We start from the raw sequence: 230,686 nt of genomic DNA on the forward strand, positions 1-230,686 counted from the left end.
TTCATCAGATCAAAACTGACCAGATCACCGTTAACCTCAGTGACGGTCAGGCAGCAACCATTGTGTGCCACCGATGCGCCAAGCTGCAGGTTATCCAGCATATTTTCAGGTAAACGAACCACATGGGTACGGAAGTTAGGTTTCTCGTCGATCGATACGACCGTGCCGGTTCCCTGTACAATTCCGGTAAACATAGCCTTTTCCTCAATGTTTAAAACTGCTGTATTAAAACGTCACTCCGGTCAGTTTGCCGCAGAATTAATTGAAAGCCAATTCTCTGCGATAAGAAATAGCACCGTCTGCTTCAATTTCATTATTTAACTGACCATTAACAGCTTTGTTTGCTTAAAAATACCGACAATGTACAATCTTCGGACTATTTCCCTCTGTTCCATGCCATCTGTCATGGCATTTTTTATTCAATATAATCAAATAAAAAGGTGTATCTGTGCAGAAGTACCTTGCAGAAGCGCGGGTTCTGTTAGCGCTTGCCATCCCGGTCATCCTTGCGCAAATTGCGCAGACATCCATGGGCGTAGTGGACACAATAATGGCGGGTTCGGTCAGTGCCACGGACATGGCTGCCGTGGCTGTCGGCACCTCAATCTGGTTGCCGGCGATTTTATTCGGACACGGTTTACTGTTGTCACTGACCCCCACTGTCGCGCATTTAAATGGTGCCGGGCGTCGCGATAAAATTGGTCATCAGGTTCAGCAAGGGTTCTGGCTGGCTTCGGGTGTTTCGGTGCTGATCATCGCGGTGCTGTATCAGTGCGACCATATTCTTAGCCTGATGCATAACATTGATCCTGAGCTGAAAGCAAAAGCCGTCGGCTACCTGCATGCCATTATGTGGGGCGCGCCGGGCTATTTATTTTTCCAGGTGCTGCGTGACCAGTGTGAAGGTTTGTCAAAAACCAAACCAGGCATGGTATTCGGCTTTATCGGCCTGCTGGTCAATATTCCCGTTAATTACATTTTTATATACGGGAAGTTCGGCGCCCCCGCACTCGGGGGTGTCGGTTGTGGTGTCGCGACGGGCACAGTGTATTGGGTCATGTTCTTCATGATGCGGATTTATGTCCGCCGCAATCGTGCACTGCGTGACACTCAGCCACATTCACGGTTTGCGAAACCCGACTGGCCGACACTACGTCGCCTTATCCAGCTGGGTATGCCTATCGCACTGGCATTATTTTTCGAAGTGACACTGTTTGCGATCGTTGCCCTGCTGGTCTCCCCGTTGGGGATTGTTGCCGTGGCCAGTCACCAGATTGCGCTGAACGTCGGTTCGCTTATGTTCGTTATACCGCTGTCTTTAGGTGTTGCAGCCACTATTCGCGTAGGGTCCCGTTTAGGTGAATCTTCGGTTGAAGGCGCAAAGGTTGCAGCCTATACCAGTATCGGAACGGGGATAATGATGGCCTGCTGCACAAGCGTGACGGCCATCATTTTTCGCGAGCATATCGCCTCACTTTATAATGACAGCCCGGAAGTCGTCACGCTGGCTTCCCATCTGCTGATCTTTGCTGCGTTGTTTCAGATTTCAGATGCGATTCAGGTTATCGGCAGTGGCATTTTGCGGGGCTATAAAGATACACGTTCGATCTTCTACATTACGTTCGTCGCTTACTGGGTGCTGGGTCTGCCGGTAGGGTACACTCTCGGACTGACGGATATTCTGGTTCCACGAATGGGGCCAAGCGGTTTCTGGTGCGGGTTTATTTTGGGGCTGACTTTTGCCGCGCTGATGATGACATTGCGGATGCGCTGGTTACAAAAACAACCCTCTTATACTATTTTGCAAAAAGCGGGCCGTTAATCCCGCGGCTTTTCCGTGCGCTGTGCATAGGTGTACCGGCGTACGGATTTTTCAGCCTTTGTGCAGGCTGTTATGTCTAAAAAAACAACGCAATGCACATAAGGTCGGCAGTCACACACATTATGACAGGAAAATGTCTTTTTTCCCTTGCCAGTACTCAGAGAGGTCGTTAATATTCGTCCCCGTCGCCAACACTGGCTGACGAAAAAGAAAAACGATGCGTCCGTAGCTCAGTTGGTTAGAGCACCACCTTGACATGGTGGGGGTCGGTGGTTCGAGTCCACTCGGACGCACCATCTTTCTTAGCAAGACCATTGCATATTGTGCGTCCGTAGCTCAGTTGGTTAGAGCACCACCTTGACATGGTGGGGGTCGGTGGTTCGAGTCCACTCGGACGCACCAAAGCAATCTTCTGAACCTTCCCTTCTGCCGTAAACTCCCTGAACAATCTGAAATCACTTCTGACGACACTTTAGATTCGTGCGTGAATTTATGTTAAGTCATCCGTTTGTATTATTTAAGATTATTTCCTGCCTGTTCCTTTTTTTGCAATAGCGTGAACAAACCGTTATCTCTTCCGCTTTCCACCCTGCCCGCATTGGATAATTTCAAAACAACGTTCCGAAATCTGCCCTAAGCTTGCGCCGCATCACGTTTTTTATTTGGTTTCCCACCCGGTTCCCCTCTATAATACGCATCGTCTCTTCGATTGAATGGTTTCAGCCCCTTGATCTGTCGATATCGCAATTACAAAAGCGTGATCACTCCAGTAGCGATGATAAATCGCACAAATCGCTATGCTTTGGCTGAACTTACTACACCATTCCTTTCACAGTCTTCTACGCTTAGTAATGATTTGATTCAACCAGGCAAGACCTCAATTCCGCGCGGGCAGCACCGCTGTCAGGCAAACGCTTTTCCAATCCATCACAACTTGTAGATAAAATCGTCATGAAAAAGACCAAAATTGTTTGTACCATCGGTCCGAAAACCGAATCCGAAGAAATGCTGACCAAACTGCTTGATGCAGGCATGAACGTAATGCGTCTGAACTTCTCTCACGGTGATTATGAAGAGCACGGCCAGCGCATTCAAAATATCCGCAACGTGATGGTGAAGACCGGTCACAAAGCGGCCATTTTGCTGGACACTAAAGGTCCGGAAATCCGCACCATGAAACTGGAAGGCGGCAAAGATGCTTCTCTGGTTGCGGGTCAGACTTATACTTTCACCACCGATCAAAGCGTTATCGGTAACACCGAACGCGTAGCGGTTACTTATCAGGGCTTTGCTGCTGACCTGAAAATTGGTAACACCATTCTGGTCGATGACGGCCTGATTGGTATGGAAGTGACAAATGTCACCGAAACCGAAGTGACCTGTAAGGTACTGAACAACGGCGATCTGGGTGAGAACAAAGGTGTCAACCTGCCAGGTGTTTCTATCGCACTGCCAGCGCTGGCTGAAAAAGATAAACGTGATCTGATCTTCGGCTGTGAGCAAGGCGTTGACTTTGTCGCGGCTTCTTTCATCCGTAAACGTTCTGACGTTCTGGAGATTCGTGAGCACCTGAAAGCACACGGTGGCGAACACATCCAGATCATCTCCAAAATCGAAAACCAGGAAGGTCTGAACAACTTCGACGAAATTCTCGAAGCCTCAGACGGCATCATGGTTGCACGTGGTGACCTGGGCGTTGAAATCCCGGTTGAAGAAGTGATCTTCGCGCAGAAGATGATGATTGAGAAATGTAACCGTGCACGCAAAGTGGTTATCACCGCAACGCAAATGCTCGATTCCATGATCAAAAACCCACGCCCTACCCGTGCAGAAGCTGGCGACGTAGCGAACGCCATCATTGACGGCACCGATGCAGTGATGCTGTCTGGCGAAAGTGCGAAAGGTAAATACCCGCTGGAAGCTGTCACTATCATGGCAACCATCTGTGACCGTACTGACCGCGTGATGCAGAGTCGCATTGATGGCCAGAATGACAACCGTAAGCTGCGTATCACAGAAGCTGTATGCCGTGGTGCTGTTGAAACTGCTGAGAAACTGGACGCGCCATTGATCGTCGTTGCCACCAGCGGCGGTAAATCAGCAAAAGCCGTGCGTAAATACTTCCCGCATGCGACTATCCTTGCCCTGACCACTAACGAAATCACTGCACGTCAGCTTATCCTGACCAAAGGCGTTGTGACTCAGCTGGTCAAAGAGATTGCTTCCACTGACGACTTCTACCGTATCGGTAAAGAAGCGGCTATCGAAAGCGGTCTGGCACAGAAAGGTGATATCGTAGTGATGGTTTCTGGCGCCCTGGTTCAGAGCGGCACAACCAATACTTCATCGGTGCATGTTGTTTAATTAAAAACGTGACCACGAGCATTAATAAACGCCACGAAATGTGGCGTTTATTTATTCAAAAAGTATCTTCTTTCATAAAAAGTGCTAAATGCAGTAGCAGCAAAATTGGGATAAGTCCCATGGAATACGGCTGTTTTCGCTGCAATTTTTAACTTTTTCGTAAAAAAAGATGTTTCTTTGAGCGAACGATCAAAATATAGCGTTAACCGGCAAAAAATTATTCTCATTAGAAAATAGTTTGTGTAATACTTGTAACGCTACATGGAGATTAACTTAATCTAGAGGGTTTTATAATGAATCGCACTAAACTGGTACTGGGCGCTGTAATCCTGGCTTCAACTATGCTGGCTGGTTGTTCAAGCAATGCTAAAATCGACCAACTGTCTTCAGACGTTTCTACTCTGAACTCTAAAGTTGACCAACTGAGCAACGACGTGAACGCAATCCGTTCTGACGTTCAAGCAGCTAAAGACGATGCAGCTCGCGCTAACCAACGTCTGGACAACCAAGCTCACGCTTACAAGAAGTAATATTTACTTCTCTAGTTCAATGGCGCACTCAGTGCGCCATTTTTTTTATCTGCTATTTGTGCTTTTCTCCTCCCCTGACGACTTTAAATCATCATCAAACCTCCCCTTTAAAACGCGCTCTATCGCTCAGGTGAATGTCAGACACAAAAAAGGGACCCTACAGGCCCCTGGAGTTTAAATCGTTTCTGCTGTGGTTCTGCGAACGTTTACTGGGTGCTGGCTGTATTAACCGCCGGTTCGCCCGAATTCGCCATTTGTGGCGGGTTGACAGCAGGTGGTGTGTTTCCTGCTTTAGCGCCGACACTGACCACAACCGGCATACCAGAACGCCGTGTAATCGCTTCTTTTACCATCGCGGCGTTGGTGTCATCGTGTTTAATGAATTTCTTCATTGCAGCGGTCAGTGGGATCGGTTTGGTTTGCGGATCATCTTTCTCTGTGTGAGACAACGGCTGATGTACCTCGATATAACGTTTACCATCCGGTTCGACATCAAACTTGATAGGCTGATTCACAATTTGTACACGCGTCCCTTTTGGCACCGAGTTAAACAGCGCTTCGATATCGTCTGGACGCAGACGGATACAACCGGAACTCACACGCATACCAATGCCGAAATTCGCATTGGTCCCGTGGATCAGATACTGTCCTGAGCCTGCCGACAGACGCATTGCAAACAAGCCCATCGGATTATCCGGCCCGGCCGGCACCATCCCCGGTAATGTAATCCCCTCTTTCAGATAGGCTTTACGAATATTGGCGGTGGGCGTCCAGGTAGGATTCGGGATCTTCTGGCTGACAGAGGTCACCATCTCCGGTGTGTTACGCCCTAACTGGCCGATACCGATCGGATAAACAATGACTTTATTCTCGCCCTTCGGATAGTAGTAAAGGCGCAGCTCCGCCAGGTTGACGACAATCCCTTCACGTTTGGTATCCGGTAACAGCATTTGCGATGGGATAGTCAGCACGGTGCCCGCTTTGGGCAAATAAGGGTCTGTTCCCGGATTCGCTTCCAGCATCGCGATCAGCCCAATTTGGTATTTGGCCGCCACATCTTCCAGCGGTTTACCGTCGTTGGGCACCACATATGTCGTATTTTCACCAATCAGGCGGCTATTATCCGGCGGCAGTGGATATTCTGCCGCACTTGCGGTCATGGAATGCGTTGCTACCAGTGTGCCAACTAACATTGCCAGAAGGGGTAATGCGCGTCTCATACTCAGTCCTTTTTCGGCCTGCACTCAGCGAATCTGAGGCAAGGCAATGATCTTGTCAGGTAATAGTAGCAGCGCAGAATTTCATGGCAATCAAACCACTGTAAATCAGAAAGTTACCTTACAGAAGTCAGGATAAAACCCAGAAGGATAGTGAATTGAAAAATCAGGAGTAAAAGGAAATAAACGGGGGGAAATAAGCGTTCTGCCTTGCTCATTAGCAGACAATTCCTAATGAGCAAGACAATGCAGCAGCACCAGTATTAAGAGAGCTCTGCTGCTTTAGCGCGGATAGAGCGAATCATCGCTTCCAGCCCTTGTGAGCGTGAAGGCGTCAGATGCTGACTCAGTTCAAGCTCAGTGAAAAAAGGACGTACATCCAGTTCCACCACATCGCGAGGCGTCAGGCCCTGATACAGGCTAAAGACAATCGCGACCAGGCCTTTAACAATGGCTGCATCACTGTCACCTTCGAAAGTCAGTGCCCCCTTCTCATCGGTACGCATGACAATCCATACCTGGCTCTGACAACCGGAAATCAGGTTTTGGTCCTGACGGTGCTCTTCCGCTAAGGCGGGTAACTGGCCACCCAGCTCAATCACGTACAGATATTTTTCTTCCCAATTCGGGCATCGGGAAAAATTTCTGACTAACTTGTTTTTATCTGGCAAAGCCATAAAGACATCCTGATCTGGGCTGTCAGGATTAACCCAACAACCGGTGAATACGTTGCAGCCCCGCGACCAAACGGTCGACTTCTTCACGGGTATTGTACATCGCGAGTGACGCACGGCACATAGCCGGAACACCGTAGAAGGACATTAATGGCATCGCACAATGGTGACCGGTGCGGATGGCAATACCGTATTGATCAAGGAAGCTGCCGACGTCGTACGCATGGTGTTTACCCAGATTAAACGCGATAACGCCTGCACGGGTAGCCGGGCCGTAAATCTGAATATCTGGCACCTGTGCCATCGCATTGAGCGCATAACTCATCAGGTCCTGTTCATAAGCATGGATATTTTCCAGCCCCAGAGCAGTGACATATTCCATTGCCGCACCCAATCCCATAATACCGCCGGTATTGGGTGTGCCAGCTTCAAAGCGCCATGGAGCTGCCGTGAATGTGGTGCCTTCTGTCAGGCTGACATGCTTGATCATCGAGCCACCACCTTCCCACGGCGGCATCTGATCCAGCAGGGCTTTGCGCCCGTACAGGATACCAATACCGGTCGGGCCGTAGAGTTTATGTCCTGACCAGACATAGAAATCACAGCCCAGCGCCTGCACATCAACCGCCTGATGCATGACCGCCTGCGCACCATCGACCAGAACGGTCAGGCCGGCAGCTTTAGCCTGCGGAATGATTTTTTCGATCGGGTTAACCGTGCCTAATACATTGGAAACATGCGCTAACGTCAGCAGTTTTGTGCGTGGCGTGATCAGTGATTCAAGCTGTGATAAATCCAGCTCACCTTCCGGTGTCAGGTGCCAGACATCAATATGAAGCTCACGTTCTTTCGCCAGCATCTGCCATGGCACGATGTTCGCGTGGTGTTCCATTTCAGTCAGAATGATGTGGTCGCCGGCGTGTAAAAACTCACGCCCCCAGGTATTGGCGACCAGGTTAATGGCTTCCGTGGAACCTTTGACGAAGACAATTTCTTCCGCCGATGCGGCATTCATGAAACGGGCGGCCTGAGTGCGGACGTTTTCCATCTGCTCCGTCGCTTCCGCGCTCATGGTATGAATGCCACGGTGAACCGCAGCATAACCTTGCTCGAAGAAAGCCATTTCACGTTGAATGACCTGATGCGGTTTCTGTGCGCTGGCCGCGCTGTCAAGGTAGGCCAGCGGCTGGCCGTTAACTTCACGGCTCAGCACAGGGAAATCGCTACGTACTTTTTCCAGTGGAAAACTCATTACTTACCTCGATTTAGTCTGCCTGCAATACGGGCAATGACGACTTCACGCAGGGTTTCATTCTCAATGGCTTCCGTCAGTTCAGCGGCAAAAGCAAAGATGATCATTTGCTGAGCATCCTGCCCGCTAATCCCACGGGTACGCAGATAGAAAAGCTGTTCGTCATCAATACGACCCACTGTCGCACCGTGGCTGCACTTCACGTCATCGGCATAAATTTCCAACTGAGGTTTGGTATCAACTTCAGTGTGTTTGCCCAGCAACAAGTTGTTGTTGGTCATTTTGCCGTCCGTTTTCAGTGCGTGCTGAGCCACTTTGATCATGCCGTTAAAAATCGCTTTAGCACGATCGTTGACGATCACTTTATGCAACTGGTTGCTGTTGCAATAACCTTTGTTGTGTTCGAGATATGTGCGTGTATCGGCAATTTCAGAATCAACCGGCAGAACCAGACTGTTGATATCCAGATTGCTGTTTTCGCCGTTCAGCTGCACACTGGTATTATTACGGGTCAGACCCGCGCCCAGCAGGAAGCTGTGGCTGGAAACACGGGCATCGCGCCCGATGACCAGATCATTATGCGAAAAGTGGAAACTGGCCTGGCTTTCAAATGCCAGTTTGTAATGCGTGAAATCTGCATTATCGCCCACATTTACCGTCATACGTGCACCGGTGAAATGTCCCTGCTCATTCAGACTCAGGTAATGTTCAATCACTTCAGCATTCGCGCCATTTTCAATCGCCAGATGATAACGATGATGAACGGTATTCATTTCGCGTGACTGCTCACGACCACTGCTCAGATGCAGCAGATACAACGGCTTATCAGCCTGCTTGCCCACAGGCAAACGCACGGAGAAAGAATCCTGCGCCAGGCTTTCTGTCAGATGTAAAAACACCTCTGACTGAATCGGATCCGGTAATGTTTGTTGCCCGGACGCGTTCAGTTTTTCGATTTCAAACGCACCGGTATCACTGTCGCTGAGGCTCGCATCGAAACGACCATCCACGAAAACCAGGCGGTAACAATCCAGCGGCAACGCCAGAGATTTGATTTTCTCAACCGTCAGCGCCTGCTGCTGAGGAGCGAAGAATTGATTACCCAGCAGTGAGGAAACCGGCGTGTATTTCCAGTCTTCCAGTTTTGCGTGCGGAAAACCAAGGCGCAACACCTGTTGCCAATGGGCATGCGCGTGGGGCGACTGCTCCCCCCCGCGGCTTTCAAAAAGGCGGTAAAGTTGCTGCATGGCGTGCGAACTGCCCGCCGCAGGGACATTACTCTTCGTCGGTAAGCCAGCCATAACCTTGCTCCTCTAACTGTTTAACCAAGGTGAAATCGCCGGATTTAACAATGCGGCCCTGATACAAAACGTGCACGTAGTCAGGCTTGATGTAGTCGAGGATACGCTGGTAGTGGGTGACAATAACGAATGAACGCTTGCCGTCACGCAGTGTGTTAACACCATCAGAAACAATCTTCAGCGCATCAATGTCCAGACCGGAGTCAGTTTCATCAAGGATGCACAGGTTTGGCTCAAGCGCCGCCATTTGCAGAATATCGTTACGCTTTTTCTCACCACCGGAGAAACCTACATTCACTGAACGGGTCAGCAAATCGGCAGGCATCTTCAGCATCGCAATTTTTTCTTCGATGAAATCTGCAAAGTCAAAGCGATCCATCGGCTCCTGCCCGCGGTATTTACGTACCGCGTTTACCGCCGTTTGCAGGAAGAAATGGTTGGTCACGCCCGGGATTTCTACCGGATACTGGAAAGCCATAAACACACCTTCACCCGCGCGGTCTTCCGGGGCGAGTTCCAGCAAATCTTTACCGTTGAAGATCACGGAACCGTCAGTCACTTCGTAATCTTCACGGCCAGCCAGTGTCGCGGAGAGCGTACTTTTGCCTGAGCCGTTCGGCCCCATAATGGCGTGTACTTCACCCGGTTTAATCTCCAGATCAAGTCCTTTCAGAATTTCCTTTTCTTCGACACGGACCTTCAAATTCTTAATGCTTAACATACGTATCCTTGAGTTTGCGCCTGCGCGCCTTAATTCTGTTTATGCTGTGACTTTAATGAACTCAAACCTGTGCGTCGTGCACCTCACCACCCTGCTGCGACGTCAGGAGAGCGTACGGCGAATTAACCGACGCTGTGTTCAAGGCTGATCGCCAGCAGTTTCTGTGCTTCGACAGCAAACTCCAGCGGCAGCTCAGAAAAGACATCTTTACAGAAACCATTTACAATCATGGAAATAGCATCATCTTCGCTGATACCACGTTGCAGACAGTAGAACAGTTGGTCATCGCCGATTTTTGACGTCGTGGCTTCATGTTCCAGCTGAGCCGTATTATTGCGCACTTCAACATACGGGAACGTATGCGCGGCACTGTCGGCACCAATCAGCATGGAATCGCACTGCGTAAAGTTGCGGGCGTTTTCTGCACTTGGCAGGATCTTCACCAGACCGCGGTAGCTGTTCTGGCTGTGACCGGCGGAAATACCTTTGGAGATAATGGTCGACTTGGTATTTTTACCAATGTGGATCATTTTGGTACCGGTATCCGCCTGCTGTTTACCGCTGGTCAGCGCAACCGAGAAGAATTCACCAATTGAGTTATCCCCTTTGAGAATAACGCTCGGGTATTTCCAGGTGATGGCTGAGCCGGTTTCAGACTGGGTCCAGGACATCTTCGAGCCTGCGCCTTCGCACAATGCACGTTTAGTCACGAAGTTTAAAATACCGCCGCTGCTGTCTTTGCTACCGGAGAACCAGTTCTGCACTGTGGAATATTTCACTTCAGCGTCTTTGTGCAGGATCACTTCAACCACCGCAGCATGGAGCTGATAGGTGTCACGCACCGGTGCGGAACAGCCTTCGATGTAACTGACATAACTGCCTTCATCAGCAATCAGGATCGTACGTTCAAACTGACCGGTTTTCGCAGCATTTATGCGGAAGTAGGTCGACAACTCCATTGGGCAGCGCACACCTTTTGGCACATAAACAAACGTACCATCAGAAGCTACAGCCGCATTCAGTGCCGCAAAGAAGTTATCCTGAGCGGGAACAACGGTACCGAGGTATTTACGCACCAGATCAGGATATTCATGAATAGCTTCACCGAATGAGCAGAAAATGACGCCCGATTCAGCCAGCTTTTCGCGATACGTTGTGGAGACAGAAACGGAGTCAAAAATCGCATCGACAGCGACTTCTTTACCTTCACGAACCGGAACGCCCAGCTGTTCGAAAGCCTTTTCAACTTCGCTGGTCAGATAATTGTTTGCTTCGCCCGCAGGAACCCCCAGGGATTCGCCGCCAGATTGCTGCGTCGCCCCCGGTTGTGAGCCACAGCTATCATCGCAGCTGCCACAGGATGGCGCGGAATAGTAGCTGTAATCCTGGTAATCCAGAGGCGTATAGTACGCCTTCAGCCAGTGTGGCTCTTCCATTTTCAACCAGGCATGATAAGCCTGCAGACGGAACTCCAGCATCCACTCAGGCTCGTTGCGCTTTGCGGAAATCGCACGCACTACATCTTCGTTGATGCCTGATGCTAATTCATCGGTTGCCAGCTGGGTAAAGAACCCTTCCTTGTAATTCGTCCCCTCGCCGACCCAAGACTGCACATCATCTGGAATTTCTACGTTGCTTCGTGACATGTTGGTTACATCGCTTTGTTTACAATAATCTTAGAAACTGAAAGTTTTAAACGCCGAAACTTTCACCACACCCGCAGGCATGCTGAGCTTTAGGATTATTGAATTTAAATATCTGATTGAGTCCTTCGCGGACAAAATCCACCTCGGTTCCGTCGATGAAAGGCATGGCCTTCAGCGGAACAAACAGCAAAGCGCCGTCATGTTCAAACACCAGGTCATCGCTGGCCGGTTGTTTGGTTAAATCCAGAACGTAGCCAAAGCCGGCACACCCCGACTGTTTCACGGAGAGCTGAAGACCTTTAACTTCGGGATCCTGTGCCACCAGAGTATTAATCTGTTTCGCTGCAGAATCAGTCAGGCTAACACCTTGCCATACGTTGTCGTCTAAAGAGAAAGAGCCGACAGTTTCAGTTTGCATCTGTCTTACCTCATAATTTTACGGTCATAGACAAGACCTATTGTCTCTATTCTAGTGATAACGTTAATCACTTCAACCTCTTGTTTTAAGAGGGTATAGCGATGACACACGAGGAAAGACACTCAATGTGCGTCGTCTTTACATCCGGCCGCTGGCGGGTCTTGAACACCGCAACCATCAACTGATTGAATAAGTTGTCAATTTTTTGTTAAAAATTAAAATAAACCTTATAAAAGGTAAGGTTTAATAGCTTTCAATGTATCTATTATAAAACATTCATCGGAAATGCCTATTTATGAATTAGCCATATCCGAAGAATTAAAGCTCTTTTTGCTTACTGCCTTAAGCCCCACAAAAATAAAAAAAGCGCATGAAAACGTTGATCCGGCGATTTTTTGCCAATATGATGTTTATTATTTGATAATGATTATCATTCAGATAACCCGGAATATTGAGAATGACTCAATCGGTAAATGCGTGGTTGCAAGGCAAGATCGACGAATATAAATCAAGTGTCCGCGATGCCACCGTGGATTTTTATATGGCAGATGCTGCCTTACGACGCCCGGATGCGCATCTTTGTCAGCTCAAACGCTTCAACAGCCTTTGCCTCGATATGGCCAATCTGTGCCTGCAGAACGGAGATGATCACAGTTATCTTCATGCTTTATGCAAATTGCATAACCGCCTGATCCTGGAAATCAACAGCGTGGTACGTTGTGAACTCTTCCGTGTTCAGAGTTACCATTTTGCGCGGCACACGTTAAAACTCATTTGTCAGTATTATGCCATGATGGGCATCTGGGAAAAAGCAACGGCATTTCAAACTGACTTCGCCAAACGTGTTCCTTTTCAGCTTTAATTTATTTTCAATAGGTTAGCCAGTTTTGTTCAGCCCAATAAAAAAGCGGATACATTCATCATGCATCCGCTTGTTACGTGTCTGACTCCGTGATCAGGATTGATTAATAACGCGTATCAATGATCGATCACCATGGTCGTCAGCCGCGATACACAGCACAGATTCCCTTTCTGATCAAAAATCTCAATCTGCCAGACCTGGCTGCGGCGACCGGTGCGCAATGCGCGGCAGACACCGCGCACATGTCCTTCCCTTGCAGACTGCATATGGCTGGCATTAATTTCCACTCCCACCACGGTTTGATTCCCTTCACAGCATAAATAACCTGCCATCGACCCCATGGTTTCCGCCAGAACAACGGATGCGCCGCCGTGCAGCAAGCCAAATGGCTGGGTAGTGCGTGCATCTACCGGCATGGTTGCTTCAAGGAAATCCTCACCCAGTTGCGTGAACTCAATCCCCACATGCCCCACCATACATCCCTGACTGCGCTGATTCAGGGTTTCCAGCGTGGTACTCCGTTTCCAGAATGACATAATGCTTCCTTATGGTTAGGGAATGATTTCCAGCAAGGCCTGTAACGGATGGCGAACGCCGTTGCCTTCGATGCGTTTTACCTGGCTGCGACAGGAATAGCCGGTTGCCAGACAGCGCTGGCGCGGTAACCGTTGCAAAGCGGTGTGCCAGGAAAGCTCATAAATCCCCAGAGAGTTTTCAAGATTTTTAGTTTCATGGCCATACGTCCCTGCCATTCCACAGCACCCGACACTGACGTTTTCCAGCTTCGCACCGTAGCGGGCAAAGATATCGCCCCACTGTTTGCTACTGTTTGGCAGGGCAGTGCTTTCCGTACAATGTCCGAACAGATACCAGGCCTCGCCACTTTGCTGTTGCGCCGGACGCTCCGCCAGCCAGGTATCCAGCCATTCATGCACGAGTTGCACCTGGAAGGATCCGCGCGTATCCCCGAGAATTTCTTTATATTCATCGCGATAACACAGTACCAGCGCAGGATCAACACCCACCATCGGCATTCCCAACTGTGATACACGGTTAAGGAACAGGGACGTTTTCTTCGCTGTTTTGGCAAAACGGGTCAGGAAACCTTTTATATGCTGCGCTTTGCCGTTAGGTGAAAAAGGCAGCAGAACGGGTTTAAGGCCCAGTTTTTCAATCAGACGGATAAAATCAGCAACGACCTGTGCGTCGTAAAAACTGGTAAAGGGATCCTGGACTACCAGCACGTATTCACCCCGTTGTGCCGGAGGAATGGCCTCCAGTTGTTCAAGTGTCATCTTACTGGCACGATGCCCTGATAACTGCTCACGAAGGGTCGGAGAAGACAGTAAAGGCAAATCCACCATGCCGATGCTTTTCCGGCTCATCTCCCGTAACCAGGGCTGCCTGAGGAAAAAATTGAACACCTTAGGGGCTTTGGCCATCAGAGGAGCGTAGCTTTCAACGCCTGCGACAAAATGATCGCGGGCCGGGCGCAGGTAGCGGGTGTGGTAAAGCTGCAGGAAACGCGAGCGGAAGCCCGGCACATCAATTTTTATCGGGCACTGTGTCGAGCAGGCTTTACAGGCCAGGCAACCGGACATCGCCTCTTTCACTTCATGGGAGAAATCATATTCCCCTTTATTGGCATGCCAGGTATTACGTGTACGGTCAATCAGGCTGCGCAAGCTCATGCCTTTTTCCGGCAACGCATTCTCAAGCGCCAGCGGATCTACACCTTGTTCTGACAATAAACGCAACCATTCACGTACCAGACCCGCGCGACCTTTTGGAGAGTGGATACGGCTGCCCGTGATTTTCATTGACGGGCACATCGGACTTTTCACATCAAAGTTAAAGCACAGGCCGTTACCATTACATTCCATCGCGCCGCGGAATGACTGACGGACTTCCAGCGGAATACGGCGATCGAGGGTTCCGCGTTTTGGCGCATCAACTTTCATCATCGGCTCGTCACACTCAAGCGGTGCACAGATTTTGCCGGGATTGAGGCGGTTATCCGGATCGAATACGGTTTTGATCCGACGCAGTTCATGGAACAGCGCTTCACCAAAGAACGCCGGACTGTATTCCGCACGGAACCCTTTTCCGTGCTCTCCCCAGAGTAACCCCCCGTATTTCGCGGTCAGCGCGACAACTTCATCAGAGATTTGCCTGAGCAATATCTCCTGTTGCGGGTCGCACATGTCCAGCGCCGGACGCACGTGCAATACGCCCGCATCCACGTGCCCGAACATGCCATAACTGAGATGATGACTGTCGAGTAACGCCCGAAATTCAACAATGTAATCCGCCAGATGCTGAGGGGGCACGCAGGTGTCTTCTGCAAACGGCAGGGGTTTAGCCTGCCCTTTTGCATTGCCCAACAGACCGACGGCTTTCTTACGCATATTATAAATACGCTCGATACCGGCCAGATCGGCGCAAATCTGATAACCGATAACACCGCCTTCTTTATCACTTATCAGGCTATCCAGACGTTCGCACAGCGCACTGACCTGGGTTTCAATCAGGTCGGCATCATCTCCGGCAAATTCAACAATATTCAGCCCCTGCATGTCGAAGCCTTCAACGTCCTTGATATAATCACGAACGCTGTGCCAGACAATATCTTCACGTGCCAGATTCAGCACTTTGGAGTCCACAGTTTCAACCGAGAGCGCCTTAGCCTCCACCATAAAAGGAGCATTACGTAGCGCTGAATTAAAGGAGTCGTATTTGATATTGACCAGGCGACGCACTTTGGGGATTGGCGTGATATTCAGGCGTGCTTCGGTGATAAAGGCCAGCGAGCCTTCTGAACCGGTCAGAATGCGTGTCAGGTTGAAGGTCTGCAGATCGTCACTCAGTACATGGCGCAGATCGTAGCCTGTGAGGAAGCGGTTAAGTTTCGGGAATTTTTCGATCACCAGCGCACGGTTATCGCGACAACTGTCCAGCACAGTGCGGTAAATCCGCCCGATGACTGAATCCTCTTCGCCCAGCTTATCAGCCAGCGCCGTCGGAATAGCGGTGGTATCCAGCATCTCACCACCGAGCACAATCGCACGAACACCAAGAACGTGATCAGACGTTTTACCGTAAACCAGCGACCCCTGACCGGACGCATCCGTGTTAATCATACCCCCCAGCGTCGCACGGTTACTGGTTGATAACTCGGGTGAAAAGAAAAAGCCGAACGGTCGCAGATAATCATTAAGCTGATCTTTAATTACACCGGCTTCAACCTTGACCCAGCCCTGTTCCAGGTTGATATCAAGGATGCGGTTCATATGACGGGACATATCAACCACAATGCCGCGGTTCAATGACTGCCCGTTGGTACCGGTACCGCCTCCGCGTGGAGTGAAAACGAGCGTTTTAAAACGTTCCTGCCCGGCAAGACGGGCAATCAATGCCACATCTGACGTTGCAATCGGGAATAAGACCGCATCCGGCAGCAACTGATAGACGCTGTTGTCCGTCGCCATCGTCAGTCTGTCGGCATAAGTTGTTGTAACATCACCCGTAAAACCATTGCTTTTTAACGCTTCCAAAAAATCGAGCACCAGCTGGATGACACCCGGTGCCTGAGAAATCTGTGGGATCATTGAATTATGACTCTGTCTTTGTTGTATGCCTGGCGGGCCCGAGGCGTTCTACCGGATCTGCCCGGCAGATCCACCCTATTCTTTACCCGGAATAAAAACTAACATACTTCGTTTTTAAGCGCTCCGTCTGGTTCATCTTTGTTGCAGATGTTTCATGACGCGCCACAAAAAACACTTACAGCAATAACGTCTTGCAACTTATTGTGTGGAGGGCTATCCAAAAGCAGCCGTATGTTCCATGCTTATTTTTAGCATCCTGTTTATGAATAAAGTGTTTGGAGGCACAGGGTTCGTGCCTGACTTCGTTTATCACATTGAGAAACATGAATGAATCTCCCAATTAAACGTTATGACTTACCCCAGATCATGTTCGGGGTGCTGTTTATTGCCCTGATGACAATTGCCAGCATCTGGGTGGTTCAGCCTTTCATTTTGGGCTTCGCCTGGGCTGGTATGGTGGTTATCGCCACCTGGCCGCTGATGATCAAACTACAAAAGGTTCTGTGGGGACGCCGTTTTCTGGCTGTCATCATCATGACACTGCTGTTGATCCTTTTATTCGTTTTGCCTATTGCTTTACTGGTCAGCAGCGCCATTGAAAATGGCGCACCTTTGGTCGCCGTTGCGAGTAATCCTTCCATATTGCACATGCCCGATTTCCACTGGCTGAACTCCATTCCTCTGGTCGGTCATAAACTTTACATCGGCTGGCATGCGCTGATTAATGGTGGCGGGAATGCGCTGATGAGCAAAATGCAGCCTTATGTGGGGCAGACAGCGTCGTGGTTCGTCGTCCAGGCCGGACATCTTGGACGCTTTATCGTGCACTGTTCGCTGATGCTGTTATTCAGCGCCCTTCTTTATAGCCGTGGTGAACAAGTTGCGATGGGGATCCGCCATTTCGCAGTTCGTCTTGCTGCCGAACGCGGTGATGCCGCGGTTATTTTAGCCGGACAAGCCATCCGCGCCGTAGCGCTCGGTGTGGTTGTCACTGCAATTGTACAGTCTGTTCTTGGCGGCATCGGGCTGGCCATCGCGGGTATTCCTTACGCTACCGTGCTGACTGTCGTGATGTTCGTATGTTGTGTCGCACAAATAGGGCCACTGCTGGTATTGATTCCGGCCATCATCTGGCTGTATTGGTCCGGCGATAATACCTGGGGCACCGTCTTGCTGGTATGGAGTTGCGTGGTCGGATCCCTGGATAACGTACTGCGCCCGGTTCTGATCCGCATGGGTGCGGATTTACCCATGCTGCTTATCTTGTCCGGTGTTATTGGTGGCTTATTTGCTTTCGGTATGATTGGCCTGTTTATCGGACCGGTTGTACTGGCCGTCTCCTATCGGTTGATTTCACTTTGGGTCAATGAGGCCCCGGAACCTGACATGGCACCTGAAGAAGCACTGAAAGCACTGGATGAATAATTTCATTTCACTTTAACGTGCCACAGGCGTTGTCCCCTGTTAATTCAAGCGGGCAGCGCCTTTTCTTTATTTGTGCTTCTTTCCTGAAATGACGCCTACTAAAAACTCCCTTCACATCAATTAGCATGAGAATAATACCTATTAGGAGAATTCTTACAGACTAAATACCTTGGGAAACTTAGTATTATTAACAGTTCGGATTTCAACCCACTGATTTATATACAAGCTTTCCCCTGAGCTGGTATATCCCAAATTGCTGTGTGTAGTCTTTGCCTGTCTGATATGACGGGCTTTTTTTTTTACTTTTTTGCCTTACAGTTCTATTTCCCCCCATAGTCCTGCAACATATATTTTTATTCCCGTCATTTACGCTACCCGTAAAAAAAGGCTGCCACCTGTAAGTGACAGCCCTAAATGTCAGGCATTAGGAATTTATTTACTTTCGGCTAACGCCAGCCAGGTTTGTACTACGGTATCCGGATTCAGTGATAAACTGTCGATCCCCTCTTCCATCAGCCACTGTGCGAAATCCTGATGATCTGAAGGCCCCTGTCCACAAATACCGACATATTTCCCCTGCTTCTTAGCGGCTTTGATTGCCATCGACAAAAGGGCTTTAACAGCCTCGTTTCGTTCATCAAAGAGTTCAGAGACAACGCCTGAATCACGATCCAGCCCAAGTGCAAGCTGAGTCATGTCGTTGGAGCCGATAGAGAAACCGTCGAAATGTTCAAGGAACTGATCCGCCAGTAAGGCATTGGATGGAATTTCACACATCATAATCACTTTCAGGCCATTTTCGCCCCGTTTCAGCCCCTGACTGGCCAGCTCTTTGACGACAGCTTCAGCCTGCGCCACAGTACGAACAAACGGAATCATCACTTCAACATTCGTCAGCCCCATATCATTACGGACACGCTTCATTGCCTCACATTCCAGTGCGAAACACTCGCGGAAGCTGTCAGAGACATAACGGCCTGCACCACGGAAACCCAGCATCGGATTTTCTTCATGAGGTTCGTATTTTTCGCCGCCCACCAGATTGGCATATTCATTTGATTTAAAATCTGACAAACGCACAATCACCCGTTTCGGCCAGAATGCTGCGCCGAGTGTTGCGATCCCCTCAGTCAGACGTGCCACATAATATTCACGCGGGCTGTCATAGCCCTGAATCATTTTATTGATGGTTTCCTGCAATTGGGCAGGTTGCTGATCAAACTCCAGCAATGCTTTCGGATGCACACCAATCATGCGGTTAATGATAAATTCTAAACGCGCCAGCCCGACACCTTCATTCGGCAGACAGGCAAAGTCGAAGGCGCGATCGGGATTGCCGATATTCATCATGATTTTCAGCGGTAAAGTTGGCAGTTCATCAATAGCAGAACTCTGGACGCTAAAGTCCAGCTCATCCTGATAGACATAACCGGTATCGCCTTCAGAACAGGAAACGGTCACTTTCTGATTTTCTGTCAATTTTTCAGTGGCATCACCACAACCGACTACCGCAGGAATACCCAGTTCACGCGCAATGATAGCGGCGTGACAGGTACGTCCGCCACGGTTGGTGACAATGGCTGACGCCTTTTTCATGATGGGCTCCCAGTCAGGATCCGTCATGTCAGTCACCAGAATATCGCCTGCCTTAACGTGATGCATTTCGCTGATATTATGAATGATTTTTACCGGCCCGGCACCAATGCGATGGCCTATAGCGCGGCCTTCTACCAATACTTTGCTGTTACCATTCAACTGATAGCGTTCCATCACCTGACCGTTGGAACGAACAGTCTCCGGACGCGCCTGCACGATATAAAGATTGCCGTTATGACCGTCTTTCGCCCATTCGATATCCATCGGACGGCCATAGTGTTTTTCAATCAATAATGCCTGGCGTGCCAGCGCCTGCACCTCGTCATCCGTCAGGGAGAAACGGGTGCTCTGTTCAGCCGGCACATCTTCAATCTGTACCTGTTTGCCGTGTTCCTGGCTTGGCGCATATATCATGCGAATTTTCTTCGAGCCCATCGTGCGGCGGACAATAGAGGGCTTATTTTTTTCCAGCGTAGGCTTATGTACGTAAAACTCATCAGGGTTAACCGCGCCCTGAACAACCATTTCACCCAGACCATAAGCCGAGGTAATAAAGACGACTTGATCAAAACCAGATTCGGTATCCAGAGTGAACATCACCCCCGCAGAAGCAAGATCAGAACGCACCATACGCTGTACACCGGCAGAAAGCGCCACACCGCGATGATCGTAACCCTGATGCACACGATAAGAAATGGCACGGTCATTAAATAAGGAAGCATAAACATGCTTCACTGCGGTCAGTACGGCATCGAATCCCTGAACATTAAGGAAGGTTTCCTGTTGCCCGGCAAATGACGCATCAGGCATATCTTCGGCTGTTGCGGAAGAACGAACCGCGAATGACGCATCAGGCTCACCTTCGCATAATTGCTGATAGGCCTCACGGATCGATTTCTCAAGTTCAGGCTGGAACGGTGTCTCAATGATCCACTGGCGGATTTGCGTACCCGCCTGGGTTAATTGCCCGATATCGTCAACATCTGTTTTATCCAGTAATTCATGGATTCGGTGGTTTACACCGCTCTGATCGAGAAAATCATTAAATGCCTGCGACGTCGTTGCAAAGCCATTGGGAACTGAAACACCCAGATCAGACAAGTTGGTGATCATTTCCCCGAGGGATGCGTTCTTGCCCCCGACTTTATCAACGTCCTTCATACCCAGTTGGTTGTACCAGATAACATTGCGTAAATCGGGATCGAGATGAGCCATGAAACAATCCTTTATTATTTATTTACAGTAAAAGTCAGTAGGCGTGCAACACCGGTTGTCCAGCCATTGTCGGCGACGCTTTTTCTGTCATTTAACAACGCTGTCATTTTGAGACTAGCATAATGCTCCATAAGACATGGACAGGTGAATCGATCCAGCAAAACAAACTATTTTTGTTTAGGAAAATTCCAGCGCAGCAAAATGACGCTTATGTGTGGAAACATCATTAACCCTTATGAATCAGCAGGAAGTCTCCATAAGTCCGTCGCTAAATCAATGCTAACAGAGCAGCTGAAGTTCTGCTGAAGCAAATCAAAAAGCTGCGATAAGTCGCGGAAAATTTAAAATGCCATTTCATTTATTACAGTCATTTTGCGCACTGTCTCGCAGCAATTAACAGAACATCGACACGCAGATGAAATAGGCTTTTTATTTCATGCAATTCTGGTTATTACTAAATAAGGGATAATTTGAATATAAATGAAGTGCGATAAATCAGGAGTCGTTTGTGGACAGATGCGTGTTTTACATTTCTGACGGTACTGCCATTACAGCAGAGGTTTTAGGCCACGCTGTACTTTCACAATTTCCGGTCAACGCCACCACCTACTCTCTTCCCTTTGTTGAAAGTGAAGAGCGTGCCAAAGCAGTCTGCCGGCAAATCAATGACATTTTTGAAAAAACCGGCGCCCGTCCGCTGGTATTTTATTCTATTATTTCACCTCTCATCCGCGACATTATTCAAGGTAGTGAAGGTTTCTGTCAGGACATTGTCCAGTCGCTGGTCGCCCCTTTACAGAATGAGCTGGGCGTCGATCCTACCCCCATCGCCAACCGGACGCATGGTCTGACGGCCAGCAACATCACTAAATACGATGCGCGCATTGCCGCGATTGATTACACCCTGGCTCATGATGATGGCATTTCGCTGCGCAATCTCGATCAGGCCCAGGTGATTTTACTGGGCGTCTCGCGCTGCGGTAAAACGCCGACCAGCCTTTATCTGGCATTGCAGTTTGGTATCCGCGCAGCTAATTATCCGTTTACCGCCGACGACATGGACAATATTCAGTTACCTGCCGCGTTAAAACCGCATATGCATAAGCTGTTTGGCCTGACGATTGACCCTGAACGCCTGACGGCAATTCGCCAGGAACGCGTTGAAAACAGCCGCTATGCTTCCTTGCGCCAATGCCGTATGGAAGTCTCTGAAGTGGAAGCATTATTTAGAAAAAATCAGATCCGCTACCTCAACAGTACAAACTATTCTGTTGAGGAGATATCAGCGAAGATCATGGACAGCTTCGGCATGAGCCGCCGTATGTTCTGAATACTTTTACTGATGTGGATGGCATATCCTGCTGACAGTGGTTGAATTCATCGGTTTTTGGGTTATTGTGATCGGCATCACTTCCCGGTATCCCTGCCGCAGAGAAGAAACACATTTTTCGAGAATACGATGTCACAAACAGATGAACTGCGTACGACGCGCATCGACAGCCTGATTACGCCTCAGGCACTGGCAGAAAAATTGCCAATTTCCCCGTCGGTCGCACAACACGTGATGGAATCACGTAAACGAATTGAAAAGATTATCAGTGGGGAAGATCAACGGTTACTGGTTGTTATCGGTCCCTGCTCAATCCACGATATTGAAGCGGCTATTGATTACGCGGGCAAGCTTAGTGTATTGCGTGCAAAATATCAGGATCGCCTGGAAATCGTCATGCGTACGTACTTTGAAAAGCCACGTACCGTTGTCGGCTGGAAAGGGCTGATTTCAGATCCTGAGTTGAACGGTTCCTGCCGGGTTAATGACGGTATTGAGCTGGCGCGGAAGGTATTACTGACTGTCAACCAACTGGGCATCCCGACCGCGACTGAATTCCTTGATATGGTGATTGGACAATATATTGCCGACCTGATCAGCTGGGGAGCCATCGGCGCACGGACCACCGAAAGTCAGATCCACCGCGAAATGGCTTCGGCGCTTTCCTGTCCTGTCGGTTTTAAAAATGGCACTGACGGGAATACCCGCATCGCCATCGACGCTATCCGTTCGTCACGCACCAGCCATATGTTCCTGTCGCCGGATAAAAATGGTCAGATGACCATTTACCGTACCGCTGGCAACCCTTACGGACATGTGATTATGCGTGGCGGTAAAAAGCCCAATTACCATGCCGCTGACCTCGAACAAGCCTGCCTGAATCTGGCTGAATTCGATTTAACGCAACGTCTGGTGGTCGATTTCAGTCATGGCAACTGCCAGAAACAGCACCGCCGTCAGCTCGAGGTAGCCGAAGATGTTTGTCAGCAAATCATACGCGGTTCAACCACCATTGCGGGCATCATGGCGGAAAGTTTTCTGGTTGAAGGTACACAGCCTATCGTTCCTGGCAAACCCTTGGTTTACGGTCAGTCGATTACCGACCCTTGCCTGAGTTGGGCAGACACGGAGACATTACTGTCAATGCTCGCGCAAGCGACAAATAGCAGGTTCTGATCACTTTACTGTAACCTTTCTAAGGGCAGCGCAGGCTGCCCTTTTTTGTTTTCCTGGCATGTCCGGGTACGCGTAATAACCTGTCCGTTCTGATACTTTCCTCGCTTACCTCCCCTGTTCCCCTCTTAAATGAATGGGTTAACACCGCCGAATTCCCTGCTGAAGAGAAAAATTTTCTTGATGTGTCCACACAATGATTTGATAATGATTATCAAAATGATATTAATTACCATTAGCAACAAAATCCAAAACAAGGTTTTCTGCTAAATATTTTTACAAATCATTCACATAACAGCGTAGGTTTTTACCCGCTATGTAACGGGTAACTTTGACAACGAGGAAACAGCAATGCATTCAGTTCACTATGAGGATTATTTACAAGCCAAAGAAGCTAATCCGGGTAAATATGCCCGCGATTTGGCGGAAATATTGGGGATCAGCGAAGCGGAACTGACAGCTTTGCGTGTTTCACATGATGCCGCACGTCTGGATGTTGATGCACGGACCTTACTGGCCGCTCTGGAAAATGTCGGCAGCACTAAATCGATTACCCGCAACGACTTTGCCGTACATGAGCAGGAAGGTCGCTATGAAAATCAACATCTGAGTGGTCACGCCGGTCTGATCCTTAATCCCCGCGCGCTGGACCTGCGTCTGTTTCTGCAACACTGGTTGTATATTTTCAGCCTGTCAGAAAACACGGCCCGTGGTGTTCGCCACAGTATTCAGTTCTTCGATGCGCACGGCGATGCCGTTCATAAGGTGTATAACACCGATGAAACTGACATGGCGGCATGGAATGCGCTGATTGCGCAGTACAAAAGTGACGTCAATCCGCCGTTGCAGATAGAGGCAGTTCCTGAAACGCCGGCCCTGATGGCCGCAGATACCCGCACTCTCGATGCTGAATGGCGCGCAATGACCGACGTTCATCAGTTCTTCCAGTTGCTGAAACGCCACGACGTCACCCGCCAGCAAGCATTCCAAGCCGTCGGGGACGATCTGGCATGGCGTGTGGATAACGGCTCACTGACGCGTTTACTGAATATCGCCAAAGATGACCAAAACGAAATCATGATTTTTGTGGGCAACCGTGGCTGCGTGCAGATTTTCACCGGTCAGATCGAAAAGGTCATGCCACACGGAGAATGGATCAATGTCTTCAACAAACAGTTCACCCTGCATCTGGTGGAAAGTGCCATCGCGGAAAGCTGGATCACCCGTAAACCCACCAAAGATGGTTTTGTAACCAGCCTGGAATTGTTTGCCGCTGACGGTACGCAGATCGCACAACTGTATGGTCAGCGTAGCGAAGGCACGCCTGAACAAACTCAGTGGCGGGAACAGCTGGCGCAACTGTCCCAGCAAGGTGTGGCTGCATGAAAACAATGTTGAAAAGGCTGGCCGCTGTTACAGCGTTGCTGGTGACGCCGGTGCTGCATGCTACTGAAAAACTGGTCAGTATTGGCGGTGACGTGACCGAAATTATCTACGCACTCGGTGCCGGCGACGAAGTGGTCGCCCGCGACAGTACCAGCTTGCGTCCGCAGGCGGTACGTAGCCTGCCGGACGTCGGTTATATGCGCCAGCTCAGCGCTGAGGGAATTTTGTCTATGCATCCTTCGCTGGTGCTGAGCAGCGAACTGGCAGAGCCGTCACTGGTGTTGCGGCAGCTTGAGCAGAACGGTGTAAGAGTGGTTCGTGTGCCGGGTACACCTTCTGCGGATACCGTCCCGCGTAAAATCGTCGTAATTGCGGCGGCACTGAACCGGCAGTCAGAAGGTGAAAAACTCATCGCGACCTATCGTTCGCAGATTTCAGCGATTCGCCACGATGCCCTGCCGGTAAAAATGCTGTTTGTGATGAGCCATGGCGGCATGTCATCGATGGCAGCCGGTCAGGATACCGCGGCAGATGCGATGATTACCTCTGTCGGGGCGAAAAACGCTATGCAAGGTTTCAGCCGCTACCGTCCGCTGTCCCAGGAGGGCGTGATTGCCAGTGCGCCGGATATCCTTTTACTGACCGCTGACGGTGTTAAGACACTTGGCGGGATGGAACAGGTGTGGAAATTGCCTGGCGTTGCTATGACACCGGCCGGTAAGAATCAGCGCGTACTGGTCATTGATGATATGTCACTGCTGGGCTTTGGTTTGCAAACGCCAGAGGTGATGGCTCAGCTACGCCATGCTGCGGAACAGGTAAAATGAGCAGCATGAGCCCTCCGGTGTTATCGCGTCGCCGCGCGCCAGTCTGGGCGCTGACTGGCATCGGCTGCGCTCTGCTGGTGTTAGCCGTGATGGCGGTGAATACTGGTGCGATGTCACTGTCGCTAAGAACGCTTCTCGGGCGTCCTTTTGACGATAGCTTATGGCAGATCTGGCTGACCATTCGCCTTCCCCGCGTGCTGCTGGCTATGGTAGTCGGTTGTGCGCTGGCAAGTTCCGGTGCGGTTATGCAGGGATTGTTCCGCAACCCGCTGGCAGATCCCGGCCTGCTTGGGATCAGCAGCGGCGCAGCGCTGGCGGTTGCGCTAACCATAGTAATGCCGCTGGCTTTACCGCCATTACTGGCACTTTACAGTCACATGATCAGCGCATTCGCTGGCAGCCTGGCGATTTCTGTCATCGTCTTTACGCTGAGTCGTTTTGGTCATGGCGGATTGTCGCGCTTGCTGCTCGCCGGTATTGCCATTAATGCCTTATGCGGCGCGGCGGTCGGTGTACTGACCTATGTCAGTGACGATCAGCAATTACGCCAATTTTCATTGTGGAGCATGGGCAGTCTCGGGCAGGCGCAATGGCCGACGCTGGCCGTGGCGTCTTCGCTGATCCTGCCAGCCTGCATTGCGTCGTTTTTCATGGCACGACGCCTGAACATTCTGCAGTTAGGGGAAGAAGATGCACATTACCTCGGTGTGAATGTCCGCCGTACGCAATTGCAACTTTTGCTGCTTAGCGCTCTGCTGGCCGGGGCTGCCGTCGCAGTTTCTGGTGTGATTGGTTTTATCGGTTTAGTGATCCCGCATCTGTTGCGGATGCGTATTGGTGCTGACCACCGCTGGCTTCTACCGGGTTCGGCCCTGGCGGGCGCCTGCCTGCTTTTGCTCGCTGACACGCTGGCCCGCACGCTGGTCGCTCCGGCAGAAATGCCGGTAGGATTGCTGACCAGCCTGATTGGTGCGCCTTATTTTTTATGGTTGATCCTGCGCCCCGGAGTACCGCGTAATGCCTGATTTCACTTCATCAATGGTGGCAGAAAACCTGACCTATTGCGTTAATGACCGCCGGTTAATTGACGATGTTTCACTGAGCTTGCAAAGCGGCGAGATGGTCGCGCTGATTGGGCCAAACGGTGCAGGAAAATCAACGCTGATGCGTATGCTGACCGGCTACCTGTTGCCACAAACGGGAAAGATTTCGCTTCAGGGAAGACCTCTCAATGACTGGCCGGCACAGGAACTGGCGCGTACGCGGGCAGTTATGCGCCAGAACAGTACACTAGCGTTTGGCTTTAGCGTGCGCGAAGTCCTGACACTCGGGCGTTCGCCGCACGGCCAGCACAATATGCAACGGGCACTTACTGAGGTCATGACACAAACCGGTTGTCTGGATCTGGCAGAAAGGGATTACCGCCATTTATCGGGCGGCGAACAACAGCGGGTTCAGCTGGCGCGGGTGCTTATCCAGCTCTGGCAACCCGAACCTTTCCCACACTGGTTATTTCTGGATGAACCTACGTCGGCACTGGATTTATATCATCAGCAACACGCGTTGCGTTTGCTGCGACAGTTAACCCGGCAAACACCGCTGGCGGTGTGTTGCGTATTGCATGATCTCAATCTCGCGGCGTTGTATGCCGACCGGATTATTTTATTGCACAGCGGTAAATTGGTCGCCAGCGGGACGCCCGCTGAGGTACTGAGCGAAGCCACCCTGAGCCGCTGGTATCAGGCAGATTTGAATGTCTGCCTGCATCCGGAAACCGAATTGCCACAGATTTTCTTACGCCAGTAAAGACGACTCAATAAAAATGCCACACTGGAATGTGGCATTTTTTATGTCAGCTTGAACAGGAAATTTCGAGATGTTTCCCCCAGTCGGGCGGCAGTTTCGCCATCTCGTCATACTGAGGAGCATCACTGTAAGGGTCACGCAATGCCTGATGAAGTTGCTCCAGCGCACTGATATCATCCACTTCAGCCCTTTCGATGGCTTTCTGTGCCAGATAATTTCTCAATATAATACGCGGATTGCTTTGTTTCATGGCGTCCTGTCGCGTTGCATCATCAACATCTTCCGTTTGTAAGCGCTGGCGGTAGGCCTGGTACCAGCTGTCGAAAGCGTCACGGTCAATGAATTCATCCCGCAACGGCGATGTGGCTTGCCTTTGTTCTGTCTGGCTGAGCAACCTGAAGGTCTGGGTGAAATCCCTGCCCTCTTTTGCCATCAGGCTCAACAAACCGGTGAGCAGATCGTTATCCTGTTTATTCTCCGTAAAGAAGCCCAGTTTACCGCGCATCAGCGTGCCATAGGCTCTCATAAGCGCGGGTTCATATTCACCAAGCGCAGTTTGTAGCTGTTCTGCAGACATCAGACCGGATAATGTTTGTGCCAGACGATGCAGATTCCAGAATGCCACCGCAGGCTGATTATCGTAGCTGTAGCGTCCCTGATGATCGGAGTGATTACAGATATAACCTGGCTGATAATCGTCGAGGAAGCCATAAGGACCGTAATCGATGGTCAGCCCGAGAATCGACATATTGTCGGTATTCATCACACCGTGGGCGAAACCAATACTTTGCCATTGCGCTATCAGCCGGGCAGTACGCTCCACCACCTCGGTAAACCATTGCTGATAACGTAACGCATCAGCCTGGTGATTTTCCAGCAACTGAGGCCAGTGATGTGCGATGACGTAATCTGCCAGCTGCTTCACCTGCTCAGGCTGTTTACGGTAATAGAAATGCTCGAAATGACCGAAACGGATATGACTTTCTGCCACACGAATCAACATCGCACCGCGCTCAGGCTGTTCGCGGAAAACCGGCTCATCACTGGTGGCAATCGTCAGCGCGCGCGTTGTCGGTACCGATAAATGATGCAGCGCTTCAGAGGCCAGAAACTCACGCACCACAGAACGTAAAACCGCACGGCCATCGCCCATCCGTGAATAAGGTGTCAACCCTGCCCCTTTCAGGTGCCAGTCGAAGCGTTTTCCTGAAGGTAAAACCTGTTCGCCCAGTAAAATACCGCGTCCGTCGCCCAGTTGCCCGGCCCACTGGCCAAACTGATGCCCGCTGTAAACCTGAGCCAGAGGTTCCATGCCCGGGAAAATTTTTTCACCGCACCAGTATTGGCGATGTTCAGCATCAAAAAGTGATTCATCCAGTCCCAGTTCACGCGCCAGCGGTTCGCTGTGATAAAGAAGTCGTGCGCCTTTTAGCGGCGTCGGTTGCAACTGTGTGTAAAAGCCAGGTAACTGCTCAGCATAATGATGTTCAAATCGCGGCATAAATCCCCCTTTTTGATAGTGTAGGACTGCAGGGCATTAATTAACACGGAGGAAATGCAGGGAGATTATTATCCGCAGATATCAAAAATCCCGGAACAGCAGGTGCTGGCCGGGATCCTGAGCGTAAAACTGCGTGTCATGACTAATGAAACTGAGCAGGCCGGATGAGCAGGCTGTCCAGTTCGGCGGGCTCAACACCAGGCCATAGCAATCCCTTCATTCCCTGTATGTCCGCTTTACGTAACGCGTCGAAATAGTCCTGCGAGTCTAGCCCGTCGACCACAATATTACGGCAAAATCGACTAACATTTCTTACCAGCGAGGGCATTACAATGGTGAAATTTTCACCCTCATATAACTGCCAGAAAAGATTTTTGTCGAGCTTCACCCACTGAAAAAGATGGTCAAAAATGGGTGCCATGGTGATGCTGCCTGAGCCGAAGTTTTCCAGCCACAGTGGAAAATATTTGTTTAATGCCACCACTTGTTCATTATTCCTGCCTTCGGAAAGTCGTGGAAACGACTCACTTAAATTCAGATGAATGAAAGTATATGTGCTGAAAGCATTGCGAAGATTTTCATCTTCCAGCAATAAGGCCACCTGTTTTTCCTCAACACTGATATTCAAAATAACCTGATTATCGGTAAACCATTGGGCATGCTCACACGCCCATATCTGTTGCTCAGTGAGAAATCGTAATAACTGCTGCGGTGTTAACAGGTTCAGAACCAGTTCTGTAGGCATCACTAACTTACTGTCAGCACTGGAAAAACGGCAAATTAATTCTACAGCCAGTAATTTCCCTTCAATGGTGTAAACCGGCTGGCACAGATAGCTGCTGTTAAAGGCCGTATCGAATTGTATTTTCATTTTTGTCCAAAACATCAACGGCACGGCTAATTGATTAATAACTTTTTTGACTATCAATCAGATCATAAAGATACCGGAGCCCCGGGGTATGACCAAAACATTAAAGAAATTGATATCAAGAAAGAGCCTCTCCGATTGTAAGGGTGCTGCGACGATCACGCGAACGGCTGCGAAATCAAAGTTTTTTAAAATGCCCTGCGCCTTGCGGCCTTCTTTTTGAGCTTTATATCATTCAATGCAGACATTTCAGACTAATCTTATCGCCAGACATAAGAACGTGCAACTTGCCTCGTGAGCGCTACCCGTCATTTTTAATCAAGAATTTCTGTGGTGTTTTGTGCCGATGCACAATAATGGATGTTACTAAATATTTTAGCTAATGGTTATAGTGTCTTATGAAATATTGCGCAAGTAGCAGCATTCACCACCGGGCTTTTTAAGTGGGATCAGTGAGTTTTTATAACGTTTTAATAAACCGGCACTATCCGCCATCAGGCCGGTAACCATTGCGGAGAAAAAGTACAGGCGCAGTGCAATCTAGCAGCATCCGGAAGCCATCCTTTCAACGGCCTCCGGAATCCCCGCCGTTATCTGATACAGCGCACCAGCCAGTTTTGCAGTTCAGTCAGTTCAGCCTGCATCGCGGGATAGAGGGCCATGATATGCTGGCAGGTTTGCCTGACCTCCTGCGCATGATAGCGCGTTCCTGCCAGTTTTTCGGCTAGCGCCAGCAACGGTGCAGGGTTAAGGCTGTCGGTGAAAATTTGCGCCCGACTGATATTGCCCTTCTCTACATCAAAGTGGATATCCACACCTCCCCAGACAAACCGTTCGTTCAGCAAGTGGCTGAATGCCGGTGCTTTACCAAAATTCCATTCCCAACTGCTTTGTTTGGCAAATCTTTCCGCAAATCCCGGAATGTCCGGAAACACATCCGGAGAGATGATTTCAGGCTCTGTACTCGCACCATACCAGTCAAAAAAAGCCCCGGTCACGGCCTTACAAATTTGCTCATGATTGATACCCGGCACGAACTCATTGAGATTCGCAACCCTCGAGCGTACCGAGGTGATCCCTTTTGCCTGTAACTTTTTGACATCCGGATTGAGATAGTTAGCGAGGCGGCTGAGATCGGCATTAAGCAGTAATGTGCCATGATGGAAGCCACGGTCGGCAGTTTCACGATAGGCGGAACCGGAAATTTTCCGCTCGCCTTCCGGTGTCTGAACCACCAGATCATTACGGCCCGAGGCGCTGGCATTGATATTCAGTGTTTTTAGTGCGTTGAGAATAATACCGGTCGACACGCTTTTATCGTATTCCGGTTTACCTGCCATGAACGTGAAACAGGTATTTCCCAGATCGTGAAAAACCGCCCCGCCACCACTGCTGCGCCGTGCCAGCCGGATACCGTCCTCTTCCATTTTGCGCGTATTGCATTCTTTCCACGGATTCTGTGCCTGTCCGATCACCACGGTTTCGGCATTTCTCCAGAGGAATAACACACGTTGTGTGGTCATCTCACGGAAAATACAGTCTTCTACCGCCAGATTGAACCAGGGATCATAAGAATCGGAAAGTAATAGTCTGAGAGGTTTCATTGCATATTCATCCTGAAGGGTCTGCCCGGATAATAGCAGCAAAAAACAGGATGAAATACGCAGTGAAATCAGGGGAAATACGATTTGGTGCCGCGTCAGATGCGGCGCGCCTGCCAGTAGACTTTACGCCAGTAAACATTATCAAGCGAAGAACGGGTTACGCCCTGACTGGTCGAGGCATGGATAAACTGATCGGCCGTGTCATAGATACCGACGTGAAGACCATTTTCACCGCTGCCGGTTTTGAAGAAAACCAGGTCACCGGGTAATAATTCATCACGTGGTACTTTGGTGCCAATTTTGGTCTGGTCGGCAGTCGTTCTCGGCAGCACGACGCCAAATCGGTCACGGTAAGTGCGGAAGACAAAACCAGAACAGTCGACGCCGCTCGGTTGTAATCCGCCGTAACGATACGGGGCACCATGCCACTGGCTGAGCTGGTCGTTAAGCTCGGCCACGACAGTAATAGAATCGGCAAACCTGCCGCTTGGCGGCGGAGCGTGGCTGCTGCAACCGTTAAGAATTAATGCGGCAACAGCCAGCAGGGAATACATGGATACGGATGACCAGCGCATAGTGCATTCCTTCTCGAATAGCGTCACGGCATGACCAGACGCGAAGTTTTACGCGCACCGGATAAGTCGCCGTTATCTAAGAACTAATAGAATTTAGCGCTATTTTATCCGTCATCCAATGTTTAATGCTGTTTTTTATCGTCAGAAAATACATTTAATGAGATTTTTTTACGGGTTTACTGTGAATCAGCCAGACACCTGACAGGATAAGCAACCCGCCAAGGGTTTTACTTAAGCTGATGCTTTCATTGAACCAGGGCAGAGTGACTGCGGCCACATACACCAACACATAACTGAGACTCAGTAAAGTATACGCCCGGTTGAGCGGCAGATAATGCAACGCAAAAAACCAGCATCCCATCGATAAGACATAGCCACACAGCCCCGCAAAAACAGCAACCAATGCACTTAAATGACTCAGAATAAAGGGAGCGTCTATCGCTGCCAGTGAAAACAACGGGATCTGCACCATGCCCCATTTCATCAGCAATTGTGCCGCAGTGACCAGCAACACGCTTCCCGTGCCCCAGAGATATCCTTTCATAAGCTGAAACTCATTACGGCTATACCACACATGATCAGCCCAACGCCGCACCAGTGACGCGCATCGACAACTTCACCGAAGCACCCGCGGGCACAGAGCGTGATGAAAACGAAATTCAGACTGAGCATGGGATAAGCCAGGCTCAGCGGCAGGAGTTGTAATACCCGCAACCATAACAGCATGGCGATACCGAGCAACAATATCGCCAATCCGAGCCAGCGTAAAACCTTCGCCATGCCCTGCCCGGCGACCTGTGCGGCCTGCTTCTGACAAAGCTGACCGGCACAGGTGATAACGCTGACGGCAAGAACCAGAAAGAAACCGGTCATGGCAGTTTTTTGTAGAACAGCAGCGCCTGACGATCAACTTGTACCTTTTGATCCGCAGGAGGCAGAGAGGATTTTACGGCAGCATTACGGTCAAGCCTGAGGACCAGAGAGACGTTTCCTTCCTGGCGTGCTTGTTGCAGCCATTGTGAAAAATGCGCCGCATCGACAAAATTGTTCCTGGCATCCGGATAACTCAGACCGTATTGCAACTCACCCTTTTCATCAAACATCAGAATGTCACTGCGTTTGAGCGTCCACGCGATTGCGGTCGCCACGCCCACGTTGTCTGTCAGTACATAACGACTGTCTTTTAACAACGCCATATTTTGTGTCAAAAAGGGCTGTGGCTGTTTGGAATCCATCACTTTCTTTGGAACAGCCTGTCCGACCAGCAACGCCAGCACCAGCGGGCAAAGAGCAGCCCAATACCAGCGCTTTGTCAAATCCGTCAGCGATATGGCTCCCGCCAGCGCCCATACCGCAAAGCACAGAATACCAATCAGCGCATGGGGTAACTCCGAACGGCTGAACACAGCTTTAATGTGGAACGGCAAAATTCCGGATATCACCAGTACAGCGGCCGCCATCAGAAGACCAAAAGTGATGTTGATCACACCATTAGCTTTCAGTGTACGCAATTTCCCTGACTGACAGATTTGATTGAGATGATCGGCCATCAGCAAGGCAACCGGCGCAAAGCACGGCAAAATATAGGTCGGCAGTTTACCTTTGGCGATGCTGAAGAAAATCAGCGGCATGATTGCCCAGCTCAACAGGAAAAATAATTCCGGTCGTACGACCCGTTTAGTCCAGCCCGCCCGCAATGCGCCAGGTAACAGTCCGAGCCACGGCAGCGCGCCCAGAAAGAGTACCGGCAGGTAATACCAGAAAGGTGCCTTATGCTGAGCATCAGCCTCAGCAAAACGCTGAATATGTTCAACCCAGAAAAAGTAATTCCAGAAGTCAGGCTCACGGTGTGCTATCGCCAGCACCCACGGCAGGCTCAGTGCCGCCGCGCTCACAATCGCCAGCGGGCCCCAACCAAGCAGGGTTTTAAAACGCTTCTCGCGCCAGATAATCGGCAGTACGGCAATAACCGGTAACGCCAGCGCCAGAAATCCCTTCGTCATGAAGCCCATACCGCAGGCCAATCCCAGCGCTATCCAGCTCATGGCTTTTTGCGGTGTAGGCGAAACCCGCAGGCAGAACCAGGTTGCCACCATGGCAGTGGTCATCCACAAGGTGATCATAGGATCCAGAACACTGTAAGTGCCGATACTGAACACCAGTGTCATGGAAAGATAGATCAGCGCCGCTGTGTAAGCCGTCTGGCGGTTACGCCACATAAGATGTGCCAGCCAGAACACCAGAATGGCACTCAGCAGGGTGCTGAATACCGAACCAAAACGCACAGCAAAATTACTGTCACCAAAAATCATCTGGCTGATGTTGTTAAACCAATAGCCTGCCACCGGTTTTTCAAAGTATCGCAACCCGAGAAGATGAGGCACAACCCAGTCGCCGCGCTGGAGCATTTCGCGGCTGATTTCAGCATAACGGGTTTCATCAGGTTGCCATAACAGGCGGCTATTAAGAGGAACAAGATATACCAGCGCGAAAAACACCAGGATCAGAGTGCTCCATACGCCTTTAATTGTTTTCGACATCAGGAAAAACCTTCTTGCTGACAACCTAACCAGCCTTCCCTTCCCGGGAAACTGGCGCGAACCACTTTGCCTCTTGGCAATGAACTCAGATCTTGCGGCAGCAACTCACCCAGCGCGCAAAACTGTATCCCCTGTGCAGACGCACGGGTCAGTAATTCATCGAACTTTTGAGCCAGTGACATGCCTTCTACTTCCGCATGAATGGTATAAACCGGTACACCGCTATCTTTCGCAATAGCATCAAGAATAAAGTCGTTGAAGTTATCGGCGTTAATCTCACCGCCAGCCACTTCGTCATACGTCGGTAACGTCACAGGAATCTGTACGGTACCCAATGTTCCATTTTTCAGTACCGGCAGGAAAGGTCGCGTTCCGCGGCAATCACTGTTGTAGTAAAAATGGAAACGTTCTTTGACTTCAATGACCCGCTCATCGGCACGCCAGCCCGCCACCGCCGAGCATTCAACATCGTGACCCAGACTTTTTTCCAATGCATCCAGCCCCAGCCGGATTTGCTCTTCCAGCTGTTTCTCGGACCATTTCCCCACTTTTGCCTGCCAGCCCTGATGATCCCAGGCGTGCAGCCCCACTTCATGACCCCGTTTGGCGGTTTCTTTCATCAGATAACCGAGATCACGTGCGATAGGTTTACCCGGCCACGCAGTGCCTGCCAGTAAAATATCCCAGCCGTAAAGGGACGCCGCATTAGAACGCAGCATTTTCCACAGGAAGCGCGGTTTAAGCAGGCGCCATAAATGACGCCCCATATTATCCGGGCCAACGCTGAAGAAGAAACTGGCGGTAATTTTATGATTGGCAAGCGTTTGCAGAAGCTGAGGGACACCCTCGCGGGTGCCACTCCAGGTATCCACATCAATGCGCAGACCCACTTTCTTCATGACGGGCACCCTGTCAGGCTTTGTCAGCGTCAGGATTTACTGAGCGCAGGAAGAAATCCAGGGTTTCAGCAACGGTTTTATCCATACCAATTTCCGGTTTCCAGTTCAGCAGACGACGGGCATTTTTGATGCTCGGCGTACGATGCTCAACATCCTGATAACCCTTACCGTAGTAAGTGCTGCTTTCCACCAGATTGAAACCGGCAAACGGCGGGAACTGCGCGCGCAGCGGATGCGATTCAAAGCTACTCAGCAGCATCTCTGCCAGTTCACGAATACTTGCTTCGTTGGTCGGGTTACCGATGTTGATGATCTGACCATCACACAGATTGTCACGGTTTTCGATAATGCGGAACAATGCTTCGATACCGTCGTTAATATCAGTGAAGCAACGCTTCTGCTCACCGCCATCCACCAGTTTGATAGGCGAGCCTTCAACCAGATTCAGGATCAGCTGAGTAATGGCGCGGGAGCTGCCGATACGCGCGGCATCCAGATTGTCCAGTCGTGGACCCATCCAGTTGAACGGGCGGAACAGGGTGAATTTCAAACCTTCTTTCGCACCATAAGCCCAAATCACGCGGTCCAGCAACTGCTTAGAAACAGAATAAATCCAGCGTTGTTTGTTGATCGGACCGACAATCAGGCGGGAATGATCTTCATCGAATTCTTTGTCATCACACATACCGTAAACTTCAGATGTTGACGGGAAGATGATGCGCTTTTTGTATTTCACACAATCGCGGACGATTTTCAGGTTTTCTTCGAAATCCAGTTCGAATACACGCAGCGGATTACGGGTGTATTCGATTGGCGTTGCGATAGCCACCAGTGGCAGAACAACGTCGCATTTTTTGATGTGATATTCGATCCACTCTGAATGGATGCTGATATCACCTTCCACGAAGTGGAAATGCGGATTGCTCATGAAGCGGCTGACCGCATCGGAGCTGATATCCAGACCATAAATTTCATAGCGGTCTTCGCGCAGCAGACGCTCACTCAGGTGGTTACCGATGAAACCATTTACGCCGAGGATTAACACGCGGGTACGACGTTTCATCACCGCCGTTGGCAATGTCGCGACACGCATATCCGGCATGATGCCCAGTTCAAGCGCCAGTCGGGAGCCCTGAACATACAGACCGTTTTCGCTCTGGCCGGCCAGAATTTCCAGCGCACCTTCGCCACAGGCGATGATCAGCGGATCAGAAGAAAGCACGGTACCCGGTTGTTTGTCGTGCTGAGTAGTCAGCGGACGTGCACGCCATACAGTCAGTTTACGCTGTCCCAGATAAGAGAACGCACCCGGGTAGGGTTCAGTCACCGCACGGATCAGGTTATTGATTTCTGTGGCAGATTTGTGCCAGTGAATTTCACCGTCTGCTGCAGTACGGCGGCCAAAGTAGCTGGCCTGCGTTTCATCTTGCGGGGTCAGGGTGAGGTTGCCCGCCTTCATTTCAGGCAGCACATCCGTCAGTAAGGCTTTAGCCGCTTCACGCACTTTGGCATGAAGTTTCAGCGCAGTATCATCGGCAGTAATAGTCACTTTACGCTGACCAACGATGTCGCCTGCGTCAGGACGTTTGACCATTTTATGCAAGGTCACGCCCGTTTCAGTTTCGCCATTCAGAAGCGCCCAGTTAACCGGTGCACGACCGCGATAACGCGGCAACAATGAACCATGCAGATTGAAGCCACCCTGCGGTGCCAGAGATAAAATCTCTTCGCTCAACATATTGCGGTAGTAGAAGGAGAAAATAATATCGGGCTGTAAAGCACGGATGCGGTCGACCCACAACGGATGGTTAACATCTTCAGGCGCATAAACCGGCAAATCCAATTCAGCACCCTGACGCGCAACGGAAGAAAAGAATTGGTTCTCATTCGGGGAATCAGTGTGGGTGAAAACCGCCTGAACATCGTAACCCGCATCAACCAGAGCCTGTAAACCAACACAACCAATATCATGATAGGCAAATACAATCGCTTTCATCACTCTTCTTCCTGACTGTTGTCTTCGGTACGAACGCCGACGACTTTTTGAACAAAATAACGGGGACGTGCACGAACATCGTTATAGATCCGCCCGATGTATTCACCGAGTAACCCCATACCGACAAACTGCGCACCTATAAACATGAATAACAATGCAAATAGCGTGAACACGCCTTCCGCGGCCCATTCCGGGCCGTTAATAAGGCGCATTAAAATAAGGAAGACCGCAAGAACGAAACCGAAGATGGCGATCGCACTGCCGACAACACTGAGCATTCTCAGCGGTGTTGTAGTCAGACAGGTGATCAGGTCATACATCAGATTGATCAGTTTCATCAGACTGTATTTGGAATCACCAAATTCACGTTCGGAATGCTGAACCGGAATCTCCACGGTTTTGCGCGCGAATGTGTTAGCCAGGATAGGAATAAACGTACTGCGCTCATGGCAGTGCAGCATGGCTTCGATGATGTGACGGCGATAAGCCCTTAACATGCACCCGTAGTCACCCATCGATTTACCGGTAGCGCGCTGGATCATCATGTTGATCATTCTGGACGCGGTTTTACGGAACCACGAATCACGACGGTTAGCACGTACAGTGCCGACAACGTCATAACCTTCATCCGCAGTGGCGACCAGACGTGGAATTTCTTCCGGCGGGTTTTGCAGATCGGCATCTAAGGTAATAACCAGATCACCCGTAACATGGCTGAAACCGGCCATTATTGCGGAGTGCTGACCATAGTTACGATTGAGTAAAACAGCAATGATATGACTGTCAGGTTGTTCGGCAGCAGCAGAAAGCATATCGCCGGAGCTGTCGGAGCTGCCGTCATCGACCAGAATAATTTCATATTGCTGGGTTAATTGTTGGCAAGCGGCCTGCGTGCGCGAAAGCAACGCAGGCAGGCTTTCTTCTTCGTTATAGACCGGAATAACTACCGAGACTTTACGGATAGGTTCGTAATGCGCCACTACTGCGCCTCCAGAAGAGAAAAAAGAGCTGCGACAACGCGATCCACATCGCTGTCCTGCATATCAGGGAACAACGGCAGACTGCACAGACGTGCGGAATTCCATTCGCTGTTTGGCAGATTCAGGTGCGGATAACGTTCGCGGTAATATTTTTGGGTGTGAGCGGCTCGGAAATGTAAACCGGTTCCGATGCCCTGCTCTTTCAGGCGTTCCATCAGTGCGTCACGACTGATACCACAACGCGCTTCGTCCACACGTATCATGAATAAATGCCACGTATGCAGATGCGGATAAGCCGGCACATTCATGGGCAGATACGGTGAGCCCTGTAATTTATCCAGATAACGCTGGGCCAGCTCCGCACGGCGGGCATTCATTTGTGCCAGACGCTTAAGCTGCACGACAGCGACAGAGGCATGAATGTCGGAGAGATTATATTTAAAGCCTGGCTCGACCACTTCAGCCTGCGGTTTCCGCCCCAAAACCTGACGATCAAATGCATCAACAGCCAGACCGTGGAATTTCAATGCACGCACTTTATCAGCCAGAGCATCATCATCCGTGGCAATCAGGCCGCCTTCGGCGCAGGTCATATTTTTGATTGCGTGGAACGAGAAGATTGCGGTGCCCCGGGCTCCAATCCAGCGGTCACGATATTTGGTGCCTGCAGCGTGCGCGGCATCTTCTATCACCGCAATATTGTGCTGATTTGCCACGGCATAAATAGGGTCAAGATCTAAAGGCGCGCCCGCGTAATGAACGGGAATAATTGCTTTGGTTTTTGGCGTTATGGCTGCGGCAACCGCTTCGGCACTGACCATTAACGTGTCAGGATCAACATCAATCATGACCGGTTCTGCGCCGAGCAAAACAATCATGTTGAGGGTGGAAACCCAAGTCTGAGAAGGGGTAATCACTTCATCGCCGGGACCGATGCCGAGCGCCATCAGGGTGACGTGCATGCCGCCGGTGGCGGAACTCACCGCAATAGCATGTTTACAGCCGAAAGCGGCAGAAAAATCCTGTTCAAGCTGATGTGTCTGCGGCCCGGTGGTGATCCAGCCAGAGCGTAATACCTGCCCCACAGCCGCTATTTCTTCTTCGCCCATAGACGGACGGGAAAAAGGCAAAAAGTTTTCCATTACGCTATCCCAAAAAGGTAATTAACCGGTAATGACTGTAGACCGCATTTATTTAACAGTAAGTAAACGCCGCCATGAAATTATGGATCTTATGATGTCGGTTTAATCTTAATTTAACCTTAAGGTTTTGCCAGTTTTGCGAAGTTAAACAGAAAGTAAATAAACGAAAATAAAATAGCGAAAACCGAATAAAACCCATCAATAACAACTGATTAACTTGTTTATGATTTTTATAAAAAAAATGAACTTTATTAAAAAAATGCATTCTTTGCGCTTTTTATGAGCAAATAAGAATTGGGGCAAAGGGTAAACCCCGATAATAATATAATTAAACCGCTATGCATTAAGCTCAGGTAAATCTCAGGTCGCCATTATCCATTGTCTGCCGGCCAGTTCGTGTATCTCAAATGCCACTTTGTATACGTCTGATAATTTTTCAGACTGCATGACATCAGCACATTTTCCCGCCACCATTACCTGACCTTGAAACATGAGCCAGACCTGATGTGCGTAATGCAGTGTGTGGTTTAAATCATGATCGCTTAACACCACAGAACGACCTGCTGCACAAAACTCCGAAAGCAGTTGGTCGAGCGCCTTCTGCTGGGCAACATCCAGGCTGTTCATCGGCTCATCAAGGAATAAAAGCTGACTATCCGGATTCACCGTCGGCCATACCTGCAGGAGAGCAGCCGCCAGTCTTACCCGCTGCCATTCTCCACCGGATAAATGCGTGACCGGGCGGCCAAGCTTATCGCTAAGATGCAGAGCCTCACACAAACATGAAACCGTGCGCTCAAGAGCACCGGGATCAATTTTTTGCGGCTGATGTAGGGATAAATATTGAAATACCGGCATCAGGGATGCCGGCGTCAGTTGCTGACATAACCAGGCACGAAGACGTGCCAGCCTGGGGCCGGGGATATCGGACAGCCGTTGTCCGTCGAGAGTCACCTCCCCTCCCCCTTCTGACATCCCTGCCAGACGGGCCAGTAACGTACTTTTCCCGGCACCATTTGGGCCGATGATATGGATCCGGCTGCCCGGCTCAATCTGCGTGCTAAAGGCACGAAGCCGCCCGGACACGGTTATCTGGCGACATTCCAGCATCGGTGTGTTCACACGCACATTATTTCGCCAGCGCGACTTTGATGGTTTCCATCAGGATTGGATCTTCCGGTGCCATATCCGGTGCGAAACGCTGGACAACGGTACCGTCCCGGCCGATCAGGAATTTTTCAAAGTTCCACAAGATGTCATCGGGCTTCAGGGGCTGGCGACCTTTGCTGGCCAGGCGTTCATAGAATGCACTGTCCTGCGGTTTTACTGCTGTCGGACACGCCGCAATCAGCGCGGAATACAGCGGATGACGGTGATCTCCGTTGACATTAATTTTACTGAACATCGGGAATTTCACCCCATATTGGGTCGTGCAGAAGGTTTTGATCTCATCTTCAGTACCGGGTTCCTGCGCACCGAATTCATTGCACGGGAAGCCCAGCACTTCAAAACCACGGTCATGCCATGCCTGATAGATATTTTCCAGACCTTCATATTGTTTGGTCAGGCCACATTGTGAGGCCACATTCACGACCAGTAATACAGAACCTTTGTACGCGCCGAGCGTCGTGTCTTCGCCATCGATAGTTTTCAGAGAAATATCAAAAATTTCATTACTCATATTTTTGTCCTGCCAGGAGTAGGTGAGGAAAAGGGGTGTCAGGAAACAGCATAGCTGACACACCAAAAAGGATCAGCGGATTTGTCCGGTTCTGATCAGCAACCAGATAAATACCGGTGCCCCCAGGGTGGCGGTGACTACACCGACCGGTAATTCTGCCGCAGATAGACCAATCCGGGCCAGCACGTCCGCTAACAGCAAAACTGAAGCGCCGCAAAGCGCACAGGCAGGCAACAAACGACGCTGATCCGTGATTCCGCAAAGCCTGAGAATATGCGGGATAATCAGCCCGATGAAACCAATCACGCCCGATAAGGCGACACTCAAGCCGACCATCCAGCCGACGGCAAGCACCAGAATATAGCGCCAGATATTCAGCGATATGCCGAGTTGCCTCGCCTGCTGTGTTCCAAGCGACAGCAGGTTAAGCGTATTACCTTGCATGACCAGCCACAATAAAACGGGCAGTAACATCAACCCAAGCCAGATCTGACTCCAGTCAACGCCGCCAAATCCGCCCATCATCCAGTACATCAGTTGCCGTAAATCGAGATTATTGCTGAAATAAATGGCCCAGGTCATTAAGGCACTGCAGGCAATCCCAATCGCAATCCCGACAAGCAGCATACGGGCATTTGTCAGAAGACGTTTACGGGCGATATACAGCAAAAAGAAAGTGACTATAAGCGCCCCGGCAATGGCCGCCAGGCTCATAACCCAAACAGGCAACAGACCGTGGCTTAACATCACACATAAGACCAGCGCAACGCAGGCACCATTGGCCACACCGAGTAAACCTGGCTCAGCAAGAGGGTTTTCAAACAAGGACTGCATTACTGCGCCAGACGTCGCGAGACTTGCCCCCACCATTATGACAGCGACAGTGCGCGGAAACCGTAATTGCCATACGAAGAGACGTGCCTCAGTACCCAGCCATTGGTCCGGCCACAGCCAGCTTTCGCCCGCACTCAGGCTTAACGCCCCTGTCACTAATAACAGCATGCTCAGCCCGTATAACCAGCGGCGGTCACGATTTCTCTGTTGCTGTTCAAAAACTGAAAAGGTCTGCGGGATAGACATGCAAGGCAGATTCCTGAGTCTGACGGTGAGTGACTATCCTACCGATATTAGGCAGTTAGCTCTAGCGAAGAACAGGCGAATGCGATAAATAGGAAATAAAAAAGCCGGTGGCTAAGCACCGGCTTCAAACACGTTGGGGATCACCGCAAGAATTAATGTCCCTGATAACCGTTTGGCGGGATCGGCTGCCCGTTCCCGTGATGATCATTATTATCACGGCGTTCATCATTACCATGATGAGCCTTGTTATCATGATGCTCATCATGGGGACCATTACCGTTTGGATGACCCTGATTATGTCCCGGGGTGTCGTGGTCGCGCTGAGGGGGTTTAGCGTCCCAGCGATTGCCATGCCAGTACATACCATGTTCATTACGTTCACCGTAATGATGCCCCTGGTGATCGTGCCACCACTGCGGTGGACGCCAGTCATAACCATCCCAATAGTAACCGCGCTGGTCCTGATCCCCGAGATGAAGTGATACGCCAGGTACGTTGAGGTCAATAGAAACATTTGCCTGTGCGATCACAGGCAAAGCCAGTGCACAACAAAGCAATAAGAGAGATTTTTTCACGTTAGTCACGCCTTCTTTATTTTTTATGACGTGTTTTTTATATCAGCCAGCCAGGGAAGTGAATATAAGAAATAAACGTTTTTTCGGATAACTTGCTCTGAGCTTACAATAAAAATACAAATATTTCCTGATTGAAATAATTCAATCCGACGGTGTTTATTAACTATTCAATTCTTATGGAGACGCTAACAAATCTTAACGCAAGGCTGACAACAACCCGCCTGCATTCTATTTATACTCGCCCTGTTTATTCAAACAAAGGATGTATTTTATGCGTCGTGTTTTAGCTCTATTGAGCATTGCTCTGGTTGTCGTCAGCCTCAGCGGCTGTTTATTCCCACCATTCTGGGGCCCAGGTGGTGGAGGTCACGGCGGCGGTGGCCATGGTGGCGGTGGTCCGCGTATGTTCTATAACCAATAATTACATGTTATATTTTTACGCTTAAGCTGCCGGTTAATTTTTCGGTAACTTGGTTCAGTTAATGATGTACGCGCATTATTTACTGAATGTAATGAGTTATTTATCTTCGGGGCTTTGGCCCCTTTTTATTTTAATGGCTTCGTAAAAATCAGCTCGGGAAATAATGAAGTTCGCTGACTTTGTCGCCCTGAAATTTAATCTATCAGACTAATCCTGAACAGCCTACCCTTTTAACACTATCTTTTCACTTTCCGTGCTTATTACTGATAAGCGTGAAAACTTATTGCGTGTTGTGTATTGATGAACATAAAACGCAGGCAAAAAAAAGGCCGCTTTCGCGGCCTTTTGATGTTTTCACTTATTCTTTCGGAGTAGCATTCTCTACACGACTTTTCAATTTCTGTCCCGGACGGAAAGTCACCACACGACGCGCCGTGATCGGAATATCTTCGCCGGTTTTCGGGTTACGTCCCGGACGTTGGTTTTTGTCACGCAGATCAAAGTTGCCAAAGCCAGACAGTTTTACTTGTTCGCCATTTTCCAAAGCACGACGTACTTCTTCGAAAAATATTTCAACAAGGTCTTTGGCATCCCGTTTGCTCAGCCCCAGCTTTTCAAACAGGTGTTCTGACATTTCAGCTTTAGTAAGCGCCATAGGTTCAATCCCTCAAGGATGCTTGGAATCGCTGTTTTAGAGCCTCTACGCATTTTGCAACGGTAGCGGCGATCTCCTCTTCTTCCAGTGTACGGCCGGTATCCTGCAACACCAGACTAATAGCCAGGCTCTTATAACCCTCAGCTACGCCCTTGCCACGGTACACATCAAACAAGTTTACGCCAACTACCTGATTTGCGCCAACTTTCTTGCACTCTGCCAAAATATCGTCTGCGGGCACGTTTTCGGCCACTACAACAGCAATGTCACGACGGTTCGCCGGGAAGCGAGAAATCTCTTTCGCATCAGGCAGTACGCGGTCTGCGACCTTGTTCCACAACAGTTCGAAGACGACGGTACGACCATTAAGATCGAGTTTACGTTCCAGCTCAGGGTGTACTACACCAATGAAACCAATACGTTCGCCGTGTAAATAAATCGCAGCGCTTTGCCCGGGATGCAACGCAGGATTCGCTTCCACCTTGAACTGTACATTGTTCATTTTGCCGGTAAGCTCAAGAATAGCCTCAAGATCACCTTTCAAATCGTAGTAGTCAACTGCCTGACGCGCCAGATCCCAATGCTCTTCATTTTTGGTGCCGGAGATCACCCCAGACAGCATGACGTCCTGACGGATACCTAAATCGGCTTGCGTATCAGGGACAAAGCGCAGGCCACTTTCAAATAAACGTACGCGACTTTGCTGACGATTCTGGTTATTTACCACTGAAGTCAGCAAACCTGACCACAGGGAAAGACGCATAGCGGACATTTCCACCGAAATCGGGCTAGGCAAAATCAGCGCGTCCTCGCCCGGATGCAGCAGAGCCTGCACTTTTGGATCGACAAAACTGTAAGTGATCGCTTCCTGGAAACCGCGGTCAACCAGCAGATTTTTCACACGTTTCAGCGAAAGGTTCGCTTCACGGTGTTTGGTCATCACCAGGCTGGCTTTAACCGGGACATCAGGAATATTGTTGTAGCCGTAAACACGCGCAACTTCTTCCACCAGGTCTTCTTCGATTTGCATATCGAAACGCCAGCTTGGTGCGACAGCTACCCAGTGGTCGGCGTGATGCTGAACCTGGCACCCAAGGCGGGTCAGAATGTCAGTCACCTGTGCATCTTCAACGTGATGCCCGATCAGGCGATCCAGTTTTTCACGACGCAGAATGATGGTTGCCGCTTTCGGCAAATCCGCTTCGGAAGTGGCGTCGATAACCGGCCCCGCTTCCCCGCCGCAGATGCTCAGCAACAACGCAGTGGCGCGTTCGATGGCTTTGAATTGCAACTTCGGATCAACACCACGTTCATAGCGATGTGATGCGTCTGTGTGCAAACCCTGGCGACGTGCACGGCCTGTGATCGACAGTGGCGCGAAGAAAGCAGATTCCAGCAGGACATCCTGCGTTTCATCGTTCACACCGGAATGCTCGCCACCAAAAATACCGGCCATGGCGAGCGCTTTCTCGTGATCCGCGATGACCAGCGTATCTTCTGCCAGTTTCGCCTGTGTACCGTCGAGCAGGGTCAGCGGTTCACCTGGCCGGGCCATACGTACTACAATGCCGCCGCTGATGCGGTTCAGATCAAACGCATGCATTGGCTGACCGAGTTCGAGTAACACGTAGTTAGTGATATCCACCACGGCATCAATAGAACGCGTACCACAACGACGCAGTTTTTCACGCATCCACAGTGGCGTTGGCGCTTTAACGTTAATGCCTTTCACTACGCGACCCAAATAGCGCGGACACGCTTGCGGGGCCTGCACATCAATGGAAATAGTGGCATCAATCGTTGCCTTGACCGGGTTCATTTCCGGCTCAACCAGTGGCAACTGGTTAATCACCGCAACATCACGCGCCACGCCGAGGATACCCAGGCAATCGGCACGGTTTGGCGTTACGCTGATTTCAATTGTGGTGTCATCAAGTTTCAGGAATTCGCGGATATCAGTACCGACTGGCGCATCCATTGGCAGTTCAATGATACCGTCGTGATCTTCTGAAATACCTAATTCGGAGAATGAGCACAGCATACCTTCTGAAGGTTCACCACGCAGTTTTGCGGCCTTAATTTTAAAATCACCCGGCAATACAGCGCCGACTGTTGCTACTGCAACTTTAAGGCCCTGACGGCAGTTTGGCGCACCACAAACAATGTCCAGCAGACGATCGCCGCCCACATTGACTTTCGTAACACGCAGTTTATCGGCATTAGGATGCTGACCGCATTCGATAACTTCACCGACAACCACGCCATTAAATGCGCCTGCCACTGGCTCAACGCCATCAACTTCCAGGCCGGCCATGGTAATTTGGTCTGATAACGCTTCGCTGCTGATGGCTGGATTTACCCACTCACGCAACCAGAGTTCACTGAATTTCATGTGATATTCCCGCCTTACTTAAACTGTTTGAGGAAACGCAGATCGTTTTCGAAGAATGCACGCAGGTCAGTCACGCCATAGCGCAACATTGTCAGACGTTCCATCCCCATCCCGAAGGCAAAACCGGAATACACTTCAGGGTCAATGCCCACGTTGCGCAGTACATTCGGATGCACCATGCCGCAACCCAGCACTTCCAGCCATTTACCATTCTTGCCCATCACATCCACTTCTGCGGAAGGCTCAGTGAACGGGAAATAGGAAGGACGGAAACGGATCTGCAAATCAGCTTCAAAGAAGTTATTCAGGAAATCGTGCAATGTGCCTTTCAGGTTGGAAAAACTGATGCCTTTATCGACAATCAGACCTTCCATCTGATGGAACATCGGCGTGTGCGTCTGATCGTAATCGTTACGATAAACGCGGCCCGGCGCGATAATACGAATCGGCGGCTGCTGGTCTTTCATTGTACGGATCTGAACACCAGAAGTTTGTGTACGCAGCAGGCGCTTGGCATCAAACCAAAAAGTATCGTGATCGGCACGCGCCGGATGATGACCTGGAATGTTCAGGGCATCAAAGTTGTGATAGTCATCTTCGATTTCCGGGCCGGTTTCCACGGTAAAACCTAACTCACCAAAAAAAGTTTCAATGCGGTCGATAGTACGGGTCACCGGGTGCAGCCCACCGTTTTCGATACGACGACCAGGCAGGGAAACATCAATCGTTTCTTCAGCCAGACGGGCATTGAGTTCGGCGGACTCCAGCGTATTTTTACGCGCGTTCAGGGCTTCCTGAACCTGCGCTTTCGCTTCGTTGATGACTGCACCCGCAGCCGGGCGTTCTTCCGCTGGTAATTCACGGAGGGTTGTCATCTGGAGTGTCAGGTGGCCTTTCTTACCCAGATATTCGACACGCACATTATCCAGTGCGGCGATATCCTGAGCACTCTCTACGGCTGCCTTGGCATTGGCAACCAGTTCTGCGAGATGTGGCATTGCTTTCCTCTTCTTCTGGCCAATATGGCCCGATGTAAAATAACCGTGATTAATCAGGGGCGCGATTTTGACCCTGAACCTTAGTTGTATAAAGCACAGATACAAAAAAGCCTCCACGAGGGAGGCTTAGGCGCTACTTTTCGTTTCTTCTCTTACGCGCGAAAGCCTTCCTGAGTCAGGCGCTAAAGTAAAAAAAGAAACGGAAAATAGCAGTGTTCATGCTTGCGTTACCTTATCGGTTGTAAATCTTGTGCCGGAATTCAAACGAAACGGTGGTTATTAAACAACGAAACAGAATGTTTTTAAACACAAAATATAAAAGAGGGAGCAAGCTCCCTCTTTTACCTGACTTACGCCAGAGCTGCTTTCGCTTTTTCGACCAGTGCAGAGAATGCCACTTTGTCGAATACCGCGATGTCAGCCAAGATCTTACGGTCAATTTCAATAGAAGCTTTTTTCAAGCCGTTAATGAATTTGCTGTAAGACATGTCGTTCTGACGAGCTGCTGCGTTGATACGCGCGATCCACAGCTGACGGAACTGACGTTTCTTTTGACGACGGTCACGGTAGGCGTATTGACCAGCTTTGATAACAGCCTGGAATGCAACACGATATACGCGAGAACGGGCACCGTAGTAGCCTTTCGCCTGTTTTAAGATTTTCTTGTGACGTGCACGTGCAATCACACCACGTTTTACGCGAGCCATATGCTCTCCTGAGTTTTATATTCTAGATGAAAAAAAGTGTATTTATGCGTACGGCAGACATGCAGAGACCAGACCCAAATCGTTCTTGGATACCAGGCCTTTTGGACGCAAGTGACGTTTACGCTTAGTAGCTTTTTTGGTCAGAATATGACGCAGGTTTGCGTGCTTACGCTTAAAACCACCGTTGGCGGTTTTTTTGAAGCGTTTAGCGGCGCCGCGTACTGTTTTGATCTTTGGCATTTTAAATTCCACTTCGCATTGTTATTAACATGAATCAGAAAGGCGAATCCAGCATACGCGGTGCGGGCACCGCGCAGCAGGATTACTTGGAAGCCTTACTGTTTCTTCTTAGGTGCGAGCACCATGATCATCTGACGACCTTCGATCTTCGTAGGGAAGGATTCGACAACGGCCAGTTCAGAATCTTCACACAGGTCTTTACGGACGCGGTTAAGCACTTCCATACCGATCTGTTGGTGCGCCATTTCACGCCCACGGAAACGCAGGGTGATTTTAGCTTTATCGCCATCTTCCAGAAAGCGAATCAGGTTGCGTAGTTTGACCTGATAGTCGCCATCATCGGTACCAGGTCGGAATTTGATTTCCTTAACCTGAATAACTTTTTGTTTCTTCTTCTGCTCTTTGGTCGACTTGCTCTTCTCGTAGAGGAATTTGCCGTAATCCATGATTCGACAAACTGGCGGCTCGGCATTCGGACTGATTTCTACTAAATCGACGCCCGCTTCCTCAGCTTTTTCAAGAGCTTCATTCAGACTGACAATACCAATCTGCTCGCCATCGACGCCTGTGAGGCGAACTTCTTGCGCGCGAATCTCTTTGTTAATGCGATTAGGACGCGCCGGTTGAACTCGTTTTCCGCCTTTAATACTTTATTCCTCCAGTTGATGAAGACTTCTGCTGCGGATTTCCGCCAGCAGTTTGTCAACGACTTCGCTAACATCCATGCTTCCTAAGTCTTTGCCGCGGCGGGTACGAACAGCAACTTTGCCTGCTTCGACCTCTTTATCGCCACAAACTAACATATAAGGAACACGGCGTAGCGTGTGTTCGCGAATTTTAAAGCCAATCTTCTCATTTCTCAAGTCGGCTTTAACGCGAATGCCTGCATCTTGCAGTTTTTTAGTTAATTCTTCGACATAGGTAGCTTGTGCATCAGTGATGTTCATGATCACTACCTGAACCGGAGCCATCCAGGTCGGGAAGAAGCCAGCGTATTCTTCAGTCAGAATACCGATGAAGCGCTCCATCGAACCCAGGATAGCACGGTGAATCATTACCGGAACCTGACGGTCGTTACTTTCGCCAATATAAGAGGCGTTCAAACGACCAGGTAATGAAAAGTCGAGCTGCACGGTACCACACTGCCACGCACGATCCAAACAATCATGCAAGGTAAATTCAATTTTCGGACCGTAGAACGCCCCTTCACCTGGCTGATATTCGAACGGAATATCGTTTTCAGTCAGCGCAGCCGCGAGATCATCCTCAGCACGTGTCCACATTTCATCAGTACCAATGCGCTTCTCAGGACGGGTGGATAATTTCACCACGATCTTTTCGAAACCAAAAGTGCTGTACATGTCATACACCATACGGATACAGCTGTTTACTTCGTCACGTACCTGCTCTTCAGTACAGAAGATATGAGCATCATCCTGAGTGAAGCCACGAACTCGCATCAGGCCATGCAATGCGCCGGAGGGCTCATTACGGTGGCAACTGCCGAACTCAGCCATACGCAATGGCAGGTCGCGGTAGGATTTCAGTCCCTGATTGAAGATCTGAACGTGTCCCGGACAGTTCATTGGTTTGATGCAATATTCCCGGTTTTCAGAAGAAGTGGTGAACATCGCTTCTTTGTAGTTTTCCCAGTGACCGGTTTTTTCCCACAGCACGCGATCCATCATGAACGGACCTTTTACTTCCTGATAGTCATAAGACTTCAGTTTCATGCGTACAAAGGCTTCCAGCTCGCGGAAAATAGTCCAGCCGTCGTTGTGCCAGAACACCATGCCCGGAGCTTCTTCCTGCATGTGGTAGAGATCAAGCTGCTTACCAATTTTACGGTGGTCACGTTTACCGGCTTCTTCCAGACGCTGAATGTATGCATTCAGTTGCTTTTTATCTGCCCATGCGGTGCCGTAAATACGTTGCAGCATTTTGTTATCGCTGTTGCCACGCCAGTATGCACCGGAGGTTTTCTGCAGTTTGAAATGATGGCAGAAACGCATGTTCGGTACATGTGGGCCACGACACATATCCACATATTCTTCATGGTGATACAAGCCCGGACGATCATCATGACTGATGTTTTCATCCAGGATCGCCACTTTGTATTCTTCGCCACGGCTTGCAAAGGTGTCACGCGCTTCCTGCCAGCTGACTTTCTTTTTAATAACGTCGTAATTCTTTTCAGCCAGTTCGTGCATGCGCTTTTCAAGCAGTTCGATATCTTCCTGAGTCAGCGTGCGATCTAAATCGACGTCGTAGTAGAAGCCATTATCGATAACCGGGCCGATTGCCATTTTGGTGTCTGGCCAGAGTTGTTTAATGGCATGACCCAAAAGGTGCGCACAGGAGTGGCGCAAAATTTCAAGACCGGCTTCGTCTTTAGCAGTAATGATCGCCAGTTGCGCATCAACCTCAATCAGATCGGTGGCATCAACCAGTTCGCCGTTAACACGACCCGCGATACAGGCTTTCGCCAGACCAGGACCGATATCAAGGGCAACATCCAGAGGAGAAACGGGGCGATCAAAAACGCGCTGGCTTCCATCAGGAAGAGTAATGACAGGCATGCTAATTCCTTAATCTACAGTGGTGCCCCACACGACAGAGCACATCTAGAAAAATATTTGAGTTTAAATTCACGTAGTTATTCACGCTATTTAGCTTTACCTTGCCAAATATAGGCACCCTGAATACTGCACGGTCTTGTACCGGGATGCGACGCGAAAACAGCCGACAAGTTTACCACCCGTAAAGTGCGAATTTCCAGCAACCTGTGTTGCTAATCGCGGATATTTTTCGTGTAATCTTCTCTGAGACGCTAAGGTAACCAGAGATGCATTTGAAAAAGAGAAGAAGATGACAGAAATCAGGCAATTATTTGAGGTACTTGGACTGGGTCTGGTGGTGCTGCTTCCGCTGGCAAATCCGCTGACAACCGTTGCCCTGATGCTCGGCCTTTCAGGGAATATGACCACTCAGGAAAGGAACCAGCAGTCGCTGATGGCCTCAGTGTATGTCTTTATCATCATGATGGTGGCGTATTACGCAGGACAAGTGGTGATGAATACCTTCGGGATTTCCATTCCCGGTCTGCGTATTGCGGGGGGACTCATCGTCACCTTTATCGGTTTCAGGATGCTTTTCCCTCAGCCGCACGTAGAAGAAAGAATCCTTATCGAAAACAAAACGGCTGAAATGAAGAAGCAGGATTCGCCAAATATCGCTTTTGTTCCTCTTGCGATGCCAAGTACCGCCGGACCAGGCACTATCGCCATGATTATCAGCAGTGCTGCGACGGTCAAGTCATCTGACTATCCGCACTGGATCATTATCGTTGCGCCGGTGATGATTTTCTTTTTAGTGGGTTTGATTTTGTGGATATCCCTGCGCAGTTCCGGGGCGATTATGCGTCTGGTCGGGAAAAGCGGAATTGAGGCGATTTCACGTCTGATGGGATTTTTGCTGGTGTGTATGGGCGTTCAGTTCGTTATCAACGGCATTATCGAGATTATTAAAACCTTCCCGCCAGCAGCCTGAGCCGCTGGCGGGAAAAACCATGCTTATCGCATAGCCAGATAGGCATTGTTCACTTTCCACAGATAGCGTGGGGCTTGTGGTGCCGGATGTTTTTTCTGCACATGGGCAGAAAACTCTGCGGGCGTCATCAGATTGATTTTCGCAATCGCATACGTTTTATCTTTGTCGAACGTTCTCAGCAATGCCCCTGCTCCGTTCACATAGGCCAGCGTAGTGGCGTAACGGCGGGTTTCAGGGTTATTAATGCCGGCAAGCTGCTGTTGTAAAATGCTTAAATAAGCCGTTCCAAGGTCAATGTTAACCGCCGGATCTTTTAAATCACGCGGCGTGGGCTGACCGTAACGTCCTTTCATCCGGTAGGCATCGCGTCCTGCCGTTGAGGCCTTTAGCTGCATTAACCCAATCGCATTCGATTTGCTGACAACGGTTGGGTTATATCCAGATTCGACCTGAATGATCGCTTTAACGAGTGTTTCGTCGACGCCGTAAGTATTTGCCGCCTGGTGAATAACATCACCATAAGGCCCCGGATGCATTAATGAAGTATCGCGCTGAGGTGGCGGCGATGGATTCAAAAAACGCGTGGTCTGAACCGGTGTTTCTTTAGCGCAACCCGCCAGCAATAGCGCGGCCATCAAATAAAGAATGTTTGGTTTCACGTTATCTCTCTCGCGACTGGGACGAGATGTAGCATATACATCTTCTTCCCACACCTGAATATATTTTTCGTCTATTATTATTATTGCTTTGTTAAACAAGGGGGTTGAGATGATGTCGATAAGACAATTCCGCTTATAAAACCTGTTTCAGGTTACTTATTCCTAAATTAATCGGTTCGCTGATGGCATTTCCTATTTAGCCATCTCAGAAATGACATAAATTGACATCATCATCTGATTCAGCCGTGCGCCGGATCGGGTTTTCGAAGCGAGAAAAACGCTAACTTAATGAATTATCGGGCCAGTCAGAAGGGGTAATACCATGTGGCAAGCCATCAATCGTTTGTTGAGTGAACACTTAGGTAATGCTGAAATCCGCGAACGTGTTGAGCTCCCGGGGGGCGAAATCCACCCTACCTGGCGGCTGAGTTATGGTGACAGGGATGTGTTCGTAAAATGTAATACACGCGAAATGTTGCCTATCTTTGCCGCTGAAGCCGATCAGCTTGCCCTGCTTGCGCGCAGCCAGACCGTCCGGGTACCGGAAGTTTATGGCGTAGGCAGTGATCGTGATTACAGTTTCCTCTTACTCGAATATATCCCGCAAAAACCGCTGGATGCACATAATGCCTATGTTTTAGGTCAGCAACTTGCCACATTGCACCAGTGGAGTGAGCAACTGCAATTCGGTCTGGATTTCGATAATGAACTGGCGACGCTTCCGCAGCCCAACAGCTGGCAACGACGCTGGGCCACCTTCTTTGCTGAACAGCGTATTGGCTGGCAGCTACAACTGGCTGCAGAAAAAGGGATGATGTTTGGCAATATCGAAGATATCACGGCCATGGTTTATGCACGCTTGCAGAATCATCAGCCGCAACCTTCACTTTTACACGGCGATTTATGGCCGCATAACTGTGGTTTATCGGATGATGGTCCGGTGATTTTTGACCCTGCCTGCTACTGGGGAGACCGGGAATGCGATCTGGCTATGCTGCCGTTGTATCCTAATATCCCGCCGCAATTATATGACGGTTATCAAAGTGAAACTCCGCTCCCTGATGACTTCATTTCCAGGCAACCCGTCTACCAGTTATATTACCTGCTTAACCGCAGCAATTTATTCGGTGGTCAGCATCTTGTGGTTGCACAACGCGCCATAGAAAGACTGCTACATGAAGATATCAGTTAGCAAAATTAATCTTTTAGCCCTGAGAAAATAAGGCCTGAACACGTCAGTATTCAGGCCTTATTTATCATGCTTACCGAAAAGCGTTATAAATATGTCGTCAGTATGTCAGGCAATTAATCCTAATAATTTCAAAATGAAATAGCCGATGACAGCGATGATAATTGGCAAAATATACAATGGGAAATACTGCACCAAAATAGTGTGTCGCGGTATCACGATACGCTCTTCGATTTGCGGACGCGTACGTCCTTCAACCCCTTTCGCCTGTTCCAGAATAAGCTGATCCTGAATCCCTTCGCGAATGTGTTTCACCTGACGGGACATTCTCGCGCCGGAAGCCTGAAGTGCCAGACCCACAAAAATCAGCCAGTAGATGACAAAGAACATGACGTTCGCGCTGGTAACACCCTGTCCTAAAGCAGGCACCGGTGAGTTGTACCAAAAGACATTGAGAAACGCCGTATTGAACTTCACCATATCCACCATCACATGGACGAAATCCAGCATGACCGCGTTGATGCCCTGCTCCGTTTTAGTGTGCTCATTGATAAAAGTCAGCAAAGAAATCAGCGTTGAAAGCAGAGCAGGAATAAAGATGATCCATCCCGCTATTCGTTTAATGACTGCCACACGTCCGGCTTGTTGGTACGTCATGAATTCCCCTTGTTAGGATACCTAAAGCAACGGCTAAGTTTACCCATAGAAAGGCTGCTCCGCCCAATGTTTTAATCAGTTAGCATGGCAGTGCCGGAACAACAGCCCTCCGTCTCTGATTTCACCTACATTCCCGCCAATGTTAGAGTGGGTTTCTATTTATTGTAAGGGAGTCCGCTTTCATGGCTTATATCCGCCCTGTTAATGCAGCAATTTTCGATATGGATGGTCTGTTAATTGATTCTGAACGTTTATGGACTCAGGCTGAGCTGGACGTTTTCAGTCGCCTGGGTGTTGATATTTCCCAGCGCCATTTATTGCCGGATACGCTAGGTTTGCGTATCGATCAGGTGGTCAGAATGTGGTATCAGGCGCTTCCATGGCGGGGTCCGGATCAGGAAGAAGTGTGCTCGATGATCATCGCCCGCACGATTGAACTGGTGGAGCAAACCCGGCCGCTGCTGCCTGGCGTAAATCATGCCCTTGAACTTTGCCGTGATCAGGGGCTTAAAATTGGTCTTGCCTCTGCATCACCGCTGTTTATGCTCGATACCGTGCTGGAAATGTTTAATTTACAATCTTTCTTTGAGGTTCGTGTTTCTGCGGAAAAGCTGCCTTACAGCAAACCCCATCCTGAGGTCTATCTGCTGGCTGCGGGAGAATTACAGGTTGATCCCCTGCACTGTGTGACGCTCGAAGACTCTTTTAATGGCATGATCGCCACCAAAGCCGCGCGTATGCGCTCGGTGGTAGTGCCGGACCAGGAATACAGTATGGATCCGCGCTGGGCGCTCGCCGATGTCAAACTTTCTTCCCTCGAACAACTGCATGTGGTGCATATCAGTTAACTTTATACGCAGCCGCACATGCGGCTGCGTAATTTCAGGACTTCCCTCCTGCCTGAATGTCCTCATCCCACATTTCCACTGCGAAATTTTTTAAGCTTCGTTTAATTTCGTAAATCTTGAACTGACTCATAAAATAAATAAAACATCATTTCATTTTTATTGAATTAACATGTCAATCAACCTATGATTTCTGCAACAAGGACGAGCCGGGAGCTCTCCTGCTTCTGTACCCTGTCACTGCCACGCAACGGTCAGACTCGCCCGGTAAGTCCTCCTTAATCTCGTCATCTATGAGAGGCACCCACATGCAAGTTCGTCAAAGTATCCACAGCGACCACGCTAAAACACTTGATACCGCTGAATTACGCCGTGAATTTCTCATTGAGAAAATTTTCGAGAAAAATGCCTACACCATGACCTACAGCCATATTGACCGCATCATTGTCGGGGGCGTCATGCCCGCTGAAAAAACGGTATCCGTGGGTGATGAAGTTGGTAAACAGCTTGGCGTAAGCTATTTTCTTGAGCGTCGCGAACTCGGCGTGATCAATATTGGTGGTCCGGGCCTGATCGTGGTTGATGGCACGACGTATGAAATCGGTCATGAAGAAGCGTTGTATGTCGGCAAAGGGGCACAACGGGTTGAGTTCAGCAGTGTTGATCCGTTAAAACCGGCTAAGTTTTACTACAACAGCGCACCGGCTCATACCACTTTCCCGAACAAAAAAATCACGCTGGCGGAAGCCTCTCCGCAGACCATCGGTGATGCAGCCACCAGTAACCGCCGCACCATCAATAAATTCATCGTGCCTGACGTTCTGGAAACCTGCCAGCTGACCATGGGGCTGACCAAACTGGAAGAAGGCAGCCTGTGGAATACCATGCCTTGCCATACCCATGAACGCCGTATGGAAGTGTATTTCTACTTCAATATGGAAGAAGAGACGGCCGTGTTCCATATGATGGGGCAACCACAGGAAACCCGTCATTTATTAGTGCACAATGAACAGGCCGTTATCTCTCCAAGCTGGTCAATCCACGCCGGTGTGGGCACCAAAAACTATACCTTTATCTGGGGCATGGTCGGTGAAAACCAGGTATTCGACGACATGGATCACGTCAAAGTCAGCGAACTGCGTTAACTCCTCCCCGCTCTGCTTTAACCGGCAGAGCGACTCATCTTTTATGGCGAACGCGCCGTGGCAAAAGAGACTCTGAATATGATCCTCAGTTCATTTGAATTAAGCGGCAAAGTCGCCATCGTCACCGGTTGCAATACCGGGCTGGGCCAGGGCATGGCGCTAGGCCTTGCGCAGGCGGGATGCGATATCGTGGGTATTAACCTGTCAGCACCTGCAGAAACAGAAAAAAAGGTCACCGCGGCAGGTCGCCGATTTCTCGATCTGAGAGCAGACCTGAGCAGCATTCAGGGTATTCCGGAGCTGATTGAGAAGGCTGTCGGAGAATTTGGTCATATCGATATTCTGATCAATAACGCCGGGATTATCCGTCGCGAAGATGCCATCGAATTCAGCGAGAAAAACTGGGATGATGTGATGAATGTGAACAGTAAAACGCTGTTCTTTATGTCTCAGGCAGCCGCGAAACAGTTCATCAAGCAAGGCAACGGCGGCAAGATTATAAATATTGCCTCTATGCTCTCCTATCAGGGTGGAATAAGGGTGCCTTCCTATACGGCGTCAAAAAGCGCCGTAATGGGTCTGACCCGACTGATGGCCAATGAATGGGCGAAGCACAACGTCAATGTGAATGCGATCGCCCCAGGATATATGGCGACCAACAACACGGAACAGTTGCGTGCAGATGAAGAACGCAGCAAAGAAATCCTCGACAGGATCCCCGCCGGACGCTGGGGTCTGCCAGAAGATGTGATGGGGCCGGTCGTCTTTCTGGCGTCAAAAGCATCTGATTACGTTAATGGCTACACGATTGCCGTCGATGGCGGTTGGCTTGCGCGTTAATGGCACCATAAGTGACACCGAAAGGCGTCTGTTTATACGCCTTTCTTGTTTTTTATCAGCTCGTTGACAATTAGTTACAGGGCATCTCTTCCAAGATTGTGACAGTTTCACTTATACTGGATAAAATAACAGTTATCCAGTTCGGACGCGTCATGACGGCGGAAGGCCATCTCATTTTCTCAATAGCCTGTGCAGTATTTGCCAAGAAGGCACAGCTTTCTCCCGAGCTGGCGCATGGTGACTGGTGGCATATCATTCCCGGCTCTTTGCTTACTTGTCTGCTGCCTGATATTGATCACCCCAAATCGGTGCTGGGACAGCGTCTCAAATGGCTGTCAGCCCCCATCGCGCGGGCTTTCGGTCACCGCGGGTTCACTCACAGTTTGCTGGCTGTGGCCGGTGGGATTTTTCTTTTACGTACTCATTTCCCTCACGACTGGGTGATCCCAGCTGACGCTTTCCACGCCATGATTATTGGTTATCTGAGCCATATTCTGGCTGATATGCTGACACCCGCAGGTGTGCCACTGCTCTGGCCTTGTCGGTGGCGTTTCCGGTTACCTTTAATTAACAGTCAGCAAGGGAATCAGCTCGAACGGACACTCTGCCTTATTCTGGTCGGTCTGACCCTTTTCTGGCCAGACTGGACGCCCATCATTGGTGCAATAAATCCGGATTTTTTTAATCACCTGCTGAAATTATTCATCTGAACAGAATGAAACACTGCCAGATTGGCTAAAATCAATACAAATATAACCAAAAAGTTATAACGAATTACTTTTGGATATAAATAGTCAGGCCATCAAACTGTTATTCTGCACCCCAATGCTTTGGGATGGTGCAGTCCTTTCCGGAAACACCCGTTTCATTTATCAAAATTATAAGTTTGGAGTCTGGTATGAATCTTCCGCTCGTTCTTAACGTAGTGGTTTTCGTTGCCCTGCTTTTGCTGCTGGCGCAAACCCGCGACAAGCAATGGAGTCTGGCAAAAAAAGTTTTGCTGGGTCTGGCTATGGGTGTGGTATTTGGCCTGGCTTTACAGCTGATCTACGGTTCCGATGATCCGGTACTGAAAACCTCAATTACCTGGTTCAATGTTGTCGGTAACGGCTACGTCCAGTTGCTGCAAATGATCGTCATGCCGCTGGTGTTTGTCTCTATTCTGAGCGCAGTGGCGAAACTGCATAACGCGTCATCGTTGGGTAAAATCAGTTTACTGACCATCGGCACCCTGCTGTTCACCACGCTTATCGCTTCTCTGGTGGGTATCTTCGTGACCGGCCTGTTCGGTCTCACCGCTGACGGCCTGGTACAGGGCACGCAGGAAACGGCGCGGCTGACGGCAATTCAGACTAATTATGTCGGCAAAGTGGCTGACCTGAGCGTGCCTCAGCTGATTCTTTCCTTTATACCGAAGAACCCGTTTGCTGACCTGACAGGCGCTAGCCCGACATCCATTATCAGCGTCGTGATCTTCGCTGCCTTCGTGGGCGTCGCGGCCCTGCAACTGGTGAAAGATGATGCAGAAAAAGGCCCGCGTGTTCTGGCCTTCATCGATACCCTGCAGGCATGGGTGATGAAGCTGGTGCGTCTGGTTATGAAACTGACCCCGTATGGCGTACTGGCTCTGATGACAAAAGTCGTCGCAGGTTCGAATGTTCAGGATATCATTAAGCTGGGCAGCTTCGTTGTGGCGTCTTATCTGGGGCTGGGCATCATGTTTGTTATTCACGCGGTGCTGCTGTCATTCACCGGTGTTAATCCGGCGAAATTCTTCCGTAAAGTCTGGCCGGTGCTGACTTTTGCTTTCACCAGTCGTTCAAGTGCGGCGACCATCCCGCTGAGCGTTGAAGCGCAGACACGCCGTCTGGGTATCCCTGAATCTATCGCCAGCTTTGCGGCATCTTTCGGGGCAACGATTGGTCAGAACGGTTGTGCTGGTCTGTATCCGACCATGCTGGCTGTGATGGTTGCCCCCACGGTTGGCATCAACCCGTTTGATCCCGTATGGATTGCAACCTTAGTGGGTATCGTTACCCTGAGCTCGGCCGGTGTTGCCGGTGTGGGTGGCGGTGCAACGTTTGCCGCCCTGATCGTATTGCCGGCCATGGGGCTGCCGGTTACACTGGTTGCCCTGTTGATTTCTGTCGAACCCCTGATTGATATGGGGCGTACCGCGCTGAATGTCAGCGGTTCAATGACTGCCGGTACCATCACCAGCCAGTTGCTGAAACAGACAGATAAATCGGTAATGGACTCTGAAGAAACAGCGGAGCTGGCACACCGTTAATTTCAGATTGCTACCAACAAAAAACCGAAGCCAGTGGCTTCGGTTTTTTTATGCCTGAAATAACGCAGTAACTGAGAACACGGTAATTCAGAACGGATAATCGTGAAAACCGATTTGCTCTGAAATATTACGCGCGGCAGTATGCAACATTTCCACATAATGACTTTTGCTTTCTTCTGAGAACCGTATCGTCGGGAAAGAAATACTCAGACCCGCAATGACCACACCAAAGCGATCGAATACAGGCACTGCAATACAACGAAGCCCTTGTTCCTGTTCTTCATTATCTTCACCGAACCCCTGCGCGCGAACCTGATCCAACGCAGTCTGCAAATCGGCAGCATTCATGATGGTATTTTCAGTGCTGCGGGTAAATTCAATCACCTGCAACAGCGCATTAACTTCGGTTTTATCGCCCCACGCCAGCAGCACCTTACCGATTGCCGTGGTGTGCAGCGGATTGCGCCGACCAATGCGTGAATGCATACGCAGGTTGTACATTGAGTCAATTTTATGGATGTAGACAATCCCGTCTTCATCCAGTGCGCCCAGGTGGATGGTTTCGCGGGTCAGACGGGATAATTCGCGCATCTGAATATCAGCGCTGCGGATCAGATCGACGTTTTGCAACGCCCTGGCACCCAGTTCAAATAACTTGAGCGTGAGGGAGTATTTCTCGGACTCCCCCTCCTGTGCAACATACCCCAGAGATTTCATCGTCTGAAGAAAACGGTAAACGGTGCTTTTGGACATCATCACACGCTGAGAAAGTTCAGTGATACCGATCTCACGCTCTTCCCCGAGCGCTTGTAAAATGCCAAAAACTTTCAGGACTGAGGAGACGGAATCGGGTTGCTTATCAAGATCTGCGATAGCCATAGGATATATTACCTGCTCGCGTTGAGATTGTTTCAAAAAAAATAGAACGTGGTTTTTATTATAATGGCAAGCCTCGCTGAGAAGCAATCAACCCATTGATCAAGAATGTAAGAACTGTTAAGCCAGTTTCATTCCCGACAGACAGATAAAAAATTCATTACCTCATGTGACAATTGTCACTTTACGTTAATTAGCGTAGTAATATTCCCCTCTATGATGACTACGCACTGACAGGCCTCATGACTCCTTCACCTGCTGACGGATTACCCGTCCCACAACGATATGGTGCTATTCTGACCATTGCGCTCGGTATTACCGTTTCTGTACTCGATGGTGCTATCGCTAACGTTGCGCTGCCCACTATCGCTAATGATTTCCATGCCAGCCCGGCAACCTCTATCTGGGTGGTTAACGCCTATCAGCTGGCGATCACGATTTCCCTGCTTTCGCTGGCTTCGCTCGGTGATATCTTCGGCTACCGCCGTATCTACCAGACGGGATTGCTGGTATTTAGCATCACCTCGCTCTTTTGCGCCTTATCGGATTCATTGATGACACTGACTGTCGCCCGCGTGTTACAAGGTTTCGGGGCGGCAGCAATCATGAGTGTGAATACCGCGCTGATACGAATTATTTATCCGCAGCGCTTCTTAGGGCGTGGCGTCGGGATTAATGCGCTTATCGTCGCCGTCTCAGCGGCGGCGGGGCCAACGATTGCCGCCGGTATTCTGTCGGTGGCCTCCTGGCAATGGCTGTTCGCTATCAACGTTCCGATTGGTATCGTTGCGCTGCTCCTCGGGTTGAAGTTTTTACCGGCCAATGCGACACGAAGTCAGGGGCAGCGTTTTGATATCATCAGCAGCGTGATGAATGCCCTGACCTTCGGGCTGCTCATCAGTGCCATCAGTGGTTTTGCACAAGGCCAGAACCACACGCTGATCCTGGGGGAAGTCATGGCCCTCCTGATCATCGGCTGGTTCTTTGTACGCAGACAGCTTTCGCAGCCGTTCCCGCTGTTGCCGATCGATTTATTGCGTATTCCTATTTTCAGCATGTCACTGGGTACTTCGCTGTGTTCTTTCAGTGCCCAGATGCTGGCTTTCGTTTCTTTGCCCTTCTTCCTGCAAAATACACTCGGCTTGAATTCCGTAGAAACGGGTCTTCTGCTCACCCCTTGGCCGCTGGCGACGATGGTGATGGCACCGATTGCCGGGCGTCTGGTTGAACGTTTTCATCCGGGAATGCTGGGGGGAATCGGGTTGGTCGTGTTCTCATTCGGGCTCTTTTCGCTGTCATTGCTGCCACCAGAGCCTTCTCATCTGAACATCATCTGGCGCATGTTGCTCTGTGGGGCCGGTTTTGGTTTATTCCAGTCCCCCAACAACCATACGATCATCACGGCTGCACCGCGAAATCGCAGTGGCGGAGCAAGCGGACTGTTGGGAACCGCGCGTCTTTTGGGTCAGACAACTGGCGCGGCGATGGTTGCCCTCATGTTTAACCTGTTCCCGCAACATGGCACCCACGCATCGCTGATACTTGCGGGGACGCTGGCCGGAACCGGCGCGCTGGTCAGCTTGCTAAGGATGACGCAGAAAACCAGCAGCCAGAAAGAGGCGGATAACCTGAAATCCTGACATAAAAAAACCCGGCAACTTGCCGGGTTTTTTATCAGTAATGACCAAAGGCTGGTTACTTGATATATGCACCGCTGCGCAGCGCTTCGATACGTTTATCCAGCGGCGGGTGAGACATAAACAGCTCACTGAATGATTTGGATTTACCGTTGATACAAAATGCCATCATGCTGCCCGCTTCCTGTGGTTCGTGACTGGTTTTCAGGCGCTGCAACGCAGCAATCATTTTCTCACGGCCTACCAGTTTTGCAGAACCCGCATCCGCATGGAATTCACGGTGACGCGAGAACCACATCGTAATCATGCTGGCCAAAATACCAAAGACCAGCTCCAGCACGGTCGCCACGGCAAAATAAATTAACGGGTTGCCGTTGCTGCTCTCTTCGCCATCCCGGTTGCCGGAAAGGAATCCGGAAGCCACCTGTGCGATAATACGTGAAATAAAGATCACAAAGGTATTCACGATCCCCTGAATCAAGGTCATGGTCACCATGTCGCCGTTAGCAATGTGGCTGATTTCATGGGCAATAACCGCCTCGGCTTCGTCCTGACTCATGCTTTGCAGCAGTCCGGTACTCACGGCCACCAGAGAGGCATCACGGCGCGCCCCAGTTGCGAACGCATTAATATCGGGCGCGTGATAAATCGCCACCTGTGGCATCGCAATGCCCGCCTGATGAGACTGACGGCGTACTGTTTCCATCAGCCAGCGCTCAGTTTCATTACGAGGCTGTTCAATAACTTCCCCGCCCACAGAGCGTAACGCCATCCATTTCGACATCAGCAATGAGACAATTGCACCCCCGAAGCCAAACAGCCCGGCCATGATCATCAACCCCGGCACGCTGCTGTGCTGAATGCCAGTCAGGCTGAGCACCAGCCCGAATACCAGCATAACGGCCAGGTTAGTCAGCAGGAACAACGCTATACGCATCATAAAATTTCACTTCCTCATTGTTACTTCATTGTTATTAGCGAGTCATACCGCCGGCACATAGCACCCGGCTGTACTGATCCTATGGGCTTCTTATCAGGATTCAAGAGCCCGCGCGTTCTGAAGACCTGAATTCACAATACTTTACATTTTGAAGCGTTTTATTCACAGAGTGACCTGAAATATCAACATTTTTCCGTATCACTCTGCGGGATACTTTCGAAGCTTCATACAAAACACACGCATAAAAAAAGCGCACCGGAGTGCGCTTTCAGTATGGCTTTCACAACCGTTATTTCGCCGGTGCCTGATCAGCCTGAGACTTTTCCAGATTACCGAGATCAACAGCAATATGGTCAGCTTCATCGAGGTAAGGATCCGGAGCAACATAATCTTTCGGCAAATCGTCGAGAGATTTCAGCGGCTTCTTCCCTTCACGCTTGAAGCGTTCATTCAGACGACTCAGACGCAGTGCATCATCCTCTTTATCTTCTTTATCACGCTGTGCGTAATTCAGAGAGGCAATGTTACGTTTGTCTTTCAGCGCCTTGTAATGGGCAATGTCTTGCTGGATGTACTGGAACTCAGGATTTTGCGCAATACGGGCTTCATGATCTTTCAACAATTCAGGCAGGAACGGCTTCATGTCGCCTAATTTGGTGTAAGTCGCCGCATTAATGCTATCCCACGGAAGTGCGTTATCTTCGAACTTCTCGCCGGTTTCAATCGATTCAATACCGGTTGGCATCAGGATATCCGGGGTAACCCCTTTACGCTGAGTACTGCCGCCATTGATGCGATAGAACTTCTGGATAGTATATTGCACAGAACCGAGCGCAGGCCATTCAGGTCGCAGCATCTGATCGTAAATACGGTTCAGCGAACGGTACTGCTGAACCGTACCTTTACCAAAGGTCGGTTCACCGACAATCAGCGCACGGCCATAATCCTGCATAGCGGCCGCGAAGATCTCTGATGCCGAAGCACTGAAGCGATCAACCAGAACCACCAGCGGACCTTTGTAGTAAACGACGCCATCGGTATCGCTGTCCTGCCGGATGCGGCCATTATTGTCACGCACCTGAACGACCGGCCCACTTGGAATAAACAGACCCGACAGCGAAACTGCTTCCGTCAGGGCGCCACCACCGTTGGTACGCAGATCGATAACTAAGCTGTTAACGTTCTGCTTAGCCATTTTTTGCAACTGAACTTTGACATCATCCGTCAGGCCCACATAGAAGCCAGGAATGTCCATCACAGCGACTTTTTGGGCGCCAACATTCTTGATGGTCATTTTGACGGCGCGATCTTCGAGACGAATTTTCTCGCGGGTCAGCGTAATCACATGGTTCTTGGCATTTTTACCCGCAGGCAAGATTTGCAGACGGACTTTGCTGCCTTTGGGGCCTTTGATCAACGCGACCACATCATCAAGACGCCATCCGATGACATCCACGATTGGAGTCTGTTTGCCTGCCTGAACCTGCCCGACACCCACGATACGATCACCAACCGCAATGGCTTTACTTTTGGCCGCCGGGCCACCAGCAACCATAGAATTGATGACGGTATAATCGTCGTCACCTTGCAAGACGGCACCAATACCTTCCAGAGACAAACTCATTTCGGTATTAAACTGCTCGGTGCTGCGCGGAGACAGATAGTTAGTGTGCGGGTCAATTTCATGCGCAAAGGCATTCATAATCAACTGGAAAACATCTTCGCTGTTACTTTGCGTCAGGCGTTTCATCGCAAAATGATAACGCTTGGACAACACATCACGAATTTCCTGATCGTTCTTGCCGGTCAGTTTGAGGTTCAGCTCGTCATATTTGACTTTTGCATCCCACAATTTGTCCAGCTCAGCACGATCTTTCGGCCACGGTGATTTACTGCGATCAAGTTCAATCGTGTCATTGCCGGTGAAATCCATCGGACGCTCAAGCACTTTTAATGCGTAGTCATAGCGTTCGAAGCGGCGTTTTTGAGCCAGATTGAATAAAGCATATGGCGTGGTTAACTGACCGGATTTCAGTTCCTCACCCAAGGTGGCACGTTTATCAGTAAATTGTGCGACATCGGAAGCCATTAATACGTTATGGCCATAATCGAGCATGTTGAGGTAGCGGTCGAAGATTTTCGCTGAGAAATCTGCATTAAGGTCGAACTGACGATAATGTGAACGGGTAAAACGAGCAGTAACACGCTCGCTCACCGTTGCATCCTGCGGATCCTGCGTTAAATTAGGAAGTTGAGCGAGAGTTACCGGTGTACTCTCGTTCGCTGCAAAGCTGGTATTCACCAGCCCTGCACTTGCCATTAACAGACCCGCGATAACGCTTAATCTGACAAATTTGTTCATGCCTGAGTTGGCCTCCGTATCAGAACTGCAAATGTTCTGCGCGTACAATCATCGCCAGACCCGAAGAGAGTTGAACGCGGACACCGTCTTTGGCAATTTCCAATACGGTGGCATCCATAGCACTCTTACCTGCTCTGACTTTGATTTCCTGGCCAATTTGCAGTTTTGAAATGTCTGTTACTGGCACCTGACGCGGTTCACGTTTTTCCTCACGCGGTGGGCGAGGTGTACGTGGTTTGCGATTTTCCTGACCAGCCACAGCTGCGGGCGCATTTTCACGACGCGGCGCAGGTTTTTTAGCGGCCGGACGTGGACGACGTGGCTCAGTGGTTTCACCGGCTTCACGACGTTTAGCCTGTTGTTCTGCACGTTGTGCCTGAACACGGGCTTTCGCTTCTTCCAACTGTTTACGGGCATGTTCTACGTGCTGCTCTTCAAGAACGCCACATGAGTTACCATCAAGGTCAACACGTTCCGCACCAACTTTAACGCCGTACAGATAACGCCAACTTGAGGTATACAGACGCAGAGCAGAGCGCAACTGAGTTTTGCTCAGATTCTCTTCACCTTGCACGCGTTCGACCAAATCCGCAAAAATACCAATCTTTAACGGGCGTGCTTCGCCTTCGGCGGTAAAACAAAGCGGGAACCGCTCAGCCAAAAAGGCGATGACTTCTTTACTACTGTTCAACTTAGGTTGATTTTCCATGAAATTTCCTGATTACAACGGGTTTGCCAACCGGCGCAGGCATGAACAGGCGACATTATAATGACGCCATTATTAAATGCCACGTTATCCGACGATCAACTTACAATCAGATTGACATATTTTTCAGCATCGCAGTTTTCGAGATGCTGGCAAAGCCCGCTGACTAACTCTGTCAGCCCCTGTTCATCCGCTTCATCGAAGCGCTGATAAACGGTGCTATCAATGTCTAATACGCCGATCACTGTGCCATTAACGGTCACTGGCAGAACAATTTCGGCATTACTTGCTGCGTCACAGGCGATATGGCCGGGGAAGGCATGAACATCCCCCACACGCTGTACGGCATTTTCCGCGACTGCGGTACCGCAGACACCTTTTCCTACCGGAATACGCACACAGGCAATTTTACCCTGGAATGGCCCGAGCACCAGTGTTGTACCGTCCAGCAGATAAAAACCTACCCAGTTGACGCCATCAAGACGCTCAAAAAGTAAGGCGCTTGCGTTCGACAGAGTCGCAATAAAATTGTTTTCTCCGGCGATCAAGGCGTTCAAATCACGTTTTAATTCCGTGTAGAATGCTTCTTTATTCATGTAGTAACCAATAATAACCTAAGGGCACTGAGCCGTTCTGTTGTGCTTAACCTCTATAAAATAAGCATTAAATGCCCATATGAACAAGGTTAATCCTGTGTGACATCAAAAAGACTCACCTACAATAACTGTTTGCCGACCGCATAATACGTTATTTTGTCAAAAAAACCTGGCTGATCTTGGCGTGATGGCCTCGCCTGCCCCCCTTTGGGGATGCGTAATTGTAACAACAGGTATTCTTTACTATTCCAGGTACTATGAAAATACACACAATATCAGCCCAGTTACCGCATGTTCGCTACCAGCGTTGCCATGAATGTGATTACCTTTTCTCGCTCCCGGCGTTGAAGCGGACGCAAACGGCACATTGTCCGCGTTGTAATGCCAAGGTAGAGAAAGGCAAAGTCTGTTCCCTCCCCAGGCTGATCACTATGGCCATCAGCATTTTGTTGCTGATGCCTTTCGCCTACACCGAACCGCTGATCAGCATTCGCCTGCTCGGCACGCGCATTGATGCCAGCCTGCTCGAAGGCATCTGGCAAATGTCGCGCCAGGGCGATCCGGTTACGGCAAGCATGGTGGCGTTTTGCACCATCGGAGCGCCGCTTACCCTGGCGATTTCTATACTTTATCTGCATTTTGGCCGTAAGCTGGGAATGAATCTCAAGCCCGTATTGCTGATGCTGGATCGCCTGAAAGACTGGGTCATGCTCGATATTTATCTGATTGGGATGGCCGTCGCCAGTATCAAGGTCAAGGAATATGCGGATATCAACGCCGGCATTGCGCTTACTGCGTACCTGATGATGACCGTGATGGTCACGCTGACAATGATTAATCTGAATATTGAGCAGTTGTGGGAGGAGTTTTATCCGCAGCGCAGGCCGAAAGGCGTGCCGTCTTCACTGCGCTTGTGCCTTGCCTGCAAATTCACGGGATTACCGGACGAACGCGGGCGCTGTCCTCGCTGTCACGTGCCCATGCGTCTACGCTACAAACACAGTTTGCAAAAAACCTGGGCGGCGCTGATGGCGGCAATGATATTTTTAATCCCGGCCAATTTGTTACCCATCTCCATCATTTATGCCAACGGGCAGCAACTGAAAGACACTATTTTCTCTGGCGTCGTTTCGCTGGCCACCTCAGGGAACATACCGATTGCCGCGATTGTGTTTATCGCCAGCGTACTGGTGCCTTTTACCAAAGTGATTGTGATGCTGACGCTGTTACTCAGTATCCATTTTAAAGCGATTCAGGGATTGAAAACGCGTATCCGCTTACTGCGACTGGTCACCTGGATAGGACGCTGGTCGATGCTGGATTTGTTTGTTATTGCCTTAATGATGTCGCTGGTAAACCGTGACCAGCTTTTGTCTTTTACAATGGGACCGGCTGCCTTCTACTTTGGCTCTGCCGTAATACTGACCATTCTTGCCGTTGAATGGCTTGATAGCCGCTTGATTTGGGATGCACATGCAACAGGAAACGCCGAATACTCCGACTGAAGCACGGATAAAACACAGGCGCCGGATTTCGCCTTTCTGGCTTCTGCCGTTTATTGCTTTACTGATCGCCGGATGGCTGATTTACAGCAACTATCAGGAGAGTGGGAATACTGTTACGATCGATTTCCAGTCGGCAGCGGGTATCGTTGCGGGCCGTACTCCTGTGCGTTATCAGGGGGTTGAGGTTGGGACAGTAGAATCCATCAGCCTGACTAAAGATCTGCGTACCATTCAGGTAAAAGTCAGTATCAAAAGCGATTTATCTGACGCCCTGCGTGAAGGCACACAGTTCTGGCTGGTTACTCCGAAAGCATCACTGGCCGGGGTTTCCGGGCTTGATGCGCTGGTGGGCGGTAATTATATCGGCATGATGCCGGGACCAGGTAAAGAAAAAGATCATTTCGTTGCCCTCGATACTCAGCCTAAATTCCGCCTGAATACCGGTGAACTGATGATTCATTTGCATTCGAAAGATCTGGGCTCACTCAGCACCGGTTCGCTGGTGTATTACCGCAAAATTCCTATCGGGAAAGTTTACGATTACGACATTGAAAGTGGTAATGACGGCGTCACCATTGATTTGCTGATCGACAAGCGTTTTGCCGGTCTGGTGAAAGACAACACGCGCTTTTGGAACGTATCCGGCTTTAAAGGCGACTTCAGCCTGAGCGGCGCGAAAGTGCAAATGGAAAGCCTGGCCGCACTGGTTAACGGTGCCATTGCAATGGATTCGCCAAATGAAGGTAATCCGGCCAAAGCAGATCAGTCTTACGTGTTATATCCGGATCTGGCGCAGAGCCAGCGCGGGGTTGAGATTAATCTCGATTTACCAAACGGTAACGGCTTGTCAGAAGGACAGACACCGCTGATGTATCAGGGGTTGCAGGTCGGTACGCTGACCAATGTGACGTTGCAGCCAGACAATAAGGTTGTCGGTAAACTGACTGTCGACCCTTCGGTAGTCGATCTGATGCGCACGGGTACACGTATCGAAATGAACAGCCCGAAAATTAGTTTGAACAACGCTAATCTCAGCCAGCTGCTGACGGGGAATACCCTGGAATTGATCCCAGGCGATGGCGAACCGCAAAAGCATTTCGTGGTGCTTGACAGTAACCAGCGTCTGCTCCAGAACCCCGGCACTGTCAAGATTCAGCTGATTGCGCCGCAAAGCTATGGGATTGATGCGGGGCAGCCGATCAAACTTTATGGTATCAACGTCGGTTCCGTCATCGACCGCACGCTGACTGACGAAGGTATTCTGTTCAATGCCGCGATCAAGCCGGAATATAAAAACCTCCTGCATAAAGACAGCAAATTTGTGGTCAACAGCCGCCTGGATGTGAAGCTGGGTATTGATGGCATGGAAGTGCTGGGCGCCAGCGCGCAGGAATGGGTCGACGGGGGTATCCGCCTTATTCCTGGAAGCAAAGGGGAGCCCGCGCCCAAATACCCGCTTTACAGCAACGCAGAAAAGGCCGCTGAAGGTATTCAGGGCGATCAGCCTGGCGCCACGCTGACATTGACGGCAAAAAACCTGCCAGATATCCAGGCAGGATCGGTGGTGCTTTACCGTAAGTTTCAGGTCGGGCAAATTGTAAATGTACGCCCGAAAGCGAACGAATTTGAAGTCGATGTGTATATTCAGCCGCAATACCGGAACCTTCTGTCAGAAAAAAGTATTTTCTGGGCTGAAGGCGGTGCGAAAGTACAACTCAATGGCAGCGGTCTGACCGTTCAGGCCTCGCCATTAGATCGTGCGCTAAAAGGCGCCATCAGCTTTGATAATCTTGAAGGTGTCTCCACCAGCAAAGGGGTGAAACGGGTTCTGTATGATTCCGAAACTTCTGCCCGCGCCGTTGGCAGTCAGATAACGCTGAACACTTATGATGCCAGTAAGCTTTCCGCTGGCATGCCAATCCGCTATCTGGGCATTACGATTGGTCAGGTCGAATCACTGAAACTCGATCCGCAGCTTAATCAGGTTTCGGCCAAAGCTGTGCTGTATCCGGAATATGTGAATGATTTTGCCCGTCGCGGTTCACGCTTCTCGATTGTTTCGCCGGAGATCTCGGCTGGCGGTGTCAGCAATCTGGAAACCCTGCTCCAGCCTTACATCAACGTTGAAGCAGGCAAAGGGGTTCCGGCGCGCAATTTTGACCTGCAGGAATCCACCATCACAGACTCCCGTTACACCGACGGTCTCGGCATTGTTGTTGACGCTGCTGAAGTCGGCTCATTGCAAATCGGTACGCCGGTGTTGTTCCGGGGTATCGAAGTGGGAACTGTCTCAGGCTTCTACCTTGGCGCGATGGCTGACCGGGTCAACGTGACGCTGAGAATCAGCAAAAAATACCAGTATCTGGTGCGTGAAAACTCCGTTTTCTGGCTGGCATCGGGTTATGACTTGCAGTTCGGTCTGACTGGCGGCGTCTTTAAAAGCGGCACATTCCAACAGTTTATCCGCGGCGGCATCGCTTTTGCGACCCCGCCGACAACGCCGCTGTCGCCGAAAGCCGCCAATGGCAACCATTTCCTGCTCAATCCGGAAGCGCCGAAAGACTGGCAGAAATGGGGTACCGCCATTCCTAAAAACTAACCAATATGATTTTCACCGGAGGCCACCTCAGGGTGGCCTTTTCCTTTCCGGACTATGACTCAAGCCCTCCCCCCAAAGCGAAATATGCTAAACTCCGCGGCTGAAAACTTATTCAGCTCTGGAACCGCATTCTTGTCAAAGCTCACCACTGCCAGCACTTTTGCTGATAAATTACCCGCCGCTTTTTTGGAAGCTACCCGTGCCATCATGCCTGCCAGCCTGAGCATGGAGGATTTCATCGCCGCCTGCCAGCGCCCTCTTCGCCCCAGTGTGCGGGTCAACACCCTCAAAATCAGCGTGGAAGACTTTCTTACACTCGCCGGCAGTTATCAGTGGGATTTAGAGCCTGTGCCCTGGTGCGCCGAAGGTTTTTGGATCAACCGCCATGCGCTCGATGAATCGCGCTTAGGCAATGCCTTATCGCATCTTGCAGGATTGTTCTACATTCAGGAAGCCAGCTCTATGCTGCCGGTCACCGCGTTGTTTTCGCATGATACTCAGCCAGCTTTGGTGATGGATATCGCCGCCGCACCGGGTTCAAAAACGACCCAGATAGCGGCGCTGATGGAAAATCAGGGGGGCATCGTTGCCAATGAATATTCCGCAAGTCGGGTAAAAGTTTTACATGCCAATATCAGCCGCTGTGGTGTCAGCAACACGGCACTGACACACTTTGACGGGCGTGTATTTGGTGCCGCATTGCCGGAAACTTTCGATGCGATTCTGCTGGATGCCCCCTGCTCCGGCGAAGGGGTTATCCGTAAAGATCCTGATGCCATGAGCAACTGGTCTGAAAACAGCGTTTCAGAAATTGCCGCCACGCAGCGTGAACTGATCGACAGTGCCTTTCATGCGCTGAAACCAGGTGGTGTACTGGTTTATTCAACCTGCACCCTCAACGCACAGGAAAATCAACAGGTCTGCCAGTGGCTGCTCGATACGTACGCTCATGCGGTGGAAAGTGAGTCGCTGGCCGATTTATTCGCAGGTGCGCAGAAAGCGGTAACGCCGGAAGGTTATTTGCACGTATTCCCTCAGGTTTATGACAGTGAAGGTTTCTTCGTCGCGCGTTTTCGTAAAACGGACTCTGTACCGCGCTTGCCTGTTCCGGGGTATAAAGTAGGCCGTTTTCCTTTCTCTCCGCTTTCCCGTCTGGACAGCGCGGAAATTATCAAAGCCGCCGCTCAGTCCGGGCTTTCATGGCCGGAAAAACAATACACTTTGTGGCAGCGTGACAAAGAGATCTGGATGTTCCCGGCGGTATTGGAACCCCTGTTTGGCAAGGTGCGCTTCTCGCGTATTGGTATCCGGCTGGCAGAACGCTTTCCAAAAGGCTTCCGCTGGCAGCACGAAGCCGTGGTGGCATTCAGCTATACTGATGCTAAAAACCGTTTTGACATTGACGATGAACTGGCGCAAAGCTGGTTCCGCGGCGTCGATATTTATCCGGAAACTCCTCCTCCGGCTGATGAATGTCTGGTGACATGGCTCGGTCAGCCGTTGGGATTAGCAAAGCGGATCGGCAGCAGGATTAAAAATAGTTTGCCGCGTGAACTGGTCAGGGATGGCGCGATCCGACCACAGATTTTATCGGATGATTAATTAATCCGACACTTTTGCAAACTTCTGTGCCATCAAATCATCCTGATGGCGCAGAATACTCTATCTGATCACTATTCGTAGCGATAAAAATTCATCCCGGTAAGTTTTGGTGAATTCTGTTCATCGTAGTCTTTAGATGAAATCCGGATGACAAAGTGTATAGAACCCTTACTTAGTCAAAATTTTATGCTGTATATAGTCGATAATTATTTATATTATCCAGAAAGGTTTATTGAATTATAAGTAGGAATAATCCTACCGTGACATGTATTATTGCCATCAAGATAACATTGCTAGTGATATATCATTTTCAGATATAAACCTTAATGCCTGATGTTGAGTAAAGACCTGCCAGTCGGAGAAGTGTCATGTCGGATGAAATGAAACTCGAATCAGCAGATGGACTGCTATTACAGCAAATGGCCAGCCTGCGGGATATCATCGATAACAATTCTGACTGGATCTGGGAAGTCGATACGCAGGGGCGTTATGTTTTTTCTTCGAATAAATGCATCGAGTTTCTGGGAGTTCCGCCTGAAAAGGTATTAGGAAAAACGCCGTTTGACTTCATGCCACCCGATGAAGCCAAACGGGTCGGCGAGCAGTTTGCCGCTATCGTCGAACGGCGCGCACCTTTCGGTGGTTTGCTAAACCGCAACATCCGCCCTGACGGTACGGAAGTCATTCTTGAAACCAGCGGTGTTCCGCTGTTTGACAATGAAGGTAATTTCCGGGGTTATCGGGGGATCGACCGCAATCTCACCAGCCTTGATCAGGCTCCTGGTCAGCGCCTCTTCCAACTTGAAACCATTTATTCCAATGCACCGGTCGGTTTGTGTTTTATTGACCTGCAAATGCGCTATGTCACCGTAAACGATGCCATGGCGAATATTATCGGTTTGCAACCATACGAAGCGATTGGCCGTAAAGTTGGCGTGTTCCTGCCCGGCCTTTCTCCGTTGCTCAATAACGCACTGGAACTTGCGCAGCGCAATGAAACCACGCCGGACCGCGAATTCTCCATCCCCGGTAAGAATCAAGTTTTCTTTGTCCGTATCAAAGCGGCCTGTGATACACAAAATCAGCTTAATGGCCTTTCCGTCGCGATGACGGACATTACCAGCCTTAAACGGATGGAACGGGCACTGCGCGAAAGCCAGGAGCATTACCGCAATATGGTTGAGCTGAACCCGCAAATCCCGTGGACAGCAGATCCGCGCGGCCTGCTTAACGACGTCAGCTCGCGCTTCCAGCGGATCACCGGCATGACGCGCCAGGATATTCTGGCAGATAAGTGGATCCAGAGTATGCATATAGAAGACCGCCGTGCTGCTGTACAAACCTGGGAACATTGCCTGAAAACAGGCGCACCACTGGATATTGAAGTTCGCTTCTGCCACGTTGACCGCGGCTGGAACTGGATGCGTATTCGTGCGGCAGCGAGTTATGCCTCCGACGGATCTATTCAGCGCTGGTACGGTACCGCTGAAGACGTTCATGAACGTAAATTGCTTGAACTGAAACTGGTCAAAGCTAACCGCCGTCTGGAAATTCAGGCGCGCACAGACTCACTGACCAAATTACCGAACCGGCGTGAGTTTAAAAAAGTGCTCAGCCACGAATATATGCGTGCCAAGCGTAACCGCACGCCGCTGACCGTGGTGATGATAGATATCGATTACTTTAAACATTTTAACGACCACTACGGACATCTTTCCGGTGATGCCTGCCTGCGCCTGGTAGCCCGTACCTTGCGAAAATCACTCAAACGCAGTACCGATGTCGTGACACGTTTTGGCGGCGAAGAATTTGCCGCGATCTTGCCGGATACTGATTTGAAAGGTGCGTGGATTGTGGCACAGCACATTATGGAATCAATTGAAGCACTGGGTATCAAGCACAGCTTCAGCGAATTTAACCGCGTGACCATTAGCCAGGGAATTGCGACTTATATGCCAGATCAGGATCCGGACATTGAGGATCAGTCGGATATTGTGAGCGCCGCTGATGAAGCTTTGTATCTGTCAAAGAACAATGGTCGCAACCAGATTAACGCCATGCCCGTCTCCGTCAGGTTTAATCAACTTTAATCTTTTGTGCAGCCGTGCGCTATTTGCCGTGCGGCTGTTTTATCTTCCCCTCCTCTTTCTTTTGGCTGTTTTCTGCTTCGTTAAAAATTCGGCTGGCACTTTTTGTGCTGTCAGCTATCCTCATATAGGGAGGCCAACTGGTCGTACCTGATGTTACTGAAATCACACACGTCACTCTGGCAAGGAGTACCTGATGGGAAAATCGAGCATAAGAATTGGCAGTTACGAAATTGACGATGCACATCTCTCGACGCCTGAAGCAAAAGGCGGCGATAAAGTGCACATCCCCTGCAAATCAGATCCTGATTTGTGTATGCAACTTGATGCCTGGGATGACCACACCAGTGTTCCGGCCGTAGTGGATGGTCGTCACTCGGTGCTATACAAGGAGAAGTATGACGAACAGAAAGATGAGTGGATCATGCGACTGGAGTAATACCGCATGGCGAACGGAATTGTGTTCGCCATGCCGCTTGCGGTCAGCCAGCGTTTTCAACCAGTGAAATACCCCGTCCGGCAAAAAAGCGGGCAAAGACATCCACCGGTAATGTGACATCCTGCTGCGTGCGGATATCATGACCGGAGGGATTATGAAAGGTTATATACTTTCTGTCAGCATGCGTCACCAGCACCAGATGCCCACCTTTAAACGGCGGAACGGTCTCCGGTATGCGAATTGACGGATGCACCGAAGCCATGAAGAACCGGTGACCGGCCATTTGTGCAGCAATATCCTCAGCAAAAATTCCCACTTTGACGACTGCTTTCAGCCCCAACTCCTGACGTACATACTCAACAAAAGGCGCATAAATCAATCCCTTAATGTTATCCCCCTCACGCACATAGGTGCCATATGGCAGGCTGTGTTGAGTCAGGTTAAGAACAGGCACTACTTTTCCGAAAACAGCTGCCAGCACCATTTTCAGACAGCACATCCCACAGACATGGTTTGCCCACTCAATAAATTCCTGCTGACTAGATGCGCCAGATTGTGCCCAGAGTTTGATATCACTCAGTTCAAGTTCACCGGCAATAATGCCGGCAGCGCAATCAGGGTCTTCCCATTGACTGAAATAAGGTATACCGGAAAGGGTTGTAAAAGCGCGATGAGACACTGGATTCACGGACATGACATATTCCTGAACGCCGGACAGACCACTTCAGACTGATCATATAGCGACGGGGATTTAAGGCCTGATTTTCCTTATCAGGCCCCCTCAGAGATTTAGAACTTCTCTATCATCCGAAATTTCATCAGTAACAATGGCATAGTGGGTTCAAACATCTCGTACTCTTCGAAGAAACGCTGATGTTCAGCGCGCCAGTAAGCCAGCGTGCGGTCGCCTTCACCTTCTTCCCAGGCGTGTTGTTCTGTCACCTGATCAAAAGGAACTTGTTTCACTTCGGTCAGTTGTACGGCACACACCGGATTATTGCGGCCATCAACCACCACAAAGACTTCGCCTGGTTCTGGTTCCGGGTCATCATCAAGATTAGAACAGGTGGCGGTTTTTATGCCTTCAATAACACGCTTAGCCAGTTCGTCTGCTGACGACTCGGTATCACCAAACGACCAGCGCTCTGCATCCCTGTATTTAAGTGGGATCTGCGGAATCATAATTTATCCTTTCAATTGAGATAGTTCACTGCCATAACAGTTAAACATTAGCACAAAAAAACCCGCCGCAGCGGGTTTTGCAAGCCGTAACATGTACTAAGGTCCGCAGTTCTCCGGCATCGCTACCGGCCACTGTCTTGCACTGCCGGTGCCATATAAAACGGCAATGCCGCATTCCCTGTCGACCCTTGCAAGCGGTTTACCTGTTTTATCAATCATCATCGACATCGCAGGTGTTGAAACAACGGCAACCCCGCTGTCAAAGGGGGACACGGCACTGAATAGCGGGGCAATGACAAAGTTACCCTGCATATCGACAAAACCGTAATTATGGTTAGTTTTGGCGAAGGCCAGGCCATCCACAGGTAACCCTAAGTCTGCATACGCCATGCCTTCGGTTTGTTTCCCCTGAGAGTTTATCCAGGTTTTCGTACCGTCTGAGCGTGTCAGTACAGCGTGATCATTCACCATCAGACTGGCTTGTCCCTGTACCGTCAACATCAATTTACCGGTGTTATCGACATAACGGGTTGCTGGCGCGCCATCCTGCGGGTCATAAGAGACAGACCATGCGCTGGCTGACGGCATTGACCATCGGCCCTGAGGCATAGCCGCTACCCGCACACCTTTATCATCGATCAGCTCATACCCTGCAGGTGTCGAACGCAGAGCGCGGCCTTGTACAAAAGCAGAACTTTGGGCAACTTCCGCCACTGGCTGAATTTGCCATTCTCCTTGCGCAGAAATATAGCCTTGCTGTGGTTTACGGGATAATTTTACCCAATCACCCAGCGCACTGATATGGGTTTGCTGTTCATGCAATTCAATGTTGCCTTGAGGATCCAAAAGCCAGGACTGCCCTGCGAAAGAGGTGGCAAGAATACGTCCATCACTGAACTGAGTAACTGATAACCCGGCCGTTGGAGCGATTCTTGCTTTCGCATCATTGCCTATGATTTCAGCAACCACACTGGATTCAGTTTGGTCAGCGGCGGCCGGTTGTGTCAGTAACCAGAGTGCAGAATTGATGCGTTTTGCCTTAGCATATTTCGCTTCAACAATGGTTTTACCCTGGCTGTCCACGATGCCCCATAGGCCCCCCGGCGCTCTGAAGGCCGCCAGCCCGTTGGCGTAGTCACCGACATCCTGATAAGAGGGCTGAACAACCGTTTTCTGCGTGTTGATATCAAAGATGCCCCAGAGCGCGCCGTCGGCTGCAGTTTCACGATAACGGAACCAGCCATTACCAACAGACTCAATCTCGAAAACGCCGGGCAAATCATAATGCTTACCTGCGTGATCCAGGGCGGTCAATTTCCCATCGAGATAATCAAGCGCATAGCCATGAACAAATGGCGAAATATTGTCTTCTGTCAGCGGGATAACCATTTTGCCCTGGGCATCGATAACACCGGTTCCCTCAGCCGTTGTAACAATAAACTGTTCGATATTGCCGCTTGCATCAGCAGGTTGAATATCCTGCCATTTGCTCTCAAGCTGAAGCGAGCCGTCCGGACGCAGGAAGCCGGCACCGTTTTTAGCGTTTCCGGAACCGGGGCGAATCAACGCCAGTGGTGATTGTGCAGAAGTGGTATCATTACTGATATTCAGGGGTTCAATCCGGCTTCCATCAAGGGTACTGATATTCTTCTGAGTCAGTAGCGCCTTTCCGGATGCATCCACAATATTGACAACCTCTCCTTGTTCGTTACGCAACCACAAACGGTGGTTGATCACTTCTGCGCCGGTAATCTGCGCCAGCCATCCGACATTCTGCGAGCCACCGATTATTCCTCCGGACGGTGCAACAATCGCATTAACCTTTTTCGGATTACCTTTAGTGGTGATCAGATATTCACCGGTGTCCTGCTCCCAGGGTTCACTGCCAACGGGCAACGAAAGAGGTTGCTTACGTCCAGGTACGTATAATGTCAGAGCGTCTTTAGTGACGGGATTCAACACATAATCACCGGAGACATACAGTGAAGAGGCCTCTGCTTCGCTAAAGGTTGCGATAACCCCAGCGGAATTATCCAGTAACTTGATCCCTTCCGCAGTTTTCGCCAGCCAAAAAGCCCCGGTTTCTTCACTGACAGACAAGTACTTTTGTTCATCCGGTACGCCGTCGGTACGAATTAACGTAATTCCTTCCGCATTTTTCGCCATCGCGACAGAAGGGTTTTGCGGATCAAGAGTAATCGCGCTGTATTGCGGCAGAACACGCCAGGTAAGATTACCATCAACAATGCCGTAGCCTTTGCTGGCGTTAAAAGCGATAAAGAGATCTTTCGGGCCAAAAGGTTCCACGACTTCCATTTTGTCGGTCGCCACATGGCGGACACCGTCAGGCGAAAGCAGAACACTGTTATACGTCAGACTCAGGCGGGCCGGAACGCCGTCACTAAGGGTGGCGTCATCGACTAATTCATCCAGCGCTTTACCGACCTGTGCCCCTTTGCGGTCAATAATCTGGGTTTTTCCGCCTGCCGTCACCACAGCCAGCCCGGATTCAGTAAAGGGCTGAACATGATCAAAAGCCGGCGGAATCATCCAGTTTCCGGTCAGATCGATGAATCCCCACTTGCCTTGTTGCATGGCAGCCGCGGTACCAAAATGATAGTCACCGACTTTTTCAAAAACGGGTTTAATGACCAGTTGTCCCTGGTTATCTAAAAAGCCCCAACGTTCGCCCTGCGTATCCGCTGCAGGCAAAAGCACTGCTGCACGGCTTTCATGTACATCGCGGATACATACATTCTGAACCGCAGGCAATGCATTATGCGTTTGCACCTCCGCCTGTGACGCCGGTAACGGAGCAAAACAACTGTCGGGTTCAGCCGCAGTTGCAGAGGCTGTCAGCGTCAATAAGGCCAGTGTGCTGCTGGTATTCAGCGCACAACGGAGTGCATTTCGTAGCCTTGAAGATTTGCTGACAAACATTAATTACCCCCGTTATCGCATGCAGGAGCCTTGGCTGGCCAGAGATAAGCCCCTTTTGCATCCACAATGACACGCTGATTACAGCGCACCTGAATTTTAGCCTGCACAGCACCATCACTGTTAAGCAAGCTGACCACGCCTTTACCCCCTGCCCAGGCATGTTTCTCGCTGAAATCATTCGCCCAGTCGAACTTAGGTAAAATAGCAAAGCGCCCGGTAGTATTGATATAGCCCAGCAGATTCCCATAAGTCGATTTCTTCATGGCGGTAGCAAAATTATTGCTCATTGCGCCCACCTGATCGAAGTAAGAACCGATCAGCTTCTTCCCTTGCTGATCAACAAAACCATACAGGCCGTTGCCATCGCGTACAGGGATCACCCCGGAGCTGGCTTTATCCGCTTGCAGACTATTGAGCCCGGCGAAACGCTGAATTTCGTTGCCGTCATTGTCATACAACACAGTCTCGCCGGTAGCGTCATCATTCATGACCAAACGCGCCATCGAGTTCAGCGCCTGAGCCTGCTCAAACCCCTCTAAAGGCACCGCTCCATGATCATTAATCAGTGTAATACGGCCATCACTGACAGCACGGCTCAGATTAAGAGGTGGGATGAAATTAAATTCAGCGGTATAAAGCGGCTGAATTTGCCAGTCACCCCGGCTGTTAACTGCCCCGAAATGAGGGGAAAAACTGAGCATAACCCAGTCGCCATCAACAGAACTTGAGGATGCAGTAATTGCCTTGCTGACAGGAAAACGCCCTGCATTATCAAGCAATGCAACACCACCTTCGGCAGGTTGAACCAGCCAGTGGTGGTGTCCTACTGGCAGCGGTCTTGAGAGTAAATCTGTCGCTAAAGTCTGACCGCTTTCAGCGCTGTAGAGGCTGTAATGGCTGGCAAGTGCACCGCGTTCACCTGGCTGATCGTTATCGGAAAGAGTAAAGACACCCTGCCCGATATACTGGAATTTACCGCTACGGCCCGCATCAGGCGCGATCGCCCAACTGCCGTCGGTTCTGATAACGCCCCAGCCCGCATCTGTCTGCGCCAGCGCGTAACCGTCGTTAAACGAATCAATCTGGATAAACTGAGGAGAAACTTTGATGCTTTTGCTCGCGATATCCCATAATCCCCAGCGCTGAGCGTCTTTTTCACCCTCAGTATAAAACAGCAGCCCGGATGACAAACGCTGAGCACCTTGCTGAATATTTGCCGGAACGTCAATCGCGTTACCACTACGATCAATCAGGTGCTTAACCTCTGTATTTCCAGCGTTGTCAGTGGCCCAGGTATAGTCACCGTTAAACGGGGAAATTTGGGTAAATACTGGCTGGATAACCCATTTGCCTGTCGCATCGACCGCTCCTGCTTTTTTATTCTCCGTGTGGATGATCAACGGTGCCTGAGAAGCATCTCCGTCAACCGATGCCCACTGCGGATCAGAAAGCACATTTCCCTGGGAGGTGAGAATTGCAGGCGGTTTTGTTGTATCAGCGGGCGTCAGAACTGCCCATGGCAGGCTGTTTGCTGCATGGCTATCTGCTTGCGCCAAAGAACTGATGTCATCGGTCATTGGCGACGTACCCAGCGGCCTGAGTTGGTAATCTTTCAGCGCTGTCAGCGTGGCATCGTTAAGAAGTGCTACGCCGTTATTGTCATAGATCTGGGCAACCTGAGGCGTTTTACCCTCAGATTGCATCACCCAAAGGCGGTTCGCCTGTTGCAGAACTTGCGGCTTATTCACTTTCAGCGAAGCAACGTGGTTATCAGCACCAATAATCACAATACCTTTACTGCCCGTTCCCAGCGTAGCTTTGCCCCAGACAAGGATATTCTCAGATTGATCTGCAGGAATATCCTGTATTTTTTCCAGATTATTGCTGAGCAGTTGTTTGCTGTTATCTGTGCCTGTAACCAGCCAGCTCCCCGAAACCAGCAGACGCACCGATTTATACTGCTCTTTGTTTAACGAGACACCCTGCCGGTCAACGAACATCCAGACGTTCTTAGTTTTCACCGCAACGACATCGCCGCCAAGTTGCGGCTCATCACGGGTTTTCAGGATCATCGGGTCAATTGCCCAGTCACCCTTTTCGTCCAGATATCCCCAGTAACCGTCTTGTGCAGAATCCCGCTTTTTAGCCGGGATCAGCCCGGACTGAGGCAAGTCCAGGGCAATAACATCATCAGGAAGGGAAAGGGAACGATCCGTTGAGGCATTCCACAACGCAGGAGAAACTTGTGTTTGTACGCTTGCCAGTGCCTGACCGCGCACAAATCCCTGGCTGTCCAGAGAAACGGCAAACGGCAACGTTTTTATGACCGCACCTTTGCGATCAATCAGCACCAGACGGTTATCGGTCACGACCAGGGCAGTGCCCTGAGCATTGAAATCGGTTGCCCGTGTAAACTTGGGCTCAATAATCCAGTGGCCTTTTTTATCGATATACCCGAATTTATCGTCTTTTTTCGCAGCAGCCAGATCGTTCACAAAGCCCCGGGCTTCACTGAAATCAGGCCTGATTACCATATGCCCGGTGGTATCCACATAACCCCAGAGTGGTTCGCGGGATAACGCCATCTGCACAGGGGAAAGTCCCTGCTGGAAAGGCAACTGGCAATCCTTGGCTGTTTTTGCATTACCACACGCCCGTAACAGTGCGTCATCCGCATGTGCCGGCAGGCTAAAAAAAGCATTCAGAACCAGGGATAACGCACTGAAATTTCTGAGATATTTGAATTTTTCGGAGCAATTCATCCGATGCCCTTATAACTGGATAAAATGAGAAAGTGTAGCGCCCGCATTTTTTTCATCACCCGCAAAAGGGGCGCGTGAGACGGCAAAAAATCCGATAATAATCAATTTAAAGCGAGCGCACATGCCATAAGCCTATAGGGTGTCAGCTTGTGAAAGAAAAAGCAGCTATTTTATTACTCTGTAACGAATGAACACACATTAACAATTCGCAGAAAAATACGCTCTGTATGTTACCGTTCATCTGGGTTCCTCACCTGTCGATAACCTGACAACAACATTTCAATTTCCTTATTTGAAATTAGATCATTTTCATTTACATGTGCCCGAGTGGCTAACAATTAATCTTCGGAAGATTATTACAACTATTGATTAAGGTCATTATTCCCCCCTCTTTTGTCTGGTTTTATAGATTCCAGAGCGTTCTGTGACCAATATCACTCCCGGTTCGGGTGGCGTAAGATCAGGTAGTGTTCGGTTGCAGCGTATTTCCGGTGTTTTAACTTATTGGGGGAAGCCATGCCTATCGTTCGAGCCAGATTGAGTCTGTTTGGTGGCGACACTGTCGTCATACGTTGTTCAGAAAAATGTCACATTCATCTGATGTGTGAAAATGATGTTGAGCGAAAAGGACGCCACTCAGGTTTCGGCGATATTTTGACAATTAACGATCAAAATACCGCTTATGTCGGGATCCCTTATAAAGGCGTATGGAATGTGCTTATCGATTCTCAATGTGACTCACTCGAGCATTCAATAAGTTATCTGCCTGCCTGAACACCGCTATTACCTCCCGCCCTCTGCTTTTTATCTGCGACCTTTTATCAGGTGGATGGAAAACCATTTGCCTGATATTTCCTGAATCACCTGCCAGCCCGTTCACCTCACAACGGTACAGGCAACCGCTCACACCATCCAGCAACAGAATACTGAATTGCGTAATGCCACGGAAAAAACTTTAGCTTGCTACATCAATTGCATACCGTTATTGAATTGAACATTCCATTATTTTCAAAAGACCTTTTCCTGTCTCATTTAGGTATTGCCAGCCTGAATTTCACATTGCATTCTGTCAAAGGTAATACGTGGCACCGGCCATAACGGCCGGATTTCTTTCAGGCAAAAAAGATCCCATAATGAATAAGAAATCACTTTGCACCCTCGCTGACGTGGCAGATCTCCTTCCACAATTGCGCCAGGTTCGCCAGCACCTGCACCAATATCCAGAACTTTCCAATGAAGAATCTGCAACCGCAGCATTCGTCGCTGAAAAGCTAGAATCTCTTGGCTATCAGGTGACCACCGCCGTTGGCGGGTATGGTATTGTCGGCTCCATGAAGCTTGGCAGCGGGTCCCGCAGCATCGGTATCCGTGCAGATATGGATGCTCTGCCCATCACCGAACAAACGGGCGTAAGCTACGCCAGCCAGTTTCCCGGAAAAATGCATGCCTGTGGCCATGACGGCCACACGACGATGCTGCTGGGCGCCGCCGCGCAGCTTGCGCGCAGCAAAAACTTTTCCGGCACCGTGCATCTTATTTTCCAGCCAGCGGAAGAAATTGGATTTAACAGCGGCGCAGAGCGCATGCTGGCCGAACAGTTATTTGAAAGGTTCCCCTGTGATGCCGTCTACGGGTTACATAATCATCCCGGCTATCCGGTTGGCAAAATGATGTTCCGTTCCGGCCCGTTTATGGCAGCCTGCGACACGGTCAATATCACAGTTCATGGCAAAGGCGGGCATGCGGCCCGACCGCATATGACGGTGGATCCTATACTGGTTGCCAGCAGTCTGGTCATCGCCTTGCAGTCGGTTATTTCGCGTAATATTGATCCCAATGAAACAGCGGTAGTGACCATAGGCTCATTACATTCAGGCCATGCGGCGAATGTCATCCCGGAAACAGCGCGCCTTGAAATGAGCGTTCGCTCCTTCGATCCTCAAGTGCGCAAAATCCTTGAAAAACGTATCCGCACTCTGGTGGAAAATCATGCTGCCGGTTACGGCGCCCGCGCTGAAATTGAATATGTTTCCGGATATCCGGTGCTGGTAAATCATGACCAGGAAACGGCATTCGCTATGGAAGTGGCGAAAGAATTGCTGGGTGAAGAAAACGTGATCGATAATCTTCCGCCAATCTCTGGCAGTGAAGACTTTGCGTATTTCCTGCAACAGAAGCCCGGCTGCTTCCTGCGCCTGGGCAATGGAGACAGTGCGGTACTACACAATCCGGCCTACAACTTTAATGATGACAGCCTGAGCTTTGGTGCAGCCTACTGGACGCGTCTGGTCGAACGCTATTTAGCGGATTAACGGCAAAAACCGAACCAGCGCATGCCGAGGTGAAAGTGATTGGCATGCGCTGCATTGTATTCCGGCCCGATGGAATTGCCAAAATACGGGCAACTCTCTGAAAATAACGTCCGCACATACTCCCCTTCTGCACCAGACTGAGGCCATTGTTTCAGAACTGTCATATGGTGTCCGTCAGCCAGCGAGAAACCGGCAACGTCCAGCGCTTGCGCCGTGGCATGTTCGCTAAGTCTGGCATCGGGCTTGTTATAGACGTTCCGGCAGGCATAACTGCCCAAATGATGGATACGTACCAGCGGCGAACCGAGTTTCTGAATGGCCAGCGGTTTCGCCACCTGTGCGACAAACATTGCGCTGCTTAGTGCAAGACGACAGCTCGCCAGATAGCTTGAACTCAATGAAACATCCCCAAATCCGCGAACCCGTACTGCATCAGTCAGCGGGCATTTCCCGCCCGTATTTCCGGCGCGGGTAAAATTAATCGCCCCCTCTTGCCGGGCACGTTCAAGCACAGCCAGACATTGCTGAGGATTGTTATCCAGCTTCCTTAATTTGTAGCGGGTGATGAAGTTTGGCGGGTCATTAATTGTCACCGGTGAGAAAGGATTATATTCCGATGGAACGTGACGGCTTATCCACGGGCCACTGCACCAGGCAACAATGATAATCACAATAACGCTTACCCAATATCGCATAGTGTTCCTTTAGCACCACCAGACTTTAGCAGCACATTGATTTTTCACATGTAATATTTGAGTATAGCGGGTAAGTAAACAGTGTTCTGAAGGGGTTACAAGTCGGGAAATAAACTTACTTAGTTTTGACATAAATAGACATTGGGTTTGTTACTTTTATATCCGAAGACGATGTTTCTTCTCCTGTGTCCACTGTGAACTGTCCTTCATAGTGTGTAAGACCCTCGCATTACCCCTTTCAGCCCGCCCCGAGCGGGCTTTTTTTTTGTGCCGTCTCAAGATCAAGCCATGTGTGACGCAGCAAAAGACATTAAGCTGCGTCACCCGATACATTGAAAAGCTTACTTATGGGTAAAGTCGATCACCATCCGGCCTTTAATTTTGCCTTGTTCCATTTCATGGAATATCGCATTGATATCGCCCAGCGGACGCTTGGTGACTTTCGGCACCACTTTACCTTCAGCGGCAAACTGGAACGCTTCGGCAAGATCTTCACGGGTACCGACCAGTGAACCCACGACCTGAATGCCGTCAAGCACCAAACGAGGAATATTCAGGCTCATTGATTCCGGCGGTAAACCCACCGCAACAATACGCCCACCCGCTCGCATCGCATCAACTGCTGAGTTAAAAGCGGATTTCGCCGTTGCCGTTACCACCGCAGCATGAGCGCCACCGACTTTCTCCTGAATAATTTTTGCTGCATCGTCTTTTAGCATATTAATGGTCAGGTCTGCGCCCATATCGGCGGCAAACTCTAATTGCTGATCATTAACATCAATAGCAATCACTTTGGCATTGAAGACATTTTTCGCATATTGCAAAGCCAGATTACCTAAACCGCCCAGGCCATAAATAGCAATCCATTTACCCGGCTGAATACCTGATACTTTTACGGCTTTATAAGTGGTCACGCCTGCGCAGGTCACGCTACTTGCAGCAGCAGACTCCAGACCGTCGGGAACTTTCACCGCATAATCGGCCGAGACAATGCATTCTTCAGCCATGCCACCATCAATGGTATACCCTGCATTAATGACCTGTCGGCATAACGTTTCGTTACCGGTTGTACAATATTCGCAATGCCCGCAGCCTTTATAGAACCACGCGACGCTGGCACGATCGCCCACTTTCAGCGCAGTGACTCCAGGGCCAATTTTCTTTACAATGCCAATCCCTTCATGGCCGAGGATGACCCCGGTCTTGTCACCAAAATCACCATTTTTGACATGCAAATCCGTATGACATACACCACAGCACTCCATCTCTAAAAGTGCCTCACCATGTTCAAGGTCGCGCAGAGTCTTCTCGACGACGCCCACTGAATGGTCTTGATTAACAACAGCAGCTTTCATTTTCCTTTCCTTAACGTTGTGGCGGAGCCTCAACGTTACAACGCTATTTGTCCGGCTGCAAATGAGAATCAAATGCTTTAACTGCAGAGTTCAGCATGAGAGCGGAAAGTTTTATTTCCATTGTGGATGGGCAAGAGGTTGGAAGCTATGAAACAGCACAGGATAATGGGTTCAAGACAACATTAAGGCTACAGCAATCAGACTCGTTCTCCTCTGTTGCAAGAATAAGAAATAATCATGCCTTAAACCCGGTGAAATCAGAGGATTTTTTTCATTGAAGGAGAAGCGTGGAAGATGAAATCATTCCTTTCATAGAATGGAATTGCCTCTTTCCTTGCATCAAGAAAAACAAAATTCATCTCCCTGCTTTGAGCCTCACTAACAGCGAAATCAAGAAGCAATCTGCCTGTCCCTGATTGGCGTTCATTCTCATCAACGACCAGATCATCAATGTGCAGGTGAGAACCTCGTGCCAGCGTGTGTACAGGTCTTATACCCATCACACCAATAATCCTTTCTTCGAGGACAGCAGCAACAAGCTCATATCCGTTCAGCGTTTGAATTCTTACGCTTTTTAAAAACTCGCCTTTGGTGATGTTTCTTAGTTGAGCAATGATCGGGAATACGCTTTCCCACTCTGAAGGAAGTAACTTTTTAATCTGAACAGTCATAAAATATCCAATTCAATAAGCCTAGCTATCATTTATAGGATTATTATTATTACATTGCAACAGGTGTTCAGTTGCACCCTGATAAGCACAGCCAGTAGTCACTTCAAATCCACTGAACCTAAGATTGCCCGAAAAATGTCCTAATTAGCCGGGGGTATAATTTAATTGAGATGTGATGGGGGTAAAACTGGAAAAACTTCTTAGATGAAAGGTTAAAAAACACGCCCAGAAAGGAATATGCACTTATTGTTAAACCGGCTCTCTTTAAAAAAAGGGTGCACAACGCACCCTTTTAGCCACTCAAATTTGATTCTCGATACTACATCATTCTAAAAGATGCAGTTATTACCACGAACGGCAAATACCAGAACCACAATAGCAATGCTATAAATAAGAGCCCGCAAGCTGACGGTTTTCCGGCTTCGTTACTTTTAGATTTATGTTTTTTGATAAATAAACCTAACAGCAGTAAATCGATAACAACCAGTATTGCCAGCGGTACGTACGGAGCAAGGCTAAGAAAGCTACTGCTAAAGTGAAGCAGGAATCTTAATGACAGGAAAATTTTGTAAGCCAAAACAACTATCAGCAACAAGGACGTCCATTTGGCGTAGATAAAACCTTTGAAAAGTTTATCTAATGCGCCTGGTGTACCAGAATTTCTCCCGCCGGTATGCCCGTATGAGGATTTGTAATCTTGCTGGAGATTGTTAGGGGGAGGGGTATAGGATTGACTTTTATCATATGCTCCCATGTTGTCATGGCGATGAAAATCTCGTTCTTTTTCTTCACAGAACGGACAGTGATGGTTATCGATTTCCCGATAACAGGTTGGACAAGCACCCATGATTTTTCCTTGTTAGAAAAAACATCTCCCCACATTGTGGGGTCGTTCTCTCCCTTAACATCAGAGAGATATTATTTATTATTGTTATTCTTAATCTACAGATTTTGTCATTAGTTGTTCTGTAAGGCAACTGCAAATTTGTTGACTAACAAAATTAAATATCAATTTTATTTAAGTTCGCTTCCTGTGGCGCTCCTCTCCTGCTACTCATATCAAATAATTAAATCAAACATTTGCACTGTGTTTACATACAGCTAAATTCACATCCTCAGAAAGGAAGATGTGATGAGTGTAAATAAGCTGTCTGCAGGCAAATGGTCGTGCGAATACGACCCGAGCGGGCGCGAGGGTAAGCAGTTTGTCTCCAGGTATGTATCAGTACGGGGCCGTCTGCCCCCGCACAAGAAATGCAGTCCCCGGCGCGCCCTCTGTTAAGGCTAACGCCTGATCATTTTAAAATTATTGAAAAGGTGCATTTGAATATATTGAGCGAGAGTTTTAAATAGATTCAGCCAGTTAACACACTCGCTTTAAATATTTCCAGCCATGAAACTGATGAAAGTATTTCATGGTTACACCTTAATAAACAACATCATTTCTTTGTCGCTTTGCAATATAGAGATTTGCATCCGCTTTAGAAATCACCTCTTGTAATGAGGCATTGTCTTTATCATATTGAGATATGCCGATACTCACTGACAAAAATAACCCCTCCAGCTTTATGCCCTTAACTGCCTCACGAATTCTATTTGCGATTAAAAACGCATCAGATGCCCCGGTATTTTTAAGTGCAACGATAAACTCATCTCCCCCTACCCTGCCGGCAAAATCATTGCTGCGCAGGCATTTGAGTATTTTTTTTGCGCAAAGAGAAATTGCCAAATCACCTTTTTCGTGACCGAAAGAGTTATTTACTTCTCTTAAATGATCAAGGTCTATGACTAATACGCTAAAAGGTAAGTTATTTTTTTTACATTTCGCCAGTTCGTAGGTAGCTTTCGCGTAAAATGCCTCTCTTCGCAGGCAACCTGTCAGCCCATCAGTAGATGCATATACATTCAGAACCCTGAGATATCCGCCTGCTATTAATGACAGCAAATAACTAATGAGCATAGATAAAAAAATTATAATTAGCGCAGGCCAGGCATTTGATGAATTCAGTACAGATTTTAAAAAAGTAGGCTTTTCAATAATCGTTGATTTCCGTATTTTAACACCTGCCAAGTTGTAGCTTTTATCATGCATAGGTAAAACTGAAATTAATGTGTTATCATCTGCAAATCTTCCAATGGCGAAACCACGATTAATACATACTCTCGTTAATACAACGGATATGTTGCGAGGCTGTATATTTTTGAGGGAATTTAAAAAGTCGCGAACCTTTGCATTACATTCCTGCGGGCTACCTCTATTAGAGAACAATAACGTTTTAACTTGCACCTCGGTGTAAGGTGAAGGGTGATGAGTATAGTTCTCAGTTGCAATGACTCCTCCTGAGTTATCAGGATCATAAAAACTCCCCATATTATGGATATTATTAACATTCCCTTTCCACTCCTGAACTTCCTGACTGTATAGCAAAGGGAAAATGATAAATGACGATATTACGCCACCAAAAAAAACAAACGAAACCGGTTTTGTAAGCAATGGAAGTAAGACCACCCACCTCCAACTTGAATAAATCATCATGTCCTCACTGGTGATCAAGATTTCGTTTCATAGCATGAAAATAATTATTTTTGACCTTAGAACTGTCAAAATAACATCACTGGTGGTTCTGACAAAGATCTTTTAAGGCAAATTTTTGACGATCCGTTAACTAAGCTTACCCCATGAATTCATTGATATTTTTTTCGATCAACTTCAAGGGCGTTGTGCCTTTGACAGACAATCTGACTAAAGTTGTATGCCTGCCCGGACGGCAGTGGATTTGTAACTGCGCCGAATCAGGGGTGTTGCTGTCTGATGTGAGTTATGAGGCAATGGAAAATCACTAAAATAAGCCAAATACATCAGAAAAATTCCATTTCATCGTACGGGCTTTCTTTGCAGGAACGGAGCCGGCTTTCAAGATCACCACAATGAACCTCTAACTGATAGCCATCGGGATCGAGAAAGTAAATTGACTCCCCTTCACTCTTATTGCTTTTCCACTCTGTGGCACCAGCATGCTGTATTTTCTCGCGAAATGAAGCCATGTCGCCTGTGGTGTAAAACCAAGAACATCCACATAGAAACGAAAACTGCGGGGCAAATGACTGACAGCAAGAGTAAGGTGATTCAATCCAAATACAAAAAAACTGAATACGATTCCCGTCGCGGCAATAAATGCTACTCATACCTATTTATCAATGGATTAATTAAAAACTCTTTAAAGTAAAGCCTTCCGTCACTTGTTTATACCTTCATTAAATATCAATCAGTTAGCATCATTTCGAAATAAATTCGGGGAATTTTCGAGACTGGATTTATGGATTGCAAAATCGGTCATCAATAATAAACCTCTGAAAATCTCCTTTTTAAATGTTCGCTAACTGTGTCTTTATCTGCATAAGCATAACGTAATGCCTCACTTTTAAAATGGACTTAAGAAAATGGCAATATCAGCTTATTTATGGCTTAAAGACGACGGCGGCGCTCTGATTAAAGGCGGTGTGGATGTCATCGGACGGGAATATAGCATCGAAGTAAAAGGATTCCATCATAATCTGATGATCCCTACCGATAACGCGACGGGTAAAGTAACGGGTACCCGCATGCACTCCCCATTGCTCATCGTGAAGGACTTTGACAGCTCCAGCCCTTACATTTACAAGGCAGTAGCAACAGGCCAAGGCCTTGAGTCTGCGGAGATCAAATGGTATCGGATCAATGATGCAGGTCAGGAAGTAGAGTATTTCAACATGCTGTTAGAAAAGGTACGTATCGTTTCAATTTCGCCAGCAATTGCCGCAAACAGCAATCCTAATGACAATCACATGGAAACAGTTGAACTTCGGTACGAAAAAATTACGTGGAAGCACAATGATGGGAACATCATATTTGCTGACTCGTGGAATGATCGCCAGACCGCATAATTAAAAGGGGCAAAATGCCCCTTAATCATAAAACCACCTTTTGGCCTTCACCGCTTCAATAATCATTTCAACGGTTAATGGTTTTAGATCACGTTTGGGTGGTTTTCTCTGCCAAAATGCCCTTTCAGCTTCATAGTAATTCAACATATCAAACTTAGAATAATCAACACCATATTTAGTGAAGACATCAATCAATATCTCTGCCAAATCTTCAGGCAACAGCTGCCAATCATCTTGCACTGACCAAAATTTCTGGATAGGAACAATTTCGGGATCCCGCCAGCTTTTCCGGAACCCGTATTTATCGGTTAGATAGTCACAGATCTCTTTATCTAAATTCATTAGAAAGATGGCCATACGATACGGTCAGATGGGCGCGCGATAAGGTTATATTTATTTCTGGTCCTTTTGGAAACTAATTGAAGCATTATTACAATTTGCGCATAACCTAGCCATGGAGTCCATCGACCTATAAATGGGGCGATTTTACTTGTAGGAACCATCTTCATCTTTGAGCCTTTACCCATTGGTGCTTCTAGTCGCACCCCGAATGGCAACCTTTTTTCTTTAAACATCGCTCTGGCTATTTTTGAAATGACACTCGTTCCTGGCGTATTGGTTGCAGCTGATAACTTGCCTGAGATGGGAATCCAAGGCTGGCCAATGATAATCATCACTGTAGCAGAAGTATCCAAGCCTAAGTAATCAGATAAACTTTCTATGAAAATCAGATTAAACAATTCAGGGGCAGTTACATTGGCATGACCATGGTAGAAATAGGTCCCGCCCAACTCTTCGGTTGTGTCCATTCTCAATATCCTTTTGATTAGAAGGGGTTAAGAATACTGCTGCATTCATAACCAGGCAATATGTCCCGTCACGTTAATCACTATGTCTATACTTAAAATCTCGCCACGGAGGGAATTTATGTGTGGACGCTTCACGCAGTACGAGCCCCTCTCGCATGACATCGAAGTTCTGGCGCCAGAGCGGCATTGATGACATCCCTATCGACCGCTGCAACGTCGCGCCCGGTATTCGGTTACTGAAGAAAACGGATATTTTTGAAAACAGGTTGAGGGTAATTCAGGGAAAGACAGGGGAGCAACTGGCTATACAATTACCACTGTGTCTGGCAGCGTATGATATGACGCCTGGTGAAGTGAATGAGAGGTGTTTGCAGAATAATAATACGGAGTTCATTCTGAGTTCTGCCAGCAGAAAAACCGGACGCCATCCCGGTGCGCTTCGAGCGGACATAATTACTCAGGCATTCTGGCGCGTCGTTATAAATCAAATGGTAAAAAAAAGACCGAATACGATTCCTTTATCCGCAAAATTTAAATTTATTCTTTTAAAGTCAAATAGATAAACTCTTTCTTAAGCTAAAAACACCTTTAAATACCTTTCTATACCTCCTTTATTTTTCAGATAGTTAGCACCGTTTTCGTTTTAATTCGTGGGAATTACGTTTTCATCTACTTTCCAAAGCTGAAATATATCCCGACCAGCAAGTGATGATCCGCCTCAGCGAAGCCAAGACCCTCATCATTGATCTGAAAAAAAGAGTCCAGTACATCGAGGCCGGTATTGAAGGCGCTGATTCCACTTTTATCGACTGAGGTGATTTATGTTTGTTGAACTGATTTACGACAAAAGAAATATGGACGGTGTACCGAACGCAAATGCGCTGATCCTGGCTGAACTGAAGGTTAACGCTCAGCAGCATCAATACAGACGCCAGCAAGGCGCAGAAGGCGGTTCTGGCCGGAATAGTGAGGAGATGTTTGAGGATGCCAGTAACTGGCAGTCCTTCTGAAGACATAGATAATTCTCCGGCAAATGTGGAGTTTTTAATTGACCATTAGCACCATTGGGGCTATGGTTTATTTCATGAGGTAGCGGATAAGCCGCAGCCCAGCCCCGAAAGGATGAGCGAGATGACAAACGATATGACCACCGCAGAGCTTGAAAAAATCCACGCCGAAATCGCCAAATTAATGGCAGAGACGGCGAAGATTAACCGGGAAACAATGTGGTATCCGATAGCGCTCGCAACAGGCTTGATTGGTGCGGTCGCGACGGTAACTACCATCATCGTGAAATTCATTTAACAAGGGCTCCGAAAGGGGCTTTTTAGCAGGTGCGCAATGAGACTGATAAACGAGTACACCCCACCAACCCCGGACGATCTGGAGAAGCTTAAAACTGATCTGGGCTATACTGGCGCGCAAATGGCTGACTTGGCTGGCGTTGCCAGTAACAGCCAGTGGCGGAAGTACACTGGCGGGGCTGAACCGCGCGCCATGTCTCCGCATATTCTTTTTTTTATGGCTGCGCAACTAACATTAACCGATGCAGAAACGCAGCGAGTGATAGAAAAAATGAAAGATATTGGAGCCAATATATTGTGAATAACCCCATTAAAAACAGTTAATAATGGTATCGGTTAAATGATAAAAAACGTAAATTTAGATATTCAGGCCTTACGCGCAGTTGCTGTATTTATGGTTATTGGTCAGCATTATAGGAATAGGCTCCCTACACCATTATGGTATCAGGAAATACTTAACCATGTGTCCTTCCTTGGAGGAGTGGACATTTTCTTTGCTATCTCTGGCTATCTAATGTGTGCCACATTATTCCGTGACGTATCTAATAACGGTAAAAACATCACTACATTTTTATCTTTTTTTAAAAGAAGATTCTTCCGTCTAATGCCAGCAGCCATATTCTGGGTCTTATTCACGATTTTTATCGCAACATTTTTTACAGTTATAAAAACAAATATTTCAGATGTTGTATCTAGTGGTATAGCTGCACTATTTGGATATGCAAACATATTTTGGTATGGATGTTTTTCTGGCGTATATGAATGTGGTAGCTACGATTTAAATGTTGTTAACTGGTCTTTATCTCTAGAGTGGCAAATGTATTTAGTTCTTGCTGCGGCCGTTTTTTTACTTAATGCTAGATATTTGGTTGCTTTTTTATTTCTTGCATTTATTTCGCATTCGTTTATATCAGCTCATGATAATGTTTTGACAGGTGTGGCTTGGTGGTTCAGGCCGCAAGCATTTTCCCTTGGAGCTTTAACATTTGTTCTTGGAATTAAATGCAAACTACCCATTCCATTAAGATTTTTATATCTAACCATGGCACTATTACTCCTAATTGCATCTCTTAACTTTAGCAATGAATATAAATACATCTCAATAGGCGTTTTCGGATGGCTTTGCTTCTTCACGACTATTTCAGAAAGAAAAATAATAACATCGAAAAATAACATATTAGTCTTGATTGGAGAAAGATCGTACTCAATTTACCTTTGCCATATGCCAGCAATATATACAGTAAAACAAGTTGCTTACTCTATTGGGACTCACTTAAATTTCACTATTGACACTGCTACCACTCTAACGCTAATGATTTTTATTACTTTTTTTTACTCTGAGGTTTCATATCGATTCATAGAACTAAACTTCATTAAAAAATCATATCTAGCAGACGGTAATCAACATTGTTGAACATATGGGTTGGACGACACAGGTAACGGTTTCCGGGTCGAATGACTGGATGATCCCCGGCATGTGCACCCTCAACCCCGCTGAAATGGCTTTGGATAATGCGGCATCGAGATGCTCGCGGTTACCGACTTGTGATCCTAGGGATACTGGCATGCGATTCTCCGGGCAATAAAAAACCCGCACTTGGCGGGTTACTGTTCAAATGTCAGGATTTTTCAAATCAAACAATCGTGGTACTAATTGATCTGCTTTCCAGCTTTCACTTCAATTTCTTCGAATTCATTTGTTACATCACTACTCAGAGCGAGCCAAAAGGCGCAAGCCATGAGCCTGATTGCTACCCGAAGCTTACCAAGATAAGAACCTCGTATGTTTATGTCTAAATTAGATACGCGCATTAAGTTACCTCCGGAAATAGCCAAAGCTATTTTTCCTATTATTGGGAAAGAAATACCTAATTTCCATATCCCTTGAATCCAGAACAGGGGGCGGCAACTGTAACCATTGTCACATACCCATCATTACCTTGCTGAGCACATAACTTTTTATGCATCGCCGCAAGTCTTGCTGCATGGTAAAAATCGATATAACTATCATATGAAGCCTCGCCGAGAGCAGCTTCTTTTGTCAGGTCCGGTATGCTGGGGTTATTTACCATATCTGCAAAATCACTCAAGCCCCTACCAACTTGGTTAAAACACTGAGTGTCAATATCGTAGCCGGTATATGCAGAAATACGTTTACATTCAAATAGTTGTTCCTTTATGGATAAATTTATTCGATGTAAAGTTAAGTTGGACTTACCAACGTGTATATAAACATTCATGGGATTGGCTGTATTTTTTGCTCGTGTTACAAATAGCAGTTTGTTAAATGCAGCCCTAAGAGTTGGCGCTTTTTTACTGGAAAAAATATCACCAAGCCCAACCACAGAAAGCTCAGGATTTGCCTTGTCCTGCGCAATAACTTTTTCTTTTTCAATCCCACTGATCGTTGCTTCCGCTTGCTCCCTCATAGTTCTAATATTGGCAACCACATCAGATCTTATTTTGTATAAATCAATAATTGATGATTTGAAATTTTGTTCACTGATATTGTTAAGACCAAAATATTCACGCTCTTTTAAGAAATCACTGTACAGTTTAGAAACGTGCTTGGGGTCCGCTAGCGCACTAGAGCCAAATACTACTTCGTAATTATTCAGAATATTTACAATGGTTGAGTATCTAACGGCTTTGTCGTCTATTTTATACGATGACGGTGATTCCCCAGTGTAATCATGAATTGCAACATAAAATATAGTTATGCCTAATGGGGTCTGGTTTGCTTTGTCTTTCAAGTTTTCGAGTGAGCAACCACCCGGACATAGTGACCCACCGCCTTCACTTGCCGCTATTTTATCATCTGTCAGGACATATCTTAATGCCAGAACTCCGGGCTTTGAAAATACAGAATTTCTCTGCTGCTCTTTATATTGCTTTTCAAGCTGCGCTCTTTGAACCAAACCGCAGCCAGGTAAAGATAAACAAATTATAAGTATAAAAATGACTTTTTTAACATTCATATGGTTACGTAGTTCGGTTAATGGTTGTATTGGTTTGCAAATCACGAGCGCCACGCGCCAAGCATAACAAATCCATATACCATGCCTGCCCTCGAGTGTCGCCAGTATAGTTTATGCTTCCTACTTTGTAATCACCATCCATGTTGATTGAGGCCAGTTGAGAACCGCCCGGTATCCCATTTACATAAAGGTTCCCATTGTCGGCTGTCTCGCCCAGAACGCCGGGCGCGGTACCAATCTGCTCATTCGACAGGCTGGCGCGGTATACCGATGCCTGATCAAGACGAATAAGACCACCCAATTTTATATTTGGGTTAATCAGGCACCTCACGTTAATACCCGCACCCATGGTCTGCTGTGGCATGCCAATGAGACCGGTGTTTGCGTTGAGAACTACTATCGAGTCGAGGTATTTATTTTCCGGAACGATATGAACCTGGTTGTTTTCGTACCACCAGTTTGCCTTGCACTGTTCCGCAATGCTGTTTATTACATCAGAGGTGTTGCCAACAATGACTTTTCCGCGAGGGAAAACGGTTTTAGGCATCTCAGGGATTGACCCGACAGTGACGCCGAATGGCGCATATGTCTTCATCGCCTCATTGAAAAGCGTGTCGTACGTCCAGCCCGCGGCAATTGTGGTTCACATTCCTGCGTACATGTGCCCATTCCAGCTATCAACAGACTGAATCAGTATCCATGTATCGGTGATGTTATCTTTGCCAGCGACCGTAAACCGGATCTCGCCGTTAAAAATCATCCCGATATTCTGATCAGGATAATTCCCCGCATCGTCCATATCGCCATCGTAGCCGGCGATAACGCGAATGCGTCCGAATTCTTTATTTTGTATCCTGTTCTGTGTTTCCTGCGACAGGTTATAAATTTTGAAATTGCCAACAAAGCCGTTAAAAATGGTGGCTGGCATTTTTTCAATATCGAACGTCACTTTTAAATCAGAAAGCACGATCCCGTTGCCGGAATCATCCAAAAGCTGAATCTCAAAGTGGCGCATCCAGTTCTTAGACATTATGACTCCGTAACCGCATAGAGGTGGCTCGTTGTTCCGAGGCCGGTTTGGGTGGGGTATTCGACACCAGGCTCGTCGCATGCAACAGCCAAGCCGAAACCCAGCCCGAGATAAGCATACTGCGCCAGCAGGTCAACACCTGTAACCAGCGGGATACCGGCTATAAGGTCCGTGTCACTGCTGTCTTTCAGGTCGAGGATCCAGCCCATCGTGTCGCGCCAGACAATTCTCATCGTCAAAGAGTTGCCGTTTAACGTAATGCTGAAAGTCTGGTTATCTGCTGTCAGCGGGATTTCTGTAACGACCATTTAGCCCCCGAAAAGACTGCTGAGAATGGACTGGTTTACAGCCTTTGGCGTTTTAACACCGGTATTCTGCGTCGCGCTGGTATTCACCCCCTGAGTCATATTTTCCTTGGCAGCGCCGGTGATCACCTGCGTTTGCGTGGTAATCACTTCCCTGAGGGTGAGGGTTGCCATCAGAACGTTTTCACTCGTTTTATCAGTGGTGACATCCAGAACTCGGATCAACATGTTGGTGTACATTCGTTTGCCCGTCACCACATCAAAGGGTTTCCGGGAACGCTGCAGCGCGAGCAGAGCCTCATATATTTCTTTCGGGCTTTTCCCCAGCGTTAAGCCAAGCCCGGATGTGTCAGCAAAATCCAATACCGATCCGCCCCCGGAAAAACCTGTTTCCATCACCACTTCAGATGGCCGACGGTATGCATGCTCAGCCCCCCGACATTTCATGAGATCCGGAGTCTGGCGGGTCGGTTGTACGAGAAGGAGAAAGGAAAAGAGTTTGCGAGGAATTTACTGGGGCATAAATCGGAGAAAATGACGGACAAATACCTTGATGCGAGAGGGAAAGAGTACGCGATGTTGTCAAAGACCGAATACAGGATTTCGTGTAATTTTCGTGTATTTTCGTTTTTACTGAAAATTTATCTTTTAAATCAATGACATAAAAAGACCGAATACGATTCCTATAGTGCAAGTAATCGAATAATTCATCTATTAATTAATATCTTACAATCAAAAACCTTCAAAAATAACCTCTTGTCACTTGTTTATACCTTCATTAAATATCAATCCGTTAGCGCCCTTTTCGAAATAGATTCGGGGAATTTTAGAGATCTTCCTTTCAAGTTGTGACCCTCAGTCATCAATACTAAACCTCTGAAAATCCTTTTTCCCCAACACATCTTATTGTTTGCCAAACCATACGGGCATAACGTATTGCCTCACTTTTTAAAATGGAATTTTTGAAAATGGCTATACCAGCTTATTTATGGCTTAAAGACGACGGCGGCGCACTGATTAAAGGCGGTGTGGATGTTATCGGGCGGGAATACAGCATTGAGGTTAAGGGCTTTCATCACAACCTGATGACGCCAACCGATGACCGTACAGGGAAAATTACGGGTACACGTATTCATTCCCCTATGATGCTGATAAAAGATTTTGACTGTTCAAGTCCATACATCTACAAAGCAGTGGCAACGGGTCAATGCCTTGCTTCGGCTGAAATCAAATGGTATCGGATCAATGATGCAGGTCAGGAAGTTGAGTATTTCAACATGCTGTTAGAAGGTGTACGGATTGTCTCTATTTCCCCAGTAATGGGTCATTCAACCGATCCTAATGAAAACCATATGGAAACAGTAGAGCTGCGCTACGAGAAGATTACGTGGAAGCACAACGATGGCAATATCATCTATGCTGATTCATGGGATGACCGCCAGACTGCATAAGAAAAGGGGCTGAGGCCCCTTAGTCATATAGCCAGCGACCTGCTTTTGCTGATTCGATAATCATACCCAGCGTCAGCGTTTTAAATTGACGGTCTTGCCATTCCTTTTTGAGCTTAAACTGCCACCAATAAAACTCCGGCATGAAATAGTCATCTATGTTGAAATTGCTATGCTCAATGCCGTATCGCGTGAACAAATCAAACAACATTTCTTCCAGCTCTTCCTGAAAGAAATTGAAGTGCTCCTCAAATGTCCAATCCTTTTGTGCCGGCTTATCACATTGGCCATATGTATTGGTGACGTAATCTAAGAGCTCTTGCTCATCCGGTTTTAGCATTAGAAATATGCCCATGCTATACGATGCTCGGGCCTTGATATCAGGTTGTATTTTTCCCTGGTATCTTTCGCGACTAGGCTTACGATAATTATCGCCTGCGCGTAGCCAATAAAAGGCACCGCTCTACCCACTACTGCCCCTATTTTGCTTGTAACGCGAGTACGCCCCTTCACAATAGTTGAAAATTGGATCCCATATGGAAAGTGTGCGTTTTTAAATATTCTGCGAGCTAATTTTGACGCAATACTCGTGCGAGAAACCTTTGATCCCAGCACAACTCGTTTCTTAAGTATTGGTTGCCCAGCAAGAATCGTCGCCGCTGTTTCTACTGAAACACCAAGGTGGTCCGCCAAACTCTCAGCGAATATTAACCAAAATAGTTCTTCTTTAGATACGTTAGCATTCCCATGGTAGAAGTAAGTCCCGCCCAACTCTTCAGTAGTATCCACTCTCAATATCCTTTTGATTAGAAGGGTTTTAGAATAACCTCAGTTTCTTCAGTAGGCAATGAAATCAAATACACGGAATGTATGGGTAAAAGGCTTAAATCAGAGTGACGGTATATGCCTCAGATGCTGCTAAACGCTCAGCTACTCCGATACCCGACCACTCGTAGGATTCGCCATTCTTCGTCAATAGCCACATCCCAGCGTAGGCGTCTCCATCGGCACGGGATGCATGCATGGTTATAGTTGCTGATACCCCCTGCTTTAAAACAGTTAGCGACGTGCTATGAATCGACACAAAGCCCGCCGGCGCTGATGTAATCCCGGAGTCCGACTCGAAAATATACGTTCCGGGCGCGGCAGTTAAACAATCGAGCGTGTTTCCCACTGACACAGTCGTTGGACCGGTCGGAGCACCCAATTTGAACCATGAGGATGGCTCTGAAACGCTTCGATCAGGAATGCATCTGTAGGCCGTTTTGCCAAAGGCGGTAATGTAATTTTGAATTAAACCATTTTCGTTGAAAGGCCTGCAGATAAGAATCCCAACTTCTTCGAAAGGGTACTGCTTCTCTTCAGTAGCTTCTGCAGGATCAGGCTGACAATACATCTCCATGCCGCCGTTGAATTGATCAATAGTTGAAGTAGAAATGTCCCAAGACACAAGTGTTGAATCAGCAAACCCCATGCCGCGCGTCATTATTAGGTCTGAACTTAAAAACGCACCCTCTGAAAAACTGTCAATGAAGAAAACTCCATTTGCCGGATAATTTGCGTTTAACACAAGCTTTCCGTGTTGCGAAATTGGGGTGCCTGTTGCTACATTTTGATCGTTTGTAATAAATGCCTGATTTTTTCCAATCGAAGGAAGAGAGTCGCCACTGTAAGTATCCCGCTTAACCGGCACGGTGAACTGTGAGCATGCTTTTCTGCGGGCGGTGTTCAATGAACTGAAACGACTGGGGGAATGGTCGCTGCCTTACCCTCTCGAGAATATCCGCGAGTTTGATCAGCCGGAACGTGAAATGGCATGGCTGACTCAGGAACAAATCCTGCTGCTCATGGCCGCCTGCGAACAGCATGGAAATGACGAATTAACGCTTATTGTTAAAGTCTGCCTTTCGACCGGCGCACGCTGGAATGAGGCTGTCAAAATCAAAAGCTCGCAGATTTCGCCCTACAAACTCACCTTCATCAATACCAAAGGTAAAAAGAACCGTACCGTTCCCCTCTCCCGCCCTTTGTATGACGAACTGATCGCCCGTAAAGGTGTGTCCTTCTCGCCCTGCTATAAACAGTTCTATCGGGTGATCAGGCTGGCCGGTATTGAGCTGCCAGAAGGACAGATGACGCACGTTCTGCGGCATACGTTCGCCAGTCATTTCATGATGGCCGGCGGCAATATTATCGTGTTGCAACGCATCCTCGGGCACTCAGATATCCGCGTCACGATGCGCTATGCGCACTTCGCTCCGGATCACCTGGAAGACGCTATTCACCTGAATCCGCTGGCTCAAATGGGTGGCGACAAAATGGCGGCAGAAAGTCCAAATGAGTAGCATTGAAGGTAACAAGAAGTGGTTTAAGTGATTGTTTTAACGATAAGTTATTGATTTAAGAAATGTTCAAAAAAAAGACCGAATACGATTCCTATATTCGGTCTAGGGAAATGGCTCTTGGGAGAGAGCCGTGCGCTAAAAGTTGGCATTAATGCAGGCGGTTAAGCCGTACAACTTAAAGCGTAGACGACAGATGGCTATTTTCCACCCAGTTTGAAACATAGTGATAATAACAATGATGTATTATTTTCATTGTGTGACAACATACGCAAAACATGGAAGTTACATCAGTCATTTATCGTCGGCACGGCCATTCAGCAAAGTGATCTGGCTTTGGCAATAAAGGGAGCCAGACTCATTTTCTGTCCCGGATTCTGCGGGTCATCAAGCCAGATTTTCTCCAACGGCACGGCCTGGACCTGATGGTTTTTGACCTGCTCTTTCGCCACATCATTCAGAGGATATTGCGCCAGCGTACTGTCGTTAATCACATACAGCGCATTACCGGGGCGGCATTGCAGCATCACTTCTTCACGGGTAAAAGCCCAGGTTTTACCGTATTGCAGACGGCTGATCGTTTCCAACTGGGGTGCCGCGAAACTGCTGGCAGATAAGGTCAGCAGCACGCAGGCTAGCAGTGTTTTCCTCATGATTTTTCCTCGATGATATTTAATTCCTGATACCTGTCAGATAACCCGTTCAGCGCGGTGCCAGTGTGGCAAACACACTCACCAGCAGTAAAACACCCAGCGCCAGCCCCCATTCGAGCCAGGTCATCATGACAAAATAATGTTGTGCCCTGTCGGGATCTTTACTCATTAATGGCACCAGCCGGTAACGGTTAAACACAGCCACGGCCACCATCATCCCGACCATCAACACTTTGACCACCAGAAGGCGCTGGTAAAGTGATGTCATATCAGTCGGCCAGCGCTGTAAAATAATGGTCGTATTGATGATGCCGGTAAGGATAACCAGCGCGACGGCAGCCTGTCCCCAGAGCGAAAAACGGATAAGTGTGGCAAGCGCATACGGCCTTGCCGCAGGCTGTCGGGTATACCACATGCAAGTCAGTAACGGCAGTAAACACCCGAACCAGTAAGCCGCGCTGAGCAGATGCACCACATGATTGCTTCGCTGGATAACCCCGAGTATACCTTCATGCATCGCGGCATGGCCGACCAATGCCTGGCTCATCAGTAAACCGAATGAGCATAGGAAAACCAGCATATTCCGCACAGGCAGCCAGTCCATCAGAAGCACCAGCAACAGCGCGGCCATCAGTAATAAATGCCAGCGCCAGACTTCACCAAATGCCGTTGTTAACACCAGCAACCAGACATTCAGGTTCAGCGCATCGCCCCATCCGTTGCCCATCAGCGCAGCCTGAATCGCCAGCATACCGACCGAAGTCACAGCCGCGACAAAAGCAGAGCAGATCATCAGGGTCTGGTTTTTGCGCAGCAACACAGCTGAGAAACCGGCAGGTGTCAGCAGCGAACAAAAAACACTCAACCCAAAGATTTGCATCAGCGAAGCAAAATGCGCAAACCGACACAGAACGAAAAGTACAGTCAGACTCATCGCTTATTTAACAGTGAAGCTGTACTGACCGTGCGTTTTATGACCATCGACGGAGACAACGTTCCACGAAACAATATATTTTCCCGCATGCAACGCATCGGAGAGTGGCAGAACGGCCTGAGTATTATCATTCGCTGCCAGCGCCATTTTACCGGTTTTAACCGCTTTCTGGCTGGCATCCGTCAGGGTGATCTTGCTGAAATCAGGCTCGATGCCTTCACTGAATCCGAGAGACAGTTCAGTCGGGCTGACGGTTAAAACCGAATCTGCCGCAGGGGTTTCCGTTTTCAGATGAGCATGAGCAGAAGCTTGCTGTGAGATAAATCCGCTCAGCATAACGGCTGAGACTGTCAGGACACGGCAAAGAGAAGTGGTTTTTTTGAACACGATGATTCCTTGGCTTGCTTAACGATGAATTTATAACGCCGTCACTTTAGCGCAAACTGCCGTAAAACGTTTGCCAAAAAGACATAAAAAAACGCAGAGGCGGAAGCACTCTGCGTTTTTGTGGACACCCCTGATCGGAAATTAGCCTGCCGGGGTTTGTGCCACCATATTTTTGAGATCTTTATCAACGAAGAACAAACCGTTACCGGTATTGCTGACCAGTGCCAGTTTATCAAGGACAGATTTGAACAGCGTCTCTTCTTCATGCTGCTCAGCAACGTACCATTGCAGGAAGTTGAAGGAAGAATAATCTTTCAGAGTCATGGACAGATCAGCCAGTTCATTGATTTTCTGCGTGATCAGCTGCTCATGTTCGTAAGTTTGCTTGAACAGATCGGTCAGGGATTCAAAGGCAACCGGCGGAGCGGCAATCGCCCCCAGCAAAGGCAGAGCACCGGTATCGCTGACGTATTTGAACAGGCGATGCATATGGTCCATTTCTTCCATTGAATGCTGTTTCAGGAAAGCAGCGGCACCTTCGTAACCTTTGTCGCTGCACCATGCACTCATCTGCAAATATAAATTGGCAGAATAAAACTCGAGGTTCAGCTGTTCATTAAGCTGATCAATCATTTCTTTTTTAAGCACGGCACGGCTCCATAAATTAAATTAAAGCAGGTGGGGGATTTATTTATCTGCATTATGCCCGTATCAATACAAAATAAAAACACCCGATTCACATTAATATTCACCGCAATAACAATTTAATTTAATCCACTGATTTAATGAGTATTTTTAAAAAATAAAATATCCAAAAATGATAATCATTAACATACACAAGCGTATTAAAAAGGAATCATTCTTATTTGCGATATTAATTACCCCGCCTTATTGTAGATATTTATCATTTACCTTTTGTGAATGGTTCTTATTCACTCATTAGAATTATCCGCATTCTTTGTTAGCTGCGCGGAAATAAAAGCAAAATCGCAATATTCACGCTGACCCCAGCCTCGGGTACAATGTGGCAAAATCGATCATCAGGAAGCAGTTATGAGCATCAATCTGGCTGAAATCAGCAAAGAAGAAATGGATCGTATCAACGTCGATCTTGCGGCCTCCGCGGTGGCCTTTAAAGAACGCTACAACATGCCGGTTGTCGCTGAGATGGCGGAACGCGAGCAGCCTGCGCATCTGCGCACCTATTTTCGGGAACGGGTGATGTTTTATCGCGGGGAATCACATAAGTTCTCCCGCTTACCTTATGAGCCAAAGCAAAAGTAAACGGGAGTCGCAGGGGAAGGTTAGCGCCGCGCGGCGAAACGCTGGTTGGTACGGATCAGTTGATCGAGAATGCCGGGCTCGTCGAACGAATGACCAGCCCCCTCAATGATGTGCAACTCCGCTTCCGGCCATACCTGCGCCAGATCCCACGCATTTTGCACCTGGCATGCCATATCATAGCGACCATGCACAATGACGGCCGGAATGTGGCGAATACGTTCGACATTTTTCAACAACTGGTCATCACTTTCCAGAAAACCCAGATGCGTAAAATAGTGGTTTTCAATACGGGCAAACGCCAGCGCGAAATTGTCCTCACCAAAGGATGCCGCACCTTCCGCAGGCAGCAGCGTCACGGTTTCCCCTTCCCACAGGCTCCAGATTTTAGCGGCCTCAAGCTGAACAGCGCGATCGCCGGATGTCAGACGGGCCCGGTAAGAAGCAATCACGTTTTTACGTTCTTCTTGCGAAAGAATCGACAAAATACGTTGCCACTTTTCCGGGAAGAAACGGGAAGCCCCGTCCTGATAATACCAGGACAGCTCCTGCTTACGTAACGTGAAAATCCCGCGCAATACCATCTCACTGACATGTTCAGGATGCGTCTGAGCATACGCCAGCGCCAGCGTTGAACCCCATGAACCCCCAAACACCAGCCATTGGTCAACGCCGGCCATTTTACGCAAACGCTCAATATCTTCGACCAGATGCCAGGTTGTATTGTTTTCCAGACTGGCGTGCGGTTTTGAGCGTCCGCATCCACGCTGGTCAAACAGCATGACGTCGTAATCATTGGGATCAAACAATTGACGGTGTACCGATGAACAGCCGCCACCGGGCCCGCCGTGGAGAAATACTGCTGGCTTGCCTTTCGGGTTTCCGCTGCGCTCCCAGTAAATTTGGTGACCATCCCCCGTATCAAGCATGCCACTGGCATAAGCTTCCCTGGGCGGATACAACCCTTTTAATTTTGGCATGACATTTCCTGTTCTATTTGGCCAGTGTATTGATTGATGTGCATTCATCTTCATAACAGCGCATCGGCTAGCCCACGACAAGATGTTATGAGCAAAAATCGTTATTTTGCATGCCGTTCGCATACTTATCGTGCAGTTTCACTTACCGCCCCGGCCGTAACATCGATAAAGCAGCCAGGCAGGAGCGAAGAAAATTCACAAAGACGCTTGCAACCGGAGCGGTTTAAGCAGTAAATAGCAGAGCAACCCAATCCACCAGCTTTAAGAGAGGCGAATATGAGTAAAGGAATGGATAGCAAAAAAAATGCGAAGAAAAAGCCACTGAAGACCCCGGCCGAAAAAAAGGCTGAGAAAAAAGCCAAGAAAGCTTCTGCTTAACAATGGACTTCGTAGAATAAACCCGCCGAGAGCGGGTTTTTTTATTTCCCCTTCATACTTCAGCCCACAGAGGCGTTGTCTGCCAGGGCGAGCACAAAAGCATATTCCAGCGCGATATCTTCGTAAGCTTTGAATCGTCCGGATTTCCCGCCGTGGCCGGAATCCATATCGGTATGCATTAACAACAGGTTATCGTCGGTTTTGAGCTCGCGTAATTTTGCTACCCATTTTGCTGGCTCCCAGTATTGTACCTGCGAATCATGCAAGCCGGTGGTGACCAGCATATGCGGATAGGCCTGTGCGCGAACCTGATCATACGGGCTGTATTGCAGCATATAATCATAATATGCTTTGTCGTTCGGGTTGCCCCACTCGTCATATTCACCGGTGGTCAGGGGAATGGATTCATCAAGCATGGTGGTCACCACGTCAACGAACGGCACCTGCGCTACAATGCCGTGATACAACTCTGGCGCCTGATTAACGATCACCCCCATCAGCAATCCACCCGCACTGCCACCCATGGCGTAAACCTGTCCGGCGTCACCGTAGCCTTCCGCGACCAGTTCTTTGGTCACATCAATGAAGTCATGGAATGTGTTAAGTTTATTGAACAGCTTGCCATCGTCATACCATTGCTGGCCCAGTTCTGCGCCACCGCGGATGTGCGCCAGTGCGAAAACAAATCCTCTGTCGAGTAAACTCAGGCGGCTCCCGCTGAAAGCCGGATCCATACTGCTGCCATAGGATCCGTAACCGTAAACCAGTAACGGGTTTTCATTCGGCTTGAACAGTTCACGGCGATACACCAGTGACACCGGGACTTTCACCCCGTCACGGGCCGTAACCCAGACACGTTCGCTACGATAATTTGCCGCATCAAAATCTTTCACTTCCTGCTGCTTGAGCAACGTACGGTCATGCGTATCCAGATCGAGTTCAAACAGTGAGCTCGGCATAGTCATTGAAGAATAACCATAGCGCAGCAATGCGGTGTCCGGATCGGGATTATACGCCAGCCAGGTGGTATAGGTCGGATCGTCAAATGCCAGCGATTTTTCTTCCCCTGTTTTCCAGTGAATCTGACGCAACTGCGTCAGTCCCTGATGGCGTTCTTCCACCACCAGCCAGTCACGGAACAAGCTGAAGCCTTCAAGCATCACTTCGATACGCGGCGCAATCAGCGTTTGCCAGCGGGTTTCGACACCGTCTTCGCTTTTATATAAGCCGAAGTTTTTGCCATCTTTATTAGAGCGGATGTAAAAATGCCCGAGGTAATGATCGAGAGCATATTCATGATCTTTACGGCGCGAGAGGAATACCTGTGGTTTAGCCTGCGGATCATCGGCATCGAGCAGCAGTATCTCTGAGGTTGTGGTGCTGTCCAGATGGATCAGAATATATTTTTCTGACGTGGTTTTATCCAGTCCGACGTAAAACGTATCGTCTTTTTCTTCATATACCAGCTTGTCAGTTTTCGGATCGGTGCCGATCACGTGCCGGTAAACCTGATACGGCAACAGGGTTTTCTTATGTTTGCGGACGTAATACAGCGTTTGTGAATCGTTCGCCCACTCACTGCTGCCGGAGGTGTTTTTCAGCAGATCCTCCGTCCAGGTTTCATCATCGAGCTTTTTGATGCGGATGTCATACTGGCGGCGGGAAAGAAAATCTTCCGCCACCGCCATCAGCTGATTATTAGGGCTGATATCGAGACCGCCCAGCGTGTAAAACTCGCTGTCTTTGGCCCGCTCATTACCATCGATCAGCGTGCTCCAATTTTCATATTCTGCTGCAGGCTGGCGCAGATAAATGGCGTATTCGTTGCCCGGCTCATAACGGGTCTGATAGCGGTAACCATGTTTGACGTAGGGAACGGAATGATCCTGTTGCGCGATGCGCGCAACCATTTCGCCGTACAGGGTTTCGCGCAATGCCTGATGCGGTTGCATGGCCAGCCCGGTAAATTCGTTTTCGGCCGTCAGATAAGCCAGAACCTGAGGATCGGCGCGGTCATCATCACGCAGCCAGTAATAATTATCGACACGGTCATCGCCGTGGACGCTCAAAATTTGCGGGCGTTTTTCAGCCTTTGGAGGTGTCATCATCTCGGGATCTCTTTGTCCTCTTTGTGGTGTGATAAGAGTGACAGGTTTAGACGGGGAAACCAAGAGACGTCGATGCAGGGGAAATAATGCGTCCGCGAAGAAATCACGGACGCAATCAGAGCCTTAATACCGGCTATAACGGCGCGCTATAGCTGATTTCGCCTATCTGGCAGTTAAGGGTTACCTGGTAGGTTTTATCTGTGTGATCACCGCGCACGGTTAACGGGACATTCCATTTTGCATTACTGCCGCTGATGCTGTCAGTCACCACCCAGGCCACCGGCGTGGACGTCCCAAGCGCTTTTTTATCTGCATCCCAGCGCGGGATACGGTTTTGCAGGAAATCACGTTTAACCAGTGCAGCCACATCCTCTTTGGTTGCCGTGGAACAAGGCGTTACGGTTGCCGTTCTCACTTCAGGCTCATCGGCCTGCGCAATCTGGCTCAGCCCGCTCATGCCTGCCGCTGCGACCACAACGCCCAAGATTATCTTTTTCATCGTTCGTCTTCCCAGTCTTTGTCGTTCATTCAGTTGACCCTGCCGGACAATATCCCTACATAACGCATGGTCATAATGTGCGTTAGTTAATATAATCCTCAACAAGGCAATAACACAACATTAACAATAAGACGCCCGACATAAAGCGAAAAGAAACGCTGTTAACGCAAGATAATGGCTTTGCAGTTTTTGCCTTTGATCTTCCCTTCCTGCAAACGTTGCAACGCCTTCTTCGCGCTCTTCTGACGAATCGCAACGTAAGCGTGAACCGGGAACATATCAATTTTTCCCACTTCAGCGGCGGTCAGCCCGGCATCACCGGTCAGCGCGCCCAAAATATCACCGGGGCGGATTTTGGCTTTACGGCCACCGTCAATGCATAACGTTGCCATTTCAGGGTCAAGCGCCACCGGGGCCGCGGCCAGGGCCTGAGCGGCTGGCTGCCAGGTAAAGCGCTGACGCGTATAATCTTCCAGCGCTGTCACACGCGGCATCTCCTGCGGCGTGACCAGGCTGACTGCCAGTCCGCGGGTGCCTGCACGGCCGGTACGGCCCACGCGGTGAACATGAACTTCCGGGTCGAAAGACAGTTCGTAATTAATGACCAGACCCAACTGTTTGATATCCAGCCCGCGCGCGGCAACGTCTGTTGCCACCAGTACGCGGCAACTGCCGTTGGAGAACCGCACCAGTACGCGGTCGCGGTCGCGCTGCTCAAGGTCGCCGTTCAGCGCCAGGGCGCTGATGCCTTTCGCTGTCAGGGCGTCACACACCTCCTGACAGTCGCGTTTAGTGTTACAGAACACTACGCAGGAAGCAGGCTGATGCTGATACAGCACGGCGGCCAGCAGCAATAAACGCTGATGTTTGTCGGCTTCGATGAAAATCTGCTGGATATCCGCAATGTCATCTTCGCCTTCGATTTCTACTTTCAACGGCTGACGCTGGAATTTAGAACTGATACGCTCAATACCGTCGGGATAGGTAGCTGAAAACAGCAACGTCTGACGATCCTGCGGTGTATAACTGACCACATCTTCAATATCTTCGCTAAAACCCATATCCAGCATACGGTCCGCTTCATCCAGCACCAGCACTTTCAGTTCGTCCAGTTTCAGCGTGCCTTTACGCAGGTGCTCCTGAATACGGCCCGGCGTACCCACCACAATGTGTGGCGGATGGACCAGCGATTCAAGCTGTGGCCCGATAGCCTGACCGCCGCACAGAGTGAGGATTTTGATGTTTTGGGTAAAACGCGCCAGACGGCGTAATTCTTTGCTGACCTGATCGGCCAGTTCACGTGTCGGACACAGCACCAGCGCCTGAGCAACAAACTGCGAAACAATAATGCTGTTCAGTAAACCGATACCGAAAGCGGCTGTTTTACCGCTGCCGGTTTTGGCTTTGGCGCGGACATCCTGCCCCTGCAGGATGGCGGGCAATGATGCTTCCTGAATCGGGGTCATTTCGGTGTAACCCAGTTCATTCAGGTTAGAAAGTTGCTCAGCGGGCAATGTCAGGGCAGAAAAGGAATGCGTGCTCAAGGCGATAACTCTTTATGTGAGGCAAAAATCGGGGCAGCGGCAGGAAACCTGGCGCCATGGTTTGGCTAAATGATAACAGAGACGCCCGCCGGCTGCCTTAACCGACAGAAAATGGCTAAAAAAATCCTGTAAATTCCGCTTTTATTCCACGCCTGAATCAATCAATGGCACCGCGCAATCGTTTTCGCTGGCAATAATTTCAGATATACTTTGCACCGAAATTCTTATTTTCCCTCACACAGATCTGGGTACGAAGCTATGTTAACCATTGGTACTGCACTGCGCACCGGCGCCACCCGCGTCATGTTATTAGGCTCTGGCGAACTGGGCAAAGAAGTGGCAATTGAATGCCAGCGTCTTGGTCTGGAAGTGATTGCGGTTGATCGCTACGCCGATGCACCTGCGATGCAGGTTGCCCATCGCAGCCATGTAATTAACATGCTGGACGGCGATGCACTGAAACAGGTTATCGAAAGCGAACGCCCTGATTTTATCGTGCCGGAAATCGAAGCGATTGCCACCAGCATGCTGGTCGAGCTGGAAAAACGGGGCCACAACGTCGTGCCTTGTGCTGAAGCAACCCGCCTGACCATGAACCGCGAAGGCATCCGTCGTCTGGCAGCCGAAACGCTGAATCTGCCCACCTCCACTTATCAGTTTGCTGATGATGAAGCCTCTTTCCGTCAGGCGATCGACGCCATCGGCTACCCGTGTATTATCAAGCCGGTAATGAGTTCTTCAGGCAAAGGTCAGAGCCTGATCCGCGGGGCTGATCAGTTGCAGCCGGCGTGGGATTACGCCCAGCAAGGCGGCCGTGCAGGCGGCGGACGTGTCATTGTTGAAGGTCTGGTAAAATTTGATTTTGAAATCACCCTGCTGACTATTAGCGCCGTGGACGGCATTCATTTCTGTGCCCCTATCGGACACCGTCAGGAAGACGGCGATTACCGCGAATCCTGGCAGCCGCAGCAGATGACAGATCTGGCATTGCAACGCGCCAGGGATATCGCCGAGAAAGTCGTAAAAGCGCTGGGCGGTAAAGGTCTGTTTGGCGTTGAACTGTTTGTATGTGGCGATGATGTGATCTTCAGCGAAGTATCCCCCCGTCCGCACGACACCGGTATGGTGACGCTGATTTCTCAGGATTTGTCAGAGTTCGCCCTGCATGTGCGCGCATTCCTCGGCCTGCCGGTGGGCCATATCCGCCAGTTCGGCCCTTCCGCTTCTGCCGTTATTCTGCCGGAACTGACCAGCAGCAACGTGACGTTTACCGGCCTGGAAAATGCGCTGACCGGTTACAACCAGATCCGTCTGTTCGGTAAGCCGGAAATCAGCGGCAAGCGTCGTCTGGGTGTGGCGCTGGCAATTGCGGACAACGTTGAGGACGCCGTGGAACAGGCCAAACAGGCTGCGGCTGCGGTAGTCGTTAAAGGCTAAGCCATTTCCGACGCTGAGATGAAAAAAAACCGGACGCCTGAAAAGGGTCCGGTTTTTCTTTGCGGGAAAGAAGCTCCCCCGGCTCAGTACTTATTCGTCTTCGTCATCAAAAATGACGGTCACACGGTCGCCTTTATGCGTTTCGCGAATTTCTTCTGCTACGGTCGCAATGGCTTCGCCGCTGCTCATACCGGTTTCCATTAACTGGCGGATACGATCGGCGGCCTGTTCTTGTTCATGATGTGATAATGAAGGCATACCTGTCAGCATGGGAGTGTCCTGTTGTACGGGTGATAATGAAAGCCCGCGCAGTGCGGGGTTGCACAGTATACGCCTTATTAACGCAAATCGCCTGCGCTGCTTTCAGGCAGGCCGATCTGTGTTAGGATCCGAGAAAATACGTCATTGCGCCAGAGAAACCCGTATCCGTCATGCAATCCGCTCAGCCCGTTGTTTTCCATTCACTACCCTATCAGCCCGACGCATTAACCGAAGGGTTTGCGCCGCTTTCAGTTTTGCCATGGGCCATGTTGCTGCATTCCGGTTCGGCACAGCATCAGCATAATCGTTTCGATATTCTGGTCGCCGATCCGCTGATCACGCTCACCACACGTGGCGCGATAACACACATTGAGCACAACGGCATGACCGAAACGCGGGAAGAAGATCCGTTTGCATTACTGGAAGAGCAACTGACGGTAGCCGGTTTACAGGCAGAACGTACCGCAGATTTTCCTTTTCTGGGCGGTGCACTGGGCCTGTTTGGTTATGATCTGGGACGTCGTATAGAAACACTGCCGGAAACGGCTGCGCGGGATATTAACCTGCCGGATATGGCGGTGGGGATTTATAACTGGGCCCTGATTGCTGATCACCATTTACAGCGTCTGACGCTGATTTGTCACGGTGACATTTCTGAACGTTTAGGTTGGCTGACAGAGTATCAGCGCCCCGCTGCTCCCCGGGCATTTTTCCGTTTACATGCGCCATGGCGGGCGAATATGTGCCGTGAGGAATACGGTGAAAAATTCCGTAAGATTCAGGAATATATTCACAGCGGTGATTGCTACCAGATTAACCTGGCGCAACGGTTTTCAACAGAATACAGTGGCGACGAATGGCAGGCTTTCCTGCGCCTCAGTCAGGCTAACCGTGCCCCTTTCTCCGCATTTCTGCGTCTCGCGGAAAATGCCGTTCTTTGCCTTTCACCTGAGCGTTTTATCTGGCTTAAAGACGGGCAGATCCAGACCCGGCCAATTAAAGGTACTATGCCCCGCTGCGCAGATCCGACTGAGGATGCACGGCAGGCAGAACGGCTGGCCGCATCGGAAAAGGATCGCGCCGAAAACCTGATGATTGTCGATTTGCTGCGTAATGATATTGGTCGCGTGGCGATACCCGGCAGTGTAAGGGTCCCGGAACTGTTCGTAGTCGAGCCCTTCCCCGCCGTACACCATCTGGTCAGCACTGTCACCGCACGTTTGCCGGAAACCTGTCACGCCAGCGCCTTGCTGCGTGCCTGTTTCCCCGGCGGCTCGATTACCGGTGCACCCAAAGTACGCGCCATGGAAATCATTGAGGAACTTGAACCACAACGGCGCAACGGCTATTGCGGCAGCATTGCGTATCTGAGCTGCTGCGGCACGATGGACAGCAACATTACCATCCGCACGCTGCTCACCGCGCAGGGTAAAATTTACTGCTGGGCGGGCGGCGGGATCGTCGCAGACAGTCAGGAACAGGCGGAATATCAGGAAACTTTTGATAAAATCGCCCGTATTCTGCCCGAATTAGGAGACATACAGCCGTGACGCTGCAGGCACAACACACGCCCTTACCGACGTTTTCACCTGCTGTGGAAGATTTCATTCTGCGTTTTCAGTTGCAGCCGCCGCGCAGGCCCGCTGCAGCCTTGCGCGGAACCCGCCATGCTGCTGTGTTGATACCGATTATCTGCCGTCCGGAACCCACCCTTTTACTGACACGCCGCGCCGATCAGTTGCGTAAACACCCCGGTCAGGTAGCGTTTCCGGGGGGTGCAGCAGATGCGACCGATGCATCCATTATTGCGACCGCATTACGTGAAGCACATGAAGAGGTCGCGATCCCGCCTGAACAGGTTTATGTATTAGGAACATTATCACCGCAGGACAGCAGCAGCGGTTTCCAGGTCACACCGGTTATCGGACTGCTGCCTGTGGATGTTCCGCTACATCCGGCTGAAGATGAAGTTGCCGAATTGTTTGAAATGCCGTTGCGGGAAGCGTTTGATCTGACACGTTATTACCCTCTGGATATTCACCGCCGAGGCATTCATCACCGGGTGTATCTATCCTGGTATCAGCAGCAATTTGTCTGGGGACTGACGGCGGGAATCATTCGTCAGTTGGCCCGGCAGGTTGAAGCCTGAGCCCGCTGATTACATTTCGATCACACTTTTGCATCAAATAAGTTTATTTCATGCGAAAAATGAAACTTTTGCCTCTCAGCCCTTTTAAACTATAAGTCTATCCATAGGAATAAGAGACCCGTCCATAAAGACAGTCTCTGATGTTTTTTCATTTATGGAAGCCAGGGATCCCGTTCCCTGCCGCAATCTATTACAGGAGTATTCGACGTGATTAGCGTTTTCGACATGTTCAAGGTCGGGATTGGCCCTTCCAGTTCCCACACTTTGGGCCCGATGAAAGCAGGGAAACAGTTCGCTGATGATCTGCTGGAAAAGGGCATGATGCCTGCCGTTACGCGTGTCGCCGTGGACGTTTTTGGTTCTTTGTCACTCACCGGTAAAGGCCACCACACTGATATCGCCATTATTTTAGGTCTGGCGGGTAACCAGCCAGATACCGTCGACATCGACGGCATTCCCCATTTTATCCGCGACGTTGAGCAACGAGAGCGCCTGCCGCTGGGCGGAACCCACCATGAAGTCGATTTCCCACGCGATACCGGTATGGTGTTCCGCGGGGAGAATTTGCCACGCCATGAAAACGCCATGCAGATTCACGCTTTTGCTGGCGACAAAATGATTTACAGCAAGACCTATTACTCAGTCGGCGGCGGCTTTATCGTGGATGACGAGCATTTCGGTCAGCCGGTGCTGGATGAAGTGACCGTGCCCTACAGCTTTAATTCGGCCAGTGAAATGCTGGCAAAATGTAAAGAAACCGGATTGTCATTATCCGGTCTGATGATGAAGAATGAGCTGGCGCAGCACAGTAAGCAGGACATCGAGCAGTATTTTGAGAAAATCTGGCACACCATGCAGGCCTGTATTGATCGCGGCCTGAACACCGAAGGCGTTCTGCCCGGCCCGCTGCGGGTACCGCGTCGGGCTTCTGCCCTGCGCCGGATGCTGGTGTCTAACGATAAACTCTCCAGTGATCCGATGAACGTGATCGACTGGGTGAATATGTTTGCCCTCGCGGTTAACGAAGAAAACGCGGCAGGCGGACGTGTCGTGACGGCACCAACCAATGGCGCATGCGGCATTGTGCCTGCGGTGCTGGCGTATTATGACCAGTTCATTCAGTCGGTCAGTCCGGACATTTATCTGCGCTATTTCCTGACTTCCGGCGCTATCGGTATCTTGTATAAAATGAACGCATCGATTTCAGGCGCAGAAGTCGGCTGTCAGGGTGAAGTCGGGGTAGCCTGTTCAATGGCGGCGGCAGGCCTGACGGAATTGTTGGGCGGCAGCCCGGAACAGGTGTGTGTCGCGGCCGAAATTGGTATGGAACATAATCTGGGATTAACCTGTGACCCGGTTGCCGGACAGGTTCAGGTGCCCTGCATAGAACGCAATGCTATCGCGTCAGTAAAAGCCATTAACGCTGCCAGAATGGCGTTACGCCGTACCAGTGAGCCGAGAGTTTCACTGGATAAAGTCATTGAGACGATGTATGAAACCGGTAAGGATATGAATTCCAAATACCGGGAAACCTCACGCGGGGGTCTGGCGATTAAGGTTCAGTGCGACTGATTCGGTCAAAAATGAGATTTTCCTGCGGTATGTTCAGGTTGTATAATTTTCGACCTGCATACCACAGGAAATACCCCCTGGCGGGTAGCCAGCAGCAATAAAACCTTCGCTAACAACAACCCGTTGTATTATCAATAAAAAAGGGTAGTGAGACTTGCATTATACCCTGCAGGTACGGCATGCTGATTTCCGCCTGTTTTTCCCAGTCCGAACCTCTTCTTATTACATCTGCTAAATGTCGGAAATGGCCAGGAAAAACCCAAGTGACACTGTCACCTGCACTATTTTTTTGATTTGAACAGAGAAATATACGGAGTTTGCTGCAACTCAGGCCGGGCGGCAGACGATTTACAGCGACTCTCTATAAAAACGAAATGGCTGTTACGCATCGGTAACCCTTTAAAAATAATAATTTTGAGCCTGCATTTAACACGGGATAAAAGGATTAGAACGATGCTGTTCTCCCAGACCGGACTTGCGAAATATCGTTACTATCGCATTGCGCTCGCCAGTGCGATGGGAATATGTACGCTGCTTCTCACGCTGGGCATTCGTATCTACGAACAAGCTCAGGTTATCGCCAAAGATCAGCAGCGGGTAGCGTTTCACACCGTTGAAAAACTGGAAAAATTGCTTGAGCCCGCATCTCCGGCCGGCAAAGTAATGCCTTTCGATACCACGCTCAGCTGTAACGTGCTGCAGCCCTTGTTGCAACAAACCGTTGCACGGATGCAAACATTGCGTTCAATCAGTCTCGTCAGCAACGGCATTATTACTTGTTCAAGCCTGGTAGGTTCGCTGGATCTGAATTTTAACGACACCCTGCCTGCGTTCGCACAAGGCAAAACCCAGCTTGAGTTACGCGCGTCGAAATGGAGCCGTGTCGATACACCGACGCTGGTTTTATGGCATCCGGCGGCACCGGATAATCTTAACGGCGAACTGTTTATCTATAACATCGGCATCTTGTCGAATTTCCTGCTGGAACCCCAACCGCCTTATGCCAGCCACATAGTCCTCAACGTCGGGCAGCGAAATCTCGAATACGGCAAAAAGGCCATCGCCAGTTCCAGCGCCTTGCCGCAACCGCCTCTGCTGAGTGTCCGCTCGGGAAAATATGATTTTTCGGTCTCTATTTATGGAGATCAAGCCAGCACCCTGGCATGGAAGGAACTCTTTTCACATCTGCCGCTGTCAGTTCTGATAAGCCTGCTGACAGCAACAGCCGTTTATCTGTTCTCAGGCAGCCGCATCAGCCTGGCTTATCCGATCAGCCACGGCATTTCCAAGCGCGAGTTTAAAGTCTATTGCCAGCCCATTATCAACAGCACGGACGGCCGCTGTATCGGGGTGGAAACGCTGATGCGCTGGAAGAACCGCCGTCAGGAATGGGTATCGCCTGACGTATTTATCCCTCTGGCTGAACAGCACGGCTTAATCATTGCACTGACACGCTATCTTATTAAGACAGTCGCTGAAAATTTGTCAGTCTTTCCTGCAACGCCGGGTTTTTACGTCAGTATCAATGTTGCAGCACAGCACTTCACGAATATGGAAATTGTTGATGACATCCGAAAGCTGTGGCTTCCGGCGCAGCCATCAGTTTCTCTCATGCTGGAACTGACGGAGCGGACACGGTTACAGGAATTACGTGCTGCCGAAATTTCACAATTAAAAGAAATGGGAATTCTGCTGGCCATTGATGATTTCGGGACAGGCCACAGTTCACTGAGCTATTTAAAAACCCTTAATCCCGATGTGCTGAAAATCGATCAGGCTTTTACGGCTTCAATTGGCACGGATGCGATTAACGCAACCGTCACGGATACCATCATCACGCTGGCGCAGCGCCTCAATTTGAAGCTGATTGCCGAAGGTGTGGAAACCCGTGAGCAGGTGGATTATCTGCGTGAGCGCAGGGTTGACTCCTTACAGGGCTATTATTTTGCCCGCCCGATGCCTATTGATGTGTTCCCGATCTGGCTTGAACGGTATAAAAAATCAAGGCAGAACATGGAATTGCAGGATAAGACAGATCCGACCTGAAGAAGAAAATCAGTTTTATCCGACGCAAAAAAACGGCGACCTGAGTCGCCGTTTTACATCCCGAAATAAATCCCCGTTACTGGTCTTCATCCCATTTTTCGTCGGATGTCAGATGCCTGATACGCACCCGTTCAATACGGTATTCCGACACTTCAAGGATTTCAAAGTGCAGTGATGCCATTTCAATCACTTCCCCCACAACCGGCATCTGGCCTGATTTCGACAGCAGCAGCCCGGCAAGAGAAGCAAAGTCGTCGTCCGCATTCACCAACGTTTTGACGTCCAGAATTTGTTGCAACAGGTGTAAATCCGTTCCGCCTTTAGCAATCCAGGCATCACCATCAGCCACGACGTCCGGTGTTTCATCTTCGTCCGGGAATTCGCCTGCGATAGCCTCCAGTACGTCCAGCGGCGTCACCAGCCCCTGAATTACACCAAATTCATTACTGACCATCACCAGAAGCCCTCTGGCTTTGCGCAAAACCGCCAGCAGTTTGATGACATCCATTGTTTCCGGCACCACAATCGGCGGCGTTCTTTCCGCAAAAGCAATAATGCTTTCACCGTTTTCCAGCGCCACCAGCAGGTCTTTCGCGCGTACCACACCGATCACATCATCCAGCGAATAACGGCAAATCGGAAACAAACTGTGCGGTGTATCGAGAAGCTGACTGCGGATTTCATCCGGTGACTTCTCGCAGTCTACCCAGGAAATTTCGGTACGTGGCGTCATGATACTGCGCAGGGAACGTGACGCCAGCGTCAGTACGCCGGTGATCATATGCCGTTCTTCTTCAGCAAAGGTTTCACTGACCGGCACGACATCGCCATCAGGTTCATCTTCATGCTCATGCCGGCGTTTTCCGCCCATCAGTCGCTGAATGGCTTCCGCTGTACGTTCACGCATCGGGCGACTGGACTGGCTTTTCAGGAAGTTACGGCGCGCAATCTGGTTGAACAATTCAATCAGGATGGAGAAACCAATTGCAGCGTACAGGTAACCTTTCGGAATATGGAATCCGAAGCCTTCAGCAATCAGACTCAGGCCGATCATCAGCAGGAAGCTGAGACACAGCACCACCACGGTCGGATGGTTATTCACGAAGCGAGTCAGTGATTTGGACGCCAGCAGCATCACGCCCATCGCGATCACTACCGCAGTCATCATCACGGCCAGATTATTCACCATACCCACCGCAGTGATCACCGCGTCCAGCGAGAATACCGCGTCGAGCACCACGATCTGCGCCACTACAGCCCAGAAACTGGCGTAGCCTCGGTTCGGTGTGCCCTGCCCGTCATGCCCTTCCAGCCGCTCATGCAGCTCGGTAGTGGCTTTGAAAAGCAGGAATATCCCCCCGACTAACAAGATCAGATCGCGGCCTGAGAAACTAAATTGCGCAATACTGAACAGCGGTGTGGTCAGTTTCACCATCCAGGAAATCAGTGACAGCAAACCTAAACGCATGACCAATGCCAGCGAGAGGCCGATAATACGGGCTTTATCACGCTGCTTCGGCGGCAGTTTATCGGCAAGAATCGCGATGAAAACCAGGTTATCGATGCCCAGAACAATTTCCAGCACGACAAGCGTCAGCAAACCGACCCAGATTGAAGGGTCCATCAAAAATTCCATATCAGACTCCGCAATGAGTTAAAGAAAAAAGACGCACGAAAACGCGATACACCAGGCTGTCAGATGACCGTCCGGAGGTATGGGCTGCATAAAAAGCAGATGAAAGCGGTTTCAGTGCGGCAGAAATCAGGCCCATCGGGGCAGATTTGCCAGTAAAAATGAGGTGAAAAAGCGAAGGATAGCGACGTCGGTGACAGTCCATAGGGTGGGCTGAGGCCCGGTACTCCTGTTCAATTATTCGGAAAATCACTCTATCAGGAATGATTATGTGAAGAAAGAGTGTTTTTTTACCTCCGGCATCAATTTGAAACATCTATGCTGTTTTAATGTGCAATGTGAAACCGTATTCACAATACGTCTTTCAATAACGGACAGTCGTCACAAAAATTATTTTTTCGCACACTAAAATAAATCACGTCGCACAACCCGATGAGGTTCTGCCATTTTACAGTTTTGCAGTCTTATCAGAAATTAAGGAAAGTCAGGAAGCAGGGAATGCCCTGTCCGCCTCAGGAATAAAAACGGGCGGATATCATCAGCACCATTACTTATGTGCATAACTCTTTCCGAGAGTTAACAGAGGAGGTAGCGAGTGAGTATTGCTATTATCATCGGCACGCACGGGTCAGCGGCTGAGCAGTTGCTGAAAACAGCGGAAATGATTTTAGGTGAACAGGATAATGTCGCCTTTATTGATTTCGTTCCCGGCGAGAACGCCGAAACCCTGATCGAAAAGTACACGGCAAAGTTGGGCGGTTTAGACACCAGCAACGGCGTCCTTTTCCTGGTCGACACCTGGGGTGGCAGCCCGTTCAATGCCGCCAGCCGTATTGTTGTCGATAAAGAAAATTACGAAGTTGTCACCGGTGTTAACATCCCGATGCTGGCAGAGACTTTCATGGCCCGCGATGACAACCCTTCTTTTGCAGAACTGGTCGCCATTGCAGTGGAAACGGGGCGTATCGGCGTAAAAGCGCTGAAAACACCGGAACCTGCAGCTCAAGCCCCTGCCGCCGCTCCGGCGCCGAAAGCAGCCGCTCCGGTGCAACCTGCCGGCCCGAACGATCATATGAAGATCGGCCTTGCCCGAATCGATGATCGTTTGATCCATGGCCAGGTCGCGACCCGCTGGACCAAAGAAACCAACGTGACCCGCATTATTGTTGTCAGCGACGAAGTGGCTGCCGATACCGTGCGTAAAACGTTGCTCACTCAGGTTGCCCCTCCTGGTGTTACCGCACATGTTGTCGATGTTGCGAAAGCTATCCGTGTTTGGGATAACCCAAAATACGCGGGTGACCGCGTTATGTTGCTGTTCACTAACCCGACAGATGTTTTACGTCTGGTTGAAGGAGGTGTGAACATTACCTCCGTAAATATCGGGGGTATGGCCTTCCGTCAGGGCAAAACTCAGGTGAATAACGCCGTGTCTGTCGACGAAAAAGATATCGAAGCATTCAGGAAACTGAATGAAAAAGGTATCGAACTTGAAGTGCGCAAAGTCTCTACTGACTCACGCCTCAAGATGATGGATCTCATTAATAAAATGAATTAATAAGCGCATTGCTGTTGGCAGATTCCCTCAACGTTATCTGTCTGGTGTGCCTGTTTATACTCAGCGTCCTTTGGTCATAGGAGAAGTGCAATGGAGATCACCACACTACAAATTGTGCTGATATTTATTGTTGCATGTATTGCCGGGATGGGTTCAATCCTGGATGAATTTCAGTTTCACCGTCCGTTAGTCGCCTGTACCTTGATCGGTTTTGTTCTTGGTGATGTGAAAACCGGGATCATCATCGGCGGTACTCTGGAAATGATCGCACTTGGCTGGATGAACATCGGTGCTGCTGTCGCGCCAGATGCCGCCCTCGCCTCTATCATTTCTACCATTCTGGTTATCGCAGGCGGACAATCCGTCGGCGCGGGTATCGCACTGGCGATCCCGCTGGCAGCTGCAGGCCAGGTATTAACCATCATCGTTCGTACCATCACCGTCGCCTTCCAGCACGCAGCGGATAAAGCGGCTGAAAAAGGGAATCTGAACGCGATTAGCTGGATCCACGTTTCAGCACTGGTTCTGCAGGCAATGCGTATCGCCATCCCTGCCGTGATTGTTGCTGTTTCCGTGGGTACTGCGATTGTTCATGACTTGCTGGCATCTATCCCTGAAGTGGTCACCAACGGTCTGAACATCGCCGGTGGTATGATCGTCGTGGTAGGTTATGCCATGGTCATTAACATGATGCGTGCTGGCTATCTGATGCCATTCTTCTACCTCGGTTTCGTGACTGCTGCATTCACCAACTTCAACCTGGTTGCACTGGGTGTGATTGGTGTGGTGATGGCGGTTCTTTACATCCAGTTGAGCCCGAAATACAACAAATCCGCGCAAGCGGCGGCGGCACCGGGTGTTAACGATCTCGATAACGAATTGGATTAAGGGTGAAGGACATGGTTGATAAAACTGAAGTTAAAAAACTCACGGCCAGCGATATTCGCGGTGTGTTTATGCGCTCCAACCTTTTCCAGGGGTCATGGAACTTCGAACGTATGCAGGCGTTAGGCTTCTGCTTCTGTATGGTTCCTGCAATTCGTCGTCTGTATCCTGAGAATAACGATGACCGTAAAGCGGCCATCAAACGCCACCTGGAATTCTTCAATACCCATCCTTACGTTGCTGCCCCGGTTCTGGGTGTGACGCTGGCGATGGAAGAACAGCGTGCCAATGGTGCACCTATCGACGACGCGGCCATCAACGGCCTGAAAGTCGGTCTGATGGGGCCTCTGGCCGGTGTGGGTGACCCGATCTTCTGGGGTACTGTGCGTCCGGTGTTTGCTGCATTGGGGGCTGGTATCGCCATGACCGGCAGTCTGCTGGGTCCGTTGCTGTTCTTCGTTCTGTTTAACCTTGTACGCCTGTTGACCCGCTACTACGGTGTGTCTTATGGCTACAAAAAAGGTGTCGATATCGTTAACGATATGGGCGGCGGCTTCCTGCAAAAACTGACTGAGGGGGCGTCTATTCTCGGCCTCTTTGTCATGGGGGCGCTGGTTAACAAATGGACGCACGTTAACATTCCGCTGGTGGTGTCGAAAATCACTGACCAGACGGGCCATACCACCGTCACCACGGTACAGAGTATTCTGGACCAACTGATGCCGGGTCTGGTGCCATTGCTGCTGACCTTCGGTTGCATGTGGCTGTTGCGTAAGAAAGTGAATGCGTTGTGGATCATCGTTGGCTTCTTTGCCATCGGTATCTTCGGTTACTGGATTGGCCTGTTAGGTCTCTGATAACCTTCAAAGCCGGGGGAAATTTTCCCCCGGCTTTTTTATTTCTGCTATTGATATCTTTGTGATTTTCATTTTGTTTTGGCCTGATGGCTGTAAGCCGGAGTTTTCATGTCTGTAACCGATATCGTCCTCGCCCTCTTTACTCTCCTGTTACTTGCCTACGCTATCTATGACGAATTCATCATGGGCACACGCAATGGCAAAACGCGCCTGCGGGTCAACCTGCGCCGCCGCAACAGACTCGATTCGATTATCTTCATCGGTCTTCTGGCTATCCTTCTCTATAATAATATCCATGCGAATGGCACCGCTATTACCAATTATTTATTGATCGGCCTGGGGCTGATTGCTTTTTATCTCTCTTTTATTCGCTGGCCAAAAATACTGTTCAAACCGGAGGGGTTTTATTTCGCCAACACCTTCATCACCTATGATCGGATCCGCAGTATGAATCTTTCGGAAGACGGCATCCTGGTATTTGAATTAGAACAGAAAAAGTTATTAATACGTGTAAACGAACTGGATGACCTTGAAAAAATATACAAAATTATGGTTAATAATCAATAACTTACAATAAATACACGCATTGTTGATTATAGCACAATGCATACTTACGAGAGATTTAATTAACCTTACCCTTTAAAGGGTCGTTAATTACGCTGTCCCTGAAATTCTATTCCCCTCCAAACTACAGCGTTATTTAAAACCCTATTTTATTTGGTGTTGTCCCCGATAAAAAGAGTGTGGTAAGGTTTCGCCGTCATTTGGGGGCTACTCTCGTGAATATATCCGCTACGCTTATTCTTGCTTTTGGCATGTCTATGGACGCCTTCGCTGTGTCAGTCGGTAAAGGGGCTACCCTCGACCGTCCCTGCTTTCGGGAAGCCTTTCGTACGGGCCTTATTTTTGGTGTTATAGAAGCCATCACACCGCTGATTGGCTGGTCTCTGGGACTGGTAGCCAGCCGGTACATCATGCAATGGAGCCAGTGGGTCGCATTTACCCTGCTGTTGATTCTGGGTGTACGCATGATCATCGAAGGGCTGAAAAATAAGCCGGAAGAGAACCTGACGACGGCAACCCGTCATAGTTTCTGGATCCTGGCGGCTACAGCTGTCTGCACCAGCCTTGATGCGTTGGCGATCGGTGTGGGTTTAGCCTTTCTTGATGTGAACATCATACATACCGCGCTGCTCATCGGTATGGCGACCACGGTGATGTCAACGCTTGGGATGATGCTCGGACGTTTTATCGGCCCGCTGCTAGGCAAATGGGCCGAAATTCTGGGAGGTGCAGTGCTGATCGCAATAGGATTAAACATCCTGCTGGAGCATCTGGGTTATTTACGCTGAGGGACGCTGATGTATTCTGATGAGAAAGTCTGTCTCGCATTCAAAGGCCGTCTGAGCCTTTAAGCTGGTCATCACTGCTTCTGTCGCCCGCCATGCGAATGGCGTCATCTGCAATAAATTAAATGCCTCTTCTCCGGAAAGCCTCATGCCATAGGCGAGTGTTTCAGTGCTTATCCGGTCAAAACCTTCCAGCCGTTCATCAAGATCAGTGTGCAGTTGTACATCCTGATAAATCAGCCCTTTCAGTTGGTATAAGTGACGCGGCCCTGGCGCCACCGTGATCACCAACCCGCCCGGTTTTATCGCCCGGTACAATTCCTGCGTCTTACAGGGTGCATAAATGCGAATAACTGCATCCAGCGAACCATCAGCAAAAGGCAAGCGATGGCTGGAGGCCACACAAAATGACACATCGCGATATCGTCTGGAGGCATAACGGATGGCAACTTTCGCCACATCCAGCCCGAAAACTCTCAACGCACGCTGCGGCATCAGCCTCTCAGCGAATGCTGCCGTGTAATACCCTTCCCCGCAGCCAATATCCAGCAATGTGTCTGCAGTTTGCGGGATGGCTTTATCAAGAATATCAGTCAGACGGTCCCGCAGAGGCTGATAGTGTCCGGCATCCAGGAATGCACGACGTGATACCATCATCTCTGTGCTGTCACCGGGCTGCTTTGAACGTTTATGCTGCACGGGCATCAGATTGACGTACCCCTCTTTCGCATTATCAAACTGATGATTAGCCGGACAACGCCATTGCTGACCGGTCAGCGTAAGCGGCTGGAAACAAAGCGGGCACTGATAAGTCATGCGGAAAACCTGCAAGAAAAGTCTGAGGGAGCGAAGATTCGCAATAGTGTTAAGTCTAAAGAAGGTGTTCCGGTGTTGCAACAGCTGGAAAATCCCGTTCAAAGGCGGCTACACTGGTTCCATAACATTTTTCTAACGAGAAACGAGATGAGTGACCACTCAGCTTTACTCCGTCAAATTCCCGGTATTGTGCATGGCTTCGGCGATAAACAGGCGCTACTACCTGAACATCTGCGCCGCTATGAAGCAACCCGGCCCGAAAAAAAACAGGTACACGGCACACGGATTGTGGATGTTACAGTCCCGGGCCAGCAATGCGGCGAAGCCGACGGTTTCATCACAGCAACACCAGGCATTCTTCTGGCCGTTTTCACTGCGGACTGTTTGCCGGTGATTTTCTGTCGTAAAGATGGCAAAGAAATAGCGGCTGTACACGCAGGTTGGCGCGGGCTGATCGATGGCATTCTGGAAAAGATGGCACAGCGGATTAATCAGTCGGGTGATACAGCACAGTGGGTTGCCTCTGTCGGCCCGGCGGCGGGGGCGTGCTGTTATGAGGTCAGTCAGGAACTGATTGATGCCTTTATACAACGTGTCGATTTACCTTCTGAACTCATCACACCATACCAACGTCATCTTGATCTGGCTGCCATTGCCGAAGCCAAATTGCGGGCGTTGGGGTTCGCAGACGTTGATCATACCGGCAGTTGTACAATTTGCTCGCCCGATTCGGCAGGAACCGGATTCAGGTATACCAGTTTTCGCCGTAACAGCCATCAGCGGGCACAAAACCCGACACATCCGGGTATCAGTGGCCGTAACCAACAGTCAGGAATTATGATCCTCTGAGCTTCAGCGGCAGACACAAAAAAACCCGCCTTGGCGGGTTTTTTTACAGCGAAGGCTGCTTAGATTGCAGTTACGTTAACTGCTGACGGGCCTTTCTGGCCGTCCTGGATTTCGAACTCTACGTTCTGGCCTTCAGCCAGAGTTTTGAAGCCGTTACCCTGGATTGCAGAGAAGTGTACAAACACGTCTTTGCTGCCATCAGCAGGAGTAATGAAACCGAAACCTTTAGACTCGTTGAACCACTTAACTTGACCTTTGATCTTTGCCATCTTGAGTATTTCCTTTGGATTGTTTAAACCGCCCAGCGGCGTTACATAGACAAACTAGAGTCGTTACTGCTTGAGGCACTAAGATTAGAATCGGCAGAGAAGCGGTATTCAACGTGAACGTCTTTACTCAGAACTTCTATACTGAAAATGCCACACATATACAGAACTGTACCTCGTTTTACCCAGATGCGTTATCACATACTCTGAATTCGATGGCAAGCCATTTTTAATCAGTGATGGACATGTCGCACATATTTGAGCCGGTTAAAGGCACTTCGTGTTCAGTTAAGCTGAAATATGTTGATAGACATGCTTTTTTCTGCTTTGCAGTTTTACCTGCATATCAAACAAAACAATAACGACCTGTTTTGATTATTGATCATTTAATGCAGAACCGTAAGCGTAAACCTCACCTTTATTTGAATTTTTATTGTCTGCGTCACCCCAAACTCTCCACGCCAGCCCCCACAGCGTATCGCTACACAGGCCTTACAGCACGGGGTAGCGCCGGTGGCGGCGCATCATGCAGCGCTTACGGAGACGTGTACAACACACAAGACCTATGCCGAAAGTCAATGCCTGCCAATATGACTGGTTATGCAATAATCAATTACGCCATAGATGGATAAAATGGTGCAAAACAAACGGTGAAAATCATTAAACGCACCTTTTGTGTGCACCTGTACTTCCTGTCCTGATAATAGTAAAACCCAGCTGACTTCAGGGAAAATGAATTCCAAATCCGGACGCCCTCTAATGGCGATTTTTTATAGTGTCGATTTTGACATTATAATGAATTAAAGTTTGCGACTTGGTTAAATTAACATAACAGTTTGCAAACACTCACCGCAGACTTATTCAAATATTAAATATCAATATGAAAAACTAATATTAATTACCGTGATCCAAATCCCATATTAGCCTTCTACTAATAAGCGGCTGAGTGCGTTACCTGCCCGAAGGCAGCAGCCGGGATGAAGCACAACCCGCAGCCCGGCAGGCTTAACAAATAGTAAGCAAGCGATTGTTTTTAAAAGACAAATACCACCTTTACTCATGAGGGGAAATTTCTGATAGCCTCATAACAAGATATTGAATTTCGTTAAAATTGCCTTAGAAATGGGTATTTAACCCGCAGCAACCTGATAATTAACATTCGCATAACACCTACGGAATGTAAGTGCTATTTGAACCCTCTCACCAAGTGATAATACTTCTCATTCGATAAATAAAATGTCTGCTTACCTGTCTCTGATGACTAAGGAAATGATATTCAATCTTTAGAAATGCTTGCACCGATTTTTAAAGGTTTAAATTCGATTTCAGGCGATTTACTTTGACTTATGGCTTCGGCTAATTCAGCCAATGGCTGGTCCAGAGATTCATCGGCTAATTCAAAAACACCCCAATGAATGGGAACCGCTTTTTTACAACGCAGCTCTGTAAACACCGTAACAGCCTGCTGAGGGTCCATATGTTGCGCACTCATGAACCATCGTGGTGCATAGGCACCGACAGGAATTGCCGCTAAATCGAAAGGTCCCAGACGTTGTCCGATCACGTCGAACTGGTTGCTGTAACCGCTGTCGCCGGAAAAAAAGAACTGTAAACCGGGATGGCTGACCACCCATCCACACCAGAGAGACCGGTTTCGATCCCATAATGTCCGCATACTCCAGTGACGTGCCGGGACAGCCGTAATCGTCAGTTCGCCAAACTGATGCTCATCCCACCAGTCCAGTTCCTCGACATAATGCGCTCCGCGCCGCTTAAGCCACCGCTTCATGCCCAAAGGCACGATAAATTGCACATGCGGAAATCGTCGTAATAGCTTACGAACCGTTGCACGGTCAAGATGGTCATAGTGATTGTGGGATAACAGAACAACATCTATCGGTGGGAGTGCTTCTACCGTCGCCGCCACCGGTGTTTTTCGCTTAGGCCCGTAGAAGCTCATTGGCGAAGCGCGATCAGACAGGGCGGGATCCATCAGAATGTAGCGCCCGGCAACACGCAGCAGTAAACAGGCATGTCCTAAAAACCACAAACGATCATCAGACCCGCTAAAATCGGCAGTCTGCCACCACTGGCTGGTAAATTGTTCGTAACCTTTCTCAGGAGGCGCTGGCAGGCGGAGCGCCTTACGCTCTTTCCGCCAGCGTTTGAGATCACCCTCCTGACGGTTATGGGGCTCAGCATTGGTAAAACCATCTGGTGTGTGATGTGTTTTTGACGGATTGTAATAGGGGTTTTTAGCTGACATAAGGCTCCATGAGATCACTTTTTAGTGGCGGCAGCGTAAAGCCATGATACGGATCAATTAGCATATTTACTGAACACACTACAGAGCGAAAGTGAAAAATTATGTGGCAATTCAGGCACGCCGGGGGGTTAAGAAAATCTTAATAACTTCATGTTTCACTGTAGATGTTCAAAAAGGAGATGACTTATGATCACGAACACTAAGAGTGAACGTAAACACTTTGCGTCAAGGCTGACCCATATTATGCAGATCCAGACACAATATGGACGGTTATGGCTGCGTTCCCGCTTTCGCCGGATGACCGTTCCGGGATCAGTCAAACTCTTCCTGCTGGCCCTGCTGGGGCTGTCAGCTTTGGTTATCACGGGTACATTGCTGCTGATCTTCGATGCCATCGCACTGATGTCACATATTCTGAAACGGCCTTTCTATCGGGGCAGCTTGCGGCAACGTTGTCTGATGAGAAAGCCTGTATAACGAAAAACCGTGGCGGATATCTCCGGCACGGTTTGAGGGAACGGGAACATTTGACTGACTGTCAGGCAGGCATACCGCAAAGTTTGGTTAGATTTCTGGCGCCGATCATGAGGGTAGCAACATAGGACTGTCTGCGGGTCACAACTTCGACCGCGACACGCGCATCTTTATATTTGATGAGATAGGTTGAAGGCCAGCCCTGCCGGCGTTTGCCGTAGGCTTTTTCATGACTGTCGATAGCTGCATGGGCAACCACCAGATGGGAGAGAGTTTTATCACCTTTAATGATGCGCTTCATAATGGACTCCGCCTTAGACACAACTGTCAAAATGAGGAAACATTAATCACTTGATACGCATCGCTTTATGCGACGCTTATTCGAATCACTTCTTTGCAAAACTTTGTCACCCTGTGAGTATCTCTGCGCTTTTGTTTATGCGCAAGTCTTACTAAGCAGGAAACACACCATAGCGGCACGAAGCGGCCGTTTGCTTTGCGCCTGCCACTGCCCCTGAGGACTGCTTATTTCAGCCAGCCAGAGAGGATCGCTTTGTAACTCTTTAAAATTAATACTGATTCTGTTGGCGCAAATGATCGGCCACGCATCGGAGGGGTTGTTGCAATAATCTTTGCCTTTCATTCCGCCATAGGGATACCACTTCTCAGGCTCCTCTCCGGTCAGTAAGGCTATGTTGTGGTTCACTTCGCTGTCATTTTCTTCAGACCATTTGATCATCAGTTGTTCCATCCTGCAAGGCACATGCGTGGAGACTACCGGAGAAATAAGACAGTTTTATGAAAGTGATGATGCAGAACGAGAAGGGAAAATAGGACCAAAGTGCATACGGGCAATACCCGCCGGAAGGCGGGTTAACAAAACCAAATTATCTTTCGGGAATAAAGCCACGCAGGCTGAGTGCAGAATCATCATCTGCCTCAACAGGAGACACGTTAGTCTTCACCTGTGCAGCCAGAATCTTAAGTAATTCTGTCTGCTGGCGTTGCTGCTCAGCGATCTCCTGTAACAGAGCAACCTGTTCATTTGCCCTGACACTGGCGCGGCTAATAAAAAACCATACCAATACAAACAACAGTGCTGAAAGTGCACACAGCACCAATGAAGCCAGGCTGTTTTGGCCCATTGCGAAATCAAACATTGACTACCCTACCACTGACTGTTCAGAGCGTTCATCTTACCATCCCCGACAGGTCAGGGAAGCCATTCGCAAAAAAACAGGGTTTTCTTACCCAACCGTAAGCCGTGCTGACATCCGTCAAAAAGGGATGAATGAGGTAATTGCACATACGCCCAGATCAAAGTTGCCCCCCTGATCACAGTAACTGTTTAGGGCCAGCAGATACAGGCCGATGCAAATGAGCAGGAAAAGAACGAACGTGACGATCCTCCGGACATTGAAAACAGGCTTTTTCAATTTAATGGCAGGTCTCTTTTGGTTTAAAAAACGTCTATCAGGGCTCAAAGGCGACGTCCGGCATTTGACTGAACAGGAGGACATAATACGACGAATATCCTAAACAACAATATAACGAAGCGATAGCTTTTACGTGCGATACAATGTGTAATAATCACATACGTAAATCAAACAATAAAATGTATAAGTTTTATCTATAAATAGAGCGACAATCCGTGTTTGATCTTGGTCAAGCAAAGTCATGTTTACGTGCCTGCGCTTCTGATAACTCACCTTTGATAATTTCTATAAAATAGACATCTTAATAAAACCCCCAGGCATTTTTATAAAGAAAGAACAGAACGTGAAATTATTAACGCATTCCCGGAAAATTTTAAAAACAAATATCTCCCCTAAACCTTACACTGACAAGATAGCCGGGCTTGTGCCTGGTGTTACATCCCAGAATCTGAGACAGGTAAGTCTTACCCAAGTCTACTCGCATGCGTGCTTTATCACTGCTATTTAGAAACAGATAAAGAAATTATTGGTTTTACAGTTGATTAATAAACCCAATAATATTGCGCTCATCTTTAAATAAAGTGACTTTTTGCGGATATTTCCAGGAACTTCCTTGTTGAATTATACCACCCGTTAAAATATCATCCCGCCGTCGAACAGTTCTTCTGTCTCTTCAGTTATATAAATGAAAGCATAATGGCTGAATTATTTTTCAGCTGATTCATGCTGACTATTTTTTGTTGAGGGATTAATAAATGCATGCATGGAATAAAAAGTTCTTCGTTTCTAAAATAGCGCTAGCCTGCGCTGTTGCAGTCGCGGCCCCCGTAGCAATGTCAGCCGATATTTCTGGCACCGTTTACGATACGTTCTATCATGACTCCACGCTGGCGGGTCATATCGGATATCGTGGGTATGTAGATAATGATGGGGCTGACACCCGCTATACTGGCGGAGACATCGACTCTTCTATCAATAATGCTGTCGTTAATGGTGTTATTTCCACTCATTATCTCGGTTTTGATAGCAATAACAGCAACACGTTGAATATCACCAATACCACGGTTAACGGCATGATCACCTCTGAGTGCATGACAAGTGATTGCGGCACAACCCGTAATGATTATGACCAGTCTCCTTTGCAATTGATCATTGATAACTCCACCATTAATGATACTTACGAACACTTCGATTATGACATTACTGATGATAATAAAATTCGCGACCATGAATCCCTGAATACCTACGATATGGGTGTTGCAGTGACATTGAATCAGGAAAGTAACATCGTTATCGAAAATAACTCTCACGTCGCGGGCATTGCACTGACGCAAGGCTACGAGTGGGCTGATACAGACAGTAATAACAGTAATACTTTTGATAATACCCTGACGGTAAATGATTCCGTGCTGACTTCGGGTTCTTACACAGAATTACAAACCAGCGGTTTCTACGGCCAGTCGGATAAGCCAAGTGATTATGGTAATATCAGCGCGACGGGTATTCCGGCTGATGATATTGCGTTATCTGTTGTTGCCAGTGCAACCGCTGATAATGCAATGAAAACCAATGCCATATTCAATAATTCAACCATTGCAGGTGATGTCGATTTTGTCAGCACCTTCGACGAAGGTTATTATGTCGGTGGTCATGACAGCAATGCCGATGGCGTGCCGGATACCAATGGTTGGGATGATACAGATGAACTGAATCTGACGCTGGACAATGGCAGCAAATGGGTTGGTGCAGCCACTTCTGAAGTTCAGATGGATTCAGCCTTGTATGACCACAGCACTAACAGCATCTGGCCGGGCTCTGTCTTCAGCAGTACCACCGGCTATCTGACGGGTGATGATGTTTATCAAAGCGGTCTGTTTAATGTCGCGCTAAACAACGGTTCCGAATGGGACACGACTAAAACGTCAAATATTGACAACCTGACGGTTAATAACCGGTCTCAGGTCAATGTCGTTGAATCTGGCCTGCTGGCAGATCACATCTCTCTGACCAATGCATCAACGCTGAAAATTGCTGCACACGGCGATGTTAAAACAGATGTACTGAACCTGAACTCAGGCAGTCAGGCATCGCTGACTGAAGAAAGCGCCTCTCTTTATGCCAACACCATTGTAGTCGGTAGCGGTTCTGAGCTGAACCTGGATTTAGGGCAGATTGATACTCATAACATGGTTCTGACTGATAGCGGTACTTTCGATATCGGAAGTCGTGAGTATGTCCTTAACGCCGACATGAATAATGCACGTGACAAAACTGCCGCAGAGTATATTTATGATCAGGGCACCCTCGGTATCAACTCCGATGGTCATCTGGCCGTGAATGGCGTAACAAACGGCAATTATCAGGTCCGTATCGATAACGCGACAGGTGAAGGCCAGGTTGCTGATTATCAAAATAAAGAGCTGATCCGTATCTACGGCGGCAATGCGACCTTTACTCATGCTAACACCGCTGATCTGGGTGCTTATCGTTATCAGGCAGAGCAGTACGACGATACCGTAGTACTGGCCAGGCAAGGTATTACCTCTACCGCTAATGCTGCCCTGAGCCTGCCTTCTTCCAATGCTGCAACCTGGCATATGGAACAAGACACGTTAGAAGCCCGCATGAACAGTTCACGTCACACCCAAGGCAATGATAAAGGAGGTGTGTGGGTCAACTACTTCGGCGGTCAGCAAAACGGCGACAACGGCGTGATTGATTACGATCAGGACGTCAATGGCGTCATGGTTGGTTTGGATAAAGTCACCGAAGGGGGCGGCGAGCGGCAGTGGCTGGTAGGTATGGCCGCAAGCTTCGCGAAATCCAGCCTGTCTATGGATAATGCGGATGCGGATACTGACAGCCAGTCAGCACGTGTTTACGCCAGTCTGGACTTCAACACCGGCGCATTCTTTGATACTTCCCTGAGCTACAGCCACTTCAGCAACTCAACAGACAGCACCATGAGCAACGGTCAGCAAGTATCAGGTGATAGCTCCACTGATGCCTGGGGCTTTGGTCTGAAAGTGGGTTATGACTGGCAATTCGCACCTCAGGCTTATTTGACGCCTTACGCAAGTATGACTGGCGTGTTTATCGGCGATGATGATTACAGCATGAGCAACAATATGCATGTCAGTGATCAGGCTTATGACAGCATACGTTATGAACTGGGTGGTAATCTGGGTTATTCCTTCGATCTGGGTGCAGGTCAGGCAGTCAGCCCTTACGCCACTCTGGCGTATGTGTATGAGGATGCTAACAACGACGCAAACATCAATGGCGACCGTATCGACAATGGCGTTGATGGTTCCGCTGTCCGCGTTGGCTTAGGGGGGCAGTTCGACATGAGCAAAAACTTCACCGTTTACGCAGGGGCTAATTACCTTGGTGGCAGCGATGTTGACCAGCCGTGGGCAGCTAATCTGGGTATGAAATACCGCTGGTAATATTCCCGGTCTGAATAGCATTCTTCAGTAATTTATTGGCCTCTTTTCAGGGGCCAATTTTTTTTAGCATCTTCACGGTTTTGCTGATTAGGATTCTGCTGCAGTGACATTTTCCTGGAAATAAATTCTACTATGCTTATCAACCTCCTGAATCGTTCAGGACAAGGGATTTAGGGAGTTACAGAATGGGCATAATTAAAACCATCATCGTGCTGGCCGTCATTTACGCGATTTTTCTTTTCTCGGGTTATGGCGTGACAGTTGGCAGCAATGAGAATGCTGCAGGGCTGGGTCTGAAATGCCAGTACTTAACAGCAAGAGGAATTGTCAGCTCGCAATATATTCACTCTGACAGTGGCGTCATCGGCGTGGCAAACTGCCCCATTTTCAAGCGGGTGGGTGAAGTGGTCGACAATAAATAGGCCGGATATTTTTACGTTGTACAGCGTTGTCATGCCCGCAAATGCAGGCATGGCAACGATTTATCAGCTATCGTGCTTCGTGAATTTCAGCTCGATCAAGGAAATGGCTTTCTCAATAGCACGCTTTGTCACAGGATCAGCTCCGGCAGGATGCTTGCTGAAATCAATACTTTTCAGCTGATGAGACATTTTCTCGCGCACTTCCGCTGGCGCAATAATTTCAATCACATCCAGTATTTGTTTAATTACCAGCTGGCATGCAACCAGATCGGATTCGATTTCCTGTTCTCTGTTCAAAGACTCGGACATGAGCTGCTCCTTTCATAACGGTCATTCATAAAAATTATGGCCGCGAGGATATCACGCTCTTTCCTGAAATTCTCTTTTCTGCATCGTTACGTTTTTGCGGTTAAACAATACGGATAAATAAGCAGCAAACGCGCCTCGCCGGATGTTGCCAGGCGCATAATGGTTCTATGCTTAACAGGATGACAAAAAAGGAGAGGCGCTATGTTCGCACTTGTTTTGACTATTTGTTATCTGGGCGGAGGATGTGAAGACTTAGTGGTTGATGCCTTTAATACTCAGAAACAATGCACGGTCGCTATGCATCAGCAAGGGCTGCGCCAGGCTGGCTGTTATCCCATCGAAGATTTTATCGATGGTTACTGGATCCCTGCCCATGAGAACGCTGACTACTGAACCTTTGTGTCAGCATTCACATGGCGAGACAAAAAATGTCTTAATCATTGCTAAAGTGCTCGAAGAAAGGTATGAATACCCTGTTACTCATTGATATTTAACCATATTGACAGGGCAGGAAATGGCAATGACGATACGTAAAACTTATGGGTGCTATAAAAAACTTCCTCTCGCACTCCTTCTATCCGGTACTTTCATGGCTTCATTCGCCACGCACGCTGCAAATGTTCCTGCAGGTGTCGAGCTGGCAGCCAAACAGGAAATTGTCCGTAATAATGGCAGTGAACCTGCATCCCTTGACCCGCATAAAGTCGAGAGCGATGTGGAATTTAATATCCTCAGCGATCTTTTTACCGGACTGGTCACTATCGATAATAAAGGCAATGCGCAACCTTCACTCGCGGCTAGCTGGGATACCAAAGATAACAAAACCTGGGTCTTCCATTTACGCCCCGGCATCGTCTGGTCGGATGGTTCGCCCATCACCGCGCAGGATGTCGTTTTCAGCTGGCAACGTCTGATCGACCCGAAAACCGCTTCACCTTATGAAAGCTATCTGGGCAGCATGCACGTGTTGAATGCCGGCGACATTATTGCCGGCAAAAAAACTGCCGACCAGTTGGGTATCAAAGCGCTGGATAAGCAGACGCTGGAAGTTACGCTTGATCAACCGCTTTCCTATTTTCTCGGCATGCTGGCGCACCCGTCTCTCTCCCCAATCAGTCAGGCGGATGTGGAAAAATACGGCGATAAGTGGACTCAGCCAGGCAATCTGATCAGCAGTGGTCCGTTTAAACTCGATACGTGGACGGTCAACGAACGTATCACTGCCGTACGTAACCCGAACTACTGGGATAACGCACATACTGTCATCAATAAAGTCACGTATTTGCCGATTGCTTCCGGTACCGCCGACGTTAACCGCTATAAGGCCGGTGAGATCGACATCACGTCTACCGTTCCTTCGCCATTGTTTGCTTCACTGAAAAAAGAGCTGGGCTCACAGGTTCATGTCAGCCCGTATCTGGCCGTTTATTACTATGCGATGAATACCCAGAAGCCGCCGTTTAATGATGTTCGCGTGCGTAAAGCGCTGAATCTGGCGATTGATAAGTCGATCATTGCCGGTAAAGTAATGGGTCAGGGGCAAACCCCAGCCTGGCATCTTTCTCCGGATAACACCGGCGGTTTTACTTTTGCCAAACCTAAAGAAGCCAGCCTGACACAGGAACAGCGTAACGAAGAAGCTAAAAAGTTACTGACTGAAGCCGGTTTTGGTCCGAACCATCCGCTGAAATTCAACCTGCTGTATAACACTTCTGAAGCGCATCAGCGCATTGCCATTGCTGCGGCTTCAATGTGGAAAAAGAATCTGGGCGTCGATGCCGTTTTACAGAATCAGGAATGGAAAACCATGCTGGATACCATGCATCAGGGTACCTATGAAGTGGTGCGTTATGCGTGGATTGCAGACTATAACGAACCCTCCACTTTCCTGAATACCCTGCGCACGGGTAACAGTGAGAACACGCCAAAATTCAATAATGCCGCCTACGATAAGGCACTCGATGATGCGTTAAAAGCCACGAACAAAACGGACGTGGGCAAAGCTTATCAGCAGGCGGAACAGGTATTAACCGAGCAGTCGCCGGTCATTCCTTTGTACCATTACGTCAGTACTCGTCTGGTCAAACCGTACGTAGGGGGATTCAACGACAGCCTGCTTAATTACGTTTACACCAAAGATTTGTATGTAATTAAGCATTAATCTGCCTTCCTCTCCTTACGGCAATGGATTGTCCGGGGAGAGGCATTTTCAAATGCTCCGCACCGCCCGTCTTTCCACTAACCCACTTGCCACGCGCAGCCCAGATGATAGATTGTACGTAAATCACACAAACGGGAGCTGTTATGAAATTCTCGGACAGTGAGATCCAACCGCTTTGGGATGAAGTGGCGCGTATTATCGGTGATGGCGTCATTCAGATGCGCCACAGAGGTGAGCCTCTGAGTGCCGATGCGCTGATTGGTTATCTCGACGAGCAACTGACCCGCGCGACAGGTGTCCAGCGCCGTATCATGCTGGGCGCAGCAATTAATATGCTAAAAGCCGACCGGCGTTGCTGATCCTGCGGCACTACAAAACCTCGCAGCCTTTTCGGGCAACGAGTCATTCATTTATGATCTGTCCTTCACTTCCTGGATTGTGCCGCACGCCCCTGCGCAAATAAGAAAATGCGCTGGGTAATATCATCAGCACCCAGAATATTCCCTTTCTGCTCCAGATTAGCTCTGGCATAAGCTACGTCATGGGCCTGGTCGACCATACTGATCACCCGGTCACGAGTCGGTTTATCCAGTATTCCCAGTAATGTCGTCAAAATCGCCTGATAGGCATTAGAAGCATACGTCAGGTGTCTTTCACGTTGTTCCAGCGCGTCAATGCGAACCATCAGGGCCTGCAATTGTTCTTGATGCGTCATAGCGGCATCCTTCTTCACGGGTGGAAAATAACCGGAGACAGCGGAGCGAGCAGACCTCCGCAGGTTACTTGCCTATAAGTCTAGCAGATGTAATAAAAATAAAGCCCTTCCCTTTCAACGTATAAAGTAAACCTTTATTCAATATGCCGTTAACCGCTTCGCCAGTTGTAACCGCAATAAGTCGCCAATAGCCGCCGGCAAACGGTTTATCTTCTCTGAGAAGTAACAGCGGCAGTACCTGCTTACAGATAGCAAAATGACAAACCGCAGGGGTTATGACATTTTCTGTGACAGCATTATTTGTTCATTGGGGAGAATTGAGTTGAAAAAAACGATGTTGGGTATAGCCATTTTCAGCATGATGTTAGTAAGTTCATTTGCTCAGGCGGAAGGATGTCTTAAAGGCGCAGTGGCGGGAGGCGTTGTCGGTCATCTGAAACATCACGCTGTACTCGGCGCGGTGGCAGGATGCGCTGTCGGGCATCATCTCGCAGCGCAGGCCAAAAAGCAGCAGGTTGCAGCGGCTAAATAAACAGCATCAGGGCCGCCGGGTGCCCTGATGAGATGAATTTCTACTTATTCATGAATAACAATCATGCGATTACGTCCATCCTGCTTGGCTTTATATAACGCCTCATCGGCTTTCTTCAGCGAAGCGTCAGGTTCACCCGATAGCTGATTGCAATGTGCTACGCCTAACGAAATGGTAATCGGGCGAATACCCGGCAAGGACATTTTTTCCACATTAAGACGCAAACGTTCTGCAATGATTTCAGCTTCGGCAAGCCCTGCCCCCGGCAGTAAAACCAGGAACTCTTCTCCGCCAACGCGGCAGAGAATGTCACTTTCACGGGCATTATTGCGGATTTGCTCTGCCAGAGATTTAATCACTTCATCACCGATGTTATGCCCGTACGAGTCATTAATGGATTTAAAATGATCAATATCCAGCGCAATAACCGAAAACTGCTGGCGTTGCTGAATCACTGATTCCAGTGTCATCGCCAGCCCGCGCCGGTTGAACAACCCTGTCATCGGATCCGTCTGCGTTTCAAACTTGAGCTTGCCAATCTTTTTCTGCAGCAAGTTAATACCCATCAGCAAGGCACGCTTGAGCTGGGTTGATTCAAAATACCATGACGGAATTTCACGGATATTCGTCGAAATATCCGGCTTATCCATTTCATTGGCACTTCGTGCCAGCAGCCAGAGCGGATGCGCAATCATACGCGAGCATAGCCAGACGCAAATCAGCGTCAGTAATGCCAGGGGTGTCAGATGCTTGAGCACCTTGATCATTAACCCATCCAGCGGCTTGAGCGTCGCATCGGTCGGCCTCTGGGTAATGATTTCCCAACCAGACGACGGCACTACCGCATAACCGGCCAGCATCGCTTCTCCGGCCAGATTGGTGACCATCAGGCTACCATTGGTATGTTGTTTTACCACTTCCGTCACCGGACGCGGTTTCAGCACTTCCCCGATACGAAACGCATCCGGATGATAGAGAATACGGCGCTCGTTATCGAGTACGGCAATATAGGAACCATCGCGGTAATAATGCTCGCCGAGTAACTCATTCAGAATGCTTTTCTGCCGCAGATAAATGGTGCCGGCAATATAGCCGAGGTATCTGCCGTCGCGGTGGAAAATAGGTGCCGATATCACAATCACCAGATTCTGAGCGGCAGAAATATAAGGTTTACTGATCAGCGGGCGGCGCTCTTTCAGTGCTTCAAGAGCTCCGGGCGTATTCAAAATACGGCCGACCATCTGCAGGCTGTCAGGAGAAGTGGCCAGAATTTTACCTTGCGCATTGGTCAGCACGACAGAGTTAAAACTGTCTGTCTGGTATTTCAGTCGAGCCGTTTCCGCCTGCAGGATTTCACGATCGTCAAAATGGCCCGCCGCAATTGTACTGCTGTAAGCGAGCTGTTTTTGCATGTTTTTTAGAAACTGTTCCGTGCTGGCAGCCAGTTTCGTCGCATAAACACGGTTCTCTTCAAGCGTATTGTCGATCAGTAACTGGCGCTGTACACGATAACTGGCATAAAAGCTGTTGGCCAACGTCACAAAGGCACTCATCACAGCTAAAATCAGAATCAGGCGTCGCAGATCAATACGGAACAGAGAGCTGGAAAGGAGTGAGCGCAACAAAAAGTCATACCTGTGGTAGAAAGTGGCTCATATTTATCACCACCGCCCCACATGCACAATAAGGCAGGAAAAATAAACCATTATCTGCCTGAATCTGTAGCGAAAAAAGTTCACTGGCAAGCGGAACATTCTTCAGATAATGATTGATTTAGCCTTAGTAGGATTTAATGCGTAAACCCTTTACGGGATATCCCCTCATAGTCACCTTCATCGTGGTGCGCATAAAAAACTGCACCTTACTCAGTTGGGTGTCCAACTTTTGGGGTGCAGTCCAATACGGGGCTTAAAAGCGTGTTATGTCAATTTTAATCGAATACGCCATTAATAATCGAAGTAACAATTGCAGTACTCAGGGCAACCAGAACTAAATCATCACCCACGGCCCGCCATTCATAACCAGGGTAATATGGCAACTCGTTCAGCATTGCGGCAGGAACCGCTTTCCTGGCGATTCCCGGCGGCAGGGGTTTGCCGCGCATCAGGTTTTTTGCGATTCCTGGCGGTAGTGACTGATATCCGGTCAGTCCATAATTTATTGCGAGTGAACGGGCACGTGAGAAGCTGATATCTGACGAGACATGGTCCGGCTTACCGTAATTTTTACGATTCCCCGTGTGCTCGGCTGATTTACCATTTCCCTGTGCTTTATTGCCGTGGTTATTGCCATTGCTATTACCGTGGCTATTGCCGTTGCCGTTGCCGTTGCCGTTGCCGTTGCCGTTGCCGTTGCCGTTGCCATTGCCGGGATTAGCAAAAACCGGCGCTGTAAGCACTGTCAGAGAAATAACCGCCGCCAGAGCAATCCGGAATGTGCGACGCGTAAACATGATGGTTTTTCCTTGAGGTGAATGACACTTTTAAAGCTATGTTAGAAACCTCACTTCCACAATCTCACGTATTCTTATTTATATTTTTAAAGCGATGGAAAACTTAAGAAGAGTTTTGCAGAAGAACTTTAGGCGGGATGAAAAACAAAGGGGGCGCGATGCCCCCGATGTCGATTTCAACAATCTCGCAATTACATATTGGCGATCATGTCGTCGGCAAACTCGCTACATTTGCGCAGCTTAGCGCCTTCCATCAGACGTTCGAAATCGTAAGTCACGGTTTTGTTGGCGATAGCGCCTTCCATGCCTTTAACGATCAGGTCTGCGGCTTCGAACCATTCCATATGACGCAGCATCATTTCTGCGGAAAGGATGATTGAACCCGGGTTCACTTTGTCCTGACCGGCATATTTCGGTGCAGTACCGTGAGTCGCTTCAAACAGCGCGCAATCAGAACCGATGTTAGCGCCCGGTGCGATACCGATGCCGCCAACCTGCGCCGCCAGGGCGTCGGAAATGTAGTCACCGTTCAGGTTCATACAGGCGATCACGTCGTATTCAGCAGGGCGCAGCAGGATTTGTTGCAGGAATGCATCTGCAATCACGTCTTTAATGATGATGTCTTTGCCGTTGTTCGGGTTCTTGATTTTCACCCAAGGACCGCCGTCGATCAGCTCACCGCCAAACTCTTCACGCGCCAGCTGATAGCCCCAGTCCTTGAAGGCACCTTCGGTGAACTTCATGATGTTGCCTTTATGAACCAGCGTCAGTGAATCACGGTCATTGGTGATGGTGTATTCAATCGCCGCACGAACCAGACGTTTGGTGCCTTCTTCGGAGCAAGGTTTGATACCGATACCACAATCTTGTGGGAAACGGATTTTCTTCACGCCCATTTCGTCTTGCAGGAACTTGATCACCTTATCGGCTTCAGCAGAACCGGCTTTCCACTCGATACCTGCATAGATATCTTCGGAGTTCTCACGGAAGATCACCATGTCAGTATCTTCAGGACGTTTAACCGGGCTTGGCGTGCCGGTGTAATAACGTACCGGACGCAGACAGATATACAGGTCGAGTTGCTGGCGAAGTGCCACGTTCAGGGAGCGAATGCCGCCGCCAACAGGTGTGGTCAGTGGCCCTTTGATAGCAACACGATAATCGCGGATCAGATCAAGGGTTTCTTCTGGCAGCCAGACGTCTTTACCGTACAGTTCTACGGATTTCTCGCCGGTATAGATTTCCATCCAGGAGATTTTACGCTCGCCTTTGTAAGCTTTCTCTACAGCCGCATCAACGACTTTGATCATGGCTGGCGTTACGTCAACACCGATACCATCACCTTCGATAAACGGGATAACAGGATTATTAGGAATGACCAGTTTACCCTGAGCGTCTACTGTAATCTTTTTACCTTCAGCCGGAACCACTACTTTGCTTTCCATTAACCTCTCCTTCGAGCGCATTTTTGTTAAAAATTTGTAAGATGCCGGTCGATATTACTCGAATATTTCTCGCTAGCCAATCCGAAACATTTTTCAAGTATAATGCGCTAATTCTCTCTAACTTCAATGCCTATGAACCCGCTATCTTTTAAAAATCACAACGTTAAACGTTTCAGCAAAAGGCCTGCCAAAGAACAATCTGCCTCAAAAGGGCCCAGAAAGGTGATTCTTTTCAATAAACCGTTCGATGTGTTGCCACAATTCACTGATGAGGCGGGTCGGGCAACACTTAAAGATTACATTTCATTAACAGAAGTTTATGCCGCAGGCCGTCTGGATCGGGACAGCGAAGGTTTACTGGTGCTGACCAACGATGGCAAACTGCAGGCTGCACTGACCCAACCGGGTAAACGCACCGGTAAGATTTACTTTGTCCAGGTCGAGGGCGAACCGGATGACACAGCAGTGAAAGCATTACGCGAAGGCATTACGCTTAAAGACGGGCCGACACTCCCCGCCGGGGCAGAAATTGTCGATCAACCAGCATGGCTGTGGGCACGTAATCCGCCGATCCGCGAGCGCAAATCTATTCCGACAACGTGGCTGAAAATCACGTTATACGAGGGAAGAAATCGTCAGGTGCGTCGCATGACGGCCCATATCGGTTTTCCGACGCTGCGTCTGATCCGCTATAGCATGGGCGAGTTTACCCTCGGCGATTTACAACCCGGCCAATGGAAGGAAATTCCACATGTTTAAACCGCACGTTACTGTCGCCTGCATCGTTCAGGCACAGGGAAAGTTTCTGGTTGTCGAGGAAACCATTCACGGCAAAGTCACCTGGAATCAGCCTGCCGGCCATCTTGAAGCCAATGAAACCTTAGTCAGCGCTGCAAAACGCGAACTGTACGAGGAAACCGGCATCCACGCCGAGCCGCAGTCTTTCCTGGGATTACATCAGTGGCAGGCACCGGACGGCACGCCTTTCCTGCGTTTCGCCTTTGTGATTGATTTGCCTGAAATTAGGGAAACGGCGCCGCAGGACGATGATATCGATCAGTGCCGCTGGGTTACTGCTGAAGAAATTATCGCGTCTGCGCAACTGCGCTCCCCGCTGGTGGCGGAAAGCATCCGCTGTTACCAACAATCGCCACGTTATCCGCTGGAAATCCTCCATAATTTCAACCTGCCGGAATAACTCCCCTCGTCCGGTTGTTGTCACGCGCTTAATCAGCGGTGCAGCAACCGGCCCGACGTGATAAAATTTCGCGCTTCACGATTTCCCTCGTGGGAAACCGTTGGAAAGCAGTATCTCTCTGTTCGGGTTTCTGTGGTGTTCGGGTTTTTGTGATGTTTTAGTTGCGCGCGGCCTTCATCCTCGTGGGACAAGCATCCGAAAAACACCGTCAGTACCGGGCAATTAATTCATGTGTTTCGGGACTATTATGTCTGACAACAGCCAGAAAAAAGTGATCGTCGGGATGTCCGGCGGTGTCGATTCCTCTGTCTCTGCCTACCTTCTCCAACAGCAAGGTTATCAGGTCGAGGGCCTCTTCATGAAAAATTGGGAAGAGGATGACGACGAAGAGTATTGCACAGCAGCCACAGACCTTGCCGATGCGCAGGCCGTGTGCGACAAGCTTGGCATTGAATTGCACACTGTGAATTTCGCGGCGGAATATTGGGACAACGTGTTCGAATTATTCCTTGAAGAATACAAAGCCGGACGTACACCAAACCCGGATATTCTGTGCAATAAGGAAATAAAATTTAAAGCCTTCCTGGAATTTGCGGCTGAGGATCTGGGCGCCGATTACATCGCGACCGGTCACTATGTTCGCCGCCAGGATATTGACGGTGTCAGCCATTTGCTGCGCGGCGTTGATAGCAATAAGGATCAGAGTTATTTCCTCTACACGCTCGGTCATGAACAGGTCGCACAAAGTCTGTTCCCGGTCGGTGAGCTGGAAAAACCGGAAGTCCGCCGCATCGCCGAAGAACTGGATTTAATCACCGCAAAGAAAAAAGATTCTACGGGGATCTGCTTCATCGGTGAGCGTAAATTCCGTGATTTCCTCGGGCGCTATTTACCGGCGCAACCGGGGGTTATCAAAAGCGTTGACGGTCAGGTAATGGGACAACATCAGGGTCTGATGTACCACACGCTCGGTCAGCGTAAAGGTCTGGGCATCGGCGGGCAGAAAGACGGCAGCGAAGAGCCCTGGTACACCGTTGAGAAGGATGTCGAAAACAACATTCTTTACGTCGCACAAGGCCATGAGCATCCGCGCCTGATGAATGTTGGTCTGATTGCCCAACAGCTACACTGGGTGGACCGCAAAACGCTGACCGCCCCGCTCACCTGCACGGTGAAAACCCGTTACCGCCAGGAAGATATCCCGTGCACAGTCACGCCGCTCGGTGATGACCGCATCGAGGTGCGTTTCAATGCACCGGTTGCCGCTGTCACGCCGGGTCAGTCCGCAGTGTTTTACCTCGGTGACGTATGTCTCGGCGGGGGCGTGATTGAACAGCGCCTGCCGCTTCAGGTCTGATATTTCACGATTATGTGATTGAATACGGGACGCTTTCAGGCGTCCCGCTTTATTTCTGCCCGACAGTGACGCTCCGCGCTGATTCCGAACTGTGTTTAGGGCCAGTTTTATGGCATGATCTGTCGCCATGAATTCGGACTATTTTCTTTGTCACCGCGTCTCATCGTTTCAAAAACGCTTACAGGAGTAAACGTGGCTAAAAATTATTATGACATTACGCTGGCTTTGGCGGGGATCTGTCAGGCAGCACGCCTGGTCCAGCAACTGGCACATGAAGGTCATTGCTCACAGGAAGAGATGTCAGTTTCACTGCGCAGCCTGCTGGAGATGAACCCGGCATCTACGCTGGCGGTGTACGGTAATAATGAAGCCAATCTGAAGATGGGACTCGAGACATTACTGGGCGTGCTGAACGCCAACCGTCAGGGGCCTGGCGCTGAATTAACACGTTACGCATTAAGCCTGATGGTGCTTGAGCGCAAGCTCTACGCCAACAAAGCCGCCATGAATCAGCTCGGTGAACGTATCGATCAGCTCGATCGCCAGCTGGCACATTTCGAACTGGAATCTGAAACGATGATAAGCTCTCTGGCCTCGATTTATGTCGATGTGGTCAGCCCGGCCGGTCCCCGCATTCAGGTGACCGGTTCACCGGCCATTTTGCAAAATTCACAAGTGCAGGCAAAGGTCCGCGCCATTTTACTGGCCGGCATTCGCTCCGCGGTGCTGTGGCACCAGGTGGGCGGTGGTCGTCTGCAACTGATGTTTTCCCGTAATCGCTTGTTTGAACAGGCGAAGAATATTCTCGCTCATTGTTAATAAGATCCCAGGAGTTGCTACCGATGGAATTATCCTCACTGACCGCCGTTTCCCCCGTTGATGGACGCTACGGTGATAAAGTCAGCGCGCTGCGTACTATTTTCAGCGAATTTGGCCTGCTGAAATTCCGTGTGCAGGTTGAAGTACGTTGGCTGCAAAAACTGGCAGCCTGTGCAGAAATCAAGGAAGTTCCTGCTTTTGATGCCGACGCAAACGCTTTCCTCGACAAGATTGTGGCAGACTTCGATGTTAATGACGCACAACGCATTAAAGATATCGAAAAAACTACCAACCATGATGTGAAAGCGGTTGAATATTTCCTGAAAGAAAAGGTGGCAACGGTCCCGGCCCTGCACGCGGTATCGGAATTCATTCACTTCGCCTGTACTTCTGAAGACATCAATAATCTGTCCCATGCGCTGATGTTGCAAACCGCCCGTCAGGATGTAGTGCTGCCCTACTGGAAGCAAATTATTGATGCCGTAAAAGACCTGGCACATAAATACCGCGACATTCCGCTGCTGTCCCGTACCCACGGCCAGCCAGCAACGCCATCGACCATTGGTAAAGAACTGGCTAACGTCGCCTACCGTATGAACCGTCAGTTTAAACAACTGCAAAATGTCGAAATCCTCGGCAAAATCAACGGTGCTGTCGGCAACTACAATGCCCACATCGTGGCTTACCCGGAAGTTAACTGGCATCAGTTTAGCGAAGAGTTCGTGACTTCTCTGGGGATTACCTGGAATCCGTACACTACTCAGATCGAGCCGCATGATTACATCGCCGAGCTGTTTGACTGCGTGGCACGTTTCAACACTATCCTGATCGACTTTGACCGCGATATCTGGGGTTACATTGCCCTGAACCACTTCAAACAACGTACCATCGCGGGTGAAATCGGTTCGTCCACGATGCCGCACAAAGTAAACCCGATCGACTTCGAAAACTCCGAAGGCAACCTCGGTCTGTCCAATGCTGTATTACAGCATCTGGCCAGCAAATTGCCTGTATCACGCTGGCAGCGTGATCTGACGGATTCCACGGTACTGCGCAACCTCGGTGTCGGTCTGGGCTATGCACTTATCGCTTATCAGGCGACCATGAAAGGCGTCAGCAAGCTGGAAGTAAACGAAGCAAATCTGGCAAACGAACTGGATCACAACTGGGAAGTGCTGGCTGAGCCAATCCAGACCGTGATGCGCCGTTATGGCATCGAAAAACCTTACGAGAAGCTGAAAGAACTGACACGCGGTAAACGTGTTGATGCCGCCGGCATGCAGGCATTTATCGATTCACTTGAATTACCGGAAGACGAGAAAGTACGTCTGAAAGCCATGACGCCGGGTAACTACATTGGTCGCGCCACCACCATGGTTGACGAACTGAAGTAAGTTTTTAAAGTGTTGTACCAGAGGCGGCCTGCGGGCCGCCTTTTTTAATCCCGTTCCTGCACAAAGCTGCTTATAATTCGTTTAGGTTTTGTTGATGTTCGGCACACCTGTGTTGACCTGAGGTTGATTAAAGTGTTTCTGAATCATTTACAATCGCATGCAGAATATTTAAACCATTTTTCGCGCTGTCAGGATAAGGAATTACCATGCGGATTTTAGTCATTGAAGATAATGCACTGTTACGTCATCACCTCTCCGTACAGTTGCGGGAAATGGGCCATCAGGTCGATGCGGCGGAAGATGCCAAAGAAGCAGACTATTTCCTGCATGAGCATGCGCCCGATATCGCCATTGTTGACCTTGGTTTACCAGGCGAAGACGGCCTGAGCCTGATCCGCCGCTGGCGCAGTCATCAGACCAATCTGCCGATTCTGGTCCTGACCGCCCGCGAAAGCTGGCAGGATAAAGTGGCAGTGCTGGAGGCCGGTGCGGATGATTACGTCACTAAGCCATTCCATCTGGAAGAGGTCCTGGCGCGTATGCAGGCGCTGATGCGCCGTAACAGCGGCCTCGCTTCTCAGGTGATCACGCTGCAACCTTTCCAGATTGATCTGTCACGTCGCGAACTGACCGTAAATGAACAGCCAATTAAACTGACCGCTTTCGAATACACGATTATTGAAACGTTGATCCGCAATGCAGGAAAAGTGGTCAGCAAGGATTCGCTGATGCTTCAGCTTTATCCGGATGCCGAGTTGCGTGAGAGTCATACTGTCGATGTTCTGATGGGCCGTCTGCGTAAAAAATTGCAGGCAGAACATCCGGTTGATGTGATAACGACCGTGCGCGGTCAGGGTTACCGTTTCGACATCAGGTCATAATCATCGACATATTCAAAGGACGCTTCATGAAAGGACGTCGTACCCGGAACCCCTTCTCCCTTCGCGTCCGCTTTATGATGGCAACCGCGGCGGTGGTGCTTACCCTGTCGCTGGCCTACGGGCTGGTGGCAGTGGTCGGTTATATGGTGAGTTTCGACAAAACCGCCTACCGTCTCCTGCGCGGCGAAAGTAACCTTTTCTTCAGCCTTGCGCAGTGGCGCGACGGCAAACTGACTATCAATGTTCCGCCTGATCTCGACCTTAACACGCCAACGCTGGTGTTTATTTACGACGACGAAGGGAAATTATTGTGGGCTGAGCGCCGCATCCCTGAACTCGAAGCGCATATTGATAAAGCATGGATGAACAAACCTGGCTTTTATGAGCTGGATACCGATACACAAATCAGCAGTGAAGTACTGGGGAATAACCCGAAAGCGCAGGATAAGCTGAAGGATTATGACGATACCGACGCCAACGCGATGACCCACTCCATTGCGGTCAATACCTACAATGCGACATCTCGTCTGCCGGCGCTGAACATCGTGGTGGTCGATACCATTCCGCAGGAACTGCAGCGCTCTGATCTGGTCTGGGAATGGTTCAGTTATGTATTACTGGCGAACCTGTTGCTGGTTGTGCCGCTGTTATGGCTGGCCGCTTACTGGAGCCTGCGGCCCATCAAAGAGCTGATTCATCAGGTCGCCGAACTGGAAACTCACGAGCGTGAGTCGCTTGATGAAAACCCGCCACGCGAACTGCGCGGTCTGGTGCGTAATCTGAATATTTTGCTGCATGGCGAACGCGGCCGTTATGATCGTTACCGCACCACGCTGGCGGACCTGACGCACAGCCTGAAAACACCGCTGGCCGTATTGCAGTCTACCCTGCGTGCACTGCGAAATGGTAAACAGATGACCATCGAAGATGCTGAGCCGGTCATGCTTGAGCAAATCAGCCGCATCTCGCAGCAGATTGGTTATTACCTGCATCGTGCGACATTGCGCTCTGAACAAAACCTGCTGATCCGTGAAGTTCACTCCGTCCCGGCGATCCTTGACGGATTATGTTCAGCACTGAATAAGGTTTATCAGCGTAAAGGGGTGGTGATCACAGTGGATATTTCACCGGAAATTACCTTTGTGGGCGAAAAAAATGACTTCATGGAAGTCATGGGCAACGTCATTGATAACGCCTGTAAGTACTGCCTTGAGTTTGTCGAAATCAGCGCCGTGCACACCGAAAATCAGCTGGTGATCCTGATTGAGGACGATGGCCCGGGCATTCCGGACAGCAAACGCGAAGTGATTTTCCAACGCGGGCAGCGTGCCGATACCTTGCGTCCGGGACAAGGTCTGGGGTTATCGCTCGCCAACGACATCATCGAACAGTACGATGGCAAAATTATCATCGGTGACAGCCCGCTTGGCGGCGCCAGCATGCACGTCTGTTTTGGTCTGCAACAAGGCATTGAACTGGAGTAACGTTCTCCCCCGACTACTTTGCCAGCAAATTTCGGCGCAATCTTATCCATTGTGCAAAATTTGCTGGCAATTGCCCCACTCAGCTGCAACACCTTCCGTTATAATCATTTACAGACTCCGCACTTCTTTATCACCCTCCATTTAATGCAAGGGAAATACTATGGATTACCAACTCGACCTAGACTGGAATGATTTCCTGCAGCGTTACTGGCAAAAGCGCCCGGTCGTATTAAAGCGCGGCTTTAAAAATTTCGTCGATCCGATTTCTCCGGACGAGCTGGCCGGTCTGGCAATGGAAAATGAAGTGGACAGCCGTCTGGTGAGCAATCAGGACGGTAAGTGGAATGTCAGCCACGGGCCCTTTGAGAGTTATGACCATCTGGGGGAAACAGGCTGGTCGGTGCTGGTGCAGGCTGTCGATCACTGGCATGAGCCCTCTTCTCATCTGATGACGCCATTCCGCCACATTCCTGACTGGCGCATGGATGATTTAATGATTTCCTTCTCGGTGCCTGGCGGTGGCGTAGGTCCCCATTTGGATCAGTACGACGTATTTATCATTCAGGGTACCGGCCGCCGTCGCTGGCGTGTAGGCGAAAAAGTCGCGATGAAACAACATTGCCCGCATCCTGATTTATTACAGGTTGAACCCTTCGATGCCATTATCGATGAAGAACTGGAACCCGGCGATATCGTTTATATTCCGCCGGGCTTCCCTCATGACGGCTATTCACTGGAAAATTCCCTCAATTATTCTGTGGGTTTTCGCGCACCAAACGCCCGTGAGATGGTCAGCGGTTTTGCCGATTATGTGCTTTCCCGTGAACTGGGCAGCCACCGTTACAGCGATCCGGAACTGGTTGAACGTGAGCATCCGGCTGAAGTACAGCCTGCCGAACTGAATAAACTGCGTTCCATGATGCTGGATTTGATTGGTAATCCGGCGCATTTCAATAACTGGTTCGGAGAATTTATTTCCCAGTCTCGTCATGAACTGGATCTGGCGCCACCGGAGCCTCCTTATCAGGCCGGGGAAATTTATGAACTGCTGGAGTCAGGTGAAACCCTGGAGCGTTTGGGGGGCCTGCGCGTCCTGCGCGTGGGGGATACCTGCTACGTTAACGGTGAAGCAATAACCACTGAACATATCGGTGCGGTAGATGCCATTGCACGCCATAAAACCGTAACGAAAGAAATGCTCGGCAATGCGCTGGACGACCCGTCCTTCCTCGCCCTGCTGTCTGCACTGGTCAACAGCGGTTACTGGTATTTTAACGATTGATATCAACGGACATTTATCATTAAGATACATACAGGGTACCCGGTATCCTGTATGTATTAATGAAGTTAACATTTCCATATTAATATAGTTTAACCGATGAATAAGGAGTTGGTAATAGTCACAGGTTACTTTTAATTTTATACTGCCTTTACAGACCCTCTATTCCCCTATAATGATGAAAGGCAAACCATGTTTTTTACAAAATTTTTCGAGAAAAATAAAGTTCATCCTATCCCATCACATTTTTCCGGAAATAAAATCACAACACATCCATTACAACACACTGATTGCAACCTGACGCTTAACATATCTCCTGAAATCACGCATAAACTCTTCAATACCATCAACGGAAACATTGCCAGGGATATAAGTAAGTTTGGAAAATCAGTAATGAACCCCAGTATGCTGGCTGATATTTCCCGTATGCATTATTATATTAATAATAAAAAAATATCGGTACCCGGCAATGAGATTAAATCAAAATTAAACTTCTCAGCTCAGATCCTTGAACCGCAAAACGAATGGATTCAGGAGCATATTGGTTCACTTTCCTCTTTCTTACATCAGGGCATTTTCCCGGATTTTTTTGGTGCCGTCGACGACTGGAAGGCCAGTGATAGCACTAAATGGAAAATCGCCATGGTTTCTCTGGACAGAAATAAAACCGATACACGTTTCTATATCTCCAGCAATGGCATGATCAGACTCATTACTCAGGCAAATATTACAAATATCATTCTCAGAAATAACGATATTTTGATGGTGGATAAAAATCGCAGCATTTTTACCCTCCAACTTTCGTTCCGTGCGGTGAAGATGCCTGACAGATGTATCATCACCACACAGGGTAACGAGGCAGATGGAAGCCAGATGGTTTTACACGGAATTGAACGATTAAAATAATTCCCGGTCAGTTCATCTAAGCCGAAAAATGAATTTTAAAGGATTAAGGTTCAGTGACTTGGCATGCAAACTTATTTTTACAGCCATATTTTTATCTCTAAGATAATTACAAGCTATCCCTATGCGCTTAGGCGTACAGGGTAAAAACCCTCCCTGCATGTAGTCAAAGGCCTTTGCACGTAACGATGAACGGACCAGCCCTGCATTAATAACCCGACCAACTATATCGGCACAATTCTTCCCTACAGTACGAAATGAGGATCCCCCTTGTTTATGGCAAATGTCATACCAGGCCATTTTCATCATGTGCTCATTCAGATTCATTAATCCGTAAATCACATCGGGGAGCCCGCCTTCAGCATAGGCATCAGACCGGTAAGTGGTTAAATCGGCATTTCCATGAGCGCTTATTCTGGAAGGAAATTTACCGAACAAGACTTTTTTAGCGTCTCCTGCCTCTGGTCACCAACTGACATAAAGGCTGGTTTCTAAAATATCACCAATAAACATTGACGCATGACCTGCACTCCCTGCATGCGGATACCAGATTAATACCCAGGCACTATATCGTGAGCTTGTTTCTGGTGTGAAGGTGCGTATTTTCACAAAATCTCGTAATTCTCTTATATCCGTTGCGTCCATTGCTTTAAATCCTTAAAAATAAAAAGCGTATCTTACAGGCATGGGATATGAGAAAAAAATACAAATTAGACATGCAACCCCAAAATATATTTAGATAATTTATATTTCGCCATAATGACAAGGAAACCAGAGGGGGGTAATCAAGAAAAGATAAACAGCCTTATATTGTTAAAATTTATAACTCAAAGGCTGACCTGGACTTATTGAGATTTATTCGCCGTCAGTTCCGCAATACGCATAATCACCGAGACGGCTTTTTCCATCCCTTCGAGCGTAACAAATTCATGTTTACCGTGGAAATTATATCCACCGGTAAAAATATTCGGACAAGGCAAACCGCGGAAAGAAAGTTGGGCGCCATCAGTGCCGCCGCGGATTGGCTTCATGACTGGCTCAATATCGCAATCTTTCATCGCCTGCTGCGCCAGCGCAATAATGTGCGGATGCCCGGCCACTTTGTCGCGCATATTGTAATAATGATCGTCGAGCGTCACTTCAATATAGCAGTCGCGGTGCAGGCCTTTGCCGACCACATGTGCGATATCGATAATTTTTTGCTTACGGGCTTCGAACTGCGTCTTGTCAAAGTCACGGATGATGTAATGCATTTCTGCGCGTTCAACATTGCCCTTGATGGTCGTCAGGTGATAAAAACCCTCGTAACCTTCAGTATGTTCAGGTGTTTCTTCCACCGGCAGTTCGTTGTGAAAACGGGTTGCCAGTGATAATGCATTTACCATCACCCCTTTGGCGCTGCCCGGGTGTACGTTGTTGCCGACAATTTTAATAGTGGCCGAGGCCGCGTTAAAGTTTTCAAACTCCAGTTCGCCCACGCCACCACCATCGACGGTGTAAGCCCACTGCGCGCCAAAGGCCGAAATATCAAAACTCTGCGCACCTTTGCCGATTTCTTCATCCGGCGTAAAGGCAATGCGTACCGGCCCGTGGGGAATATTGCTGTTTTTCAGCCGGACCATCGCGGTAATAATTTCAGCAATACCGGATTTATCATCAGACCCCAGCAACGTTTTGCCATCCGTAGTAATAATCGTATGGCCGAGAAGCTGGTGTAATACCGGGAACATCACCGGCGATAATATTTCATCGCCATTACCCAGCGCGATATCTCCGCCACGGTAATTTTCTACAATCTGTGGATTGACATGTTTCGCTGTGAAATCAGGTGCGGTATCCAGATGGGAAATAAAACCGATTACCGGCACATTCCAGGCGACATTGCCCGGCAAGGTGGCCATTACACAACCTTTATCACTGAGCGTAACCTGCGAAAAACCCAGTTCAGTCAGCTCATTACGCAAGGCCTGGGCCAGCCTGAGTTGCCCTTCAGTACTGGGCGTGTGCTTAACATTGGGCTTAGACTGAGTATCGAAAGAAACATAATGAAGAAAACGATCAAGCAACTTATTCATTGGGATATCCTCTGGCGGCTGGGTTTTATTATGCGCAGCATGAAAACCCTGAATATTGCGTCAGGTCATTTTTCACCAAGTTTAACGAGATATGTCTTTGGGGCAGGCGCAATTTTTTGGCGGGAACAGTAAAAAAAGCCTGGTGTTCACCAGGCCTGGTCTTTCTTAGTCAGGAACTTATGGACAAATTCCGGGACGATCTGGCTCGCCAGTCCGTAGTGCTTCATATCAAATTCACTTTCAACCTGACTCGGCTCAAGATTCAGCTCAACAGCACAGGCCCCCCCAATGCGCGCCTCATGAACAAATCCGGCAGCCGGATAAACGTGGCCTGACGTACCGATAGCGACAAAGAAATCGGCCTTAGCCAGTGCATCGTAAATTTCGTCCATACCAAAAGGCATTTCCCCAAACCAGACAATGTGCGGGCGCAGCGGTGCCGGAAACTGACAGCAATGGCAGCGGTCATCCACAGTCAGATCGCCTGGCCAGTCCAGCACCTGCCCTGACTGTGTACAACGCACTTTCAGTAATTCACCGTGCATGTGAATAACACGTGAACTGCCCGCGCGTTCGTGCAGGTTATCGATATTTTGTGTGACCAGCAGGAAGTTGTCGCCGAGTGCTTCTTCCAGCGTGGCCAGCGCGGAATGTGCGGCGTTAGGTTTGAGATCTTCAGCCTGCAACTGGCGGCGGCGCTCATTATAAAAACGCTGCACAAGTTCAGGATCACGGCGATAACCTTCCGGCGTCGCCACATCCTCGACACGGTGTTCTTCCCACAACCCGTCGGCAGCGCGGAAAGTACGAATGCCCGATTCGGCGGAAATCCCTGCGCCGGTCAGCACCACAACAAACGGTTTCTTCAGCGATGCAGCCGCCATCGAATCCCGGTGGAAGATATTTGACCGGAATCGCTGATGGCGAATACGCTTATTTTTGCGAAACCGACACAGACGATGACGTGTGCGCATGAAATGCTCCTTACTCTCTGTGTCTGATTAAAACTTCGTTTAAATAGATTACTGGCCGCCACTGAGTACGCGGGCAGGATCGATACGACTTGCACGGCGTGCCGGATACCAGCTTGCCAGCAGACTCAGTACCAGCGCAGTGAGCAGTACACCCGCCACATCCAGCCAGTGAACTTCAGAAGGCAGGAAGTCAATGAAATAAATATCGCCCGACAGGAACTGATGACCGGTCAGTTTTTGCAACGCATTGACGATATTCGTCAGCTGGAAAGCTGCGATCACGCCGATCACCACCCCCGCCACGCTGCCCACCAGGCCTGCCAGTAAACCGTACCAGATGAAGACCGCGCGGATAAGGCCGTCTTTTGCACCCAAAGTGCGTAAAATTGCGATATCACTGCTTTTATCTTTTACTGCCATCACCAGCGTCGAGACGATATTAAAACAGGCAACGCCAATCACCAGCACCATCGCCATATACATGATAGCGCGCACCATCTGGATGTCCCGGTACATATAGCCATACGTCCCGATCCAGCTGCTGATATAAACGTAAGCCTGCGTCACTTTCCCGGCATCATGCACCAGTTTCTGGGCGGCAAAGACATCGTTCACTTTGATATCAATACCGGTCACGCTGCTGCCCATATCCTGATATTGCTGGGCATCGGCCAGAGGCACCATGCCAAGGCTGTGATCAAGTTGTCCGCTGAGCTGCAAAATACCAGCTACCTGCAGGCGAATACGTTTTGGCTGTAACAGCTTCATCTCCGGGTCGCTGTTCGGGATCATCACCGTCACCCAGTCGCCCTGTTTCACGCCCACGGCATCCGCCACGCCTTTACCAAGGATCAGTTGCTGCTGACCGGCTTTAAAACTCTGCCAGGCATTATTCTGCACAAATTTCGGCGCAGCACTGACGCGCGGTTCACTCTGTGGGTCAACGCCTTTCAGCTGAATGGCACGCAGTTTGGCTCCGTGCTCAATCAGGCCGTTGAACTGGATATAGGGCGCTGCCGCCACTATTCCCGGCACTTTCTCCACACGATCCAGCACATCCTGCCAGTTGTTGAACGGCTGATTGACCGGGCGGATCTCGCCGTGCGGCACGACCGCCAGGACACGTTCTTTCAGCTCACGTTCAAAACCATTCATGGCACTGAGGCCGACGATCAGCACTGCCACACCCAGCGCAATGCCTAAGGTTGAAATCACCGAAATCAGCGACACCATGCCGCTGCGACGGCGGCCACGGCTAAACCGCAGACCAATCAATAATGAAAACGGAATGCCTGACATTACTTCGCTCCCAGCAACATCGAATCCTGTTGCAGCTTGCCGTCACGCATTTCCAGCTGACGCGTCAGGCGGTTTGCAAGTTGCAGATCATGCGTCACCACCAGAAATGCTGTTCCTTGACGCATATTCAGTTCGCCGAGCAGTTCGAAAATGCTGTCGGCATTACGCTGATCAAGGTTACCGGTGGGTTCATCGGCCAACACCAGCGAGGGATTATTCACCAGTGCACGGGCAATCGCCACGCGCTGGCGTTCACCGCCGGAAAGCTCGGAAGGACGGTGATTGCTGCGATGTTGCAAACCCACCGCTTCGAGCATCGCCATCGCCCGCTCCTGAACTTCTGCGGGTTTCTTTTTGCCGATCAGCAGCGGCATCGCCACGTTTTCCAGCGCGGTGAAATCCGGCAGCAAATGGTGGAACTGATAGATGAAGCCCAGTTCACGGTTGCGCAATTCTGATTTCGCCGATGAAGACATGCCGTTCAGCGACTGACCTTTGAAAATCACTTCACCGGACGTCGGGGAATCCAGCCCGCCCAGCAAATGCAGTAACGTACTTTTGCCGGAACCGGACGTCCCGACAATCGCCATCATCTCACCTGGCTGCATGGCAAAACTTACGTCACGCAGCACATCGGTGTGCATTTTGCCTTCCTGATAAGTCTTACAGAGGTTTTCACACTGCAATAATAAAGAATTACTCATAACGTAAAGCCTCTGCGGGATGGGTGGCAGCAGCGCGCCAGGAAGGATAAAGCGTAGATAATAAGGCGATGACCATCGCGACGAGCGCAATGACCACTACCTGAACCGGTTCGATATCGACCGGCAGCGATGCGCCATCAAGCATCAGCCCGATAGCGGGCATAATCGTATTCAGCTGAGTGGCAAGCACCACACCCAGCACGGCCCCGAGCAATGCGCCAATCACACCTGCACTGGCACCCTGCACCATAAACAGCGCCATAATCTGGCGGCGGCTTAAGCCCTGCGTTTGCAAAATGGCCACTTCGGCTTGTTTCTCCATCACCAGCAGTCCCAGTGACGTAATAATGTTAAACGCAGCGACGGCGACGATCAGGCTCAGCAGCAGCCCCATCATATTTTTCTCCATGCGCACCGCCTGGAACAATTCGCCGCGACGTTCCCGCCAGTCTTTCCAGCTGGCACCGTCAGGCAGTTTTTGCGTACTCAGACTGTCGACGTCCAGTGGTTTGTCGAGGAACAAACGCCAGCCGGTCACGTTACCTTTCGGATACAGCATCAGCCGGGAGGCATCCTGAATATTGACCAGCATCTGGTAACCATCCACTTCGCTGTTGGCGGAGAAGGTGCCGATAACATTGAACAAGCGCTGGCTCGGGACGCGACCGACCGGTGTAAACTGGCTGACGCTGGTGACCATCAGACGTAACTGATCGCCGCGACGCACTTTTAACTGTTGCGCCAGTTGATCGCCAAGAATCACGTTGTATTTACCGGGTTGAAGTTCCTGCTGGGCAACCCCAATTAAGTATTTTGCCAGCGGATCCTTCTGGTCAGGATCCACACCGAGCATTACCCCCACCGCGACGCTGCCGGGACTTTGCAGCACGACATCACCGGTGGTCAGTGGCACAGCGCTATTAACGCTTTTCAGCGCCGAGACTTGTTCATGCGTGATTTTTTGAGGGTCGAGAGACCCTCCCGGCGTGGTGATTAACGCCTGCGGCATCAGACCCAGAATGTTACCTTCCAGATCTTTCTCAAAACCGTTCATCACTGACAGCACGGTCACTAACGCCATCACCCCGAGGGTAATGCCAATAGTGGATAACCAGGAGACAAACCGCCCGAAGCGGTCCGAAGCACGTCCGCGCATGTAGCGCAGACCGATAAATAACGCGACAGGTTGATACATAACATCCGTTTTAAATGCTTGGCCGCAAATAAGTGCGTGGCGCAGACTAAAGTGATCAAGGATAATAAAGGCTAGCACCGCTTTATGGAACCATTAACCCAAAGTAATCGGTTTAACTTTGTGACGCCGTTGACCCTTTTATACCGTCAACGGGTTGACCGCGATTACTTCTGCAAAGCAAGATACGGTCTGCTAATTGGCCTCCGACAGCCGCCAAAACGAGAACTCAAAACAGCCTATGTCTCAAGATTATCGTTATTCGTTGCCTGAACGTCCGGGCGACACCCGCCTGTTAGGCCAGCTTACGGGCTCCGCCTGTGCGCTGGAATGTGCACAAATCAGTGAACGCCATACAGGCCCGGTTCTGCTGATTGCCCCTGATATGCAAAATGCCCTGCGCCTGCGCGATGAAATTCAACAGTTTACTGATAACAAAGTCCTGAGTATTGCGGACTGGGAAACGCTGCCTTACGACAGTTTTTCACCACATCAGGAAATTATTTCTTCCCGTCTTTCCAGTTTGTATCAGCTTCCAGCTATGAAGCGCGGCATCATTATTTTGCCGGTGAATACGCTGATGCAGCGAGTCTGCCCGCACGAATTCCTGCACGGCCACGCACTGGTGATGAAGAAAGGTCAGCAGCTCTCGCGGGATAAACTGCGTGCACAGCTGGAACAGGCCGGTTATCGCAGTGTGGATCAGGTGATGGAGCACGGTGAATTTGCGACCCGTGGCGCCCTGCTTGATTTGTATCCGATGGGTAGCGAAGAACCCTACCGCATTGATTTCTTTGACGATGAAATCGACAGCCTGCGCATTTTTGATGTGGACAGTCAGCGCACGCTGACTGAAGTCGAACACATCAATCTGCTGCCTGCCCACGAATTTCCAACCGATAAAAATGCCATCGAGTTGTTCCGCAGCCAGTGGCGCGAGAAATTTGAAGTGCGCCGCGATGCAGAACACGTTTATCAGCAGGTCAGCAAAGGAACCTTTCCTGCCGGCATCGAATACTGGCAACCGTTGTTTTTCAGCCAGCCGCTGACCACACTGTTTAGCTATTTACCGGAAAACACACTGGTGCTGAATACCGGCGATCTGGAAGCCGCTGCCGAGCGCTTCTGGCTGGACGCCTGCCAGCGTTACGAAAGCCGCCGCGTTGATCCGATGCGTCCGCTGCTTGAACCGGAAAACCTGTGGCTGCGCGTGGAGTCGCTTTATACCGAGCTTAAAGCCTGGCCACGTATTCAGTTGCGTACTGATTCACTGCCGAAAAAAGCTGCCAACACCAATCTGAGTTACGAAAAACTGCCCGATTTATCCGTTCAGCCCCAGAACAAAGCGCCAATGGATAATTTGCGGCGCTTCAATGAATCCTTTGCCGGCAGCCTGGTATTCTCCGTAGAAAGCGAAGGCCGCCGCGAAACGCTTCAGGATTTGCTGGCGCGCATCAAACTGATGCCAACGCTGATCACCCGCATTGAACAAGCCGAAACCGCCGGTCGTTACATCATGATTGGTGCCTCTGAACGCGGTTTTCTCGATGCCGGTAAACAGCTGGCACTGATCTGCGAAAGCGATTTGCTCGGTGAACGCGTGGCGCGCCGCCGTCAGGACAGCCGCCGGTCAATCAATACCGATACACTGATCCGTAACCTCGCCGAGCTGCGACCCGGCCAACCGGTGGTACACGTTGAGCATGGCGTGGGGCGTTATCTCGGGCTGACGACCCTGGAAACTGGCGGTATTACTGCCGAATACCTGATCCTGACCTACGCCGGTGAAGACAAACTTTATGTACCAGTGTCATCGCTGCATCTCATCAGCCGCTATGCCGGTGGCGCAGATGAGAGCGCGCCGCTGCATAAACTCGGTGGTGAAGCCTGGTCGAAAGCGCGGCAGAAAGCGGCAGAGAAAGTGCGCGACGTCGCCGCTGAACTGCTGGATATCTATGCCCAGCGCGAAGCCAAAAGTGGTTTCGCATTTAAACACGACAAAGAACAGTATCAGTTGTTCTGTCAGGCTTTCCCGTTTGAAACCACACCGGATCAGGCACAGGCCATTAATGCTGTACTGACTGACATGACCCAGCCGCTGGCGATGGACCGGCTGGTCTGCGGCGACGTCGGTTTCGGTAAAACAGAAGTGGCGATGCGCGCGGCTTTCCTTGCGGTATCCAACAATAAGCAGGTGGCTGTTCTGGTACCCACCACGCTGCTGGCACAACAGCACTTTGATAATTTCCGCGATCGTTTCGCCAGCTGGCCGGTGCGTATTGAAATGATGTCCCGTTTCCGCAGTGCGAAAGAGCAAAATGCGGTGCTGGAAGACGCAGTAGAAGGCAAAGTCGATATTATTATCGGTACGCACAAACTGCTGCAAAGTGACCTGCGCTGGAAAGATCTGGGGTTGTTAATTGTTGATGAAGAACACCGTTTCGGCGTGCGTCATAAAGAGCGCATCAAGGCGATGCGTGCCGACGTGGATATTCTGACCCTGACCGCAACGCCTATCCCGCGTACGCTGAACATGGCAATGAGTGGCATGCGCGACCTGTCGATTATCGCCACGCCGCCTGCGCGACGTATGGCGGTCAAAACCTTTGTGCGCGAATACGACAGCCTGGTGGTGCGCGAGGCAATCCTGCGTGAAATTCTGCGCGGCGGGCAGGTTTATTATCTTTACAACGATGTGGAGAATATCGAAAAAGCCTCGCAGCGGCTGGCGGAACTGGTCCCGGAAGCTCGCATTGCTATCGGTCACGGCCAGATGCGTGAACGCGACCTCGAACGTGTGATGAATGATTTCCACCATCAACGTTTCAACGTCCTGGTGTGTACCACTATCATCGAAACCGGTATTGATATCCCGACCGCCAATACTATTATTATTGAGCGTGCAGACCACTTTGGTCTGGCACAGCTGCATCAGCTGCGGGGTCGTGTGGGCCGCTCACACCATCAGGCGTATGCATATCTGCTGACGCCGCCGCCGAAAGCGATGTCGACGGACGCACATAAGCGTCTCGAAGCCATTGCCTCGCTGGAAGACCTGGGTGCCGGTTTTGCGCTGGCGACGCACGACCTTGAAATCCGCGGTGCAGGCGAACTGCTCGGTGAAGGCCAGAGTGGCCAGATGACCAGCATCGGTTTCTCGCTGTATATGGAGTTGCTGGAAAACGCTGTCGACGCGTTGAAAGAAGGCCGCGAGCCGTCGCTGGAGGATTTAACCACCAGCCAGACCGAAGTTGAAATGCGCATGCCTGCGTTGCTGCCGGAAGATTTCATTCCTGATGTGAATACGCGCCTGTCGTTATATAAACGTATCGCCAGTGCGAAAACAGAGGGAGAGCTGGATGAACTGCGCGTTGAGCTGATTGACCGTTTCGGCACCTTGCCGGACGGTGCGCGCAATCTGTTGCAGATTGCCGTACTGCGCCTGAAAGCCAAAGAGCTGGGCATCCGGCGCATTGAAGGTAATGAGCGCGGCGGATTCATTGAGTTTGGCGATAAGAACCGTGTCGATCCGGGCTTCCTGATTGGTCTGTTACAGAAACAACCGCAAGTTTATCGTCTGGACGGCCCGGCAAAACTGAAATTTATGTTAGATCTGACTGATCGTCCGAAACGGCTGAAGTTTGTCGGTGACATGCTGGGTGAGTTTACAGAACATCTGATCTGAAAATGAACAAGAGGAAGTCATGCAAAATGGCAGGTATTATTCTTCTCGCCGCGGGTACGGGGAGCCGGTTTATCGCCGCCGGTGGTGAAGGAAATAAACTGAATGCACGCCTGCAAAAGACAGCAGGAAACGTTGTCACTGTTTTTGAGGCAACGTTGCGTCAGGCGTGCGCGAGCCGGTTGCCGGTACATGTGATCACCCGCCCTGAAAACCGGCCGGTTCAGGCATGTTGTTTGCGTGAGGGAATACCGTTAACGCTCATCAGCAGCGCCGGCACCGGAGAATCCATAGCCGCGGGTGTGCATGCTACGGCGGGCTGGGACGGCTGGCTGATCCATCTGGCCGATATGCCTTTTGTCACCGCTGAAGTTTTCACCGCCGTGGCGGATCGCCTGCGCCAGGAGATGATCGTACGCCCGTACTGGCAAAATGAACCGGGGCATCCTGTCGGTTTTGCCCAGCCAATGCGTGAAAAACTTCGGCTCTTACGCGGTGACAACGGCGCACGTGAACTGCTCCGCAGCCATCGTATGTTGCGCCTGGATTTCAGCCATCCTGCCGTAATCACAGATATTGATATTCCGGCGCAACTTTCCCCGCCCCTGCTTATTTCAAACCTAAATCAGCATGCAGCATCTTGATAATGAAGTTATTTCCCAGGCCATAACATGGCTGGCACATCAGCCAGTATGGCTTTGCACCGTGCTCAACACGTACGGTTCGTCTCCGCGCGCGCCGGGCGCTCTGATGGCGGCGACACGCGACGGGCATTTTTGCGGATCGCTTTCCGGCGGTTGTGTCGAAGAGGATTTTTTACAGCGTATTGCCGCAGGTGAATACCGGCAACCGAGCCAGATCGTGCACTATGGCGAAGGAGGACTGACGCCCGACATTGCGTTGCCGTGCGGCGGTTCGCTGGACGTGCTGGTCGAATATTTACCGGCGACTGCCGGTAATGCCGGTTATCTGCAACGTATGGGAATGGCGCTTGCCGGGCATTATGCGCTCAGCAAATCCATCACGCCGCCTGCCGCCTGTGATCATCTGGCACCCGCTGAGTATTATCATGCGACGCAAATCATGCGCGACGGCAATTGCATCACGCTGCATCTGGCAGCACCCCCAAGGTTATTGATCGCCGGTCTGTCGGGTGTGGCACTTTACTGCGCCGATTTTGCCTGCGCCCTGGGCTTTGAAGTCGTGGTCTGCGAATGCCGGGACGACGTGCTGGAAAATTTCTTACCGAGACTGAAATCAGATATCCGGCTGGAAAGACAGTTCCCGGCAAAATATCTCGAACAGCAAAACTGCCATGCGAATACTGCGATTGTGGCGCTGACCCACGATCCGCGAATGGATGACCTGACACTGATGGAAGCGGTGAATACACCCGCGTTTTACATCGGCGCGATGGGGTCGCAGCTCAACAGCGCACGACGCCGTGAGCGTCTGCAAAGCATCGCTGATTTCAGTGAGGAAGATTTTTCCCGCCTGCATGCGCCGGTAGGATTACACATCGGCAGCAAGACCCCTGCGGAAATTGCACTGGCGGTCATGGCGGATATCGTCAAACACAAAAATGGTCTGTAAGCGGTATAAAAAAAGCCTGAGGTTCGCCTCAGGCTTTCATTTCTCACCGCTACCGCGTGTTTATGAACGGGTAAGTTGCAGCTGACCGCTTTTATCCAGCGGAATTTGTGTGCCCGGATCGTGGTCCATACGCACTTTCCCTTGCTGATCGCCTATTTTATAGGTCACATCATAGCCGAGCATTTTATCTTCTTTGTCATACACGGTTTTACAGCGCTGCTGTTGCGTGGTGTAGGTGTCATTATCCTGCATGCTGCTCTGCACACGGTTACCCGCATAGCCACCACCCAGTGCACCGGCTACTGTCGCAACATCACGTCCGCGACCGCCACCAAACTGGTGACCCAATACGCCACCGGCAACAGCCCCGAGTACGGAACCGGCAATCTGGTGCTCATCCTGTACAGGACGGCGGTGAGTGACTGTCACATTACGACATTCCTGACGTGGGGTTTTTGTGGTCTCTTTGATTGGCGTTGCGCTGACAACCTGCGCATATTGCGGGCCAGACGAAAAGACGTTCATGCTCGCGACGCCAGCAATGCCCAACGCCGCAGCCACACCAATACCGACCCCAGCTAACATTGACTTGTTCACAGGACTTCCTCCGAAAATGTTACCACGCAATTCGTACCCTCCCGGGACGCTCCTCAGCGAACAGCCCTATATCTGAGGTCCGGCGTGCGTGAATCGCCGTCTGTAAACTTATCGTCAAGTCTGCCCACCCAAACGTAAGCAAACAATAAGACGAACTCTGTAAGTGAGGAAAATGACCTGTCCCGTGAAGTGTTTCGGAGGATTCTTAGCTGACAACATAAAGAGGTCGTGATCGTATGCGTGTTGAGAAAGGATTACGCAGCAAATAGAAAAGCCTGCGGTAAACAGGCTTTTTAGGTGTGTCACGATTTCGCTGCTATCCCTAAGAGAGATGACCGGAATCAGTGCAGTTTAAGACGCGGGCGGATTACCCGGTTAATACCACCGACCAGCATCATCAGACCGGTTTTAATGTAACCGTGCAACGCAATCTGGTGCATGCGGTACAGCGAGATATAAACCAGCCTCGCCAGTCGGCCTTCGACCATCATGGAGCCTCGCATCAGATTACCCATCAGGCTGCCGACAGTGCTAAAGCGTGACAAAGACACCAGCGAGCCATGGTCTTTATAGACGTAAGGTTTCAGGCCCTGCCCCTTGCGCTGCGCCATAATATTGGCGAAGCAACGGGACGCCATCTGGTGTGCAGATTGCGCACGTGGTGGCACAAAACCCCCCGCAGGTTGCGGGCAGGAAGCACAGTCGCCAATCGCGTAGATGTTCGGATCACGCGTGGTTTGCAACGTCGGCTCAACCACCAGCTGATTAATCCGGTTGGTTTCCAGGCCCGCGATCTCTTTCATGAAATCAGGGGCTTTAATCCCGGCGGCCCAGACCATCAGGTCTGCTTCGATGAACTCGCCGGACTTGGTGTTCAGGCCATTTTTATCAGCACTGGTGACCATCGTTTGTGTCAGAACCTGCACACCCAGTTTGGTCAGCTCATGGTGCGCCGCCGCAGAAATACGCGGAGGTAAGGCAGGCAGAATGCGTTCACCGGCTTCCACCAGCGTGACATTCAGCGCTTCGCTGTCCAGCCCTTCAAAACCATAGCTGTGCAGTTCTTTTACCGCATTGTGCAACTCGGCAGACAATTCAACGCCGGTTGCCCCACCCCCCACAATGGTGATATTCACCTTCTTCTGTTTGTCGGAACTGGCAGAGAATTTGAGGAAAAGGTTCAGCATTTCGTTATGGAAACGGTGTGCCTGATGCGGGTTATCCAGGAAGATGCAGTGATCTTTGACGCCCGGTGTACCAAAGTCATTAGAGGTGCTGCCCAGCGCCATCACCAGTGTGTCGTACGCGATATCACGCACCGGCACCAGTAATTCGCCGTTCTCGTCGCAAATTTCAGCCAGTTTGATGGTCTGGTTTTCGCGGTCAATGTCGGTCAGTGAACCGATCTGGAAAGTGAAACCATGGTTACGGGCATGAGCCAGATAGCTCAGCGCATCGACGCCATCATCCAGACTGCCGGTCGCCACTTCATGTAATAAAGGTTTCCATAGATGGCTGTGGTTGCGATCGACCAGAATGATCTCCGCTTTTTTGTTGCGGCCAAGTTTATGGCCCAGACTGGTTGCCAGTTCCAGACCGCCGGCGCCACCGCCGATAATCACAATTTTTTTCACTGGTGATGTCAAAATGACCCCCTCAAATGTGAACCAATTGTTATATAAGAGTAAAAATATTATCCTTATATTACATAGGGTTGCTTAAGTTAAATCGGTATCTGAGACGGAGGATATCACGCGTGGTGATTTGGTCATACCAAAATTGATATAGGTCAATTTAAATTCAATTGGATAATTTAATTTAGGAAAATGGCACGCGTTTTGCCATTTTTAAATCAGCGAGTTAGAGACAGAACCGGCAGGAAACGGTTCATGGCCGGCGAAGGGTATAAATGAAAAACCACTGCGCGAAGGCAGTGGTTTCAGAAACGACAGGTTAAATCAGGCGATATTTTTGAATGCTTTAATCCGTTGCAGATGCGTCGATATATCTTTGAATTTATGGCTCTGATGCTCGTCCCATTCAACCGGATAATAGTGATGCAATTTCTCAGCCGTTTTGCTGCTGTCGAGTACACCGTCTTCACGGGATAAAATCACCAGGCAGCGGTCACGGTTTTTCTCGCGGAAATCACTGATGCACTTGGTGGCGATGTCTTCATACTCTTCAGGACGGTCGATTTTTCCGGCCATATTATCCTGCGGTGACAAATTCGGGTTGAACATCACCTGACGGATCCCACACAGGAATCCGATGCGCTCGGCCCAGAAGGCTCCAAGCCCGACGCCGCAAATCAGCGCGTTTGTGTCCGTCGTTTCATGCAGGACTTTATCCACTTCTTTGAGCAAATGTTGCATGTCATGACGCGGGTGGAGCGTGCTGTAGCTGATGAAGCGCACGTCCGGATCAATGAACTGTAACTGCAAAACTTTTTCATGGTTACCGGGACTGGTTGAATCGAAGCCATGCAAATAGATAATCATCGTTTACCTCATCCTGAATGTGCGTTGACCCCTTCACGCGGTCGAAAAAACGTTACAGGGCTGCCTGTTTGTGTTCCTGCCAGCGGGCATCGAGTGTGGTCAGATCACGGTTTGCCTCTTTCCAGCGACTTGAATTTTGCAGATCCTGACGGGCCTGTTTTCCACTGTACAGTCCGCGATGATACAACTGCGTAACACGCTCAGCGTTGACCGGGGACAGGTTATCCAGCACGCTCACCGCGCCTTGCCGGTTATTACAGGCAAGGATCATGTCACAGCCCGCATCCAGCGAGGCCTGTGCCCGTTCGGGATAACTCCCCATAATGGCCGCGCCTTCCATTGATATATCATCGGAGAAGATCACGCCGTTGAAATTCAGCTCTTTGCGCAGAATTTCCTGTAACCAGTATGGTGAACCACTGGCCGGGCGCGGATCGGCCTGGGTATAAATCACATGTGCAGGCATCACCGCATCCAGCAATTTACGTTCGTTAAGCTGGCGGAAGATAGCCATGTCGTGCTGACGGATAACCTCCAGCGGACGATCGTCACGCGGTGTTTCTTTATGGGAATCTGCGCTGACGGCACCGTGGCCCGGGAAATGCTTACCGGTGGTTTTCATACCGGCGGAATGCATGCCGAGAATATACTGCTCAGCCATTTCCAGCGCTTTACGGGGTTCTGCGTGGAACGACCGCTCACCGATAGCTGCGCTGATATGCCCGATATCCAGTACAGGCGCAAAGCTGATGTCGATATCCATCACAATCATTTCTGATGCCATCAGCCAGCCGCTTTCCTGCGCCAGGCGTCCCGCTTCGTGCGCTTCGTTGAGCGCTGCAAAAGATTGCGCGGCAGGCAAACGGGTAAAACCTTCACGAAAACGCTGTACGCGCCCGCCTTCCTGATCGACGGCCAGCACCAATCTGTCGTGCGACGCGGCACGGATCTGGCGGATCAGTTCATGCAACTGATCGACATCATGATAATTCCGGGTGAATAAAATCAGCCCACCCACCAGCGGGTGCTGCAAAATTTCACGTTCTTCAGCATCCAGCGCGTAGCCAGCGACATCCAGCATGACAGGTCCCAACAAAATGGACGCTCCTTTTCTTTTTCATATGATCATCACGGGCGCAACGGGTGCGCCCATTCACTGTATTGATTCTCGCCGGTCTGCTGCCAGCGCACTTCAAACCACATCAGCATCAGGTAGTTGACCCAGGGGATCCAGCGGTTAACCTGCTGCTGCAACAGGGACAGGTTCTGATACCCGCCAGCCTTTACGTACTCGTACAGGAACGCCCTTTTTTGCTGCTCGTTCCAGTCGTTGCCGCGAATAAGCGCCGCCAGCTCCAGTGCAATATCCGCATTCGCCGCGTACTCCCAGTCAATCAGGCGCAGCCCCTGCGGCGTATTCAGCACATTTCCCGCGTGAATATCCATATGTACCAGCGCCAGTTTCAGCGGTGACGGCGGAACCTGCGACAACATCTGGTGGTGTAAACGCAACCAGCGTGGCGTCAGCCTGCGCCTGTCGATATGTTGCCAGTAACGGGCAAATTGCTGCTGTAAATCCAGCCGGTAACCCGACGGCGGCAACTGATGTAACGTCACGAGACGTTCGCATAAGGCGTTGCGCACTGAAGCGTCAGTGAATGCCTGTTCCTCCAGCGGTGTTCCGTCAACCCAGTCGACTATCAGCCATGGCGGAGAATAAAGTCTGACACGCGGACCTAATTTATGCCGCGCGATATGCCGCAAAATCGCAGATTCACGCTGGCGGTCAGCGCCCGAAACTTGCCGCTGAGCAGACTGATGCCGTGCCAGAAAGTCGCCGGCAGGGGAACTTATTTTCCAGCTTTCGCCGGTCAGGCCGGCAACCGGTAATAAACGAAAACCGGCGGTTTTCACCGCCGGATAATGTTGTTCAATCAGTTGCTGTAGTTCGGATTGCACAAGCCCGGCGTTAATTCTGAACGGCACCGCGGCCTGACCAGACGATTTCACCGCTCGGTGCGGTAAGCAGACGCATCGACATGGTTGGCGCTTTGACATCGCCGCTCACCGTGCTGTAAAGGACATATTGCGCTTTCACGATGTTTGCCAGGCCGATGGCCTTGCTGACAGAAGCCAGGCTGTCGTCCGGCGATAATCCCAGTGACTGTTTGGCCGAAGCCAGTTGCCCGGCAGGCACTACCTGGAAGGTGGTGTTGTTGGCCAGTGCATTACGCAATGCATCGGTAGCTTTTGCCATTTGCAGGGAACCGTTGGTGCTGTTTTTCACCCCGTCCACCAGCAGCACGCTGCCCGGCTGCACACCACCGGATTTCAGCATCTTCGCGAGCATTGGCTCGACGGTTGCGGTCCAGTCGATATTGGCAAATTTAGGCGGCTGCGGGACCGGCTGGATCTGTGGTTGTTCAGGAACAGGCGGGTTCACCGGTGGCAACGGTTGCTGAGGCTGTTGCGGTTGTTCAGGCTGCTGTGGCTGGGTTTGTTGCTGGTTTGGCAACGTACAACCGCCAAGGATCAATGCGGCCATTGCCACAATGAGGAAATACTTTTTCATCAACCTTCTCCGTACAGAAAATTAAAGATAAAGGTAAATACGCACACTGTACGCATCAAGATTACCGTTCAGGGAACTGACGTCCACGCTGCTGTTCGCAGGAACAGTAATGGTTCTGGCCTCGGCGACCGGGAATAAATCCAGCCCCTGTTTATCATACCAATAGAAACGGTAATGCAGGGTGACAGAGTGTGGCTGGTTGTTATTCAACGTGGTGGTGGCTTTTTTCTGCCCGCCGGAATCAGACACGGATGGTGAACTTGGGATGATGCCCGCCGTCAGAACGGGGGACTCCATGACCACTCTTTGCTGATTATTCAGCGCAATAGTGGGCGTGCTGCTACAGCCAATCAATAAAATTACCGGCAATAACGCCATCAGAAAACGCATGTTTACCCTTACTGACGCGACAGCAATGGACCCAGTGCACGGCCACCGACCAGATGCATATGGATATGATAAACCTCCTGACCGCCGTCACGGTTGCAGTTGACGATCAGGCGATAACCGCTTTCGGCGATACCTTCCTGTTCAGCAATTTTTGCCGCCACCGTCATCATTCTGCCCAGTGCCGCTTCATGCGTTTCATCAACGTCATTCATTGTCGGGATCAGAATATTCGGGATAATCAGAATGTGGCTAGGTGCCTGAGGAGAAATGTCGCGAAACGCAGTGACAAGTTCATCCTGATAAACCACATCAGCAGGGATTTCACGGCGAATGATTTTGCTAAAAATTGTCTCTTCGGCCATCTTAACTGTCCTTAACAAAGTAAAAAGCGTTGTACGCAGTATGGGTTAGAATTTCCATTCCTTTCAACCTGATTACGCGTTTTGATGCTTAATTGACGCAGAAAGCGTCAGCCAGCGCTCCGCTGAATCGCAGACATAAAAAAAGGAGGCCGCAGCCTCCCTTCTCAGAACCAGTCATTGCTCACCATTAATGGCTACGCATGTACTCGTCCATGTCGGTTTTCAGGTTGTCAGACTTGGTACCGAAAATCGCCTGAACACCAGAACCTGCAACAACCACACCTGCCGCACCCAGTTTTTTCAGGCCAGCCTGATCCACTTTGGAGACATCCGCGACACTGACACGCAGACGGGTGATACAGGCATCAAGGTTTGTGATGTTTTCTTTGCCGCCGAAAGCCTGAACCAGAGAGGCAGACATTTCAGAACCGCCCTGCGCTGTGGTTTCGCTGGTGGTATCTTCGCGGCCAGGTGTTTTCAGATCCAGTTTCGCAATCAGGAAACGGAAGATGCTGTAGTAAACCACCGCATAGACTGCACCAACGATTGGGAACAGCCAGATTTTGCTGCTGTTACCGCTCAGAACGATAAAGTCGATCAGACCGTGCGAGAAGCTGGTACCGTCACGCATGCCCAACAGAATACAGATTGGGAATGCCAGACCGGCCAGAATCGCGTGGATCACGTACAGGATCGGCGCAACGAACATAAAGGAGAATTCGATTGGCTCGGTGATACCGGTCAGGAACGCAGTCAGGGCAGCGGAAATCATAATGCCGCCGACTTTTGCACGGTTTTCAGGTTTCGCTGAATGCCAGATTGCTACCGCAGCAGCAGGCAGACCGTACATTTTGAACAGGAAGCCACCGGACAGTTTACCCGCAGTCGGGTCACCCGCCATGTAACGTGGGATATCGCCGTGGAACACCTGACCTGCAGAGTTCACGTACTCACCGATTTGCATCTGGAATGGAACGTTCCAGATATGGTGCAGACCAAACGGTACCAGCGCACGTTCAACAACGCCGTAGATACCGAATGCCACCACCGGGTTCTGGTAAGCAGCCCATTGTGAGAAGGTCTGGATACCTGTACCGATTGGCGGCCAGATAAAGGACAGCACCACACCCAGGATAATTGCAGCCAGACCAGAGATGATCGGAACAAAACGTTTACCGGCAAAGAAGCCCAGGTATTCCGGCAATTTGATACGGTAGAAACGATTGAACATGTATGCCGCAATCGCACCCGAGATGATACCGCCCAGTACACCGGTATCAGCCAGATGCTTGGCCGCAATTTCTTCAGCGGGCAGATGCAGAACCAGTGGTGCAACAACCGCCATGGTTTTCACCATGATGCCGTATGCCACAACGGATGCCAGTGCAGAAACACCGTCATTGTTAGTGAAGCCTAAGGCAACACCAATAGCAAAGATCAGAGGCATGTTAGCGAAGACTGAACCACCGGCTTCGGCCATAACATGAGAAACGATCATTGGAAGCCAGCTAAAGTTTGCAGAACCGACACCAAGCAGGATACCTGCGATTGGCAGTACGGATACTGGCAGCATTAGCGATTTACCGACCTTTTGAAGGTTTGCAAACGCGTTCTTAAACATAATTGATTGTGCTCCTGAGTAATGATGCTTTTTGATACTTCTTGCGGTTTAGCCTGATAACTCACCGCTTTGCAAAAGTGTTGTGAACCTTTTGCTGCCGGGTGTCTGAGCACCCCTTTTAATTTTTACGCAGGGTAAAATAATTCCCTTTGTTAATGTTTGATGGCAGTCACGTTTTTCTGAAAAATGCATTAAGAGCGTCTTAAAAGCCATCATTTAACAACATAAAATCTGAATAAAAGCCTGCGGCACCGCCAAAAACGGTGCCAAGATACCTCATTAACAGGATTAATTACGAGGTGAAAAATAAATACAGGGAATATGACCTGGCCTAACGCGAGATCAAAGTGGAGGAGTCGATGTGAAATAAGTGTGAAAAGTTTGCTGTAGTCGCTTCGGCAAGCCGTTCCACGCTGACGCCCTTGAGGACGGCCATATATTCGGCAACGTCACGCACATAAGCTGGCTGGTTTTCCTTTCCGCGATGCGGCACCGGTGCCAGATACGGCGAATCGGTTTCCACCAGCAAACGATCCAGCGGGACATAGCGTGCCACCTCCCGTAACGCTTCTGCATTACGGAAAGTCACAATGCCGGAGAAAGAGATATAAAAACCCAGATCCAGCAGAAACTCAGCGGTCGGTAAATCTTCGGTGAAACAGTGCAGCACGCCACCACATTCCCCGGCTTTCTCTTCTTTTAGAATATCCAGCGTATCCTGTCGGGCATCGCGTGTATGCACAATCACCGGCTTGTTCAGTTCACGGCCAATGCAGATATGCTCCCGGAAAGAGTCCTGCTGTAACTTCAGCTGAAGAGCCTCTTTCTGATAAAAATAATCCAGACCGGTTTCACCCATCGCCACCACTTTTGGACTGGCCGCCAGCTCACGCAATGTATTGAAATCATAACCATCATCAATATTTAACGGGTGAACACCGCAGGAAAATGCCACCTCCGGGCGATCACCAATCAGCTGCGTCATCGACTGATAGCCTGGCAATGTTGTTGCGACAGCCAGCATAAACTTCACATCACGTTCGCGGGCTTTTTCCAGCACGCTGTCCACGCCGGAATGCAATTCGTTGTAATCCAGGCTGTCGAGATGACAGTGGGAATCGACTAAAAACATAATTATTAACTCGTCGGTCTGTTAAAGATAAAAAAATATCAGCGCGATAGTGCGGAACTGAAAATAGACGGGGAAACTGTCCCCTGAAGCATTTGTTCCCATTCCAGCAATTGTTCTGTCAGCAACAGTTCGCGGTTTATCCCCACGATGGAAAGTAATTGCTGACGGCAGTGCATCCATGCTGTAACCGACTGTTGCAGAGAGGCGTTAGTCTGTGCATCCGCCAGCAAGGTAATCAGCGGTTGTTGATCATGATTGATGATGTACTGCCCGGCATGTTGCTGCCATTTGATAGCATCGAGCAATAACGTCGCCAACCAATACAGGCGTTCGGCGGCATCGTCATGATTAAGCTGGGGCAACAGAGAAAGCATATCCTGCTGCTGGCACTGCACATAAAGCTGCTGGCAAAGCGCTACGCGTTGTTTCCAGCGCTCCGGCTGCAACAACTGAATCGCCGATAATGGTCCGCCGTTGGTCAGACGCAAAGCGGTTTTAATCGCGACCGGATCTGCACTGAGCTGGCGATTGATCCAACGCACCGCCAGTGTTTCTTCGGGCACCGGCAGATGCCAGTAGAAGCAACGACTGCGGATCGTCGCCAGTAAGGCCGAAGGCTCACGGCAACCAAGCAGGAAATAGGTACCTGCCGGCGGCTCTTCGAGCGTTTTCAACAAGGCATTGGCCGCCGCTTCAGTCAGCATTTCCGTCTGCGGGATCCACACAACTTTTGCACCGCCCTGCTGTGAATAGTTGTACAACGTTTCAATAAGCTGACGCACAGGGTCGATGCCCAGTGAGCTTTTGCCCTTTTCAGGCTGAAGAATATGCCAGTCAGGATGGTTTCCGGCAATCATCAGCTGGCAGCTATGGCAGGTCCCGCAGCTTTTTTCGCCGTCTTTATGCTGGCAAAGCAGCCAGCGACTCAGGCCATACACCAGCGCCTCATCGCCTAACCCCGTAGCCACGTGCATCAGCAAAGCGTGATGCCCCCGCCCCGTCTGGTATTGTGCAACCAGTTTTCTGTACGGGTCACTGAGCCACGGATACCAGTTCATGAGGCGTTGCCTTGTAAAGCCTGCTCATCGAACCAATTTTTCAACGTCAGCCTGATAGCGGCAGTGACCTGTTCAATGGATTGTGAGGCATCAATAGTTTTGATGCGATTGTCTTCAGCGGCCAGTTCGAGATAACGCCTGCGTGTACGCTCAAAGAAAGGCAAAGCTTCCTGCTCAATGCGATCCAGTTCTCCCCGGGCACGGGCGCGTTGCAGGCCGACAGCCGGAGGCAGATCAAGATACAGCGTCAGATCAGGTCGGAAATCGCCCAGGACAGTATCGCGCAACGAACTCATCAGATTAGCGTCAATCCCACGACCGCCCCCCTGATAAGCCTGTGAAGAGAGATCATGACGGTCACCGACAACCCAGGCCCCACGTGCCAGAGCAGGTAAAATAACCGTTTCAACCAGCTGAACACGGGCCGCATAAAGCATCAGTACTTCTGCTTTCACGGTAGGTTTTTCGCCATCAACGCCACGTTTGAATAAATCGCGTAATTTTTCAGCAAGCGGCGTTCCCCCCGGTTCACGGGTGAACACGATTTCCTCCACGCCGTGCTGACGCAGAGCATCGACGACCACATCGTGAGCCGTCGTTTTCCCTGCCCCTTCAAGGCCTTCAATCACGATGAAGTTACTTTTCATTCTTATTCTTAAGCGCCTCTATGTACACACGAACCGCCTTGTTATGGTTCTCAAGATTCGTGCTAAAAGTATGCCCGCCTTTGCCGTCAGCGACAAAATAAAGATACGGTGTTTTGGCCGGATGCGCGGCCGCCTGCAGTGAGGCTTCGCTCGGCATCGCAATGGGCGACGGCGGCAGGCCAGTGATCACATAGGTATTGTACGGGGTTGGCGTTTCCAGATCTTTCTTCGTAATGTTGCCGGTGTATTTATCACCCATTCCGTAAATCACCGTCGGATCGGTTTGCAGTCGCATCCCTATACGTAAACGGTTGATAAATACTGACGCGACCTCAGGGCGTTCATCTTTCACTGCGGTTTCTTTTTCGATAATCGACGCCATGGTAACCATATCAGCAGGCGTTTTATACGGCAGAGAATCCATGCGACCTTTCCAGATATCCGCCACCGTTTTTTCCATCCGTACATGCGCACGTTTGAGTAACGATAAATCTGTCATACCCGCCGTGTAATGGTAGGTATCGGGATACAGCCAGCCTTCAACGTTTTTAGTCTCCGTTTCGCCCAGCGCGGCGGCAATGTCTTCGCCACTTTTACCGCTGAGTTCATGTTTCAGATACTCTGATTTATCCAGAACCTTCATCCAGTCGCTGAGCTTAAAACCCTCGACAAAACGCACGCTGAATTGTGCCTCTTTACCGCTTCTCAACAGTTCAAGCATCTGACGAACTGTCATGCCTTTTTCAAAACGGTAGGTACCGGCTTTAAACTCACTCAGCGCCGGCTCTAAACGCAATAACCACGGAAACCACGGGTTAGGTTTCATCAGTTTTTTATCGATCAGCAGTGTTTCCAGCACCACGCGGCCCGTACCCGCTGGCAGGGTAAAGATCATTTCACTGCTGACATTGATCGGGCGATCCGCAAACTGTTTTACTTTCTGATAGGCAAACGTCGCCAGCCCTAACAGAATCAGGACAATCAGGGCGAAGATTTTGGTCTTTTTGTTTGTCATTGTTTAATCACTTTTTTAACAGTTCTGGAGCAGGAAATCGTACAAACGCCGTGAAGCGTAATATTGATTATCGATCTGATTCACCGGCAGTACCGGCATCAGGGCGTTACAAATCAGGATCTCATCGGCATCTGATAGCGTGCCCGGCGGCTCACTGACTATGTGCACCCCCCGGGGGGATGTCGCTTCAAGTACGCGGATGAGATGCTGACGCATAATACCGTCAACGCCTGACTGCGATAAATCCGGTGTAAAAACCTGATTTCCCTTACGCCAGAATAAATTAGCGGCACAGCATTCCACCAGGCAGCCCGAAGTGTCAACCACCAGCGCTTCATTAGCCTCTGTCTGGTCAAGATGCATGCGGATCATCACCTGTTCCAGCCGGTTAAGATGTTTTATGCCGGCCAGCAAGGGAGCCTTGCTCAGTGTTACCGGGCTTAGGGCCAGTTTCACGCCCTGTTTCCGCCATGCGTGATAATGCACCGGGTAAGCAGAAACAGAGACAATGCGCGTCGGCGCAGAACAACCGGCGACGCTGTAACCACGGCCGCCCTGCCCGCGCGTCACAACGGCTTTAACCACTGCCTCTTGCTGCTGTCCGGCAGCCAGAACCATTTCCTGTTCCAGCGCCGCCCAGTCCACACCCTCGATACGCAGTACCGACGCTGCACGCTGCAGACGGTCAATGTGCCTGGACAGAAATTCAATTACACCGTCTGACACCCGGGCTGTGGTAAAGCAACCATCACCAAACTGCACTGAACGGTCACTGGCCGGCAACGTCGCGGCCGCCACACCGTTAATCCACATGATTACTTCCTCCGGATCTCATGGTCATGCTTGACTGCAGAGCCTGCGTGAGCCGGTCTGTCGCATCAAGGAGAGCATTCTTACTTTATCGTATTGAAACGCGCTGCCAGCAGGAACAGGCATCCCGTTTACGCATTGTTGTATTCAGGCGTCGCTTTTATTCAGACAGCAAAAAGGCCCGATTAACGGGCCTTCACAAACACAGCGTGTGCCGGTTCAGATCTTACGGAACACCAGCGAACCATTGGTACCGCCGAAACCAAATGAGTTACACAGCGAATACTGCATATCTTTCACCTGGCGCGCTTCGTGAGGAACAAAATCCAGATCACAACCGTCATCCGGATTATCCAGATTGATGGTCGGTGGAACCATCTGGTCGCGTAATGCCAGTAAAGTGAAAATGGACTCCACTGCACCGGCCGCACCTAACAGATGACCAGTCATCGACTTGGTGGAGCTGACCATAACTTTTTGCGCATCGGCACCAAAGACGGCTTTAACTGCCTGTGCTTCAGCTTTATCACCCGCCGCCGTCGACGTACCATGCGCATTGATATAACCAATCTGCGCTGCAGAAACACCCGCATCACGCAGTGCGTTTTCCATCGCCAGTGCCGCACCCGCGCCATCTTCAGGCGGTGATGTCATATGATAAGCATCACTGCTCATGCCAAAACCGACAATTTCCGCATACATTTTTGCGCCGCGTTTGCGGGCATGCTCGTACTCCTCCAGCACCATAATACCTGCGCCGTCACCCAGTACGAAACCATCACGATCTTTATCCCACGGACGGCTTGCCGCCTGAGGGTTGTCATTGCGCGTAGAAAGCGCACGTGCTGCACCGAATCCCCCAACACCTAACGGTGTACTGGCTTTTTCAGCACCGCCTGCCAGCATCACGTCGGCATCGTTATAGGCGATGATACGTGCTGCATGACCAATATTATGCACACCAGAAGTACAGGCTGTTGCGATAGAAATACTCGGTCCACGCAACCCGAACATGATACTCAAATGACCTGCAATCATGTTGACGATAGTTGATGGCACGAAGAAAGGACTAATTTTGCGCGGTCCGCCGTTAACCAATGAGGAATGGTTTTCTTCAATCAGACCAAGTCCGCCGATACCGGAACCGATCGCCGCACCAATGCGTGTCGCGTTCTCAGCAGTCACTTCAAGCCCGGAGTCTTGCATCGCCTGAATACCGGCAGTAATACCATACTGAATAAAGGCATCCATCTTGCGGGCATCTTTTCGCGGGATGAAGTCTTCACAGTTAAAATCTTTTACTAAGCCAGCAAAACGCGTTGCGTAGGCACTAGTATCAAAATGGTCGATCAGGCTGATGCCACTCTGACCGGCAAGGAGAGCGTTCCAAGTGGACTCTACAGTATTGCCGACAGGAGACAGCATGCCCAGTCCAGTCACTACAACTCGACGCTTAGACACGTGTGTCCTCCAGGGAGGGAAAAAAGTAGTAATACCGTGGGATATAAAAAACTTAGGCGGTCAAATGACCGCCTAACTATCTAAACTTAAAGCATGTACGCTTACTGTTGGCTAGCGTTGATAAAATCAATTGCTGCCTGAACAGTAGTGATTTTTTCAGCTTCTTCGTCAGGGATCTCGGTATCAAACTCTTCTTCCAGAGCCATAACCAGCTCAACGGTGTCGAGAGAATCAGCGCCAAGGTCGTCTACGAAAGATGCAGCATTCACTACTTCTTCCTGTTTAACACCCAGCTGTTCAACGATGATTTTCTTAACGCGTTCTTCGATAGTGCTCATACTCTTAAATTTCCTATCAAAACTCGCTTTCGCGATGGTTTTCGTAGTGTATAAAATGTTGAAAAAGATGCAACTAAATCCAGGCTGGTCAAACCACGAATTTGCTCTATTTTGCGGTTTTTACCGCAAAAAACGCAAATAATTTCGTAATTTTTAAATCATATACATGCCGCCATTGACATGTAATGTTTCACCCGTGATGTAGCTGGCCTCGTCAGAGGCTAAAAAAGCAACGGCGCTGGCAATTTCTTTGGCATCGCCCAACCGGTTGGCTGGAACTGATGACAAAATGCCTGCGCGTTGATCATCTGTCAACGCCCTTGTCATATCCGTCTCAATAAAGCCGGGAGCGACGACGTTGACAGTAATGCCACGTGAAGCGACCTCACGTGCCAAAGACTTACTAAAACCAATCAAGCCAGCTTTAGCCGCCGCGTAGTTCGCCTGCCCTGCGTTACCCATGGTGCCAACAACGGAACCAATTGTAATAATCCGTCCACACCGTTTCTTCATCATAGCTCGCATGACAGCTTTTGACAGCCGAAACACTGAAGTCAGGTTCGTATCCAGGATATCCTGCCACTCATCATCCTTCATACGCATGAGAAGGTTATCACGGGTGATGCCGGCATTATTAACTAAAATATCAATTTCGCCAAATTCAGCTCGAATCGTCGCCAATACTTGCTCGATAGATGCAGAATCAACCACATTGAGCATAATACCCTTGCCATTTTCGCCTAAATATTCACCAATCGCTTCCGCACCTTTCTCGCTGGTCGCAGTACCGATCACTTTTGCGCCACCAGCAACCAGCTTTTCTGCGATTGCGCGGCCAATACCACGGCTGGCACCGGTCACCAGTGCAATTTTGCCTTCGAAGCTCATATTCATCCTCTTATTACTGCTCAAGCGCCGCTGCCAGACTTGCCGTGTCATTCACAGCGGCAGCCGTCAGGGTGTCAACAATACGTTTGGTCAGCCCGGTCAGTACTTTACCCGGCCCCACTTCTAATAGTTTTTCTGCGCCTTGTGCTGCCATGAATTCGACAGACTCAGTCCAGCGAACCGGGCTGTATAACTGACGGACCAGCGCACTGCGGATGGCTTCAGGAGAGGTTTCGATTTTCACATCTACATTATTCACGACAGAATACTGTGGTGCGCTGAAAGTCACATTTTCAAGTGCAACCGCCAGTTTTTCAGCGGCTGGCTTCATCAGCGCACAGTGTGAAGGCACACTGACAGGCAGAGGCAGAGCACGTTTTGCGCCCGCTTCTTTACATGCCGCGCCGGCGCGTTCTACAGCTTCTTTGTTACCCGCAATCACCACCTGACCAGGCGAGTTAAAGTTCACCGGAGAAACAACCTGACCTTGTGCCGATTCTTCACAAGCTTTGGCAATGGCATCATTATCCAGACCGATGATCGCATACATCGCGCCTGTCCCCGCAGGAACAGCTTCCTGCATCAGCTTACCGCGCAGTTCAACCAGGGAAATCGCCTGTTTAAAATCCAGCACGCCGGCACAAACCAAAGCGGAATACTCGCCCAGGCTGTGGCCTGCCATCAGAACAGGCTGAGTGCCGTTCTGTTGTTGCCATACGCGCCAGATAGCGACGGAGGCCGCCAATAATGCCGGTTGCGTCTGCCAGGTTTTATTGAGTTCTTCAGCTGGCCCCTGCTGCACCAACTGCCATAAATCGTACCCCAGCGCCGAAGAAGCCTCGGCAAATGTCTCCTCAACAACCGGATGCGCAGCGGCTAAATCAGCCAGCATACCGAGTGTCTGAGAACCCTGACCAGGGAAAACTATTGCTATTTTTGTCATTTTTATCATCCTGTTAAATCAAAAACGTACCAGCGCCGAGCCCCAGGTAAAGCCACCGCCAAATGCTTCGAGCAACACTAATTGCCCCCGCTGAATTCTGCCGTCACGAACCGCTTCGTCAAATGCTGCAGGCACAGAAGCCGCAGACGTGTTCCCATGGCGATCGAGCGTGACAACGACTTTATCCATCTCCATGCCCAGCTTTTTCGCTGTTGCACTGATGATGCGCAGGTTCGCCTGATGCGGCACCAGCCAGTCAAGTTCGGAACGGTCAAGATTATTGGCCGTCAGGGTTTCATCGACAATGTGCGCCAGTTCAGTCACTGCGACTTTGAAGACTTCATTACCCGCCATGGTGACATAAGCCGGTTTTTCCGGCTCTGACTGGCTAGGGTAAGCCAATGTCAGTAAATTGCCGTAATGGCCATCTGCATGCATGTGAGTGGAAATAATGCCCTGCTCTTCGGACGCACCCAGCAATACTGCGCCAGCGCCATCCCCAAAGAGGATCACCGTACCGCGATCTTCCGGATCGAGTTTACGGGATAACACATCAGAACCGATTACCAGTGCGTATTTCACGGCACCGTTTTTAATGTATTGATCGGCCACGCTCAGTGCGTAGGTAAAACCTGCGCATGCGGCAGCCAGATCAAACGCTGCGCAATCTTTGATGCCCAGCATATTCTGCACCTGGCAGGCTGAACTTGGGAATGCATGTGAAGATGAGGTTGTTGCAACAATGATCAAACCTACGTCACTTGTGCTGACGCCGGCCATTTCAAGTGCTTTTTCAGCAGCGTGCAGGCCCATTGTGGCCACAGTCTCATCCGGTGCAGCGATACGACGTTCACGAATACCCGTACGCGTGACAATCCACTCATCGGAGGTATCCACCATTTTTTCTAAGTCGGCATTAGTCCGAACTTGCACGGGCAAATAGCTCCCCGTACCGAGAATCTTTGTATACATGTACGATCAGTCACTCTTGGGTAATACAGCTTCAAGGCGCGCGGCAATCCGCTGAGGGACTTGCCGCTGCACCGCCTGCACAGCCTGTTCGATAGCAACAGCAAACGCACGCTGGTTTGCTCCACCGTGGCTTTTAATAACGATGCCCCGTAATCCTAACAAACATGCGCCATTATACTGGTCGGGGTTGAGATGGCTAAAACGCTTTAGCAATTTTTTCTGCAGGATCCGACCTAACCATTTCAGCCACCAGGCCTTCTTGCCACCCTCTCCCGAGGATTTTAACAGTGACAAAAACATCCTTATTACGCCTTCCATGGTCTTGAGCGTAACGTTACCTACAAAGCCGTCACACACCATCACATCCGTTTTACCGGTCAGAAGGTCGTTGCCTTCAAGATAGCCGATATAGTTGATTAATGCGGTATTTTTTAAAATCGCGGCGGCTTCGCGGATATTATCCAGCCCTTTGCTTTCCTCTTCGCCAATATTGAGCAAGGCAACACGAGGATTTGTGATCCCCACAACCTGCTCGGCCATGACAGCTCCCATCACGGCAAACTGGACCAGCATCGTGCTGTCACACTCAACGTTGGCGCCCAGGTCCAGCACCACGGTTTTACTGCGTTGCTGGTTAGGTAACACGCTCATCAAAGCGGGTCGCTCGATACCATCCAGCGGTTTGACAACCAGCTTGGCTAATCCCATCAGTGCACCGGTATTCCCGGCACTGACACACGCCTGTGCGTCACCACTTTTGATCAGTTCCAGCGCCACACGCATTGAGCTTCCTTTGCTGGCCCGTATAGCTTGCGACGCACGTAAATCGTTGGCTATCACTGATTCAGCAGGAATTATCCGAATTCGTTCTGTTAAAGAAGGATCGGCTTTGGCTAAGAAAGGTGTGATTGCGTCGGGATCGCCGACCAGAAGGAGGTCTAATTGAGAATTAGAGATCAGTGCCTGCAATGAAGCAGGCACTGTGACGGAAGGACCAAAATCTCCGCCCATTACATCTAACGCGATGGTTAGACGAGTCAAGGTATCGCCTTGCCAGCACTTATCACGTGAATAAGTTGCAGGCAAATATCAGCCGATTACCTTGCGACCGCGGTAGAAACCGTCGGCAGTGATGTGGTGACGCAGGTGAGTTTCACCAGAAGTCTTGTCCACAGACAGAGTGGAAGTGGTCAGAGCATCATGTGAACGACGCATGCCACGTTTAGAACGGGTTGGTTTATTCTGTTGTACGGCCATGGACCTTACTCCTTAAGTACTTTTCTTTAAACTCGCTAATACGGCAAATGGATTGGGTTTCTCCGCCTCTTCAGGCAGTTTACCGAATACCATGTCCGCTTCGGACACTTCACAGTGTTCAGATTCATGTACCGGAACGACAGGCAGTGAAAGAATAATTTCGTCTTCAATCATTGCCAGCAGATCAACTTCGCCAAAATCATCGACTTCGATCGGCTCGTACGCTTCCGGTAATGCCTCAGCCTGTTCATCATTTTGGACAGGACTAAAACAATATGTTGTGTGAACCTGATGTTCAAACGTCTTACCGCATCTCTGGCATTCCAGAGTCACAGCAACATCGGAGTGGCCGGTAATCACAGCCAGGCGCTGATTGTCGATATTGAACGACAAAGAGGTTTGTATATCAGAATCCACACTGACCACTGATTGGGCAACACGCGTAACCTGATCAGCGGTATAGACACCTGTATAGTCTAAACGCTTCTGGGCTGTGCGAACCGCATCAAGGGTCAGGGGTAATTTTACTTTTTGCATAGGGCGCGCATATTAACTTTGTAACGACAGAGAGTCAAAGAAAAAGGCCTTAAAACCGCACCTTTCACCAATATTCGCTTCCACAGCGGCCAACAGTTTAAAATGTGCGATTCAATAACGCTACGCTTTGTGAAAAAAAATTATGTCAGCACATCCCAAAAAATTACTTCTGGCTTCAACATCGGTATACCGCAAGGCCCTTCTCGATAAAACCGGCCTGGTATTTTCCTGCGCTGCTCCGGATATTGATGAGACACCGGGTCGCGACGAAGAACCGGCAGAACTGGTGCAGCGTCTGGCTTACAGCAAAGCCAGCGTGCTTGCGGCAGTGTATCCTGAACACCTGATTATTGGTTCTGATCAGGTTTGCGTGATTGACGGAAAAATAACCGGCAAGCCGCATACGTTTGATAACGCATTCCAGCAGTTGCGCGCTGCCAGCGGGAAGACGGTGACGTTTTATACCGGCCTGAGCCTGTATGACGGCAAAACACAAACAGCACAAACTTTATGTGAAACATTTGACGTAACCTTCCGGTCATTAACTGATGAAGAAATTGCCGGTTATTTACATCGTGAACAACCTTATGACTGTGCCGGAAGTTTTAAATGTGAAGGTCTGGGAATTACGCTTTTCGACCGTCTGACAGGACGCGATCCGAACACACTGGTTGGATTGCCCCTTATTGCGCTGCTTGCTTTGTTGCGGCGGGAAGGTATCAACCCGTTGCTCTAAATCAATCAAAAAGGCGCACCCCGTGCGCCTTTGTTTACTGTTCACAACTTAACGTGCCGTTGTTTTAGCCCGTAGGACTTTCAGGCAGTGACGCAGTTTGGCATCCATCGGTGCTTCAATGCGCATCGTCTCGCCGGTATTCGGATGTTCAAACCGCAGCGCCGCTGCGTGCAGGAATAAACGATTAAGGCCGGTTCCGGACAGCCTGGCATCGAAATCACGCTCGCCATAACGGTCATCAAAAGCAATCGGATGGCCGGCATGCAATGCGTGTACGCGGATCTGATGGGTTCGGCCGGTCACCGGGCTGGCTTTCACCAACGTGGCAAACTCATAACGCTCTTCAATTTTAAAGCGTGTTTCTGAAGGTTTGCCTTCGGCATTCACCCGGACAACACGTTCACCGCTTTGCAGAATATTTTTCAGTAAAGGTGCTTGTACGACTTTGCAGTGTGAGGGCCATTCCCCCCGGACCAGCGCCAGATAATCCTTTTGCATGCTTTTTACACGTAATTGTTCATGTAAGGCACGCAGCGCAGAGCGTTTCTTAGCAACCAGCAGAACACCGGAAGTATCACGATCGAGACGATGTACCAGTTCCAAAAAACGGGCCTCAGGGCGGAGCGCGCGCAAACCTTCAATCACGCCAAAACTCAAGCCACTGCCACCGTGTACGGCCGTGCCGGAGGGTTTATTGAGGATCAGCAAATGCTCGTCTTCATATAAAATGCAATCCGCCAGCGCGGCGACTTTATCCAGTTTTGCGGAAACAGGCGCCTCATCACGTTCAGCAACACGAACGGGGGGGACACGCACTTCATCACCGGCAATTAATTTATATTCCGGCTTAATTCTTTTCTTATTAACCCGCACTTCACCCTTACGCACTATGCGATAGATCATGCTCTTCGGCACGCCCTTAAGGATTTTAAGTAAGAAGTTATCGATACGCTGACCGGCTTCGTCGTCAGAAATGGGGATTAATTGTACAGTTGGATTCTCAGTTTTCATGGCTCGCGATTCTAAATATCCGGCACGGTTCGCGCCACTGATTTTTATGTGCTTAACTTTCACTTTACCAGTAACTGCGCCGGAAAACCTTCTTACTCCCTCTGTTTTTTAACAAAGCTCAGGTTCTGACAATGCGGCGCATCTCTCATTGAGGTAAATATCTTACCTGCTTGGGAAAAGTCACCTTGCTATCACAGTGCCTGCAATGGAATAATGAAGTTACTTTCGGCGTTGTTTCTCTTAAGTTAGGGAAAACGCAGGAATTATAGATTTGCCTGATCGCACAAAAACGCAGCAATGGCGTAAGACGTAATGTGAAATCAAGCAATTAGCGGGCTGCGGGTTGCAGCTTGGCCGGCGAACGGAATGAGATCTGTTAACGTAAATTCAGAAGCTATTCCCCTAATAAAAGTGCTGCTTTCACAACGCTGGTGTCTTTAATACAGCAAAAGCAGACTTACCGAAATAATGCGCCCCTATGCAAGCGACAGCCGTGAGGTTGACGATTTGCGAGAAGACTCGGGGCCAACGGTTTATCCGGTCATGAGGTCATTTTGCCCGCAGCTCTGTCAATAATGGAATAATAATGAGTAAGTTAAGATGAAAAGAATGTTGATTAACGCAACTCAGCAAGAAGAGTTGCGCGTTGCCCTTGTAGATGGACAGCGGCTGTATGATTTGGATATTGAAAGTCCGGGCCATGAGCAGAAAAAAGCGAATATTTACAAAGGCAAAATTACCCGCATAGAACCTAGTCTGGAAGCAGCATTCGTAGATTACGGCGCGGAACGACATGGTTTCCTCCCTCTGAAAGAAATTTCCCGCGAATATTTCCCTGGTAATTATGCTTCTCATGGCCGCCCGAACATCAAAGATGTGCTGCGCGAAGGTCAGGAAGTGATTGTTCAGGTAGATAAAGAAGAGCGTGGAAATAAAGGCGCAGCACTGACGACGTTTATCAGTCTGGCCGGTAGTTATCTGGTTCTGATGCCAAACAATCCACGTGCCGGGGGTATTTCCCGCCGTATTGAAGGCGATGACCGTACTGAACTGAAAGAAGCCTTATCCTCCCTGCAACTGCCTGATGGCATGGGTCTGATTGTGCGTACTGCCGGTGTCGGCAAATCCGCAGAAGCTCTGCAATGGGACCTGACTTTCCGCCTCAAGCATTGGGATGCGATCAAGAAAGCCGCTGAAGGCCGCCCTGCTCCGTTTCTGATCCATCAGGAAAGCAATGTTATCGTTCGGGCGTTTCGTGATTACCTGCGCCCGGACATCGGTGAAATCCTCATCGATAACCCGAAAATTCTCGATCTGGCAAAAGAACATATTGCCGCGTTGGGCCGTCCTGATTTCAGCAGCAAAATTAAACCGTATGTGGGTGAGATTCCGCTGTTCAGTCACTACCAAATTGAATCGCAAATTGAATCCGCTTTCCAGCGTGAAGTCCGTCTGCCTTCCGGTGGCTCTATTGTTATCGACAGCACCGAAGCGCTGACCGCTATCGACATCAACTCCGCACGTGCCACCCGCGGCGGCGATATCGAAGAAACCGCATTCAACACTAACCTTGAAGCAGCAGATGAAATTGCCCGTCAGTTACGTCTGCGCGATCTCGGTGGTCTGATTGTTATCGACTTCATCGACATGACGCCCGTTCGCCACCAGCGCGAAGTCGAAAATCGTCTGCGTGATGCCGTTCGTCAGGACCGCGCCCGTATTCAAATCGGCCGCATTTCCCGTTTCGGTTTACTGGAAATGTCCCGTCAGCGCCTTAGCCCTTCATTGGGTGAATCAACGCACCATATCTGCCCGCGTTGTGCAGGTACCGGTACCGTCCGTGACAACGAATCCCTGTCACTGTCGATTCTGCGTCTGATCGAAGAAGAAGCACTGAAAGAAAATACCAAAGAAGTCCATGCCATCGTTCCGGTGCCTATCGCTTCTTACTTGCTGAACGAAAAACGTGAATCGGTGAATGCCATCGAAAAACGTCAGGGCGGTGTGCGCGCGGTGATCGTGCCTAACGATCAAATGCAAACTCCGCACTACCATGTCCTGCGTGTTCGTAAAGGCGAAGAAATCTCTGCACTGAGCTATCTGCTGCCACAGATTCATGAAGCAGAAATGCTGCAGCCTTCTGAAGAATTGCCCGCTGAGCGTCGTCGTCCTGAGCAACCCGCTCTGGCTGCGTTTGCGCTGCAAAGCGAAGCGCCTCCGTCCAGCTTTGAGCCGACGACCGAAACCGAAGAGCCGGTTAAAGTCAGAACCACAACAGTTAACGCTCCTGCAACACCTGTTGCTGAAAAATCAGGTTTTGTCAGCCGTCTTCTGAGCGGTCTGAAAAGCTTGTTCGCGCCTGAGCCACAGCAGGAAGTTAAACCTGTTGAAGCACCAAAAGAGGCTCAGGAAGCGGCTGAAACGGAAAATCGCCGTAACAACGAACGCCGTAATCCACGCCGCCAGGGCGGACGTCGTGAGCGCAACGGAGAACGTGGCGATCGCAATGACCGCGGTAATCGTGGTGAACGTGGCGAAGGCCGTGACAACAATCGTGATAATCGTGGCGAAAGCCGTGATAGCCGCGAAAATAATCGTGAACAGCGTGATGATCAGCGCCGTGGCCGCCGTAATCAGGAACCGGTTGTTACCGAAACCCGTAGCGAAGAGGTTGAAACGGCCGCGCGTGAAGAACAGCAACAACAGCCTCGTCGTGAACGCTCACGTCGCCGTTCTGAAGACAAGCGCAAACCACAGACGGAAGAAAAAGTTCAGGAAGTCGCAGCCGTTGAACAGGTTGCTGCGCCGGTGGTTGCTGATGAAACTGAGCAGGAAGATCGTCAGCCAACTCAGCGCCGTCAGCGTCGTCAGTTATCGCATAAAATCCGCTTCGAGTCTGAAACAGACGTTGATCACGAAGAAGAAGCTGCAGCACAGCTATTGATCACCGGCACTCGCCCGGCGGCGCCTGTGATTGCTGAGCAGGAACCTTCTGATGCTGAAACAACAAACATTACCGATAACGAAGATAATCAGAATGACAATGGCCGTGAAAATGGTATGCCACGTCGTTCACGCCGCTCGCCACGCCACCTGCGTGTAAGTGGTCAACGTCGTCGTCGTTATCGTGATGAACGTTATCCGACTCAGTCACCTATGCCACTTGCCGGTGCGTTTGTTTCTCCGGAAATGGCTTCGGGTAAAGTCTGGGTCACTTATCCGGTTGCTCCGTCTTCTGAACTACAGGTTGCTGAAACAGAAACCCCTGAAGTGCTGACTGAACAGGTTGAGATTGCACAGGCGAATACGCCGGTACTGTCTGAGATCGCTGAAGTTGCACAACCGTCAACCGCTGAACCTGCCGATGTTGTTGAAGCTGTTGCACAAGAAACGCCAGCCGAAACTACACTAACCGACGTTGCGCAGCCTGTTGCCGAAGAGCCAGTTCTCGTTGAACCGGCAACAGCTGAACCCGTCGTGGAAACGCCTGTTGTTGACGTTGCACCTGAAGCACACGAGCCAGTGGTCGTGGAACCAACACCTGTTCTCGCTGAACCTGAAGTTCAGGCCCCGGTGCCAGTCGCCGAACCTGAAGTGAAAGCTGAAGAGAAATCAGAACCGGTGGCTGACGTTAAACCTGCTGCAGAAGCTGCGCCAGTTGCAGTCGTGCCTGCAGTCACGGAAGCTGCGATTGTTGCACCTCGCTTCAAGCACCACGCGACAGCGCCTATGACGAAAGCTCCGGCACCCGCCTATATACAAGAGCCTCCTCGTCACAGTGACTGGGTTCGCCCTGAGTTCAACTTTGAAGGTAAAGGTTCTGCAGGTGGTCATGCGGCAGTCACTACTGCAACAGCCCCGGCAACCAAACCTGAAATGCCAGCCGAGTAACTGCTGAGCAGTGAGACTCAAAAACCCGCCTCGGCGGGTTTTTTTTTAAAGAAAATGACCAGAGGTTCAACCCGATCAGGCCAGACTTTTCAACCGGCGAATCGTAAGTTCCTCCAGTTTACCTTCCAGGCTTTTTGCAAAGTGTTGGAAATGCTCGGTCTTGTTGTGCTGATTCAGCGCCTCTTCAGAGGCCCATCGTTCGTAGAAAACAAAGGTACCCTCTGTATCGAGATCCTGATGCAGCTCATATTGCAGGCACCCTACTTCCAGCCGGCTTGGTTCAATGACATCAAGCAACGCTTCTGTCACTTTTGACTTGAATTCTGCTTTAGCGACAATAGTGGCAACCACTCTGATTTCCATAATAATTCTCCTGTTTTTTTGGTCATGCTTCAGGGCGTACCGGGAAGCACTCTGACTAAAATCTATTCCCACTATGAACCTGTCGATGCATTGATTTCAATACGAACTTTATTTAACGGATGCAACACAACGCTTTTACGCTTATTCTTGTTCCCCGCCGTTAATGCTCCCATTACCGCACCTGTTCTCTCTATTTTGTCCCTCAATGCCGGAGTTTTGCCTGATGACCGCAACACCGCAAGTTTTGAAAATCCGCCGTCCAGATGACTGGCATATTCACCTTCGTGACGACCACATGCTCAGCACGGTGTTACCTTTCACCAGTGAAGTATTCGGTCGCGCCATTGTTATGCCAAACCTCACTCCCCCCGTAACCACCGTGGCGAATGCGATAGCATATCGTGACCGGATTATGGCCGCGTTGCCTGCAGGACATAACTTTACTCCTCTGCTGACCTGCTATTTGACCGATTCTCTGGATCCGGAAGAAATTGCGCGCGGTTTCGGACAAGGTGTATTCACTGCGGCAAAACTGTATCCGGCCAATGCGACAACAAATTCTCAGCATGGCGTTTCTGATGTCAAAAAGATTTATCCTGTTTTGGAGCGTATGCAGAAAATCGGCATGCCTTTGCTGATCCACGGTGAAGTTACGCACAACCATGTAGATATTTTTGACCGTGAAGCCCGTTTCATTGATGAAGTCATGGATCCGGTACGTCGTCAGTTTCCTGAATTGAAAATTGTCTTCGAGCACATCACCACCAAAGAAGCCGCGCAATATGTTCTTTCTGGCAATCAGTATCTGGGTGCGACCATTACGCCACAGCATCTGATGTTCAACCGCAACCACATGCTGGTTGGCGGTGTACGTCCGCATCTGTTCTGTCTGCCAGTCCTCAAACGTAATATTCATCAGGAAGCATTGCGTGAAGTTATCGCCAGCGGGGCTGATCGCTTCTTCCTGGGGACCGACTCTGCGCCGCACACGAAAGGCCGTAAAGAATCAAGCTGTGGCTGCGCGGGTTGCTTTAATGCCCCGCTGGCGTTATCAGCTTATGCGACCGTCTTTGAAGAACTCAATGCGCTGCAACATTTTGAGGCGTTTTGCTCCCTGAACGGCCCGCGTTTCTATGGCCTGCCGCTGAATGAAGACTTCATCGAATTGTCCCGTATCCCGGTGACACAGCCTGAAGAAATTGTTTTAGGCCATGAATCTATTGTGCCATTCCTGGCAGGTCAGACACTGACCTGGAAAGTGACGTCTTACTAACAACAAATTCTCACCAGCGCGTATTGCACTGATCATGATTTGACTGTATAAATATACAGTCAAATCTATTCAGGAGGTCCTATGCGTGTTGAAGTCACAATTGATAAAACCAAGCCTCTGCCTGCCGGCGCGCTGGACGCGTTATCAGGTGAATTGAGTAAAAGAATTAACAAACAGTTTTCCGACCGCGAAAATAAAATCCAGGTGCGATATGCCGGGGCAAATAGCCTGTCTGTTCTGGGCGGGGCAAAAACTGACCGCGACCTGATTGAGGAAATTCTTCAGGAAACCTGGGAAAGCGCTGACGACTGGTTCTCCAATCAGAATGATGACTAAGCCGATGGAATTTCTGAAAAGCTATTCATTCTCTCCCCCCTATCTATAATAATCAGGTTTATTAAAACCACGCCGAAAGGCTATTTTTGTATTTCACCGGGCGTCGCAGTCCGGTTTTTTATTCCTTTTTACTGCATAAAACAGACTATTCTGAAAAATAAAATTTAGGTTAACTTCAGATTATTCCGTTTAATAAATAATCAACACAAATTATTTACAATTTAATTCTCTTAAACCACTCCCTAAATCGCTTTATCTGTTTATACTGAAATAGCTCACATGATAATGAGCCGCATTGATCCTCAGATAGTCACTCACGTCAGTCACTACAATATAAGGGGTCTATATGGACAGAAATGATGAAGTTATTCAGACACACCCGCTTGTTGGTTGGGATATCAGTACCGTCGACTCTTATGACGCCATGATGATACGCCTTCATTATCTGTCTTCAAAAGACCAGACACCAGAGGATGCTCAGGTAGACAGAACCCTGTGGTTAACTACCGACGTTGCACGGCAACTCATTACCATCCTTGAAGCCGGCATCGAAAAGATAGAATCTAACGAGTACGAATACAGTGATCACCGTAAACATTAATCTTTACCTGCACGTCTGAGGCACCAGCGATTTATCCTGGTGCCTTTTTCTTTGCCTCCGCCCTGCTTGCCTTCTTCGCTGTAAACTCTCTATCATGCCCGTAGCCAGCTTGTTAAAAACTCTCACCACAGGAACGTTTTAATTATGGATTACGATCTCATTATCGTAGGCAGCGGTTCGGTCGGTTCAGCCGCAGGTTACTACGCCACCCGTTCCGGCTTGAAAGTGCTGATGATAGACAGCGCAATGCCACCCCATCAGGCGGGGAGCCACCATGGCGAAACACGCCTTATCCGCCACGCTTACGGCGAAGGCTCACGTTATGTGCCAATGCTGTTGAGAGCGCAAACGCTTTGGGATGAACTGGCAGAACTCAGCAACGATAAGATTTTCCATCGCAGCGGCGTTCTGAACATAGGTCCTGAAAATTCAGAATTTATCCGTAATGTTAAGCACAGTGCAGAAACCTACCGTCTGGTCACACAATCTCTCAGTTCGGCCGAAATCCGCGAAAAATGGCCTCTTTTCACCTTACAGGACGGCTATTGCGGTGTGTACGAACCCAACTCGGGTTTTCTGCAAAGTGAAATGGCGGTGTCGGCGTATATTCGCCTTGCGCGGGAAGCCGGTTGTGCGCAGCTATTCAACTGCCCTGTTGAAAGCATTAACTGGCTGGATGATAGCATTGAAGTGACAACGATTGACGGAGTCTACCGCGGAGCCAAACTGGTGGTAGCAGCGGGAACCTGGGTCACAAAAATCCTGCCAGCGTTGCCCGTTAAACCTTTGCGTAAAGTGTTTGCCTGGTTCCATGCAGATGGCCGCTACAGTGAAGAAAACCATTTTCCCGCCTTTACGCTCGAAACGCTGCAAGGTGACCAGTATTATGGATTCCCCTCTGTTAAGGATGAACTGAAATTGGGGAAACATAATGGTGGTCAATGGATAACCGAACCTGAACAACGTAAATCTTTTGGCAGCTTCAGTCAGGATGGAACGGAATCATTCAATTTCTTCCGCCATTTCCTCCCGGGCGTGGGTGTCAGTTTGCGTGGTGCCTCATGCACTTATGATATGACGGCTGATGAAGATTTCATTATTGATACCCTGCCGGAAAGAGAAAATACGTTAGTGATTTCGGGGCTAAGTGGTCATGGGTTTAAATTCGCCAGTGTATTAGGAGAAATAGTTAGCCTCTTCGGTAACAATCGTCCTATTCCTTTTGATCTTACTCCCTTTTCTCTTAATCGGTTCAATTAATGTAAAATATTTTCTACCCTCGTGGATATTTAGCGGGGGTTATCATTTTATTTTCTTTATGATTTTTCTAATTCCAGTTTGAACAAGATCAACAGACTCGCATTTCCGAATTGACAGCATTAGAGAAAAGAATCTATGCTGGATACAGAAATCACAGGAGTGGTTTCCTGCGCGTAATGTTACGCATGACAAGGATGTGATATGAAAGTTTGTATAATTGAACCCTGTGGTTTTACGCGCTTAGGAATTTTCTCTTATCTCGTTGAAAATAATAGCCTTGATATTATTGATACTGTGAATATTTCTCATTCCCTTAATTTAATTCCTGAATTCGAACCAGATATTATCCTGGTAAATATGACGATTAATTGCCATACTGCAGAACTATCTGAAGAATTAAAAACCTTCTTTGAATTTCGTCATAGCGCCCGAATATACTGTTACGTTGATGCTCACTATCCGAATACCGAAACGCCAATTGCTGTAACCCGTGAAGTCTCTATTCTCAACAAGCAGTCGCTCACCGCCCTCTTGCAACAGATTGCTGAAGACCCTGAAGCATTTATGCCGATAAATAACATCGGCCTGCCAAAAACGTTACTGAGCGATCAGGAAATTCTGGTGATGAGTTACTGGATGTCTGAAATGCCGAACTATCGCATTGCCAGAAAATTAAACATCAGCAGCCGTACTGTTTATGTTCATAAACGGCATCTGGCGCAAAAAATCCGAGTCCGTAACCGGCTGGAGTTTTGTTTCATTTACAATCTGATTAAGTATTTATTCTGGCCGATTGATGATATTTCAGCAACGCCCATCAGCCGGCAGATTAAAGACGACCTGCAGATGATTTACAAAAATTACAGCTAAATCTGCGAACATCTTGAATGCCCTGCTCATTCAGGGCATTTTTACGTGACGGCATTCTTTCTCACTTTTTTAAATATTTTCCCTGTATTCTCCGCCTCCCGCCAGGTTGTACTGTAACTGCAGAAATCTGCAACGGACGTCATGGCACGCCTGTACCCCTACCCTCATGGCAGAGCAGTGAAAGCGCTCGCTCATCATTTCGAAGAGAAAAGCTAACTTTTGCGTTCTGCGGGACAATCACCCAGAAGCACAGTAATTTTGTGGCCTGCCGCTGTGGCTTCAAGCGCTATCCTGAGCACAATCGTCAGTGGCACCGAAAGCAACATGCCAACCGGCCCCATCAGCCATCCCCAGAAGATCAACGACATAAAGACCACGAGTGTCGATAAACCTAATCCGCGCCCCAAAATTTTCGGATCAATAATACTGCCGAAAACCAGATTGATCAGGATATATCCCCCCGTCAGGATCAATCCTTCAGTGGAACCATTAAACAGAAAGGCCTGAATGATCGGCGGGATAGCCGCGATAAAAGAACCTATGTTGGGAATGTAATTAAGGGCAAAAGCCAGCATCCCCCACAGAAAAGCAAAACGAATGCCGGTAACCGCCAGTAAGGCCCAAACAGCCAGCCCCGTTACCACACTGATCAGTGTTTTGATCACCAGATAGCGTGTCACACTGTCCAGCGCACGCTGAACATTCGCCATGCCTTTGTCCGGGTCATCTGACATTTGTTCCACTTTGTAGGGCAGTTGCGGGACTTCAAGCAGCATGAATGCAACGGTCATCAGCAGTAAGAACAACCCCGCCATCGCATTGGACAAATAGCTGATCAACTTACTGACCAGATTCAGCGTCGCCGCGGGATCAATGTATCCGGCCAGTTGTTCGGAGGATAGCGTCAGCCCGCTTTGCGGAAACCAGGCTTCGATATCACTGAGTTTCTCAACTAACAGTCCGCGATATTGTGGCAATGTACGGGCAAACTCATTGAGTGTCACCAGCAGTTTGGTCGTGAGGAAAACCATCATGCAAATTACCAATGTCGCCACCAGCAAAACAGCCAATGCCCTGGGCACTCGCCATTTCTCCAGCAAGACAATCAGCGGATTCAATACGAAAGCCAGAAAAAGCGCCAGAATAAAGGGCACGATAATATCTGCCGCGGATTTAATTCCCGCGAAGATAACTACCAGCATTGCCATCATTACAACAGCTTTCAGGCCCTGAGTTGTTACGATCATTTTACGCACATCTTTCTCCTGAAACTGGCCGGATCCTTTAGCGAGATTTCACCCACTCACGCAGACGCTGGATATGTACGTACAGTGCCGGAATAAATAAGATCCCTGCCGTCGTGGATAACAACATCCCACTGAACACCGTTACGCCGATGATATGGCGGCTCATGGCTCCGGCACCGGATGCCATGACCAGCGGTAACACCCCAAGAATAAATGAGATTGCGGTCATCATTACCGCACGGAAACGCTGTTTTGCCCCATCCTGAGCCGCGTCATGTACCGACGCCCCCTCTTCTCTTCTGGCTTTCGAGAACTCAACGATCAGAATGGCATTCTTCGCTGCGAGCCCTATGAGCAAGACCATGCCGATCTGAGCGTAGACATCGTTGCTTAGTCCTGCTACATGCAGGCCGGCGATTGCGCCAAACACCGCAAATATCACGGAAATCATGACAATAAGAGGGATGCTCCAGCTTTCGTATTGCGCCACCAGGAACAAATACGCAAACAGCAATGCGGCCGCATAGATAAGAATGGCCTGGCCGCCAGCCTGTATTTCCTGCAATGACATGCCGGTCCATTCATAAGCGTAACCCGCAGGTAATGTCCCGTTCAGGATATGTTCCATCTGTGCCATAGCTTCACCGGAGCTGATACCGGGTGCTGCCGAGCCGCTGATCGCCAGGGAAGGAAACTGGTTATATTGGGTAATAAATGGCGCACCCAACGATGGTGTCAGTTCAACCATCTTCGCAAGGCTGACCAGTGAGCCGTTGTCGCTGCGTACCGTCAGTGCAGATATCTGGTCTGCACGTTGGCGGTCTTCCATTTCATTTTGCATCTGCACATTAAACAGACGGTTATTAATGATGAAATCGCTGACGTTAACCCCGCCTAGTGACGTCTGTAACGTACCGAAGATACGGCTGACCGGCACCTGCATTAACGCTGCACGGTCGCGGTCCACACTCAGGGCAATTTCCGGTACGGACGCACTGAAGGTGGTAAATACGCGGCTCAGGCTGGGATCCTGATTAGCGGCCTGGATCAGCGCCTGCCCTGTGGCAGCCAGTTCTTGCGGGGATTGCCCCTGTAATGCCTGCAAACGCAAATCCAGCCCTGATGCTGTACCTAATCCGGAAATCGCGGGCGGATTTATGGCCATAATTATCGCAGAAGGAATGCCGGCCATCGCCGGTTGCAGCCGCCCGATCACCTGATCCACACGGCTACGCTCGTCCCATGGCTTGAGCAATACAATACCAAAGGCGGCATTTGGCGAGCTCCCGCCGCTCAGCAGGCTGAAGCCACTGATAGCGATCACATCCTCGACCGCCGGGTCTTTCTGCATAATCTGCTGCATTTGTTCAAGCACAACATCGGTACGGTTTAATGATGCGCCATCAGGTAACTGTACATTCACAAAGAAGTAGCCCTGATCTTCATCTGGCAGAAAGGATTTTGGCAAACTGCTGTAGCCCCATACGCTGGCTCCGCCGATCAGACAAACCGTCACAATGCTGGTAAACACATTTTTGCTGATCCCCCGTGTAGCTTTCACATACACGTTACGGACGCGCTCCAACCCGAGATTGAACCCGCGAAAAACACGTGCCGGTTTGTCCGGGCGCGGTTTCAGCAGGGATGCACAAAGCGCAGGGGTCAGAGTCAGCGCGTTGATACTCGATAAAACGACGGCTGCTGACAGCGTGACAGCAAACTGACGATACAGTGCGCCGGTAATCCCTGGCAGAACGGCAATCGGAACGAACACCGCCAGCAATACCACGGTAGTCGCGATGATCGGCCCGGCGATCTGCTTCAGGGCTTCACGGGTTGCAGCCACACGCCCGAGCGACGGATCTTCCATCATCAGACGCTCCACGTTTTCCACCATCACGATGGCATCATCGACCACGACTGTCAGCGCCAGAATAATGGCAAACAAGCTGAGAGTATTGGCGGAATAGCCAAAGGCATAAAGCACGGCAAAGGTGCCCAGCAAAGAAACAGGAATGGTCAGTGCGACGATAAATGTCGCCCGTGCACTTTGCAGAAACAGGTAAACAACCGACAGCACGACGATAAAGGTCAGCACCAGTGAAACGGTAATTTCATCGAGCGTAGCACTGACAAAACGGGTCGAGTCGAATTTGATTTCATAAGTCAGATCATCAGGGAAATTGCGCACCTGACGCGACATTTCCTCACGCACCGCGTCCGCCACACTCAGCGCATTCGCTCCCGGCGCGGGGTATACCGAGAGAAAAGCTGACGGTGTCTGGTTCAGTGTCGCATTCACCTGATAATCCTGCGCACCCAGCTCAATACGGGCGACATCGCGCAAACGCACCGTACCGCCATGCGCGTTTTTACGCACAATAATATTGCCGAACTCCTGCGCTGAACTCAGACGCCCTGCCCCGCTGATCGTCAGGGTTTGCTGTTGCATTGACGGGCTCGGTGATGCGCCAATCTGCCCGGCCGCAGCCTGCACATTCTGATTATTAATCGCGGTGCTAATTTCCATACTGCTGACATCCAGCGCTTCCATTTTGCGCGGATCCAGCCAGATACGCATGCTGTAGTCACGCGAACCAAAAACCCGAACATCACCTACGCCATCAACACGCGCCAGCGCATCACGCAACTGGATGCTGGCAAAGTTGCTGATGAATAACATGTCATGGGTTTTCTCCGGTGAAAGGAGGCTGATACCCATCAGTATATTGGAAGCCTGTTTGCGCACCGATACGCCCGTATTCAGCACTTCTGGCGGAAGACGGGAGCTGACCTGTGAAATACGATTTTGTACTTCGACGGCTGCCGTATCCGGATCAGTACCGCTGGCGAAGGTAATAGTCAGCGTGTAGCTGCCGTTATTGCCGCTGTTCGATGATATATAAAGCATGTTACTGACACCGTTGACCTGTGCCTCGATCGGCGCAGCAACAGACTCCGCGACGTCCCGTGCACTCGCACCGGGATAAATAGCACTGACTGACACCACCGGTGGCGTAATATCCGGATATTGCTCAACCGGGATAACCTTCAGGGCGACGGCACCGATCAGCGCCGTCACCAGCGCAATAACCACTGCAAAACGGGGTCTTTTGATAAATTTCTGGAGCATCGTTGTTCCTTAACGTTTTTTCGCGGCCATATCCGGGGCTTCGGTTGCCCGTGCGTTCACTTCCATTCCTGGTCGGATCCATTGCTGGCCTTCGGTCACGACTTTTTCTCCGCCCTGCAAGCCCTCTATGACGAAATAACCGTGTCCGATCTGCGCGCCAAGCCTCACCAGCCGCGCTTCTACGCGCTGCCCGGCATTGACCAGCAAAACAAAATGCCCTGTCGCATTTTGCTGCACAGCCTGCGCAGGTAATACCGGCAGTGAATGTCCGGAACGCGGCTTTGCCGCTACATTCACAGTGCCCCCCGGCAGCAAACGATGATCAGGATTTGCTACGGTCAGCCTGACCGGTAAAGTGCCTGTTTGCACATCAATACGGTTACCGATGGATTCCAGCACCGGCGCTTTCATGTAAGGCGAACCGTCAGATAAACGCAGAGAAAGCATCATGTTATCGGCCATGAAGGCGTCCTGCAGCGTGCCACTGCTGTGGCTGGCACTGAGAACATCACGTTCGTTCACTGAAATTACTACGCGCACCGGATCAAGCTGCACGATCTCCGTGAGCACACCGCTGGCCGGATTCACCAGGCTTCCGGTATGAAAATGGCTTACGCCGATACGCCCTGAAATGGGGGCCGTAATGCGGGTGTAGCTCAGTTGTAGTTCCTGAGTTTTCAGCGCTGCCTGCGCCTGTGTGACGGCTGCACGGGCAGTATCACGCGCGGCCAGCGCAGCATCAACGTCTGACTGACTGACGGTCCGCGCATCACCGAGACGCTGTATACGGTTCAGATGGGTCTGGGCATGACGCGCGGTGGCATTGGCACTGTCTAACCGGGCTTTGGCCTGCGCGACAGCCGCCTGATGCAAAGCGGGTTCTATTTCATACAAAACGTCGCCTGCATTCACAAACTGCCCTTCCTCAAAGGCACGACGGGCAATAAAGCCTTCGGTACGGCTGGTCACATTGACGGCCTGAACAGCTTCAAGGCGACCCAGGTATGTGCGGCTGACGCCATCAGGTTGGGTAGCAATTGTCACTGTTGTCACCGCTGGCAGAAGTTGCGCAGCCGCACCGGTCAGGGGGAATGATAAGAGGGTCAGCAGTACAGGCACTGCCATAAAACGACGCATTGCAGGAAACATAAAGTCACTCTCCATGTGATGTCGGACGTGGCACCTTTAATTCAGCGAAAATGCACACACCGGCAACATCAGATAATAATCTATAAAAAAATTCCTAATCAGAATTATTGAGGATTATAAATATTGTCTGATATCACAAGCTGATCTCGATCAGCTTGTGAATGAACCTTTAACTTCTTTACGTTTTATTTAATCACCATTTAGATTCTTATTCTGAATAAAAAATCCATTATTCTTTGCTGCGCAACGGGTGAAATAAAAACACCACATCGTATTAATCACAGCCGGAATTATAATTTTTACTCAGTTTTTTAGAAATAGAAATAACTTTACGGTTGGTGACAAATCCTTACAAAGCATCTCCTGTACTGGATCAACTATGCCAAAATTCGTTTACATCAAAAAATAACAAAACCACTGAACAAAAACTCCTTAAAATCATCAAAAATAATGAATGAGTTGAATTAATTGCAACATTTGAAAATAATAGTTTGCCAAGATGTTTCTAAGTGTTTAATTTTCAGCAATACCTTATTACTGAGAACGCCATCCTATGCACTGGAAAAATACCCCCGTCCGTTTTGGTTCTATTTCCATGTTAATTCATTGGCTCGTCGCTCTGGCTGTTTATGGTTTATTTGCACTGGGATTATGGATGGTCGGACTGGGTTATTACGATACCTGGTATCACCGTGCGCCAGAAATACATAAAAGTGTCGGCATCCTGATTTTTGCTGCGATGGTATTTCGTCTCGCCTGGCGGTTTATTTCTCCGCCACCCAAACCGCTGGACAGTTACAGCGCGAAAACACGCATCGGCGCCTGGCTGGCTCACGTTCTGTTGTTCACCGGCCTGTTCGGCATTTTGATCAGCGGCTATCTGATTTCAACGGCTGAAGGCCAGCCGGTCAGCGTCTTCGGTTGGTTTGAGGTACCTGCTACGTTGTTTGGGCTGGAACAACAGGCTGATATTGCGGGCACCCTGCATCTGTGGATGGCGTGGGGCATTGTCATCATTTCAGGTTTTCACGCCCTTGCCGCACTTAAACATCATTTCATCGATCGCGACAGCACCCTGATGCGCATGCTGGGGCGCTGATCCGGTTTACGTTCTGCTCTTTACTTATGTTGTTCACATTATGGATAAACGGAGAATAACCATGTTGAAAAAGACCACTCTGGGTTTAACGCTGGCCTCGCTGTTACTGGCGGCGGGTTCGGCAACGGCAGCCAGCTACAAGATCGACAAAGAAGGTCAGCACGCGTTTATTGAATTTCGTATCAAGCATTTAGGTTATAGCTGGCTGTATGGCAGCTTTAACGATTTCGATGGCGGATTCACCTTTGATGAGAAAAATCCGGCTGCGGATAAAGTCAATGTCACCATCAATACCACCAGCGTCTTTACGAATCATGCCGAGCGTGACAAACATCTGCGCAGCGCTGAATTCCTGAATGTTGGCAAACATCCGCAGGCTACGTTCAAATCAACGTCAGTGACAAAAGAAGGTGAAAACCTGTCAGTGACCGGCGATTTCACGCTTAACGGCGTCACCAAGCCTTTAACATTACAGGCGAAATTGCTCGGTCAGGGCAAGGATCCGTGGGGCGGTTACCGTGCTGGCTTTGAAGCGGCAGGCACCCTCGCACTGAAGGATTACGGTATCACGACCGATCTGGGCCCGGCATCGCAGAACGTTGAGCTGATCATTTCTGTCGAGGGTGTGCAGGAGAAATAATTCCTGCCGCCAACGTAAAGGCCCTGAATCGCTCCCGCCATTCAGGGCCTTTTATAGACACCGGTCAGTCGTTTTCAGGTGCCGGAATATGCATGGTGGTTTGCAATAATCCCTTGGATTTATTGAAAATTTTTATGCCATTCTCGCGGCCCGCGCGCAAAGCCCGTTGTTCTTCTACCGGTAGCTTCAGCTCTGTCATACAGATTTCGCTGCAACATCCGTCAAATTTCGCTGCACACGTCGGACACTGAATAAACAGCAGATGGCAGCCGTCATTTTTACAGTTGGTGTGATTATCACAGGCTGTACCGCACTGATGACAATGCGCAATCACGTCATCAGAAATACGCTCACCCATACGTTCATCAAACACAAAATTTTTGCCTTTGAATTTAACAGGTAAACCCTTCTCTTTGGCACGACGAGCATATTCGATAATGCCGCCTTCCACGTGATACACATTCTTAAAACCTTTGTACAGCATGTACGCACTGGCTTTCTCACAGCGGATGCCCCCGGTGCAATACATCACAATTTTCTTATCTTTGTCTTCTTTAAGCATATCAACGGCCATGGGCAGTTGATCGCGGAAAGTGTCAGACGGGACTTCAATCGCGTTATCAAAATGCCCCACCTCGTATTCGTAGTGGTTACGCATATCGACAAACAAGGTGTCCGGATCGTCAATCATGGCATTGACCTGTTCAGCTTTCAGGTACTCACCTATGTTTGACGGATCGAAAGAATCATCATCAATCCCGTCCGCTACGATGCGGTCACGCACTTTGAGACGCAGCACCCAGAAGGATTTACCGTCATCTTCCAGCGCAACATTCAGCCGGACCTGATCCAGCGCCGGATGGCTGGAAAACAACCCGGTTTTAAACGCTTCAAACTGGCTCTGCGGTACGCTGATTTGCGCGTTAATCCCTTCTTTTGCCACGTAAATACGGCCAAACACGTTAAGGCGTGTCAGGCTGACATACAGAGCGTCACGGAAGGCCTTTGGATCTTCAAGCTGGAAATACTTATAAAAAGAAACCGTTGTACGGGGCTCAGTTTCAGCCAACATGCGCGCACGGAGTTCCTCATTAGAAATACGGTTATGTAACACTGGCATGGTGTACGTTCCTGTCTTTCAGGGAAATTTAACTATTGAATACCGAATAGCTACTTTTGAAGCGGCAAGATTATACATTAAAGCAACAACGAGGACATCTTACGTTGAAAATTCGGCAGAAGAAAAAACACCTGCTGTTCATTGCCCATTTTTGAAATGCGATAACCTACTCTTAGTTGTTATCTATCCTTGTAGTCCATCACCACGCTGAATTTTAAGGGGCATAAAACATGAGTAAGCTTTTTGAACCGATTTCCTTAGGGAAGCTGACCCTCGCTAACCGCATCGTGATCGCGCCAATGTGCCAGTATTCATCCGACGAAGGGAAAGCCACATCCTGGCATCACGCGCATCTTGGGCAGTTATCCTTTTCCGGCGCGGGTTTACTGATCCTTGAAGCGACCGCTGTTGAAGCCGTCGGACGCATTTCGGCCCAGGACTTAGGCTTATGGGATGATGAAACCGAAGCTGCCATGAAGGATTTAGTGACCGGGTTACGCGAAAACAGTGATATGCCACTCGGTCTGCAACTCGGACATGCCGGGCGTAAAGCCTCGTGCGCTGCCCCCTGGAATGGCGGTGCACAAATTCCTCCCTCCGCAGGCGGCTGGCAGACGGTTGCGCCCTCACCGCTGGCCTTCGCGGAAGGTACCGAAGCCCCGCTCGCGATGTCCACGGAACGTATCGCAGAACTGAAAAAAGCCTATGTTGATACGGTTCGCCGCGCAGATCGCCTGGGCTTTGATCTGCTGGAGCTGCACGGCGCGCACGGTTACCTGTTGCATCAGTTCCTGTCACCGCTTTCAAACCAGCGCACCGATCAGTACGGCGGGTCTCTGGAAAACCGCATGCGTCTGCTTTTGGAAATTTTCACGGAAATCCGTGCGGCATTCCCGGCAGAAAAACCGATTGGCGTACGCATTTCTGCGACCGACTGGGTAGACGGGGGCTGGGATCTGGAGCAGTCCGTTGAACTCGCCAAAGCGCTCGACGAGCTGGGTTGCAGCTACATCCACGTCTCCAGCGGCGGCCTGAGCCCGCAGCAGAAAATCACGGTGGGTCCGAACTATCAGGTCCCCTTCGCGGATAGCATTAAGCGCCATGTAAAAATGCCGGTGATTGCGGTGGGTCTGATCACAGAACCGGAACAGGCCGAAGCGATTATCGGCACCGGGCAGGCAGACATGATTGCTCTGGCGCGCGGCATTTTGTACAACCCGCGCTGGCCCTGGCATGCGGCGGCAAAACTGGGGGAAAAAGTGGCTGCGCCGAAACAGTACTGGCGCAGCGAGCCTCACAGCGTCAAAGGTCTTTTTCTGCCGAAATAATCGCCTGACTTAACATTAACGCGGGACTCGCCAGAAACGGCATTTCGCAAACGTGATCCCGGGCGGCGGTAGTGTCGCCCGTTTCATTGACAAAAAGGCATTCTCTACTGATATTTGAATCATGGTGAGTGAATATGCCGGGAAATTAATGCGTACTTTTTGTTTTACATTCACGCAAACTATAAGTAAATGAGGTATTAGTGCCGTGGATTTTCACCTCACACCGAAAAAATGCCACAATATTCCACTTTGCTGCAAAAAATAACGTACAACGCATATTCCGGATGAATATGTGTCCGTGTTTCTGTGGCAGGCTGCTGCATTAGACAGAGCTTATAAACTTTCTACTTCGACTCACTGACGCAGAGATTCTATGACTCAGGTACCAACCTTTACTCGTTCGTTACTGCACCCGCGCTACTGGATCACCTGGATGGGTCTGGGACTGCTTTATGTGCTGGTGTTACTGCCTTACCCGGTCATTTACCGCATCGGTACCGGCCTGGGCCGCTTCTCAATGCGCTTCCTGAAACGTCGCTATAAAATCGCCCGGCGTAATCTCGAATTATGTTTCCCGGACATGCGTGCGGAACAGCGCGAAGATATGATACTGAAAAACTTCGAGTCCGTCGGCATGGGCTTGTTTGAAACTGGCATGGCGTGGTTCTGGCCAGACTGGCGCATAGAGCGCTGGTTCAAAGTCAGCGGTCTGGAACATATCCAGCATGCGAGAGAGAATAAACAAGGGGTTCTGCTAATCGGTGTGCATTTCCTGACGCTGGAACTGGGTGCGCGTATCTTTGGGATCCATAATCCCGGCGTGGGCGTTTATCGTCCTCACGATAACAAGCTGATGGATTGGATCCAGACCAAAGGCCGTATGCGGTCTAACAAAGGGATGCTGGATCGCAAAGATCTCAAAGGGATGATCCGCAGCCTCAAGCAAGGCGACATCATCTGGTACGCACCGGATCATGACTACGGTCCGCGAGCCAGCGTATTTGTGCCCTTTTTTGCGGTAGATAAGGCCGCCACCACAACCGGGACATATCTGCTGGCACGCATGGGCAAACCGGCGATTATTCCCTTCACTCCGCGACGACTGCCGAAAGGTGAAGGTTATGAGATGATTATTCACCCTCAGGTCGCTGACTTCCCGCTGGATGACGAAGTGGTTGCCGCAGCGTACATGAACAAAGTGGTGGAAAACGAGATCCGCCAGGCACCGGAGCAGTATATGTGGCTGCATCGTCGGTTTAAAACACGCCCGCAGGGTGAGCCTTCGCTCTACAAACCCCTTAGCGATTAATCAATCAAAACCGGTCCGGCCACCGTCGCTGGTCCGGTTTTTTGATTTGCTTCATCAATTTTTTTCACAAACTTCTTCAAACTTATCAGATTTTATCCGATCCTGTTTAGGCCAATACTCTCCCCATCATTTCTCCACGTGATTACTCCGCTTATTTTGGAGCCGCGTGACCCCCGCCTCTGAACAGGCATGTTACCTTTAAAAGGAACACATTATGTTGGCTAAACTGAACACCGCCTTTACCCGTGCTGTTGATCATCAGAATTTCGGTAAGCTTTTGTTGCGTCTGACTTTTGGTATTTTAGTTTTATTCCACGGTGTGGCAAAAGTGGAAAATGGTGTGGGCTGGATTGCACAGATGTTACAAGCTGATGGCCTGCCTGGCTTTATTGCTTACGGTGCCTATATAGGTGAAGTGATCGCGCCGGTGCTGATTATTCTGGGTATATTCACCCGCCCTGCCGCGCTGATTCTGGCATTCAATATCTTAGTGGCCGTTTTCCTGGTTGTTGGCGGCAAATTCTTCACCGTCACCGAAGTGGGTGCCTGGGGACTGGAAGGTGAAGCTCTGTATTTCTTCGGTAGCCTGGCCATTATGTTCCTGGGTAGCGGCCGTTACTCTGTTATGAAGAACGAAGCCCTCCGTTAAGATCTGGTTTTAGTTGTGTCTTTCATTGTCTGTTTTTAATTCTGTGTCTGTCTCGGTCAGCCTCGGTGCTGACCGTTTTTTTTGACTTTTACCGCGCTGAATTGCTCTTCTTTATCCCGCCAAATTTTTTGAACCTGTATTTCACTTGGCTTGTTACAGTTCATTAACATCATTGAAGTGAATGATAATTAGGCGCATAATTATCAAGCCAACTGACTGTTATTTGTGCTCTGTCTTGTTTCTTTCTCTCATTCCAGAGCAAATCTGATCCCTTTATTCGGTACTATATGACTTCGGCCTCTGAACCTGAAATCGCCCCAGATCCCATTAACTGGAAACGAAATTTATTTGTTGCCTGGATCGGTTGTTTCCTTACCGGTGCTGCATTCAGTCTAATCATGCCTTTCCTGCCCCTTTACGTGGAAACCCTCGGCGTAACCGGTCATGAATCCCTGAATATGTGGTCCGGGCTGGTGTTTAGTATCACTTTCCTGTTTTCCGCCATCGCCTCACCTTTCTGGGGTGGGCTCGCCGATCGTAAAGGCCGAAAAATCATGCTGCTGCGCTCTGCACTTGGTATGGCGATTGTCATGGCGTTAATGGGATTTGCACAAAACATCTGGCAGTTTCTGGTTCTGCGTGCATTACTCGGTTTGCTTGGCGGATTTGTTCCTAATGCCAATGCGCTGATCGCCACCCAAATTCCGCGCAATAAAAGCGGCTGGGCACTCGGCACGCTGTCTACCGGTGCCGTGAGTGGCGCCCTGATTGGTCCGCTGGTCGGCGGCTTGCTCGCTGACAGCTACGGTTTGCGGCCGGTTTTCTTCATCACAGCGTCCGTGCTGTTTCTCTGCTTCCTGATGACGCTGTATTTCATCCGTGAGCAATTTGTCCCTGTGAACAAAAAAGATATGCTCAACCGTAAACAGGTTTTCGCTTCACTGAAAAACCCCAAACTGGTGCTCTGTCTGTTCGTCACGACGCTGATTATTCAGGTAGCAACCGGTTCTATTGCGCCCATACTCACGTTGTATGTGCGTGAACTGGCGGGAAATACCCAGAACCTGGCGTTTATCAGCGGTATGATAGCTTCGGTGCCGGGCGTGGCCGCACTGATGAGTGCGCCGCGTTTAGGCAAACTCGGTGACCGGATAGGCCCCGAGCGGATCCTGGTGGCGATGATGGCGTTATCTGTGCTGTTATTGATTCCGATGGCCTTTGTACAAACACCATTGCAGTTGGGTATTTTGCGTTTTCTGTTGGGTGCCTGCGATGGTGCATTGTTGCCAGCCGTTCAGACCCTGCTAATTTATAACTGCACGAATCAGGTGGCAGGACGGGTATTTAGCTACAACCAGTCATTCCGTGATGTCGGCAATGTCACCGGTCCGCTACTGGGTGCCGCGGTCTCAGCCAGCTACGGCTTCCGGACGGTATTTTTTGTCACGGCGATGGTCGTATTATTTAATGCAGGATATTCGTACTGGTGTCTGCAACGCCGGCCCAAACAGGCCATGGCGGACTAAAGCCTGACAGGCGTCGCAGGAAGAGAAATGATTGAATTTTTCTGGTTTATAAGGACTCTTGTGTCTATGCCGTCCAGTCACGCAATGCCAGTACTACCCGATAACCGTCAATGTCCTCAAAGGTTTTGCCGCATTCATCCCAGTAGGGATTAAACGACGGTACGGCAATAAAACCCGCCTGTAGCATCCGCTCGCACTGCATACTCCACTGCTGATTATCCGGAATATAGAACACCAGAAGATTGTCTTCGGTAGGCGCACGCCCCACGGACGAACCGTGATGATGCGTAAATTCGAGATGATAATGATGATGCGCATGCCCGACCAGCACACCATCAAACCCCTGATGATCGCAAAAACTGCCAATGATGTCGAAACCCAGCCCTTCTGAATACATACGCGTTATTTGCCCGAGATTATCCGTCGGGCGCGCCACCCGTAAGATTGCCTGTCGTGAAACCATCTGTACTCCTGCTCTTTTTTAAATAGCCGCAACGGCGCGGGTAAGAAAATGAGAATAGCAGAAAAAATCTGACTGATTTCGTCTGAAAACTTGCATCCTGTCAGTTATCGACAACACTCTTTTAATCAGGTTTTTCACTGTCAGATGGCTGTTACTTATTCATTAATAACGCTATTTGCTGCAGATCTCTTTATCGTTCAACTCAGGAGACAACAATGAGCATGTACGCAACGCTTGAAGAAGCTATTGATGCCGCCCGCGAAGAATTCCTCGAAGCCGCGCAGGATCGGATCCATGACGACGAAGAACCCATTCCGGATCAGTTTAATCTGCAAAAATATATCATGCAGGATGGCGATGTGATGTGGCAGGCGGAGTTCCTCAATGGTGAAGGAGATTCCATCGATGCGCTGACGTTCCGCAGCGGTGCAGCGGCGCAGGCCATCTTTGATGAGGATTATGATCTGATAGAACTCGAAGAAGAATGGCAGGAAGAAGCCACGCTTTATGAATGGGATGAAGGTGAATATCAGCATGAACCGCCGCTCGATACTGAAGAAGGTAAAGCGGCATCTGAAGAATGGGACGATGAAGACGAATACCCGGGTCGTGATATCGATTAAGTCACTTTATTCATAAGGCCCGTGGCGGGCGTCAACCGGCAGCATGAACGTGTCGACAATCATCGACAGAGGAACATCGATAACAGTGACATAACGCCACGGGCTGTCCCGTAAATCCCACTGCACCCCGGGATAATACTGGTTACCATGCCCCTGTCCCGGCACAGTCCGGCTGATAATACTGCCGCATCCGGTCAGCATCGTCGCCAGCAATGCCAGCGCACACCCGCGAAAAATAACCCGATTAATCACTCACCCAACCTGTCGATTCAATTCAAAAGAAGTCTATTCAGCAACACCGTCAGCTTATCACGCACCCTGTGTGCCTTATGTTAAGGCAAGGTAAAAAATTCCGGCGCTCCCCGCTAAAGTGTAATCCGCCTTTCGTCACAAAGAAAACGGGCAGTATGCGTTCACATACTGCCCGTTTTTTATTTACCCCATGTCATTTTCAGGCGGATTTAACTTCAGGCGTCTGAGTGACAGGGAATGCCTGCACATTACGAGGCAGTTGCGCGTAGTAAGCACTCCATACCTGCTGATCAGGTTGCGTCCACACGGCAGAGTGTAAACGCGCCATCAGCACCGGATCACTTAACAGGATCAGGCGATCCGCCTTGCCCAGATCCTTAGGACCGGTTTTTAGCGCATGCTCAAGATGAGCACGACGGCCGTTTTCTACCGTTTCACGCAGCAGGTGGCGGGATGTTGCCATCGCCGTTGCCAGCGCGTTGAAGCCCGGATCGAAGACTGCATGCATAAAGCCGTTTTGCAGCTTACGCGAACGGTTCAGCGTCAGGTATTCCTCGGTAGCCACCAGTTCACGCGGAGGATCGTATTCTTCCGGGATCAGGAACAGTTTGGCTTTCTTACTCTTAATCCCTAACGTTGCCCGGCTCGACAGTACAGAGACGATTGGCGACAGGATAAGAGAGAAAACGATGGGTGCCAGCCACCACAGGAAACGCAAGTCCAGCCACGCCATACCGGCCGCCCAGACCGCACCCAGCAACAGCTGAGAACCGTGACGTTTAAAGGCTTCGCCCCATGGAGTATCGTCGTCATCGCGCTGCGGTGAGTTCCAGACCACTTCCCAACCCAGGAACGCGCTGACCACGAAGACAGTGTGGAACAACATACGTACCGGTGCCAGCAATACTGAGAACAGCATTTCGAGGAACATGGAAATCAGCAGACGGAATGCTCCACCAAACTGTTTTGCCCCTTTCGCCCAAATCAGCACAATACTCAGCAGTTTTGGCAGGAACAGCAACACCATGGTGGTCGAGAACAAGGCAATCGCCAGTTCCGGACGCCACTGCGGCCATACCGGGAATAGCTGACGGGGTTGCAGGAAATACTGCGGTTCCATCAGCGTGTGCACGACCTGCAATGCGGTCGACAAAGCCAGGAAGGTAAACCATAACGGTGCAGACAGGTAAGACATGACCCCCGTCAGGAACACCGCGCGGTGAACCGGGTGCATACCTTTTACCAGGAACAGACGGAAGTTCATCAGGTTCCCGTGACACCAGCGACGGTCGCGCTTCAGCTCATCGAGCAGGTTCGGTGGCAACTCTTCATAACTGCCGGGCAGATCATAAGCAATCCATACACCCCAGCCAGCACGACGCATCAATGCCGCTTCCACAAAGTCATGAGACATGATGGAACCCGCAAAGGAACCTTCACCCGGTAACGGTGCCAGTGCACAGTGCTCAATAAACGGTTTCACGCGGATAATGGCGTTATGGCCCCAGTAATGGGATTCGCCCAACTGCCAGAAATGCAAACCAGCAGTAAACAGCGGGCCGTAAACACGGGTCGCAAATTGCTGGCAACGCGCATACAGCGTATCCATGCCTGAGGCTTTTGGCGCAGACTGGATAATACCGGCGTTCGGGTTGGCATCCATCAGACGGGCCAGGCCGGTCAGACATTCGCCACTCATGACGCTGTCGGCATCAAGAATAACCATATAGGCATATTCCCCGCCCCAGCGACGGCACCAGTCATCAATGTTACCGCTTTTGCGTTTTACACGACGGCGACGACGGCGATAGAAAATACGTCCGTGACCCTCAACGTCGCGGCACACTTCCATCCAGGCTTTTTGTTCCGCTACGCAGATATCCGGGTCGTAACTGTCGCTCAGCACGTAGATATCGAACTGATCCAAATCTCCCGTCGCTTTGACTGATTCATACGTTGCACGCAGACCCGCGAAAACGCGCTCCACGTCTTCGTTACAAATCGGCATGATCAATGCTGTACGGTTGTTCGGATTCAGCGGCTCATTACCTTTGGTCGACGCGGTAATGCTGTATTTGTCCCGGCCGATAAGCAATTGCAAAAAGCCCATCAGCGCGGTCCAGAATCCTGCCGACACCCAACAAAACAGGATGGCAAACAGCACCAGGATCCCGGTCTGTAAAACGTAAGGCAGTAATTGCAGAACAGATTGTTGCCAGTCCTGATTGAGCATATCGCTTGGATCGATGAGTGCCCAGCCCTGGTACGGGAGAATGGTTTTCATGTACCAGGTAGCAATTGCCGTCTGTACCAGCATCAGAACCAGCAGGATATAACGACGCACGGAACCGGCGTGGCGCCAGCGCTTTTCCGACTCAGGCATATGTGACGTAGTGTGACGCGAAACCGCGCTGCGCCCCATCAGGTTGTCCCAGAAACGCCCGACCGGGTTGGTGCGCCAGACATCAGGGAACATGCTGGAGCGTTTAACCGGTGGCATGGCGCGGGTAATCGTGCGCCCTTCGTTATCGGTTTCGTCTAAGGTGCCCTTTTCCAGGGCATCAGGCCAGCTTGCGCCGACACGGGCTTTCACTGACACCAGAGGCGCATCAGGATCGGCCGCATTAACCGTGGTCGTTACATCACCGCCTAAACGGTGATGTACAGTAGCAAAAGCCAGCTCCTGCTCAGCAGGAAGCTGCTGAGAGAGCGCCGCTTTCTGTTCATCAGTAAGCGGCAAGGCTTCTACATAATCTTGAGTAGAGTGCGTTGACTTATTCATTTGCAGGCAGCTGATAGCTCCAGGTTTCACTCAGAGTTTTATCGCCATTGGCCAGAGAAGCGCGCATTTCGATCGCCTTCTTAGGATCCTTAACTTTCAGGCGCAGCGTCAGACGCCAGCCCTTTGTGACAGGATTATAGCGTACGGAGTTTTCAACCAGATCACCGTTGTCGCCCACGCTGACCTGAGACACCACCGGCGTGTCGCTTTTCAGTGCTTTCAGGTTTGGACCGACAAAGTCGACCAGGAAAGCCACGCTGCCATCCGGCTCACGGATCAGATTCGACTGTTTCACGTCACCGGTAGAGCGCATAGTGCGTTCGACCCACGCCAGATCAGGAGAGTGCAATTTCTCTTCTTCACGGGTGAAATGTAAACGATAGTTCAGGCTCAGCGGTTTGCCGGCATCAGGCAACTGATCAGGGGTCCAGAAAGCCACAATGTTGTCGTTGGTTTCATCCGCAGTCGGAATTTCCACCAGCTCAACTTTCCCTTTACCCCAGTCGCCTTTGGTTTCAACCCAGCCACTTGGACGCAGGTCGTAACGGTCATCCAGATCTTCGAAGTTAGAGAAACTGCGACCACGTTGCAGCAGACCGAAGCCTTTCGGGTTCTCCATAGAGAACTGGCTGACAGCAAGGTGTTTCGGATTGTTCAGCGGACGCCAGATCCATTCACCGTTACCCGCGTGGATAGACAAACCGTTGGAATCATGCAGCGCCGGACGGTAATTAAGCACCGGCGAAGGCTGGTTTGCGCCAAACAGGAACATGCTGGTCAACGGAGCCAAACCCAGTTTGCCAACTTTATCGCGCAGATAAACCTGAGACTGTACGTCAACAGTGGCTTCTTTACCCGGATAAACGTCCAGACGGTAAGCGCCGGTCGCACGCGGAGAATCCAGTAAGGCATAAATGACTAAATGCTTTTCATCCGGATTAGGACGTTCGATCCAGAATTCACGAAAACGTGGGAATTCCTCGCCGGAAGCCAGCGCAGTATCGATCGCCAGACCACGGGCAGACAAACCATAAACCTGGCCTTTACCGATGACGCGGAAGTAGCTGGCGCCCAGCACACTCATAATCTCATCATCTTTGTCGGCTTTGTTGATGGGATAAAGCACTTTGAAGCCGGCAAAGCCGAGGTTTTTCACTGAGTCAGCGTCATGCTTGACGTTGCCAAAGTTGAAATAGTCCGGGCTGTATTTGATCTCTTTGACTGAATCGGCGGTCACTTCATTGATTTTCACCGGCGTGTCGAAGTACATACCCTGATGATAAAATTCAAGCTTGAAAGGCGTATTCAGATTTTTCCAGTACGCCTTGTCATGATTGAATTGAATTTGTTGATAATCTGCGAATTTGAGATCGCGGAACTGAGACGGAAGATTGCTTTTCGGCGCTTCGTAACCTTTATCGGCTAATGCCTTCGCTTGTTTGGCAACATCATCTATAGAAAAAGCCCAGGCAGATGAGGTGAACATGGTCATCAACACTGCGGCACTTAGCAAACGGACTTTGATCATACGTGACCCTATGGAAAAATTTTTATCTGACACCTTGTCTCCTACGCGCGCTTCATTCATTCACTGTAACTATTTTAAGGGAAGTGTCAGGTTTCCGACAACTTGAGCAGTCGATGGTTCATCCATTGATGAACCGTTTAAGCGCAACAGGGTACAAGGATATCAATTCGTTGAAACTCCGGCTATGGAAACTTGTCCTATAACAAAGCATGTTTTAAGGTTAGAAACTAAACTAATGTCAACGATGGTCATTTTTGCTTACGTGCGAAATTAGCCTTAAAGACAAATTACGCTCTAAAATTAGGATGAGCTACTTACAATGGATACGTAATGACACAGCCAAAACCACAACGTGAGTTTTTCTTAGACTCCATCCGCGCATATTTGATGCTGCTGGGTATTCCTTTTCATATATCATTGATTTACTCCAGTCATATCTGGGCGGTAAACAGTGCAATACCTTCTCACGGCCTGACAATATTCAATGATGTTATTCACGCCTTTCGTATGCAGGTATTCTTTGTTATCTCCGGCTATTTTTCTTATATGCTGTATGAGCGTTATGATCCACAGCAATGGCTGAAGGTGCGCCTGGAGCGTGTTGCCATTCCACTGGCGGCAGCCTTCCCGCTGATCACTATCCCCCAACTCTATTTTCTGATGAAATTCACCAGCAAATTTTCTGATTGGGATAATCTGGATTTTTATCAGAAAATTAACATTACCGTCTGGGAACTGGTTTCGCATTTATGGTTCCTGCTAACCCTGGTCATTCTCACCAGCATTTGTTTTTACCTCTTCAAATTCATTAAAGAAATTAAGACTAGTCGTATTCAAATAATAAAAAGCCGTACAAACAGCTTAGGAAAACTCTCAATTATCTTTTTATTTATCGGTTTAATTTACGCAGCATTTAACCGAAGCCTGTATCTTTTTGCGCCGCATTTACTTTCCAACGGTGCATTTAATTTCATTGTCATGCAGACACTGTTTTATCTGCCATTTTTCATCCTGGGTGCGCTTGCTTATAAATTCTCCTGGCTGAAAGAACTGTTTCTGAAACCCTCGGCTACCGCCGGTGTAGTCAGCATTTTCCTGTTCGCGGCTTACATGTTCAATCAACATGTCAATACACCCCAGCTGTACTCGATGGAAATCGATGCCATCATCACAACCCTGCTCGGGTTCCTGATGGTCAATGTGGTGTTTTCCTTCAGCCACTATTTACTCAATTTCCAGGCACCGTGGATCACCTACCTGGTCAATTCATCCTTATTTATCTATCTTATCCACCATCCTTTAACGCTGATTTACGGGGCGTTCATTACACCGAAAATCCATAGCGACTGGTTGGGGTTCTGGCTGGGGCTGGTATTTGTATTCGGTATCGCCTTTTTGCTGTATGAGATCCATAAGCGCATCCCTATCCTGCGGTTCCTGTTCTCAGGCAAACCACAGCAGCCGGTTAAAAAGAACTCAACCGACGTGCCGCCGCAGAATCAGGCTTCCTGATGCCAGACGACAAAAAGCGCCCTCAGGCGCTTTTTGTAAGACGGATAAAGTAAGAGGGAATTATTTGGTGCTTATCAGTCCCATTGATTTTGCCCACTCTGAAATGTGCCCCCGATAAAAGAAAGTGATGTCCAGCTCCAGCGAACATTCCTTTGAGGGTGTCACGCTGCCCAGACACGGGTATTCCTGCGGACGATATTCAAAAAGAAAATCATCCATTTCCTCATCAGTCAGCAACTTATCGCCTTCTATTTTATCCTGATAGAAATAGGCATCCAGCATCCAGGTACGGTATTCAAAGTCGTTTTTAATCAGTTGCATAGGGATAATCTCGCTAAATGACATATTACATATCTGACAGGGTTTTCCCCTGTGTGACGGCCTGTTTCATCAGATATGTGCCGTAGTCGAGCCATCCATTGCCGATCTCATAACAGGAAATTAACATACAAATGATCATTAGCAAGCTGCAATTGCTCTTAAAAGGCTTTTACCGAACCCATCCGCACTTAATAGCAAAAAAACACATCCTTATATAATTCAAACAAATGAATCACGTTACTTTCATTGATAAACCAATTAGTTAGGAGAATATTATTAATCGCGGGGGATAAGGGCCAGGCTAGCTTAGGATGGGATGGGATGGGATGTGAAGGGAACAGAACTGACATTGGGGATACTTTTGCATCGCCACTGCCAACCCTGTTCCCAAAATCTTTTTAACGCCTGTCATTCAACTCATCAAACTTGTGTTACCAACGCCCCGGAGGCGGACCTTCGCGCCAGTGTCCCGGAGGGCCATCACGCCAGTGACCAGGAGGACCATCGCGCCAATAGCCGGGTGGCGGACCTTCATGCCAGTATTCATGATGCCAGTAGCGTGGCGGTGGTGCCGGTTCGTAATAAACCCAATGACCGCGGCCTTCATCACGATAATGATGCTCCCACCAGCCCGGTGGACGCCAGTCGCCCCCATCCCAATAGTATCCGCGGTCGTCACGGTCACCAATATGCAGTGACAACCCTGGCATATTAACGCCAAGCTCGACGTTCGCCTGTGCGACAGCTGGCAAAGTTAGCAAAACGGCGAGAACTAAAATCAGTTTTTTCATTGTGAACCTCACAACCTGCTTATCAGGTGGTGACAAAGTACTCCCGGCTATCTTCCTGTTCTATAGGAATTTATCCCAAAAAAAAACCCTTAACGGAACCCTTACAATTGCATCAGTACGCCATTGCGGGCAACCCGTTGCAACGCTATGGCGGCAAAGGAAATTCAGCGCATAAGGGCGAAGTAACCCTGAATGACAGACACAAAAAAACCGCCGTGGCGGTTTTCTGTTTGCTGCTTTGTTGTGCGAAATCAGCCGGGCAAAATCAGATTTTGCAGCCTTCGCAGTCACTTTCGTCCTGAACGGCTTCAGGCACTTCCGCTGCTTTTTCAGCTGCTTTAACTTCGGCAGTTTCCAGTGCAGCATCAATGTCAAAATCAAAAATATCGTCGCTCATTCTCATCACCTTAAATGTTCAAAATCGTATCCAGTATAAACGACAGGCCATGCCCGGCGTCGGTTTTTTTGTGCCCTGAGGCCGCAGGATTTGCATAAAGTGCATCAGGAAACCATAGTTATAGTGAATGCAACGGTGTCACGGAGACACTTTTTCGAAATAAATATGAGGAGAACCGGATGACGACGTCAAACATCAAAGCGTGGGCAAATACCCGTGAAACCTCTCACGAAATCGCTGAGGCCATTTTCGAACTGGCGAATAACGACGAGACGCTGGCACAGAAAATCTGGGAAGAAGGCAACGATGAAGTATTGCCTATCGCATTCGCCAAAACCAAGGAAGACCATTTGTTCTGGGGCGAAGAGAAGATTGACCGGAAAAATGTCTGATAATCACTGCGTCAGCGGCTGACAACCAGCCCTGAGTCTGACTTAGGGCTGAATCTGCGTTAAAGCATCAGGGCGTTAGCTGTCGAAGCCAAATCCCATTTTATGTGCCCACTCAAAGATTTGCTCTTTGTAGAAAAAACGTGGTTCACACACCCCTGGCTCGCCGGGTGTCTGGATCATCACAGCCACGCACGGATAAGCCACCGGGCGGGCGTCAAAGATAAAATCATCCACTTCCTGATCGGCAAACTCAGAGGTTTCGCCTACCGCGCTCGCCTGGAATATTTCATCCATTATCCACTGACGGTATTCAAATTCGTTGCTGATAAATTTCATCATTCACCTCTGCCTGGCTTTTACTCTGCTTGCGGCCATTGCCGGATTAAATCAATCGTGTAAGGCGTCGCCGCCACAGCAAGGACACACTTCGGCACGGGCCACGGACATTTGTGCACTGCCGTCGCTGTCCCACTCCACTCTCAAAGGTTTGCCGTTATCGTGTTCGGCTTTGATGAAACGATCAAAATGCGCAGCCTGCCCGGTCATCGTTTCGGTAACTAACAGTTCATCGCCAGCATAAATGCGTGCGGTAGCTTGTGCATCCTGTTTTTCGCCCGAAATGATTTTGTGCAGATGATGAATGGTAAGTTTGATTCGTTCCACTGGTCGCTCCTGTAACGGCTCAACATCTTTTTTCGCACAGTGATATACATTCACGAAAATGATGTCCAGCCGCTATTTTATCAGAGCATGCAGGGTAACGTCATGGCCTGTTGCCATGTTTAGCGGTGTTATGAGTGAGCTAACTGTGCGGTTCCGGTGCCGTCTGGCAACTGGCGCTCCAGCCGGGCCAGATCATAGACATCATAGAAATCCACAAAACCTTTGTGGCGGACAATCGATTCTATCCGGTTTTTAATGTGTTCACTGACCTCAGCAGCGCTGAGAATTTGCTTCACGGCATCAGCGGGAAGCTCACGGCTGAAATACCATTCGCCGTTATAGCAAACGCGTAAATCGAGCACCCCGATATCTTCATAGCGATAAACCGGTTTAATTTCCAGCAATAACATCGCGGACATAAAGATCAGGAAAGCCGTAAATCCGATAAACCATCCGAGCCCCATATAAGGTGAAACGTACATGACGATGCCTACGGCGATATACCCAACCAGCATAGCCAGGCATAACCATGGGTGATTTACAAAAAACTCAGCATTGATCCGCGCCTTACCATCGCGCCCTTCCAGGCGGTTGATGCGATCAATTTCACTGTTTAATACGTTTTTGATTACGTCCATCTCATACCTCATTGCGTCACGACTATAATGCAATCTGATTGTATTATTTTATCACGACAACTGTTATAGCGCGTAGAGCAGTTAACTGCTGTTAATCGTCAAACTGTTATAGTTTTGCACTTACATTCTACTCACCATGGAATCCGCTCAATGCATGTCAGATAAAAGGAGATCATCATGGCATTATTAATTGTAGAGAGACCGGCCAAAAAGCTGGTCAGCTACCGGGTGGTTGGCCCCTATCAGGAGTCAATCCACAGTGGTTTTCAGCAACTGATGAAATGGGCTGCGCGGCACCATCAGACGCAAAATGAATGGCTGACGTGGTTTCATGATAATCCTGACATCACGCCGCCAGAAGCTTTGCGTGCTGATCCGTCAGTATGTGTAGCCGATAATTTTATTCTGGATGATGCACAGGGACTGGCGTTGCAAACATTGCCGGGAGGCACGTATGCGGCGTATCACACCACAATAACAGACGGCAATTTTGAAAAGGTCTGGCGGGAATTCTATAGCCAACTGCTGACCAGTACGACCTATCGTCCGGACGGAAAAGCGTGCTTTGAACACTATCTCAGCGACGGTTCCAACAATGGCATCTGGGAAGTGGTTCTCTATCAGTCAGTCGAAAAAATCCCGGCAATCCGCTGAAAGCGTTAAACCAGCAATGCAATATCGGACTGCACACAAAAATCGAGATAAGCCTGTGGTGGTTCAGCATCGCTGACCACCACATTAAATCGTGCGAGGGGTGCGATAGCGGCGGGCCTGACCTGATCAAACTTGCTGCTGTCAGCAACGAGAATACTCTGCGCTGAGCGTTCTATGGCCTGATGTTTCATCAGTAACTCATCAAAATTAAAACACGTCACACCGTGCCCGATCGTGACGCCCGCAGCGGAAATAAAAGCTTTCGCCGGGCGGATAAAGTCGAGCTCACTGCTGCGTCCGAGAGGCGTAAAAATACTGTTACTGGATTTAAACGCCCCACCGCACAGGATAACTTCGCAGTGAGGTTTTTCCTGTAGCGCAAGAAAGGTATTCAGCGAATAGCAAATGGCGGTAAACACCCGGTCATCGGCAATATTTTCAATGACATAAGGCATTGTTGTACCGCAGTCAAAAAATACCGTGTCATTATCCTGGATCAGGCTGGCCGCGCGGGCAGCAAGGCGTTGTTTCTCAGCAATATGGCGTGTTTTCTGTTCACTGATAAAGTAATGCGTCGCCGGATTATTTTTCGGATCAATAACAATATAACCGCCAAGCAAAATTACCGGCGCAGGGGCCGCGCTGAGGTCCCGACGGACCGTCATTTCCGAAACATCAAGCAGTAAGGACGCTTCTTTAAGGTGAATTTTGTCGGTCTTTTTTAATGCCAGCAAAAGACGCTGGATCCTGTCTTCACGCTTATTTTCCATGATGCTATCTCACGCCTTCCCGGTTCGCAGCCGCCCACTATACCGCTGCCCGCCAGCCACCGCAAACCCCTCTAACACTGACATTACTGCAACTGACGAAGTGTCAGATAACCGCCAAACACAGCACCCGTATCAATATAAAACTGATTGGCAAATTGCATGGCAGACTCGACCGGCGTATGTCCAAAATAAAATTCATCAGCGCCCGTAATCGACTGAAAACGACCGGCCAACGCATAATTCACACGGTCACGATTCCAGATAACTTCATAACCATCCATAGGTTTACCGAAAACATATTCGCCGGAAGGATAATCAGCATGAGCCACTACGATGTGCCTGCCCGCACGGGTGGTGAGTTCGAGGATATGTGGCAGCTTGTCAGCCTGTAAAATCAGCGCTTTTGCCTGTTCCTGTTGCTCCTGATCAAGTGCATAAAACCAGTCTCCGCCATTACGTAACCAGCGCGAGATATTCTCTTCGTGTATGGCATCAATCGCCATCTGCTCGTGGTTTCCACGTACACAGGCGAACCAGCTTTCATTAAGCAGTTTCAAACAGCCGATACTGTCAGGCCCACGATCGGCCAGATCGCCCACCGATAACAGCAGATCACGGTGGGGATCGAAAGCCACTTTCGCCAGTTTCTCCTCAAGCAGACTCAGGCAACCATGCAAATCGCCGACAATATAAATGTGTCTGTATATTGAACAATCAATACGCTGGTACAGAGCAGAAATCATACTTGGCAAAAATCCATAATCGGAACGAATACCTTAAGTGTAATGCAAGATGATGAGGAGAAAAGCGGAGAAAAGTGGCAGAAAACTTTCCTCTTCTCATCAGCGGCTTGTGCGCTCTCTACACTGAGTTGGCGCTGAAATCCACTGATAATTAAATTATCGTTAAGTAACTGACGCCTTTTTGTGCTAGACTATTGCCCGCTCTAAGTAAAACCGGAGGTTTTATGAGTTCCACAGTTTTAAGCGCTCAAGACGAGTGTCCGTTGTGTCAAAGCACGAATAAGACGTCGGTTAATATGTCGGCGAAAATAGTTACTGTGACCTGCACTTCTTGTGGCCGGTACAGTATCTTCCGCAAAACCATGGAAGAGATCTCAATCGACAGGAAGAAACGCGTTGCTCTGCAGGCGTTTTTCACCAGCCAGCCTAACTACCATTTGCCGCTATCAATCAGGGCATTGAGCAACACTGATTCATCGGGTGAATTCTGACCCTAAAAACGCCCCTCGGGGCTGTTTTAATCTCTGTTTTCTTCATCCCTTTTAATTTAACATCCGACACCGTGTTCAGAATATTTCATTCTGTCTGAGGCCGTGTGCGTGAAGGATGTATCGAAGAAACACTTAAGGCCCCTGTACAGGTGGCCTTTTTTATTGCATCAGCAAGGCATGAATTTCAGGCATAAAAAAACCACCCGAGGGTGGCTATAAACGACATTACTACTTGTATTGCTTTTGATTATTCGGTTAATTTTCCATGGTACCCGGGACGAGACTTGAACTCGTACAGCCATAAGCCGAGGGATTTTAAATCCCTTGTGTCTACCGATTCCACCACCCGGGCTCCGGGAAAATTGGAGGCGCGTTCCGGAGTCGAACCGGACTAGGCGGATTTGCAATCCGCTACATAACCGCTTTGTTAACGCGCCTTAAATCTTACTACTTGTCTTGCACTTAAACCAATTCAACAATCAGTTTAAGAAAATTTGGAGCGGGAAACGAGACTCGAACTCGCGACCCCGACCTTGGCAAGGTCGTGCTCTACCAACTGAGCTATTCCCGCTTTAATCAGAACATACTGATTTTTTTAACTAATCTTTTGGCACAAGACTGGCTGCCTTCCGATGCGTTGCATTCTACTGACCTGACAGATTGAGTCAATAAAATTATCTGCTTCATGCGATCGTTTGACGTTTTTTGCGGCAGTTTGATCAGGGTTCCAGCAAATCATGGCGCGCAGCGTTCAGATATTGGAACATTGACCAGAAAGTCAGCACTGCCGCAATATAAAGTGCAACGACACCCACCCACACCACGATGGCATCAGGACGCCATAACAGCGCGACCAGCGACAGCATTTGCGCTGTGGTTTTCACTTTACCGATCCAGGAAACCGCCACACTGCTGCGTTTGCCAATCTCAGCCATCCACTCACGTAGCGCGGAAATAATGATTTCACGGGCAATCATGGTGGCGGCCGGGAGAGTAATCCACCAGGAATGAAAATACTCAGCCACCAGCACCAGCGCAATCGCCACCATCACTTTATCGGCGACCGGATCAAGGAATGCACCGAAACGCGTCGTCTGCTTCCAGCGGCGAGCCAGATAGCCGTCAAACCAGTCTGTCACGGCAGCAAAAACGAAAATCAGCGCACAGGCCATTGATGCCCACGGATAAGGCAGGTAAAAGGCCAGCACGAAGAACGGTATCAGTACAACGCGGAACAGGGTAAGGCACGTAGGTATATTAAATTGCATAGCGAAGGTAACTGTTTGTCCGGTGTGGATATTATGAGTATGTTGCTACATTGCCCTTAGTGTTTCAACGCATTATGAATCTTTTCTGCCAATGCGATTGAAATACCCGGTACCTGCGCAATTTCCTCTACGCTGGCATTCAGTAATGGCTGAATGCCTCCCATGTACTTCAGTAAAACCTGACGCCGTTTCGGTCCGACGCCTTCAATTTCTTCCAGTGCGCTGGTCGTACGGACTTTTGCACGTCTCTGCCGGTGGCCGGTAATGGCATGGTTATGCGAATCATCACGAATATGCTGGATGAGATGTAACGCCGGTGAATCCGCAGGTAACGCGATCCCTTCACCTTCTGGCACAAAGAACAGAGTTTCGAGCCCGGCTTTACGATCCGCACCTTTCGCAATACCAATCAGTAAAGGTTTAGATTTGTCCCACTCTACATTCAGCGAATGAAATACATCCAGCGCCATGCCGAGTTGCCCTTTACCACCATCAATAAAAATGACGTCAGGAATTTTATTATCATCGAGCGCTTTGCCATAGCGACGTTGCAGTACCTGCGCCATCGCCGCGTAGTCATCGCCGGGCGTAATACCGGTAATGTTATAGCGCCGGTATTCAGAACGTACCGGACCATTGCTGTCAAAAACCACGCAGGACGCGACCGTCTGCTCGCCCATAGTATGGCTGATGTCGAAGCATTCCATGCGGTTAATTTCCGCAAGATGGAGTGTTTTTGCGAGTTCTGACATCCGCTGATGGATTGTCGACTGCTGCGCCAGTTTGGTCGTCAGCGCGGCAGAGGCATTGGTGCGCGCCAGTTTCAGATAACGGGCACGGTCGCCCCGTGGTTTACTCTGGATTTGTACTTTGCGCCCGGCCAGTTCGCTGAGCGAATCGGCCAGGAGATCTTTTTCCGCCAGACTGAAATCCAGCAGAATTTCACCGGGCAGTGTCCGTTGCTGACTGCCCTGTAAATAAAATTGTCCGACGAAGGTTTGCACCACTTCGCCCAGATCGGTGCCGCCCGGTACTTTTGGAAAATAACTACGGCTGCCTAATACTTTGCCCTGACGGATAAACAGAACGTGCAGGCAAGCCATGCCTGAGTCGAAGGCCACGCCAATCACATCCAGATCTTCGCTGTTACCCGACACGAACTGTCGTTCTGTCACACGGCGTACAGCCTGGATTTGATCGCGTATCCGTCCGGCATCTTCAAAACGCAGCGTTTTACTGGCCTCTTCCATGCGGTTGACGAGTTGCGTGACCACCTGCTGGTCTTTACCAGAGAGGAAAAGGCGCACATATTCCACCTGATCTTTATAATCCTCCTCACTCACCAGCCCTTTGACACACGGCCCCAGACAGCGGCCAATCTGATATTGCAAACAAGGACGTGAACGGTTGCTGTAAACGCTGTTTTCACACTGGCGTATCGGGAAAAGTTTTTGCAGCAGCGCCAGTGTCTCACGTACGGCATAGGAATTCGGAAAAGGCCCGAAATACTCACCTTTGGCGTGCTTAGCGCCGCGATGTACTGACAGTCTTGGATGGTTATCCGCGCTGAGGAAGATCAGCGGATATGACTTATCATCGCGCAACAATACGTTATAACGTGGCTGATAAAGTTTGATGTAATTATGTTCAAGAAGCAGCGCTTCGGTTTCCGTGTGGGTCACGGTGACATCAATTTGCGCGATGTTTTTGACCAGAGTTTCGGTTTTACGGCTGGAAACCTGGACGCGAAAATAACTCGAAAGACGTTTTTTGAGGTCTTTGGCTTTACCTACGTAGATTACGGTGCCGCTGGCGTCATACATTCTGTAGACGCCCGGCTGGCTGGTAACCGTTTTCAGAAAGGCTTTTGGGTCGAAACGCTCATCACTCACTGCCTGATTAAGTCTCCGTGTTGAATAAACCGTGTCGTATTGCCAGATGTGTTAACTCAACATCACCGCTGATATTTAATTTACTAAACATCCGATAACGATAACTGTTAACGGTCTTCGGGCTCAAGCTAAGTTGTTCAGAAATTTCATTGACCTTTTGCCCTTTAGTGATCATCAGCATGATCTGCAGTTCACGCTCGGATAAGGAATCAAAAGGCGTTTCGGACTGCGGTTCAATCTGGCTTAATGCCATTTGCTGAGCAATGTCGGAGGCAATATAACGCTGACCCGAGTCAACCAGACGAATGGCATTGACCACTTCCTGCGGAGCCGCCCCTTTGCTCAGGTAACCGGAAGCCCCCGCCTGCATTACTTTGGCCGGCAGCGGATTTTCAGTATAAATCGTTAAAATGATGATCTTGATACCGGGGGAAAAGCGGACGATTTTTTTGGTCGCCTCAAGCCCGCCAATACCTGGCATATTCATATCCATCAGTACGATATCAACGTCATTGGTCCGACACCATTTGACGGCATCTTCACCGCATTGCGCCTCACCAACAACTTTGATGCCTTTGATATCTTCCAGAATGCGTCGGATCCCTGCGCGCACCAGTTCGTGGTCATCAACAAGAAGAACGCTAATCAAAGAGAATTCTCCAAAAAATAAGGGCAACACACCGTCAGGGACTTCACACTTGTCTTACGTAAACCTACGTAGCGAACATTAAATTTGCTCTCAGACAGCTTATAAATGAAGAGAAGGTGACAAATAAGAGGCCAATATCAACAAACTCGCCCCACTACCGCTCATCGGTAGTATTTTTAAAACAGAAAGATACTGTGATTTATTATAGCCTGCGTATTTTACTCTATCAGGCGTTCCTGACCAAGAAATGTCTGCAAAAAACTAGTTTGCTGAATGTAAATGAGAAGTACAATCACCGGCCTTAATAAATTATAAAAAATACCTTTCTAATCAACGGTGAACCAGGGAAATTTGCGTTCTTCTTTAGACTGCAAGAAAATAACCGCCGGTCTTTTCTCTTATCTGAAACTCTCTTTACACCGGCCTGACTATTTAAGCGTCAACACGGTCCCTTCATATATCTATGATATATCCAATTATTATTTGTGATCGCACGAATTGCCGATGGCTTATATGAATAACTCTGCACATAAACATGAAAGACTCTCAACCACTCATTATGTTTAGTATTCTTTACTGACTGTCAGAAAAGTCTATATGCGGGCACATCGCCGCGCATTTTAAGCATCCTTTCTGACGCTGCCCTAAAACATGCCATCTATGCTAAAATGCGGCCACTTTTCACCGGTTCAGAATTCAGTACGCTGCCTGACAGCATGCCTGAGGAGATAAAAATAATGAGTAATTGCGATTTTACAACGGAAGCAAACGTTGAAACACTGGCTACAGAAGTTGCCTGCCTGAAAGCCACCCTGACCCTGATCCTGAAAGCGATTGGCCAGGCTGACGCCGGTAAAGTGATGCTGAATATGGAACGTTTTGTCGCGCAGATGGAAGACGAACAGCAGGCTGAAGTGTTCAAAAATTCCCTGCAGCAAATTAAGTTCGCTTACCGCCAGTAATGCTTTTTCAGAGTCTGTCGCCTGGCAGGCTCTGCCTTCTCCTTCCGGTTATCCCCCGTAATGTCTGCTATAATCAAGCCCTGATTCATTCAATGAGGACATACGCATGAGCGATGAAAATAATAAAGAAAACAAAAGCAAAGCCGATGAAGTCCATGTCAGTGACGGGCTGGGCGAACTGTTTGAAGTTTCGGAACAACTGACTGAAGAAGAAATTGAAAAAGCGGCAGAAGAAGCCAGGCAAGCCGTAGAAGATGCCAAAAAACAGAAACATCATTGATCAATGCATCACAACTTCCTTGCTCCGCATCAGGCGATTGCGCCTCTGGCCATTGATTATCAACATGGCGACAGCGAACCCGCCCACAGTCACAACTGCTCACAGCTGATTCATACGCTATCCGGCATTGTAGAAGTGCATACGTCACTCGGCACCTGGATGGTGCCGCCCGGGCGGGGAGTCTGGCTGCCTGCCTATGTTGAACATAGCCTGCGTTTTATCGGTGGTGTCAAGGCCCGCACACTGTTTGTCGATCCCCTGGCCCGTGCTGATTTACCTGCGCAATGCCAGGTAGTACAGATTTCTCCGCTGCTGCGTGAATTGATTTTATCATCGCTGACCATTCCGGCCGATTATTTGTCCGGCGGGCGCGATGAACGCATCATGGAATTATTACTCGATGAACTGCGTCTGTTGCCGACGCTGCCCCTTTACCTGCCGGAACCAAAAGAGCCGGAGCTGACCGAACTTTGCCAACAGATTCGTGCAGATCTGTGTTCATCCTGGGAGCTGGAAGATGTCGCGCAGCGTCTGGATATCAGCAGCCGCACACTTTCGCGCCGTTTCCAGCGCGAAACCGGATTACGTTTCAGTGACTGGGTTCGTCAGGCAAAATTGCTCGAAGCGCTGAATCAGCTTGCTGCGGGGATTTCCGTTATTGATGTGGCGCTGGCACTCGGCTACGACAGCCCGAGTGCCTTCAGTGCGATGTTTCGCCGGTCACTCGGCGTCTCACCCAGCGAATATTTTAATCAGCCATAACAGCACTGGCTGCATTGAACAGCGCCTGCAATGAGGCGCTGGACACATCGCTGTCGATGCCTACGCCATAATAATTTTCCCCCAACCGCCCGCGACAACTCAGATACGCCACAGCACGACTGTGACTTTGATGCCCCAGCGTATGTTCGTGATAATCACCGATTTCCAGTTGCACGTCGTAACTGCGACGCAGCGCATCGGCTGCACCGGACAGCAAACCATTACCGCTACCGGCGATATGCTGTTCTTCATTGCGATAACGGATCCGTGCACTGAAATGGCAGACATTTTGCTCATCGCTGCGAATGTCGTAACTCAGCAATTTTACCCCCGGTTGATCGGTTAATCCGTAACGCTGACGGAACAGCCGCCAGATATCGCTGGTGCTCATTTCCTTGCCATGCGTATCGGTTTCACGTTGAACCGCTTTGCTGAAATCAATTTGCAAACCACGCGGTAATTTCAGCCCGTGATTCTGCTCCAGCAACCAGGCCGCTCCGCTTTTCCCAGACTGACTGTTAACGCGGATCACCGCTTCATAGCTGCAACCGACATCCGCCGGATCTAAGGGCAGGTACGGCACGCGCCAGACAGGGCTCTCCGTCACTTTCTGTGCAGCAAACCCTTTTTTGATGGCATCCTGATGCGAACCCGAAAATGCCGTAAATACCAGTTCACCGGCATACGGATGTCGCGGATGGACAGGCAACTGGTTGCATTCTTCCACTGCCTCGACAATCGCCTGCAAATTGCTGAAATCCAGCTGCGGCGCGACGCCCTGAGTGTAAAGATTCAGTGCCAGCGTCACGATATCCACGTTGCCGGTGCGTTCACCGTTACCGAAAAGGCATCCTTCCACGCGGTCGGCACCGGCCAGCATCGCCAGCTCTGCACAAGCTACCCCGGTTCCGCGATCATTATGCGGATGAACACTGATTGAAACCTGTTCCCGGCGGATGAAATGGCGGCAGAACCATTCAATCTGGTCGGCGTAAATATTCGGAGTACTGACCTCCACGGTTGCCGGCAAATTAATGATCATCGGTCTTTTAGCGCCCGGCTCCCAGACATCCGCCACGGCTTCACACACTTCCAGTGCAAACTCCAGTTCGGTGAAACAGAAGGTTTCCGGCGAATATTCAAATGTCCATTCTGTCTGCGAATATTGCCCGCACAGTTGACGGATCTGCTGAGCGCCGCGAACCGCCAGCTCGCGTGTTGCGGCCTGATCCTGATTAAATACCACTTCACGAAATACCGGTGCAGTCGCGTTATATAAATGCACGATGGCGCGCGGTACATCTTTAAGCGCCTCAAAAGTGCGGGCAATCAAATCCGGGCGCGAAGGTGTCAGAACCTGAATCACCACGTCATCCGGAATGAGCCCTTCTTCAATCAGGCCCCGGACAAAATCGAAATCGGTTTGTGAAGCCGAGGGAAACGCCACCTCAATCTGCTTAAAACCACACTTCACCAGCAAATCAAAAAACTGACGCTTACGGGCATTATCCATAGGTTCTGCCAGTGCCTGATTACCGTCACGCAGATCACTTGAACACCATTGCGGGGCTTTATCGAGGATATTTCCCGGCCACCGGCGGTCAGGTAAATTCACCGGCGGGAAGGGACGATACTTTTGCGACGGGTCGTTTAACATACGATTCTCCATTTATCATTGAGGCTGCGGTTATGTTCCGTTAAAGCCATAGTACGCAAACGATAAATGCCTGCGCCTGACTAACTGACAGCAACCCCCGCAAAACGGACAAAAAGAGAATGATCAATGAATCAGCGTCATGCTGATGTGGCGGGAAGAACTGCAATGTGACTCGGCGCAGGGCTTTTATTTCCGGGATCGCGGCAACATAGCCCGATCTCCGGATGGCCAACGTCTTATCTCTGATGCCAACGTATGGTCTGTGCACCTAAAAAAAACCCGCACTCGGCGGGTTATTTATTGTGCTATTTATTGCTGCTGCCTGCCGGCCGGATGTTATAGGTTCCGAAGAAACTACGATCCGTTTCCAGGCTGATGCTTTTACCGTTCGCATCTACGGTAATCGAACCCGATGTTTTAGTCAGTGCACAGGCAATGCGAACATCAATGGTGCGTATCCCGTTCGGCACATTCAAATCCACGTACTGATTAAAATGCAGGGAAGCCACGGTCTGTCCGTCTAAAAACACCATCAGCGGACACGTTTTCTCAAACGGCACAACTGACCACTGTTCTAAACGGTGTAAACGGATATGGGTCTGCCCTGCCGGCGGGGTCGCGCTGGCGTTAGCGAAAGATGACTTAACCTGCAGCGTCGGTTCATAAGGATTGGCTGCGCACCCGGCTAAGAATAAAGCCGCCAAGGCCACCAGTGTTTTTTTCATCATTATCTCCCTGAGTTTATGAACGAATGATAGCAGTGTGCGCGTGGCGGGCAACAAAAACCGGCAGGTGCAGGTTACGGAATGTCCGCAACCTTCAAAAGTCATCTCAATCTGTGACATTAGTACAAAAAAACATCACCCGAATTGCTAATAGCCAGCTACTGGTATTTGATATTCTTGTTAAGATTTTTCCGATCAGACGTTCAACTCAGTTTCAGGAATACCTATGTACAGTTACACACTTATCGCCCCCGCCGGGATCGTAAAAGCCTACGAAGAAGAATTCCGCGAAAAAGGGATTGAGTTACTGGTTGCCAAACAGAATCGTTCGGAGACGGTCGTCTTACGCAGTGACCAGTTCACCGAAGAAAGCACATTTATCACGCATGTTCATTTATTGATCTTCAGCCTGTGCATGCGCGTACAAAAACAACTCAAAAATGGCGATAGCCCTAATACGACGATTATGTACTGATTTTTCTTCCCTGCGACTTTTCATGTCGCAGGGAAGAACATCATCAGCCCTCACTCAGGCATTTTTCAACAACTGCATTGTAGACTTCCTCAACGGTGATTCTGTCCATCGGATGTTTCAGCTTGTGGGATGGGTCATTTTCGACAGGTGGCCTGTAAATAACCTTGTGCAATTCCGGGTTTTGATAAGGCCCGTTTTCGTCGGGTGAATTAAGCACGAACAGACTGATGGTCTTCGTTTTAGCTGCAATCGCTAAATGAAGCGGTCCTGTATCATTAGTCACTAAAAGATCCATCGCATCGATCACTGACAACAACTCCGGCATAGTTGTTTTTCCCGTAATATCAGTAAATTGTGCTCCGTGCGCCTCTTCCATCCTGGCAATAAAACGCTCTGCGATCTCAGTTTCGGCGGGTGAACCAATCAGGATCAGATGAAAAAGCGGTGACGTTTCAATTAACAGCTTGGCCAGACCTGCAAAATGTTCTACCGGCCATCGGTGCGTCATTTTAGATGCCCCCATTTGCAGCCCGATAAGGATCTTGCCAGGTTTTTTATCGAATGCAGGAATCCGTGCAGGTATAAACATCTCCGTATTATCAGGTTTGCTGCCCAGCAAACTGACTAAATCAAGTTTTCTCTGAATAATATGCTTCGATTGTCCCCGGGTAATACCGGACAACCACTTCTCCATACCTGCAGGTTCATTACGGTAATAATCTTTAAATATAAATTCACAGCCCGACATGATGGAAGCGATAATATCATAAGGGGCGCGGCTATGAAGAATAATGGCTAGTTGAGGCTTTTCTCTTCTCAGAACAGAGACAAGTTTTTTCATGTCACTGTAGTGATTATCCATAGGAAGAACGCGATCAAAATTGTCACCGGGCTCAACCAGCTGTGAATTTTGCTGGCTGGTAACAAGAATAATCCTTGCTGCAGGATAACGTCGTCTTACCGCCCTTATGGCCGGCGTACTGAACATAAAATCACCCAGCCGTTTTGTAGAAAATATCACTACCCGCTCAAAGTCATGCTCTTTATCAAATGACGTTATATTTCTCAGATTTCCTGCACACTGGCTATAACACGACAGCAAAACATTGATTAATTTGATTCTGATATTTTTCCAGGACACGTACAAACCTCTTTTTAGCCAGTCAATAGCCAACAACATCCGCTTATAAATCAAACAACCGCTGACTCTCACAAAGGAATAATTTTAAATTATCCTTGCGTCAAAACCGGCGTGCCGAATTGTCAGGTATATTACTATCCATTTTATAAAAATGGCATTATACGGCAAATGAGGGAAATAGTGCCTGGGAAAGAGGGGTTATGATTAACTCATTGATTTAAAAATTGTTGGTGGGTCGTGGCGGGTTCGAACCGCCGACCAATTGATTAAGAGTGCGTAGAACCACCCTCTAAATCATCAACTTACCGCAAGTAGCCTCGCTCACACGTCCCGACATGCAAAAAGATGGCAAGCGTAGTTAACGCTCGTCATTTCATATGCGTCCCACCTTTGTCCCAGTCACTTCCGATATGAGATGTCAAATCACATAACCCATGTTTTTCAGAAAGTAACATTTATCTTCTCCATGATGGTCTGTGTAATCACGGAAGTAAGTTTGATAGCGCTCGATCCACGCATTCACCTCCTGCTTTGACCAGAAGTGATTAAGCTTCGCTAACTCTGAAACGAATCGAGCCGTCGTCACAACCTGGCCGCGCTTATGATCTCGCGTGAGGCTCCTGACGAATGCCTCTCTGATGTCTGAATTCTTTGGCATAGCCCCCTTAAAAATACTGTTCATGCATACAGTGCAATCACGATGATTTTAAATTGTGAAGCGGGAAAAGCCGGAGAAATCTCAGGTACCTGAGCAGCAACGAAAGAATGGGTGAAGAAGGTTTCTTGTAAGGGGCCTTGTTGCTACAATCTTGAGACAAAACTCAAAGGTATAATTTCATGCGAAGACTTAAAGGACTCAGCGGCATTCGCGGTTTACTAGCTATTTTTGTTGCATTGTCTCATTCATATAGTCACTTCACTGGCTGGGGGACTGGATTTAACTTCTTCAGGAACGCAACATTCGCAGTTGATATTTTTTTCATTTTATCTGGTATAGTTCTTTATTATAACTACAAAGAAAAAATATCTAATAAAAAAATTGGTGTGATTTCTTTTTTAATTGTTAGATTTTTCAGACTTTATCCTTTACATATATTTGCAGTTTTACTAATACCACTCTGTCTATTCATATCCCAGGGCGAATTTTTTCCTGAGTGGATCGGCACACTATCAAAAAGAGGTGTAGTAGGAGATCTTACGCTTTTAAGTAACTTGGGGGGTATGAAACCATTTTTCAATCCGCCAACCTGGTCTATTTCGACTGAATTTTATATTGGTTCTATTGTTGTACTTTTAGCATGTTATTCTTTTGTATTTGTTTTTATCGCCTTAATAGCTTCTGTGATTTTATTTTATATCACAGGCGCCAATGTGGGTGATATCACGCAAAGTTACTATACAATAATTTCTGGTGGCATGATTAGATGTTTATTCGGCATATCGCTTGGGATACTTTCACATTCAATTTCAAAATTGCTTTTTGAAAAATACCCATCTTTTAATAAAATCTATAAAGCGTTGATTTATATTTCTTTCGCAACCTTATTAGTAATTATCGTTGGCGTTAAACTTTCAACGCTACAATACTTCGCAGCTATGATAATAATATCACTCGGCGTGGGATTACTGCCACTAGTTGACAATAAACTTACGGATTTATTTGAAAGTAACTGGTTGTATGAGGCTGGTGAAAGATCATACTCGATTTATCTCCTTCACACGCCTGTAATATATATTTTCCTTATATTTAAAGGCGAGAGTTTAAATCACAACATAGCATTTGCAACGCTAGCTGTTTGCGCTACCGTTGCAATTTCTGGACTTGCACATAGATATATAGAGAAGCCATTTATTAATTTATCAAAGAAATTGATAAAAAAGGACTCAAATATATACTAGCAGTTTCTAAATCGGCTCTGACGGCCAAACTATTTTTTGCGCTGTGGTATCCACAGCGCTAACCTCCTGAGCATATTTCATCCACGCTACCAGTTAATTTCTATCATCATCACTTATGAGGTTCAAAGCTAGTTGAGTTTGCCAAATCTGCGTGATTTTATTAATATTCGACAAAACTAACTCTCTCTTTCATCAAGTCAGCATCGTTAATTATCTCTTGAGTTGTTCCCTCTGGCACTGCAGGAGGCAAATATACGCCATTTGATAATGAATATCCGATACCAATTACTGCCCTATCATCATTTAATACAGCATATTCATCATGCATATTCCTCTACGATAACGCACCCATTTGCACCTTTACCCCCCCGAATGACGCTTGACCAGACGTACTACCTGCTCCACCGCCACCCAAAGGCCAGCAAGGTGATCTGAAAACTACTGGCACAGCCCGACCATCCCGAGTTTATTACGGCGATATGAACGCCCCCCGCGAACATGCCGCTCGAGTGGAATGCAGCACTTCCGCTGCGCACTTTTCTACTGCGCCAAAGTCACAAAGACCGAACGTGATGAGGGGATGGAAAGATTTGTTCCGGTCACTGCGTCTGAAATGACCGGCGGCCGTGTTGAGGGTGCAGTTCGGAAAGCATAATCGTTTTGTTTTTGTTCACACAACGAGTTGCACCCGACCAGACGGATCGGTAACTGCAGAAATAAGGAAGATGCGGGTGGATAGTAATAAGGCTTGGAAGTCGGCTTTAATGCGAGCAGGTATTGAGAATTTTCGTTTTCACGATTTGCGGCATACATGGGCGAGCTGGTTAATTCAGTCCGGCATTCCGCTATCGGTATTACAAGAAATGGGCGGCTGGGAAAGTATTGAAATGGTGCATCGGTATGCCCACCTTGCGCCACGTCATTTAACCGAACATGCTGCCCAAATAGATTCAATATTTAATGAACATGTCTCAAATATGTCCCACTCGGTAAAACCTGGTGCAGTGGATAATATCTAACACGTTGAATTTATTGGTGGGTCGTGGCGGGTTCGAACCGCCGACCAATTGATTAAGAGTCAACTGCTCTACCGACTGAGCTAACGACCCAACGGGACGGATTATTCTCCTCTATCCGGATGATGTCAAACGCTTATTCATGCTTTATTGACAGTTAATACGCGTCATATTTGTGAAGCTCATCACGTCCAAAAACGGTATTATTGCCGCCATCCTGGAAGATATTTGATTAATTAACACTCAGTTATCCGCGATGTAAAAATTACGATACATTTTTTTCTTCGGCATTTTTCATGCCAGTTATAATAAATGCACGCTTAACATTACTATTACACACTTCATACACGCTATCGTTCCAGCCGTGGTGAACACAGAGCCATTCAGAGCTTAAGAAATTGACGTAAATGAATGCGATATGGCGGAGTTCATACGCAAAAAAGCAAAAAACAGGAATCAATACAACATGCAAGAAGAGTCAAAAATCCTCGTCCAGCCGGGGGAAGAGAACGCAGAAAGTTTGCGGCGAAATCTCTCTAACCGTCACATCCAGCTGATTGCCATTGGCGGTGCTATCGGTACCGGCCTGTTTATGGGCTCAGGCAAAACCATCAGCCTGGCAGGTCCGTCCATCATCTTCGTCTATATGATCATCGGCTTTATGCTGTTTTTCGTCATGCGTGCGATGGGTGAATTGTTACTGTCCAATCTCGAATATAAATCTTTCAGCGACTTTGCCGCCGATTTACTGGGC

At 49.5% G+C, this 230,686-nt stretch carries 221 protein-coding genes, 6 tRNA genes, 1 other RNA gene, 7 pseudogenes and 1 other annotated feature (2 of these 236 cut by a window edge); of the genes and pseudogenes, 93 read left to right on the forward strand and 142 right to left on the reverse strand.

Features of this window, described 5'->3' with window-relative positions:
- A protein-coding gene (locus tag ETV65_RS04320; RefSeq protein ID WP_129951702.1) for a riboflavin synthase subunit alpha crosses the window boundary here: on the reverse strand, positions 1-194 show its beginning. Its footprint begins 460 nt before the window's first position; 194 of the gene's 654 nt are visible here — the first part of the coding sequence; the start codon lies at positions 192-194; the stop codon falls past the left edge of the window.
- Positions 195-448: 254 nt separating this feature from the next.
- Between ETV65_RS04320 and ETV65_RS04325 the strand changes: the two genes are divergently transcribed.
- The 5 genes from ETV65_RS04325 (at position 449) to ETV65_RS04345 (ending at position 4,716) form a co-directional block, all read left to right on the forward strand.
- Positions 449-1,822, forward strand: a complete 1,374-nt coding sequence (locus ETV65_RS04325) for an MATE family efflux transporter (RefSeq protein ID WP_129951703.1) — start codon at positions 449-451, stop codon at positions 1,820-1,822.
- A 219-nt stretch (positions 1,823-2,041) separates the two neighbouring features.
- Positions 2,042-2,118, forward strand: a tRNA-Val gene (locus ETV65_RS04330).
- Between the two features lie 29 nt (positions 2,119-2,147).
- Positions 2,148-2,224, forward strand: a tRNA-Val gene (locus ETV65_RS04335).
- Positions 2,225-2,773: 549 nt separating this feature from the next.
- Complete coding sequence (gene pykF / locus ETV65_RS04340) at positions 2,774-4,186, forward strand: pyruvate kinase PykF (protein ID WP_129951704.1); 1,413 nt, start codon at positions 2,774-2,776, stop codon at positions 4,184-4,186.
- A 293-nt stretch (positions 4,187-4,479) separates the two neighbouring features.
- Positions 4,480-4,716, forward strand: coding sequence for a major outer membrane lipoprotein (locus tag ETV65_RS04345; protein ID WP_013576093.1), 237 nt, complete (start codon positions 4,480-4,482; stop codon positions 4,714-4,716).
- 206 nt (positions 4,717-4,922) lie between these two features.
- On the opposite strand, the gene ETV65_RS04350 is transcribed toward ETV65_RS04345, so the two are convergent.
- The 7 genes from ETV65_RS04350 to sufA form a co-directional block, all read right to left on the reverse strand.
- Positions 4,923-5,936, reverse strand: a complete 1,014-nt coding sequence (locus ETV65_RS04350; RefSeq protein ID WP_129951705.1) for a L,D-transpeptidase family protein — start codon at positions 5,934-5,936, stop codon at positions 4,923-4,925.
- A 260-nt stretch (positions 5,937-6,196) separates the two neighbouring features.
- A complete protein-coding gene (gene sufE, locus ETV65_RS04355) occupies positions 6,197-6,610 on the reverse strand; it encodes a cysteine desulfuration protein SufE (protein WP_129951706.1) in 414 nt (137 codons plus the stop codon).
- A 28-nt stretch (positions 6,611-6,638) separates the two neighbouring features.
- Positions 6,639-7,859 (reverse strand): cysteine desulfurase SufS, encoded by a 1,221-nt coding sequence (gene sufS, locus ETV65_RS04360; RefSeq protein WP_129951707.1) that lies wholly within the window; start codon positions 7,857-7,859, stop codon positions 6,639-6,641.
- Positions 7,859-9,160: a Fe-S cluster assembly protein SufD gene (gene sufD, locus ETV65_RS04365; RefSeq protein WP_129951708.1), complete on the reverse strand. Its 1,302-nt coding sequence runs from the start codon at positions 9,158-9,160 to the stop codon at positions 7,859-7,861. The genes sufS and sufD overlap by 1 nt, the downstream gene beginning before the upstream one ends.
- Positions 9,135-9,881 (reverse strand): Fe-S cluster assembly ATPase SufC, encoded by a 747-nt coding sequence (gene sufC / locus ETV65_RS04370; RefSeq protein WP_013576099.1) that lies wholly within the window; start codon positions 9,879-9,881, stop codon positions 9,135-9,137. Before sufC ends, sufD begins: the two co-directional genes overlap by 26 nt.
- 122 nt (positions 9,882-10,003) lie before the next feature.
- On the reverse strand, positions 10,004-11,527 hold the full coding sequence (gene sufB, locus ETV65_RS04375; protein ID WP_129951709.1) for a Fe-S cluster assembly protein SufB: 1,524 nt from the start codon (positions 11,525-11,527) through the stop codon (positions 10,004-10,006).
- Positions 11,528-11,573: 46 nt separating this feature from the next.
- On the reverse strand, positions 11,574-11,945 hold the full coding sequence (gene sufA, locus ETV65_RS04380; RefSeq protein WP_013576101.1) for a Fe-S cluster assembly scaffold SufA: 372 nt from the start codon (positions 11,943-11,945) through the stop codon (positions 11,574-11,576).
- Between the two features lie 457 nt (positions 11,946-12,402).
- On the opposite strand from sufA, the gene ETV65_RS04385 reads away from it, so the two are divergent.
- Positions 12,403-12,807, forward strand: coding sequence for a hypothetical protein (locus ETV65_RS04385; protein ID WP_129951710.1), 405 nt, complete (start codon positions 12,403-12,405; stop codon positions 12,805-12,807).
- 116 nt (positions 12,808-12,923) lie between these two features.
- On the opposite strand, the gene ETV65_RS04390 is transcribed toward ETV65_RS04385, so the two are convergent.
- Both ETV65_RS04390 and ETV65_RS04395 read right to left on the reverse strand, forming a co-directional pair.
- Entirely contained in the window at positions 12,924-13,343 is a 420-nt protein-coding gene (locus tag ETV65_RS04390; protein ID WP_129951711.1) for a hotdog fold thioesterase, read from the reverse strand.
- Positions 13,344-13,358: 15 nt separating this feature from the next.
- Positions 13,359-16,415: an FAD-binding and (Fe-S)-binding domain-containing protein gene (locus ETV65_RS04395; protein ID WP_129951712.1), complete on the reverse strand. Its 3,057-nt coding sequence runs from the start codon at positions 16,413-16,415 to the stop codon at positions 13,359-13,361.
- 327 nt (positions 16,416-16,742) lie between these two features.
- Between ETV65_RS04395 and ydiK the strand changes: the two genes are divergently transcribed.
- Both ydiK and rprA read left to right on the forward strand, forming a co-directional pair.
- Complete coding sequence (ydiK, locus tag ETV65_RS04405) at positions 16,743-17,840, forward strand: AI-2E family transporter YdiK (RefSeq protein ID WP_129951713.1); 1,098 nt, start codon at positions 16,743-16,745, stop codon at positions 17,838-17,840.
- Positions 17,841-18,030: 190 nt separating this feature from the next.
- Positions 18,031-18,141: antisense sRNA RprA (gene rprA / locus ETV65_RS04410), an RNA gene on the forward strand.
- 131 nt (positions 18,142-18,272) lie between these two features.
- Here rprA and ppsA read toward each other — a convergent pair.
- On the reverse strand, positions 18,273-20,651 hold the full coding sequence (gene ppsA / locus ETV65_RS04415; protein ID WP_129951714.1) for a phosphoenolpyruvate synthase: 2,379 nt from the start codon (positions 20,649-20,651) through the stop codon (positions 18,273-18,275).
- A gap of 508 nt (positions 20,652-21,159) precedes the next feature.
- Here ppsA and ETV65_RS04420 point away from each other — a divergent pair.
- The 6 genes from ETV65_RS04420 to ETV65_RS04445 all read left to right on the forward strand — a co-directional run bounded on the left by ETV65_RS04420 (position 21,160) and on the right by ETV65_RS04445 (position 27,173).
- Positions 21,160-21,981, forward strand: a complete 822-nt coding sequence (locus ETV65_RS04420) for a pyruvate, water dikinase regulatory protein (RefSeq protein WP_129951715.1) — start codon at positions 21,160-21,162, stop codon at positions 21,979-21,981.
- Positions 21,982-22,110: 129 nt separating this feature from the next.
- Positions 22,111-23,157 (forward strand): 3-deoxy-7-phosphoheptulonate synthase, encoded by a 1,047-nt coding sequence (locus ETV65_RS04425; protein ID WP_129951716.1) that lies wholly within the window; start codon positions 22,111-22,113, stop codon positions 23,155-23,157.
- 348 nt (positions 23,158-23,505) lie between these two features.
- Positions 23,506-24,540 carry a ChuX/HutX family heme-like substrate-binding protein gene (locus ETV65_RS04430; RefSeq protein ID WP_129951717.1) on the forward strand — a complete coding sequence of 345 codons (1,035 nt, stop codon included), beginning with the start codon at positions 23,506-23,508 and terminating at the stop codon, positions 24,538-24,540.
- The gene (locus ETV65_RS04435) at positions 24,537-25,367 is read left to right on the forward strand and encodes a hemin ABC transporter substrate-binding protein (RefSeq protein ID WP_129951718.1); all 831 of its coding nucleotides are present in this window, start codon (positions 24,537-24,539) and stop codon (positions 25,365-25,367) included. The genes ETV65_RS04430 and ETV65_RS04435 overlap by 4 nt, the downstream gene beginning before the upstream one ends.
- Positions 25,364-26,392 (forward strand): iron ABC transporter permease, encoded by a 1,029-nt coding sequence (locus tag ETV65_RS04440; RefSeq protein ID WP_165383691.1) that lies wholly within the window; start codon positions 25,364-25,366, stop codon positions 26,390-26,392. Before ETV65_RS04435 ends, ETV65_RS04440 begins: the two co-directional genes overlap by 4 nt.
- On the forward strand, positions 26,385-27,173 hold the full coding sequence (locus tag ETV65_RS04445) for a heme ABC transporter ATP-binding protein (RefSeq protein ID WP_129951719.1): 789 nt from the start codon (positions 26,385-26,387) through the stop codon (positions 27,171-27,173). The genes ETV65_RS04440 and ETV65_RS04445 overlap by 8 nt, the downstream gene beginning before the upstream one ends.
- A 46-nt stretch (positions 27,174-27,219) precedes the next feature.
- On the opposite strand, the gene ETV65_RS04450 is transcribed toward ETV65_RS04445, so the two are convergent.
- The 23 genes from ETV65_RS04450 to thrS form a co-directional block, all read right to left on the reverse strand.
- Positions 27,220-28,674, reverse strand: a complete 1,455-nt coding sequence (locus ETV65_RS04450; protein WP_129951720.1) for a protein adenylyltransferase SelO — start codon at positions 28,672-28,674, stop codon at positions 27,220-27,222.
- A 142-nt stretch (positions 28,675-28,816) separates the two neighbouring features.
- Positions 28,817-29,602: an EAL domain-containing protein gene (locus ETV65_RS04455; RefSeq protein WP_235173062.1), complete on the reverse strand. Its 786-nt coding sequence runs from the start codon at positions 29,600-29,602 to the stop codon at positions 28,817-28,819.
- Between the two features lie 530 nt (positions 29,603-30,132).
- Positions 30,133-31,146 carry a lipoate--protein ligase A gene (locus ETV65_RS04460; protein WP_129951721.1) on the reverse strand — a complete coding sequence of 338 codons (1,014 nt, stop codon included), beginning with the start codon at positions 31,144-31,146 and terminating at the stop codon, positions 30,133-30,135.
- A 95-nt stretch (positions 31,147-31,241) separates the two neighbouring features.
- Positions 31,242-31,721: an NlpC/P60 family protein gene (locus tag ETV65_RS04465; protein WP_129951722.1), complete on the reverse strand. Its 480-nt coding sequence runs from the start codon at positions 31,719-31,721 to the stop codon at positions 31,242-31,244.
- 154 nt (positions 31,722-31,875) lie between these two features.
- Positions 31,876-32,265, reverse strand: a complete 390-nt coding sequence (gene arnF, locus ETV65_RS04470) for a 4-amino-4-deoxy-L-arabinose-phosphoundecaprenol flippase subunit ArnF (RefSeq protein ID WP_129951723.1) — start codon at positions 32,263-32,265, stop codon at positions 31,876-31,878.
- Positions 32,262-32,594: a 4-amino-4-deoxy-L-arabinose-phosphoundecaprenol flippase subunit ArnE gene (gene arnE, locus ETV65_RS04475; RefSeq protein WP_129951724.1), complete on the reverse strand. Its 333-nt coding sequence runs from the start codon at positions 32,592-32,594 to the stop codon at positions 32,262-32,264. The genes arnF and arnE overlap by 4 nt, the downstream gene beginning before the upstream one ends.
- Positions 32,591-34,261, reverse strand: coding sequence for a lipid IV(A) 4-amino-4-deoxy-L-arabinosyltransferase (gene arnT / locus ETV65_RS04480; RefSeq protein ID WP_129951725.1), 1,671 nt, complete (start codon positions 34,259-34,261; stop codon positions 32,591-32,593). The genes arnE and arnT overlap by 4 nt, the downstream gene beginning before the upstream one ends.
- Positions 34,261-35,160 carry a 4-deoxy-4-formamido-L-arabinose-phosphoundecaprenol deformylase gene (arnD, locus tag ETV65_RS04485; protein ID WP_129951726.1) on the reverse strand — a complete coding sequence of 300 codons (900 nt, stop codon included), beginning with the start codon at positions 35,158-35,160 and terminating at the stop codon, positions 34,261-34,263. The genes arnT and arnD overlap by 1 nt, the downstream gene beginning before the upstream one ends.
- A gap of 13 nt (positions 35,161-35,173) precedes the next feature.
- Complete coding sequence (gene arnA / locus ETV65_RS04490) at positions 35,174-37,156, reverse strand: bifunctional UDP-4-amino-4-deoxy-L-arabinose formyltransferase/UDP-glucuronic acid oxidase ArnA (protein ID WP_129951727.1); 1,983 nt, start codon at positions 37,154-37,156, stop codon at positions 35,174-35,176.
- Complete coding sequence (gene arnC, locus ETV65_RS04495) at positions 37,156-38,136, reverse strand: undecaprenyl-phosphate 4-deoxy-4-formamido-L-arabinose transferase (RefSeq protein ID WP_129951728.1); 981 nt, start codon at positions 38,134-38,136, stop codon at positions 37,156-37,158. The genes arnA and arnC overlap by 1 nt, the downstream gene beginning before the upstream one ends.
- The gene (gene arnB / locus ETV65_RS04500) at positions 38,136-39,278 is read right to left on the reverse strand and encodes a UDP-4-amino-4-deoxy-L-arabinose aminotransferase (RefSeq protein WP_129951729.1); all 1,143 of its coding nucleotides are present in this window, start codon (positions 39,276-39,278) and stop codon (positions 38,136-38,138) included. Before arnB ends, arnC begins: the two co-directional genes overlap by 1 nt.
- A gap of 360 nt (positions 39,279-39,638) precedes the next feature.
- Positions 39,639-40,388: a vitamin B12 ABC transporter ATP-binding protein BtuD gene (btuD, locus tag ETV65_RS04505; protein WP_129952133.1), complete on the reverse strand. Its 750-nt coding sequence runs from the start codon at positions 40,386-40,388 to the stop codon at positions 39,639-39,641.
- A gap of 19 nt (positions 40,389-40,407) precedes the next feature.
- Positions 40,408-40,959, reverse strand: coding sequence for a glutathione peroxidase (locus ETV65_RS04510; protein WP_129951730.1), 552 nt, complete (start codon positions 40,957-40,959; stop codon positions 40,408-40,410).
- A gap of 72 nt (positions 40,960-41,031) precedes the next feature.
- Positions 41,032-42,039, reverse strand: a complete 1,008-nt coding sequence (gene btuC / locus ETV65_RS04515; protein ID WP_129951731.1) for a vitamin B12 ABC transporter permease BtuC — start codon at positions 42,037-42,039, stop codon at positions 41,032-41,034.
- A gap of 152 nt (positions 42,040-42,191) precedes the next feature.
- Positions 42,192-42,614, reverse strand: a complete 423-nt coding sequence (locus ETV65_RS04520) for a DUF2502 domain-containing protein (protein WP_129951732.1) — start codon at positions 42,612-42,614, stop codon at positions 42,192-42,194.
- A 779-nt stretch (positions 42,615-43,393) separates the two neighbouring features.
- A complete protein-coding gene (gene ihfA, locus ETV65_RS04525) occupies positions 43,394-43,690 on the reverse strand; it encodes an integration host factor subunit alpha (RefSeq protein WP_004089944.1) in 297 nt (98 codons plus the stop codon).
- A gap of 4 nt (positions 43,691-43,694) precedes the next feature.
- Positions 43,695-46,082: a phenylalanine--tRNA ligase subunit beta gene (pheT, locus tag ETV65_RS04530; protein ID WP_129951733.1), complete on the reverse strand. Its 2,388-nt coding sequence runs from the start codon at positions 46,080-46,082 to the stop codon at positions 43,695-43,697.
- Between the two features lie 14 nt (positions 46,083-46,096).
- A complete protein-coding gene (gene pheS / locus ETV65_RS04535; RefSeq protein ID WP_129951734.1) occupies positions 46,097-47,080 on the reverse strand; it encodes a phenylalanine--tRNA ligase subunit alpha in 984 nt (327 codons plus the stop codon).
- Between the two features lie 100 nt (positions 47,081-47,180).
- Positions 47,181-47,305 (reverse strand) — a sequence feature (Phe leader region).
- On the reverse strand, positions 47,256-47,300 hold the full coding sequence (gene pheM / locus ETV65_RS24875; protein ID WP_133845469.1) for a pheST operon leader peptide PheM: 45 nt from the start codon (positions 47,298-47,300) through the stop codon (positions 47,256-47,258). Its footprint overlaps the feature before it by 45 nt.
- A 125-nt stretch (positions 47,306-47,430) precedes the next feature.
- Positions 47,431-47,787: a 50S ribosomal protein L20 gene (gene rplT, locus ETV65_RS04545; RefSeq protein WP_013576134.1), complete on the reverse strand. Its 357-nt coding sequence runs from the start codon at positions 47,785-47,787 to the stop codon at positions 47,431-47,433.
- 42 nt (positions 47,788-47,829) lie between these two features.
- Positions 47,830-48,027, reverse strand: coding sequence for a 50S ribosomal protein L35 (gene rpmI / locus ETV65_RS04550; RefSeq protein WP_013576135.1), 198 nt, complete (start codon positions 48,025-48,027; stop codon positions 47,830-47,832).
- Between the two features lie 95 nt (positions 48,028-48,122).
- Positions 48,123-48,674, reverse strand: a complete 552-nt coding sequence (infC, locus tag ETV65_RS04555) for a translation initiation factor IF-3 (RefSeq protein WP_013576136.1) — start codon at positions 48,672-48,674, stop codon at positions 48,123-48,125.
- 3 nt (positions 48,675-48,677) lie between these two features.
- Positions 48,678-50,606 (reverse strand): threonine--tRNA ligase, encoded by a 1,929-nt coding sequence (thrS, locus tag ETV65_RS04560; RefSeq protein ID WP_095921433.1) that lies wholly within the window; start codon positions 50,604-50,606, stop codon positions 48,678-48,680.
- Between the two features lie 298 nt (positions 50,607-50,904).
- Here thrS and ETV65_RS04565 point away from each other — a divergent pair, with 298 nt between their 5' ends.
- Positions 50,905-51,576: a MarC family NAAT transporter gene (locus tag ETV65_RS04565; RefSeq protein ID WP_205951569.1), complete on the forward strand. Its 672-nt coding sequence runs from the start codon at positions 50,905-50,907 to the stop codon at positions 51,574-51,576.
- 23 nt (positions 51,577-51,599) lie between these two features.
- Here ETV65_RS04565 and ETV65_RS04570 read toward each other — a convergent pair whose 3' ends face one another.
- The gene (locus ETV65_RS04570; protein ID WP_153376299.1) at positions 51,600-52,211 is read right to left on the reverse strand and encodes a transglycosylase SLT domain-containing protein; all 612 of its coding nucleotides are present in this window, start codon (positions 52,209-52,211) and stop codon (positions 51,600-51,602) included.
- Between the two features lie 346 nt (positions 52,212-52,557).
- Between ETV65_RS04570 and ETV65_RS04575 the strand changes: the two genes are divergently transcribed.
- Entirely contained in the window at positions 52,558-53,427 is an 870-nt protein-coding gene (locus ETV65_RS04575) for a fructosamine kinase family protein (protein WP_129951736.1), read from the forward strand.
- Positions 53,428-53,532: 105 nt separating this feature from the next.
- Here ETV65_RS04575 and ETV65_RS04580 read toward each other — a convergent pair whose 3' ends face one another.
- On the reverse strand, positions 53,533-54,081 hold the full coding sequence (locus ETV65_RS04580) for a YniB family protein (RefSeq protein ID WP_129951737.1): 549 nt from the start codon (positions 54,079-54,081) through the stop codon (positions 53,533-53,535).
- Positions 54,082-54,263: 182 nt separating this feature from the next.
- Here ETV65_RS04580 and hxpB point away from each other — a divergent pair, with 182 nt between their 5' ends.
- From hxpB to ETV65_RS04605, 5 genes are all read left to right on the forward strand, one after another.
- Entirely contained in the window at positions 54,264-54,929 is a 666-nt protein-coding gene (gene hxpB / locus ETV65_RS04585; protein ID WP_129951738.1) for a hexitol phosphatase HxpB, read from the forward strand.
- 305 nt (positions 54,930-55,234) lie between these two features.
- Positions 55,235-56,071, forward strand: coding sequence for a 5-dehydro-4-deoxy-D-glucuronate isomerase (kduI, locus tag ETV65_RS04590; protein ID WP_129951739.1), 837 nt, complete (start codon positions 55,235-55,237; stop codon positions 56,069-56,071).
- Between the two features lie 78 nt (positions 56,072-56,149).
- A complete protein-coding gene (gene kduD / locus ETV65_RS04595; RefSeq protein WP_129952134.1) occupies positions 56,150-56,911 on the forward strand; it encodes a 2-dehydro-3-deoxy-D-gluconate 5-dehydrogenase KduD in 762 nt (253 codons plus the stop codon).
- A gap of 152 nt (positions 56,912-57,063) precedes the next feature.
- A complete protein-coding gene (locus tag ETV65_RS04600) occupies positions 57,064-57,621 on the forward strand; it encodes a metal-dependent hydrolase (RefSeq protein ID WP_129951740.1) in 558 nt (185 codons plus the stop codon).
- A 188-nt stretch (positions 57,622-57,809) separates the two neighbouring features.
- Positions 57,810-59,201 (forward strand): L-cystine transporter, encoded by a 1,392-nt coding sequence (locus ETV65_RS04605; protein WP_129951741.1) that lies wholly within the window; start codon positions 57,810-57,812, stop codon positions 59,199-59,201.
- Positions 59,202-59,288: 87 nt separating this feature from the next.
- Here ETV65_RS04605 and kdgR read toward each other — a convergent pair whose 3' ends face one another.
- Positions 59,289-60,080 (reverse strand): DNA-binding transcriptional regulator KdgR, encoded by a 792-nt coding sequence (kdgR, locus tag ETV65_RS04610; RefSeq protein WP_129951742.1) that lies wholly within the window; start codon positions 60,078-60,080, stop codon positions 59,289-59,291.
- Between the two features lie 239 nt (positions 60,081-60,319).
- Here kdgR and ETV65_RS04615 point away from each other — a divergent pair, with 239 nt between their 5' ends.
- Entirely contained in the window at positions 60,320-61,717 is a 1,398-nt protein-coding gene (locus ETV65_RS04615; RefSeq protein WP_129951743.1) for an MFS transporter, read from the forward strand.
- A 55-nt stretch (positions 61,718-61,772) separates the two neighbouring features.
- Here ETV65_RS04615 and htpX read toward each other — a convergent pair whose 3' ends face one another.
- The 4 genes from htpX to ETV65_RS04635 form a co-directional block, all read right to left on the reverse strand.
- On the reverse strand, positions 61,773-62,654 hold the full coding sequence (htpX, locus tag ETV65_RS04620; protein ID WP_129951744.1) for a protease HtpX: 882 nt from the start codon (positions 62,652-62,654) through the stop codon (positions 61,773-61,775).
- Between the two features lie 289 nt (positions 62,655-62,943).
- Positions 62,944-65,016 (reverse strand): carboxy terminal-processing peptidase, encoded by a 2,073-nt coding sequence (prc, locus tag ETV65_RS04625; RefSeq protein ID WP_129951745.1) that lies wholly within the window; start codon positions 65,014-65,016, stop codon positions 62,944-62,946.
- Between the two features lie 19 nt (positions 65,017-65,035).
- Entirely contained in the window at positions 65,036-65,725 is a 690-nt protein-coding gene (gene proQ / locus ETV65_RS04630) for an RNA chaperone ProQ (protein ID WP_015697850.1), read from the reverse strand.
- Positions 65,726-65,820: 95 nt separating this feature from the next.
- A complete protein-coding gene (locus ETV65_RS04635; protein ID WP_129951746.1) occupies positions 65,821-66,318 on the reverse strand; it encodes a GAF domain-containing protein in 498 nt (165 codons plus the stop codon).
- 257 nt (positions 66,319-66,575) lie between these two features.
- On the opposite strand from ETV65_RS04635, the gene yebS reads away from it, so the two are divergent.
- From yebS to ETV65_RS04660, 5 genes are all read left to right on the forward strand, one after another.
- A complete protein-coding gene (yebS, locus tag ETV65_RS04640) occupies positions 66,576-67,823 on the forward strand; it encodes a membrane integrity lipid transport subunit YebS (RefSeq protein WP_129951747.1) in 1,248 nt (415 codons plus the stop codon).
- Positions 67,792-70,422 (forward strand): PqiB family protein, encoded by a 2,631-nt coding sequence (locus tag ETV65_RS04645; protein ID WP_129951748.1) that lies wholly within the window; start codon positions 67,792-67,794, stop codon positions 70,420-70,422. The genes yebS and ETV65_RS04645 overlap by 32 nt, the downstream gene beginning before the upstream one ends.
- 84 nt (positions 70,423-70,506) lie before the next feature.
- On the forward strand, positions 70,507-72,024 hold the full coding sequence (gene rsmF, locus ETV65_RS04650) for a 16S rRNA (cytosine(1407)-C(5))-methyltransferase RsmF (RefSeq protein ID WP_129951749.1): 1,518 nt from the start codon (positions 70,507-70,509) through the stop codon (positions 72,022-72,024).
- Between the two features lie 368 nt (positions 72,025-72,392).
- Positions 72,393-74,114 (forward strand): diguanylate cyclase, encoded by a 1,722-nt coding sequence (locus ETV65_RS04655; RefSeq protein ID WP_129951750.1) that lies wholly within the window; start codon positions 72,393-72,395, stop codon positions 74,112-74,114.
- Between the two features lie 193 nt (positions 74,115-74,307).
- Entirely contained in the window at positions 74,308-74,550 is a 243-nt protein-coding gene (locus tag ETV65_RS04660; protein WP_013576157.1) for a YebV family protein, read from the forward strand.
- Between the two features lie 43 nt (positions 74,551-74,593).
- On the opposite strand, the gene ETV65_RS04665 is transcribed toward ETV65_RS04660, so the two are convergent.
- The 4 genes from ETV65_RS04665 to ETV65_RS04680 form a co-directional block, all read right to left on the reverse strand.
- Complete coding sequence (locus ETV65_RS04665) at positions 74,594-75,244, reverse strand: hypothetical protein (RefSeq protein WP_129951751.1); 651 nt, start codon at positions 75,242-75,244, stop codon at positions 74,594-74,596.
- A gap of 95 nt (positions 75,245-75,339) precedes the next feature.
- Positions 75,340-75,732, reverse strand: coding sequence for an ASCH domain-containing protein (locus tag ETV65_RS04670; RefSeq protein ID WP_129951752.1), 393 nt, complete (start codon positions 75,730-75,732; stop codon positions 75,340-75,342).
- A 96-nt stretch (positions 75,733-75,828) separates the two neighbouring features.
- Positions 75,829-78,672 (reverse strand): WG repeat-containing protein, encoded by a 2,844-nt coding sequence (locus tag ETV65_RS04675; protein ID WP_129951753.1) that lies wholly within the window; start codon positions 78,670-78,672, stop codon positions 75,829-75,831.
- Positions 78,672-81,434, reverse strand: coding sequence for a WG repeat-containing protein (locus ETV65_RS04680; protein ID WP_129951754.1), 2,763 nt, complete (start codon positions 81,432-81,434; stop codon positions 78,672-78,674). Before ETV65_RS04680 ends, ETV65_RS04675 begins: the two co-directional genes overlap by 1 nt.
- A gap of 516 nt (positions 81,435-81,950) precedes the next feature.
- On the opposite strand from ETV65_RS04680, the gene ETV65_RS04685 reads away from it, so the two are divergent.
- Positions 81,951-82,208 (forward strand): DUF1883 domain-containing protein, encoded by a 258-nt coding sequence (locus ETV65_RS04685; RefSeq protein ID WP_129951755.1) that lies wholly within the window; start codon positions 81,951-81,953, stop codon positions 82,206-82,208.
- A gap of 359 nt (positions 82,209-82,567) precedes the next feature.
- Positions 82,568-83,746, forward strand: coding sequence for a M20 aminoacylase family protein (locus ETV65_RS04690; RefSeq protein WP_129951756.1), 1,179 nt, complete (start codon positions 82,568-82,570; stop codon positions 83,744-83,746).
- Here ETV65_RS04690 and ETV65_RS04695 read toward each other — a convergent pair.
- The 6 genes and pseudogenes from ETV65_RS04695 to ETV65_RS04720 all read right to left on the reverse strand — a co-directional run bounded on the left by ETV65_RS04695 (position 83,743) and on the right by ETV65_RS04720 (position 89,625).
- Complete coding sequence (locus tag ETV65_RS04695; RefSeq protein WP_129951757.1) at positions 83,743-84,441, reverse strand: extensin family protein; 699 nt, start codon at positions 84,439-84,441, stop codon at positions 83,743-83,745. The two genes, ETV65_RS04690 and ETV65_RS04695, sit on opposite strands and share 4 nt — an antisense overlap.
- A 341-nt stretch (positions 84,442-84,782) precedes the next feature.
- Entirely contained in the window at positions 84,783-85,796 is a 1,014-nt protein-coding gene (gene adhP, locus ETV65_RS04700) for an alcohol dehydrogenase AdhP (RefSeq protein WP_129951758.1), read from the reverse strand.
- A gap of 257 nt (positions 85,797-86,053) precedes the next feature.
- Positions 86,054-86,467 (reverse strand): GNAT family N-acetyltransferase, encoded by a 414-nt coding sequence (locus tag ETV65_RS04705; RefSeq protein WP_129951759.1) that lies wholly within the window; start codon positions 86,465-86,467, stop codon positions 86,054-86,056.
- A 319-nt stretch (positions 86,468-86,786) separates the two neighbouring features.
- Positions 86,787-87,314: a hypothetical protein gene (locus ETV65_RS04710; protein ID WP_129951760.1), complete on the reverse strand. Its 528-nt coding sequence runs from the start codon at positions 87,312-87,314 to the stop codon at positions 86,787-86,789.
- Positions 87,315-87,893: 579 nt separating this feature from the next.
- Positions 87,894-89,003 (reverse strand): GGDEF domain-containing protein, encoded by a 1,110-nt coding sequence (locus ETV65_RS04715; RefSeq protein ID WP_240782809.1) that lies wholly within the window; start codon positions 89,001-89,003, stop codon positions 87,894-87,896.
- Between the two features lie 323 nt (positions 89,004-89,326).
- Positions 89,327-89,625 (reverse strand): annotated as a pseudogene (locus ETV65_RS04720) (VOC family protein).
- A gap of 283 nt (positions 89,626-89,908) precedes the next feature.
- Between ETV65_RS04720 and ETV65_RS04725 the strand changes: the two are divergent.
- On the forward strand, positions 89,909-90,391 hold the full coding sequence (locus tag ETV65_RS04725; protein ID WP_129951761.1) for an Hcp family type VI secretion system effector: 483 nt from the start codon (positions 89,909-89,911) through the stop codon (positions 90,389-90,391).
- Between the two features lie 21 nt (positions 90,392-90,412).
- Here the strand turns inward: ETV65_RS04725 and ETV65_RS04730 are convergent, their stop codons facing one another.
- Both ETV65_RS04730 and ETV65_RS04735 read right to left on the reverse strand, forming a co-directional pair.
- The gene (locus ETV65_RS04730) at positions 90,413-90,733 is read right to left on the reverse strand and encodes a DUF1493 family protein (RefSeq protein WP_165383692.1); all 321 of its coding nucleotides are present in this window, start codon (positions 90,731-90,733) and stop codon (positions 90,413-90,415) included.
- The gene (locus ETV65_RS04735; RefSeq protein WP_129951763.1) at positions 90,733-91,200 is read right to left on the reverse strand and encodes an STM2901 family protein; all 468 of its coding nucleotides are present in this window, start codon (positions 91,198-91,200) and stop codon (positions 90,733-90,735) included. Before ETV65_RS04735 ends, ETV65_RS04730 begins: the two co-directional genes overlap by 1 nt.
- A gap of 122 nt (positions 91,201-91,322) precedes the next feature.
- On the opposite strand from ETV65_RS04735, the gene ETV65_RS04740 reads away from it, so the two are divergent.
- From ETV65_RS04740 to ETV65_RS04755, 5 genes are all read left to right on the forward strand, one after another.
- On the forward strand, positions 91,323-91,763 hold the full coding sequence (locus tag ETV65_RS04740; protein ID WP_129951764.1) for a hypothetical protein: 441 nt from the start codon (positions 91,323-91,325) through the stop codon (positions 91,761-91,763).
- A 258-nt stretch (positions 91,764-92,021) separates the two neighbouring features.
- Complete coding sequence (locus ETV65_RS04745) at positions 92,022-92,210, forward strand: DinI family protein (protein WP_240782810.1); 189 nt, start codon at positions 92,022-92,024, stop codon at positions 92,208-92,210.
- 121 nt (positions 92,211-92,331) lie between these two features.
- Positions 92,332-92,505, forward strand: coding sequence for a hypothetical protein (locus ETV65_RS24880; protein WP_165383680.1), 174 nt, complete (start codon positions 92,332-92,334; stop codon positions 92,503-92,505).
- A gap of 36 nt (positions 92,506-92,541) precedes the next feature.
- Entirely contained in the window at positions 92,542-92,805 is a 264-nt protein-coding gene (locus ETV65_RS04750) for an XRE family transcriptional regulator (RefSeq protein WP_129951765.1), read from the forward strand.
- 39 nt (positions 92,806-92,844) lie between these two features.
- Positions 92,845-93,918: an acyltransferase gene (locus ETV65_RS04755; RefSeq protein WP_129951766.1), complete on the forward strand. Its 1,074-nt coding sequence runs from the start codon at positions 92,845-92,847 to the stop codon at positions 93,916-93,918.
- A gap of 6 nt (positions 93,919-93,924) precedes the next feature.
- Here the strand turns inward: ETV65_RS04755 and ETV65_RS25120 are convergent.
- The 5 genes and pseudogenes from ETV65_RS25120 to ETV65_RS04780 all read right to left on the reverse strand — a co-directional run.
- Positions 93,925-94,071: pseudogene (locus ETV65_RS25120) on the reverse strand (translation initiation factor IF-2); the annotation flags it as partial.
- Positions 94,072-94,372: 301 nt separating this feature from the next.
- Positions 94,373-95,482 carry a hypothetical protein gene (locus tag ETV65_RS04765; protein ID WP_129951767.1) on the reverse strand — a complete coding sequence of 370 codons (1,110 nt, stop codon included), beginning with the start codon at positions 95,480-95,482 and terminating at the stop codon, positions 94,373-94,375.
- A 4-nt stretch (positions 95,483-95,486) separates the two neighbouring features.
- Positions 95,487-96,512: pseudogene (locus tag ETV65_RS04770) on the reverse strand (hypothetical protein).
- Positions 96,512-96,820, reverse strand: a complete 309-nt coding sequence (locus ETV65_RS04775) for a hypothetical protein (RefSeq protein WP_013578263.1) — start codon at positions 96,818-96,820, stop codon at positions 96,512-96,514. The pseudogene ETV65_RS04770 and the gene ETV65_RS04775 overlap by 1 nt, the downstream one beginning before the upstream one ends.
- Positions 96,821-97,249, reverse strand: a pseudogene (locus ETV65_RS04780) (phage baseplate protein); the annotation flags it as partial.
- Between ETV65_RS04780 and ETV65_RS25125 the strand changes: the two are divergent.
- Together ETV65_RS25125 and ETV65_RS04790 are read left to right on the forward strand one after the other, a co-directional pair.
- A pseudogene (locus tag ETV65_RS25125) lies at positions 97,247-97,399 on the forward strand (tyrosine-type recombinase/integrase); the annotation flags it as partial. The pseudogenes ETV65_RS04780 and ETV65_RS25125 overlap by 3 nt on opposite strands.
- Before the next feature lie 386 nt (positions 97,400-97,785).
- The gene (locus ETV65_RS04790; RefSeq protein WP_112289744.1) at positions 97,786-98,268 is read left to right on the forward strand and encodes an Hcp family type VI secretion system effector; all 483 of its coding nucleotides are present in this window, start codon (positions 97,786-97,788) and stop codon (positions 98,266-98,268) included.
- Between the two features lie 19 nt (positions 98,269-98,287).
- Here ETV65_RS04790 and ETV65_RS04795 read toward each other — a convergent pair whose 3' ends face one another.
- The 3 genes from ETV65_RS04795 to ETV65_RS04805 all read right to left on the reverse strand — a co-directional run bounded on the left by ETV65_RS04795 (position 98,288) and on the right by ETV65_RS04805 (position 99,835).
- Positions 98,288-98,605, reverse strand: a complete 318-nt coding sequence (locus ETV65_RS04795; protein WP_129951769.1) for a DUF1493 family protein — start codon at positions 98,603-98,605, stop codon at positions 98,288-98,290.
- The gene (locus ETV65_RS04800) at positions 98,605-99,054 is read right to left on the reverse strand and encodes an STM2901 family protein (RefSeq protein ID WP_129639516.1); all 450 of its coding nucleotides are present in this window, start codon (positions 99,052-99,054) and stop codon (positions 98,605-98,607) included. Before ETV65_RS04800 ends, ETV65_RS04795 begins: the two co-directional genes overlap by 1 nt.
- A gap of 94 nt (positions 99,055-99,148) precedes the next feature.
- Complete coding sequence (locus ETV65_RS04805; protein ID WP_129951770.1) at positions 99,149-99,835, reverse strand: hypothetical protein; 687 nt, start codon at positions 99,833-99,835, stop codon at positions 99,149-99,151.
- A gap of 121 nt (positions 99,836-99,956) precedes the next feature.
- Here ETV65_RS04805 and ETV65_RS04810 point away from each other — a divergent pair.
- A pseudogene (locus tag ETV65_RS04810) lies at positions 99,957-100,610 on the forward strand (tyrosine-type recombinase/integrase); the annotation flags it as partial.
- Positions 100,611-100,924: 314 nt separating this feature from the next.
- Here the strand turns inward: ETV65_RS04810 and ETV65_RS04815 are convergent.
- The 4 genes from ETV65_RS04815 to ftnA form a co-directional block, all read right to left on the reverse strand.
- Positions 100,925-101,260, reverse strand: coding sequence for a YebY family protein (locus ETV65_RS04815; RefSeq protein WP_129951771.1), 336 nt, complete (start codon positions 101,258-101,260; stop codon positions 100,925-100,927).
- A 49-nt stretch (positions 101,261-101,309) separates the two neighbouring features.
- Positions 101,310-102,194: a copper homeostasis membrane protein CopD gene (gene copD / locus ETV65_RS04820; protein ID WP_129951772.1), complete on the reverse strand. Its 885-nt coding sequence runs from the start codon at positions 102,192-102,194 to the stop codon at positions 101,310-101,312.
- Between the two features lie 3 nt (positions 102,195-102,197).
- The gene (gene copC, locus ETV65_RS04825) at positions 102,198-102,584 is read right to left on the reverse strand and encodes a copper homeostasis periplasmic binding protein CopC (RefSeq protein WP_205951570.1); all 387 of its coding nucleotides are present in this window, start codon (positions 102,582-102,584) and stop codon (positions 102,198-102,200) included.
- A 138-nt stretch (positions 102,585-102,722) separates the two neighbouring features.
- The gene (gene ftnA, locus ETV65_RS04830) at positions 102,723-103,229 is read right to left on the reverse strand and encodes a non-heme ferritin (RefSeq protein ID WP_015697874.1); all 507 of its coding nucleotides are present in this window, start codon (positions 103,227-103,229) and stop codon (positions 102,723-102,725) included.
- A 405-nt stretch (positions 103,230-103,634) separates the two neighbouring features.
- Here ftnA and ETV65_RS04835 point away from each other — a divergent pair, with 405 nt between their 5' ends.
- Positions 103,635-103,865: a DNA polymerase III subunit theta gene (locus tag ETV65_RS04835; protein WP_013576177.1), complete on the forward strand. Its 231-nt coding sequence runs from the start codon at positions 103,635-103,637 to the stop codon at positions 103,863-103,865.
- A 20-nt stretch (positions 103,866-103,885) separates the two neighbouring features.
- Here the strand turns inward: ETV65_RS04835 and pip are convergent, their stop codons facing one another.
- The 4 genes from pip to dbpA all read right to left on the reverse strand — a co-directional run bounded on the left by pip (position 103,886) and on the right by dbpA (position 109,371).
- Positions 103,886-104,842 (reverse strand): prolyl aminopeptidase, encoded by a 957-nt coding sequence (gene pip / locus ETV65_RS04840; RefSeq protein ID WP_129951774.1) that lies wholly within the window; start codon positions 104,840-104,842, stop codon positions 103,886-103,888.
- 437 nt (positions 104,843-105,279) lie between these two features.
- Positions 105,280-107,328, reverse strand: coding sequence for a prolyl oligopeptidase family serine peptidase (locus tag ETV65_RS04845; protein WP_129951775.1), 2,049 nt, complete (start codon positions 107,326-107,328; stop codon positions 105,280-105,282).
- 133 nt (positions 107,329-107,461) lie between these two features.
- A complete protein-coding gene (yebF, locus tag ETV65_RS04850) occupies positions 107,462-107,827 on the reverse strand; it encodes a protein YebF (protein WP_129951776.1) in 366 nt (121 codons plus the stop codon).
- A 161-nt stretch (positions 107,828-107,988) separates the two neighbouring features.
- Complete coding sequence (dbpA, locus tag ETV65_RS04855; RefSeq protein ID WP_129951777.1) at positions 107,989-109,371, reverse strand: ATP-dependent RNA helicase DbpA; 1,383 nt, start codon at positions 109,369-109,371, stop codon at positions 107,989-107,991.
- A 258-nt stretch (positions 109,372-109,629) separates the two neighbouring features.
- Between dbpA and purT the strand changes: the two genes are divergently transcribed.
- Complete coding sequence (gene purT / locus ETV65_RS04860; RefSeq protein WP_129951778.1) at positions 109,630-110,808, forward strand: formate-dependent phosphoribosylglycinamide formyltransferase; 1,179 nt, start codon at positions 109,630-109,632, stop codon at positions 110,806-110,808.
- Between the two features lie 90 nt (positions 110,809-110,898).
- Here the strand turns inward: purT and ETV65_RS04865 are convergent, their stop codons facing one another.
- Positions 110,899-111,078: a YoaH family protein gene (locus ETV65_RS04865; protein ID WP_129951779.1), complete on the reverse strand. Its 180-nt coding sequence runs from the start codon at positions 111,076-111,078 to the stop codon at positions 110,899-110,901.
- A gap of 161 nt (positions 111,079-111,239) precedes the next feature.
- On the opposite strand from ETV65_RS04865, the gene pabB reads away from it, so the two are divergent.
- The 4 genes from pabB to ETV65_RS04885 all read left to right on the forward strand — a co-directional run bounded on the left by pabB (position 111,240) and on the right by ETV65_RS04885 (position 116,836).
- Entirely contained in the window at positions 111,240-112,619 is a 1,380-nt protein-coding gene (gene pabB / locus ETV65_RS04870; protein ID WP_129951780.1) for an aminodeoxychorismate synthase component 1, read from the forward strand.
- A complete protein-coding gene (locus ETV65_RS04875; protein WP_129951781.1) occupies positions 112,616-113,218 on the forward strand; it encodes a CoA pyrophosphatase in 603 nt (200 codons plus the stop codon). Before pabB ends, ETV65_RS04875 begins: the two co-directional genes overlap by 4 nt.
- Positions 113,219-113,425: 207 nt before the next feature.
- Complete coding sequence (locus tag ETV65_RS04880) at positions 113,426-114,790, forward strand: L-serine ammonia-lyase (protein ID WP_129951782.1); 1,365 nt, start codon at positions 113,426-113,428, stop codon at positions 114,788-114,790.
- A 453-nt stretch (positions 114,791-115,243) separates the two neighbouring features.
- A complete protein-coding gene (locus tag ETV65_RS04885; protein WP_129951783.1) occupies positions 115,244-116,836 on the forward strand; it encodes an EAL domain-containing protein in 1,593 nt (530 codons plus the stop codon).
- A 76-nt stretch (positions 116,837-116,912) separates the two neighbouring features.
- Here the strand turns inward: ETV65_RS04885 and ETV65_RS04890 are convergent, their stop codons facing one another.
- The gene (locus ETV65_RS04890; protein WP_129951784.1) at positions 116,913-118,472 is read right to left on the reverse strand and encodes a TerC family protein; all 1,560 of its coding nucleotides are present in this window, start codon (positions 118,470-118,472) and stop codon (positions 116,913-116,915) included.
- A 592-nt stretch (positions 118,473-119,064) separates the two neighbouring features.
- Between ETV65_RS04890 and manX the strand changes: the two genes are divergently transcribed.
- The 5 genes from manX to mntP all read left to right on the forward strand — a co-directional run bounded on the left by manX (position 119,065) and on the right by mntP (position 123,121).
- Entirely contained in the window at positions 119,065-120,027 is a 963-nt protein-coding gene (gene manX, locus ETV65_RS04895) for a PTS mannose transporter subunit IIAB (RefSeq protein WP_129951785.1), read from the forward strand.
- Between the two features lie 90 nt (positions 120,028-120,117).
- Complete coding sequence (locus tag ETV65_RS04900) at positions 120,118-120,915, forward strand: PTS mannose/fructose/sorbose transporter subunit IIC (protein WP_101077145.1); 798 nt, start codon at positions 120,118-120,120, stop codon at positions 120,913-120,915.
- An 11-nt stretch (positions 120,916-120,926) separates the two neighbouring features.
- Positions 120,927-121,769, forward strand: coding sequence for a PTS mannose transporter subunit IID (locus ETV65_RS04905; RefSeq protein ID WP_129951786.1), 843 nt, complete (start codon positions 120,927-120,929; stop codon positions 121,767-121,769).
- A 108-nt stretch (positions 121,770-121,877) separates the two neighbouring features.
- Positions 121,878-122,336 carry a DUF986 family protein gene (locus ETV65_RS04910; protein ID WP_129951787.1) on the forward strand — a complete coding sequence of 153 codons (459 nt, stop codon included), beginning with the start codon at positions 121,878-121,880 and terminating at the stop codon, positions 122,334-122,336.
- A 212-nt stretch (positions 122,337-122,548) separates the two neighbouring features.
- The gene (gene mntP / locus ETV65_RS04915; RefSeq protein ID WP_129951788.1) at positions 122,549-123,121 is read left to right on the forward strand and encodes a manganese efflux pump MntP; all 573 of its coding nucleotides are present in this window, start codon (positions 122,549-122,551) and stop codon (positions 123,119-123,121) included.
- On the opposite strand, the gene rlmA is transcribed toward mntP, so the two are convergent.
- Complete coding sequence (gene rlmA / locus ETV65_RS04920) at positions 123,113-123,934, reverse strand: 23S rRNA (guanine(745)-N(1))-methyltransferase (protein WP_129951789.1); 822 nt, start codon at positions 123,932-123,934, stop codon at positions 123,113-123,115. The genes mntP and rlmA overlap by 9 nt on opposite strands.
- 147 nt (positions 123,935-124,081) lie before the next feature.
- On the opposite strand from rlmA, the gene pgeF reads away from it, so the two are divergent.
- A complete protein-coding gene (pgeF, locus tag ETV65_RS04925) occupies positions 124,082-124,783 on the forward strand; it encodes a peptidoglycan editing factor PgeF (protein ID WP_129951790.1) in 702 nt (233 codons plus the stop codon).
- 59 nt (positions 124,784-124,842) lie between these two features.
- Here pgeF and cspE read toward each other — a convergent pair whose 3' ends face one another.
- From cspE to ETV65_RS04940, 3 genes are all read right to left on the reverse strand, one after another.
- Positions 124,843-125,052, reverse strand: a complete 210-nt coding sequence (cspE, locus tag ETV65_RS04930) for a transcription antiterminator/RNA stability regulator CspE (protein WP_002221949.1) — start codon at positions 125,050-125,052, stop codon at positions 124,843-124,845.
- Positions 125,053-125,093: 41 nt separating this feature from the next.
- Positions 125,094-125,210: a DUF2627 domain-containing protein gene (locus ETV65_RS04935; protein ID WP_071823629.1), complete on the reverse strand. Its 117-nt coding sequence runs from the start codon at positions 125,208-125,210 to the stop codon at positions 125,094-125,096.
- Between the two features lie 1,115 nt (positions 125,211-126,325).
- Positions 126,326-127,315 carry an MBL fold metallo-hydrolase gene (locus ETV65_RS04940; protein WP_129951791.1) on the reverse strand — a complete coding sequence of 330 codons (990 nt, stop codon included), beginning with the start codon at positions 127,313-127,315 and terminating at the stop codon, positions 126,326-126,328.
- Positions 127,316-127,501: 186 nt separating this feature from the next.
- Here ETV65_RS04940 and ETV65_RS04945 point away from each other — a divergent pair, with 186 nt between their 5' ends.
- Positions 127,502-127,792 (forward strand): hypothetical protein, encoded by a 291-nt coding sequence (locus ETV65_RS04945; RefSeq protein WP_129951792.1) that lies wholly within the window; start codon positions 127,502-127,504, stop codon positions 127,790-127,792.
- A 61-nt stretch (positions 127,793-127,853) separates the two neighbouring features.
- Here the strand turns inward: ETV65_RS04945 and ETV65_RS04950 are convergent, their stop codons facing one another.
- From ETV65_RS04950 to ETV65_RS25305, 4 genes are all read right to left on the reverse strand, one after another.
- A complete protein-coding gene (locus tag ETV65_RS04950; RefSeq protein WP_013576199.1) occupies positions 127,854-128,090 on the reverse strand; it encodes a DUF4060 family protein in 237 nt (78 codons plus the stop codon).
- A gap of 135 nt (positions 128,091-128,225) precedes the next feature.
- Positions 128,226-128,528: a phage protein NinX family protein gene (locus tag ETV65_RS04955; protein WP_129952136.1), complete on the reverse strand. Its 303-nt coding sequence runs from the start codon at positions 128,526-128,528 to the stop codon at positions 128,226-128,228.
- 148 nt (positions 128,529-128,676) lie between these two features.
- Positions 128,677-128,949 (reverse strand): YebO family protein, encoded by a 273-nt coding sequence (locus ETV65_RS04960; RefSeq protein WP_129951793.1) that lies wholly within the window; start codon positions 128,947-128,949, stop codon positions 128,677-128,679.
- Between the two features lie 117 nt (positions 128,950-129,066).
- Positions 129,067-129,309: a PhoP/PhoQ regulator MgrB gene (locus ETV65_RS25305; protein ID WP_238485812.1), complete on the reverse strand. Its 243-nt coding sequence runs from the start codon at positions 129,307-129,309 to the stop codon at positions 129,067-129,069.
- 671 nt (positions 129,310-129,980) lie between these two features.
- Between ETV65_RS25305 and ETV65_RS04970 the strand changes: the two genes are divergently transcribed.
- Positions 129,981-132,674: an autotransporter outer membrane beta-barrel domain-containing protein gene (locus tag ETV65_RS04970; protein WP_129951794.1), complete on the forward strand. Its 2,694-nt coding sequence runs from the start codon at positions 129,981-129,983 to the stop codon at positions 132,672-132,674.
- A gap of 185 nt (positions 132,675-132,859) precedes the next feature.
- Entirely contained in the window at positions 132,860-133,096 is a 237-nt protein-coding gene (locus ETV65_RS04975) for a YobH family protein (RefSeq protein WP_129951795.1), read from the forward strand.
- Positions 133,097-133,159: 63 nt separating this feature from the next.
- Here the strand turns inward: ETV65_RS04975 and ETV65_RS04980 are convergent, their stop codons facing one another.
- A complete protein-coding gene (locus ETV65_RS04980) occupies positions 133,160-133,405 on the reverse strand; it encodes a DUF2766 family protein (RefSeq protein ID WP_015697897.1) in 246 nt (81 codons plus the stop codon).
- A gap of 201 nt (positions 133,406-133,606) precedes the next feature.
- Between ETV65_RS04980 and ETV65_RS04985 the strand changes: the two genes are divergently transcribed.
- The 3 genes from ETV65_RS04985 (at position 133,607) to ETV65_RS04995 (ending at position 135,925) form a co-directional block, all read left to right on the forward strand.
- On the forward strand, positions 133,607-133,798 hold the full coding sequence (locus ETV65_RS04985) for a YebW family protein (protein ID WP_129951796.1): 192 nt from the start codon (positions 133,607-133,609) through the stop codon (positions 133,796-133,798).
- 196 nt (positions 133,799-133,994) lie between these two features.
- A complete protein-coding gene (locus ETV65_RS04990; protein WP_235173087.1) occupies positions 133,995-135,566 on the forward strand; it encodes an ABC transporter substrate-binding protein in 1,572 nt (523 codons plus the stop codon).
- 143 nt (positions 135,567-135,709) lie between these two features.
- Complete coding sequence (locus ETV65_RS04995; protein WP_129951798.1) at positions 135,710-135,925, forward strand: DUF2767 family protein; 216 nt, start codon at positions 135,710-135,712, stop codon at positions 135,923-135,925.
- A gap of 65 nt (positions 135,926-135,990) precedes the next feature.
- Here the strand turns inward: ETV65_RS04995 and ETV65_RS05000 are convergent, their stop codons facing one another.
- On the reverse strand, positions 135,991-136,281 hold the full coding sequence (locus ETV65_RS05000) for a hypothetical protein (RefSeq protein ID WP_129951799.1): 291 nt from the start codon (positions 136,279-136,281) through the stop codon (positions 135,991-135,993).
- A gap of 322 nt (positions 136,282-136,603) precedes the next feature.
- On the opposite strand from ETV65_RS05000, the gene ETV65_RS05005 reads away from it, so the two are divergent.
- Entirely contained in the window at positions 136,604-136,813 is a 210-nt protein-coding gene (locus tag ETV65_RS05005) for a hypothetical protein (protein WP_235173088.1), read from the forward strand.
- 44 nt (positions 136,814-136,857) lie between these two features.
- On the opposite strand, the gene ETV65_RS05010 is transcribed toward ETV65_RS05005, so the two are convergent.
- The 3 genes from ETV65_RS05010 to icd all read right to left on the reverse strand — a co-directional run bounded on the left by ETV65_RS05010 (position 136,858) and on the right by icd (position 140,710).
- Positions 136,858-138,438 carry a sensor domain-containing diguanylate cyclase gene (locus ETV65_RS05010; protein WP_235173089.1) on the reverse strand — a complete coding sequence of 527 codons (1,581 nt, stop codon included), beginning with the start codon at positions 138,436-138,438 and terminating at the stop codon, positions 136,858-136,860.
- Positions 138,439-138,743: 305 nt separating this feature from the next.
- Complete coding sequence (locus tag ETV65_RS05015) at positions 138,744-139,265, reverse strand: anti-virulence regulator CigR family protein (RefSeq protein ID WP_129951800.1); 522 nt, start codon at positions 139,263-139,265, stop codon at positions 138,744-138,746.
- 191 nt (positions 139,266-139,456) lie between these two features.
- Entirely contained in the window at positions 139,457-140,710 is a 1,254-nt protein-coding gene (gene icd, locus ETV65_RS05020; protein ID WP_015697904.1) for an NADP-dependent isocitrate dehydrogenase, read from the reverse strand.
- Positions 140,711-140,842: 132 nt separating this feature from the next.
- Here icd and rluE point away from each other — a divergent pair, with 132 nt between their 5' ends.
- From rluE to ETV65_RS05065, 9 genes are all read left to right on the forward strand, one after another.
- Positions 140,843-141,469, forward strand: a complete 627-nt coding sequence (rluE, locus tag ETV65_RS05025; RefSeq protein ID WP_129951801.1) for a 23S rRNA pseudouridine(2457) synthase RluE — start codon at positions 140,843-140,845, stop codon at positions 141,467-141,469.
- On the forward strand, positions 141,462-141,908 hold the full coding sequence (locus ETV65_RS05030; RefSeq protein WP_129951802.1) for an NUDIX hydrolase: 447 nt from the start codon (positions 141,462-141,464) through the stop codon (positions 141,906-141,908). The genes rluE and ETV65_RS05030 overlap by 8 nt, the downstream gene beginning before the upstream one ends.
- A 247-nt stretch (positions 141,909-142,155) precedes the next feature.
- Positions 142,156-143,265, forward strand: a complete 1,110-nt coding sequence (gene mnmA, locus ETV65_RS05035; RefSeq protein ID WP_129951803.1) for a tRNA 2-thiouridine(34) synthase MnmA — start codon at positions 142,156-142,158, stop codon at positions 143,263-143,265.
- A gap of 192 nt (positions 143,266-143,457) precedes the next feature.
- Positions 143,458-144,084, forward strand: coding sequence for a high frequency lysogenization protein HflD (gene hflD, locus ETV65_RS05040; RefSeq protein ID WP_015697908.1), 627 nt, complete (start codon positions 143,458-143,460; stop codon positions 144,082-144,084).
- A gap of 23 nt (positions 144,085-144,107) precedes the next feature.
- Positions 144,108-145,478, forward strand: coding sequence for an adenylosuccinate lyase (gene purB, locus ETV65_RS05045; RefSeq protein WP_129951804.1), 1,371 nt, complete (start codon positions 144,108-144,110; stop codon positions 145,476-145,478).
- 206 nt (positions 145,479-145,684) lie between these two features.
- Positions 145,685-146,359 (forward strand): two-component system response regulator PhoP, encoded by a 675-nt coding sequence (phoP, locus tag ETV65_RS05050; protein WP_129951805.1) that lies wholly within the window; start codon positions 145,685-145,687, stop codon positions 146,357-146,359.
- A 26-nt stretch (positions 146,360-146,385) separates the two neighbouring features.
- On the forward strand, positions 146,386-147,843 hold the full coding sequence (phoQ, locus tag ETV65_RS05055; RefSeq protein WP_129951806.1) for a two-component system sensor histidine kinase PhoQ: 1,458 nt from the start codon (positions 146,386-146,388) through the stop codon (positions 147,841-147,843).
- A 160-nt stretch (positions 147,844-148,003) separates the two neighbouring features.
- Positions 148,004-149,125 (forward strand): cupin domain-containing protein, encoded by a 1,122-nt coding sequence (locus ETV65_RS05060; protein WP_129951807.1) that lies wholly within the window; start codon positions 148,004-148,006, stop codon positions 149,123-149,125.
- Between the two features lie 189 nt (positions 149,126-149,314).
- Positions 149,315-150,028, forward strand: coding sequence for a hypothetical protein (locus ETV65_RS05065; protein WP_129951808.1), 714 nt, complete (start codon positions 149,315-149,317; stop codon positions 150,026-150,028).
- Positions 150,029-150,040: 12 nt separating this feature from the next.
- On the opposite strand, the gene ETV65_RS05070 is transcribed toward ETV65_RS05065, so the two are convergent.
- From ETV65_RS05070 to lolC, 7 genes are all read right to left on the reverse strand, one after another.
- Positions 150,041-150,463: a hypothetical protein gene (locus ETV65_RS05070; RefSeq protein WP_129951809.1), complete on the reverse strand. Its 423-nt coding sequence runs from the start codon at positions 150,461-150,463 to the stop codon at positions 150,041-150,043.
- 27 nt (positions 150,464-150,490) lie between these two features.
- Positions 150,491-150,670 (reverse strand): hypothetical protein, encoded by a 180-nt coding sequence (locus ETV65_RS05075; RefSeq protein WP_129951810.1) that lies wholly within the window; start codon positions 150,668-150,670, stop codon positions 150,491-150,493.
- Positions 150,671-150,870: 200 nt separating this feature from the next.
- Entirely contained in the window at positions 150,871-152,100 is a 1,230-nt protein-coding gene (gene pepT / locus ETV65_RS05080; RefSeq protein ID WP_129951811.1) for a peptidase T, read from the reverse strand.
- Positions 152,101-152,246: 146 nt separating this feature from the next.
- Positions 152,247-153,074, reverse strand: a complete 828-nt coding sequence (cobB, locus tag ETV65_RS05085) for a Sir2 family NAD+-dependent deacetylase (RefSeq protein WP_129951812.1) — start codon at positions 153,072-153,074, stop codon at positions 152,247-152,249.
- Positions 153,075-153,122: 48 nt separating this feature from the next.
- Positions 153,123-154,373 carry a lipoprotein-releasing ABC transporter permease subunit LolE gene (gene lolE / locus ETV65_RS05090; RefSeq protein WP_129951813.1) on the reverse strand — a complete coding sequence of 417 codons (1,251 nt, stop codon included), beginning with the start codon at positions 154,371-154,373 and terminating at the stop codon, positions 153,123-153,125.
- The gene (gene lolD, locus ETV65_RS05095) at positions 154,373-155,077 is read right to left on the reverse strand and encodes a lipoprotein-releasing ABC transporter ATP-binding protein LolD (protein WP_129951814.1); all 705 of its coding nucleotides are present in this window, start codon (positions 155,075-155,077) and stop codon (positions 154,373-154,375) included. Before lolD ends, lolE begins: the two co-directional genes overlap by 1 nt.
- Positions 155,070-156,272 (reverse strand): lipoprotein-releasing ABC transporter permease subunit LolC, encoded by a 1,203-nt coding sequence (gene lolC, locus ETV65_RS05100; RefSeq protein WP_129951815.1) that lies wholly within the window; start codon positions 156,270-156,272, stop codon positions 155,070-155,072. The genes lolD and lolC overlap by 8 nt, the downstream gene beginning before the upstream one ends.
- A 238-nt stretch (positions 156,273-156,510) precedes the next feature.
- Between lolC and mfd the strand changes: the two genes are divergently transcribed.
- From mfd to ETV65_RS05115, 3 genes are read left to right on the forward strand one after another with little or no spacing between them, the layout of a single operon-like run.
- Positions 156,511-159,954: a transcription-repair coupling factor gene (gene mfd / locus ETV65_RS05105; RefSeq protein ID WP_129951816.1), complete on the forward strand. Its 3,444-nt coding sequence runs from the start codon at positions 156,511-156,513 to the stop codon at positions 159,952-159,954.
- A 26-nt stretch (positions 159,955-159,980) separates the two neighbouring features.
- Positions 159,981-160,595 (forward strand): nucleotidyltransferase family protein, encoded by a 615-nt coding sequence (locus ETV65_RS05110; protein ID WP_129951817.1) that lies wholly within the window; start codon positions 159,981-159,983, stop codon positions 160,593-160,595.
- On the forward strand, positions 160,582-161,544 hold the full coding sequence (locus ETV65_RS05115; RefSeq protein WP_129951818.1) for an XdhC family protein: 963 nt from the start codon (positions 160,582-160,584) through the stop codon (positions 161,542-161,544). Before ETV65_RS05110 ends, ETV65_RS05115 begins: the two co-directional genes overlap by 14 nt.
- A 60-nt stretch (positions 161,545-161,604) precedes the next feature.
- Here the strand turns inward: ETV65_RS05115 and ETV65_RS05120 are convergent, their stop codons facing one another.
- The 22 genes from ETV65_RS05120 to yceD form a co-directional block, all read right to left on the reverse strand.
- A complete protein-coding gene (locus ETV65_RS05120; protein ID WP_129951819.1) occupies positions 161,605-162,141 on the reverse strand; it encodes a glycine zipper 2TM domain-containing protein in 537 nt (178 codons plus the stop codon).
- Positions 162,142-162,482: 341 nt separating this feature from the next.
- Entirely contained in the window at positions 162,483-163,787 is a 1,305-nt protein-coding gene (locus ETV65_RS05125) for an NAD(P)/FAD-dependent oxidoreductase (protein WP_129951820.1), read from the reverse strand.
- Between the two features lie 312 nt (positions 163,788-164,099).
- A complete protein-coding gene (gene ycfP, locus ETV65_RS05130) occupies positions 164,100-164,642 on the reverse strand; it encodes an alpha/beta hydrolase YcfP (protein ID WP_129951821.1) in 543 nt (180 codons plus the stop codon).
- Between the two features lie 52 nt (positions 164,643-164,694).
- Entirely contained in the window at positions 164,695-165,723 is a 1,029-nt protein-coding gene (gene nagZ, locus ETV65_RS05135) for a beta-N-acetylhexosaminidase (protein ID WP_129952139.1), read from the reverse strand.
- A 47-nt stretch (positions 165,724-165,770) separates the two neighbouring features.
- Positions 165,771-166,601 (reverse strand): phosphotransferase, encoded by an 831-nt coding sequence (locus ETV65_RS05140; RefSeq protein ID WP_240782811.1) that lies wholly within the window; start codon positions 166,599-166,601, stop codon positions 165,771-165,773.
- Between the two features lie 10 nt (positions 166,602-166,611).
- Entirely contained in the window at positions 166,612-167,214 is a 603-nt protein-coding gene (lpoB, locus tag ETV65_RS05145; RefSeq protein ID WP_129951823.1) for a penicillin-binding protein activator LpoB, read from the reverse strand.
- Between the two features lie 21 nt (positions 167,215-167,235).
- Complete coding sequence (locus ETV65_RS05150) at positions 167,236-167,604, reverse strand: YcfL family protein (protein WP_129951824.1); 369 nt, start codon at positions 167,602-167,604, stop codon at positions 167,236-167,238.
- Positions 167,605-167,612: 8 nt separating this feature from the next.
- A complete protein-coding gene (gene hinT / locus ETV65_RS05155) occupies positions 167,613-167,966 on the reverse strand; it encodes a purine nucleoside phosphoramidase (RefSeq protein WP_129951825.1) in 354 nt (117 codons plus the stop codon).
- A 187-nt stretch (positions 167,967-168,153) separates the two neighbouring features.
- Positions 168,154-169,587, reverse strand: a complete 1,434-nt coding sequence (gene ptsG, locus ETV65_RS05160; RefSeq protein ID WP_129951826.1) for a PTS glucose transporter subunit IIBC — start codon at positions 169,585-169,587, stop codon at positions 168,154-168,156.
- A 331-nt stretch (positions 169,588-169,918) separates the two neighbouring features.
- Positions 169,919-170,719, reverse strand: coding sequence for a metal-dependent hydrolase (locus tag ETV65_RS05165; protein ID WP_129951827.1), 801 nt, complete (start codon positions 170,717-170,719; stop codon positions 169,919-169,921).
- Positions 170,720-170,757: 38 nt separating this feature from the next.
- Complete coding sequence (holB, locus tag ETV65_RS05170; RefSeq protein WP_129951828.1) at positions 170,758-171,777, reverse strand: DNA polymerase III subunit delta'; 1,020 nt, start codon at positions 171,775-171,777, stop codon at positions 170,758-170,760.
- Positions 171,774-172,424 carry a dTMP kinase gene (gene tmk, locus ETV65_RS05175; protein ID WP_129951829.1) on the reverse strand — a complete coding sequence of 217 codons (651 nt, stop codon included), beginning with the start codon at positions 172,422-172,424 and terminating at the stop codon, positions 171,774-171,776. The genes holB and tmk overlap by 4 nt, the downstream gene beginning before the upstream one ends.
- The gene (gene mltG, locus ETV65_RS05180) at positions 172,414-173,439 is read right to left on the reverse strand and encodes an endolytic transglycosylase MltG (RefSeq protein ID WP_129951830.1); all 1,026 of its coding nucleotides are present in this window, start codon (positions 173,437-173,439) and stop codon (positions 172,414-172,416) included. The genes tmk and mltG overlap by 11 nt, the downstream gene beginning before the upstream one ends.
- Positions 173,440-173,454: 15 nt before the next feature.
- Positions 173,455-174,252 (reverse strand): aminodeoxychorismate lyase, encoded by a 798-nt coding sequence (pabC, locus tag ETV65_RS05185; protein ID WP_129951831.1) that lies wholly within the window; start codon positions 174,250-174,252, stop codon positions 173,455-173,457.
- 216 nt (positions 174,253-174,468) lie between these two features.
- The gene (gene fabF, locus ETV65_RS05190; protein WP_129951832.1) at positions 174,469-175,710 is read right to left on the reverse strand and encodes a beta-ketoacyl-ACP synthase II; all 1,242 of its coding nucleotides are present in this window, start codon (positions 175,708-175,710) and stop codon (positions 174,469-174,471) included.
- 101 nt (positions 175,711-175,811) lie between these two features.
- The gene (gene acpP / locus ETV65_RS05195; protein WP_015690190.1) at positions 175,812-176,048 is read right to left on the reverse strand and encodes an acyl carrier protein; all 237 of its coding nucleotides are present in this window, start codon (positions 176,046-176,048) and stop codon (positions 175,812-175,814) included.
- Positions 176,049-176,201: 153 nt separating this feature from the next.
- Positions 176,202-176,936 carry a 3-oxoacyl-ACP reductase FabG gene (gene fabG, locus ETV65_RS05200; RefSeq protein WP_013576245.1) on the reverse strand — a complete coding sequence of 245 codons (735 nt, stop codon included), beginning with the start codon at positions 176,934-176,936 and terminating at the stop codon, positions 176,202-176,204.
- Positions 176,937-176,949: 13 nt separating this feature from the next.
- Positions 176,950-177,879: an ACP S-malonyltransferase gene (gene fabD, locus ETV65_RS05205; protein WP_129951833.1), complete on the reverse strand. Its 930-nt coding sequence runs from the start codon at positions 177,877-177,879 to the stop codon at positions 176,950-176,952.
- A gap of 18 nt (positions 177,880-177,897) precedes the next feature.
- A complete protein-coding gene (locus ETV65_RS05210) occupies positions 177,898-178,851 on the reverse strand; it encodes a beta-ketoacyl-ACP synthase III (RefSeq protein ID WP_129951834.1) in 954 nt (317 codons plus the stop codon).
- Positions 178,852-178,857: 6 nt separating this feature from the next.
- Positions 178,858-179,892, reverse strand: coding sequence for a phosphate acyltransferase PlsX (plsX, locus tag ETV65_RS05215; protein WP_129951835.1), 1,035 nt, complete (start codon positions 179,890-179,892; stop codon positions 178,858-178,860).
- A 48-nt stretch (positions 179,893-179,940) separates the two neighbouring features.
- The gene (gene rpmF, locus ETV65_RS05220; RefSeq protein ID WP_013576249.1) at positions 179,941-180,108 is read right to left on the reverse strand and encodes a 50S ribosomal protein L32; all 168 of its coding nucleotides are present in this window, start codon (positions 180,106-180,108) and stop codon (positions 179,941-179,943) included.
- 12 nt (positions 180,109-180,120) lie between these two features.
- Complete coding sequence (yceD, locus tag ETV65_RS05225; RefSeq protein ID WP_013576250.1) at positions 180,121-180,645, reverse strand: 23S rRNA accumulation protein YceD; 525 nt, start codon at positions 180,643-180,645, stop codon at positions 180,121-180,123.
- 142 nt (positions 180,646-180,787) lie between these two features.
- On the opposite strand from yceD, the gene ETV65_RS05230 reads away from it, so the two are divergent.
- Positions 180,788-181,381, forward strand: coding sequence for a nucleoside triphosphate pyrophosphatase (locus ETV65_RS05230; protein ID WP_129951836.1), 594 nt, complete (start codon positions 180,788-180,790; stop codon positions 181,379-181,381).
- A gap of 48 nt (positions 181,382-181,429) precedes the next feature.
- Here the strand turns inward: ETV65_RS05230 and rluC are convergent, their stop codons facing one another.
- Complete coding sequence (gene rluC / locus ETV65_RS05235) at positions 181,430-182,392, reverse strand: 23S rRNA pseudouridine(955/2504/2580) synthase RluC (RefSeq protein WP_129951837.1); 963 nt, start codon at positions 182,390-182,392, stop codon at positions 181,430-181,432.
- 600 nt (positions 182,393-182,992) lie between these two features.
- Between rluC and rne the strand changes: the two genes are divergently transcribed.
- Positions 182,993-186,283 (forward strand): ribonuclease E, encoded by a 3,291-nt coding sequence (rne, locus tag ETV65_RS05245; RefSeq protein ID WP_129951838.1) that lies wholly within the window; start codon positions 182,993-182,995, stop codon positions 186,281-186,283.
- Positions 186,284-186,358: 75 nt separating this feature from the next.
- On the opposite strand, the gene ETV65_RS05250 is transcribed toward rne, so the two are convergent.
- Positions 186,359-186,646 (reverse strand): putative quinol monooxygenase, encoded by a 288-nt coding sequence (locus ETV65_RS05250; protein WP_129951839.1) that lies wholly within the window; start codon positions 186,644-186,646, stop codon positions 186,359-186,361.
- 223 nt (positions 186,647-186,869) lie between these two features.
- Here ETV65_RS05250 and pyrC point away from each other — a divergent pair, with 223 nt between their 5' ends.
- The 5 genes from pyrC to ETV65_RS05275 all read left to right on the forward strand — a co-directional run bounded on the left by pyrC (position 186,870) and on the right by ETV65_RS05275 (position 190,986).
- Entirely contained in the window at positions 186,870-187,919 is a 1,050-nt protein-coding gene (pyrC, locus tag ETV65_RS05255) for a dihydroorotase (RefSeq protein WP_129951840.1), read from the forward strand.
- An 81-nt stretch (positions 187,920-188,000) separates the two neighbouring features.
- Positions 188,001-188,255, forward strand: coding sequence for a DNA damage-inducible protein I (dinI, locus tag ETV65_RS05260; protein WP_129951841.1), 255 nt, complete (start codon positions 188,001-188,003; stop codon positions 188,253-188,255).
- Positions 188,256-188,601: 346 nt separating this feature from the next.
- On the forward strand, positions 188,602-188,856 hold the full coding sequence (bssS, locus tag ETV65_RS05265) for a biofilm formation regulator BssS (protein WP_129951842.1): 255 nt from the start codon (positions 188,602-188,604) through the stop codon (positions 188,854-188,856).
- A gap of 144 nt (positions 188,857-189,000) precedes the next feature.
- Positions 189,001-190,116 carry an N-methyl-L-tryptophan oxidase gene (gene solA, locus ETV65_RS05270; RefSeq protein ID WP_129951843.1) on the forward strand — a complete coding sequence of 372 codons (1,116 nt, stop codon included), beginning with the start codon at positions 189,001-189,003 and terminating at the stop codon, positions 190,114-190,116.
- A 201-nt stretch (positions 190,117-190,317) separates the two neighbouring features.
- Positions 190,318-190,986: a LuxR C-terminal-related transcriptional regulator gene (locus ETV65_RS05275; RefSeq protein ID WP_129951844.1), complete on the forward strand. Its 669-nt coding sequence runs from the start codon at positions 190,318-190,320 to the stop codon at positions 190,984-190,986.
- Between the two features lie 212 nt (positions 190,987-191,198).
- Here ETV65_RS05275 and ETV65_RS05280 read toward each other — a convergent pair whose 3' ends face one another.
- Genes ETV65_RS05280 through ETV65_RS05290 form a run of 3 tightly spaced genes read right to left on the reverse strand, consistent with a single transcriptional unit; the run spans position 191,199 to position 196,515 of the window.
- Positions 191,199-192,242, reverse strand: a complete 1,044-nt coding sequence (locus tag ETV65_RS05280; RefSeq protein ID WP_129951845.1) for an AI-2E family transporter — start codon at positions 192,240-192,242, stop codon at positions 191,199-191,201.
- 28 nt (positions 192,243-192,270) lie between these two features.
- Positions 192,271-195,366: an efflux RND transporter permease subunit gene (locus ETV65_RS05285; protein ID WP_129951846.1), complete on the reverse strand. Its 3,096-nt coding sequence runs from the start codon at positions 195,364-195,366 to the stop codon at positions 192,271-192,273.
- Between the two features lie 9 nt (positions 195,367-195,375).
- Positions 195,376-196,515, reverse strand: coding sequence for an efflux RND transporter periplasmic adaptor subunit (locus ETV65_RS05290; RefSeq protein WP_129951847.1), 1,140 nt, complete (start codon positions 196,513-196,515; stop codon positions 195,376-195,378).
- A gap of 553 nt (positions 196,516-197,068) precedes the next feature.
- Between ETV65_RS05290 and ETV65_RS05295 the strand changes: the two genes are divergently transcribed.
- Positions 197,069-197,614, forward strand: coding sequence for a cytochrome b (locus ETV65_RS05295; RefSeq protein WP_129951848.1), 546 nt, complete (start codon positions 197,069-197,071; stop codon positions 197,612-197,614).
- A gap of 64 nt (positions 197,615-197,678) precedes the next feature.
- Positions 197,679-198,254 carry a YceI family protein gene (locus ETV65_RS05300; protein ID WP_129952140.1) on the forward strand — a complete coding sequence of 192 codons (576 nt, stop codon included), beginning with the start codon at positions 197,679-197,681 and terminating at the stop codon, positions 198,252-198,254.
- A gap of 64 nt (positions 198,255-198,318) precedes the next feature.
- On the opposite strand, the gene ETV65_RS05305 is transcribed toward ETV65_RS05300, so the two are convergent.
- The gene (locus ETV65_RS05305) at positions 198,319-199,374 is read right to left on the reverse strand and encodes a rhodanese-related sulfurtransferase (RefSeq protein ID WP_129951849.1); all 1,056 of its coding nucleotides are present in this window, start codon (positions 199,372-199,374) and stop codon (positions 198,319-198,321) included.
- 230 nt (positions 199,375-199,604) lie between these two features.
- Here ETV65_RS05305 and ETV65_RS05310 point away from each other — a divergent pair, with 230 nt between their 5' ends.
- The 4 genes from ETV65_RS05310 to mdtG all read left to right on the forward strand — a co-directional run bounded on the left by ETV65_RS05310 (position 199,605) and on the right by mdtG (position 204,186).
- Entirely contained in the window at positions 199,605-200,702 is a 1,098-nt protein-coding gene (locus ETV65_RS05310; RefSeq protein ID WP_129951850.1) for an NADH:flavin oxidoreductase/NADH oxidase, read from the forward strand.
- A gap of 373 nt (positions 200,703-201,075) precedes the next feature.
- On the forward strand, positions 201,076-202,011 hold the full coding sequence (locus tag ETV65_RS05315) for a Kdo(2)-lipid IV(A) acyltransferase (protein ID WP_129951851.1): 936 nt from the start codon (positions 201,076-201,078) through the stop codon (positions 202,009-202,011).
- A gap of 214 nt (positions 202,012-202,225) precedes the next feature.
- Entirely contained in the window at positions 202,226-202,660 is a 435-nt protein-coding gene (locus tag ETV65_RS05320; protein ID WP_129951852.1) for a DoxX family protein, read from the forward strand.
- 287 nt (positions 202,661-202,947) lie between these two features.
- The gene (gene mdtG, locus ETV65_RS05325; RefSeq protein WP_129951853.1) at positions 202,948-204,186 is read left to right on the forward strand and encodes a multidrug efflux MFS transporter MdtG; all 1,239 of its coding nucleotides are present in this window, start codon (positions 202,948-202,950) and stop codon (positions 204,184-204,186) included.
- Positions 204,187-204,250: 64 nt separating this feature from the next.
- Here the strand turns inward: mdtG and ETV65_RS05330 are convergent, their stop codons facing one another.
- A complete protein-coding gene (locus tag ETV65_RS05330; protein ID WP_129951854.1) occupies positions 204,251-204,649 on the reverse strand; it encodes a VOC family protein in 399 nt (132 codons plus the stop codon).
- 215 nt (positions 204,650-204,864) lie between these two features.
- On the opposite strand from ETV65_RS05330, the gene ETV65_RS05335 reads away from it, so the two are divergent.
- Positions 204,865-205,272 carry a MysB family protein gene (locus ETV65_RS05335; protein ID WP_129951855.1) on the forward strand — a complete coding sequence of 136 codons (408 nt, stop codon included), beginning with the start codon at positions 204,865-204,867 and terminating at the stop codon, positions 205,270-205,272.
- A gap of 6 nt (positions 205,273-205,278) precedes the next feature.
- Here the strand turns inward: ETV65_RS05335 and ETV65_RS05340 are convergent, their stop codons facing one another.
- From ETV65_RS05340 to ETV65_RS05350, 3 genes are all read right to left on the reverse strand, one after another.
- A complete protein-coding gene (locus tag ETV65_RS05340; RefSeq protein WP_129951856.1) occupies positions 205,279-205,524 on the reverse strand; it encodes a YceK/YidQ family lipoprotein in 246 nt (81 codons plus the stop codon).
- Between the two features lie 199 nt (positions 205,525-205,723).
- A complete protein-coding gene (gene mdoH, locus ETV65_RS05345; protein ID WP_129951857.1) occupies positions 205,724-208,306 on the reverse strand; it encodes a glucans biosynthesis glucosyltransferase MdoH in 2,583 nt (860 codons plus the stop codon).
- Entirely contained in the window at positions 208,299-209,834 is a 1,536-nt protein-coding gene (locus tag ETV65_RS05350) for a glucan biosynthesis protein G (RefSeq protein WP_129951858.1), read from the reverse strand. Before ETV65_RS05350 ends, mdoH begins: the two co-directional genes overlap by 8 nt.
- A gap of 330 nt (positions 209,835-210,164) precedes the next feature.
- Between ETV65_RS05350 and mdoC the strand changes: the two genes are divergently transcribed.
- Positions 210,165-211,346, forward strand: coding sequence for a glucans biosynthesis protein MdoC (mdoC, locus tag ETV65_RS05355; RefSeq protein WP_129951859.1), 1,182 nt, complete (start codon positions 210,165-210,167; stop codon positions 211,344-211,346).
- Between the two features lie 60 nt (positions 211,347-211,406).
- On the opposite strand, the gene ETV65_RS05360 is transcribed toward mdoC, so the two are convergent.
- From ETV65_RS05360 to ETV65_RS25310, 3 genes are all read right to left on the reverse strand, one after another.
- Positions 211,407-211,667, reverse strand: coding sequence for a hypothetical protein (locus ETV65_RS05360; protein WP_129951860.1), 261 nt, complete (start codon positions 211,665-211,667; stop codon positions 211,407-211,409).
- A 431-nt stretch (positions 211,668-212,098) separates the two neighbouring features.
- Complete coding sequence (locus ETV65_RS05365) at positions 212,099-212,458, reverse strand: DUF2502 domain-containing protein (RefSeq protein WP_129951861.1); 360 nt, start codon at positions 212,456-212,458, stop codon at positions 212,099-212,101.
- 265 nt (positions 212,459-212,723) lie between these two features.
- Positions 212,724-212,855, reverse strand: a complete 132-nt coding sequence (locus ETV65_RS25310) for a hypothetical protein (RefSeq protein WP_013576285.1) — start codon at positions 212,853-212,855, stop codon at positions 212,724-212,726.
- Between the two features lie 179 nt (positions 212,856-213,034).
- Here ETV65_RS25310 and ETV65_RS05370 point away from each other — a divergent pair, with 179 nt between their 5' ends.
- Entirely contained in the window at positions 213,035-213,247 is a 213-nt protein-coding gene (locus tag ETV65_RS05370) for a YccJ family protein (protein ID WP_129951862.1), read from the forward strand.
- A gap of 75 nt (positions 213,248-213,322) precedes the next feature.
- Here the strand turns inward: ETV65_RS05370 and ETV65_RS05375 are convergent, their stop codons facing one another.
- From ETV65_RS05375 to ETV65_RS05385, 3 genes are all read right to left on the reverse strand, one after another.
- A complete protein-coding gene (locus ETV65_RS05375) occupies positions 213,323-213,586 on the reverse strand; it encodes a hypothetical protein (protein ID WP_015690199.1) in 264 nt (87 codons plus the stop codon).
- A 48-nt stretch (positions 213,587-213,634) separates the two neighbouring features.
- The gene (locus tag ETV65_RS05380; RefSeq protein WP_129951863.1) at positions 213,635-213,910 is read right to left on the reverse strand and encodes a hypothetical protein; all 276 of its coding nucleotides are present in this window, start codon (positions 213,908-213,910) and stop codon (positions 213,635-213,637) included.
- Between the two features lie 128 nt (positions 213,911-214,038).
- Entirely contained in the window at positions 214,039-214,548 is a 510-nt protein-coding gene (locus tag ETV65_RS05385; protein ID WP_129951864.1) for a YlaC family protein, read from the reverse strand.
- A gap of 177 nt (positions 214,549-214,725) precedes the next feature.
- Here ETV65_RS05385 and ETV65_RS05390 point away from each other — a divergent pair, with 177 nt between their 5' ends.
- Entirely contained in the window at positions 214,726-215,202 is a 477-nt protein-coding gene (locus tag ETV65_RS05390; protein WP_129951865.1) for a GyrI-like domain-containing protein, read from the forward strand.
- 5 nt (positions 215,203-215,207) lie between these two features.
- Here the strand turns inward: ETV65_RS05390 and deoR are convergent, their stop codons facing one another.
- The 8 genes from deoR to uvrY all read right to left on the reverse strand — a co-directional run bounded on the left by deoR (position 215,208) and on the right by uvrY (position 221,015).
- On the reverse strand, positions 215,208-215,972 hold the full coding sequence (gene deoR, locus ETV65_RS05395) for a DNA-binding transcriptional repressor DeoR (protein WP_129951866.1): 765 nt from the start codon (positions 215,970-215,972) through the stop codon (positions 215,208-215,210).
- A gap of 83 nt (positions 215,973-216,055) precedes the next feature.
- Positions 216,056-216,715 (reverse strand): metallophosphoesterase, encoded by a 660-nt coding sequence (locus ETV65_RS05400; RefSeq protein WP_129951867.1) that lies wholly within the window; start codon positions 216,713-216,715, stop codon positions 216,056-216,058.
- A gap of 757 nt (positions 216,716-217,472) precedes the next feature.
- A tRNA-Leu gene (locus ETV65_RS05410) sits at positions 217,473-217,558 on the reverse strand.
- A gap of 11 nt (positions 217,559-217,569) precedes the next feature.
- Positions 217,570-217,643 (reverse strand) — tRNA-Cys (locus ETV65_RS05415).
- A gap of 58 nt (positions 217,644-217,701) precedes the next feature.
- Positions 217,702-217,777, reverse strand: a tRNA-Gly gene (locus ETV65_RS05420).
- A gap of 148 nt (positions 217,778-217,925) precedes the next feature.
- Positions 217,926-218,474: a CDP-diacylglycerol--glycerol-3-phosphate 3-phosphatidyltransferase gene (gene pgsA / locus ETV65_RS05425; RefSeq protein ID WP_129951868.1), complete on the reverse strand. Its 549-nt coding sequence runs from the start codon at positions 218,472-218,474 to the stop codon at positions 217,926-217,928.
- A 56-nt stretch (positions 218,475-218,530) separates the two neighbouring features.
- Positions 218,531-220,366 carry an excinuclease ABC subunit UvrC gene (uvrC, locus tag ETV65_RS05430; RefSeq protein ID WP_129951869.1) on the reverse strand — a complete coding sequence of 612 codons (1,836 nt, stop codon included), beginning with the start codon at positions 220,364-220,366 and terminating at the stop codon, positions 218,531-218,533.
- A gap of 7 nt (positions 220,367-220,373) precedes the next feature.
- A complete protein-coding gene (gene uvrY, locus ETV65_RS05435) occupies positions 220,374-221,015 on the reverse strand; it encodes a UvrY/SirA/GacA family response regulator transcription factor (RefSeq protein WP_129951870.1) in 642 nt (213 codons plus the stop codon).
- A gap of 737 nt (positions 221,016-221,752) precedes the next feature.
- Between uvrY and ETV65_RS05440 the strand changes: the two genes are divergently transcribed.
- The 3 genes from ETV65_RS05440 to ETV65_RS05445 all read left to right on the forward strand — a co-directional run bounded on the left by ETV65_RS05440 (position 221,753) and on the right by ETV65_RS05445 (position 223,019).
- Positions 221,753-221,977 (forward strand): DUF2594 family protein, encoded by a 225-nt coding sequence (locus ETV65_RS05440; protein ID WP_015697982.1) that lies wholly within the window; start codon positions 221,753-221,755, stop codon positions 221,975-221,977.
- A gap of 106 nt (positions 221,978-222,083) precedes the next feature.
- Positions 222,084-222,257, forward strand: coding sequence for a hypothetical protein (locus ETV65_RS24885; protein WP_165383693.1), 174 nt, complete (start codon positions 222,084-222,086; stop codon positions 222,255-222,257).
- Positions 222,258-222,260: 3 nt separating this feature from the next.
- A complete protein-coding gene (locus ETV65_RS05445; protein WP_129951871.1) occupies positions 222,261-223,019 on the forward strand; it encodes a helix-turn-helix transcriptional regulator in 759 nt (252 codons plus the stop codon).
- On the opposite strand, the gene leuA is transcribed toward ETV65_RS05445, so the two are convergent.
- On the reverse strand, positions 223,006-224,676 hold the full coding sequence (gene leuA, locus ETV65_RS05450) for a 2-isopropylmalate synthase (RefSeq protein WP_129951872.1): 1,671 nt from the start codon (positions 224,674-224,676) through the stop codon (positions 223,006-223,008). The two genes, ETV65_RS05445 and leuA, sit on opposite strands and share 14 nt — an antisense overlap.
- A 305-nt stretch (positions 224,677-224,981) precedes the next feature.
- Complete coding sequence (locus ETV65_RS05455; protein ID WP_235173145.1) at positions 224,982-225,404, reverse strand: hypothetical protein; 423 nt, start codon at positions 225,402-225,404, stop codon at positions 224,982-224,984.
- Positions 225,405-225,627: 223 nt separating this feature from the next.
- On the opposite strand from ETV65_RS05455, the gene ETV65_RS05460 reads away from it, so the two are divergent.
- Entirely contained in the window at positions 225,628-225,876 is a 249-nt protein-coding gene (locus tag ETV65_RS05460; RefSeq protein WP_129951873.1) for a hypothetical protein, read from the forward strand.
- Between the two features lie 43 nt (positions 225,877-225,919).
- Here the strand turns inward: ETV65_RS05460 and ETV65_RS05465 are convergent, their stop codons facing one another.
- Positions 225,920-227,017, reverse strand: coding sequence for a glycosyltransferase family 9 protein (locus ETV65_RS05465; RefSeq protein ID WP_165383694.1), 1,098 nt, complete (start codon positions 227,015-227,017; stop codon positions 225,920-225,922).
- Between the two features lie 837 nt (positions 227,018-227,854).
- Here ETV65_RS05465 and ETV65_RS05470 point away from each other — a divergent pair.
- Positions 227,855-228,916 carry an acyltransferase gene (locus ETV65_RS05470; protein ID WP_129951875.1) on the forward strand — a complete coding sequence of 354 codons (1,062 nt, stop codon included), beginning with the start codon at positions 227,855-227,857 and terminating at the stop codon, positions 228,914-228,916.
- 160 nt (positions 228,917-229,076) lie between these two features.
- On the opposite strand, the gene ETV65_RS24890 is transcribed toward ETV65_RS05470, so the two are convergent.
- The gene (locus ETV65_RS24890; RefSeq protein ID WP_165383695.1) at positions 229,077-229,244 is read right to left on the reverse strand and encodes a hypothetical protein; all 168 of its coding nucleotides are present in this window, start codon (positions 229,242-229,244) and stop codon (positions 229,077-229,079) included.
- Positions 229,245-229,542: 298 nt separating this feature from the next.
- On the opposite strand from ETV65_RS24890, the pseudogene ETV65_RS05480 reads away from it, so the two are divergent.
- Positions 229,543-229,935 (forward strand): annotated as a pseudogene (locus ETV65_RS05480) (site-specific integrase); the annotation flags it as partial.
- Between the two features lie 14 nt (positions 229,936-229,949).
- Here the strand turns inward: ETV65_RS05480 and ETV65_RS05485 are convergent.
- Positions 229,950-230,025 (reverse strand) — tRNA-Lys (locus ETV65_RS05485).
- Positions 230,026-230,398: 373 nt separating this feature from the next.
- Here ETV65_RS05485 and cycA point away from each other — a divergent pair.
- Positions 230,399-230,686 carry the 5' portion of a D-serine/D-alanine/glycine transporter gene (gene cycA / locus ETV65_RS05490; RefSeq protein WP_129951877.1) on the forward strand. 1,113 nt of this gene lie beyond the right edge of the window, so only the first 288 of its 1,401 coding nucleotides appear in the window; it begins with the start codon at positions 230,399-230,401; the stop codon falls past the right edge of the window.

The sequence above is a fragment of the Rahnella sp. RFA10(1/100) genome (genome assembly GCF_004195115.1).
Taxonomy (GTDB): domain Bacteria; phylum Pseudomonadota; class Gammaproteobacteria; order Enterobacterales; family Enterobacteriaceae; genus Rahnella; species Rahnella perminowiae.

What these genes read in the sequence shown, in the direction of transcription:
- ETV65_RS04765 (WP_129951767.1), bottom strand. Translation starts at nt 95,482, where the DNA reads ATGAATGTTAAAAAAGTCATTTTTATACTTATAATTTGTTTATCTTTA.
- ETV65_RS05290 (WP_129951847.1), bottom strand. Translation starts at nt 196,515, where the DNA reads ATGTTTCCTGCAATGCGTCGTTTTATGGCAGTGCCTGTACTGCTGACC.
- ETV65_RS04685 (WP_129951755.1), top strand. Translation starts at nt 81,951, where the DNA reads ATGCCTATCGTTCGAGCCAGATTGAGTCTGTTTGGTGGCGACACTGTC.
- ETV65_RS04660 (WP_013576157.1), top strand. Translation starts at nt 74,308, where the DNA reads ATGGGAAAATCGAGCATAAGAATTGGCAGTTACGAAATTGACGATGCA.
- adhP (WP_129951758.1), bottom strand. Translation starts at nt 85,796, where the DNA reads ATGAAAGCTGCTGTTGTTAATCAAGACCATTCAGTGGGCGTCGTCGAG.
- ETV65_RS05015 (WP_129951800.1), bottom strand. Translation starts at nt 139,265, where the DNA reads ATGTTTACGCGTCGCACATTCCGGATTGCTCTGGCGGCGGTTATTTCT.
- lolD (WP_129951814.1), bottom strand. Translation starts at nt 155,077, where the DNA reads ATGAGTAATTCTTTATTATTGCAGTGTGAAAACCTCTGTAAGACTTAT.
- dinI (WP_129951841.1), top strand. Translation starts at nt 188,001, where the DNA reads ATGCGTGTTGAAGTCACAATTGATAAAACCAAGCCTCTGCCTGCCGGC.
- pabB (WP_129951780.1), top strand. Translation starts at nt 111,240, where the DNA reads ATGCAATCCGCTCAGCCCGTTGTTTTCCATTCACTACCCTATCAGCCC.
- lolE (WP_129951813.1), bottom strand. Translation starts at nt 154,373, where the DNA reads ATGTCAGGCATTCCGTTTTCATTATTGATTGGTCTGCGGTTTAGCCGT.
- ETV65_RS04465 (WP_129951722.1), bottom strand. Translation starts at nt 31,721, where the DNA reads ATGCGCTGGTCATCCGTATCCATGTATTCCCTGCTGGCTGTTGCCGCA.
- ETV65_RS05385 (WP_129951864.1), bottom strand. Translation starts at nt 214,548, where the DNA reads ATGGACGTAATCAAAAACGTATTAAACAGTGAAATTGATCGCATCAAC.
- ETV65_RS05315 (WP_129951851.1), top strand. Translation starts at nt 201,076, where the DNA reads ATGACTCAGGTACCAACCTTTACTCGTTCGTTACTGCACCCGCGCTAC.
- ETV65_RS04605 (WP_129951741.1), top strand. Translation starts at nt 57,810, where the DNA reads ATGAATCTTCCGCTCGTTCTTAACGTAGTGGTTTTCGTTGCCCTGCTT.
- ETV65_RS04575 (WP_129951736.1), top strand. Translation starts at nt 52,558, where the DNA reads ATGTGGCAAGCCATCAATCGTTTGTTGAGTGAACACTTAGGTAATGCT.
- ETV65_RS04815 (WP_129951771.1), bottom strand. Translation starts at nt 101,260, where the DNA reads ATGAGGAAAACACTGCTAGCCTGCGTGCTGCTGACCTTATCTGCCAGC.
- rsmF (WP_129951749.1), top strand. Translation starts at nt 70,507, where the DNA reads ATGCTAAACTCCGCGGCTGAAAACTTATTCAGCTCTGGAACCGCATTC.
- pabC (WP_129951831.1), bottom strand. Translation starts at nt 174,252, where the DNA reads ATGTGGATTAACGGTGTGGCGGCCGCGACGTTGCCGGCCAGTGACCGT.
- ETV65_RS05350 (WP_129951858.1), bottom strand. Translation starts at nt 209,834, where the DNA reads ATGATCAAAGTCCGTTTGCTAAGTGCCGCAGTGTTGATGACCATGTTC.
- proQ (WP_015697850.1), bottom strand. Translation starts at nt 65,725, where the DNA reads ATGGAAAATCAACCTAAGTTGAACAGTAGTAAAGAAGTCATCGCCTTT.
- ETV65_RS05275 (WP_129951844.1), top strand. Translation starts at nt 190,318, where the DNA reads ATGAAAGTTTGTATAATTGAACCCTGTGGTTTTACGCGCTTAGGAATT.
- sufE (WP_129951706.1), bottom strand. Translation starts at nt 6,610, where the DNA reads ATGGCTTTGCCAGATAAAAACAAGTTAGTCAGAAATTTTTCCCGATGC.
- solA (WP_129951843.1), top strand. Translation starts at nt 189,001, where the DNA reads ATGGATTACGATCTCATTATCGTAGGCAGCGGTTCGGTCGGTTCAGCC.
- ETV65_RS04775 (WP_013578263.1), bottom strand. Translation starts at nt 96,820, where the DNA reads ATGGTCGTTACAGAAATCCCGCTGACAGCAGATAACCAGACTTTCAGC.
- ETV65_RS04435 (WP_129951718.1), top strand. Translation starts at nt 24,537, where the DNA reads ATGAAAACAATGTTGAAAAGGCTGGCCGCTGTTACAGCGTTGCTGGTG.
- ETV65_RS04890 (WP_129951784.1), bottom strand. Translation starts at nt 118,472, where the DNA reads ATGGAATTTTTGATGGACCCTTCAATCTGGGTCGGTTTGCTGACGCTT.
- hxpB (WP_129951738.1), top strand. Translation starts at nt 54,264, where the DNA reads ATGGCTTATATCCGCCCTGTTAATGCAGCAATTTTCGATATGGATGGT.
- acpP (WP_015690190.1), bottom strand. Translation starts at nt 176,048, where the DNA reads ATGAGCACTATCGAAGAACGCGTTAAGAAAATCATCGTTGAACAGCTG.
- ETV65_RS04345 (WP_013576093.1), top strand. Translation starts at nt 4,480, where the DNA reads ATGAATCGCACTAAACTGGTACTGGGCGCTGTAATCCTGGCTTCAACT.
- ETV65_RS05165 (WP_129951827.1), bottom strand. Translation starts at nt 170,719, where the DNA reads ATGTTTTTAGTCGATTCCCACTGTCATCTCGACAGCCTGGATTACAAC.
- ETV65_RS05390 (WP_129951865.1), top strand. Translation starts at nt 214,726, where the DNA reads ATGGCATTATTAATTGTAGAGAGACCGGCCAAAAAGCTGGTCAGCTAC.
- ETV65_RS05365 (WP_129951861.1), bottom strand. Translation starts at nt 212,458, where the DNA reads ATGAAAAAACTGATTTTAGTTCTCGCCGTTTTGCTAACTTTGCCAGCT.
- ETV65_RS04750 (WP_129951765.1), top strand. Translation starts at nt 92,542, where the DNA reads ATGAGACTGATAAACGAGTACACCCCACCAACCCCGGACGATCTGGAG.
- ETV65_RS05470 (WP_129951875.1), top strand. Translation starts at nt 227,855, where the DNA reads ATGCGAAGACTTAAAGGACTCAGCGGCATTCGCGGTTTACTAGCTATT.
- ETV65_RS24890 (WP_165383695.1), bottom strand. Translation starts at nt 229,244, where the DNA reads ATGCATGATGAATATGCTGTATTAAATGATGATAGGGCAGTAATTGGT.
- ETV65_RS04580 (WP_129951737.1), bottom strand. Translation starts at nt 54,081, where the DNA reads ATGACGTACCAACAAGCCGGACGTGTGGCAGTCATTAAACGAATAGCG.
- tmk (WP_129951829.1), bottom strand. Translation starts at nt 172,424, where the DNA reads ATGAAAAGTAACTTCATCGTGATTGAAGGCCTTGAAGGGGCAGGGAAA.
- arnB (WP_129951729.1), bottom strand. Translation starts at nt 39,278, where the DNA reads ATGGAAAACTTTTTGCCTTTTTCCCGTCCGTCTATGGGCGAAGAAGAA.
- ydiK (WP_129951713.1), top strand. Translation starts at nt 16,743, where the DNA reads ATGAATCTCCCAATTAAACGTTATGACTTACCCCAGATCATGTTCGGG.
- ETV65_RS04665 (WP_129951751.1), bottom strand. Translation starts at nt 75,244, where the DNA reads ATGTCCGTGAATCCAGTGTCTCATCGCGCTTTTACAACCCTTTCCGGT.
- ETV65_RS04350 (WP_129951705.1), bottom strand. Translation starts at nt 5,936, where the DNA reads ATGAGACGCGCATTACCCCTTCTGGCAATGTTAGTTGGCACACTGGTA.
- ETV65_RS05360 (WP_129951860.1), bottom strand. Translation starts at nt 211,667, where the DNA reads ATGCAACTGATTAAAAACGACTTTGAATACCGTACCTGGATGCTGGAT.
- cspE (WP_002221949.1), bottom strand. Translation starts at nt 125,052, where the DNA reads ATGGCAAAGATCAAAGGTCAAGTTAAGTGGTTCAACGAGTCTAAAGGT.
- ETV65_RS04395 (WP_129951712.1), bottom strand. Translation starts at nt 16,415, where the DNA reads ATGATCCCACAGATTTCTCAGGCACCGGGTGTCATCCAGCTGGTGCTC.
- arnA (WP_129951727.1), bottom strand. Translation starts at nt 37,156, where the DNA reads ATGAAAGCGATTGTATTTGCCTATCATGATATTGGTTGTGTTGGTTTA.
- ETV65_RS05440 (WP_015697982.1), top strand. Translation starts at nt 221,753, where the DNA reads ATGAGTAATTGCGATTTTACAACGGAAGCAAACGTTGAAACACTGGCT.
- ETV65_RS05320 (WP_129951852.1), top strand. Translation starts at nt 202,226, where the DNA reads ATGTTGGCTAAACTGAACACCGCCTTTACCCGTGCTGTTGATCATCAG.
- kduI (WP_129951739.1), top strand. Translation starts at nt 55,235, where the DNA reads ATGCAAGTTCGTCAAAGTATCCACAGCGACCACGCTAAAACACTTGAT.
- ETV65_RS04445 (WP_129951719.1), top strand. Translation starts at nt 26,385, where the DNA reads ATGCCTGATTTCACTTCATCAATGGTGGCAGAAAACCTGACCTATTGC.
- pykF (WP_129951704.1), top strand. Translation starts at nt 2,774, where the DNA reads ATGAAAAAGACCAAAATTGTTTGTACCATCGGTCCGAAAACCGAATCC.
- ETV65_RS04945 (WP_129951792.1), top strand. Translation starts at nt 127,502, where the DNA reads ATGATCACGAACACTAAGAGTGAACGTAAACACTTTGCGTCAAGGCTG.
- ETV65_RS04745 (WP_240782810.1), top strand. Translation starts at nt 92,022, where the DNA reads ATGTTTGTTGAACTGATTTACGACAAAAGAAATATGGACGGTGTACCG.
- ETV65_RS04450 (WP_129951720.1), bottom strand. Translation starts at nt 28,674, where the DNA reads ATGCCGCGATTTGAACATCATTATGCTGAGCAGTTACCTGGCTTTTAC.
- ETV65_RS04935 (WP_071823629.1), bottom strand. Translation starts at nt 125,210, where the DNA reads ATGTGTGGCATTTTCAGTATAGAAGTTCTGAGTAAAGACGTTCACGTT.
- ETV65_RS04615 (WP_129951743.1), top strand. Translation starts at nt 60,320, where the DNA reads ATGACTCCTTCACCTGCTGACGGATTACCCGTCCCACAACGATATGGT.
- ETV65_RS04725 (WP_129951761.1), top strand. Translation starts at nt 89,909, where the DNA reads ATGGCAATATCAGCTTATTTATGGCTTAAAGACGACGGCGGCGCTCTG.
- yceD (WP_013576250.1), bottom strand. Translation starts at nt 180,645, where the DNA reads ATGCAAAAAGTAAAATTACCCCTGACCCTTGATGCGGTTCGCACAGCC.
- pgeF (WP_129951790.1), top strand. Translation starts at nt 124,082, where the DNA reads ATGAGTGACCACTCAGCTTTACTCCGTCAAATTCCCGGTATTGTGCAT.
- ETV65_RS04990 (WP_235173087.1), top strand. Translation starts at nt 133,995, where the DNA reads ATGGCTTCATTCGCCACGCACGCTGCAAATGTTCCTGCAGGTGTCGAG.
- ETV65_RS05295 (WP_129951848.1), top strand. Translation starts at nt 197,069, where the DNA reads ATGCACTGGAAAAATACCCCCGTCCGTTTTGGTTCTATTTCCATGTTA.
- ETV65_RS05455 (WP_235173145.1), bottom strand. Translation starts at nt 225,404, where the DNA reads ATGATGAAAAAAACACTGGTGGCCTTGGCGGCTTTATTCTTAGCCGGG.
- ETV65_RS04705 (WP_129951759.1), bottom strand. Translation starts at nt 86,467, where the DNA reads ATGACTGTTCAGATTAAAAAGTTACTTCCTTCAGAGTGGGAAAGCGTA.
- ETV65_RS04425 (WP_129951716.1), top strand. Translation starts at nt 22,111, where the DNA reads ATGTCACAAACAGATGAACTGCGTACGACGCGCATCGACAGCCTGATT.
- leuA (WP_129951872.1), bottom strand. Translation starts at nt 224,676, where the DNA reads ATGTTAAACGACCCGTCGCAAAAGTATCGTCCCTTCCCGCCGGTGAAT.
- rpmI (WP_013576135.1), bottom strand. Translation starts at nt 48,027, where the DNA reads ATGCCAAAGATCAAAACAGTACGCGGCGCCGCTAAACGCTTCAAAAAA.
- mnmA (WP_129951803.1), top strand. Translation starts at nt 142,156, where the DNA reads ATGTCTGACAACAGCCAGAAAAAAGTGATCGTCGGGATGTCCGGCGGT.
- purT (WP_129951778.1), top strand. Translation starts at nt 109,630, where the DNA reads ATGTTAACCATTGGTACTGCACTGCGCACCGGCGCCACCCGCGTCATG.
- lpoB (WP_129951823.1), bottom strand. Translation starts at nt 167,214, where the DNA reads ATGAAAAAGTATTTCCTCATTGTGGCAATGGCCGCATTGATCCTTGGC.
- arnF (WP_129951723.1), bottom strand. Translation starts at nt 32,265, where the DNA reads ATGAAAGGATATCTCTGGGGCACGGGAAGCGTGTTGCTGGTCACTGCG.
- kduD (WP_129952134.1), top strand. Translation starts at nt 56,150, where the DNA reads ATGATCCTCAGTTCATTTGAATTAAGCGGCAAAGTCGCCATCGTCACC.
- ETV65_RS05335 (WP_129951855.1), top strand. Translation starts at nt 204,865, where the DNA reads ATGAGCATGTACGCAACGCTTGAAGAAGCTATTGATGCCGCCCGCGAA.
- pheT (WP_129951733.1), bottom strand. Translation starts at nt 46,082, where the DNA reads ATGAAATTCAGTGAACTCTGGTTGCGTGAGTGGGTAAATCCAGCCATC.
- pheS (WP_129951734.1), bottom strand. Translation starts at nt 47,080, where the DNA reads ATGCCACATCTCGCAGAACTGGTTGCCAATGCCAAGGCAGCCGTAGAG.
- ETV65_RS05115 (WP_129951818.1), top strand. Translation starts at nt 160,582, where the DNA reads ATGCAGCATCTTGATAATGAAGTTATTTCCCAGGCCATAACATGGCTG.
- ETV65_RS05250 (WP_129951839.1), bottom strand. Translation starts at nt 186,646, where the DNA reads ATGGAAATCAGAGTGGTTGCCACTATTGTCGCTAAAGCAGAATTCAAG.
- sufD (WP_129951708.1), bottom strand. Translation starts at nt 9,160, where the DNA reads ATGGCTGGCTTACCGACGAAGAGTAATGTCCCTGCGGCGGGCAGTTCG.
- ETV65_RS04940 (WP_129951791.1), bottom strand. Translation starts at nt 127,315, where the DNA reads ATGTCAGCTAAAAACCCCTATTACAATCCGTCAAAAACACATCACACA.
- purB (WP_129951804.1), top strand. Translation starts at nt 144,108, where the DNA reads ATGGAATTATCCTCACTGACCGCCGTTTCCCCCGTTGATGGACGCTAC.
- ETV65_RS04865 (WP_129951779.1), bottom strand. Translation starts at nt 111,078, where the DNA reads ATGCTGACAGGTATGCCTTCATTATCACATCATGAACAAGAACAGGCC.
- sufC (WP_013576099.1), bottom strand. Translation starts at nt 9,881, where the DNA reads ATGTTAAGCATTAAGAATTTGAAGGTCCGTGTCGAAGAAAAGGAAATT.
- deoR (WP_129951866.1), bottom strand. Translation starts at nt 215,972, where the DNA reads ATGGAAAATAAGCGTGAAGACAGGATCCAGCGTCTTTTGCTGGCATTA.
- ETV65_RS05370 (WP_129951862.1), top strand. Translation starts at nt 213,035, where the DNA reads ATGACGACGTCAAACATCAAAGCGTGGGCAAATACCCGTGAAACCTCT.
- ETV65_RS04715 (WP_240782809.1), bottom strand. Translation starts at nt 89,003, where the DNA reads ATGATGATTTATTCAAGTTGGAGGTGGGTGGTCTTACTTCCATTGCTT.
- yebF (WP_129951776.1), bottom strand. Translation starts at nt 107,827, where the DNA reads ATGAAAAAGATAATCTTGGGCGTTGTGGTCGCAGCGGCAGGCATGAGC.
- ETV65_RS04570 (WP_153376299.1), bottom strand. Translation starts at nt 52,211, where the DNA reads ATGGCCGCGCTATTGCTGGCGGGTTGCGCTAAAGAAACACCGGTTCAG.
- ETV65_RS04600 (WP_129951740.1), top strand. Translation starts at nt 57,064, where the DNA reads ATGACGGCGGAAGGCCATCTCATTTTCTCAATAGCCTGTGCAGTATTT.
- lolC (WP_129951815.1), bottom strand. Translation starts at nt 156,272, where the DNA reads ATGTATCAACCTGTCGCGTTATTTATCGGTCTGCGCTACATGCGCGGA.
- rlmA (WP_129951789.1), bottom strand. Translation starts at nt 123,934, where the DNA reads ATGACTTATCAGTGCCCGCTTTGTTTCCAGCCGCTTACGCTGACCGGT.
- ETV65_RS04735 (WP_129951763.1), bottom strand. Translation starts at nt 91,200, where the DNA reads ATGGACACAACCGAAGAGTTGGGCGGGACCTATTTCTACCATGGTCAT.
- ETV65_RS05075 (WP_129951810.1), bottom strand. Translation starts at nt 150,670, where the DNA reads ATGGACGCAACGGATATAAGAGAATTACGAGATTTTGTGAAAATACGC.
- ETV65_RS04885 (WP_129951783.1), top strand. Translation starts at nt 115,244, where the DNA reads ATGCTGTTCTCCCAGACCGGACTTGCGAAATATCGTTACTATCGCATT.
- mdtG (WP_129951853.1), top strand. Translation starts at nt 202,948, where the DNA reads ATGACTTCGGCCTCTGAACCTGAAATCGCCCCAGATCCCATTAACTGG.
- ETV65_RS04960 (WP_129951793.1), bottom strand. Translation starts at nt 128,949, where the DNA reads ATGTTTGATTTCGCAATGGGCCAAAACAGCCTGGCTTCATTGGTGCTG.
- ETV65_RS04645 (WP_129951748.1), top strand. Translation starts at nt 67,792, where the DNA reads ATGCAACAGGAAACGCCGAATACTCCGACTGAAGCACGGATAAAACAC.
- mfd (WP_129951816.1), top strand. Translation starts at nt 156,511, where the DNA reads ATGTCTCAAGATTATCGTTATTCGTTGCCTGAACGTCCGGGCGACACC.
- bssS (WP_129951842.1), top strand. Translation starts at nt 188,602, where the DNA reads ATGGACAGAAATGATGAAGTTATTCAGACACACCCGCTTGTTGGTTGG.
- copD (WP_129951772.1), bottom strand. Translation starts at nt 102,194, where the DNA reads ATGAGTCTGACTGTACTTTTCGTTCTGTGTCGGTTTGCGCATTTTGCT.
- ETV65_RS04955 (WP_129952136.1), bottom strand. Translation starts at nt 128,528, where the DNA reads ATGATCAAATGGTCTGAAGAAAATGACAGCGAAGTGAACCACAACATA.
- hinT (WP_129951825.1), bottom strand. Translation starts at nt 167,966, where the DNA reads ATGGCCGAAGAGACAATTTTTAGCAAAATCATTCGCCGTGAAATCCCT.
- ETV65_RS05330 (WP_129951854.1), bottom strand. Translation starts at nt 204,649, where the DNA reads ATGGTTTCACGACAGGCAATCTTACGGGTGGCGCGCCCGACGGATAAT.
- rluC (WP_129951837.1), bottom strand. Translation starts at nt 182,392, where the DNA reads ATGAAAACTGAGAATCCAACTGTACAATTAATCCCCATTTCTGACGAC.
- thrS (WP_095921433.1), bottom strand. Translation starts at nt 50,606, where the DNA reads ATGCCTGTCATTACTCTTCCTGATGGAAGCCAGCGCGTTTTTGATCGC.
- ETV65_RS24880 (WP_165383680.1), top strand. Translation starts at nt 92,332, where the DNA reads ATGACAAACGATATGACCACCGCAGAGCTTGAAAAAATCCACGCCGAA.
- ETV65_RS04970 (WP_129951794.1), top strand. Translation starts at nt 129,981, where the DNA reads ATGCATGCATGGAATAAAAAGTTCTTCGTTTCTAAAATAGCGCTAGCC.
- sufA (WP_013576101.1), bottom strand. Translation starts at nt 11,945, where the DNA reads ATGCAAACTGAAACTGTCGGCTCTTTCTCTTTAGACGACAACGTATGG.
- ETV65_RS04430 (WP_129951717.1), top strand. Translation starts at nt 23,506, where the DNA reads ATGCATTCAGTTCACTATGAGGATTATTTACAAGCCAAAGAAGCTAAT.
- ETV65_RS04670 (WP_129951752.1), bottom strand. Translation starts at nt 75,732, where the DNA reads ATGATTCCGCAGATCCCACTTAAATACAGGGATGCAGAGCGCTGGTCG.
- ETV65_RS04905 (WP_129951786.1), top strand. Translation starts at nt 120,927, where the DNA reads ATGGTTGATAAAACTGAAGTTAAAAAACTCACGGCCAGCGATATTCGC.
- mdoH (WP_129951857.1), bottom strand. Translation starts at nt 208,306, where the DNA reads ATGAATAAGTCAACGCACTCTACTCAAGATTATGTAGAAGCCTTGCCG.
- ETV65_RS04835 (WP_013576177.1), top strand. Translation starts at nt 103,635, where the DNA reads ATGAGCATCAATCTGGCTGAAATCAGCAAAGAAGAAATGGATCGTATC.
- ycfP (WP_129951821.1), bottom strand. Translation starts at nt 164,642, where the DNA reads ATGATTATCTATTTGCATGGCTTCGATTCAACCAGTCCCGGTAACCAT.
- rne (WP_129951838.1), top strand. Translation starts at nt 182,993, where the DNA reads ATGAAAAGAATGTTGATTAACGCAACTCAGCAAGAAGAGTTGCGCGTT.
- sufB (WP_129951709.1), bottom strand. Translation starts at nt 11,527, where the DNA reads ATGTCACGAAGCAACGTAGAAATTCCAGATGATGTGCAGTCTTGGGTC.
- ETV65_RS05445 (WP_129951871.1), top strand. Translation starts at nt 222,261, where the DNA reads ATGCATCACAACTTCCTTGCTCCGCATCAGGCGATTGCGCCTCTGGCC.
- pip (WP_129951774.1), bottom strand. Translation starts at nt 104,842, where the DNA reads ATGCCAAAATTAAAAGGGTTGTATCCGCCCAGGGAAGCTTATGCCAGT.
- ETV65_RS04510 (WP_129951730.1), bottom strand. Translation starts at nt 40,959, where the DNA reads ATGAGTAATGAAATTTTTGATATTTCTCTGAAAACTATCGATGGCGAA.
- ETV65_RS05110 (WP_129951817.1), top strand. Translation starts at nt 159,981, where the DNA reads ATGGCAGGTATTATTCTTCTCGCCGCGGGTACGGGGAGCCGGTTTATC.
- yebS (WP_129951747.1), top strand. Translation starts at nt 66,576, where the DNA reads ATGAAAATACACACAATATCAGCCCAGTTACCGCATGTTCGCTACCAG.
- ETV65_RS05305 (WP_129951849.1), bottom strand. Translation starts at nt 199,374, where the DNA reads ATGCCAGTGTTACATAACCGTATTTCTAATGAGGAACTCCGTGCGCGC.
- ETV65_RS04440 (WP_165383691.1), top strand. Translation starts at nt 25,364, where the DNA reads ATGAGCAGCATGAGCCCTCCGGTGTTATCGCGTCGCCGCGCGCCAGTC.
- ETV65_RS04975 (WP_129951795.1), top strand. Translation starts at nt 132,860, where the DNA reads ATGGGCATAATTAAAACCATCATCGTGCTGGCCGTCATTTACGCGATT.
- ETV65_RS05030 (WP_129951802.1), top strand. Translation starts at nt 141,462, where the DNA reads ATGTTTAAACCGCACGTTACTGTCGCCTGCATCGTTCAGGCACAGGGA.
- prc (WP_129951745.1), bottom strand. Translation starts at nt 65,016, where the DNA reads ATGAACAAATTTGTCAGATTAAGCGTTATCGCGGGTCTGTTAATGGCA.
- arnT (WP_129951725.1), bottom strand. Translation starts at nt 34,261, where the DNA reads ATGTCGAAAACAATTAAAGGCGTATGGAGCACTCTGATCCTGGTGTTT.
- ETV65_RS04690 (WP_129951756.1), top strand. Translation starts at nt 82,568, where the DNA reads ATGAATAAGAAATCACTTTGCACCCTCGCTGACGTGGCAGATCTCCTT.
- ETV65_RS04845 (WP_129951775.1), bottom strand. Translation starts at nt 107,328, where the DNA reads ATGATGACACCTCCAAAGGCTGAAAAACGCCCGCAAATTTTGAGCGTC.
- btuD (WP_129952133.1), bottom strand. Translation starts at nt 40,388, where the DNA reads ATGCTGGAATGTCGCCAGATAACCGTGTCCGGGCGGCTTCGTGCCTTT.
- pepT (WP_129951811.1), bottom strand. Translation starts at nt 152,100, where the DNA reads ATGAATAAGTTGCTTGATCGTTTTCTTCATTATGTTTCTTTCGATACT.
- holB (WP_129951828.1), bottom strand. Translation starts at nt 171,777, where the DNA reads ATGAACTGGTATCCGTGGCTCAGTGACCCGTACAGAAAACTGGTTGCA.
- kdgR (WP_129951742.1), bottom strand. Translation starts at nt 60,080, where the DNA reads ATGGCTATCGCAGATCTTGATAAGCAACCCGATTCCGTCTCCTCAGTC.
- ETV65_RS05375 (WP_015690199.1), bottom strand. Translation starts at nt 213,586, where the DNA reads ATGATGAAATTTATCAGCAACGAATTTGAATACCGTCAGTGGATAATG.
- rplT (WP_013576134.1), bottom strand. Translation starts at nt 47,787, where the DNA reads ATGGCTCGCGTAAAACGTGGTGTGATTGCACGTGCACGTCACAAGAAA.
- ETV65_RS25305 (WP_238485812.1), bottom strand. Translation starts at nt 129,309, where the DNA reads ATGTCCTCCTGTTCAGTCAAATGCCGGACGTCGCCTTTGAGCCCTGAT.
- ETV65_RS04390 (WP_129951711.1), bottom strand. Translation starts at nt 13,343, where the DNA reads ATGTCATTCTGGAAACGGAGTACCACGCTGGAAACCCTGAATCAGCGC.
- ETV65_RS04730 (WP_165383692.1), bottom strand. Translation starts at nt 90,733, where the DNA reads ATGAATTTAGATAAAGAGATCTGTGACTATCTAACCGATAAATACGGG.
- ETV65_RS04790 (WP_112289744.1), top strand. Translation starts at nt 97,786, where the DNA reads ATGGCTATACCAGCTTATTTATGGCTTAAAGACGACGGCGGCGCACTG.
- phoP (WP_129951805.1), top strand. Translation starts at nt 145,685, where the DNA reads ATGCGGATTTTAGTCATTGAAGATAATGCACTGTTACGTCATCACCTC.
- ptsG (WP_129951826.1), bottom strand. Translation starts at nt 169,587, where the DNA reads ATGTTTAAGAACGCGTTTGCAAACCTTCAAAAGGTCGGTAAATCGCTA.
- ETV65_RS04950 (WP_013576199.1), bottom strand. Translation starts at nt 128,090, where the DNA reads ATGAAGCGCATCATTAAAGGTGATAAAACTCTCTCCCATCTGGTGGTT.
- ETV65_RS05150 (WP_129951824.1), bottom strand. Translation starts at nt 167,604, where the DNA reads ATGCGTTTTCTGATGGCGTTATTGCCGGTAATTTTATTGATTGGCTGT.
- cobB (WP_129951812.1), bottom strand. Translation starts at nt 153,074, where the DNA reads ATGCGCACACGTCATCGTCTGTGTCGGTTTCGCAAAAATAAGCGTATT.
- ETV65_RS04910 (WP_129951787.1), top strand. Translation starts at nt 121,878, where the DNA reads ATGTCTGTAACCGATATCGTCCTCGCCCTCTTTACTCTCCTGTTACTT.
- ETV65_RS04680 (WP_129951754.1), bottom strand. Translation starts at nt 81,434, where the DNA reads ATGAATTGCTCCGAAAAATTCAAATATCTCAGAAATTTCAGTGCGTTA.
- ETV65_RS24885 (WP_165383693.1), top strand. Translation starts at nt 222,084, where the DNA reads ATGAGCGATGAAAATAATAAAGAAAACAAAAGCAAAGCCGATGAAGTC.
- ETV65_RS05210 (WP_129951834.1), bottom strand. Translation starts at nt 178,851, where the DNA reads ATGTATACAAAGATTCTCGGTACGGGGAGCTATTTGCCCGTGCAAGTT.
- fabD (WP_129951833.1), bottom strand. Translation starts at nt 177,879, where the DNA reads ATGACAAAAATAGCAATAGTTTTCCCTGGTCAGGGTTCTCAGACACTC.
- rluE (WP_129951801.1), top strand. Translation starts at nt 140,843, where the DNA reads ATGAACCCGCTATCTTTTAAAAATCACAACGTTAAACGTTTCAGCAAA.
- ETV65_RS04995 (WP_129951798.1), top strand. Translation starts at nt 135,710, where the DNA reads ATGAAATTCTCGGACAGTGAGATCCAACCGCTTTGGGATGAAGTGGCG.
- ETV65_RS04710 (WP_129951760.1), bottom strand. Translation starts at nt 87,314, where the DNA reads ATGGGTGCTTGTCCAACCTGTTATCGGGAAATCGATAACCATCACTGT.
- ETV65_RS05230 (WP_129951836.1), top strand. Translation starts at nt 180,788, where the DNA reads ATGTCAGCACATCCCAAAAAATTACTTCTGGCTTCAACATCGGTATAC.
- ETV65_RS04695 (WP_129951757.1), bottom strand. Translation starts at nt 84,441, where the DNA reads ATGCGATATTGGGTAAGCGTTATTGTGATTATCATTGTTGCCTGGTGC.
- ETV65_RS04385 (WP_129951710.1), top strand. Translation starts at nt 12,403, where the DNA reads ATGACTCAATCGGTAAATGCGTGGTTGCAAGGCAAGATCGACGAATAT.
- pgsA (WP_129951868.1), bottom strand. Translation starts at nt 218,474, where the DNA reads ATGCAATTTAATATACCTACGTGCCTTACCCTGTTCCGCGTTGTACTG.
- ETV65_RS04675 (WP_129951753.1), bottom strand. Translation starts at nt 78,672, where the DNA reads ATGTTTGTCAGCAAATCTTCAAGGCTACGAAATGCACTCCGTTGTGCG.
- ETV65_RS05285 (WP_129951846.1), bottom strand. Translation starts at nt 195,366, where the DNA reads ATGCTCCAGAAATTTATCAAAAGACCCCGTTTTGCAGTGGTTATTGCG.
- ETV65_RS05400 (WP_129951867.1), bottom strand. Translation starts at nt 216,715, where the DNA reads ATGATTTCTGCTCTGTACCAGCGTATTGATTGTTCAATATACAGACAC.
- htpX (WP_129951744.1), bottom strand. Translation starts at nt 62,654, where the DNA reads ATGATGCGTATAGCGTTGTTCCTGCTGACTAACCTGGCCGTTATGCTG.
- ETV65_RS25310 (WP_013576285.1), bottom strand. Translation starts at nt 212,855, where the DNA reads ATGAGCGACGATATTTTTGATTTTGACATTGATGCTGCACTGGAAACT.
- mltG (WP_129951830.1), bottom strand. Translation starts at nt 173,439, where the DNA reads ATGACAAACAAAAAGACCAAAATCTTCGCCCTGATTGTCCTGATTCTG.
- ETV65_RS05460 (WP_129951873.1), top strand. Translation starts at nt 225,628, where the DNA reads ATGTACAGTTACACACTTATCGCCCCCGCCGGGATCGTAAAAGCCTAC.
- ETV65_RS04755 (WP_129951766.1), top strand. Translation starts at nt 92,845, where the DNA reads ATGATAAAAAACGTAAATTTAGATATTCAGGCCTTACGCGCAGTTGCT.
- ihfA (WP_004089944.1), bottom strand. Translation starts at nt 43,690, where the DNA reads ATGGCGCTTACTAAAGCTGAAATGTCAGAACACCTGTTTGAAAAGCTG.
- fabG (WP_013576245.1), bottom strand. Translation starts at nt 176,936, where the DNA reads ATGAGCTTCGAAGGCAAAATTGCACTGGTGACCGGTGCCAGCCGTGGT.
- arnD (WP_129951726.1), bottom strand. Translation starts at nt 35,160, where the DNA reads ATGAAGAAAGTGGGTCTGCGCATTGATGTGGATACCTGGAGTGGCACC.
- ETV65_RS05060 (WP_129951807.1), top strand. Translation starts at nt 148,004, where the DNA reads ATGGATTACCAACTCGACCTAGACTGGAATGATTTCCTGCAGCGTTAC.
- ETV65_RS04655 (WP_129951750.1), top strand. Translation starts at nt 72,393, where the DNA reads ATGTCGGATGAAATGAAACTCGAATCAGCAGATGGACTGCTATTACAG.
- ETV65_RS04460 (WP_129951721.1), bottom strand. Translation starts at nt 31,146, where the DNA reads ATGAAACCTCTCAGACTATTACTTTCCGATTCTTATGATCCCTGGTTC.
- rpmF (WP_013576249.1), bottom strand. Translation starts at nt 180,108, where the DNA reads ATGGCCGTACAACAGAATAAACCAACCCGTTCTAAACGTGGCATGCGT.
- sufS (WP_129951707.1), bottom strand. Translation starts at nt 7,859, where the DNA reads ATGAGTTTTCCACTGGAAAAAGTACGTAGCGATTTCCCTGTGCTGAGC.
- mdoC (WP_129951859.1), top strand. Translation starts at nt 210,165, where the DNA reads ATGACACAGCCAAAACCACAACGTGAGTTTTTCTTAGACTCCATCCGC.
- ETV65_RS04985 (WP_129951796.1), top strand. Translation starts at nt 133,607, where the DNA reads ATGTTCGCACTTGTTTTGACTATTTGTTATCTGGGCGGAGGATGTGAA.
- ppsA (WP_129951714.1), bottom strand. Translation starts at nt 20,651, where the DNA reads ATGGCTCATCTCGATCCCGATTTACGCAATGTTATCTGGTACAACCAA.
- icd (WP_015697904.1), bottom strand. Translation starts at nt 140,710, where the DNA reads ATGGAAAGCAAAGTAGTGGTTCCGGCTGAAGGTAAAAAGATTACAGTA.
- ETV65_RS04795 (WP_129951769.1), bottom strand. Translation starts at nt 98,605, where the DNA reads ATGCTAAAACCGGATGAGCAAGAGCTCTTAGATTACGTCACCAATACA.
- ETV65_RS04980 (WP_015697897.1), bottom strand. Translation starts at nt 133,405, where the DNA reads ATGTCCGAGTCTTTGAACAGAGAACAGGAAATCGAATCCGATCTGGTT.
- phoQ (WP_129951806.1), top strand. Translation starts at nt 146,386, where the DNA reads ATGAAAGGACGTCGTACCCGGAACCCCTTCTCCCTTCGCGTCCGCTTT.
- pyrC (WP_129951840.1), top strand. Translation starts at nt 186,870, where the DNA reads ATGACCGCAACACCGCAAGTTTTGAAAATCCGCCGTCCAGATGACTGG.
- ETV65_RS04900 (WP_101077145.1), top strand. Translation starts at nt 120,118, where the DNA reads ATGGAGATCACCACACTACAAATTGTGCTGATATTTATTGTTGCATGT.
- nagZ (WP_129952139.1), bottom strand. Translation starts at nt 165,723, where the DNA reads ATGCTGGATGTCGCTGGCTACGCGCTGGATGCTGAAGAACGTGAAATT.
- ETV65_RS05065 (WP_129951808.1), top strand. Translation starts at nt 149,315, where the DNA reads ATGTTTTTTACAAAATTTTTCGAGAAAAATAAAGTTCATCCTATCCCA.
- ETV65_RS05000 (WP_129951799.1), bottom strand. Translation starts at nt 136,281, where the DNA reads ATGACGCATCAAGAACAATTGCAGGCCCTGATGGTTCGCATTGACGCG.
- arnE (WP_129951724.1), bottom strand. Translation starts at nt 32,594, where the DNA reads ATGACCGGTTTCTTTCTGGTTCTTGCCGTCAGCGTTATCACCTGTGCC.
- btuC (WP_129951731.1), bottom strand. Translation starts at nt 42,039, where the DNA reads ATGTCTATCCCGCAGACCTTTTCAGTTTTTGAACAGCAACAGAGAAAT.
- ETV65_RS05310 (WP_129951850.1), top strand. Translation starts at nt 199,605, where the DNA reads ATGAGTAAGCTTTTTGAACCGATTTCCTTAGGGAAGCTGACCCTCGCT.
- ETV65_RS04635 (WP_129951746.1), bottom strand. Translation starts at nt 66,318, where the DNA reads ATGAATAAAGAAGCATTCTACACGGAATTAAAACGTGATTTGAACGCC.